The sequence below is a fragment of the Advenella incenata genome, assembly GCF_004217095.1.
GTDB classification, from domain to species: Bacteria; Pseudomonadota; Gammaproteobacteria; order Burkholderiales; family Burkholderiaceae_B; genus Advenella; species Advenella incenata.
Genome location: NZ_SHKO01000001.1, coordinates 57,672 through 288,357, shown reverse-complemented (window position 1 = coordinate 288,357; position 230,686 = coordinate 57,672). Strand labels below are relative to the sequence as shown.

The window sequence follows — 230,686 nt, the reverse complement described above, 5'->3', positions numbered from 1 at the left end:
GATTGTGGTCGGCCTGCTGCTTGTTGCCGGTGGCATTCATTGCATTGGCAAAATAGCGTTGCCATCGCTGGCGACACCGGTAAGCCACGCAGGGCTGACGCTCTGGTCACTGGTTGTGTCAACCGTGCATGGTACGGGTTTGATGCTGGTGCCGGCCTTTATTCCGCTATGCATGACAGGATCACCTGCTGGCAAAATCACTGCCAGCGGCTCTATCCTGCTCGCATTCGCTGCTGCGGGCGCACATATGATGGCGATGCTTGTTACCACAGGTGTCATGGCAGTTCATGGTCGCAAAGGCCTGCATGCGACCGCGACCTTGTGGCGCAAATACCGGCACTGCCGGCCCGCGCCATAGCGACGTAGCCGTCTTCAGCCCATTATGCCATCGCCGGGCGTTTGCGATCGATTGCGTTTTCGTTAATTGGCAGGTTCATCAGCGTAGCGAACACGCTAAGAGCAATAGCAAGATACCAGACCACATCATAACTGCCATAGATGTCATACAGCTTTCCGCCCAGCCAGACCCCAAGAAATGAGCCTATCTGGTGGCTGAAAAAGACAAAGCCGCCCAGCATGGAAAAGTGTCGAACGCCAAAGATCTGGGCGACGATAGCATTGGTGGCGGGTACCGTTGACAGCCACAGGAACCCCATGACGGCAGAGAAAATATAAACGCTGGTCGCTGAAATGGGCACAGCCAGAAACAGGATGATGGCCACCCCGCGCGCCGAGTAGATGAAGGCCAGCAAGTAACGTTTGGGCCACACCTGACCAAGCGAGCCAACCAGATACGTGCCGAACACATTGAACAGGCCGATCAGCGCCAGTGCATAGCTGGCGACTTCGGCACTCAGCCCTTCATCTTTCAGGTAGCTGGGCATGTGAACGCCAATGAAGACCACCTGAAAACCACAAACGAAATACCCCAGCACCAGCAGGCGGAAACTGGGATAGGCAAATGCTTCACGGATGGCCGAGATAATGCCCTGCTGGCTGGCCAAGGCAGATGCCGGCGACTGCCCCGCGACGGCAACGTCCATGTTCTTCTCGCGCAGCCCGAAAGCCAGCGGCACAATTATCAGCACCGCACAGCTTAGAACCACCAGTGCTTGTTGCCAGCCGAAGGAATTGATAAGTATGTTCTCTGTGGGCAACATCAGGAACTGCCCGAAGGAACCTGCTGCGGCTGCCACACCCATGGCCCATGAACGGCGACTGACCGGAATATTGCGTCCGATGACCCCGAAGATAACCGCATAGGTGGTGCCGGCCTGGGCCATTCCAAGCAGAACGCCTGTGGTGAGCGTAAACGTAAGTGGTGAGGTGGTGTAGGCCATCCCCAGCAACCCCAGCGCATACAAAATTGCACCTGCAATAATGACTTTAAATGCCCCGAAGCGATCCGCCAGCATGCCGGCAAACACACCCGTGATCCCCCAAACCAGATTCTGAATGGCAATGGCAAATGAAAAAGTCTCGCGCCCCCAGTCGTTGGCCTGGATGACAGGCTGCATCCAAAGACCGAAGCCGTGCCGCACGCCCATGGAAAAGGTGACGATCATGCCCCCGCAGATCAGAATTTGCCAAGCAGAAAGCGGTCGGGTTTGCGCGGGAGCCGAAGCCATAATGAGCCTGTTGCCAGAGTTTTCAGTAAAATAGATTATATACAAAATCTATTATTGGATTCAATGAATATCATCATATCAGCAGACCTCACCCTGTTTGATGACTTTTTTGTATGTTTTGCGGCACAGTAGGCCACGCTTGCGGGATAATAAATAGCGGCTCCCTGTAATCTATTACAATATTGCCAGGTAACGCGTATTGAGCAATACCACGCCAGAGCCAGCCAGGCGCGTGACCCGAGCGCTTTGCATAGTGGCGGCGTAAGTGGCGGGTGGCGGCTCGATCATGCCGCGTCATTTCATTTGTATTTAAGAGGAACTGTTATGGGCCGGTCTTCCAGGCAACAAGCCGAACAAAATCGCGCCGACATTCTCAAGTCAGCCAGCAGGCTGTTTCGTGAGCGCGGCGTGGACAATGTATCCATTGCAGATGTCATGACCGCGGTCGGCCTGACCGCCGGCGGCTTCTACCGGCACTTCACCTCAAAAGAGGCACTGGTCAATGAAGTGCTGTCCAGCGTGTTCGCGCAATCTTCCGAAAGATGGAAGCAAACATGCGAGAGCAACCGGGAAGCGGAACATGGCGGCTTGCAGGTGCTGATCCAGCAATATTTCAGGAAAAAACAGGCCGGCCAGACCTGCCCCATTCTTGCCTTTGCACCGCATGTCAGCCATGAGGCGACGGGCGCCGAGACGGTCGGCCTGTACGGTTCGCACACAGAAGCGTTATATCGGCACTTTCGTGCAGCAGCCCTGCAATCGGTGCCGCCGGACGGGAAAGCAGCCATGTCCGAACAGGAGATCCTGGTGCTATTTGCAGCCATGGTCGGAACGGGCTTTCTTGCACAATCGGTGAACGATCAGGCGTGGATCGAGTCGCTCAAATCCGCCGTGATTGCCAGCACCGGCCTGCCCGACCCGGAAAAACCGCTGGCGACCTAGCACACAATCTATCCCGTCACGTCCTGACCGGGCTTGACTCAAGACACAACTGGCTATGACGCTTGACCCGGTTCACTGGGTTCGAGTTCGGTTCCGGTTTTGATATCCGCTTGCCATAACGATCGACGCAAGCCAATGTTGGGTACGCTGGAAAATAAGCCAACTGCCAGTGCACAGGCCGAACCGCCAATCACCAACGCGCGGCCCGGTGACCACAAACTGGCCAGAGCGCCAGCCTGCAAGCCGCCCAGGGCGGGCCCCAGGTAGCCCTGCAAAAGCCACAAGCCGGAAACACGACCGCGCAGGGCATCCGGCGTATGTATCTGCAACAATGCGCCTCGAACAATATCAGACGCTGTATCGGCCATACCGGCCATGGCAAGAAACACCAATATGGGCCAGACGCCCCACGGCAGCCCGTGCGTCAGACCACCCGCCGCCACGCCGGTGAATGCAATCGCCATTCCCCACAGCAACGCGCACACCACCACCAGCCTCCCAGGGCGGGCCAACTGGCGCGTCCAGCCTGAAGTGAGCGCCACCAGCAAGGCGCCACAGGCCGGCGCGGCATACAGATAACCGACCATTTGCGGTCCGCCTTGCAATACTTCCCGCGCCAATTGAGGCATCAGCACATGCACGCTGGCAAACAGCATCATGACCAGGTCCAGCCCCAGCAGACAGGCAATGATTCGGTTATGCCGCACATAGCGTAGGCCGTCGCGCCATTGCACAAAAACCGGCGGTTTGGCCGACTGCGCCCGATCGCCCTGGGCATCTGGCCGCAGCAGGTCCCGCGGCAGGCGGGCAAGCAGGATGGGAACCAGTGTGGCGCCCACCAGCACTACGATAAAACAGGCGGCCAGCCCGACCCGAGCCAGTAGTGCCCCCGCGATAAGCGGGCCGATCAGACGGCTCAGTTCCATGGTCAGCGCATTGAGCGCACCCGCCGCCGCCAGCTGATGCGGTGGCACCAGGCGCGGCAAGGCGGCCATCAACGCCGGTGCGCTGATGCCACTGGTCAGCCCGCTCAGCAGCGTTGCCAGGTAGATTTCTGTCAGCCCCGGCTCTGCCCGCAGACTGTTCGCGCACAGTAGCACGACCACCGCCACATAACCGCTGCGCCCCCAAATCATGGTGCGCCGGCGATCGGCCCGATCTGCCAGGGCCCCGCCCCAAACCAGACCAACCAGCGATCCCGCAGCCAGGCCAATGCTGACGCCGGCCACGTGCAACGACGAACCGCTTATGGCATACACCTGCCAGGCAACGGCGACGGCCAGAATTGCGATCGACAGTAAAGAAACTGAGCGGGCAAGATACAGACTACGGAACGCAGACGAGTGCAGCAGCGGGTCAATATCCAGCGTCATGCGGGACCATTGCCGCCGCTTGCGCGAGGCAGATTCACGGCCCCGGGCCGGCGAAGGCGACGAGCCGTCTTCAGCGGACTCGTTCATGCGCCCGCCTGAGTCCCTTGTGGCTCGGCAGTCTGCCTTGCCGGCGCACTTTTCATCTGTGTCTCGTCCAGACCGCGACGCCAATATGCAACAACCAGTTGTTCCTTGCTTCCCAGGCCAACGGTATCACGTAGCCAGGCGCGTACTGTCTGAGCGGTGGAAAACTCTGCCCCCACCCACACGAACCTGTCTGCATCTGTGGCAATAGGGCATACTTGAATGGCATCACTGAGCAATGTTGTTGTACCGGCCGGCTCGCTTGCCCGATGGAGCCATTGCACCGTCATCCCTGCTGGCATCGCCAGCGGGATCTGGTCGGCCGGCGTCTGCACTTCGATCATCACAACACCTGTCGTATCGGCCGGTAGCGCCTCACCGATGCGCGCAATGGCCGGCAAGGCGGTCTCATCACCGGCCAGCAACATCCAGCCGGCAACACTGGCGGTGCGCCCGCCGGGACCTGAAAGACCAATTTGCTGACCCGCAGCAGCCTGTGCCGCCCAACGCGACCCCGGTCCGGCGTCCTCGTGCAGTACAAAATCCACGTCAAACCAACCCTGCGGTGCGCTGATGCGGCGGATGGTGTATGTACGTATGTCCAGGCGCATGTCACCCTTGGGAAATTGCGGCATGCCATTGGCGGCCAGTGTAGGCCATTGCGGTTCGGCCACACCCGGTTGCGGAAAAATAAGCTTGCAATGGATATTGTCCTCACGGTCATAGCGGGCCAGATCGTCGGCGCCGAATCGTACGCGCCGCATATGCGGGCCAACCTCGGACACGGCCTGGACCGTGATCAGGCGAAAGGCCGGAGGACGTTCAAGCATCACCTCGTCCCCCTGCCATTGGATGGCTTCGGGTTTGCAGTTTCCGAACTCCTGAATATGATGAAAAACCATCATTCGGCCTTCATACAGCGTCGCTGCAGTGGGCGCTGCAACATGAGCATGCAGGCCGTCTGCCTGTACAGTGAAGGTTATCTTTGCATCGGCATAGTCCACTTGCCAGGTATTTTCCTGGCGGACCGCAAAAAGTTCGTGTTCACGCAGATGCTCAAGCACCTGCGTAAGCACGTTTTCTGCGTCACGCAGAGGGACGGTCGTGCTCGTCTGAAAAGCGGTCATCATGAATTATCCTGTGGTTGTCTGACGGCGTGGGCGATCCATGTCGGTCGCGACAGCGTCTACAAGTACAAAAGGGCGCCCCTGCTCGCAGGTACGGACGCGCGCCTGCACGCCCCATACCTCTCGCAGCAGGGCATCGGTGATAATGGCATTGGGACGACCAAACGCATGTATGCGCTGGTTATGCAAAATGGCAATGCGGTCGGCCCATTGCGCGGCAAGCGCCAGATCATGCAATACAACAATGACGATTCTGCCTTCATTGGCCAGGCGGCGCGCTACATTCATGACCTGCCATTGATGCGCCAGATCCAGTGCGCTGACCGGTTCGTCCAGCAACAGGATCGGACTGCCGCGCACCACGGCCTGGGCCAGCGCGGCTAGTTGTCGCTGGCCTCCCGACAACTCCTGCAGTGCGCGCAGGGCCAGTTCGCCAATACCCAGATGTTCTATAACGCGCAAGGCAGTCAATTCATCATCTTTACGCGCGCCGGTCCGCCCGCACTGCAATGCCACCAACGTGGCTTCAAGTACAGTAAGGTTGCTGCTTTCCGCAGAGGTCTGGGGCATGAAGCCAATATGAGCCACCCGCTTGCCGGCAGACCAGCCAGACCAGTTATCGAGTCCATAACGGATTTGCCCGCTGGCTGGCACCAGCCCCGCAATCGCCTTGAGCAGCGTAGACTTGCCTGCGGCATTCGGGCCGGCCAGCGCGATCAGCTCACCAGGCTGAATATCGTGCAGATCGACACCACAAAGCACAGTACGCTGTCGATAATGAACACCCAGGTTTTCAATATGCAAGTTCAATCCGGCGTTCATCCCTGCCCCCCGCTGCGACGCAGTATCAACCCCATAAAGACTGGCAGGCCGACCAGCGCCGTCACAATGCCTATCGGCAGCGTGATGCCCGGCAGCAATGATTTGCTGGCTACAGAGGCCAGCGCAACCAGTGCGGCACCAATCAGTACACTGGCCGGCAACAGGTGACGGTGTCCGTCCCCGACAATCATCCTGGCCACATGGGGCGCGACCAGACCGACAAATCCTACCGTGCCCACAAAAGCCACGGCTGTGGCCGCAAGCAAACTGATACGCACCAGCGCCCAACGCCGCAGCGAGGTCACATCAATGCCAAAACTGCGGGCGCGTTCCTCGCCAAGCCGCAGCGCTGTCAATTGACCGGCTGCGCGCCACGAAAAGGGCAGGGTCACGGCCAGCGTAGCCGCGACAATGGCGACACTCTGCCAATCAGCGCGGGCCAGACTGCCCATGCTCCAGAATACCAGTTGCTGCAGCGCTTCTTCGCTGGCCATGAACTGCAACAGGGAGAGCAATGCACCAGCAGAAAAACCGATGGCAATCCCGAAAAGCACCAGTGTCTGCGCCTGGGCGCCGCGCCATTGCGCCAGAAACTGCAACAACATAAGCGAAGTCAAGGCGAAGACGAACGCATTGGCAGGCACCAGCCACGTGGCATTGCTGCCAATCACCCCCCAGTCAAGCACAATGGCCAACGCCGCCCCCAATGCCGCAGACGAAGAGACACCCAGCGTAAAAGGCTCGGCCAGCGGATTGTTCAAAATGGTTTGCATCTCAACGCCGGCCAGTGCCAGCGCCCCGCCCACCAGCAGTGCCATGAGCGCCACGGGCAGCCTGACCTGCCACAGCACGACCTGCATCGGTGTTGTCAGCGAATCCGCATTCCACAAGCCCCGCATGACCTGTGTTGGTGTCAGCGCTGCACTGCCGGTGAAAAGATCTATAAGGGCGGCGGCCAGCGCCAGCAGGGCCAGCGCCACCACGATGCAGCGACGTCGACGCATGATACGCCTGTGCTGCTGCCAGCGAGCATGGATCGCGGCGGTCTCTGAGTCCGGGGCCTGGGAAAATGGTTGGTCAAGATGCATCAGTGAGCTTTTTGTGTCGGGTTCGGCGTAATCCAGAAAGTGCCGGTCAGTGGCTTGGCCATGAAGCGCTGGTTGATCTGGGCAAGCGTAGCCATTGGATCCACATCGCTGAACAGTTCGGGATGCAGCCAGGTGGCGATCAGTTCCAGATTGACAATGGGATAGCCGCTATGCCAGATACCGTAGCTGCGTTGATTGCGCGCGGCGCTGGTCTGGGCAATCCCAACACGCTGGGTAACGCGCTGCAGACTGGCACGGCTGGCGGCCGGGTCAACATCAGGCCCCAGCAACAGACCACCGCGCGCCTCGATATGCCGACCGCCCGTACCGATATAAACTTCAGGATCACTGGCAATGACATATTCAGCGCTCAGTTGAGCAGATAAGCCTTCGACAATCTCGCTGCCAAGCAACCGCCCGCCCGCCATTACAATAAGATCGCCCATGAGCACCCCGGAGCCCACCGACATACAACAGGGGCCGGTGCCAGCATGGGGTTCCATCAACACCGTTGGCAAGGCAGCCTGCTGCTGCTTGAGTTTGGCCACGCGTTGCGTGATGCGCTGCACATGGCTAACAATAAAGTCTGCGACCTCCCGACCGCGGTGCTCCCGTCCAATCAGGATGGCCATCTTCTCTATGCCTTCGGTGGCATTACGCTCGCGCAAATCAGCCTCCAGGTTGAGCACAGCCACCGGAATGCCGGCTTGCTCCAGCCGAGCAATCGTCTGCTTTGCATTGGCAAAAAAATGATCAAGCACAACCAGGTCCGGCTGATTGGCAATCAGCATTTCTGCATTCAGGTTTTGCGGGCCATCAATCACCATCTGGTTGATCTTGTCGAACGCAACCGGGTCAATGCTGCGCCAGTGATCCAACGTGTGTTTGTCCAGGCGCCATCGGTTCCACGCCACAATTCGCCTGGCCGGATTTTCTTCGAGCATGGCCATGACCGTGAAGTCGCCCGGCTCGGAAAAAAAGATACGCTGCGCCGGCTGTGCCAGGCGCACGGTTCTTCCTGCCTGATCGGTGATCTCTATCTGCGCGCTTGCCGGCAGACTGACCAGTAACATACCAATCAGCCATGCTGCAAAGATCCACCTCTTTATCGTTCCGAACACTTGCTATCCTAGAAATTAATGCTGGCGCCAAGCCATACGCGGCGGCCCTGGTCAACCATCCAGTTGCCGTCCAGCCCTTCATAACGGGTACGCAGATCCAGTGGCGTTTTGTGATCGGTCACATTCAGTACCGCAAGACGAAATGCCACATTCTTGCTCACTTGGTAGCTGCCGCCAACGTCGAAAGTAGAGCCGCCTGGGCGGGTGCGCACATCCATGGCGCCATTGCGATAGGCTGCGTAATAGGACTTGCCGGTCAGATTCCAGCGCAGGTAGGCGGACAACCGGTCACTGGCCTGCCAGTCCAGGCGCGTGTTCAGCACATGCTCGGGCGTCGTTTCCAGCGGTTCACCGTCCAGCGAACGTCCGTTGAATGCGACTTCACCTCCGCCTTTGCGTTTGGACTTGGTGTACGTGTAGTTTGAAGACAAACGCAGCGAATCGGTGAGCGGCATGTTCAGGCCAAGCTCCAGACCGTAGATCTGCACCTTGTCAATATTGTCGTAAACGTACAAGTGGTTGTTACTGCCGGGATTTAGCGGATCCTGCCGGCCGGTATCGTAACTGGCGACTTTGTTCTTGAAATTGGTATTGAACAGCGTTGCGGAAAAATTACTATCTTCTGCCCAGTCATACACCAGCCCAAGCTCCTGGGTCACGCTGGTTTCCGGTTCTAGATCAGGATTGCCGCAAAGCGGGCCTCGAAAGCCGGAATTGCCCCCAGTGGACATGCAATAACCCGGCGAGCTCTGGCGAATGGTCGGCGCTTTAAAACCGCTGGCGATTCCGCCCTTGATCGTGAGCGCATCGGTCAGATGATAGACGCCGTAAAGCCGGGGGGACCAGTGGATCCCGAAGCGCTCATCGTGGTCCATGCGAACCCCGGCGGTAATGGTGAATTTGTCGGTTACGTAGTAGTCGTCTTCAATGAAAAGCGCATAATTGCTCAGCGACACTTCATTGGTATTGGTCGGATAGTTGGCAAAGGCGGCCTCTTTCTGGATGCCGTCCAGACGGCTGTGCAAATACTGGCCACCGAAGCGCAGCGTATGGGATGTGAAAGGCATGCTGAAGGTGGCATCCAGGGTCGTATTGACGATACGACGATTTTCAGTGTATTCGCCGGTTTTGGGCCAGTTTTCCTGATCGTTGGATTCCCGGTACAGGGAGATTTTCGATTCGCCCAGGCGCCAGTGTCCTGTATGTGTCAGACCAAACGATGTGCGACGATATTGCACCTTGTTCCACGGCAGCGTAGGCTGGATTGATTTGCCCGGTGTCGCCTCGGTCGTCAGGCGCTGCGAAGCCACATCAAACACAAGATCCTGATTCTCGGCCAGTTTGGCCGCCAATTTCAATCCTATGCTCTTGTTATTCCTGCCGTAGGGGCCGGATATATTGGAAAAATGATTGCTGCCCTCGGTCTGATCGTCATATGAGCCATAGATTTGCAGGCCCAGAACCTCATCCTTGATCGGCCCGCCAAGCCAGAACTGGGCCTCGCGCCCATTGCCGTAGTCGTTATCGGTCTGCAGGGTGACGGAACTGTCCACGGCAACCGACCATTCTTTGGGCACATTCTTGGTGATGATATTGACCACGCCCCCCATTGCATCGGAACCGTAAAGGGAAGACATGGGTCCCCGCACCACTTCGATGCGTTCAATGGCGGCCAGCGGCGGCATGAATTCATACTGGACGCCGCCGGTACCGCGATTCATGGTTTCCCGGGTATTCTGGCGCTTGCCGTCCACCATGATCAGCGTGTACTCGCCAGGCAGGCCACGAATGGCAATGTCGCGGCTATTGGGATCGCCCCCCACCATATAAACGCCTTCCACTTTGCTGACCGCTTGCGCCACAGAGGTATAGCCGCCTTTTTTAATGTCGTCCTGAGTGATGACGGTCAGGGATGCGGGTGCATCCTTGACACTTTGTTCCACGCCGCTGGCGGTCACAACCACCGCATCCAGTGTAGCAACCGGCGCTTTTTCCTGCGCGTACACGGCGCCGGAAAAAAACAGCGCCAGCACCATAGGCGCAAGTGTCATGTCAATCCCAAACCGTCTGCCGCTCTCGCGCTTGCCGGACATTTTCATTACTGATTCCTTGTATTCCTGACTGATCGGTGACGCCCATCAGACACAGGCGTCCTGCCACCGCCCCATTCGGAGGCAGCAAGGTCACATTGAATCATTCTCATTTACAAAATAAGTTTGACGAACACGCAAAGTTCTTTGCGCCCAGGTCAGTTTTTATCTGCCCGAATATCAAAGCCGGGAGCAAAGGCTTTTGGGACTCAATCCGAACTGGCGTCGAAAGGCCGTTGCGAAGTTGGCGGCACTGGAATAGCCTGCCTGATAGGCAGCTTCGGTAATACTGACGCCCTGCTCCAGGCTGGTGCGGGCCTGATGCAGCCGCATGACCCGCCGGTAGTCATTGACCGAGGTCCCGAAAGCGCTGCGAAATTGCCGCTGCAGCGCACTGGCACTCAGACCGAAACGGCGTCCAAGCTCGGCAATCACGGTCGGCTGTGCAAAAGGCTTCTGCAATTCACTATCAATAAAGCTGCGCAAGCGCAACATACGGTCCTGATCCCGCTGTCGTAAATTGCCTTTTAACGAGCCTGTTGCGCCAACATCCGCACGCTGGCTCGCCAGGGCTTCGTAGAGCAGCTCCAGCGCCCGGCTGGCAAGCCGCAAGCGACTGAGCTCATCTGTCGGATCTTCAGAGTGACACAGCATTTGCTCGGCCAGCGCCAGCGCGTGCGGCGAAGGTTGCCAGACTTTGATGCAGAGCGTATCGGGAAAATTCAGGCATGTGGGGCGCTCTTGCGCAGTTGGCGCTCGCCCGGCAATATCGGGCAATTGGTCTTTTGTGCGCAGCCAGCCGTGACTTTGCAGCCACTCGGGCGTGACATGCAGGGCAAGTTTGCGTTCCCATTTGCCCCGCTGCCACTGCCGCTCAAACAGGGCGTCGTCGGGCATGCTGATAATGGCGGCGCTGGCAGCATGAGCGGGATCATCTGCGCGCAGATGCACCCGCTGTCCTCCGATGCGCACGTCTATCACGCCAGCCAACGCGAGCACCACTCGCAAGCCGGCCTTGATGTTCACCCGTGAAACCATATTATGTAGATCGATCACTTCGGTGCCGTGCATGGACAAGCCCGGTTGCAATTGCACCGTTCGCAGCCGCCCCTCCAGGACGGGTTCATTGGCAGCCACCGGATCGGATTCAAATCGGTAACCCGGGGTGTTAAAGTCGAGCCGTCGCACCATGCCAAGCGCCCGCCAGGGCCGCCTGCCCGCAGCCGGACGTCGCACATGCGGATTGACGATGTCGACAGCGCTTTCAAGGCCTGGTTTCATAGGTGCAATGGGCGCAATACCCGAAGGTTAATAACAGAGCGCCATTATGACATAAAATTGAGAATGATTCTTATTTAATTATTTTTTACTCAAGGGTTAATTGCAGACAAATGCGTTGACCTTACGCCTCGGAAAAGCAGGAACGCCAGACAAAAACGCCAACCGCGAGGCCACGTGCGGCGGCCAACGGCGCTTTTCTACTGCATCAATCCAGCAATAGCAAAACTGAACACGATTATTTAATCTGAATCCCGGAAGCCTTAAGCCGGTCAAGTGATTCATTGCCCTTTTCCATTGCAAACTCCTTGAACTGCCGCCGAGAAGCGGAAGCTTTCACAATATTGCCTTCAATTAAAAGTTTGTTCTGCATCTGCTTATTGCTTAAGGCCTTTTGAGTTGCATTAAATAGCTTGTCTGCAATATCTTCAGGCAGTCCTTTGGGCGCCAGAAGTCCAAACCAGATTTGATAGGTAAATCCTGGCATGCCAGATTCATTTAATGAAGGCAAATCTGGGGCAATCGGTGATTTTTCAGGTGAAGTTACCCCCATCATCTTATATCTGCCGGCCTTGCCTAAAGGCAGCACAGATGCAGCTGTGCCAAAGGAATACTTGACTTGGCCCGACACAATGGCCGTCATCGAATCGGAACCGCCTTTAAATGGCACATGAAGAATATCTTCCCCCACCGCTTTTTCAAACATGAGACCTGCAATATGAGGAGATCCGCCAATCCCGGAAGATGAATAATTAAAATCATTTGGATTTTTTTTGATCAGATCCTTGAGTTCCCCCACAGTATTGGCGGGGATATCTTTATTGACAGCAAGTATCAGCGGAGAGGAAACAAGTTGACTGATCGGCGTGAAATCCTCTGGCGTATATTTAACCCTGTATAAAAACTGGTCGACCCCAAACGAATTTGCAGTGCCAATGCCAAGGGTATAGCCGTCCGATTTGGCACGCGCCAAGTTCGAAGTGGAAATTGTCCCACCTGCACCAGGCTTATTTTCTACAACAACAGTTTGTTTTAGCTGTTGACTTAATTGGTCGGCAAACAATCGGGCTGTCAGATCTGCAGCCCCGCCTGGCGGATAACCGACAAGCAATGTAATTGGCTTGTCTGGGTACTCTGCAAATGCCGTTGAGACGGCCAATAAGGGTAATGCTGCTAAAACTAATTTAAGCATTGATTCTGTCTTCATTTTTCCTCCAGGTATGAAACTTATTTGCCTTTGAATACAGGCTGTCTTTTTTCGGCCCAAGCCAACGCGCCTTCTTTGATATCTTCTGATTTGGCTGCAATAGAAATGTCATTCTTTAGCTCATCCAAATCAAGACAACCACGGGCAATTGTATTGAGGTGTTTTTTCATTCCAAGTAAAGCCAATGGGGCCATCTGATTCAGTCGATAGCTGAGTTCTCCTACCACTTTTTCCTGTTGGTCTATGTTGACCAAATGTGTCAGATACCCAATATTCAACATTTGCTCTGCGTCTATTTTCTCAGCAGTAAGAAACAGTCTTTTTGCAGCATTTAGTCCTAATCGAGTCACATAACGCTTAAGACCACGTTCATAAAAATGCAGGCCGAGTCTTGCTGCAGGCATGAACATATTTACGGATGGATTGCCAATTCTGAAATCACAAGACAATGCAAGGTCGGTTCCCCCACCATATACACCGCCATTAAGGACAGCGATTGTGACGGGCCTTGCGTCTTCCAGCATGTTTGTAACATCTTCAAAAGAATGTTTTCTTTCGCCAAATCCACGTAAATCATAGCCGCTGCAAAAATATTTACCGGTACTTCTAACCTGCAAAACCAATACGTCATCGTGTTGGTTAATAGTCTCTATATGTCTGGATAGTTCCAATAAATCATTGGAGTCCAGGCTATTGGCCTTATGTGCCTTATTGAGCGTGATAATGGCCAGATGACCGTTTATCTCTAGTGTCGGCCGGGTGATTCCCGTGTTTGTCATTGGATAACTCCGTTATTTTTCAGCGCAACAATTTCTTTGGCGTCATAGCCCATCTCACTCATGATTTCAGTCGTGTGCTCGCCGTTATCTGGGCCTGCATGATGAAAGTGATCGTCATGCGGAAAAGCAGACAAATTGATAGGTGAACGAACCAGATCTATATTTCCTAACACTGGATGTGAAGCAGGAATGACCATCTTTAAATATTTGGCTTGCGGATCTTCAAATGCTTGCCCAATGTTATATATGGGGCCACACGGAATCCCTGCCGGATTCAATGACTCAATCAATTCTGTGCTGGAAAATCTTTTGGTATTTTTTTCGATGATTGCATCCAGCGCTTGCCTGTTTTTTCGCCGCTTTTCAGGACTTGTAAATCTGTCATCTTTTGAGCTCTCAGGACAGCCAAGCTTTTCACAAAGCGTGACAAACATTCTGTCGGTGCTTGCTGCAATGTTCACTAGGCCATCTCTGGTATGGAAGGTTCCCATGGGTGACAGCGTTGGATGAAAGTTTCCTGTTGGTACTGGTATTTCCTTGTTGACGGTATACCTGGATCCCTGGAAATCCAGTTTACTCAACATGCCCTCCAGCAATGAGGTATGCACCCACTGCCCCTGACCCGTTATTTCTCTATGTAATAGGGCCAATAGAATGCCTTGACCCAGAAACATGCCTGAGGTTGTATCAGAAATTGCAATTCCTGTTCTGGTTGGACCTGATTCGAGATTTCCCGTGACCGACATCAGCCCGCTCATGCCCTGCAATATCTGATCTAAACCTGGCCTGTCTTTATAAGGACCGTCCTGACCGAATCCGGAAATGCTGGCCAGAATGATCTTGTCATTGACCTGTTTAAGTTGTTCATAGCTAATGCCTAATCGCTCCTTGACCTCGGCTCGGAAATTCTCAACAACGACATCGGCCTGTTTGACAAAGGTGTATAGAATCTCCCTGCCTTCTAGGCTTTTTAGATCAAGACAGATGCTTCTTTTGTTTCTATGCAGGTTCTGGCTATCCGAACCACGATTTTTACCGATGATGGAACCTCGATCTCGGCGCACAGGTGGCTCAATTCGGATAACCTTTGCCCCCCAATCGGCCAATAACCGAACGGCTACAGGACCAGCTCGAGCGACTGTAAGATCCAAAACAGTGAATTGGGATAAAGGTTTATCCTTTGAGTCCATAAATTTTAAAATTAGAAAGAATATTGAAAATGGGTTTATATATGTTCACGCCTTGCAAACCGTGGCGATACGGTACGGGCTAGTCTACGAAACTCTTTCTAATGAGTAAAATTGAATTATTTGATTTTTATATCAGTTTTTTTGATAACTTAATTTTTATTATTTTTGCATGCAAATCAATGTATTCATGAAGGCTTCTGCTGCTGGAGATAGACTCCTGCCTTTAATAGAGGCGAAACTGATTGTGCGAGACATCTTCGGTTCGATCAACTCCGAGCGCACGAGCATTTTGGTGAATTCGGATATGCAAGCATAACTCGGCACAATACAGACACCCTTAGCATAAGACGTGAGCGCCATGACAGTCTGCCAATGATGGGAAGCAATCGTTGGTCGAACGACACGCTTTGTTGCACTCAAAAACGCATGTTCTATCATCTTCCCGACACTGCTGCCTTGGTCAATTCCTATTATTTTTCTATTCGATAAGTCAGACCACCTCGCCGTCTCCGCTAATCCAACAGAAGGATGAGAAAGTGCGACCAGACGATCATCAAATAGCGGTTGCATTTGAATTTCGACCGCCCTTCCCTCGAACGTGCCTATCGCCAGATCAATCTCACGCCGCATCAGAAGTGTCACCAGGGTTTGTGTGGGCGCATCCTCCATACGGATAACAATACCTGGGTAAAGTTCACTAAATTTTGCAATCGCTTCTGCAACCAGCGTACTGCCCAGCAAGGGAGTGACCCCTATCGACAAAGTGCCATTAGACAGCTCGCCTAGCGACTGCAAATTAGTAATGTGCAAGTCCAAATCATCAAGCAGCCTTCCGATTGAGACTGAGAAAGACTCGCCGGCTGCTGTTGGGGTAACAAATTTAGTTGTTCGGTCGAATAATCTCAAGCCTACGACTTCTTCCGCCTCTCGAATCGTCATGCTCAGATTGGACTGTGTAGTGTGAAGATTTTTAGCCGCCACTGTAAAACTGCGTGCAGAAGCCAATTCGCGAATAGCCGTTAACTGTTTGATTGAAAGTTTAATCATGAGTAACCACCGTAACTTTATGCATGAGCTATTCTCGCATATGATAAAAATCATTGGGCCGGGTGACTCTCGCTTGCGTGCATACACATTGGTTTGTGCAAAGTTCTATTCTACGTCGTCCTGATATACCCAAACCCAGTCATCCAGATGATCCATATCCCCGCGCTGGACTTGTGGACGCAATTCCTATACACTACCCCCTGTATTACAGTTGACATAATAAAACTTGACTGTAATTGTCTGCGTATATGCAACAGCAGGTATTAGAACCATGCCAAAGCCACACACGGCTTGTTGCTGCAGAAACAGACCCATAAGGTTTATTCCAGGGGAAACTTTCCCGTCTTCAGGCTGCTTCGCAGCCCGGCATTTGCCGAACAACACGCCCAGTCTCTGACTGCGGAACAACCCGGCCGGTCCATATGACCGCCAGCGCATGCCCTGTCCAACTGGCCAGGGCTGACCACGACAATCGCAAGGTCGACCTGACAGGCAACGCTATCGGCTAACGCAGCCCGCAGCAAACGCATTGTCATTGGCATTCCGATGTCTATCCAATCCACCAGCGATTGCAATTGTGGTCACGTGTGCTCGATTCAACAGAGGCACCTTATTTGTGTTTCTTTCAGCCCTTGCGTCCGGATGCGCGAACTTCGGACCAGGGGACGGCTGCGTCCATGTCATTGCGCAGCCTTAACCAGGACGATAGAACGTATATGCAAGAACAAACCGCCTTTTACCAACTGTCTGGCACCACCGCATTGCTTTTGCTGGCCGGATTTTATGGCCTGACCTTTCTGATGTCGCTCATGATCGGCAAGAAAAAAGAAAACGTCGACAGCTACATGGTATCGAACAATGCAGTGGGCTTTGGCCTGTCGGCCGCCAGTATGATTGCCACCTGGATCTGGGCCGCCTCTTTTTATGCAAGTGCAACCTCGGGCTACCAATATGGCCTGTCCGGACCACTGCATTATGGCTTCTGGGGAGCGTTGATGATTCTGTTCATCTACCCCTATGGGCGTCGCTTCCGCGCCCTGGCCCCCAAAGCACACACCCTGGCTGAAGTCATGCACGCACGCCATGGAACATCCAGCCAGTTGATCATGGCCGTTTCCAATCTGCTGGGCAGCTGTATCAGCCTGATGGTGAACTTTACCGCTGCAGGCGCACTGGTTTCCGTGCTCAGTCCGCTATCGTTTATCCAGGGCGTACTCATTGCCGGGCTGGGCGTATTGTCTTATACGCTATGGTCCGGATTCAGGGCCTCGGTCATGACCGATTTTGCCCAACTGGTGGCAATGATTCTGGCAGCTATCGTTATCATTCCATTGATATTCTTTAACGCCGGCGGCACCGACATGCTCGTGGCCAATTGGGGCAACCTGTCTGCGGAACAATCCGATTTCTTTTCAACCAAAGCGATTCTGGAACAGGGAGCACCTTATTTCGTGGCTGTGCTTGCCTATGCCATTGGCAACCAGACAATCGCGCAACGCCTGTTTGCTGTTCGTGAAGATTTGATCAAGTCCACCTTCCTGACTGCCACTATCGGCTACGGTGCAGTGGTCATCGGGCTGGGCATGCTGGGTATGCTTGCGCTGTTCGTAGGCCTGACGCCGGCAGATGGCGATATGAACAATATCATTCCACAAATGGCCTCCACCTACCTGCCCCCATTTGGCATTGCGCTGTTTTTTATTCTGGTAGTTGGCTCCTTGTCTTCGACCGCAGACTCTGATCTGTCTGCCCTGTCGTCCATTATGATGACCGATATCTACGGCAAAAACATGGCACGCGGAACGCCGGATCCGAAGCGGATGCTGTGGTGGGGCCGGGCGACCATGATCGTTGCCACCATGATCGGCGTGGTGTTTGCCAGCCTGCGTCTTGATATTCTGGTTATGCTGGTCTTTGTCGGCGCCCTGTGGGGAGCCATCGTATTTCCAGTGATCGTGAGTTTTTACTGGGACAAGGTAACCAACAAGGCATTCACTACATCCGTAATATGCGCCGTTACCCTGTTTGCTGTAGCACGATTCGAGCTGCTTCCTTTGGAAGGCATCGTCGCCATATTCTTCGAGTTATTTGCCTCGGTAGGACTGGGTGTTGTCCTGGGCCTGATGACATTTGCGTTTTTCAATCGCAAGATCGCCATTTTTGTTGCCATAGCGGCGGTGATCATCGCCGTTCCCAATGCAGTGGGCTTCCTGCGAGACTACCCGGTACTGCTCAGCTCGTTGACCTCTTATGGCATTAGTGCAGTGGTATGCATCGCCATGAGCTGGAATAACAGTGAACGCTTCGATTTCGCCCTGCTTGCCGAACGCGTTACGTCATTCCAGAAAAGCGCTGATACCGACAAAGAAACATCAACAGACGTAGACGGCGATGTAGCGCCGGCACGTGCCTGAAAGAGAGAAAATTATGAATGAAATATTACTTACCGCATATATCCTTATCTGGCCGGTTATTTCGGCTGCCGTTCTACTGGTGCTGATTGTTGCACTGGTACGCGATTTGCGAGATGCCAGCAAAAACGACAGCGAGATGATTTAAACAAACCGGCGCCGCAGCTCGCCCAACAGGTAAGCTGCGGCGCGGTGGGTATGTGTACGGGCATCTGGTCGACAAACGACGCGCACAGCACCCACTGCCAGTGACGCCAATTAGCTAATGATAATTATTCGCATTTCTCATTTCCGCACACTTTCTATGGTTTATCCCGATCGCGGCGCAAGGTCCGATATAATCTAGCCATCACTGGGGAGTAGCCGCTCATTTCCTGAGGTTTACGTCAACATACTTGATGCTTGCATCATGGCGTAGACAGCGATATCGCCTGGCAAGACCTTTGATCACTTTTTTCCGTTCTGGCCGGAGAAAAAAGTGATCATTCGTCTATTGTCCGGTCGCGGTATTGATTCATGCAAACCCTTCTGCTTTCCACCGGTGTGGTTACGCTGGCCGAAATCGGCGATAAAACGCAATTGCTTGCCTTCATCCTGGCAACCCGATTCAAAAAACCCATCCCCATTATTCTTGGCATCCTGTGTGCCACTATCGTCAACCACGCACTTGCCGGTGCCGTGGGCGCCTGGATTACCACCGCCATCAGCCCGCAAGCACTGCGCTGGATACTGGGCATTTCTTTTATTGCCATGGCTGCATGGACAATGATCCCCGATAAAATAGATGAAGATGAAGCGCCGTTAGGCAAAAAATTCGGCGTCTTTGGCGCAACCCTGGTGACCTTTTTCCTGGCCGAAATGGGCGATAAAACACAATTGGCCACCGTCGCACTGGCGGCCAAAAGCGCCTTTCCGATTGAAGTGGTCATCGGCACAACCCTGGGCATGATGATTGCAGACGTCCCTGCGGTCATCCTGGGCAAACAGCTGGGTCAGCGCGTATCCATGAAGCTGGTACACACGATCGCGGCCTGTATTTTCCTGGTGCTGGGTATTGCCACTCTGCTTGGCGCCGGGTCTGGCTGGGGGTTCTGATTCTGTTGTTCAGACGGCATATTTTGCGTTATAAGCAGTAGATGCTAAGATTGTGGCAGACCTGTGGTGACAAGCCGCGAGCACGAATCAGATTGACCTGACCCGTGCCTGCCTCAATTGCGTCTGCAATGGCGTCGCTTCAGGCGCGCATCTAACCAAGCATGAAAAGACAATAAACAGAGCGGAACGTGGACGTCTGCGTTGCGCTACGCCAATGCAGCCGATGTTGCCCCGTTTACTTTTTACTTTATTGATACGACCGGAGTGCAGTCATGGCCAATTCTGGAAAATCCGCAACCGTGGCACCCAAACCAAAAACACGACCGGCGCGCGCAACGGAACCCGTAGAAGGTGCCACGTCGGCATCAAAACACGTTGTTTTGCTTTCAGGCGGCAATCCCCAGATTCCCAAAGCATATGGCGATGCGCCCGTGCAGGCATATATAAAGGCCATGCCCGGGTGGAAAAGCCAGATCGGACGCCAGCTCGATACCCTTATCGAACACATCGTACCCGGCGTCAAAAAGGCTGTGAAGTGGAACTCGCCCTTTTATGGCGCCAACGACGATGGGTGGTTCCTGAGCCTGCATTGCTTTACGAAATACATCAAGGTCACTTTTTTCCGCGGCACCTCGTTGCGGCCCATTCCGCCAGGAGAATCCAAGCATAAAGAGGTGCGATATCTGGATATTCGGGAAGGCGAATTTGACGAGCAGCAGATCAGCGACTGGGTGAGGCAAGCCAGCCAACTGCCGGGAGAGAAACTGTAGACGCTACGCGTGTAGCGACCGTTCAGCCTTGGCACGGGTGAAAAAGCGCGTTCAAAATCCGCCATCCACTGCAGTCCGACGCCGCCCGGACATTAATTCGAAGCACTCATGCGGCGTGGCGAGAGCACCCTCCCTGGACGCAAAGCACCTGTCTGCTGTCCATCCCAGACCCTGACACCGTTTACCCAGACCGCCTCGATGCCTTTGCTGGCCCTGATCGGGTTTTCAAACGTCGCCCTATCGGCAACGCTATCCGGATCAAACATAATAAGATCCGCGAAGTAACCTTCGCGTATCAGACCTCGCTCCTGCAAACCGTAATTTTCAGCTGCAAGGCCTGTCATTCGGTGAATCGCATCTGGAAGTGTCAGCAATTTGCGCTCCCGTACCATCGTGCGCAACACGTTAGTAAACGTCCCCCACTGCCTGGGGTGAGGATGTGAGTCAAAGGGCAGCCCATCCGAGCCCACCATTGTCATGGGAAACTTGAAAATCCGACACACATCTTCTTCGTCCATGAGAAAGTAGATAGCGCCTGCCGGGCTCAATCGCTCGAACGTCTCTTGCTCATCCAATTGCCACTCGTGCATGATTTGACTGAAGTCCCTGCCGGCGACTTCCGGATGATTCAGACACCATGTAATCATGGTGCGACGCGAGATACGCACCCGATCCAGGCGTAACATTGTCGAGGTAGCAGGATAAGGGTGACAATCCAGGCAAACCGGCTGCAGCTGCGCAGCCTCAGCGATCATCTTCAGGGTTTCGCGTGACCGTCCGTGATTTTTCTCACCGGCCAGTTTATGATGCGAAAAAACGACCCGACAACCAATCGCTCTGCCGATGTCCAGCGCCTCCTGCATCGCCATAACGATTTGGTCGGCCTCGTCTCGCAGATGAGTTGCATATATGCCGCCTTGCTCTTTCATGGGCAAACACACATCGATAATTTCGTCTGTGGTTGCTGCCGCAGCTGGAGGATAGAAAGTGCCGGTAGATACGCCGAATGCTCCCGCCTCCAGGGCCTCTTGCAGCAATTGACGCATGGCCTGCCGCTCGGCAGGTGACGCAGCACGCGAGGTGTCGTTCATCACCCCAACCCGTAGCGTAGTATGACCCACCAACGGTATAACGTTAACGGCTGCTGGAGCGGCACGCAGCGCTTCAATCCAGGACTGGAAAGTGGCAAAGCGAAAAAGATCCATCGGCCCCAGCAAGTCTAGCGGTTGTGGCACAGCCTTGCTGACCAGGGGCGCCAGGCTGATCCCGCAATTTCCCGTTACCACTGTAGTAATGCCTTGCGATACCTTTGGCAACATGTCGGGATGCGCCAATAAATACCCGTCATCATGAGTGTGCGAGTCGATAAAACCGGGTGCGATCATGTACCCCGTGGCATCAACCACCGACACATCCGAAGGATACTGAAAGTGGCCCAGGCGAACAATGCGCTCACCAGAGAGGCCGATATCGGCTTCAAACGGCTCGCTTCCGCTTCCGTCGATCAGTGTTGCTCCCACGATTACGGTGTCTATTTGCATTTGGCTTTCCTGCTTATGGCGTTCCTGGCTCAATTGAGTTTCTCAATGCCCGCTGTCTCGATAATCTGGCGCCACTTGCTGGTTTCCGAATCAATAAGGCGGGTAAATTGCTCTGGAGAGCCCCCCACCGGCTCCGCGCCCAATGCAGCAAGCCCCTTGAGCACCTCGGGCGCACGCAGTGCGTTGTCCAGTGCCTTATTCAAGGCCTGAATAATGTCGGCTGGCGTGCCTTTTGGTGCAACCACTCCGCCCCAGGCAATGGTTTCATACCCCTTGACGCCGGCCTCATCCAGCGTAGGTACCTCGGGTAATAGTTCCAAGCGTTTCAGGCTACTTACGCCCAACGCCCGGACTTTACCGCTCTTGATCATCGGCAGCGCCTCAGACGAGTTGGTGAACATAAAATCCAGTCGTCCACCGACAAGATCCTGCAATGCCGCTGGCCCTCCTGTATAGGGAATAAACTGCACTTCAATCTTTGCCAGGCTTTTGAGCAATTCGCCCCCCATATGCCCGGTAGTACCCACACCCGAGGCGCCATAAGATAACTTGTTTGGCGCCTTGCGGGCTTTTTCTATCAAATCGGTAACGCTTTTTACCGGGGAATCTGCAGGTACAATCAATACATTGTATAAGTTAAACAGATGTATAACGGGCGCAAAGTCAGCTTGCACATCGTAGTTAAGCGTATTGAACAAAGAACGGTTCACTGCCAGCGTATTGATATTGCCATAGCCAATGGTATAGCCATCCGCTGCAGCACGCTTTAACTGAACCATGCCAATGCTACCCGCAGCGCCAGGGCGGTTTTCAACGACAAATGTCGCATTCATCTCTTGCGAAACCTCGTTCATTACCAGGCGGGACAGCACGTCTGGCGATCCTCCCGCAGCAGAAGGCAAGACGAATGAAACGGGTTTTTGAGGCCACTGTCCCGTTTCGGCGTGAGCCAACGCCATCAGGCAAGAGGATGCGGACAACATGATTAGGGCCAACACCTGCGGGATAATTCGAAACATAGCGGTCTCCTGTTTGCATTTTATGCAGTGTCGTCTAGATTAGCACCGACACATAACAACCTCCTTATCGAAAAATATTGCCAAGCTATAATCCGACGTTATCGATAAAGACTGGAAGCCGCATGGAAAATGACGATTTTTCTGACTATATGGGTGCCGATGCCGGCCATGCCAGGCCACCGCTAAGTCTTCGGCAAATCGAGGTCTTTCGCACCATTATGGTTGCCGGCTCGATCAGTAACGCCGGCCGGGCACTACACGTGTCCCAGCCTGCCATCAGCAGAGTGCTGGCCCTGACGGAAAGCAGACTTGGCTACCTGCTTTTTGAGCGATCTCGCAATGGACTGCACCCGACCCCCGAAGCAAGACGTTTATACACGCAAGTCGAAGAAGTCTATAACACTGTGCAGCGAGTAAATAGTCTTGCTGCATCCCTGGGCAACGATGGATCAGGCCAACTGAAAATTATCTCAAGCGCCACTTTTGGTCAAAAACTGATTCCTCAGGCACTGGCATACTTCAGAGCCAGCAACCAAACCGCCAACGTAGACCATCGCAATGTTACATTCGATGAGCAGGTCGCCTATTTTCTGAGCGGGCAGGCAGATATCGGCATTTCGATGAACGCATCAGATCATCCGCATTTGAGCTCAGTGAAAATTGGCGAGCAACCAATTGTCTGTATCGTTCCAAAAGACCACCTGCTTGCCAGTCGTGAAGTTATTACGCCAAATGATTTTACGAACGCGGCCTGGATAGGCTATCCGCAAAACACGCCACTGGCCAGTGCGTTGTTGAACTTCTTTGGAGAGCGTGGCGCCAACTGTCCTGCAGCAATAGAGGTACGCTCCCCCGTCAGCGCCTACGCCTTCGTCCTGCAGGGCCTGGGGCCGGCTCTGGTAGACCGCAGTTGCCTGCCCGGCGAGAACGAAGCCATTATTATCAAGCCGATATCGCCCGCTGCCACGATAGAAATCTGGGTGACCCGGTCCAACCTGAGTCCATTGCCCTTACTGGCTCGCCGCTTCGTTGCCGCTCTAAAGAAAACCTTGGCACAGCAATAACGCCGGTTTCGATATCAAATTTTATCTATAGCCCATAACCTGTGACTATCGACGTTGACGCCGGCCTTTGTGCACCCGCTTGCACCCACGCCAATAGGGGCAAGACTCTCACCCATCCGGCAGTCGCATTTGCACGGTACAGGCTGCCGACACAAGCCCTATTTACGACAACCGCAATACGATGGCATGATTCACTTCATCATCTATAGTGGACACATATATCTTGAAAACGCACCCTACTCGTACCCTTGGAATCGCTGTTGCCCAGCTCGGTGGCATCAACCTTGACGATACTCGGCAATCGGTCGTCAACCGCCTGATTGAAATGCTCAAAGAAGCACATGGGCGTGGTGCGAACCTGATTGTTTTCCCGGAGCTGGCATTAACCACCTTTTTTCCACGTTACTGGATGGACGAAAAGGAAGCGCAAGCGCGTTTTTTTGAACAAAGCATGCCTAATCCTGCCGTACAACCTCTGTTTGATGAAGCCAGAAAGCGCAAGATGGCATTTTATCTAGGCTATGCAGAACTCACACCGGAAGGTACTCCCTACAATAGCGCGATACTGGTCAATGAAAAAGGGGAAATAGTTGGCAAATATAGGAAAATTCATTTGCCTGGGCACGATGATCACAAAAAGGATGCTCCGTTTCAACATTTGGAAAAAAAATTCTTCCGGGTTGGCGACAAGACATTTGGTGTTTGGGAGGCCATGGGCAGCAATATTGGAATGTGTTTATGCAATGACCGCCGCTGGTCCGAAACGTGGCGCGTCATGGCGCTGCAAAACGCCGAGGTCATCGTACTAGGGTACAACACGCCCTCGCAGAATATCCATTGGCCGGAACCGGTTCATCTGCGAATGCACCATCATTTGATTACATTGCAGGCCAGCGCATATCAAAACAGCGTGTGGGCTGCGGCGGCTGCCAAATGTGGGTCGGAGGACGGTCATCACATGATTGGCGGATCCGTGATCGTTGCACCCACAGGCGAGATCGTTGCACAAGCGAGCACCGAAGAAGACGAGGTAATCACCGTTAAAGCGGACCTGGCGCTGGCAGACGCATTTCGCAAAAATGTGTTCAATTTTGAAAGCCACCGCCGGCCCGAACTTTACGGACTGATTACGCAAAGAACCGGCCGCGGCACGCCGCTTTAAGCAATCCGAAACCAACTGGGCAACACGACCCTGCCAGGATACGAACACAGACGGCCACAAAACCGTCTGTGTCGTTGCCTGCACTGCTGCTGCGTTATGCCGGCCCGGCTGACGCCATTTTCTTGCGTCGCGCCAGCCAGCTTCCGACCAATGCGACCAGCAAGGCGCCACCGACTTCAACGGCGATCTTGACGCCACCGGTAACTTCGCCGAAACGCTCCAGAACAACCTGGTCACTTACCAGCATGCCACCTGCGATCCAGCCCAGCAATGCAGCGCCGAATAACACCACCCCTGGATAATGATCAATGAGTTTCAAGACAAGCGTACTGCCCCAGATAATGATGGGTACGCTGATAATCAGACCCGCAATAACCAGCCCTGTCTGATGATCTGCATGCGCACCCTGCGCCGCGCCGGCAATCGCAATGACGTTATCCAGACTCATGACAAAGTCCGCAATAATAATCGTCTTGACTGCAGACCAGACCGACGAGCCGCCATCGATCTTGTCATGCGCATCATCATCCGGAATAAGCAGTTTGATCCCGATCCAGATGAGCAGCAGGCCGCCCACAATCTTGAGATACGGAATCGTCAGTAGTGTCAATGCAAAAGTAATGAGCACGACCCGAAGAATGATCGCACCGGCAGTGCCCCACAAAATTCCCTGCATGCGCTGCTTTTTTGGCAAGTTACGGCAGGCCAGCGCAATTACCACTGCATTGTCACCACCCAACAGGACATCAATCATGATAATTTGAAATACTGCTGTCCAGCTCAGAGTCTGAAAAAATTCAAGCATAAGTTCACCCAGAATCCATTAATATAAAAATTCGAATTGAATATGGATCGGCCCGTTCTGGTTGCACGACAGGGTGACGTGCGACCAGCCAATACAGAAAGTATCGGCATAAACGAAAATGGCCTGATCCGTAAAGGACACAGGCCATTTATTCTTAATCAGGATTTATGGACCTTGCCCTTTCGTGGCAAGGTCTTGCTTACAACACCAGGTGTGTTGCCCGGGCACCGGGCGTCATGTATATACATGACAGCCGTAATGACGATGCGGCGGCGGAAAGCTACTCCCCTTGATCGAATAAGTATATCTTTTGAGATAATTCTGTCAAGTAGGGTCGTTACGTATTGCCCCCAGGAAGCACGCGCCCTGCTGTTTGCGAAAAATCGAATGATTCCTATTTTTCATGACTGATTCCCATCTGCCGAATCAGCTTAGTGTATTTTTCCGATTCAGCCTTCGCAAAGGCGGCAAAGGCTTTGGCCCCCATGAAGTGAGGCGGTGTATCCAGGGGCTGGACATCGGCTTTATAGCCCTCGCTGTTCACCGCTTTTTCGCATGCAGCTTCAAGTTTCGCGACAATTTCCTGTGGCAGCCCCTTGGGCGCGATCAGTCCGCCCCAGATGGTTGCCTGGATCGGCCATCCTCCCTCCTTGGTTGTAGCCACCTGTGGGCTGGACTCGAGCCGTTGATCGGAAAAAATGCCCAGCGGACGCAACTTGTATTGCTTGGCCACGGTTGTGGTATCGCTGATCACCATCACCTGTTTTCCCAGCAGCCCGGTCACCATTTCTGCAGAGCTTTTATAGGGCACATGCAGTGCAGTTGAGTTTGCCTGCTTCATGAGCATTTCCATGGCAATATGCAGTAACGTGCCGGTGCCGGACGTGCCGTAAGTCAGTTGCCTCGGATTGTCCCTGGAGAATGCGACAACATCCTGCATGTTTTTGAATGCTGAGTCCTGGGGCACCATCATCATCAGTGGTACCGAATAGGTTCCGCAGATATGATCAAAATCCTGATATGTGTAGCCGGTCTTGCGCATGCCAGGTTGCAATACTTCCGGGCCGATGACTGACAAACCAAGGGTATAGCCATCCGGCTTGGCCCGCTTAAGTTGCATCATGCCGATTGCACCACCTGCACCGCCCTTGTTGTCGATAATGAGATTGCCACCCATTGCCTGGCGCAGGTGTTTTGCCAGAATCCGGGCCATGATGTCAGAGGTGCCACCCGGGCCGAACGGCACCAGAATGGTCACCGGGTTTTCCGGATAGGCATCCTGGGCTGTGGCGTTCGTGCTCAGGACGGATGTAGCGACCAAGAGCATTGCATATTTGATAAGCTTTTTCCGATTCGATGTCGTAATGCCAAATATCATATTTGTCTCCTTCATTGTTCAAGTGCTACTTGTCCGCCAACGATGACGAATCAATAAACCCCGCCGTCATAACCCTTTGCCAGTGCCGGGCGGATGGCCTGAATGAATGCGCTGGCCTGACGCATCATCATGCCCATGTCAGAGGCCACTGCCACAAACGCATAGCCGGAACTGATAAAGCTCGAGACCATCTCCGGGGTGGGCCCGACAATGCCACAAGGCACGCCAATGGCCTGGCAACGCCGCGCCACGTCGGCGATCACGTGCTGCACCTCTGGATGAGCCAGATTGCCGATATGTCCCATGTTTGCCGACAGATCACCGGGGCCAAGAAACAGCGCATCCACGCCGGGCACGGCAGCAATCTCCTCAAGCGCAGCCACGGCCTGCGGCGTTTCCAGTTGAATAATGGTGAAGACAGAGTCGTTCGCCCGCTTAGCATAATCGGTTGCAGTGCCATAGCCACTGGCCCGATGGACTGCAGCAAAGCCACGTGTGCCAAGCGGAGGATATTTGGCGTTGCTGACCGCCTGCCGCGCAGCTTGCGCGCTGTCGACAAAGGGCACCATCACGGTCTGGGCGCCAAGGTCCAGGGCCCGCTTGAACAGAACTGGGTCGTTTGCCGCCAGGCGTGCTACCGCGCAGGCATTGGTTCCCGCGATAGCCTGCAATACATGCAGGGCATCCTGATCGTCAAGCGGTACATGTTCCAGATCTACCAGCAGCCAATCAAAGCCGGCGCGTCCCATTGCTTCAGCGGTACTCGACGTACCGGACATGAGCCAGGTGCCTAGCGGCGCCCCTGGCTGAGCAAGGCGGGCGCGAAAAGGGTTTTCTAGCAGATCAGTTGCTGCGGGCATACATACTCCTGTTGTCGTTAATGCAAATGCAATGGTTTAAATCAATAAATGGGCGGTTCTGGCGTCTTCTCGTTTCCGGCCAGGGAAGTGAAATCACAACCGAGATTGGCTTGTGTCACTTCGTGTTGGTAGATGCGTGTGAATCCGCGCTTATATGGTTGCTCCGGGGCGCACCATTGAGCGCGGCGCTGCGCCAGTTCGCTGTCGGAAACCAGGACATCAAGTGTTCTCGCGCTAATGTCCAGCCGAATCAGATCGCCTGTACGCACCAGTGCCAAAGGACCGCCCACGGCCGACTCCGGCGCTATATGCAATACACAAGTGCCATAATGGGTGCCGCTCATGCGTGAATCAGACAGACGGACGATATCGCGAACCCCCTGTTTTAACAGCTTCTTCGGGATAGGCAGATTGCCCCATTCCGGCATACCCGGCCCGCCAACAGGACCACCATTGCGCAGCACCAGGACTGTATTCTCGTTCACGTCCAGATCCGGATCGTTGATGGCTGCCAGCATGTCGGCGTTGGAATCAAAAACCAGTGCAGGGCCGGTATGTCGCAACAGGGCTGGGGTCGCTGCAGAAGGTTTGATCACGGCGCCATCCGGACATAGATTGCCCCGCAACACGGCCAATGCCATACCAGCCTCCGGACATTCCGGTGAGGCGGGAATGACCGGGTTGTCCAGCGTGCGGATCACATCGTCATCGGAACTGACTTGTCCCTCGATATTGGCACCCAGTGTCGTACCGGTGCATGTAAGGGCATCCAATTGCAAATGCGCCCGAATACGCTGCAGTAATGCGGGCAGGCCACCTGCGTAGTAAAAATCTTCCATCAGTTTGTTGCCTGAAGGAAACAAATTGGCCAACACCGGCACCTGGCGTGCCAGTGCATCGAAATCATCAAGGCTCAATTGAACGCCGGCTCGCCCGGCCATCGCCGGCAAATGGACAGCTGCGTTGGTGGAACCCCCCAGCGCCATCCAGGTTGCAACCCCGTTGAGGAACGCGTCACGGGTCAGAATGCGAGAGGGGCGCAAGTCTTCCCAGATCATGGCGACAATGCGCTGACCGCAGGTCCACGCCATGCGGGTATGTGCTGCATCCATGGCTGGCAGGCTGGTTGAACCAGGCAGGGCAAGCCCCATAGCCTCGACGATGGAAGTCATGGTGCTGGCCGTGCCCATCGTATTGCACGTGCCAGGCGCGCGGGTCATCCGGGCTTCCAGACTAATCCATTCAGGCTGGTCGATGTTGCCGATGGAGTATTGCTCCCAGTATTTCTTGGTGTGCGTTCCCGCCCCAACTGCCTGTCCCTGATAACGATCATTCAGCATGGAGCCAGCCGGGCAGAACAGTGCGGGCACATCCATGGACATTGCCCCCATTACCAGGCCCGGCGTGGTTTTATCACAGCCGCCCAGCAACACCACGCCATCCAGGGGAAGACTGCGGATCAACTCTTCTGCCTCCATGGCAAGAAAATTGCGATACAGCATGGTCGTGGGCTTGACCATGACTTCTCCAAGGCTCATGGCCGGTAGTTCCAGCGGATATCCACCGGCCTGCAGTACGCCGCGCTTGATCGCCTGTGCGCGATCACGCAGATGCGCATGGCACGGCGACAGATCACTCCAGGTATTGAGAATGCCGACAATCGGGCGGCCCATGAATTCTTCACGTGAGAGCCCCTGCTGCTGCATGCGCTGACGATGCGCAAAGCCTCGAATATCATCGCTCGCAAACCAGCGCTGGCTGCGTAATTGGTGTAATTTTTTTTGCACAACAATACCTCAATCAGTCTATTTGAATACCAGCATCGCGAACCTGCTCACCCATCACCTTTGTGTCTTTTTGCAGTAAATCTGCAAATTCCTGCGGTGTGGAAGACAGCACTTCGTACCCCTGTTTTTCCAGTGGTTGGGCAAACGCCTCTGATTGCAGGATCGCCACAATGTTCTGGTTCAGTTTCCTGACGATTGCCTCGGGCGTCCCGCTGCGAACCAGAATGCCATTCCAGACGCTGGAGATCACGCCAGGAACACCCGCCTGCTCAAACGTTGGCACGTTCGGCAATACTTTGGATCGTGTGGGTGCCGCAACGGCAAGTATCCGGATCTTGTCCGAATCGGCATAGCCGACCACCGCAGGCAGATTGATAAACATCGTGGGCAGCGACCCACCCATGACATCGGTGAGGGCCGGAGGGGCTCCCTTATATGGGACATGCATCAATTTTGTGCGGCTCTGCTTCTGGAACAACTCCCCTGCCAGATGCATGGAATTGCCGTTGCCCGCAGATCCGAAGGGGATACGACCCGGTTCACGCCTGGCTGCCTTGATGACATCCTCAACACTTTTGTATGGGGTGCCAGAGCCCACAATTAACACATTTGGCATTTGGTGCGTCAATGTCACCGGTTGCAAATCCTTGATCGGGTCGTAACCCATGTCTTTGTACAAATGCGGGTTCACGGCCAGGGTGCTGGTCGACCCCAGCAACAAGGTATAGCCATCGGCAGGCTGCTTGGCGGCGTAGGCTGAGCCAATATTACCGTTGGCGCCGGCACGGTTGCTGACCACGACAGACTGCCCCAGACGCTTTCCCAGCTCCGTAGCCATGCTGCGGGCGAACTGATCAGCCACCCCGCCCGCCGGGTACGGCACGACAAATGTGATGGGCTTTTCGGGATACTTATCTGCCTGGGCGTGCGCAGGTGAAAAAAGTATCATGCCTGTCAGCAGCACAGCCATGGTATAGCTTCGACGAACCAGGTTGGTTGGGTTCATGTTGTCTCCTTGCTTGTTATTGGGTCAGTTCACAGGTGAAATAAGACATTTGCCATTGATGTGCCGCAAAATATTGTCCACCACGAGTGCAGCCATGGCCTGGCGGGTTTGCACGGTGGCACTGGCAATGTGAGGGCTAAGGACCGTGGATGCTGACTGGGCCAGTGCTTCTGGCACTTGCGGCTCATCGTCAAAGACATCCAGCGCCGCTGCGCCCAGTTGGCCGCTTTCCAGACAGTCAATCAGCGCCAGCTGGTTTACAACAGACCCGCGAGCGATATTAACCAGTACGCCTTCCGGGCCCAGCGCCTCTAGTTCGACCCGGGACACCAGATGACAGGTGTCGGCGCCGCCAGGTGTGGCCACAATGAGCACGTCTGCCCATCCAGCCAGCGCCAGCACAGTCGGAAAATAGGCGTAGGCAACCCCGTCCTGTTGCCGTCGGCCCGTGTACCCGATCTGGGTATCAAATGCGGCTGCGCGTCTGGCAATCAGATGGCCGATACGACCCAGACCCACAATGCCAACTTTTGAACCCCAGAACCGCCTGGTCAGTGTAAATGCCCCCTGGCGACGCCACTTGTTCTCGCGCACATACCGGTCTGCCGCCGGCACTCGCCTGAATGCCGCCAATGCCAATGCCATTGCAAAATCGGCCACATCGGCCGAGAGAACGTCTGGCGTATTGATAACGCGAATCCCCCGGGCATCAGCCCAGCCCAAGTCAATGGCGTCGTACCCTACCCCGTTACACGCGATGAGCGCCAGATTGGCCAATGTGTCACGGCACGGCGGCGGCACGCCAACCATGCCGTTGGTAATCAAGACCAGCACTCCTGAGCCGTGCTGGGCGCAAAATGCCTCGGGCGCCGGCAAGGATTGCCACTGCACAATGTCAAAGTATTCCTGCAAGGGCTCAAGTGCTTCCTGCGAAAACGGTGTGACAACAAGGAGAATGGGTCGGATCATAGGTGTAGGCAGTCACGGGAATACATTTAGCCGGGTTGGGATGTTACCGGTAACTGTTACCGGTAACATTGATATAATTGTAGGGCGTTGGTCAAACAACACGCCATTGGGATAAACCATGACTCAAAAACAAACATCACGTACCACGCGTCGCAAAGCAGGCTCATACACCATCCATGACGTGGCCGCTCTGGCCGGCGTTTCCTCCATTACCGTTTCGCGCTACTTCAATTCGCCGGAAAAAGTCTCCGTGGCCTTAAGGGAACGCTTGCGTGAAATTATCGACCGGATCGGCTATGTGCCCAGCCAGGTGGCTGGCGGGCTGGCTTCGGGACATGGACGGGTGGTTTGCGCAGTCATGCAAAACATCGCCAGCGCAACCTTTGCCGATCTGGTCAAGGGTATGACTGACGAACTACAGGCGTCGGGATTGCAACTGCTGCTGGCCAACGCCCAGTATTCACAGGAACTCGAAGAACAGGCAATCCGCACTTTTGTTGGCTGGCACCCCACCGCCCTGATCCTGACCCGCCACGACCACACTCCGGCGGCCGAGGCCATGCTGCGCGCCCTGAACATCCCCGTGATCGAAGCCTGGGGACTGGTACCGGGGCGGCCGTTTCATCAGGTGGGATTCCCACATATTGAGACAGGCGCCATTCTGGCCAGGCACTTTCTGGAGCAAGGCGCCACCCGGATTCAGTTTGTCATGTCGCACACCACTGAAGATTTCCGCGCCAAACAACGCGCGCAGGGGTATGCCCAAGCCATGGCGAGCGCGGGCCTGAAAGCGGACGTGCAGGTTATTGCGCAAGACGACGAATTTGAGGCCGGGGCCATGGGCATAGAAGCGTTGTCCCGTTTAGCAGCCAACTGCCGGCCCCAGGCGCTGATTTTTGCCAATGACAACATGGCCGCTGGCGCCATATTGCACGCCCCTGCATGCAATCTTGTCCTGCCCCGCGATTGCGCGATTGCGGGGTTTGGCGATGCATCCATTTCCGCAAGACTGCGGCCTGCCCTGACGACCCTGCGTCCGGCACGCTATCAGATTGGCCAGCATGCAGCCCGGACTGTGCTGCAGCAGTTGACGCTCGGGCCGGCACGCGACAACACCGTCGTTGAAGACCTGTTGCCATGTGAACTGGTCATCAGGGAAAGCAGCCAATTGCATTTGTAATGGCGCATTGATTCACGGTTTGGTTAGGGCCCGATGTCGTGCTGCAGACAGGGCAGCGGGCTTTTTACATCTACCGAAACGCGTCGAAAGCCCACGCAGGGCTCGCGGTGCGAAGTAAGCCTATCGCAGGCGATAGACTTGGACAAAACCTTGAGCGAACCCATCTTATAAACACGATAAGCTGCCATCGCAAATGCAATTTGCTGGCATCTACCAAGGTTCGCTCATCACAGATAGAATGCTAATATCGATACATTGCTAAAAATAAACTGGATTGAACACAGACCAATTCTGCAGTTCAACGACGAGAACCGAGCTGTAATTGCTCGTCACAATCGGAGGAAGACAACATGGCATCAACTCGACGGCGTTTCATCGCCTCTCTTGGCGCGATCTCGCTGGGCGGGCTCGGATTACAGTCACCCACAGTGCTGGCCCAGGGCGCTATAAGCGACTATCCCAACCGCCCTATTAAAATTATTGTTCCGTTGGCGGCAGGCGGCGGCGGTGATAGAACAGCACGCCGAATTGCCATGATGCTGACAGATCGTCTGGGCGTACCAGTCGTCGTGGAAAATCGCCCCGGAGCCGGCGGCAGTATCGGAACGCACGCAGCGATCAAAGCGCCAGCAGATGGCTATACACTTGTCATGCTGTCAAGTAGCCACACCTGTAATGCCGCATTGCGCGAACTCCCTTTTGATTCCATCAATGATATTGAGCCCATCACCTTATTCAAACGAGAGTCACTGATTCTCATTGGGAACCATGACCTGCCAGTTAAAAATTTCGGCGACCTTGTCCAATGGGCAAAACGCGAGCCTGGCAAAATCAGTTATGGCTCCTCGGGCGTGGGCGGAATCACACACCTGAGCATGGAGCATCTGGCAGACCTGGCCGGGATCAAGCTCAATCATATCGCTTACAAAGGGACGGGCGCCGCGTTGCAAGACACGATTGGTGGCACGATCAAGCTCATGCTCTCATCAGTGGCCATCGTTGTACCGGTAGTGCAGGAAAACCGTGCGATCGGCCTTGCCATTGCCGATGACCGTATTCCTGCTCTGCCGGACGTTCCCAATTTCAAGGAAGCCGGCGTCCCGGACTTCAAGTCCGATCTTTGGCATGCCGTGGCGGGCCCCAAGGGAATTCCGGCAGAAATAGTGGCAAGACTCAATACCGAACTCAAAGCCATCCTGGCGCTGCCACAAATGAAAGCAGATCTGGCCCAGGAAGGCAGTCAGCCGGTTGGCAGCAGCCCACAACAGTTGCTTGAGGCAATCAGACACGACATTGCCCAATGGAAAGAGACGATCCGCAAGGCTAATATCAAGGCGAGCTGACTTTCATGCGACACATACAGTCTGAAAATCACTCAAGCGCTCATGCCTTGGGGTCTCTGCGCGCGCGCTGTTATCAACAGTTCAGTTCCGGTAACCGGCAGTTTGGATATTACTCGTTGTCTGCATTGGCCGACGAGGCTGGCGCACCGCTGCAATCACTGCCTTTTGCAATCCGGATCATCCTGGAAAACCTGTTAAGGCATGCCGATCGCGATGACGTGGGAGAAACACTAAGCAAGCAGATTTTGACTAACTATCCCGATCGGGTCGGACGAGATACTGTGCCCTTGATGCTGGCACGAATCCTGGCCCAGGATGTCAGTGGCATACCCGCTCTAATCGATCTGGCGACCATGCGCGACGTCGTGGCCCAATCAGGAGGAGATCCGGCCACCATCAATCCCCGGATTCCGGTGGACCTGATTGTGGATCATTCCCTGGAGGTCGATCATGCAGGTAGCAATGCGGCGCTGGATCTGAATGTAGCACTTGAATACTCTCGGAATCGCGAACGTTATACCTTCCTGAAGTGGGCACAGGAGAACGTCGACAATCTTTCTATTGTGCCACCTGGTGCTGGCATTCTGCATCAGATCAATCTGGAGCATATGGCGCGCGTGGTTTTTATCGATGACAGCCAAAATCCACCATTGGCTTATCCCGATACGCTGGCCGGTACCGACAGCCACACAGCAATGATCAATGCCATTGGCGTACTTGGCTGGGGAGTGGGAGGCATCGAAGCCGAAGCTGCAATGCTCGGTGAACCGCTATCCTTTATCCTGCCGCCCACAGTGGGCGTGCGTTTGATAAATGCGCCATCGGCCGCAGTAACTGCAGCTGATATAGTCCTGACACTTACGCGGCGGCTGCGCCAAGCTGGCGTTGTCGAAAGCTTCGTGGAGTTCACCGGTCCCGCACTCGACTCATCGGCACTGACACTGGAAGACCGCGCCACCCTTTCCAATATGTCCCCCGAGTATGGCTCAACCTGTGCCTTCTTTCCTGTCGATGCCGTTACGTTGGATTATTTGCGGCGTTCGGGGCGTGATGCAGCCACAATTGCAATGATAGAGCAGTACTGCAAGCTGCAAGGGCTGTGGCGTGATGCACAAACGCCTGAGCCCGTGTACTCCAGGGTAATTGAATTCGATCTGGCACTAGTCCGCTCCAGCGGCGCCGGGCCTCGCAGACCGCACGACCATGTGGCGTTGGCAGATATTCCCGAGTCGTTCCTGTCGGTTTGTCCCAAGGCTGCAAGCACCCCATCTTCGGCAACGGCGAATGCACAATTCAGTCACGGCGCCGTGATATTGGCAGCCATCACAAGTTGCACCAATACCTCCAACCCAGCGGCCATGATCGCTGCCGGTTTACTCGCAAGAAACGCGCTTGCCAAAGGCTTGCGTTCCAAAGAATGGGTCAAGACGTCGTTCACACCTGGATCCAGGGTGGTCAGCAGCTATTTGCAATCGAGCGGACTGCAGTCTCACCTGGACGAGATGGGCTTTCATCTTGTCGGATTTGGCTGTGCTAGTTGCGGCGGCGGATCCGGTCCGCTAAGGCCCGATATCCAGACGCTTATCGAAGACAAGCAATTCATGGTATCTGCCGTGCTATCCGGTAATCGCAATTTTGAGGGCCGAATTCATCCTCTGGCCCGCGCTAACTATCTGGTATCCCCGGCACTGGTGGTTGCCTATGCGATCGCTGGCACGGTCCGCATTGACCTGACACGGGAACCACTTGGGACGACACACAATGGCGCACCCGTATTTCTGTCGGATATCTGGCCGGACAACACTGAAATCAGGAAAATAGCTCAGGATCACGTCACGCCTGAACACTTCGAAAGCCAATACGCCGGTATCAGCACAGGCGATGCCAGGTGGCAGGCTTTACCCTCCGGGGGAACCACGCTATACGAGTGGGATGACAACAGCACATACATCCGCCGACCGCCCTATGTGGACGATCGCCCCCCGGCAACGGAACGCAGCTTGCATAATGCCGCGCCGCTACTGATACTGGGCGATAGCGTCACTACCGACAACATCTCTCCCGCTGACGCGATCCGCCCGGGCACTCCTGCGGGTGATTATCTGCTTTCCTGCGGCGTTTCTCCAGCTGCGTTGCATACTTTCATAGCTCGCAGGGGCAACCATGAAGTCATGATGCGTGGCACCTTTACCGGTGGCCGTCTGCTCAATGAGCTGTTGCCGGACGGCCCGGCCGGATGCACCGTCATTGAGCCAGCGCGCCAAATTGCATCGATTTACGACGCAGCGATGCATTATTTATCCAATCATATACCCGTGGTGGTTGTCGCCGGCCTGGAATATGGAACCGGCTCCTCACGTGATTGGGCGGCCAAAGGCACGCGCCTGCTCGGCGTGCAGGCAGTCCTTGCAGAAAGCTTTGAACGTATCCATCGCTCCAATCTGGTCAACACTGGTGTGTTGCCCTTGCAGTTTGAACCGGGGGTTACTCGTCACACCTTGGGTATTACCGGCGGCAGCAGACTGGATATTGAAATACCTGACCACATGGAGCCACTAAGTTGGGTAAACGGTCAAATACATACCAAAGGAGAGGTAAAACAGTTTCGTCTGCAGGTGCGATTAAATACAACGCATGAAGAAGCTGTCTGGCGCAAGGGCGGCATACTGCCTGCAATGCTGGATCAGAAATCGGGCACAAGATAGCACCCACATTTGTAGACAGCGCGGCATTTGCGCCTTGCTCCAACCGGTAAATATGATCAGCGTCTGGCAGACATGGCCATTCTAATCGCCAGCCCCGCCAGCACGGTACCCATCAGCCAGCGCTGGACCACCACCCAGGTCGGGCGGGTGGCCAGGAAAGAGGCAATGCTGCCGGCTAGAATGACAATCAGCATATTTACACTGATGCTGACAGCAATCTGCACGGATCCGAGCGCAAGCGATTGGACCAGAATGCTACCTTTTTCCGGATCAACAAACTGCGGAAGCAGGGAAAGATACATGACTGCGATTTTGGGATTCAGCAGGTTCGTCAGAAACCCCATCAGAAACAGTTTTCTGGGGCTATCGGGTGCCAATGTTTTCACTTGAAATGGTGATTGACCACCAGGACGCACCGCCTGCCAGGCCATGTAGAGCAAGTATAGGGCGCCGCCATAACAGAGCGCTTCGTAGGCGTAAGGGACAGCAAAAAGCAAGGCGGTAATACCCAATGCAGCGCTGACCATATAGAAGATGAAGCCGAGCAGCACGCCCAGAAGGGACATCATGCCCGCACGCCGCCCCTGGCATATCGAGCGCGACACCAGGTAAATCATATTGGGCCCGGGGGTAAGCACCATACCCAGGGAGACCGCAGCAAAAGCAATGATGGTGGTAATTTCCGGCACGATAGTTCCTTTTGAGGTGAGCGCGTATGCAAATCGTACTGCAGAACAATCTGTCCCTGATTTAATATGACAGCCGCAATCAATAAAACATGCCGTGCCTGCGCCAGTTGCGCACAATTGTAATTGCGCAAGATTACACTCGAGTACTATCAAGCTGGCCTCGCAATGATCTTCATTGCTGCGGCAACTGATTTAAATTACAACTATTACGCAATCAGCTGACGTATATCCTGCTGCAATTGCGGTAACACTTCATCGTCGAACCATGTGTTCTGCTTAAGCCATCGATTGTTGTGCCAGGACGGATGGGGGAGCGGATAGATGCGCAAAGAAGGATCGGCCAGATAGTATTGACGCCAAGATCGCACCGTTTCCGTGACTCCCTGGCGCGCCACATGCGGGCCCAGATGCCAGCGCTGCGCATAGCCACCAATCGTTAACAGCAATTTCAGGTTAGGCAAGCGGGCAAACAATTGCGTGCGCCATATTTGCTTGCACTCACGCCGTGGCGGCAGGTCGCTGCCATCGGCTCGGAGTCCGGGAAAACAGAATCCCATGGGAATAATGGCGACACGGGAATCGTCGTAGAAGCTCTCGTCAGATATCCCCATCCATTGCCTGAGTCGGGCACCGGATGCGTCATTGAACGGGCGTCCGGTTTCATACACCCGCGTACCGGGCGCCTGACTGGCAATACAGATGGATGCAGTCTGAGATACCTGGATAATGGGGCGCGGCTCAGGATCCATGGCCTGCCCATAAAGAGGCTGATCATGACAAACCCGACAACTGCGAATCGCCTTTATATATTGTGTGAATGAACGGCCATCGCCATTTTTTATCGAATTGTTCATACCTGCCATGCTCTGGATCTGCAATGCGGTCGTATTATGGTCCGAGCTACACATCCAAGGAGGATCAAGTCAAAATAGGTTTGCACAGCCCTCTATATGCTGTATATAAAAACAGCATTACCGACTTTAAAACCAAGAAATATCTTAAAATAGAACGATTAGAAATAAGATACTAGCTGAATTAACGGCAAAAAATGGCAATCAAACTCAAACCTGAAGTGGAAGAACAGCTAATCGGCTCATTGCGCCGCTATTGGAAGCAAGAAGAAGATGCGGAGTTAGGTGAGCTTCGCGCAAAATTGTTCTTAAAGTACATCGTTGACGAGGTTGGTCCCTGCATCTATAACCAAGCGATACGGGATGCACAAGAATACATGCAAGAAAAGACAATGGACATGGAAATATCTTGCTATGCCGAGGAGTTCAACTACTGGGCCAGCCGAAAAAAGAAACCGCGCTCTTAGACAGGCTGCGTTTTTTCAGCACCCCAAACCGTTTTATCGTCGAATCCTGAAACTCTTTGACCAACCAGATTACGCCCGCAAGCCGTTTACGCACACGAAAAATACGGAACAACTTGCATTTACGCACAGTCCCTAGCCTGCGGCTGCCGCACTTGCCCGCGTAATACAGGATCTAAATATTAATTATTCAGCCGCAGCTACTGTTCACCCGTACGCTCTGATCGTTGTTGCAGAACAGCTCAAACGTGTATTCTGGCATAGACGGTGGCCTTTCCCGTCATGCCGGCGGTGACTGGCTGGGCGAGCGCCATGGCGGTACAGCAAAAGGTGGCGATCACGCATGATCCGATAAACCCGCTTATGATTAACCTGATATCTGCGACCGCTCGGCGCAATATACGGCCCGGATGCGGGTACCTGTAAGGGGTCGGATCACGCGGTCTCGCTCATAACGACGGGGTATCGCGATTATTCATGTTGCTCGGTCAAAGCATCCGTGGCAGCACATCGATCGCGTTAGATGATTTTCTGTGGATATAGACCATGCCAATATGACCGACCACCAGTGCCAGCAACGTCCAACCAAGTTCGCCGTGCAGCAGCCCGGCCAGATCGATCATCCATTGGTTCTTTTGGCCGGTGGGCTCCATCAGCGAAATACCCAGATAAGAAAACGGGCGGTCCGATCCGTAGGTGCGCAGTAGTGCCAGCGCCGGAATGGCCAGCATGAGCGCATACAATATGCTGTGCCCCAGTCCCGACAATGTGGACAGCGAAGGCGGCCGGCGGGAAATATTGAGCGCCGCCCAAATTACTCTGAAAACGCCCAGACAGAACACGGTAAACCCCATGACCGAGTGCGTCGGCCATAACGTATCTGTAATAGGCGTTTCATCTGCAAAATAATGCAACGCCGCGGTAAAAAACATCCAGGCAAAACCCAAAGCCATGAGCCAATGCAGAGCCCGAGAAACCAAACCATATTTTTCTGATGAATCAAACAGCGACAATGAATACCTCCATTCATAAAAAATTAAATGAGCTGTTACCCAGGCATGCGCCGTATCTGAAGTAAACGTAATGGCTGCATGCAAGCAGCTCAGTTGCGGCCAGTATTGTGAAAGCAGGAATCAGGACGTATCACTTCCTGTTTGCCAGATTGCTAGAGGCAAAGCAGCAAAAGCGCAAGCAATGATAAATACTTCAGTACATCAATACGCCAGCGGCGGCATGAGTATGGGACAGCATCGTTGAGACGATTAATTGAAAATTCAATCTTATCGTATTTATATCTTATGCATGTGACGGCCGTTTTGATATCGATCAACAAATATTTCAATTGACTACCCCAGTATGGGCTGGTAATCGCTAACCAGTATTTTTTTGACTGGTTTAAAATCAAATCAATGGTGTGATACTGTCCCACTCGGTTTTTTTCCATGCAGGATTGCCAATGCTAGCTATAAAATTCGTTGTCCGCTATATGGCAGATCATGATTTATCTCTTGTCACCGCGGAATCGTGTACAGCAGGGCTGATCGCCTCGACCCTATCGGAGGCACCCAACGCAGGCAAGCTGCTGGACTGTGCATTTGTCACGTATACGGTTGCCGCCAAGCAGCGGTTATTGAATGTGAGCGCTGAAACGATTGAAAGATTCAATCTTACGAGTGAGCAGGTGGCTCGGGAAATGGCAGTTGGCGCGCTGGCTCGAAGCTCAGCCGGCGTTGCCGTGTCCAATACGGGGGTAGTGGATAACATTGATCCTGCCATCAAGGCAGGTACGCAATGCTATGCGTGGGCGTTCAGACAAACCGACGATGCGCCGGCAATCGTCTTCAGTGAAACCAGGCGATTTACCGGCAGTAGTCGAAAAATCCGCAAGCACAGCGCACTATATGCGCTAAGTCGCATTCCCTTTTATGCGGTACAGGTCTCTGGAAAATCTGCATAACGGCCTGCCCTTTCAAGCACGAGCGCCTGCGCATTTTGGCGTTAAATGAGGCCTTAATGCTTGTGTTTTGGCTTGTCAGATCGGCTGGTACTGGCCATGTCCTTGAGTTCTTTTTTTGACATGGACTTATACATTGATTTGGATGCGCCTTTCAAATCGCCCACTTTCTTTTCGCCCTCTTTGGCCGATAGTGCAGCGCCGGCTGCCTGTTGCTGGCTTCTGGATTTCGCTGGCATGGTGATATCTCCGTGTCGAAATAAGAGTCTTCATTATCTGCCTGCGCTGCACAAGGATGCAAACATCGCCGGCTGTATTTTGTAAACACTCGTAAGGCAGGAAATTTCATCACCAATAAATTCTTGCATTAGCCCTGCAACGTCGGCGATCCATCCACCATGGTGCAGGATGCTTCGTCAAAAATAGGAAAATGTCCATATATTTCATATACCTAGACTTATTAAAAACATGTAACAAAATGGTCTGACTGGGTTTTAAATTGCTATTATGAATTGTGGCTCTTCCAACTCAGAGTTGTTCCACCTCAATGCAATTACACTGAAAGGAGATAAAAATGAACCACGACATCACTCAAGGAAAATGGGAACAGATCAAAGGCTCCATCAGGGAAAAATGGGGTGATCTGACTGATGACGACATCGCGCAGGTCAATGGCAATGCACAGAAAATGTACGGTGTGTTGCAAGAAAAGTATGGCAGAAGGCGCGAGGATGCCGAGCGCGAGGTTAACGATTTCTGGGCCGAGCAGAATCGGCTATAAAATACAAATCAAAGGCACCCTGGCGGGTGCCTGAATTTTTTGCAGGTGTACTGTGGGGGACATGAACGGATAATGTTGCCGACTGACTTGCCGGATAAAAATAAGGCCTGCTCACGCGCGGCGCCTTAGTAGCCGATCAACGCTCTAAGGGTCACCAGGATATCGGACATACGCGAGCCCATTCAAGACCTGTTGAGTCCCGCACTTGCTTATGTGCTACTTAACGTTTCTTCCGAATAAAAATGGTGAGCAAAGTGAGTATCAGAAATACGATAAACAGAATTTGCGCCACCAGCGCCCCCCAACTTAGAAATCCTCCAAAACCCAAGATCGCGGATATGACAGTCAAAACAAAGAAAAAAACCGTGTGCCAGACCATTTGCACCTCCTATCCTTATGACAAATGTCATGTCGAAACGATGTTCAAAAGTAGTCTATAGCTATTATCCTAGTACCGATACAGGCGACGTTAAACCTAATTTACAGATTAATAACATTCTTAATGTTCTGAAGAAAAATCGGGGCCGGATACTGGAAAAACACGGCAAGCTTGCCTGGTTAATGCCTCTGATGCAGCAACACAGCGCTATTTTTTCCCAATTGGTACCGGAATATCAAAATGCAGCACCTGCTCCTGTACACCCAGTTTGCTATACAAGGCAATGGCCGGCGCATCGCCCCTGTCGGCCTGTACGTACACAACCCAGCCTGCGTTGTCTGCCGCAAACTCACATAAATTGCGGATAAGCGCTGTAGCGATACCCTGCCTGCGATGTCCGGCGTCGACGGCAAGATCATAGATGTAATATTCCCGCCGCGCCATCTCGAACTTGTCCAGTGCGTAGGCCACTAGCCCGCCCAGCACGTGTCCATCGTTTAATGCAACGAAGACAGAAACATGCTCCTTTGCCAGAAAGTCCATCAGATAGGCATCTGTCGCCGGCCTGCTCTGGTAGCTGACCGGATCGTCAAATGCCCGGCTAAACAGTACATTCAGTTGCCGTAGCAACGCAACATCGCCCGGCAGAAGGCGAAGATATTGCGTTTTCGATGAAGATCTTTGCATATATCTTTCCCGATATGAAACCAAAGCGCGCTGCCCGCCCGTGTGCGAATGGGCGGCTAAAACACGGGCAAGGCGGCTTTTCCGCCCATCAATCGCTCTTCATGGGCGAGTTGATTATCAAGGCGCGGTAACGCATGACACATCGCCTTCCTTGCATTGAAGCAGCGTATTGAGCTCGTCGGCCCGCGCTTGCGTCTTATCCGTCAGACAACCGGCGATGAGCATCGCCTGTACGGAACCCCCTTGCGCGCCTGAACTTTGAAATTTGCAGTCCAGATCCCTGAACTGAATCCAGGCGTTCTGGGCTGCCTTCAAATCGGTTTTTTGAGAGGCTTCAAGCTTATTGAACACTTCCCGATATACCTTGTTCAAGCGTGCATCCGCTTTTTTGTAGTCGGTATTGGCGGCCTGATTCATATCGCTTTGCGTCGCGGCGTAACTCTCGTTACTTGCGGATGTGAATACAGCGATGCAGGCAAACACTGAACACAGTAATACGTTTCTGAACATAAATCCTCCGATAAAGTGTGGATTGGTAACCAGCAAAAGTATGCAGAACAGCCACACCCGCTTACAGGCAGACTATTTGCGATACCTCAATTACAACATCAAGCGTACGCTGCCAACGAGGCGGGACAATGGCCGAATACACTGTTACCTGCATCCAGCAACAGGCCGATGGCCTATGCATTCGCCGCATTGGCTGCAAGTCAGTCGCGGCAGCGGCCCTGCAGCCCCCATTGCCGGTAAATGTCATTAATGGCACGAACCGACGGGAGCGACACGGTAGGCAATGCGGTTTGCTCAAGCAGTTTTATATAACGTTTGTGGTTTCCTGGCGTGACAACTGCAATATGGCGGATCATCTCCCATTTGAGACTGTCCTGAGCGCCTTCCAGAGCTCCATAACGTTCACGTTCAAATAGTGTACGACGCAAGTAACGAAACAGGCTGGTCGCCGTATGCACGTTCAGCAAAATAATACCGGTCGCCCGCTCGAAACGCTGTGGCATGTACTTGGAATAATTGCCGTCCATCACCCAGCGCTCGCCCGCGATTGCTGCCTCATGCAATGCAGAAAACGTGGCCGCAGGACGAGGCACCCAATCAGTATTGGGTTCATGAAAAAGTTGGTCCAGATGCACCGGCACCAGATTGCATTTGCGGGCGATCGCCGTAGCCAAAGTAGATTTTCCGCTGTTTGACGGCCCAAGAATACAGATTCTGGGACCCAAAGAGGAAAGAGGGATTGTGTTTTGCATTGCTTCCCGTCCGTTTAGCCATCGCAAAATGCGATGGCACCATAGTAAATGGTTGATTTGGTTAATTTAAATGCCTGATTACAATCAATTTTCAATGATTTTAAAGGGTCAGAAATGAGAAACTACCGAATCGGCCAGATTGTGCCCAGCTCCAATACCACCATGGAAACGGAAATCCCGGCCATGCTGAACGCGCGCCGCGAACTGTTCCCCAACGAAACCTTTACGTTTCACTCTGCACGCATGCGCATGATGAGCGTTACGCCAGAGGAACTGACGGCGATGGATCAGGCCAGCGACCGGTGCGCCATCGAACTGAGCGATGCCCGCATGGATGTCATGGCCTATGCTTGCCTGGTGGCTATCATGGCCCAGGGCAACGGCTATCATCGCCAATCGCAGGCGCGCTTGCAAAAAGCGGTTCAGGAAAACAACACCAACATCCCTATTTTGAGCTCGGCTGGCGCGTTGGTAGACAGCCTGAAGGAAAAGAACCTGGGCAAGGTCTCCATTATCACGCCCTACATGAAGCCACTCACACAGCGCGTGATAGAATACATTGAAGCCGAAGGAATCAGTGTTCATGACTCCATCAGCCTGGAAGTATCTGATAATCTGGAAGTCGGTCGCCTGGATCCGGCCAATCTGCTGGAACACGTAACGCGCCTGGATATTGAGGGTGTAGATGCGGTCATTCTGTCTGCCTGCGTGCAAATGCCATCGCTGCCGTCCATCCAGAAAGCGGAAGACAAAATCGGCAAGCCAGTACTATCTGCTGCCGCAGCCACGGTTTATCAGATGCTGAAAACTCTCAACCTGGAAACGCGGGTGCCTAACGCCGGATTCTTGCTGTCGGGCAACTAGCGGGTTCGTACTGCCACTGAACGTGCCGTGAAAATTGATCTGCTCACATTAAAATTATTTATACGGGTTGTTGATGAGGGCACGATCAGTCGAGCAGCAGAACTGGAAAATATCGCGGCGGCCGCAGTCAGCCGCCGCCTTTCGGAACTGGAAGACAAGCTTGGCCTGGTTCTGCTGAACCGGACCAACCGCGGTGTAACGCCGACACCGGCCGGCCTGGAACTGCTGTACCGGGGACGCGCGATTCTTAATAGCGTACAGGCGGTAGAACACCAGCTTGGCGATTTTGGCAAAGGCCAGCGCGGCAGCGTCACGCTGGCGGCCAACCCCACGGCCATCACACAATTTCTGGCTCCGTTACTGGCCGACTTTTCCGGTAAGTATCCCAACATCCAATTGCATCTGGAAGAGAAAAACAGCCTGAGCATTACCCGTGAGCTGGCCGCCGGCAAACTGGACATCGGCATTTTCACTCAAATTCCCTATCAGGACGATATCGAAGTTGCCCACTTTCGGACCGATACGCTAATCGTTCTTGTCCCTGCCGGACATCCTCTGGCAAAGCGCGATAAGGTTTCCTTCAGGGAAACACTAAGCTACAGCCACATCACCCTGACGGCCGGCACCCAGCTCAATTACCAGCTTATTAATGCAGCACGGGCCGAATCGGCCAATGTCAGGATCGATATTGAGACATCCGGCTATGACGCCATGTGCGTGCTTATCAACGCCAATATGGGCATCGGCATTCTGCCTGAAGGCTGTGTGGATCTATACCGGGTACCCGATACAGCAAGAGTTAAACTTGACGAAGAATGGGCGGAACGCAAAATCCTGATTGGCGCGCGCCGTATTCGCGACCTGTCTGCAAGCGCAAGACAGGTATTTGATTTCCTTTCGGAAAACAATGACAGTATACTGTAGTTATTGCTAGTGCAGAGACCGTATTTTCCCGATAGAATTGCGAAAAGGCACCGGTAACTTTGGTGGCCAGGGCAATCCTGAGCTGCGCTTCAAGTCACTTCAGTATAAGGTTCACTGCATAATGAGAAAGAGAGACAACGACGATCTGCCCACGGCCGACCATTCAGACGAAATCAAGACCAAATTTCATGACCAGGGGCTGTGGTCGCGGCCAGGTTTTCTGGTTCGACGGCTCAATCAAATTCATTACTCCATGTTCTTCGAAGAATGCAAGAACGAAAACATCACGCCAGTGCAACATGGCGTACTATCAGTATTGCTTAACGAGCAGTACCTGGACCAGTCATCCATCGGGCTCAAAGTAGGTCTGGACCGCACCACCTCTGCTGATGTCATCAAGCGTCTGGCTGATAAGGGCCTGGTCAGTCGCAGGGTCAATCCAGACGACCGGCGCTCGCGCCAGTCTTTCATTACAGAAGAAGGCATCCGCGTAATGAAACAATTGCGCAAGGGGATGATTCGTTCACAGGAACGGCTGCTGGAACCGCTGAACAATGAAGAACGGGAAATTTTCGTGCGGCTGCTTAGCAAGCTGGTAGAGGAAAATAATCAGTATGGTCGGGCAGCGTTAAAGGATATGTAGCACGGATATGCCGCACACGCCTGGATAAGTCATGTTCATGGGGATGCCGTGCCTGCGGCGCTCCCATGAACAAATTCAAAAGCCCGGTATGCGCCAGCTCAGCTCATATCCTGCGCGATGATACATTCGTCCACACGGCAAGACGATACCAGGCACAAGCGGCTCGTGACGGCGCGGCGTGTCCGATCTTGCCCGTTGCCGTCCCATCATAAGTAATGGATCACGGGCGGCCAAGGCATAACGCAGAGCCTGCTTATTCGTGCCGGCGACGCCCGGTCATGATCCTGCGTTCCACCCACGCCAGCAAGCCGTAAAGGGCCATCCCCATCAGCGCCAAAATAAACAGCGAGGCAAACACCCGCACCGTGTCAAAACTTCCCTGCGCGCTCATGATAATGTAGCCCAGCCCTTGCTGCGACGAAACAAATTCGCCCACAATCGTGCCCACCAGGGCCAAAGACAAGGCAACTTTCAGACCGGCCACAATCGACGGTAGCGCCGACGGAAATTTTACCTTCAGAAAAAAATCCACTGGACTGCCCTTGAGCACACGCCCCAGATCAATCAGGTCAGGTGGCACCGAACGCAATCCATGGACCGTATCGATGATCACGGCAAATACCGCGATCATGAAAGCAATCAGGATTTTCGGTTCGGAACCGGTGCCAAGCCAGATCACGAAAAGGGGCGCCAGGGCAACCTTTGGAATGCTATTGAAGGCAATAATCAGAGGGTAAAAATAGCGCTCGAAAAAGCGCGAACTGACCAATGCAACGGCAATAAGAACGCCGCCTGCCACTGCACAGGCAAAGCCTGCCAGCGTGATCAGCAAGGTGTGCCATGCCTGCACAGCGTACCAGCCTGCTTCACGAAACAATTCAATGAACACATCGCTGGGGGCAGGCAGGATAATAGGTGGTACCAGACCAGCGCGGCACACAATCTCCCAAATGATCATCAGCACAATCATGGAAATCATGCCGTGCAGGCCATTGCGTGCAGAGTTCATTATTGCATTCATCATCAATGCTCCATGCCTTCAAACAGACCGCGAATATGGGCGGACAACTGGCCGAATGCTGCCGACTCTCTGATATGCAGCGGACGAGGCCTTGGAAAATCGATAGGTATGGCCTCCACGATACGACCCGGACGCGGACAGAACACCAGCACCACATCCCCAAGAAAAATGGCTTCAGCTATCGCGTGAGTAACAAAAAGCGTGGTATTGCGGGTTTGCGTCCAGATCCGTTGCATCTCGACATTCATCTGATCGCGGGTGAGCGCATCCAGCGCCCCAAAAGGCTCGTCCATCAGCAGCAGGCGCGGGTCATCCACCAGTGCCCTGCAAATTGAAGCGCGCTGACGCATGCCGCCGGACAACTCATGCGGATAACTGTCGGCAAAACCGGCCAGCCCGGTCAGGTGCAGGAGCGAATCAACCCGTTGCTGGTAATCTTCTTTGCGCTTGCCAGCAAATTCAATCGGCAGCAGAATATTGTTGCGGATCGTGCGCCACTCCAGCAAAGCATCTCGCTGGAACACCATGCCAATATTGTCAGGCGGGCCCTTCACAGGATCCTGCCCCACCTGCAACGACCCCGCAGTGAGTTTCTCCAGGCCAGCCACACAGCGCAGAAACGTGCTCTTGCCACAGCCGCTCGGGCCCAGAATACTGATGAACTGACCGGGCTGAATTGATACGCTGACATTCAGTAGTGCCTGCGTCTGATTGGTTCCGCCGTACTGCTTGGATACACCTTCTGCAATCACGCCCGCTGCATTCATTTGACAATCTCCGGTGCAACGTTTGCAATGGGTTGAATCAGATCCTTCACATAATATTCATCGGGATCAAGCTTGTACCGTATCGACCCCACCTTATGCAGTGTACTGACTGATTTTTTAAAATCGTCGGGGTTGATCATGCCAATCTGCTGCTTCCTGTCTTGCGGGAAGTAGGGCTTGAGCGCATTGAGCTGTTCGGCAAGAATGCCCTTGTCCAGCCGTGCCTGCGGACGCTGGGCAACAATTGCGTCAACCGCCTCGGCCTCATGTCCATCCATAATGTATTGCCAGCCGTAGGCGACAATACTGGCGAACTTGCCAATGGCCTCTTTCTTTTCTTCCAGCTTTTTCTCGTTGGTAAACAGGCCAAAACTGACCATGTCCAGGCCGTAATCGGAAAACGGCAAGGGGCGCGATTGGCGCTGGCGGGTGACGCTGGGCAGGATAAAGGGAATGGTGGAAATCACTGCATCGGCACGTTTGACTGCATAAGTGGCCGCCTTGGCCGATGCGTCTACGCTGAGCAAGTCCACGTCGGAGCGGCTCAGCTTGCCTGCCTTGAGGAAAAAATCAATGAATGGGGCCTCGAGCGATCCGGCTGTGTACAACACTTTTTTGCCTTTGAGCTGGGCAGGACCCACGATATCTGAATCGGACGGGACCAGCGCGCCAATATCGGTACTTGTCATGAACGGTGCGATGGCTTTCAAGGGCATGCCTTTGTCGCGACCGATCATCATCGCTGCCAGTGACGCATGACCCACATCGAAATGATCGCCAGCCCCCAGCATCTGCACGGTACTGACAGAGCCATTGCCGTCTTCCATCCGGACATTGAGCCCTGCCGCCTTGAACCAGCCTTTTTGCATGGCCAGGTGAAACGGCGCCTGTACCGCCCAGGGCGTCCAGTCCAGCCGCACCGCCAAATCCGTCTCGGCCGCTGCGGCAACAGGCAGCCAGCTACATACCACCATTGCCGCGACGCACTGTCGGGCTTTTTTCAACAACGCTTTCATTAATGCACGCTCCTGTCATGTGTTAACACTGGAAAACCGATACATCTGCAATCGCTGCGCGTTCACTGGCGGTCTTGCTCGCGCCTACCGTCCGGCGCCAAACAGTCCCTTGATACGCCCCCACATCACACTCATCATTAACTTGAACGGGCTGATCTGTGATTGTGGAATATCACTGGCATCCGCATCCGGATTCAGCAACCGGAACTCCACGTTCTTGCCAAAGTCGGCAATCATGCGCTTGACGAAATCCTGGACCAGACCGGAGCGCGAAAACTGCGCCAGCGGCCCCTGCAAAGAATAGGCAAGAGATACGTTGACCCTGCACAGATGCTCATCATTTTGCACAATTGCATAGGTCACATCGCCCTTGGCCCGCGAATTGCTCAGGGAATCCACACCCTCGCCGCGCAGCGTTGCAACACGATCGTTGTCCCGACGCTCCAGCGTGGCGTTGCCCTTGAAGGCAGCGGCCATGGGACCGAATTTGACAGCGATCTGGCCTTTGACCCGGTCGCCATCCTGTTCCTGGATCACCGCGCCTGGCAGGCAGCTGGCTACCGCATTCAGATCGGTCATAAACGTCCATACTTGTCCGGCCGGCAATCTCAGGTCAAAGCCGCCTTCAACGGTCGTGCCCTTGCCTTCTTTGGCGCCACCGGCCTTTTCCGTAGCAGGGGCTTGGTCGGCGATCACGTGCGCCGCATCGTTTACCGGCTTTGTTGCGGCAAATGATTCGAAAGCCGGAAACACAGGAAATTGTCGCGGCGCATTTTGCCGCAACCGGGCACGCAACTGCTCCACCTGTTCGTCCGGCTGTTCCTTCAGCCTGTTCAGCACAGACAGCACCGCCGCCGTAATGCCCTGGTAGCCCGTACAGCGACAAATATTGCCGCTCAGCTCAATCCGTACCCGCTCCTGGTCTGCATCAGGCAGTCGCAGCACAATGTCGCGACTGGTCGCCAGCATACCCGGCGTACAGAATCCGCATTGCAGAGCGTGATATTCGTTAAAAGCAACCCGCAGCATGCGCATGATCGCATCATCCTCATAACCTTCTATGGTTGTTACTTTTTTTCCTTCACAGGCAACCGCAAATGTAATACACGACCGGACCGGCTTGTCATCGACCAGAACAGTACAGGAGCCACAGACCCCATGTTCGCAACTCAAATTGGTGCCGGTCTGACGCAGGTTATCCCTTAGAAAATCCCCCAGATGGGTGCGGGGCGTCACATCTTGGCTCACTTGCTTGCCATTGACTTGCAGTGCGAGTTCACTCATTTGTCATTCCTTGTTCTCCCAACGCCTGCCGCAGACTGCGTTCGACAACGGTGCGAAACCATATCCGCTCGGCGGGGTCTTTGTTTTGCATATGGGGCGCAATGGCCTGCTCTATCGCCTGCGGGGTTACTGCAGCCATACCGTACTGGGCCACACTGACAGAAAGATCCGGCAGCAATTGTGGCGCACCGTCGAGCGCGCCGATCACAATGCGTGCCACCGCGGCAGCACGGTCGAAATAACAGGCGCAACTGGCCTCGGCAAACTCGCCAACCTTGCGCACAAACTTGTAGTATCCCCAGCGAACATCGGGCGACGATTGCGGGACATGCACCGCCACAATCATTTCCTGCGGCTGCAGGTCCGTGGTATAGGCCGCCTGCATATATCGGGTGGCAGGCACCATGCGGGTGCCCTTGCGTGAACGAATTTCCAGCTGCGCATCCAGCACATTGCATACCAGCACCCAGTCTGCGGCCGGATCCGCATGGGCCAGGCTGCCGCCTATGGTGCCGCGGTTACGCACCGCACGATAGGCGATCCTGCCCGCGACGTAATGCATCATGTGACTACGCAGTGCTTCGTGCGTCCCGTCTTCGATATCCGCATGCGTTACGGCAGCACCAATTCGAATGCTGTTTTTTTGTTTTTCCACGGTGCGCAACGCGGCTGCAACAGAGATATCGACCAATTTCTGAGGACGCGCCAGCCGCAGGTTAAGCATGGGTCCCAGTGACTGGCTGCCTGCCAGCACCTTGACATTGATATCTGTCACATCCAGCAGCGTAAGCGCCTCGTCTATGCCATCAACACGGGCGTAATCAAATTTAGCGGCCTTCATGCGACCTCCTGGATATTTGCCGTGACTGATCCCTGTCCACTATCCCGGTTGGCATTCGCAAGATCAGCCTGCGCCATTGCTTGCAGGATGCGCCGGGGCGTCATGGGTGTGCGTGTGACCAGCACGTTCTGTCCTTTTAAAGCGTCGTTGATGGCGGACATCAGGACGGCGGGCGGTGCGATCGCGCCGCCCTCTCCCATGCCCTTGGCCCCGAACTCAGTGTTGGGCGACGGCGTTTGCGTGTGTTCAATACGAATATTGGGCACTTCCGGGGCGCCGGGCATCAGATAATCGGCCAGCGTCGAAGCCAGTGGCTGGGCTGCGTCGTCATAGGGCATTTCTTCGTACAATGCCGTGCCAATGCCCTGCGCTGTGCCACCAATAGTCTGGCCTTCGACAATCAGCGGATTCAGAATCGTGCCGCAATCTTCCACCACCACGTAATCCAGTATTCTGACGATACCGGTCTGCGGGTCCAGCGCAATGACCGCCGCACAGGATGCATACGTAAAGCTGCCGGTATCGACCTTGGGTTTGTAGCCCACGGTAATTTCCAGACCACTTGGGTCCACATCGGCGGGCAGCTTCTGGGGATTGATGTACCACGCATCGGCAATGTCAGCGACGGTGACATGCCGCTGGCCATGACGCACCTGCCCATCGACCAGTTCAACCTCATCCATGGGTACGCCCAGCATATGGCTGCCGATATGCAACAGGCGCGGCAACAGGGCCTTACAGGCCTTGGACACGGCGCCGCCGGACATCACCGCTGAGCGCGATGCATAAGTCCCCGTGGAAAACGGGGTACGACCGGTGTCGCCATGCGTCAGGTTGATTCTGGATACATCAATGCCCAGAATTTCATTTGCGATCTGGGCGAAACTGGTTTCCATGCCCTGCCCGTGCGAATGCACGCCAACGCTCAGCTCCAGGCTGCCATCGGCAGAGATGCGCGCCATGGCCTGATCAAAGCCAGGAATCACGGCAGTTCCCCATGCAGCAAACACAGAAGTGCCGTGGGCAGACTGTTCGGTATAGGTCGCCACCCCAATGCCCAGCAAGGGCTCACCCGGCTTGCGGGACTGCTGGCGCGCCCGCACATCCTGAACGTTGATCATCTCTAATGCACGGCGCAAACCTGCCGGATAATCGCCGCCATCGTAGTGCTTGTTGGCCACATTCACATAAGGCATATCCTCGGCACGGACCAGGTTATCCAGGCGCACCTCCCACGGCTCGCGCCCCACTTCCCGCGCAATGGCATCCATCAGTTGTTCGATCGCCAGACACACACCGGTACGGGCAACGCCACGATAAGGCATAAAGCCGGGCTTGTTGGTAGCCACCCCGGTTGTCGTACAACGATAGCCCTGTATCCGATAAGGTCCCGGCAGATTACCAAGGGCCTGGCCCACCTCCAGTCCTACGGTAAAGGGCCAGACCGAGTACGCACCGGCGTCAACCGTGATTTCGGCATCCAGCGCCAGAAGACGGCCTGTGTTATCGATATGGCCGGTCAGCGTATACTCGTGCTCGCGGGTATTGGCCCCCACAATCAGGTGCTCGCGCCGGTCTTCCATGTACCGGAACGGTTTTTTATAGGTTTTGGCCAGCCAGGCCACACAAAGTTCTTCGGGGTGAAGCACGCATTTGTAGCCAAAGGCACCGCCCACATCGGGAGAAATAACCCGGATACGTGACTGATCCAGATTCAGAAATTGGGCAAAGCCCGTGCGATGCATGTGGGGGATCTGACTTCCACAGTACACGACCAGCTGATCAGCCTGATGATCCCAGTACGCCAGGACAGCCTTGCCTTCCATGGGCAGCATGCATTGACGTGACAAACTCACGCGGTGAGTGACGGTACGCTGCGCCTTGGCCGCATATTGCTCAAACTTCACGTCGCTGTTCAGTTGTACAAACAGATTGTTCTTCCAGCTGTCATGCACAAAGTTGTCCTGTGCCTGGCGTGCCTCATGCATATTGGCATAGACGGGCAGCTCTTCGTAATCGACCTCAACCATTTCCGTGAAATCTTCAGCTTCGGCGCGGGTAGGCCCGAACGCCATGGCAACGGCCTCGCCCACCAGCCGCACCTTGCCACTGGCCAAAGGCGGCGTGGTGGAATTCTGGTACCCGGGCAGCGTGGACGGCGCAAAGATGTCTGCACAGTCCATGGCATCTCGCAATATCACATTTTCCTGCGCCTGCGCATCTACCGTGATGCCCCGCAATCGGGCATGCGCCATGGGGCTACGCAGAAAAGCCACTTCCTGCAAGCCTGGCATTTGCATATTGCCGATAAAGTTGCCTTTGCCCTGCAAGTGACGATCGTCTTCCTTGCGCAGAAGCCGCGCCCCAACGCCTTGTGGTTTCACTGCCGCCAAGGTCTTTTCGCTGTCGTTCATAGTCCTGCCTGCTCTTTGCCCAGCAATGTGCTTACTGGTCCTTGTTCAACTGCCTGAATGTAAAGTTATCAAGAGGGCTTTCAGCAACGCGGAACCAGGCAGCCTGGTCCTTCTGATATGCCTTCCACTGCGGATAAATCTTGGCAAAATCGGCGTTCTTGCCCGCCAGTTCATCCCAAAGCGCTTGCGATGCCTGGTAGGCCGCCTCCATTACATCCTTGGGAAACAGGCTGAGCTTGGCTCCCTGGGCAATGAGTTCACGCAGCGCTTTTGGATTAAGCGCATCATAATGCGCAAGACAGGCCATATATTGTTCATTGCTGGCTGTCTCAAATGCGATCTTAAATGTATCGGGCAGTTTTTCCCATGCTGCCTTGTTAACCATACTGGTCAGGGCGGCGCTGCCTTCGAACCAGCCAGGCGTATAGTAATACGGCGCTACCTTGTTCAGGCCCAGTTTTTCATCATCGTAGGGGCCAATCCATTCTGCAGCGTCAATCGTACCCTTTTCCAGCGACGCATAAATATCGCCAGGTGCAATCTGCTGTGCAATAGCGCCCATCTTGAGCAGCACCATGCCACCGATGCCGCCAATACGCATTTTCAGGCCCTTGAAATCGGCCAGTGATTTTATTTCCTTGCGAAACCAGCCGCCCATCTGTACGCCAACGTTGCCACAGGCAAAATTCACAATATTGGACTTGGCATACATTTCGCGCAAAAGATCCATGCCGCCGCCATAGTGCAGCCATGAATAGTGCTGACGCGCATTCATGCCGAACGACAGGCCGGTATCAAAAGCGAGCGCCGGATTCTTCCCGATAAAAGCGGTGCTGAGCACATGATTGCATTCCACTGTTCCGTTGGAGACCGCATCCATGTTCTGGGAGTACGGCACAATTTCCCCTGTTTGAAACACGTCAATCTGAAATTTGCCTTCGGTTAGCTGACCGATGCGCTTGCACATATTTTCCGCTGAACCATAAATGGCGTCCAGGTTTTTGGGCCAACCGGCCGACATGCGCCATTTGACTTTCTGAGCCGTTTGAGCCACTGCTGGCGCGGCGGCCACTGATGCCAGACCAACGCCGGCAGATTTAATCAGGAAACTGCGTCTTTTCATTTTTTTCCCCTGGAACGAAATGACTGTCAATGGAATATTCGATTACCAACTGCCTGCAACATTTATGCAAGTATGCTGATTATTTTTTTGTGGATCAAGCAGGGTAAATACTGATAATCAAAAATGACGTTTGTAATGTGATGATTTTTATGGGATTTTTTTGTCAAAAAACTTAAACATCAATTTAATTGGCTTACACAACAGCAAAATTTCAATTGAAATGAGTGTTACCGGGGAAATATTGTAGTATGATTTAGTACAGTATACTGAATAATATTTTTGCCGCGCCACCCTATGGAAAACATCGGTGGCCCCACAAATTTTTTCATTCATTTCGCGAGGAACAATAATGGCCTGGATAAAAATTGACAAGGCAAATGAGCTGGATAATGAAGAATCTCTCGGCTTCGAAATAGAGGGCCACAAACTTGCCCTGCACAAGCTGGATGATCAGTTCTATGTCAGCGACAACATTTGTACGCATCAATACGCCCTGCTATCGGAAGGTTTTCTGGAAGACGGCTGTATTGAGTGCCCGCTGCATCAGGCGCAATTCTGTTTGAAAACAGGCAAGGCGATGAGCGCGCCTGCCACAGTCGGCATCAAAGTATATGAAGTCCGGCAGGAAGACGAGCAAGTACTCGTTTGCTTTCCCTGATCTCCTTTCCTGCATCCATCCAAAAGTCATGTGCTATACCCAGCCTGCCATAGAGGTAAACAATGCCTGAACAAAACAGTAACCAGACGATATTGATTGTCGGCAACGGACAGGCCGCAGCCATGGCAGTACAGCAATTGCGCAGCCTGGCATTTACCGGCTGCATAAAAGTGGTCGGCCAGGAACCTTACCCGGCTTACGAGCGCCCCCCGCTGTCCAAGGCCATGCTTGCCGATCCTGCCGCCGATGTATCGAGCATCTGTATTCATCCCCGGGATTTCTACGACACGGCAAAGATAGAACTCATTCTGGGCAAGTCGGTAACCCGGATCGAGACTGAGCGAAACGTTGCCATGCTTGAAGATGGGCAACAGATTGCCTACGACTATTGTCTATTTGCCACGGGCGGCCAGGCGCGACAACTGCCGGCCTACCCCTATGGCAGCCCCAGTGTGCACTATATTCGTACTGCCGATGATGCGCTGCGGCTCAGGCAGGCCGTGCGCCCCGACTCGCGCGTGGCCATTCTGGGCGGCGGCTTTCTAGGCATGGAGCTTGCTTCCACCGCGCGTGCCCTGGGCGCTAGCGTCGATGTGATAGAAACAGCCACCGCGCTGTTGACACGCAATGCGCCTGCGGTTTTTTCGCAATGGCTACAGGAACGTGCCCGCCACGCCGGTATCACCCTGCATCTTGGTACAAAAATCGCTGCCAGCCAGCGGTGCGAGCAGGCCAGCACGCTGAAACTGACTCTGGACAATGGTCACCTATTGAACGTAGATCATCTGATCGTTGCCATTGGCATGAATCCGAACTCGGAGATCGCCGCCCGCTCAGGCGTGACCGTGTGTCCTCAAACCAAAGGCATTGAAGTTGACAACCACGGCCGCACCAATATTGCGAACGTGTTTGCAGCGGGTGACTGTGCTACACACGTGGATCGGCAAACCGGCGAACGCGTGCGCATGGAATCCTGGCAGAACGCCAACGAGCAGGCTCGTATAGCTGCAGATGCCATATTGGGTATTACGCCAAAGGCCGCGGCCTTTCCCTGGTTCTGGACGGATCAACTGTCCTGCAATATCCAGATGCTGGGCGCCTCTGTGGCCGATCTGCAGTTTCTGGTGCGAGGCGACATTGATGCGCGTTCTGCCGCGCCGGAATTTTTGCTGCTCGGCCTCAAAGACAACATTCCTCATTACGCACTGGCTGTGAACGCCGCCGGTCAATTGCGCGCTATCCGCAGCCTTCTGGAAAAGAAAGTCGCCATTGATCCTGCGGCCTTCAGCAATACCGACATCCCTATCAAGCAATTCGTTAAAAAGGCGACCGCCGCAGCCGTCATGTAAGTGACAAGCCGCCGGATCATTTCAGGAGAAAAATCATGTTTCAGTCGCAAACGGTCATCGGCCAGACACTGGGCACCAAGAATATTGCTGCCGAGCAGTGCATCTGGCCCGCAGACAAACTGCATACCATCCCCGATTGGGTCTACACCAGCCAGTCCATTTATGACCTTGAAATGGAACGCATTTTCCACGGCAACACATGGAATTTCGTTGCCCTGGAAGCCGAGATTCCCAAGTCAGGAGACTTCAAGCGTTCCTATGTTGGCGCAACGCCTGTGGTAGTGTCGCGCGCAGAGGATGGTTCCATCAATGTCTTCGAAAATCGCTGCGCCCACCGGGGTGCCGAATTTTGTCGAAAAAACCAGGGCAATACCAACGAATTCGTGTGCCCTTACCACCAATGGTCTTATAGTCTGAAGGGCGATCTGCAGGGTATTCCGTTCAAACGGGGTGTCAATAAAGAAGGCGGCATGCCGCGCGACTTCAAAAACGCGGACCATGGGCTGAAAAAACTGAATGTGACCACGTATCATGGCGTGATCTTTGCTTCGTACTCAGACCAGGTCGAACCGATTGAAGAATACCTGACTCCGGAAATTCTGGAAGATTTCAATGTCATTTTCCCGGGCAAACCATTGCGGGTGGTGGGTTACTATCGGAACGAGGTGCCCTGCAACTGGAAAATGTATCACGAGAATCTGAAAGATCCATATCACGCTACATTACTGCATACCTTTCTGGTGGTATTTGGGCTGCTGGTGGCCGGCAATAAATCGCAAATGTTTGTCGATACCGTCCATGGACGCCACGGCTACATGGCCTCGGCCAAGTCAGAAGACAAATACGCCAGTGTCAGCGATGAAAACAAAAAGGAAATGCGCTCCTACGTTGACACGTTGCGGCTCAAAGACGAACGCTTCCTCAATTATGTCAAGGAATTCGATTCACCCTGGTCTGTGACTATGCAGACGATCTGGCCCAACCTGATCGTACAGCGGGAAATGAATACCCTGGGCGTACGCCAGATTATCCCTAACGGGCCAAACAGCCTGATCATGCAATGGACCATGTTTGGCTACGAAGACGATTCCGAGGAAACCATACGCCATCGGCTGCGCCAGGGGAACCTGATGGGTCCGGCCGGATTTCTGGGGCTGGAAGACAACGAAGCGATGAAATTCGTTCAGGAGGGGGTGCGCCGTTCAACCACAGACACCAGCATTATCAAGCTGGACGCCAATAAAGTTGGCACATCCGATACGCTGATCTCCGAATCTGCCATACGCTCCATGTATGAGTACTACCGCAAAGTCATGGATATCTGAAAAAAGGAAATTGCGAATGAAAAATATGTTTGCCTACCGGGCCCAGAATATTTCAATTGAAAGGGCTTCGGCATTACGCCCTGAGATAGAGAATTTCCACGCGGAGTACTGTGCTGTACTGGATCAGAACCAGGTTGAATTGTGGCCAGAATTTTTTATCGAAGACGGGCTTTATCGCGCCACCTCACGCGAGAATGCCGAACTGGGCATGCCTGTGGGACTGATCTATGCAGAAGGCCGTGACATGATGCATGACCGTGCCGTAGCGACTTCGCGCACGCAAATGTACGCCCCGCGCTTTACGCTGCACCTTGTCTCAAACCTGCGTATCCTGGAAGAAACAGCAGCCGGTGAGATAGAGTCCCAGGCCAATTTCCTGCTGATGCAGACGCTGATCGAAGGCCCGTCCACGGTTCATCTTGCCGGCACATATCATGACACTCATGTGCGGGTGGACGGACAGCTCAAGCTCAAAGAGCGACATGCCATCTTCGATACGGAGATCCTGGCAAACAGCCTGGTCTACCCGATCTGATTCAACAGTTGCAGGCGCGGATAAATAAAAAGAGCACGATCAAGTCGTGCTCTTTTTTACTTCTACATATATTCAGGAATCACCGTCCGCCAACTGGCCCAAACCCGTTAAGGCACTTCAATACCTAACGCAGCCAGCGCCTGGTCTCTTTTCATGACCGCTGCATACTTTTGCTGCATATCAAACAAATTGGCCTGGTGAGGGCCCTGCGCGCGATCGCCGACACAGTCTTCGATAACCAGTGGAACAAAACCCAGCTGGCTAGCGTCGACAACACTGGCGCGGATGCATCCGCTGGTGACCGCGCCTGCGACCAGCAGCGTATGCACACCCCGATGCGTCAGCCACGCGGCCAGGGACGTACCGAAAAAGGCGGATGCCACGTTCTTGCGAACCACCAGTTCACCCTGCCGGGGCGCCAATTCGGGAACGATCTGGCTGCCAGGCGCCTGCTCTGTCAAGGTCAGCATGGACGGAATCTTGGCGCTAAATACATTGTGATCGGAACCATCATCCGCATAAACAATGCGCGTATGGGCTATGGGCCAACCAGCCTGGCGCGCCGCAGCCAGCAATGGTACCGTATTGTCAATCGCCTCTCGGATATTACCGCCACCAAACACCGCGGGGTCGGCAAAGCCATTGACCAGATCCACGATCAACAGCCCAAAGGGTCCTTTCAATTGAATCTCTGCCCCAAACCCCTGGGCAGCGTAAACTGCCGAATCGCTATTATTTGCCATGTCTATTTTCCTGCAATTTACCTTTTGTCACGACCGCTTCCCCGTCCAGGCATACTGTGCAATTGCGCAAGGGAATATCGATGTGACAAGCGGTTGTACGCGAACCACCCGCTTCGTTATTGGGCCCCAGCGAAAACAGAAAATTGCCTGCAAACGCGCGGGCGTCCATGCCGATGGTCTGTTCCTTATCATACAGCTCGAGCACCGACCAATAGGCTCGCTTCTGCAACCCCCAGCCGATATGCGAAATTGCATATCCCTCAGGATCATTGAACGTTTCCATATACTCGGCAAGTCGCTCAGCCTCGATCCCACCATCAATTTTTACGGCATAGCCATTTTTCACCGTAAGCACAATAGGGGCAGACACATAGGACTTTTGCGGCAGCAGAATGTCTCCTGCATCAATTACGATCGTACCATTGGCGCCGCCCTCATTGGGCCAGGTCAGTGAAAAGCCGCTGGGCCAATGGTCCCAGCGACCGGGCTCATCGACAAATCCATATTCGCTGATGGCGGGAAATTCACCCAATGGGCAACGCAAATCGGTTCCCGCATCCGAGACAACCGTCATTTCTTTTGCATTTGTAATTAACGCAGAAGCGGCCAGCACGCGCTCGCGATCTTCTGTTGTCGGCAGACAGCGAACCAGAATTTCCGGCGGCTCTACAGCCAACAGGATCTTGGTGCCGCTCTCCAGAATATCAATCTGTTCCGGCGAAAACAGCAAGGTCATCAGATCAAGCACCAGATCGCTCGCCTTGAGCGCGGCGATAGCGGCAGGATTACCTGTTAGCGCTGTGGTTCCCAGATAGGCCAGCGGATCGCGACTCAGGGACTTCTCTGCATTTACTGGGGGCAGATCCAGGCGGTTGACAACGGCGCCCAATGATTGCACAGCGATCAGGGCACATGACAGGGTCTGGGGGTGCGTGTTGGTGCTGGTCAGTATGGTCACAATCTGCCCCTTTTCCAGCCGGGACAGGGTCAGCACATGCTGCCATGCGGCGATGAGTTGATAGTCGCTAACGGCCATGGACATCTCCTTTAAAGGTATAGTGGCAACGACAAAATGTCGGGAAAGCAGCGCAAGCACAACCGTCGCTTCCCCTGCTACATAAAGCTAGCAAGCCTGCGAGACGCGTGTCAGATGCTGCCCCAGAAATTGCCCGAAAGCCTTGTAGAAGCCCTCTTCGTTATCCCAGGGAATCATATGGCCGGCATTGTCTACCCGCACATGCGCCAGTTCGCCGATCAATCCTTCCATTTCCTTTACGTCCTCGGGCAACACCACTTCTCCGCGCTCTGCGCTCATCAATAGCACCGGCACGCGAATTTTCGGGAAATCCGCAAAAACGTCATCGGTATGAAAGCCTTCGAAACTTTCCACAATGGCGCGCTCATCACAAGTGTGAAGCCACTGGGCGCGCAGTCGCAACTGTTCCTCAGTCCATGTGGGGCAAAACGCTTTCATGTCCTGCGCGCTGCATCCCTTGCGGGCAAGCGCCATGGAATCCACATACCACGGCAATTTGGACGGATACGCCCGGCGGCCTGGTCCCGATACAGGCGGATCCACCATGACCAATCTGCTCAGGCCGGTGGGCTCGATGGCCGCTGCTCTGGCGCCGATGCGCGCTCCCATGGAATGACCCACAATGATGTAATCTTTCAGTTCCAGCGCCCCGGCAAATTCGATCACATCGCTGGACTGCGCATCCAGACTATAGTCCAGCGTTGCACCGGCCTCGCTCAAGCCCCGGCCACGTACATCCAGGATATAGGTGTCGTAGTGCAAGCCAAAGCGCTCGCCCACAAAAGCCCAGGTCACGGCGGGGCTGGTAATGCCCGGTATGATTACAACGCTTGGGCGTGCCTTGCGCTCGCCCTGCTGCCCACCAAATCGCAGATAATGCTGGCGGATCCCATTGGCGTGGACATTGGCACCGTACACAAAAGTGCTCATGAATTTCTCCGGAGAAGTCAAAGGTTGAACAATTTTTTCGCGTTCTCGTAGCACACCATGTTTTTGGTCTGCTCATCCAGCGGTGCCGTATCAATGAAATTTGCGGCAAGCTCGATAGACTCATAGGGGTAATCGACAGAGAACATCACCGCCTGTGGTCCCATCTCGGCAATCGCGCCCTGCAACGCTGCATGGGAACAGACCCCGGAGGTGGTAATCAGGATATTGCTGCCAATGTATTGCGAAGGTTGCTGCTTGAGGCTGACGCCATGCGGATAGACGGCAAAGCGACTGTCAAAACGCCATCGCTGAAATGGCAATCCCTCTCCCATGTGGCCCAGAATGACCTTCACTCCCGGAAAGCGATCAAATACGCCACCGAACAACAGGCGCAATGCGTGAGTGCCGGCCTCTACTCCCCACCCCCAGGTCGCGCCCACCAGCTCGGGATGCCCGCTATAAGCGTGAGGAACATCATAGGCATCAAATGGATGCAGATAGAGCGGGACTCCCAGCTTTTCCAGCTCGGCCCAGAACGGATCGTATTGCCGATCGTCATAATAGATGCCATGCGTGTGACCATTGACCAGCGCACCCTTGAAACCCAAGTCCTTCACGGTACGACGCAATTCTTCGATCGCAGCGTCCGGATCCTGCATCGGCAACGTCGCAAAGCCCCCGAACCGTGCACGATTGCGATCGATCTGCGCAGCAAGAAAGTCGTTGTTCTGGCGACTGCGGCGCACCGCGGTTGCCGCATCAGGTTCATTCTGCACGCCCGGCCCTGTCTGAGACAGGATCACATAGTCAATGGCGTACTGATCCATGAGACTGATTCGCGTATCGTCGAAATCTGCAAGACGTGCATTCAGTTCACTACTGGCCTGCGTGTTGATGTGTTTTACAAATGCCTTGGAATAATCATCAAATCCCACGGCACTAAAATGCTCCTCGAAAGCGATCTTGCGCGTCAGTGTCATGCGTGAACCTTGTCCTTTAAATGGTGTGTTCTGATTTTACTACAGTATACTGATTAAATTATCATGCAACAACGTCCAGTCTGTTGCGCATGCCCCCGTCTGCGGACGGGATTACTTAAATAGCGGGGCTGAGTCTTCCTGCTCTTGCGATTCTTTACCCTGGCCTGTTGAAGAAGGCTCTGCCGGGGCTGCGCCGCTGCCATACGGATCGGTACTATAGCCGCCCGAATCGTAGGACGTTCCCATGTCAAACCGCACCGTGGCCGGGTCGACCCCCGTCCCGGCCCCTTTGTAATGCAGCACCATACCCGGCCAGATCATGACCGAGGCTACCATCAGCAACTGAATCACGATAAAGGGAATGGAACCGCGATAGATTTCTCCGGTGGTCACCCGCTTGATCAGCTTGCCGGTAATACGATCGACATAATCTTCTTTGGGCGCCACCGAGCGCAGGTAAAACAACGCGAAGCCGAAAGGTGGGTGCATGAAGGATGTCTGCATATTGACCGCCAGCAGGACGCCGAACCAAATCAGATCAATACCCATTTTGTCGGCAACCGGCCCGAGCAGCGGCACAATAATAAAGGCCAGCTCAAAGAAATCCAGGAAAAATGCCAGAAAGAAGGTTGCGACGCTAACCACGATCAGAAACCCGGTCTGGCCGCCGGGCAGGGACGCAAACAGGCCCTCGACCCAATGCTGTCCGCCAAAGCCGGTAAAGGTCAGGGTAAAGATCGTTGAGCCGACCAGGATGAATACCACGAAACTGGTAAGCTTGGTCGTGGTATCCATTGCCTGCTTGAGCAACGTCCAGCTCAGGCGCCGTCGCAGCAACGCCATAACAATCGCGCCGACTGCACCCATGGCGCCACCTTCGGTTGGCGTGGCGATGCCTAGAAAAATCGTTCCCAACACCAGAAAGATCAACAGCAGGGGCGGAATCATCACGAATACGACCCGCTCGGCAATTTGCGACAGCATCTGCAGCCGAAGCACTTTATTGGTTACCGCGATGACAAATGCAATGACACCCCAGAGCAGCAAATTGAGCACAATCACTTCGTCGGCCGCCGTCTTTTCCGTCAGAAGCATGGAGTCGAGCAGCCACGCACCGACAGCAGCAACCACCGAGAGCACCAGCAGCGAAACCAGGCCGCTTTTACCATTGGGCTCACGATAGATACGAGCCTCTTCGGGAAGCGCCGGCGCACTGGACGGCTTGATGACCGAACAGATGACGACATAGACAATATAGGCGCCGGCCAGGATAAAACCAGGCACCATCGCCCCGCGGTACATATCCCCAATGGAGCGGCCAAGTTGATCGGCCAGAATAATCAATACCAGCGAGGGTGGGATAATCTGCGACAGTGTTCCGGACGCAGCAATCACGCCCGTTGCCAGCTTGCGGTCATAACCATAACGCAACATGATGGGCAGCGATATCAGCCCCATGGAGATGACCGACGCCGAGACTACGCCGGTTGTGGCAGCCAGCATGGCACCGACCACCACCACGGCGATGGCCAGACCGCCACGGATGGGACCAAACAACTGGCCGATCGTTTCCAGCAGGTCTTCTGCCATGCCGGAGCGCTCCAGAATCAGGCCCATGAGCGTGAAAAATGGCACCGCCAGAAGCGAATCATTCAATACGATGCCAAACACCCGATCCGGCAGCGCCTGCATAAAGGAAAAGGTAAATTCGCCGAAAATAATGCCAAGCAACGCATACAGTATGCCGTTGGCGGCCAGTGTAAATGCGACAGGAAACCCCAGCAGCAGGAAACAGATCAATGTCAGAAACATGATCGGTGGCATATTGTTAATAAAGAATTCCATGCTACTTGCCCATCCTTTGTTCCATTTCTTTGAGCCTGGCCTCATTGGCGATCTCTTCGGCCAACAGTTGCTCGGCGGACTTGCCATGTACCGGCGCCAGCGGATCTGGCCCCTTGCCGGCAAGAAAGGCCGCACATTTAATCAAGTGCGAAACGCCAGCTAGCACCAGAAGGAAAAACCCAATGGGAATAAGCAGTTTCACCGGCCAGCGGATCAATCCGCCGGCGTTTGACGACTGCTCGCTGGTCAAAAAGGACTGCATGAAAAATGGAATCGACAGGTCCAGCATGAGCAGACAAGCGGGCAGCATGAAAAACAACACGCCGAAAATTTCGATCAGAATCTGCGAGCGCTTGCTCATCATCTGAGAAATGATATCGACACGAACATGCTCGTTCTTCATAAACGTGTAACCTGCGGCCAGCAGAAATATGGCGCCGAAAAGATACCATTGGATCTCCAGCCACGCATTGGAACTTACATGGAAGGTTTTGCGGATCACCGCGTTACCTGCGCTGATCAGCACGACCACAAGGGTAAGCCAGATGACGGCTCGCCCAATGGTGTAGACGAGCGCATCGATCGCTCTGGATAGACTAGATAAGAGGTTCATCAAAATTGGACCGCTGCGAAATGGTTGAACAGGACGACCTGATATAACTGAATATTAGTCAGTATACTGCATATATTTTTCCTTGCTCTATCAGTAATAACCATTACAGCGACAACAGGACCGGACATATCAAGATCAGGCACAGCAGATGATGCGCTCACAACCCGTTGTTTTTGCCTGGCTGGCGCCGCAGGCTTTCCGGCAGCACACGCTTGTTCCCACATAGCGTTACCACGATCAATCTTCCTGCCGGAACAATCAATATTTCTACAACAAACTTCTGTCTTCGCACAAAACGGACTCTTTCAGACCAAAACCATGCATCCGATAAATTTGCGTTTCACACATAACCGAGACCGCTAAATTTATAAGCAGTAAGTACTGGACGCAGTCATACCGCAACCCTATACTATTTGCAGTCACACCGACCCAATCAACATTCGCACCGGAGACCATTTACATGGCTAACGAATCGACTGAAGAAGCTCTGGCGGTAACAGAGGCGGACGCACAGCACACGCGTCGGCAATTTTTACGTAATGGCGTTACAGCGGTCACCGGCGTTCTCGCAGGCAGCGCCGGACTAAGTGCCGCCGCTGCCCAATCCGGAACAGCGACCAAAGAAGCAGCGGCAGCAGCCGACAACGCGCTAACCATTGCCCCGTGGACCAGACAGCCTGGCGCCCTGGTTGGCAGTCGTCCTTATGGTAAGCCCTCCGAATTTGAAAGCGGGATTATTCGCCATCTGCGAAAGACGGACAAACAGTATTTTTCTTCATCGACCCGCACCCCTTTGCAGGAGCTCGATGGCATCATTACACCTAACGGGCTCTTCTACGAACGCCACCATAATGGCATTCCCGATATCAATCCTGTTGAACACCGGTTGGTCGTGCATGGGTTGGTAAACAATGCGCTGTCCTTCACACTGAATGATATCCGACGTTTCCCCTCACACTCCCAGATTTATTTTCTTGAATGCTCCGGCAATCCGGGATACGCGGTCTATGGCAAAACGGCAGCCGAAGTCAACGGCCTGGTCAGTTGCGCCGAATGGACCGGCGTGCCACTCAAGACGGTTCTGAACGAGGCTGGCCTCAAGCCCGAGGCCAAATGGGTCATTGCCGAAGGCGCCGATGGTGCTGGCATGACACGCAGCATTCCGCTGGAAAAGTGCCTGGACGATGCCATGCTCGTATACAGTCAGAACGGAGAGCGCTTGCGGCCCGAACAGGGGTATCCGCTAAGGCTGCTGCTACCCGGCTATGAAGGCAATATGAGTATCAAGTGGCTGCGACGCCTGCAGGTCGCAGACCAGCCGGTGCATTCACGCGAAGAAACATCCAAGTACACGGACATCCTGCCAAACGGCAAGGCCCGTGAGTTCACATTTGTGATGGAAGCCAAGTCCATCATTACCAGTCCTTCGGGCGGGCAGCAGATCGAAGGCAAGGGGTTTCATGAAATCCGCGGCATTGCCTGGAGCGGCAAAGGGCGCATTACCAAAGTAGAGATCTCGGTTGACGAGGGCAAAACCTGGCAACCAGCCCGATTGCAGACACCGGTCCTGAGCAAGGCGCTGACACGCTTTCTCTTTGCTTGGGAATGGAACGGCGAACCCGTGGTAATACAAAGCCGGGCCACTGACGAAACCGGCTACATACAACCTACGCTGGAATCGCTCGTTGAGGTGCGCGGCGTCAATAATACATATCACAACAACGCGATTACACCATGGCGTATCGCATCTGACGGAAAGGTGACTCATGCACGTGCTTAACACTTCGCTTGCAAAAACATATGCAGCCCAACACACAGTAATGCTGCTAGCATGCGCTGCACTACTGGGCGCAACTGCGGGCGCCGCTCATGCCGAACAGAAGTTTGGATTTGGCCATCCGGTGACACCCAAAGAAATAGTCGCCTGGGACATCAATGTATTCGCCGATGGCCGCAATCTGCCCGATGGCAGTGGCACCGTCACACAGGGCGGCACCATTTACGCCCAGCAATGTGCCGCCTGTCATGGCAGCAAGGGCGAAGGGGGCAGTGGCGATAAACTGGCAGGCGGTCTTGGCACACTGGCCAGCGACAAACCGGTCAAAACGGTGGGCAGCTACTGGCCGTACGCCCCAACTTTATTTGACTACATCAGACGCGCCATGCCGTTGACGGCGCCCCAAAGCCTGAGTAACGAACAGGTTTATGCCGTTACCGCCTATCTTCTTCACTTGAACGGACTTGTGGCAGAAGACGCGCGCCTGGATGCAAAATCACTTGCTGCAATCAAGATGCCCAATCGCGATGGCTTTGTGCCTGATCCGCGACCGGATGTTTCACAAAGCTCTGACAGCAGCAAGACGCCAGCCAGCGACAAACCCGCAACACAATCGCAATAATGTCAATATGATCTGGCAGCTTCGAGCGAAGCGCAATTTGATTCGCTGTGCTTCGCTTGCAATTGCACATCATAACAATATAAGCACAATGTACTTCGTGTGAGATTTGGTTTCCTTTAGACTCAAAACAAGTGCTGTCATTTGGGCAGCACGATTTAGCCAACAGAGTCAATAAACAGGAGCCCGCACATGATTTCACCAAATCACATTCGAATTCTTTCATCGATCACCGCGCGCGCCTGCGCCACGATTGCGATTATGCTGATGTGTGCACCGCTGGCCAATGCGCAATCAGGTGCGGCGCCGATTACCGATACCGTTCCGCCCGGCACCACACTGACCATTGGCGATCCAAAAACACAGCGCGCACTGGAACTTTCCGGTGAAGTAAAAAATCTTCCATTCACGCCCAAATGGGTAAACATCAGTGGCGGTCCCCGAACGACCGAGGCGTTCCGCGCCAATGCGCTGGACATTGGTGCTGTCGCGGATATTCCGCCGATTCACGCTACCTGGACCGGCCTGCCGGTGCAGATCATTGCTGCGGCCTTTCGCAAAGCGCCGCTTGACCATCCAATATACAAGCTGGGCATTGCACCGGGCGCAAATATTGAAAGCATCGCAGATCTGAAAGGCAAAAAAATCGCTTTTAGCCCCGGTCAGGCTCAGGGGGCCCTGGTTCTTCGAATCCTTCAGAAAGCCGGTCTGACCAAGGATGATGTCACCCTGGTGGAGATGCCGAGCACCGGCGACGTATACGTAAGCGCCCTTGCCAGCAAACTGGTGGATGCAGCGCCCATCGCCGAGGCCAACCAGCCGCGATATCTGGCCAACTATGGCAGCAACGGTGCGCGGGTCATTTCACATGGCTTGCGCGATGACGCCTGGCATCTTTATACCTTGCAAGCTGTTCTGGACGATCCGGCCAAAGCGGCGGCTGCACGCGCCTATGTCAAGGCCTGGGCAAAGGCCACACGCTGGATCTATGAGCATCCAAAAGAATGGGTTGAAGGCTATTACGTCCAGGATCAGGGACTGAAAACAGCCGATGGCGAATATCTGGCTCAATCGGCCGGCGAGCCCGACATCCCGGCTGACTGGACCGATGTGATTGCCCGCCAGCAAGCGACCATTAATCTTCTGGCTGCGGAAACGGGCAACCCGCGCCTGGACGCAGCAAAACTGTTTGACCGTCGCTTTGAAAAGGTCGCCACCCAGGCGTTAAGCAAACAATGAATACGATCAATTCACTCGCCGCCGACACCGTCAGCGATCGTCGCCACAAACCTATTTCCGCCATCGACAGAAACCAGGCCAACTCGCGTCGCTCACGCCTTGGCCCTGGCAAAGAGATTCGCTACGGAGCCGCAATCGGCCCCATACTGCTGCTGGTAATCTGGACGCTCGGGTCCTGGACCGGAATAATAGACCACCGAACGCTTTCACCACCATGGGTCGTGGTACAAACAGCCGCGGAGCTGATCCAGTCCGGTCGTCTCTGGAGCAACTTCGAAACGTCTCTTTTCAGGGCGTTGCAGGGGCTGTTCTGGGGTGTGATATTTGGCGTCATACTGGGCGTTTTTGCCGGGCTAAGTCGCATCGGTGAATATGTCATTGACGGTCCGGTGCAGATCAAGCGCGCCATACCCAGCCTGGCGTTGATCCCACTGCTCATGCTCTGGCTGGGCATTGGCGAGCCAATGAAAATCACCGCCATTGCCATGATTGTTGTGGTCCCTATCTACATTCAGACACATGACTGCCTGCGCAGTATAGACAGTCGCTATCTTGAATTATCCGAAACGCTGGGCGTCACTCGTGGCCAGTTCATACGCCACGTTGTGCTGCCTGGCGCATTACCCGGCTTTCTACTTGGGCTGCGCTTCGCGGTCACTTCTTCCTGGCTTGCATTGGTGGTGGTAGAACAGGTTAACTCAACCAGCGGTATCGGCTACATGATTGAATTGGCCCGAACCTACGGACAAACTGAAGTCATTGTTGTCGGCCTGGCGCTGTACGCGGTGCTCGGACTCACTTCAGACGGCCTGGTCCGTTTACTACAGAAAAAGGTACTCAAATGGCGCAAGACGTTGAACGACTAACTACACTGCCCGAGGGCAAAGCGCTCGCGGTTTCGGTACGGCACCTGGTCCGCCGTTTTGGCACCCGGACCGTGCTTGACGACATTGACCTGGATATCAGCAAGGGCGAGTTTGTCGCCTTGCTCGGCCGCAGCGGCTCGGGAAAAAGTACATTCCTAAGGGCACTGGCGGGACTTGATCACGACGTGGTCGGGGAAGGCTCGCTGCAGGTTCCTTCCTCTTTATCTGTCGTATTCCAGGATGCCCGCCTGCTGCCATGGAAGCGCCTGGTCGATAATGTGACCTTCGGGCTTTCCGGAGCCAATGTAAAAGCGCGAGCAATGCAGGCGCTCGAAGAAGTCGGCCTGCATAACCGCCACATGTCCTGGCCGGCAGAACTGTCCGGCGGCGAGCAGCAAAGGGTTGCACTGGCCCGCGCGCTGGTTCGCAACCCGCAGCTATTGCTGGCCGATGAACCCTTTGGTGCGCTCGATGCGTTGACCCGCCTGCGCATGCACGCTTTGTTGCGTCGGCTGTGCCAGCATCACGAGCCGGCCGTACTCCTGGTGACGCATGATGTGGATGAAGCCATCCATCTGGCGCAGCGAATTTTAATTCTGGATCAGGGTAAGCTGACTGTAGATATACCGGTAAATTTGCCGGACCAGTCACCAGCGAGGGAGAACGAAATTGCGCGCATCCGCCGTTATCTGTTGCAGCATCTGGGGGTTGACACAGATCTTGCCGATGCCGAACCACCGGCTTTGCAAGAGGCGCCGGATCAGACCGCTACAACATCTGGCCTCGCGCAAGAGCCCGCACGCACGCGACGCGCGGCATGATCGCATGCCTTGCTGGTTAACCTAAAGAAGGGGGCGATATACACATCGCCCCCTTTTATGTCATCTGTCTTGGCCGCTGCGCAATGGCCCCGGTTTTACAGAGTGACCCATGCTGCAAACTGGTTAATGCACGCGCGGCAGTATATTTTCCCCAACACGCCACGCTTCTTCCAGATTGGCGTATCCGGAAAGAATGAACGTATCTATACCAAGATCGCAATATTGCTTAAGATAATCTGCGACCTGGTCATAACTTCCCACCAGCGCTGTTCCCGCCCCACCGCGAACCAGGCCGATACCGGTCCACAATCCCGGCTCAACTTCCAAATCCCGCACTGCATTGCCGCGACCGCCCTTATTCAATTGCTGCATCCGGGCCTGCCCGACAGATTGGCTGGAGCGTAATGATTTTTGCGCCTTCTGGATTGTCTCCGGCGACAGTTCACGCCACAGTCTTTCGGCTTCTGCCCAAGCCTGCTCTTGCGTACTACGGGCGATCACATGGATCCGCAATCCAAAGCGCAGGGTACGGCCCTGCTGCTGCGCCAGGGCTCGCACCCGCTGCAGCCGCTCTCGCACCATATCCTGGGTTTCCCCCCACAGCAGGTATACATCGGCCGTATCGCTTGCCACCTTCTCTGCTACCGGCGAGGCACCGCCGAAATAAATTGCTGGTGCTGCAGTGAGCGGTCGCACCAGCCCGCCATTGCGAATCTGGTAATGCGTTCCGGAAAATTCCTGCCCCGGTCCCTGCCAGACCTGCCGGACCACCTGTAAAAACTCGGCAGTACGCGCATAACGTTCATCATGGTCAAGAAAGTCGCCGTAGGCTTGCTGCTGATCCTGATCGCCACCGGTCACCACATTCAGAAGCAAGCGGTTATTGGTAAACGTCTGCATGGCTGCAACTTTCTGCGCGGCATACGCGGGCAATTCGAGCCCCGGACGAAACGCCACAAGAAATTTGAGTTTTTCAGTATTCTGCGCCAGCGCGGCAGCGATCAGCCATGCATCCTCGCAGGCGGCGCCTGTGGGAATCAGTGCCGCGTTAAAGCCGGTCGCCTCTGCAGCGCGAGCGATCTGCACCAGATAGTCCACATCAGGCTCGCGATGCGCCAGATGCGTGGGCCGCAATTGTGGGTTACTGATGTTGCCAGTCAGATGTCGACTGTCCCCATTAGTGGGAAGAAACCAGTTAAATTCAATACTCATATTTTTCCTTGATCAGGCGCCGGCAACGGCGCGCACGGCGGTGTTGCTGTTCAGCAGTGGTACGACTTCTTCGCCGACGTTCAGGGCTTCCTCAAGATTGGGATAACCCGACAGAATGAAGCTGGAGATGCCCAATGTGTGCAATTGTTCGATGCGTTCGGCAACCTGTTCATGACTTCCCACAATGGCAGTGCCTGCCCCGCCACGCACCAGGCCGATACCGGTCCACAGATTTGGATAGACCTCCAGATCACGCACGTCATTAAAGGTATTGCTTTGGCGCAAGGCCCGCATGCGTGCCTGCCCCACCGACTCGCTTTTCTGCAGCTGCTTCTGGGCTTTTTCGATGGTTTCGCGAGGCACTTCCCTGAGCAGGCGATCAGCCTCGGCCCAGGCCTGTTCAGGCGTATCACGGGAAATGATATGCACCCGATAACCATAACGTAGTCGCCGATCATGGCTTGCTGCCAGCGCATCGGCCCGAGCGATTCGTTCCTCTACCATCGCCGGTGTTTCACCCCAAAACAGATAGGTATCGCTATATTGCGCTGCGACGGCTTCGGCTGCGGCCGAGGCGCCACCGAAATATATAGGGGGAGGGCTGACCATCGGACGAAGCAGCCCCGCGCCTTTCAGGCGAAAATGCGTGCCTTCATAATCGAGGTTTTCTCCTGCCCAGATTTTCCGGACGATATCCAGAAATTGCGCCGTACGTTCATAGCGCTGGTCGTGATCCAGAAAGTCGCCGTAACCACGCTGCTCAGCCGAATCTCCACCGGTCACCACATTGAGCAACAAGCGGTTGCCGGTAATTCGCTGCAGCGATTGCACGCTTTGCGCGGCCACGGCGGGCAGCACAAACCCGGGACGGAATGCAACCAGAAACTTGAGTCTGGTCGTGACCTGGGACAATGCGGCAGCAACGACCCAGCCGTCATGACACGTGGGGCCGGTAGGAATTAACACGGCGTTAAAGCCGGCGTACTCGATCGCCCGCGCAACCGATTCCAGATACGCCGGTGTACTTTGCCTTATCCTGTTGACCGATTCGCCCAATCGATTATTCGTCAACCCATGGAAGTCACCGTGATTAGGCAGATACCAATTTAGTTCTATTGTCATAAATCGCTTTACTCACTAAAAAGAAAGAAGACTATGCGGCCTGTGCCTGGTGAGGTTCCCCTTGACGGCCGAGCAAACGGGACAGCAACTGCCCTTCCAGGGACGCGTAGTGCGCGTCCCCTCTGACGCGCGGCCGGGCAAGCCTGACATCCAGATCAAATTTCACCGTATTCTGGTCAATCAAAATCACGCGGTCAGCCAATGCTACGGCTTCAGCGACATCGTGCGTGACCAGGACCGCAGTGAAGCCATGATCTTTCCATAGTGATTCGATCAATTGCTGCATTTCAATACGCGTCAGGGCATCCAGCGCGCCTAGCGGTTCATCCAGCAGCAACAACCGCGGCCGATGTGCCAACGCCCGGGCTAGCGCCACACGCTGACGTTGGCCGCCCGAGAGCACGCCAGGCCATTCGTCGGCGCGGTCCGCCAGGCCAACCTGCTCAAGCGCCTCGATGGCAATCCGGCGGATCTGGCTGCCTTTGCCTTTGAGGCCCAGTGCAACATTGTTGGCAACCGTTTGCCACGGCAGAAGACGTGCGTCCTGATACATGATGCGTATGTCATGGCGGGACTGCTCCACCGCTCGCCCATCCACCCGGATTCTGCCCACGCTGGCTGTGTCCAGACCGGCGAGCAGACGCAATAGCGTACTTTTGCCGCTACCGCTGCGTCCCACCACAGAAAGAAACTGGCCCGCTGTAACGCTAAGGTTGACATCCTGCAATACCTGTCGCGTTCCAAAGCGTTTGCCGGCCCCTTCCATTCTCAGATCAATTCCGCCAGTTACTTGTTCCATCCTTCACATTGCTCCAGTACGCTATCGATATATCTATTTAAATGCAGGATTCCAGCGCAACAGCCTTCGTTCAAGCAAACGCGACGCCGTATCGGCCAGTTTGCCCAAGAGGGCATACAGCAAAATCGCCACCACTACGATATCGGTCTGCATGAACTCACGGGCTGTCATGGCCATGTAGCCAATCCCGCTGCTGGCCGAAATCGTTTCGGCAACAATCAACGTCAGCCACATAAAACCCAGCGCGAACCGGACACCCACCAGAATGCTGGGCATCGCGCCGGGAAGAATGACCTTGGTAAAAAGCTGCCAGTCTGAAAGACCATAGGATCTGCCCATTTCTATCAAGTCACGGTCAACCGAACGAATCCCGTGAAAGGTATTCAGATAGATGGGAAACAACGTCCCCAAAGCGACCAGAAAGAGCTTGCCCGCTTCGTCGATGCCGAACCACAGAATGACCAGCGGAATGAGAGACAAGTGCGGTACGTTGCGTACCATTTGTATGGTGGTGTCCAGAAGGCGTTCGCACACCCTGAAACCACCGTTCAGAAAGCCCAGTATCAGACCGATAGCGCCGCCAATGAAAAAGCCGATTGCCGCGCGCACGAAACTGGACCACAGATGAACAAAGATTTCTCCACTGCATATCAGTTCCCAGGCCGCCAGAACAACGGCAAGCGGCGACGGCGCAATGCGGGTCGACAGCCAGCCGGCCCAGGCTGCCAGTTGCCATAACAGGACCAATACAATTGGCACCAGCCACGGCGCCAGGCTACTGTTTACAATACGCTCCCACAACAAAACCCTTTCTTGCTCATCGATCTGTTGATCGGCAACATGGGTCGCGGGCTTGTCATGGACGCCAGATAACATTTTTGATCTCCAGAGCGCGAGGAATCAATTTTTGTGAAGAAAATGCATCTGCAATATTTTGCTGGTTCTGCGCAACCGGATCTGTAATGTACGCCACGCCATACGCATAGTTCTGCAGTGCATGACGGGTGATTTCCCGGTTCAGCCCTATCTGAGGCGACAAAATGTCTGCCGCTTCGTCAAAATGCGCTACTGTCCACTTATTGGTTGCATCAACTTCTTCTATCGTCCATTTCAGAATCTCTGGGTAGGATTTTGCGTAAGCGCCGGTGGAAAGGTAAAAATTATAGTTGTGTACCTGATCGTGGCCGGCAACCAGGACGCGCGCACCAATCTGTTCGATCGCGGCCTGGGCAAATGGGTCCCAGATAACCCATGCATCAATCGAGCCACTTTCAAATGCCGCCCGCGCATCTGCCGGCGGCAGATACTTCACATCAATATCCGTGTAGGCAAGACCTTCTCTTTCCAGTACTTTCAAAAGCAGATAGTGCACGTTTGAACCGCGATTGAGCGCCACGCGCTTGCCCTTGAGTTCCTTGAACGACTGAATGGGCGAATCTTTTTGCACCAGGATTTTCTCGGCCTTCGGCGCCGGCGGCTCGCTCGCTACATACACCAGATCTGCACCTGCCGCCTGAGCAAATATCGGCGGCGTTTCGCCGACGCAGGCAAAATCAATACTGCCTACGTTCAATCCTTCGAGCATTTGAGGTCCGGCGGTAAATTCTATCCAGCGTACACTGACTCCTTCTTTTTTGAGTCGTGCATCAAGGTTGCCACGTGCTCTGAGCAGCGCAATGTTGGAGCCCTTCTGCCAGCCCACCCGAAATGATTTAGCCTTGGTTTGCGCCCAAACCGTTTGCAGGGGTGCAATGCCAGCCAGCGTGCCCAGTGCAGCCAATAATTTCAATGATGATCTGCGGTTCTCGAAAGCGCTGTCTGTCATTTGCTGTGTATCCATGTTTGGTTGAAGTTCCCTTTTATCTTAGCAACCTGATGATTGATGCTTCCAATATCAATTTGTATTTTGCTTATGCCGCATCCTGCAGTTTTTCTGGCATATACAAATGCAATAAATATTGTTTGATCTGGCTGCACGCAATGGTGTAATGAAGCTCGTATCATTTATTTATCCAATCAATCGAGAACAGAATGCCCCGTTTCTTGAACACAGTTGTCATAAATGGAAGCCTGCATCGTCCGTCACGTACCCGCGTCCTGCTCGAGGAAGTGACCCAGAAAATTTCACACGATGTCGCACTCCACACCCAATTCATCGACCTTGTCGATCTGGTGCCCTTCATTGGCACAGCCATATCGAAAGACAACCTGAACCCGGTTGCAAAACAGGCCCTGCAGCGTATCGAGAATGCCGATTTTCTGATCGTTGGCGCGCCGGTGTTTCGCGGATCGGTCCCCGGGTTGTTCAAGCATCTGTTTGATCTGATCGACATGGACGCGCTCGCAGGCAAGCCTGTACTGCTGGCCGCCACGGGAGGCAGCGCCCTGCACGGTCTGGTGATCGACCATCAGTTGCGTACCCTGTTTGGGTTCTTTCATGCCCTCAGCCTGCCTGCCGGCATTTACGCCACTTCAGCGGAGATACAAGATGGGAAGATTGTCAGCGAAACGCTGGCAAAACGTCTCGAACTGGTTGCATCCCTGGCTGCACCAGTGCTTAACGGCGTCGTCAATCAACAACGCCACAATATTGCCGAACGCGCTGTTGCATAAGCGCGATGTGCATTCCCTATCTTCTACCGCAAACGTCATGAACCCCGATATTTTCTGGTTTCTTCCGACCTCCGGCGACACACGCTATCTGGGCACGTCGGATTTTGGCAGGTACCCCACAAGCGAATATCTGCGTCAGATCGCCATCACAAGTGAAAACCTTGGCTATGACGGCTTGCTCATTCCTACCGGAAGCGCCTGCCTGGACCCGTGGGTTGTCGCCGCCAGCCTGATTCCGGTCACTCAGCGAATCAAACTGCTGGTTGCCCTCAGGACCTCTTTGGGCGGCCCGGCCCCCTCGGCCAGGCAAGCGGCTACGCTTGATCAGGCTTTGCATGGCCGCTTGCTGCTCAATGTCGTGCCGGGAGGAGATGCCGCCGAACTGGCTGCAGACGGCGTGCAACTGGGTCATGATGAGCGCTACGCAGCCGCAGATGAATATCTGCAAATATGGAAAAAACTATTGTCGGGGGAAACCGTCGATTTCCAGGGAAAATACCTGTCAGTCACACAAAGCAGGAATTATCATGCCCCGGTGCAAAAGCCCTGGCCACCACTTTATTTCGGCGGTTCTTCCGAGGCGGCGCACGAGCTGGCTGCCCGGCACGTAGATGCCTATCTGACCTGGGGCGAGCCACCTGCAGCAGTCGCCAGCAAAATCGCCGATGTCAGAGCTCGCGCAGCAAAGCACCATCGAACAGTACGATTCGGGCTACGAGTTCATGTCATCGTACGGGAGACGGAAGATGAAGCCTGGCAGGACGCTCGTCGCCTGATCAGTCATATCACTGACGAAGATATCGCACATGCCCAGAAAAATTACGCCAACATGGACTCGGTAGGCCAGCAACGCATGGCGGCTTTGCATGGCGGACGGCGCGACAAACTGGAAGTGTCACCCAATTTATGGGCCGGCGTAGGTCTGGTACGCGGTGGCGCGGGCACCTCACTGGTGGGCGATCCACAAACCGTCGCTGCCCGGCTGCAGGAATATGCCGATTTGGGAATCGATACCTTCGTGCTATCGGGGTATCCTCATCTGGAAGAGGCGGTTCGTTTTGCCGAACTGGTTTTCCCATTGCTGGGCAAAGCGGCGGTGACCACCCAGGGCGTGGCGCAGACAGGAGGCGCATTTGATCGCCGGGCGGCGCAGCAATGAAGCCGGAACGTTAGCACGGCACCAGGCTAATGATTGCTTGAAGGGCCTACAGCCTTGTGAGATACTCAGGGTCGAAGCGATAAGTAAGTAGACTTCTTGATTTCGCTGTTCTGAGAAAAATCGTTCCCATGGCCCCTAGAGTGATTACAACTGCAATAACACTGCTGCCCTGCACGCCATCACGCATTGCCGCCTGCTGCTGCAATACCATAGGGCATCGCCGATGACCCGGCCGATCGGAGACCTGGACATCAATCTGCTGCTCGCGCTGGATGCGCTGTTGCAGGACCAGAATGTGACCCATGCCGCAGCCAGATTGAACATCACGCAATCGGCGCTATCCGGGCGCCTGACCAGGCTGCGTCGCATTTTCAATGATCCGCTATTCGTGCCTTCGTCTTCTGGACGCGGCATGACGCCCACCTCACATACCCTGGCGCTCAAACCGGAACTGCAACGCCTGTTGCAGCAATTGACGCAGTTTGTCCAGTCGGCGCACGTTTTCGATCCCGCCACCAGTGAACGCACATTTCGTATTGCCGCAATGGACAACCCGGCGGCCATTCTTGCCCCGGCGCTGTTGCCTTTGATCAGCGCCCAGGCGCCGGCAGTCAGGGTTGCCTTCACATTACCCGATAAGACCCAGGTGAATGGGCAACTGGAACGCGGCGAAGTGGATTTGTTTATTGGCACCGCGCAGGATGCTGCCCCTAATCTGATCGGCCGCCTGCTCTTTAACGAAGAGTTCCTGACGGCGCAACGCATCGGCCATCCCCGCGGCACAGGTCCGCTCTCCCTGGATACGTTTTGCGAACTGGATCATCTGCTGATTTCGACCAGTGGTGGCATGTTCAACGGCATGATCGACGAAGCACTTGCCGATCTCGGTCGGCAACGCCGTGTAACGGTGTCGGTCCAGAGCTACGCCCTGGCCCCGCTGATCCTGAATTCAACAGATTGCATCTGCACGTTGCCCAAACGTTTTCTACAGCGGTTTACCAGCCACCTGGAATTGTTCACCCCGCCACTGACCCTGGATACATTTTCGATGAAGCTGTTCTGGCATTCAACAGTGAATGCCGATCCGGCGCACCGCTGGCTGCGGTCGATGATTTTCGACGCGGTGCAGACAAATTGAGGTCATTGCGTTGTCGAGCCATCAGCAGTATCGATAGGTCGAATTGAAATTTACAATTTGTGCAGCGTCAGAGAGTGGCGCATGATGTGATTTCTCCACCCAACCATGGAAAATCAACGAAATGTCACGTATTACCCCCCTTCTTTTTTCTGGTGTCCTGGCCATCGCAAGTGTGATCGCCCTGCCTGCCTTAGCCCTGCCTGCTTCTGCCCAGGCAGCACCTGTTGCAAAGACCGCTACTTATAAGCAAGTGGCCGACGCCTATTCTATGCCCCTTGGCAACCTGACCATTACCGCCATATCTGATGGCACCGTGCCCCAGGATCTGTATCAACTACTGATTGGTCCATCCCATTCTCATATCGACAATTTGCTGAGCAAGGCATTTCTTGCGAACCCGGTAGAAGCATCGATCAATGCATTTGTGATTCGCGACGGCGAACGTATTATTCTGGTTGATACCGGGTCAGGGGAGCTTTTTGGACCCGGCTTCGGTGGCAAACTTTATGATAGCCTGGCCAGCGTGGGAATCAAATCCGAACAAGTGACCGATGTGCTTATTACGCATATTCATACTGACCACACCGGTGGCCTGGTACAAAACGGAAAACCTGCATTTCCGAATGCCACCGTCCATGTCGGTGCGCCCGACCTGGCTTTTTTCCTGGATGCAGGCAACGCCAAGAAAACCGGCTATGACGATAAGTATTTCGCAGAAGCGATCAAGACGATCGGTGTATATGAAAAACTGGGAAAAGTAAAAACCTTTGATGACGGGCAAACCGTACTGCCCGGCGTAAAAGCAACCATACACCCGGGACATACGCCCGGCAGTGCATTCTTTACCGTCAGCAGCCAGGACCAATCCATGGTTTTCGTGGGTGACATTGTCCATGTTGAGTCCTTGCAGTTTCCCGAACCTGACATCGCCATTGTTTATGACCTGAAGCCAGAAGACGCAATATCGGTAAGAAAAAATGCGTTTTCTGATTTCTCCGGCAAGCGCCAGCTGATCGCCGCACCCCACTTGCCATTTCCCGGGATCGGCCATGTCCGCTCTGAGGCGAAGAACAGTTTCAGCTGGCATCCGGTCGAATATCGCAATCGCGCAAGCGACTGACGATTCAGCGCATATCTGGAGTTGGCGTCGCAGTGACCGTGGCAGTGGGCAGCAATGTGTCCTGTTGCCCGGCGCTGGCGGCGGGCGCGCGCATGGCACTCGCATAACGCCGGGGAGAAAAGCGCAAGACCAGGATGGCGACAACCAGCACGGTTGCCAGATGTCCCATCCATCCGGCCTCATAGCCACCGGTGGCCTCGTGCAGTACCGCGACAAGCCAAGCAGGCGCCGCGGCGATCAGAAAACCACCTCCCTGCATCAGGGCCGAGAGCGCCCCGGCCTGTGCAGGATCAGGCAGATGATCCAGTGCCACGATCAGCATTAAGGCAAAGCAGCCGCCCAGACCGCATCCCAGCATGATCACCCAGCCAAGTGCAGCAAAGTCCGGCGCCAAGGCCAAACCCGCAAAACCGATGCCCTGCATCACAAGTGTGAACCATAGCCACGGCCGGCGATCCGGTGCCTTCCTGGCAAACAGCGGCAGCGTCAGCGCCGACAGCGCCTGGCTCACCGCCAGCACTGCCAATAAGCCGCCACTGCCCTCGGCGCTCCAGCCTCGTTCCTGATACGCCGGCGCAAGCCAGGCGACCACAGATGTATAACCCCCATTCATCAATCCGAAGCAGAGCATCAAAAGCCAAGTGCGAGGTCGGGCCAGCAACAGCCGGGCAGCGCCTTCATTCCTGCTCCTGTCTGTATCAACCGGCAGAAAAGACCATGCCAGCAAAAGCGCCGCAGCGGCCGGCAATGCAAACCAGGCCAGGCCAACGGTCCACAGCCCTGTGCTCGACGATACGGCAGGCGCAGTGACTGCGCCCAGCGCTCCACCACCCATGAGCATTGCCGAGTACAGCCCCATCATGGGACCGACATGACGGGCAAAATCACGCTTGATGATCCCCGGGAAAATCGCTTGTATGACTGCGACACCCAAACCAATCAACGCTGCCGTCGCAACAAGACTCCATCCGCTTATGCTCAGCAGACGCAAAGCGCAACCGCAACAGATCACCAGCAATGCCGCAATGACGGAACGGCGCGCACCAAACGCACTTTGCAGGGCTGGTCCGATAAATGCCACACCACCCATCAGCAACATAGGCACCAGCGTCAGCATGGCCATGCCTTGCAGGCCCAGCCCCGTGTGCGCCTGAATACTGCCGGCAAGGGGCCCGATACTGGTAATGAAGGGTCGCAGATTAAACCCTATAAGCGCAACCGTTGCAACAAGCATGGCTCGCACAAGCGGCGTCTGGACCCGCAACATGGATTCAAGCCCCTTTTTGTTGCTGGCGTTTCCAATAGGCGTACAGATCGGGCGTGGCCGCTAGCCGGGTGGGCACATGACGAATGGTCACGGACTGCTCGTCAAACGGCCTGGCCAGGTCGGAATAGATTTCTGCTGTAGAAAGACCATAGGGGGCACCATCTTCATTGCTATAGGCGTAGGTCACTTCTTTGATCCCGGCCAGCCTCATTGCGCCCATGCACATGGGGCACGGGTGACCGCTGGCAAAAACACTGCACCCTGCCAGACTGGCCGAGCCCAGATGCTGACTGGCCGCCCTGATGGCCAGTAACTCGGCATGCGCAGTGGGATCGTTAGTCGTCATGATTTCGTTGACCGCCTGGGCGATCACCTGGCCGTTGCGAACGACCAACGCCCCAAATGGACGACCGCCCTGTTGCGCATTGGCATAGGCAAGCTCAATCGCCTGCTGGAGAAAATGTGTATTTTGTTGCATTGATGTGACCTTTCCAATATCAACGGCCGCCAGCGGCGCGCAGCATGTTTTCTATTTCGCTATAGCCATGTGAGCGCGCATGCGCAAGTGGGCTAACGCCCTCGCGATCTGCCAGATTGGGGTTGGCGCCCGCCTTTAACAGGGCGTCCACGATCTGCTGGTGCTGCTCACCGCCCGAGCCAAGAATAATGGCCTCCAGCAATGCAGTCCATCCCAGATTATTAACGTGGTCAACATCAACGCCGGCTTCAATCAACGTTCTGACAGTTTGGACATGACCGCGTTCGGCAGCAGGAATCAGTGCCGTTCCGCCATATCGATTAGTGCTTTTGAGATCAGCGCCATGAGCCAGCGTGAGCTTGAGAATATCCAAATGCCCCCGGGCGCCGGCATACAAATAGGCGCTGTCACTGATATTGTCTTTTGCGTTGACATCGGCGCCAGCCGCAATAAGCGTTTGCGCAGCGCGCACCTTGTTCGCCCTGGTGGCAACAAGCAGCGCGGTCGCACCCGAGCTATCGCGTGCGTCTGTTTCTGTGCCGCCCGATAAAATTTGCCCGATGGCAGCGACATCGTCATTGCCTGCTGCACTGTGTAACGGATATGTATTCATGACGGCTCCCGAGAAGATAGGCGTGCAGGCCAGTAGGACGGCTGTGAACACTGCCATGACAATCGATCTGGTCATATGACCTCCAAAATCATTGCAATAGGATTGGGATCAGCGCCTGGCGCTACATAGCTGCAGACTGCGTACAGGACGCTAATCTGCAGAAACGCTTAAATTCAAGCACCTTGTGCCAGTTGTGTCCGTATCGGCACCGAACCGCCGCCAGTATAGTCGTGCGGCCTTATATTTGGAAATTAAATTATTGAATAATAAATATTAAGAATGTGCATGTTGTGCTTATAATTGCAATCAGGATACTTCTAAACAAGGGGAACGAAATTGCTGGATCCCCGTCTTCTGGCGGCGTTTGTCGAAATTGTCGATACAGGCAGCTTTACCGCCGCCGCAGATCGCCTGCACCTGACGCAATCGACCATCAGCCAGCAGTTGGCAAGACTTGAATCGTCAGTTGGCCAGCAACTGGTGCATCGCAACGCCCGCCCGGTCCAGGCCACTGTCCCCGGTGAACGGCTGGCCGGCTACGCCCGGCGCATTCTCGCGCTTGAACGCGAAGCACAAGCCATGCTGGGAGACCCGGCCGGTACCCAATCCGTACGCATCGGTCTGCCCGAAGACCTGGTTACCGCTCAAATGGCGGCGGTCTTCAGGGCCTGTACCCATATGCACCGCTCGATTCGGCTGGATATCACAACCGGCTTAAGCCGCAATCTGACCGACCGTTACCGTGGTGGGGAACTCGATATTGTCGTCGTCAAAGAGCCGGCAGCAAGCGCAGACTGCCACGCCAGCTTCCCGGAAGCATTGGCCTGGTATGAAAGTGCAGACAATAGTCAGCAATGGTCTGACCCCATTGCGCTGGTCACTTTTCCGCCCGGAGGACTGTACCGCGAAGCCATGTTTGATCGTATCGAACGGGAGCGCAAAAAATGGTATGTGGCTTTTTCAGGCAGCAGCTTTCAAAGCGTGCTGGTCGGCGTAGAGACTGGTCTGGGCCTGTCCGTGCTGCCCCTCAAAGCCACCATCGGACGGCGTGTACGCGAGTATGCACCTTTGGGCAACATGCCCGCGATGGTTGTCTCTCTCTATGCGTGGGATAAAAGCGGCCCCGCAGCAGCGCTGATCAATCAGATGACAGACGTACTAGAGCGTCGGTTGGAACCATAATGGACGGCAAAGTCGCTCCCGCTTTCCCGCCCGATGCCAGGGATACACAACCCCTTACAACCGGGACGATGCCTCGGCGCTGATTTTCCCCGTGCCTGATAGCCATCAACTTCGTTTCACCCGAAGTCTTAGTGCAATTGCTCTCTTGTTCTAAGCAAACGCTTATGCCTCATATATAAAAATCGTTTTGGACATTAGCAGATCGATCCGTTGTAATGCAGTTGTCTACAGGCGAAATACCCATTGAAATGAGGATGCTGTGGCACAAATACATCAGACCGAAACACATAGAACGAGAGACAAGACGATGGCCCGGAATAACAGACGCAAGTTCTTGCAATACGCCAGTATTGCACCGCTCTCAGCGGTACTTCCCGCTAATGGGAGCACAAACGATTTCCCCGATAAACCTATCAAAATAGTGGTTGGCTTTTCCGCTGGCGGTACAACTGATGCCTTGCCACGGCTTTTTGCGACACAAATGAGCCGGATTCTGGGGCAGACAATAGTAGTGGAGAACAAACCAGGAGCGGCTGGCAATATCGCCACAGCTCAGGTGGTGCGGTCTGCGCCGGACGGATATACGCTTCTTGCGTCCAGTATTGGTCAGATTACCGTCTCGCCACATACCATGAACATGTCGGTGGATCCACAAAGGGATCTGGAACACATATCCATGTTTGGAGAGGGTGATCAGTTCCTGACGATAAACAAACAGGTTCCGGCGGCCACTATTGAGGAGTTTATCTCACTGGTAAAAAGCAAGCCTCATACTTTGTTTTATGGAGACTCGGGGGCCGGGGGCAATATGCATCTCTATCTGGAATACTTCAGAATGCTCGCGGGCATCGATATCGACGCTGTGCACTTCAAGGGAGGCAGTCAGATCATGCCTGATCTGATCTCCAACCGCGTGCAATTGAGCCTGCTGAGCAACATTGTCATGAACTCACATGCCAAAGATGGCAGTTTGCGGCCCATACTGCTGTACGGAAAAAAACGCGATCCTCACTACCCGGATGTGCCGACTGTTCGCGAAGCCGGCTTACCTGATCTGGAAACTGCCAGCAACTGGTTTGGGCTGCATGCGCCCAAAGGCACGCCACGCAGCGTTATCGATAAAATTCATCGCGCACTGGTGCAATCGCTGAAAACCAAAGAAGTGCAGGAAGGGCTGGTAACGCTGGGTATTACCGCTGGCGGCAACACGCCTGAAGCATTCAGCCAGCGTATCGCCCGGGAATCTGAAACATTCAAAAAAGTCGCAGAGCTGACGAAAATCAGGCCCGGTTCAATCTGATGCCGCACGGGATGTCCATGGATTCTTCAACAAAACGCAAACCCGCGATTTAAAAAAACCGGTAAAGATGCAATTTCATAATTCTCATCTTTACCGGCTCTTACGCCAAAGGTTGACTACGCCATAATTATCGCGTCACGTCGGCTGGACCAGGTTCTGTATGCTGTACTCCAACTGATACAAGCCATTAATGACGTCAGCCGTGGCGCCTGCCCTGATCAGCGCGTCCTCCGGGAGATATTCTGCACATGCATTGCGCACCCCTTCTTCCGCTGAACCTTCAATCAGCAGTATCAAGTCGGGCAATTGAATAACGCGTCCGCGCTGATTGCCCGAATTTCCCCCCGTCAATGCAGTATCGTTCTCTACAAAATGCACGCCGGTTATTCTTGGCGCGTCAATCAAGCCCGGCAACATGTTATTCACGATATGTTTTATCAGCGAGGCTTTCTCACCTTCCTGCGCCTTGATGCGTATGGTCTTGATAAATCCACCCATCGCGTAACCCTGACTGTAGTGGATTCGGCATCCCCCACGAACGTTATTGCGAAACGCGGGCAGTGTCTTTGTTGACCATGGTGTGGGGTTGGTCAAGCGGGTTTTGTAAACATCACTTACCAGAACGTCGGCATTTGCGACCTCATATAAGGTCAGAAATTCAACCTGGGCATCCAAGGCAATATAGCGTCGGCCTCTGATAAAGCCAGGAATGCCAAGCCTTTCCACCATGTGCTCGCGCGGATGCCACTCGAAAAAATCTTCACGCATTTCGGGTGTAATATCATTCCAGATCGCGATAAGTGCTTCTCCTGCCAGTACCATGTCATTTCCTTTATAGATGATTGAATGTGTAAAGAGGCGTGCTACACGCCGGTGCCCTGTTTACTGCTCCGTCGTCAGCGCAACTGGATGTCCGGCCGAACGATACGCCTGTTCCATAAGCTGCAAGCTGCGAAGCTGATCCTGGGCACTGGTCCAGAACGGGCCATGATCGATCAGACGATCTGCAAAGTGTTGAATCGATGCGTCAAAACATCCCTGCCTTATCTGGGCTTCGTCATAAGTAACCATATCCTGCTCCTGGCCAATCAGCCTGAGCACTGCATTTTCAAGAATGATGCTGCACCTCGTACCCGCGATCTCAAGTCGATCAGGTGAGCGGGTATCATGGCCCGCTGCAGTCATGACACCGTCTATCGTGACCGGAAATCCGGATTCGGAACGCAGCAATAGCGTTGCACTATCCTCTCCTTTGAGCGCCGGACATGCCCTTGCTGTACAGCAGGCAATAAGCGACATTTCGCCAAACAGTGAACGAACAACGTCAATCTCGTGGATCAGTGACTCTGCGATGAGGACGCGTTGCTCGTTCTGAAGAAACGGCTGACGTGTAAAGGCGTGTATTTTGCCGTCTTCCTTGCGCGGCAGCATGCTCGAGCGCCACAATGCGATGCGCACCTGGGCGATCGTACCGAGCTTGCCAGCGTCTATCCATTCACCAATTTTTTTAAAGTAAGCGCGGTATCGCCAGTTTTCATTGACCATGACGCGAATGGATGAGCCAATTTCCTGGACTAATGCCAATGCCTCATCATAAGCGGGACATAGCGGCTTTTCGCACAGCGCGTGCACGCCATACCTGGCAGCCATGCGGACCAGAGTGGCGTGGGTTTCACGTGGCGTGATGATATCTACCGCATCAAGCGTCTCCTGCTCGAACATGCTTTCGGGCGATTCATAAACGCGCTCGATTCCAAACTGAGCAGCTCTTGCCCGGCCCCGTTCGATAGACGAATCACATACTGCAACGACCTTGGCATTGGTACAGTTGGACCAGGCAGCCAGGTGATCGGCACTGATCATGCCGCAGCCAATAACGCCCACCCGAAGGGTGCTTTCGGTTGACGACATCTTAACGCGCCCCCGTTTCAAGTTTACGCGCATGGTATTGCGCCATGAAATGCATCGCATCGGCAGCCGCCACGCTGGCTTTTTCGGAGGGCGTTTTGTCCCTCATATCCTGTCTGGCCACTTCATATTCAATTTCACAATCAGCCGGCAATTCATCCAGGAACTGAAACAGGGGCAACACACCTTCACCGGCCGGTAGCCGCGCACCACGTGCTTCCTGTAATAGGGCGTCGTCTGTCATATCGCCTGACCGCGCATTGGCATCGCATAATTGAGCGAAAACAACCCGCTCGGCAGGAACAATCCTGATGTGCTCGGGCGTGGCGCCGGAGCGAGCCAGGTGCAGCGCATCCAGCAAGAGTCCCGCCTGGCTGCTGTTGCTTGCCTGGATGACCTGCCAGGCGGCTTGCAGCGTACGAATCCCGCTGTATGGCAAAAATTCAAGCGCAACCCGAATGCGGGCCTTTTCGGCCAATTCGCAATAGGCAGAGAACGTGTCAATGAACCGTGATGCATCGGGGTCAAAACTATTGGCCACCAGTATCGGCACACCCAGTTCCGCCGTAGCGTCAATAACTGGCTCCACATCTTCAATTCGGGTCTCGGGATAAAACTGATAGCCCGATACGTTAGACAGTCTCACGCCCAGTTCAGCTGCCTGATTTCGCAGTGCCACAATGGTTGCGGGATTGTTCAAAACAGGCGTTGCAAATGCATCACCCGGGCGTCGTCCGCAGATTCTGATACCAGTGGCCCCGAAGCCGGCAACGGCCGCAGCGTCAATAGTCTGCGCAGGAGTAGCGCCGATGGTTAAATGAGCAAGAGTAAGGTCTTTTATAGTCAGCATATTTTTCAGTCTGTCAAAACGTTGAAAGCGACAACTATTGCAGTGTTGCCGGTGCGGATACATCCAGGCGATCTGCCAGTTCCAGCAGATCGTTCCATACGGCGCCTGATATACGTATACCTGTGATCTGCTGTTCTTTCTGAACGCGCCATGCACGCTCTCCAGGCAGCAGGATCTCTTGCATATCTGCAAGCAGGGGGGTATTTTTGAGCATCATGGCCATCTCGTCGACTCTGCGCTTGAACGCATCGGGTTCGATAAATTTCGATATATCAATTGCCATATGAATATGCCCATTGCCAATGTCCCGCTGGGTATCCACAAACCACGCCGGTATTTCAGACAAAATACGAGATCCGGTCAGCACGCCACACAGGATTTCCCCAAACACGGCCAGTCCATATCCCTTGTAGCCCAAAGGCAGCAATGCACCGCCGGCGGCCAGATCGGCCGGGTTATCAGTTGGTTTCCCGTGACGATCAATGATCCAGTCTGTAGGAATGCGGCGATTGTTCTTCGCGGCCAGACGCACCTTTCCTCCGGCAGCCACACTCAATGCCATATCAAGTACAACCGGCCCCTGCGTCAACCCTGGAGCAGCGAAAGCAATTGGATTGTTGCCAATATTGTTTACGCTTCCTCCCCAAGGAGTCATTCCGGGGTAGCCGTTAGTCCAGGCGATACCGATCATATTTTCAGGCATCGCCATAAGCGCATAATGCGCGCAGGCACCGATGAAATCACTGTTGTTTACTGCCACAAATCCGATACCGGCTGTGTGGGCTTTTTCCATTGCCATACGCATGGCATGGGTTGCGGTCACGGCGCCCAGTGCTCGATCACCGTCAAGCAGTGCTGTAGCCGGCGCCTCACGCACGACTTTGATTTGCGGGTCCGCGTTGGCTCCGCCTTTGACCAGACGGTCTATAAGGAAAGGGACTCGCACAATGCCATGCGAATGAGTTCCTCTTAAATCGGACATAACCAGGCTGTCGGCGACCAACCCTGCATGGACCGGGCTCAAACCCGCGGCCAGAAAAATCGACTCGGTAAATTGCTGCAGTTGGGCAACATCTACGCGCAATTGGCCTTCTTCCCTCATACAGCACTTGCCTTTCGTGCTGCCGGCACACCGCCATGCACGAGCCATCCGTTGGTTGCCAGTACACCGGCATCGACAGGCAAATTGGTACCAGTAATGGCAGATGCCCGATCCGATAGCAGAAAAGCAATCGCTTCGGCTACTTCCCGTGGTTCGACCAGCCGGCCCAGCGCACTAACCTCGATCGGCGAGATGGCATATCGTTCGCCTTTTTCAATATTCTCGAGCATCCGGGGAACGCCCACAAAGCCAGGACTGACTGCGTTGACCCTGACACCGCTGCGCCCCCACTCACCGGCCATGCCTTCGGTGAGCATGTTGACCGCTGCCTTGGCCGAGTAATACGCATGGCCATGGTTGGGGCGCTGCCCCACCATGGAAGATATATTGACAATGGAACCTTCACCACGCAAGGCCATCCGCTTACCGAATTCAACACAACTGACATAGGTGCCCCGATAAGCGGAATTGACAATTCGCTCCCAAACTTCCAGAGGCAGGTCTTCCGGCCTGACCTGCGGCTGGAAAATCGCTGCAGAGTTGACCAACGCATGTACAGGCCCGATTTGCGATTCAATATGTTGTGCTGCCTGCGCAATTGATTGTGCATCCAGAATGTCTATCCTGATCGGATCGCCCTTGATACTTGCAGCAAGATCCCGCGCAGCCTGGTAATCAATATCTGCGACCACCAGTTTCCAGCCATAGTCATATAGTTTTTGACATGTGGCTGCACCAATGCCATTTGCACCGCCCAGGACAACAGCAATACGACCTTGTCCCTCTTGTTTCATAGTGTTCATTGCCAGTTCCTTTCGTTTGACACTGTGACGGCCCTGTTTCCGGTCTTATACGAACCGAATACAGTGCGGGCACGGGACTATTACAACGAATTTGAACGGTAAAGTCCAAAACGATCGGAATATGGCAGACCCAAGTTTTTTCTTTTAGCTGGTGATAAATCAGCGTGGTGCGCGGTACTCGTCCCTCTGGGTAGCGACCACATCGGAAAGCGAATGCTCAGCGGCTGTGCAGCGATTGGCCAGTGAGCCAAGACGCGATATGTACAGTTGCACGATCTGCGCAAGCAGATTGATCAGCGCCTCTTCGTGTTTGAATGATGCCCTGGTGATAGAGCGAACCAGATATAAGGTTCTGCTTAAGGCCGGATCAGCGATTCGCCGTCCATTCAGCAAGCCCAGCTCAATGTGTTCAATAGCGTTGCCATAGGGCATTACGGCAGCAGCATCACCGGCGGCTACCATCCGCTTCATCATGGAAACAGACGATACATCCAGAATTACATTCAGTTCGATTGCTCGTCGTTTGGCTGCGGTAAATAATTGTTCTCGCACACCGTCCCGTTGTCCAGGAAGAACCAGCTCGTGTTTTGCCATTTCCGAAAAGGCGATCGGTGTATCGTGCAGCCGACCATTGCCGTTTTGCGCACCGTAGACAAAGAGCATTTCCTCTTCCAGCAGAGGAACTCTGATCATTCCTGGTCGCTCATGGACTTCGTACGCAAGGGCCAAATCAATTTCGTGGCGCTCCAGTGCATCAATCAATACGATGCTTCGTTCTTCCACCACACCAAGCTTGACCCCTGGGAGTTCCTTTTTTGCCAGCAAGATGAGATCCCGCCCCACTATATTCATAAAGCCGTTGGTCAGTCCCAGCATGATCGCTTCCATTTCAAAGCGACCTTGCGCCTTGACCAGACGCTCAGTATCGTCCACCAAACGCAGAATCTCGCAAGCCCGTTCGTAAAGCAGTTGTCCAGCACGGGTTGTTCGCACACCACGGGGATGACGCAGCAGCAGACTGACACCGTACTCCTGCTCAAGTTGACGAACCTGCATTCCCAACGCAGGCTGAGCCACATACAGTTGCTCTGCCGCGCGGGTAATGTTGCCCGTTTCTACGATGCGGGTGAAGTATCTTAATTGCCGCAAATTCATGAAAATGCCTATATTTTCAGATGTATTGAAGGAGTCTTGAGCGCTTTGCAGGGCATGCTGACCGCTCTCAGGCAAATTTCCTGCATCGATATTGAGAACGACCTAATGTATTTTAAAGGAGTTCTTGGCGTTTCCACGTAGTGTCGTGGCGCAGAATGGATCGTAGTACATGACATTTGAAATCAGCCTCACGACGGACCGTGACCGATTCTGGCAGTTTTTGGCTTATCTATAAAATCAAACGATGTGGCAGCCCGGCTCAACAGCCACTCGTGAAACATCCCGATTTATTTATATTTAGCGTCGCTGTGTGAAATTCAAACACAGGACTGGTGCTATTTAAGTGAAGAACATGAGCTGGGCGCGCGTGCCTTGGCCGTACCGGTATACGGACAACAGGACAAAGTAATCGCCGCCGCAGCACCATTGCCTTCATGCCTGAAAATCAAGGCCGATATCCAGCGCCTTGGTGCTGTGCGTCAGATACCCGATCGCGATATAGTCAACGCCGGTTTGCGCAACGGCTTGCACCGTTTCAGGCGTAATGCCGCCGGACGCTTCCGTTTGCGCCTTCCCCTGGCACATGGCCACGGCCTGGCGCAAGGTATCGCAGTCCATATTGTCCAGCAACACAAGCCTGACGCCTTCTTCCAGGGCGATCGCCAATTGCTCCAGGGTATCGACTTCAAGCTCGACGGGCGTCAGGTGTCCTGCATGCGCATGGGCCTGGGCAATGGCGGTACGCAGATCGCCAGCCAGCGCAATGTGATTGTCTTTGATCAGCATGGCGTCATCCAGCGCCATCCGGTGATTCCAGCCGCCCCCGACGCGAACTGCGTATTTCTGCAGTACCCGCAAGCCCGGAATAGTCTTGCGGGTGCAGGTAATGCGTGCTTTCGTCTCTGCAACCCGTTTGACGATGTCTGCGGTCTGCGTGGCGATGCCGCTCAGGTGGGTCAGGAAATTGAGCGCCGTACGCTCGGCCGCAAGCATGGAGCGGACATCCCCGGAAATCGTTGCCAGTAACTGGCCTGCCTGAACATGCGCCCCATCCTGCTGGACAATGTTCACTTCGATGGCTGGATCAATTTGCGCGAAGGCCAGCCGGGCCAGCGCCATTCCTGCGATCACGCCCGGGCTGCGCGAGACCAGATGCAGGCGCCCCTGCTTGCCAACAGGGATGATCGCCTGGGAAGTAATATCGCCTTTTCGCCCCATGTCTTCTGCCAGCGCTGCCTGCACGAAGGGTATTAAAACAACGTCGGGTAATGGGTAAGCAGCGGAATTCATAAGCACGCAGGTCCTGTTCAAAATTTGCCCCATAGGAGCTGTTATATACTCAAAATGAGTATATAACAGCTATAAAAAACCGACAATGGCTTATTGAAAAGTTTATTTATTGATAGGCAGTTTGCTGCCGGACAGCAAGCTCTCGAGCAAAACCGTATCCTTGAACCGGTACAGCTGTGCCGGTCGCCCCCGTTCCTGGACCGTACTTTGTCCGGTTGGCTCGAGCAAGTCCTGATGTTGCATCAGGCGCCGGAAATTCTGCTTGTGCAACTCTACACCGGCCAGGCTTTCGATACTTTTCTGCAATTGCAGCAGCGTAAATTCAGTGGCCATCAACTCGGATATGACCGGACGGTATCTGATTTTCGCCCGCAGCCTTGACATGGCCATGGCCAACACCCGGCGATGGTTGTGCTGCATGGCCTTACCGGTCATGCTTTCAGGGATTGCCCCATCAAACAACGGCGACTCTGGAATGAGGCCCACTTCGTAAAGCAATTCATAGCGGTACAGGGTATTGTCCTCGATCCAGGCGTGCTCACCCTGACCCCAGCATAGATCCACGCGGCGCTGCCGACTCTGGCGAACCGCGTCATCCTCCGCAAAGGCAACCCATTTTCTCAGATGAGGGTAAAACACGCGGGCAATCCATTCGGGCCGGCCCTCGCGATGATCTTCCCAGGGGAAGTAACGGTACCAGTCGTGCCAGCTGGCGTTGACTTGAAGCAGGCGCTCATCGGCTTCCTTGACCAGCCCCAGGTAACTGACATACAGCACGGGCTGACCCGAGGCGCGGGTACGTAGCGTATCGACAAAGGTATAGAGCTGCTCGACGTAGCCCATGGGCTGCATGGTCTGGTTCTTTACCCACTGGCGTACGCCGGCCTGCAACGAGCTATGTACGGGCGATAGCGGTCCATAGGGCAAGATATTGCCGTTTTCCACGGTCAACACCCTCGCGTTCAGATTGGTGATCGCAATCAATACCGCGACAACCTCGGTAGCGCCTTCTGCAGTGCTCGACACGGAAAAACCTGAAGCCATACCTATACATATCCCTCAACGATGTATGGATTCTATCAGAACGGCCCTGATGGCATTTGCACCACAACGCTTACGCCGGGGAAATAAAAAGTACTTTACGATTTATACTCAATCAGAGCATAATATATTTTTGAAAATGGCCCGGGATGCAGACACATGACATCGACCTCCTTCTCTGTACGCAAGACATTTGACATTGATTTTCCGACGCTGAACCAGCCGGTATCCCACGCAGGCATAGGCTCGGCCTGTCAGGTAAAGCAGGCCTGGGCCAGCGTGCCCGCGCCACTCGATAAAAAGGATCGGGACACCTATCGGCAGTTAATTGTCGATCAGCTGGCAAAGCAGCAGGCGACGCTGGTTGCGCACTACTACGTTGATGCTGAACTACAGGACCTGGCGTTACAGACCGGTGGTTGCGTCGGGGACTCGCTTGAAATGGCCCGCTTCGGCCGGGATCATCCGGCCACCACATTGGTTGTGGCCGGCGTCAGGTTCATGGGTGAGACTGCCAAGATCCTGAGCCCCGAAAAGCAGGTGTTAATGCCTGACCTGGAAGCCAATTGCTCACTGGATCTGGGCTGCCCGCCCGATGCTTTTGCGGCTTTCTGTGATGCTAACCCGGGGCGCACAGTGGTGGTATATGCCAATACCAGCGCGCAAGTCAAGGCCAGGGCCGATTGGGTGGTGACCTCTTCGATCGCCCTGGAGATCGTGACCTATCTGCACCAGAGGGGTGAAAAAATTCTGTGGGGACCCGACCGCCATCTGGGTCAGTACATACAACAGCAAACCGGCGCGGACATGCTGCTATGGCAGGGTTCGTGCCTGGTGCATAATGAATTCAAGGCCGAAGAACTGGCCGAGCTGAAAAAAGCCAACCCGCAAGCGCGCGTGCTGGTGCACCCCGAATCACCGGCCCCGGTGGTGGCCCTGGCAGATGTGGTCGGGTCCACCAGCAGGTTGATCCAGGCCGTTACCGAGTTGCCGGCGACAAGCTTTATCGTGGCAACCGACCAGGGCATCGTGCATGAAATGCAAAAGCAGGCGCCAGGCAAGACTTTCATCGCCGCCCCCACGGCGGGCGAGAGCGCCACCTGCAAGAGCTGCGCCTTTTGCCCGTGGATGGCAATGAACGGGCTTGCCGGCGTGGCCAACTGCCTGCAAACGCATAGCGGGCAAATCATGCTGGATCCACAGTTGGGGTATCGGGCGCTCCAACCCATCGCCCGCATGCTCGATTTTGCTGCCGCCTACAAAAAGAACATCCGGGCCAGCGGCGACATAAGCCGCGATGTTCATTTATTTTCCCAAATCGGACCTGCATGATGAAAGCCACAGCACATGACTATGATGTATTGATTATCGGTGGCGGTTTGGCTGGCTTGTCGGTTGCCCTAAGCCTGCCTGACAATATGCGCATTGCCATTGTCAGTAAACTGTCGCTGGAGACCACCGCCAGCAGCAAGGCCCAGGGCGGGATAGCAGCGGTGCTGGACGCCGAAGATCATACCGATAACCACATTCGTGATACGCTGGTTGCCGGCGCCGGCCTGTGCGATATCACAAGTGTCAACCACATTGTGCAAGCCGCAGCGGCTGCGATCAACTGGCTAAGACGCCTGGGCGTCCAATTTACCCTTGCCGGCCCGGATCAATTACACCTGACGCGCGAAGCCGGCCACAGTCATCGCCGTATCGTTCACGCAGCAGACAGCACCGGATCAGCCATCACATCTGTATTGCAGACACGGTTGCGGCAGCGGCCCAACGTGCACGTGTTTGAGCATACCGTGTGCATCGATGCATTGATTGCACATGAATTAACTACGCATGAATTGGTCCCGCACGAGTTGGCCTCGCAGGGACGCACAGATCGATCAGCCTGCCGGGGCGTCCAGGCCCTGGATATGGCTTCAGGTAACACATTAACCCTGACCGCCCGCCACACTGTCCTGGCCACGGGTGGACTGGGGCAGCTGTTTCCCTATACCACCAACCCGTCCACCGCCACTGGTGACGGCCAGGCCATCGCCTGGCGTGCGGGTTGCCAAATTGCCAATCTGGAATTCGTGCAGTTTCATCCCACTGCACTGGCATTGCCGAACGCGGCCTCCTTTTTGATTTCAGAAGCCGTCCGGGGCGAGGGCGGTGTGCTGGTGAACGACGCCAAACGCCGCTTCATGCCGGATTATGATTCGCGCGCCGAGCTTGCGCCGCGCGATATTGTGGCACGGGCCATCCACGCTGAAATAAGCAGGCAACAAGGGCAACCTGTATGGCTGGATATTTCTCACCGTCCGGCCAGCTTTATACGCGAGCACTTTCCCATGATTTACCAGACTTGCCTGGAGCTGGGGCTGGATATCACCCGCCAAGCCATTCCGGTTGCGCCGGCAGCACATTACTCCTGCGGTGGCATCGTTACCGATTTGAACGGTTGCACCCATATTGACCGGCTGTATGCCGTAGGCGAAGTGGCCGATACCGGCCTGCACGGCGCCAATAGGCTTGCCAGCAACTCGCTGCTTGAATGCATTGTGATTGGGCGAAATTGCGCACAAGCCATTATCGAGCAATGCAGTCAAGGGGACCGTATGCAACCGGCCGCTACCACAGCGTCGCTTGCCGGTAACGGGCAGCAAACGATCAATGACAGCCCTGATGTATCCGCGTTGCCTGATGCAGCAGGCATCCGGAAGCTCATGGGGGAAAATCTGGGCATCATGCGCACAACGGCGGGCATTGGTCAGGCACTTGACCAGTTAGGGCGCTGGCGCACGCTGCTGGCTCATACCTCTGGACATGCCTGGACACCAACGCGGCTGGATTTGCGCAATCGTCTGGATTGTGCCTGGCTGATCGCGACGTGTGCATCCCAGCGCAAGGAAAGCCGGGGTCTTCATGCACTGGCGGATTCTCCCCAGATGCTGGCTGAACCGGGCCCCAGTGTGATCGGTCGGCCAATGCAGCCAATGCCGGTGCCTGCCGAAAGTGAGCCCGGCTAAGCCCACCGTCGTCGGTCAGACGTGCGCCAGTTGCTGCACGGCCTGGGCCACCGGCGTATCGCCCTGGGTCAGTTCAATAATGATCCGGTTTACTTCAGGATGTTCAATGATTTCGACCAGCGCAGCCGCCACGTCAGCACGCGGTATGCCGCCATAGGGAATGGCCAGGCCCGCGCGTACCTTACCGGTACCGGGTGTATCGAGCAATGTGCCCGGTCGCAGAATGACCCAGTCCAGATCCGTTGCTGCCAGATGCACGTCGGCGCGCTTTTTCACTGCCATATAATTTTCAAAGGTCTCGGACACTGCCTTGCCGCGACCGGCCTCCGGGAACGCCGACACCAGGACAAAGCGCCGGATGCCCGCTGTCATGGCCGCCGCGACGGCCAGCACCAGCCCATCCCCATCAATGGCGTTGGTCATCTGGGCTCCGCCCTTGCCACCAGCCCCCGCCGAGAACACCACCACATCGCTGTCTGCCATAAGCCGGGCCAGCTCGGCTGTGTCCAATTGGAGCAGGTCTCCGTAAACAGGCGTCGCGCCCAGGGCTTTGAGTTCCTCGGCCTGCATGGCATCCCGATGCAGTGACTGGGGCTTGTGCCCGCGCGCGCTCAACTGCCGGGCAAGATGCCGGGACACTTTTCCTGAACCACCAACAATAAAAACATTTGTCATATTCTCTCCTTGTATGTGCCACTCCGGCAAAGCAACGACGGTGTACGCTGTACCAGCCAGTCACAACACGGGTAACGTTGCCACGCAGGCATGGGCGTGTCAGCGCTGCCACATGCAGTCCACGCTTGTCTGCGCTTATCTGGCCGTTTTGAATACCTGACCGTTATTGTCTACGATACCCCACCAGCGCAGGGTTTTTTGTAAATGGCTTCTGACCGCCTGCACCGCCTTTTCCGGAGCGCCGGTCTGAATATGATCGATGATTTGCAAATGTTCGGTCATGGCCGGAATGATTCTTTCAGGCAAGGGCCGGCGCGAGTGCTGCATGACACTCAGGCGGTAACGATTTTCTTCATAGACCGCCAGTGCAACCGGGTTATTCAATGCCCCGGTAAGCCAGGCATGCAGTGACCAGTCCACCTCCATGGCTTTGATCTGTAATTGAGCTGATATCGCGCCTTCTGAAGCCTGTTCCAGCACGCGTTCATGTTCCTGGCGCAAGTGCGCCAATTCACGATCCGGCGCCTGCTGCGCCAACAGACGGGCGCCTTCCTGGTCAAACAGATAACGCAGGTGAAAACCGGCATGCAGCGCCTCGGCGGTGGTCTCCAGGATCAACACGCCCCGCTGAGGCAAAATTGACACCAACCCCGCGGCGGCGGCTCGCTTTACCGCTTCCCGCACGGGGGCCAGCGGCAGGCCGGTCACCTCAACCAGTTCTGATATCGAAATCATCTGGCCCGAGCGTATTTGGCCGCAAGCGAGCAAATCCCGAAAGGCTTCAAAAGCCTGTTGCGCCAAAGACTGGTCCGAAGAGCGGGTGGGAGTTCGCATGGTAAGAAAGAGGCCTTTTAGGGTTTTCACGACTATCGCAGTTTATGTCATTCTAATTATAGTTGAAATGTTATCTGACATTTCAGATGGAATTTCACGAACAACCAACACGCTGGCGCACTCAACGGTGCTCCCGGGGAGTGGATTTAAAATGCGTATTATTTGTCGAAGTCTCTTTTGCCAGGTGGTTGTAGCGTTAATTCTGGGTGCGATTATCGGCGTGTTCTGGCCACATTTTGGCGAGCAGCTCAAGCCACTGGGCGACGGCTTTATCAAGCTGATTAAAATGATCATCGCGCCCTTGGTATTTTGCGTGGTGGTGCACGGTATCTGCGGCAGCAGCGATCTGAAGAAAGTGGGCCGGGTGGGCGCCAAGGCCCTGCTGTATTTTGAGATCGTCACAACCTTTGCCCTGGCGCTGGGCATTGGCCTGGCGTATTTGTTCAAGCCCGGCCACGGCATGAATGTGGACACATCCTCACTGGATGCCAGCGCACTGGCGCCCTATGCGACCCAGGCGGAGCATGCAACAGATACCGTGAGCTTTCTGATGCGCGTGATCCCCAAAACCTTTACCGATGCATTTGCCTCCGGCGATATCCTGCAGGTGCTGCTCATTGCCATTCTGTTCGGAGCGGCAGTGGCCCTGATGGGGGAGCGCGGGCGGCCGGTTGCGGCGCTGGTGAATCAATTATCCCATGTGTTTTTCAAAATCATCGGTTTCATCGTGCGCCTGGCGCCACTGGGCGTACTGGGTGCAGTCGCGTTTACCGTCGGCAAATATGGCGTGGGTACGCTGGGCCAGTTGAGCATGCTGGTAGTCCTGTTCTATGTCACCTGCGCAATATTCGTCGTGGTCATCCTGGGCCTGATTCTGCGACTTGCCGGTTTCAATATTTTCAAACTGCTTGCCTATTTGCGCGAAGAATTGCTGGTGGTGCTGGGTACCGCCTCGTCAGACGCCGTGTTACCCCAAGTCATGCATAAACTGGAGCGCATGGGCGTCAAGAACTCCACTGTAGGGTTGGTGATACCTACCGGCTACTCATTCAATCTTGATGGATTTTCCATTTATCTGACCCTGGCTGCGGTTTTCATTGCGCAGGCGACCAATACGGCCCTGTCATTTACCGATTTGATCACCATCCTGGCCATTTCAATGCTGACATCCAAAGGCGCACACGGCGTGCCCGGCTCGGCCATCGTGATCCTGGCTGCAACCCTGAGCGCCATTCCGGCGATTCCTGCTATCGGGCTGGTATTGGTGCTGTCGGTTGACTGGTTCATGGGCATCGCCCGCGCCCTGACCAACCTGATCGGCAACTGTGTCGGCACGATCGTTATCGGCGCCTGGGAAGGCGATATTGACCGGCAACAGGCGCATAATACGCTCAATGGCCAGAGCAGAACAAACGAGGATTAAAGGTAGCAACAAGCATGACACTCAGAAGTTTGACCATAGAACCGCTGACACGCAAGGCCTTCGCCCCCTTTGGCCAGGTAATCGAGGCCAGCGATGCGGTGCAGCACTTTACGATCAACGACGGCAACACCGAGCGTTATCACGATCTGGCCCATATTGAGCCAGGCCCGCAGGGCAAGGCGATCGTGTCTATTTTCCGTGGTTTGCCACGTACCCTACCCTTCGAAATCACCATGATGGAGCGCCATCCGCTGGCCAGCCAGGCCTTTATGCCGCTGTCTTCGCGTCCCTATCTGGTCGCGGTCGCTACTGCCGGTGAGGCACCAACCATTGGGCAAGTGCGCGTGTTTTTATGCCAGGGCCAGCAAGGCGTGAACTACGCAGCAGGCGTCTGGCATCACCCGCTACTGGCGCTGGAGGCAATCTCGGACTTTCTGGTCATCGACCGCAGCGGGCCAGGACACAATTGCGATATTGCCACACTCACGCCTGGCGGCCTGATCGGCCCGCTCCCCTGAAAGCGGCGTCCCGCTTGCCTTGCTCCGCTCTGCTTTAACTGACACTACACGAGGACCTTTTCCCATGTCAAAGACTCCCTACTACGCGCCTCATGGCGGTCATCCGGCCCAGACCGAATTGCTGACCGACAGGGCCATGTTTACCGAAGCCTATGCCGTCATTCCCAAAGGCGTCATGCGCGATATCGTCACCAGCTATCTGCCCTTTTGGGACAAAACCCGGCTATGGGTGCTGGCCCGCCCGCTCTCTGGTTTTGCAGAGACCTTCTCCCAATATATTGTTGAAGTTGGCCCCGGCGGCGGCGGCAACCATCCCGAGCAGGATCCCCAGGCCGAAGCGGTGCTCTTTGTGGTAGAAGGCCAGCTCTCGCTCACCCTGGCCGGCACCGAGCACAACCTGACCCCAGGCGGCTATGCCTTCATTCCCCCCGCCTCGGACTGGACCGTGCGCAACAGCAGCGATACAAACGCCCGTTTTCACTGGATCCGCAAGCGCTACCAGGCTGTCGAAGGTATTGCCTACCCTGGCGCCTTTGTCACCAACGAGCAGCAGCTCACCCCCGTGGCCATGCCGGACACCGAAGGGCGCTGGGCCACCACGCGCTTCGTCGACCCGACCGACATGAGCCATGACATGCATGTCAATATCGTGACCTTCCTGCCCGGCGGCGTGATCCCGTTTGCCGAAACGCATGTCATGGAACACGGCCTGTATGTGCTCGAAGGCAAGGCCGTTTATCGCCTGAATCAGGACTGGGTCGAGGTCGAAGCGGGCGACTTCATGTGGCTGCGCGCCTTCTGCCCACAGGCCTGCTACGCTGGCGGGCCCGACAAATTCCGCTACCTGCTGTACAAGGATGTCAACCGGCATATGAACCTGACGCTGGGCACGCCGCGGTAAGCGCCAGCGCTGATGCACCGTCCCCTGGATAGCCTGCCTGTTCGGTTCGGGTATAGAGCAAACCGGGAGTGCAATACCTGCGAGCGTATAGATCCTGCATGGCGCTCCGCGATCACGACTGTCATTGTCGCAGCGCCTGCGACGCCGTGCCGCCCATACAAGCATACAGGCGCATTTGTCTGACCAGCCGCATTCGCGGCAGGCGATGCGTTAACCGGTCAAGGCTCGATCTGGGGCAGGTCCGCGGCCAGAATGCTCAACCCGGTACGCAGGGCTTTATCGTAGCGAGCCCGCTCGACAGCAATCTGCTCTGGTGTCCAGTCGTAAAACCCCTGGCCGGACTTCATGCCCAACTGGCCCTGGCCGGGCTTGTCGGCCAGCACTGGGGGCGGTTCGCTTACATTGGAGAGGGTCGGGTAGATCGTAGCGGCCGCGGCAGCGTGCACATCCAGGCCTGCATGCTCTTTTTGCATGATCGGGCCAGCCGCGATATAGCGAAAGCCAAAGCCGAACCGCACTGCATTGTCGATGTCCTGCGGCGTAACGATGCCTTCCTGTATCATCGAAAACGCTTCGCGACCCAAGGCATGCTGAAGACGGTTGGCGACAAAGCCGGGCACATCCTTGCGAACCATGATCGGCACCGATCCGCAGCGACGCATAAGCGTGGCAAGGCCATCGGCCACCTGCTGATCCGTATCTGGGCCCAGTACGACCTCCACCAGCGGCACGATGTGCGCAGGCATGAAAAAATGCAACCCGATCATCCGCTGGCGTTGCGGCAGGCCTTCAGCGATCTGACTGATGGGAAAGCTCGAGCTATTGCTGGCCAGCACCGTATCTGGCCGTACCAGGACCGACAGAGACTTGAACAGTTCACGTTTGTAATCGAGTTTTTCCGGGATGCACTCGATGACCAATTGGATGTTCTGCCAATCGAGCTCCTCCAGCGTCGCCGCCATGGTCAGCAGTTCGACGTTATCGCCGCAGTTGATGCGCTCCAGATTGGCGGCAATGCGTTCCCTGATTTGCTGATGCGCCTCGCCACGGGTCTCGATAAGATGTACCGGGCAACGCGCGCGCAGCAAAACAACAGCGACATCTGCCCCCATGGTGCCGCCTCCTACCACTGCCGCCGGTGTTGACGATGGAGCGCCGAGAATAATGCCGTTTGTCATGAAGTCTTCCTGTTAACTCAAAACAGGCATCATAAACGGTCGCCCGCCTGGTATCAAGATGCGCGCAGGGTGCGGTTCAGTGCTAAGGCCACGGGGCGGGTATCCCTATTTCTCTTTCTTGCTCAGCAACAGCCGTGTCCATGTGAAAATTCATTTTTCTTGCAACTGAAATATTTGAGACGATCAATAACATAACTACCCACACCTGCTCGCGACCGTAGAGCGGGTTAATTCGCTTCTGAAAAACAGAGCAAAATTCGTTTTTACAGGATGTTCTCAATCAATCTGTCACAAACAGAACAAAGCCTGCGTTGGTACGTCCCATGTTCTCAACCGGCCTTGATGCTCGCCCGCCTGTTGCAAATTTCTTTCCTGCAGTAAGGATTGCGTAATAGAAATAGCCAGACAATCTGCACTCCAAGTTGATCAGGGGAAATATATGCAACTGCGAAACGCTCGCACCACACGAATTTTGACAGCCGCTTTGCTGGCCTGCGTAGGCTCGACGGCGGCCCAGGCCCAAGGCCTGCGAACCCCTGAATATACACAGGAGAACGAATCGCAATGGAGCCTGGGTGCAGGCATCGGCATACAGCGTAGTCCGTATCGCGGCGTGGGCAATGAAACCAGCGCCATCCCCCTGCTGGGATTTCAGAATCGATACGTACGATTTTTCGGCACGACCTTCGACGCCAAACTACCCTCCGCCGGCCCTGTCGATTTTTCAATCCGGGCCAGATACGCTTTGGGCGATGGTTATAAATCGTCTGACTCTTCCTACCTTTCGGGTATGGACAAGCGCGAAGGCGGGTTGTGGCTGGGCCTGGCCACCACCTGGCATAGCGGCGTTGCCGACGTTTCACTCGAATGGATGCGCGCTCTGGGCAAGAGCAAGGGTAATCGTATTAAACTGGCGGTGGAACGGTCCTTCGAAGCCGGCGATCGGATTCAGATCACGCCTTACGCCGGAGTTCAATGGTCCGACAGCAAGGATGTGGATTATTACTTCGGCGTCAAAGACAGCGAAGTCAATGCTGAGCGCGCTCGTTACGAGGGAAAATCCAGCACCAATGTAAACGCGGGTATCAGAATAGATTACGCCCTCACCAGCCATCAGAATCTGTTCCTGGACGTTGGGGTAGAGCGCTGGGGTTCTGGTGTCACCGACAGTCCGCTGGTGCGGCGCAGTACCTCTCCATCGCTACGAATGGGCTACCTGTATAGATTCTGAAGAAGACATGTCATCTAACCGTATTGCAATCCTGGAAGACAATCCGCGCATGGCCGCGCTCATGTGCAAAGCCCTGGCTGCGGCCGGCATTGAGGCAGACGTTTTCGAACGCCTGGACTCCGTCTGGCCGGCCATGACACCCGGCTTATACGGCGTATTCGTGATTGATCGCAGTGTGCCGGACGGCGATGGCCTTAATCTGGTCAGGCGCCTGCGTGCCGTTGGCAATGCAACGCCCTGCCTGATGGTCACGGCAAGGGATGCCATTCATGATCGCATTGAAGGACTGGAGTCGGGCGCAGACGACTATCTTCCCAAGCCCTTTTCTTTAGAGGAACTGGTTGCCCGGGTGCGCGCGCTGATGCGTCGGCCACTTAGATTGGCCAGCCTGGAGCCGGCTTTCGCCGGTATTTCCGTGCACACGGTGCGCGGCTGCATGAACTACGGGAACGTGTCTACACCTCTGGCTCCGGCAGAACTGCAAATCCTGCTGGCATTAGTTCAGGCTGCAGGCCAGGTGGTCCAGCGAAACCGACTTGAAGCAGCCGGCTGGGGTCTGGGAGAAGGCGTCACACCCAACGCACTGGATGTCGCGGTACACCGTCTGCGCCGCAAAATTCTGGCGGCAGGCTCCTTCACGCAAATTGTCAATCTGCGCGGCAAAGGCTTTGTCCTTCAAAAGGCGGATGATGAAACTCCATAGCCTGACCGGAAAGCTGCTTTTTACCACTACCATTGCGCTGATTATTACAACTGCATTTGTCGCGATTCTTTCTCACGTAGTCATTACCTATTTTCCGCGAGTGATGCTGGAAGCTGATTTCGCAGGAAACGAACGGCAACTGACTGATGGCTTGGTCTTTGACTCGGCAGACAGGCCCATTGCTGTCAACCTCAAGCCAGGCTTATCCAGCGTTTTCGAGGTTCTGAAAGATGATGCTGTCTATCGCGTTGTTGATGCACAAGGTAAAGTGCTGCTTGCATCGGACGACGGCGCCCATGCGTTTGCGCCCGCCGGACAGGCTTTTAACCCGCTGTTAACAAGATTTGACGTGGCCCCTGGCGGCAATTTACTCCATATTGCTACATTCGCACTCACCCGACCTGGGCCGCAATATTATGTGCAGGTTGCCCGCAGCGAGCGCTTTCAGCAGAGGCTGACGGAAAATGACGGCGGTACCGTACGCCTCACAACGCTAATCATGACCATCGTTGCCTTGTTGATATTCAGTGCCATCGTACTGTGCACCATCTGTCGCCTGATGAAACCGGTACAAAAGGTATCGCTGGCCGCATCACGTATCACTCCCGGCAACTTGCAAGCCAGGCTGGCGACCGAGAGTCTGCCTTCCGAGCTGGTGCCCCTGATCACTGCGTTTAATGGCGCACTTGATAGACTGGCCAACGGATATCGTGTCCAGCAGGAATTTCTGGCTACCACTGCGCACGAGCTCAAAACGCCGCTGGCACTGATGCGTGGCACGGTTGAACTGGGCGACTCAAGCGATCGTGCACAGCTACTGTCCGACATCGACGCCATGTCACGCCAGATTCAGCAGTTGTTGCAACTGGCCGAATGCAGCGAATCCCATAATTACATCATGGCTGAAACTGACCCGGCCATGGTGGTGGCAGACGCCATCGTCAAACTTGACCGGCTGGCCGACAGTCGTGATGTGGCAATCAATACCAATGCGCTGGCAAAACCGATTCTGATCAAGGCCGACAGTGCAGCACTGGCCATTCTCATACGCAATTTGCTGGAGAATGCCATTCAGCACGCCCCCGCCGGTACCACCGTAGAGGTTCTGCATGATGAGAACGGGCTTACCGTGCGTGATTACGGTCCAGGCATTGCACCGAACGACTTGCCCAAGGTATTTAATCGTTTTTGGCGAGGTGCAGACAGCGACGGTCGATCAGGGCTGGGGCTGGCCATTTGCCAACAGATTGCCCAGGCGCATGGCTGGACCATAGCGATCATTGCGGCCAATCCTGGTGCAGCCTTTCGGGTTGTTTTTGATGACCTCGACCAGTCGTCGCCCGAAGCCTATCGCTTGATATCCTCGTTACGTCAGCGCGGTGTTGGCGAGCGCGCAACTTCATAAAGAAGCTGGCTGGCAAAGTCCTATTTTTTAACGCATTCGTCGCAGGCAGAGTACCGTTTCAGCATATTCAACACGATGAAAACTTATCTTGATCTGATCCCCCTCATGGATACCTCTTCTGTAGCCAGACGTCCGGAGCGTGCGAAGGCCCAGGACTTGCCTGGTTGCATGCATACTCCCATGTCTTTGCCGGAGAACGCACAAAGCGCCAACGAGTCCCATACACTCCCAAAAGAAGACTTGTGCGAGCGCACTATGTAAAATCAAAGTGCAATGCACCGAGTCATTGCACTTTGGACTCCAGTCGCCTGATCAGCACGTACGCGACAATCGCCCCCGCTCCCAAAACAATGGTGATTGCCAGCGCCCACTGAATGCCGATATTAATCATTCCGAACGCCAGGGCGAAAGGCGCGACGGCCGAAACGGTCAAACGTGCAGCCGTGATTTTCCCCTGCAATCTGCCGTAGCCCTGGCTCCCAAAAAGCACCAGCGGCAAGGTACCTGCAACAATACTGAACAAGCCGTTGCCCAGGCCGAATAAAATTGCAAAAGTGATAGCACCGGCGACACTGGGCGCAGTGCTGTTGAGCACGGCAATGGCGGTACACATGAGCGCAGAAGCAACGGTGGCAAGCGTCACTGGCGAGAGGTTGCCGCCAAAGACCATATTGGTGAGCCGACTAGCCACTTGAGCGGGTCCAAAGAGCGTCCCCACCAGGGCAGCCGTCGCGCCCAGGCCCAGGCCTGACAATAGCGGCACCATATGCACCAATATGGCCGATGCAACCAGCGATTGCAGCGCGAACGCAATCACCATCAGCATAAAGGCGGTGTGCCGGGCCGAGCCCACCAGCCGCCCCGGCAACACTTTTAATTCGGATTCCGTTCTGGTTTTGCCTTGCCGGGCCCCGCGCGCCAGCCAGGCATGAATGGGCAGACAGACAAGCAGATTGATGGCCGCAAAAATATAATAAACGTTTTGCCACGATAGCTGCGCATGCAACGCCGTTGTGATGGGCCAGAAAATAGTGGAGGCAAAACCGCCGATCAACGTCAGGTAAGTGATGCTGCGCTGGGCTGTCAGAGGATATTTTTGCACCAGGAGTGCAAACGCTGCCGCGTACTGCACCAAATTAGCGGTTATTTCAATCGCGATCAGGGCCACCACAAATACAATATGATTCGCCGCCGCTGCACATGCAATGAGCGCCACAGCGGCCAATCCCGAGCCCAGCGTCATGACGCGCCCTGCTCCGAACCGGTCTATCCATATGCCTATCCAGGGCGCCATCAAGCCGCCAGCAAGCAGCGCCACAGACAAGACACCAAAAACCCACTCAACCGACCAGCCCAGGTCTGCAGCCATATCGGAAGCAAGAATACTGAAGGCATAGTACAGGGTGCCGTAGCCGATGATTTGCGTAACGCCAAGCGAAGCAATAACCGCCACCAGATGACGATCCCATTCCCTTTTTTGTCCAGGGAGGGCCAGTTTTATTGCCATGGGAACGGATCCTTGCTGCTGTTCACGCGGTATCGACGGAGCTATCTGATTGACGGCCAGGCTATCTGATTAAGACCGGCCATCGCGTCCCCGGCCTGGGCAGCGCGATGATTGGCAATTTAACACTAATTTTGCTCGTACCAGTGCTTTGTCCGATTCACGATGCGCACAACCAACAGCATGACCGGAACCTCGACCAATACCCCCACGACCGTTGCCAAAGCTGCGCCAGAGTGCAACCCGAACAGGCTGATGGCCGCCGCAACGGCTAGTTCGAAGAAATTGCTGGCGCCGATCAGGGCTGACGGGCAGGCCACTGCATGGCTTTCTCCGGCCTTTTTATTGAGCCAGTAAGCCAGCCCGGAGTTGAAAAACACCTGGATCAGGATAGGTACCGCCAGCATCGCAATAACCAGCGGCTGGGCTATGATGGCCTTGCCCTGAAAGGCGAAAAGCAGCACCAGCGTAAGCAATAGCGCCACTATCGACCAGGGCCCGATGATGTGCATGGCCCGCTCGTAGGCGGCCTGCCCTTTGTTAAGGAGCCAGCGACGCCAGATCTGCGCCAGAATGACCGGCACGATAATGTAAAGCACCACTGAAACCAGTAATGTATCCCAGGGCACAGAAATGGAAGACAGGCCGAGCAACAGACCCACAATCGGGGCAAATGCCACGATCATGATCGCATCATTTAATGCAACCTGTGAGAGCGTGAAATAAGGATCACCCTGGGTCAGGCGACTCCACACAAACACCATTGCCGTACACGGCGCGGCCGCCAGCAGAATCAGGCCGGCAATGTAGCTATCGAGCTGGTCTGCCGGCAGGTAAGGCGCAAAAACGTGTCGCACGAAAAGCCACCCGAGAAATGCCATGGTAAACGGCTTGACGGCCCAGTTTATGAAAAGTGTAATACCGATACCACGCCAGTGCCTGGTAACCTGGTTCAGTGCAAAAAAATCAATCTTTACCAGCATCGGGATAATCATGACCCAAATCAGCACGCCGACAGGCAAATTAACCCGAGCCACTTCCATAGCGCCAATAGCGCGAAAGACATTGGGCAAACCTTGGCCAAGCAATACGCCAACCACAATGCACAGCGCCACCCATAGTGTCAGGTAGCGCTCAAAAACACTGATCGCAGGCGCTGGCTCTGCCTTACTCGACGCACTCATGCCGCCTCGCCGGCGGTACCGATTTTTGATAACTCGTGTTTGATGGCCGTCTGATCCAGAATATGGAAGGGCAAGCTCACAAAAAGACGAACACGATTCATGATGTTGCGAAAGGCTTTATCAAAGGCCTGCCTTTTCTCTTCATCGGACCCCTCTACCGCTGCCGGATCCTCAAATCCCCAATGCGCAGTAATGGGCTTTCCTGGCCACACGGGGCAGACCTCGCCTGCGGCGTTATCGCATACCGTAATGACAAAATCCATGATCGGCGCATCGGCCATTGCGAATTCGTCCCAGTTTTTACTGCGCAATTTTTCAGAGGGATAGCCTATTGATTCTGTTTTTTCGACAGCAAAAGGGTTTACCTTGCCCATTGGGTGGCTACCTGCACTGAAGGCGTTGAACCGCCCCTGCCCCATCGTGTTGATAAGCGCTTCGGCCATGATGCTGCGGGCGGAATTGCCCGTGCACAGAATAAGCACGTTATAGGTTCTCGGGGTCATGATGTTTCTCGCTCAGCCTGGGTTTGAGGAGTAATAGCAATGGATGAAAGATCTCTGGCAGGGTCGATAATCCGACCCTTGGCTTTTCGTTCGGAATATCGGTCGGTCAATACATCCTGATGCGAGCGCAGCAATGCAGTAAAGCGCACTAACTCTTCCATGACGTCAACAATACGGTCGTAATACGGTGAGGGCTTCATACGCCCCGCCTCATCAAATTCCTGATAGGCTTTGGCCACGCTGGACTGATTTGGAATGGTGAACATGCGCATCCAACGGCCAAGCAAACGCAGGGTATTGACCGCATTGAAGCTCTGGGACCCACCCGATACCTGCATAACAGCCAATGTGCGCCCCTGGGTGGGCCTGATACCGGCCATTTCCAGTGGCAAGTGGTCTATTTGTGCCTTCATGATCCCGGTGATCTGACCATGCCTTTCCGGGCTGCACCAGACCTGGCCTTCTGACCACGCTGAGAGTTCCCGCAACGCTTTTACCGCAGGGTGATCATCATTTTCCACCTGGTCCGGCAAGGGCAAATCCGAGGGATCAAAAATTCGGGTTTCAGCGCCAAAAAACTGCAATATGCGCGCCGCTTCTTCAACGCATAGACGGGAAAAAGAGCGGGGGCGCAATGAACCGTACAACAGCAGAATGCGCAAGGGTGGGGAGTCTGGCGCCAGGCCCGAAGCCGGTCTGTTCAATGCGAAGGCCGGATCCAGTGCAGGCAGGTAATCGGCGTCAATAATGCTGCGGGTTCTCATGCTGTCTCCGTTGCTTTTTCAGTTTGCACACAAGACAGATCGCAGTCTTGTCCACTGCAGCAGTTCTCTGTCAGAAAGGCGACCAGGTTGGCTGCCGTTGCATACTCTGCCGTATAGATGACAGACCGGCCCTCCTGCCGCGACGCAATCATGCCGGCATGCGAGAGTTCCTTCAGATGAAAAGACAAGGACGAAGGCGCAATGCCCACGGCTTCACTGATTTTTCCGGCTGCCATGCCGGCCGGACCGGCTTGAATCAGCAGTCGGAACACCATGAGGCGAGATTCCTGGGCGAGGGCCGCAAGGGCGGCGATAGCATTTTTCGTTTCCATATTTCAATAATATTGGAAATATCAAAATGAATCAAGCGATTTTTCCTGTTTACTCAGCCAAGGCGAAGTTATGCTGGCTTGGCGTTTTGCAGGAGGATCCGGAGCGGGACCCAGAGCTTGTTAGCTCTGGCGCTGCGCGTCAGGTGCATCCGCTGCCATGAGCTGTGCAACCCAGTCAATGAATACCCGCAGCTTCGCACTGACATGCCGATTGGGCGGATAGGCAACATACATGGGCATCGGATCCAGCGCCCATTCCTGCAACAACGGGATCAACTGGCCCGTTGCCACATGCTCCCGGGACATGTAATCAGGCAGCCACAGCACCCCCAGGCCGGCCAAACCGGCCGCCAGGTAGGCATTACCATCGTCAACCGAAAGGATGTATCTACCCTGTATGGTGACACGTTCATCGCGATAGCGCATGGTGGGCGCCAGCGCCTTCCCAGTGCGTGCCCACAAGAACGCCACGACGTGATGGCCCGGGGTATTCAACTCCTGGGGATGCTGCGGTACGCCGGCCCGTGCCAAATAATCCGGCGCGGCGTAAATGCCAAGCTGCAAGTCACCTACATGGCGGGCCATCAGGGACAAATCGGTGAGTTCGCCCCCACGCACAACACAATCGACATTGTTGTCAATCAGGTCCACCACACGGTCACTCACACCCATATCGAGTTGTATATCCGGATACCGGGCATGAAATGCCGGCAGCGACGGCACCAGCACCATGCGCGCAAATGGACTGGGAACATCGACTCGCAGCCGCCCCCGGGGCAATGCCGCTGCGCTGGACAAGCTGGTTTCTGCATCGTCCATGTCGGCCAGCAACCTGATCACCCGCTCATAGTAGGCAGCGCCATCGGCGGTCACGTTGACCTTGCGTGTGGTCCGGTTAAGCAGACGGACACGCAGGCGCGCCTCCAACTGCTGCACCAATTGCGTGACGGTCGTTCGGCTCATATGCAGCGTCTCTGCCGCCTTGGTGAAGCTGCCGGTTTCCACCACTCGGGCAAATGCCCACATCGCATCGAATCGGTCCATGTGTGTTCCCAGATAGAGGATTGTTTGTATTTTACAAACAGTGATGGACAGATTTGCCTGTTTATCGGTCAAACCGGAAAACATAGAATCACTGTATTGTAGTTGTCGAGTCTGCCAGACTCATTCATGGAGAGAAGCTATGACAAAACGCGATGTCGTTTTTCCGCCTGGGCGCCAGGCTCTGTATGACAAGAATCACTATTCACCCGCGATTCGGGCCAATGGCTTTTTGTTCGTTTCCGGCCAGGTCGGCAGCCAGGAGGATGGTTCACCAGAACCGGATTTGGAGGCGCAGGTGCGCCGCGCATTTGATAACCTGAACGGTATTCTGAAGGCAGCGGGCAGCAGTTTCGAAGACGTGATTGACGTGACGGTTTTCATGGTCGATCCGCAATCGACATTTGAAACCATCTGGAACGTCGTACCCGAGTATTGGGGCCAGGCTCCTTATCCCACGCTGACAGCCGTCGGCGTTACCTGGCTCTATGGTTTTGACTTTGAGATCAAGGTCATTGCAAAGCTGCCTGAGGATGCCACAAAGCAATAGACCGACTTACGGCAAACTACACGCCGCCGAGACCGTATCAGGGGTCCAACACTTTGCTGTTGGCCCCCGTTACGTGACAGGACGTGCCGGGACTGCCCGGCCAAGACGCACTGGTTAGTGGGGAGCGCCCATAAATAAAGAACCCGCTTTGCCGGCCAATTCCATCACACTCATTGATTCACCGTTCAGCATGATTTTCTCGTCTGAATCCTTGGCTGAATCGTACGCAATATCGCTCGTGATCACGCCGTTCTCAAATTTCCCAAGACCCGTTGTCTGCGTCATGAGCCCTGCCATGCTGGCAAGATCATCGCCTTGCTTGTCGGCCGCTGCCTTGTCTGTTACACCACTGGCCTGAGCACCGGCGGACCCGAGATCACGAATCAGGCGTGTATCGGCTTTCAGAGCAAATTGCACTTTTTTCAGCGACTCAGCCAGGAACGCCGTGTCTTGCGTCGTCTGTCCCTCAGGCTGGCCAGTGCCATCAAAATTAGCCGAAGCCTCCAGTGAACCTTCCCCGTTTGCTGTCTTCCACGAGAAAGGAGACACGCGTACCTGCAACTTGTTGCGTATCAGACTGGTGAACAGTTCTGCATAATACTGTTCGATTTGCTCACCCTGCTGCTCAATGTTGTCTGGCGTGATATTGAGCGATCCGGCCTGTTGCCTGAACTTGTCCACCGCCTGCCGGTCAAGATGTTCAAAGGCGAGATTCAACTTGATGGCGCCAAAATCGATATTGTTAACCAGCACCTTGCCAAGATCATAGCCTACGTTCAGGTTCAGGAAATTATCCACTTCTGCCGTTTTCACATCGATCTTGAAATCGGCGATTGACACCGTCTTATCGTTCTTCGGCTTAATATCAAGCTTGGCGATACTCATTTTACCCGGACCCACGAATAGGCCGGACGCAGTTTTGCTGGAATTGGCCTGTCCCGTCACGTTCTTGACGGAAAAGTCAACATTGGCATAGTTGGTCAGGCTCGCCTCGGGAAGGTCGAACGTCATATCAATTTTGGTAAAGTCCTTGTCTACAACCGACGTTGCCGTTATCGGCTGGGACTTGAAGGCGCCCTCTCCAACAGTCGCATCCAGTGCCTCTATTTTGGCGACGGAATGCACATTTCCTGAAAAATCAATGCGATCGCTTTGCACGTACGGTTCTTTGCCGCCTGCTGCGTCATACAGTGGCTTGGTCTTGTCGTCGTTGACCAGCGTGGTTGACGCGGCTGCGTATCCGGTGACAAATTCACCCCGCAACAAGGCGTTAAGCGATATCGGCCCGTGTTCGATGTGGCTTTTGAGCAGAACTTCCTTGGGCAGGGCCGACATTTCCGGAATGTTCAATTTGACTTTATATACCGCGTCAGACGAGAAAACGCCCTTGTCATAACTGACCGGCTCCATACTGACTCGTCCGTCGCCTTCTTTTTTCAGATACTCGTTAGTTTTGGCCAGATAGTCGTCAAGTCGCTCCTGGACCTGCGTACCAAGATACCAGCTTGATCCGGTCCAGATTGCGCCAGCGGCTACAACAACACCGGCTACGATTGCGGCTTTATTCATCGAATTAATTCCTATAGATCGTGAACTGCGAATAGTTAAAAATATTGGCACAATTATAGCTGCCAAACCCGACCTGGCGGCTTGCCCGATGGTCGCCTTGACGTTATTTTAATCAACAGAAAGCGAATGTCGGTTGATGGTCGTAGCTGCCTGTGTGCACCAACGATTCATTCGGCAAGACGTTGGAAAATTTGACGTAGCCTCATGAGCGACCGTGATCTGTCTATAATTGACTGGCGCCGCAAGCCTGCGTCGTACAGCACGTTAGCTCAAACACTACAACAGGAGACTCTAATGCGGCTATTCAGATCATGGATCAACAACAGCGATACCCCGAGCGATGACGCAGTCGCATCGTCTGGCAGGCGTTACTTTCTGGCAGCCGGCTGCGCCTGCTGCGCAACCTACGCGTTAAACATTTCGCCTGCCGCAGCCCAGTCGCCAGATGTGCAGCGCCATCTGACTGCAGCGCGCGCCGCTGCCGGAAACGATCTCAAACAATTGCTAAAACTGGGTGACGTTGCCTTGCCGGCCAGTGCCAAAAAAGGTCCATCGATCCAGGAGCTGATGGCGCAACCTGCACCACCGCCCGGCCAGGCTTTCGATAACCTGTATTTCGTCGGCGGCAAATGGGTCAGTGCCTGGGCCATCACCACATCCGACGGCATCATCCTGATCGATGCAATGAACAATGCTGATGATGCCAAAAATGTGATCGCCGCCGGCATGCGCAAGCTGGGCCTGGATCCGGCGCAGATCAAGATGGTCGTTATCACGCATGGCCATGGTGACCACTATGGCGGCGCCAATTATCTGGTGGAGCATTTTCATCCGAAAATCATTGCCAGCGAAGCCGACTGGACCATGATGGAAACCAAGCTGGAGTTCGAAGTGCCCAGCTGGGGTCGTCCGCCCAAGCGAGATGTAGTCGTAGAAGACGGCGCCAAGCTGACACTGGGCGACACCACCGTTGATATCGTGCTGACACCGGGCCACACCATGGGCACGATCTCGGTGGCGTTTGACGCCAAAAGTGGCAGCAAAAGCCACCGAGCCTTCCTGTGGGGCGGCACATCATTCAATTTTGGCAAGCAGCCTAACCGCATGGAACGCCTGCAGGCGTATATTGATGCGACCGCCCGGGTGCGTGATATGGCTGGCAAGCAGAACATAGACGTGTTCTTGTCCAATCACAGCGGCATGGATCTGGCCGACATCAAACTGGCACAGATGAAAAAGGGCGAGCCCAATCCGTTCGTACTGGGTTCTGAAACAACGCAACGCGCACTGACCGTGATGCATGAATGTGCGCTGGCGACCAAGGCAGCATGGAGCGTGTGAAGCATTGACGGCGATGGCGTGTCTGGCGCCATCGCTTACTTCACAGGCCGGTTATCAGGCTGCCGGATCGACCATGCTACATGGCGAACATATCAATATGCTATTTACCCAGTACAGTATTGACCAGCTTTGTTCTGGCAAGCCTGCGCGCCGCATCCTTATTTGATCCCTTCCAGTATTCGGGGTCTACATTTGCAATACGCCCCGCAGTATTTTGCATGTGGCAGAACGCCATCGCTCGCGCCGCCTCCGCGTCCTGTTGCTCAATGGCCTGCCGGATAGCCTCATGCTCGGCGCAAACACTCTCGGCCAATTGCCTCTGGCGGGCTTCATTTCCGCGTGTCACCCTTATTGCATCCTGTATAGCACGCGTCAGCATCCCGAGCAATTCCGCGTACAGCGGATTTCCCGTCGCCTTGGCAATCGCGAGATGAAATGCCAAATCTTCTCGTACGCCATCCCCTCCGGCATTGACGGCCTTATCTATATCGATCAAGGCACTATTGATTTCCGTCATTTGGGATTTTGAGCGACGCTCAGCGGCCAGCGCCGCCATCTCTGCTTCTATTCCTCGACGCAGCTCGATAATCCGCAATACACCCAAGGCAGGATTGTCATCAAATTGGGCTAAACGAAAAACGTCGTTGGCTTGTGGATTGAGCACTATCGTGCCGCTGCCCTGCCTGGTTTCTACAAGCCCTTCGGATTTAAGGCGAGAAATTGCTTCACGCACGACTGAACGACTCACCCCATACTCTTGTGTCATAAATTTCTCAGTCGGTAGCCGGGAATTTATTGGGTACTCACCGTTGCGAATCTGCTTGGCCAATATATCCGTAATGCGATCTGAGAGCGTTTTTTCATTGGTAAATTTGGGCTCACTCATGATGCCAGTTTGCTTCCTGTTGTTGCCGTCTGCTGAAGTGAGGAAATCTCAAATCAATAGGCAACAGAGTATCAAATTTATATTTGCTTGACAAATTTGTCTGATGAAATATAGAATTGAGCAGACAAATTCATAATACAAATTAAATTAAAGCATGGAGACAAACCACATATGTCATCGGGTGATTCAAAACCGAGCGCATACCTATGCCGCCGTCTTACACATGACGTTGAACTGGCTTTGCAGGCGCGCTATAACTTGCACATCAATGAACACGACAGCATTCTTGGCCCCAATGAAATAGCCCATTTGGCAAAGGGCAGCCAGATTCTGTTTGTGACCGCTACAGAGTCGGTCACGGAGGGCCTTATTGAACAGTTGTCGCCATGCTTGCGTTATGTCGCAACATTGTCAGTAGGCTACGACCATATTGATATGGCGGCCGCCAACAGGTTCGGGATCCAGGTACTACATACACCAGATGTATTGAGCGAAGCATGCGCCGAAATTGCAATGATGCTGATCTTGACTGCATGCAGGCGCGGCTATGAGGCAGACCAACTGGTCAGAAGCGGTCAGTGGCAAGGATGGAGTCCTACGCAGCTATTAGGTGTGGGGCTTACCGGGAGACGTCTGCTCATTTTCGGAATGGGAAGAATTGGCCGCGAAATAGCCAAACGTGCGCGCGCGTTCGGTATGCAAATTCATTATCACAATCGTCGTCGCCTTGATCCCGACCAGGAGATGGGTGCCCTCTTTCACGAGAATTTGGACAATGCACTAAGCAACGCAGATATCGTTATGGTGGCAGCCCCCGGATCCCCAGCTTTAAAAGGCATTATTAATGCCGAAAGCATCGCCCGCATGCCGGACGGCTCTGTGTTGATCAATATCTCGCGTGGAGATCTGGTTGATGACGACGCGTTGATTAATGCACTCAATAGTGGAAAATTATTTTCCGCGGGCCTGGATGTATTTTCCAATGAGCCGCATGTAGACGCGCGTTATTTCGCTCTTAAAAACGTATTTCTTACTCCCCACATTGGTAGCGCAACGCGTGAGACCCGCGATGCCATGGGCTGGATGCTTGTGAACGGCCTGGAACAACTGCGCCAGGGGCAACAACCAAGCAATCTCATCTCGACTAATTAATCAACCGAGCACATCATCAATGAATCTGACACACCCCTCGCTTTTCCGCAAGCAATGCTACGTCAATGGCCACTGGATCGATAGTGCCACGAAGCAGACCATGGATGTCATCAATCCCGCAAATGGCGCCATTCTGGGAACGGTCCCTTCTCTTACACAAGAAGATACTCGCAAGGCAATTGAGGCAGCACAGCTAGCGCTTGCTGAATGGAGCAAATTGCCTGCCAAACGACGCTCTCAGCTGATCCGCAGGTGGTTTGAATTATGCATGGAGAATCAGAATGACCTGGCTGCCATCCTGACCTTTGAACAGGGTAAGCCTCTGAAGGAATCACTTGGTGAAATCACCTATGGCTCGGCCTTCCTGGAATGGTTTGCCGAAGAGGCAAAACGTGTCTATGGCGATATCATTCCTGCCGCATCCGCTGATCGGCGAATTCTCGTCATCAAGCAGCCGGTCGGCGTAGTCGCTGCCATTACGCCGTGGAACTTTCCTAACGCAATGATCACCCGCAAGGCAGGCGCCGCACTGGCCGCAGGTTGCACCATTGTCATCAAGCCGGCGTCCAGCACCCCTTATTCGGCATTGGCATTGGCTGAACTGGCAAGTCAAGCCGGAATCCCTCCAGGCGTGCTTAACGTCGTGACGGGGAATTCGACAGTGGTCGGAACAGAGCTCACTACCAATTCCATCGTTCGAAAACTCTCTTTTACTGGTTCTACTGAGGTGGGCAAACACTTAATGGAGCAATGCGCCGGTACGGTGAAGAAAGTGTCAATGGAGTTAGGAGGTAACGCACCGTTTATCGTATTTGACGATGCCGATCTGGATCAGGCAGTGGCGGGGGCCATTGCATCCAAATTCAGAAATGCCGGCCAAACTTGCGTATGTGCCAATCGTATCTTCGTGCAAGACGGTATATACGACATTTTTGCAGAGAAACTCAAACAGGCCGTACTCGCTTTACGGGTTGGGGAAGGTTGGACCGAAAACGTCGACATCGGCCCCCTTATTGACCAGGCGGCCGTTAACAAAGTGAACCAACATATTGAAAATGCAATCAGTGGCGGCGCCCGTCTGCTGTGCGGAGGCCGCACGCATGAACTGGGCGGACTGTTTTTCGAACCCTCTATCCTTGTCGATGTGCCGCGAGATGCGCTTCTGATGTATGAGGAGACGTTCGGGCCTGTCGCCCCTTTGATCAGATTTTCCAGTGAGCAGGAGGTCATCGAATTGGCCAACGACACGCCGTTCGGACTGGCTGCCTACTTTTATACCTCTGACTATCAAAGATCCTGGCGGGTCGCAGAGGCGCTGGAAACCGGCATCATCGGTTTGAACGAAGGAATCATTTCCACCGAGCTGGCTCCTTTTGGGGGCATTAAAGAATCAGGGGTCGGGCGCGAAGGATCGAAGTATGGCGTGGATGATTACATCGAGATTAAGTATATATGTGCCGGTGGAATAAACGCCGCTTGATACAACTTCGACACCAATCGTGTGTCTAATTTTCAAATGGGAAAAGTGATGATTAATAAGCAACAAGAAATAGGTCTGATCGGTGCAGGGCTGATGGGTTCAGGTATCGCGTTAAGTCTGCTGCGAGGCGATCACCGGTTAACTATTCTTGAGCACCCGGGCAATCAGCCTCTTGATGCATTGATCAAGGCCGGCGCCCAAACATGCACCAGCGCATCCGATCTGGCATCACGCAGTGATGTACTGATTCTTTGTGTAACCGGCACGCCACAGGTAGAACAAGTTTTACTACAGGAGGATGGCGTTTTGCAAGGCATGAAAAAGGGATGCACGATTATTGACTGCTCTACAGCCATTCCTTCGTCCACCTTGAAAATTGCAAAATTGATTGAAGACAAAGGCGGAAAATTTCTGGACGCCCCCATGACGCGAACGCCAAAAGAAGCGGCCGAAGGACGGTTGAATCTGATTGTAGGTGGAGACGCCGACGTCTACCGAGCTTGCTTGCCAATCCTGCAGAGCTATGCAGAGAATATTACGTACGCGGGGCCAACAGGCGCCGGGCACAAGATGAAATTGCTGCATAACTACGTATCACTGGGCTTTTCGGTGCTATTGGCTGAAGCAGCAGCATGTGCACACAAAGCAGGAATAGATGAAAAAGCCTTTTGCGAGATTTTGGCCAACGGAGGCGGTGGCGGTGTCGTACTGAACCGGCTACGTCCATTCATTGAGTCTGGTGATACGTCTGGCTTTCAGTTCTCAATTTCCAACGCGCTGAAAGACATGACTTATTACTGCGCACTGGCAGAGGATCAGCATGCCAGGAGCGACATTGCCCAGTCAGTAAAAACAGCGTACTCTGCGGCCGCGCAGGCCGGACTTGAACAGGAACCGTTGCCAAAAATTGTCGACTTCTTTTCAAGTAAATTTGATTAATGAAAGCGCTGAGCGATGAACACATACCATATATCAGTTATACCCGGTGACGGAATCGGCAAGGAAGTAGTTCCCGCCGGCCTTCGCGTCCTTGATGCGGTCAGTGCAATACATGGCTTTGGGCTTCACTATCGTCACTATGACTGGAGTTGTGAATTATATAAATCCACGGGAAAAATGATGCCCGATGACGGCATTGAACGACTTGGAGACAGCGACGCAATTTTCCTTGGCGCCGTTGGCTTTCCTGGCGTGCCTGATCATATTTCACTGTGGAATCTTCTTATACCGATAAGACGCGAATTTGATCAATACGTCAACCTTCGCCCTGTCCGCCTGCTTGCCGGCGTGCCTTGCCCGCTGGTAAATGCGGACAAGAAAAAAATAGATTTCTGGATAGTGCGGGAAAATACCGAGGGAGAGTATTCTCAGGTGGGCGGGCGGATGTTTGAAGGAACAGACCGTGAATTTGTGGTTCAGCAGTCTGTTTTTACAAGACATGGTACGGACAGGATTATCAAATTCGCGTTCGAGTTTGCAAAACAGCAAAAGCGATTGCGCGTCACTTCAGCGACAAAATCCAATGGTATCTATCACGCAATGCCATATTGGGATGAACGATTTGCCGCCATGGCCAAAGGGTATCCGGACATCATTGCAGATCAATATCATATAGATATTCTATCCGCAAGATTTGTGTTGTCCCCTGAACGATTTGACGTAGTGGTCGGCTCTAATTTATTTGGCGATATTTTATCCGATCTGGGCCCCGGGGTCACCGGCACCATTGCCGTTGCTCCAAGCGCCAATATCAATCCTGAACGGCGCCACCCCTCCATGTTCGAGCCCGTCCACGGCTCCGCGCCCGATATTGCAGGTAAAGCAATTGCAAATCCGATTGGCCAGATCTGGTCTGCCGCGATGATGCTGGAGCATTTGGGTGAACAGCAAGCCGCTTCGACAATCATACACGCAATTGAACGAGCGCTCTGCGCCCCGGATCGTCGCGTCACGCCGGACCTGGGAGGCAATTGCAGTACAGACGAGCTGACAGACTCCATTATCGGCAACCTGAAATAGCTCATTAAACTAACAGGCTTTATGCATGAACAATAGCAAAGTACCGATAAAGATCATATTGACCGACACCATTCATCCGCAAGCTCACAGGATACTGGAACAGGAGACAGAGGTTATCACGCTTGATTCCGCGCTGCCAGCGGACCAGGCTGAACACAAACTGCGGCAATTAATCACTGACGCACAAGGCCTGATTGTCAGACGCAAGTTGCCCGACGGCATTTTCGATTCGGGCAATACACTGCGCGGCGTCGTTCGTCACGGAGTTGGCCTGGATTTTATTCCAGTCGATAGCGCAACACGCCACGGCATTCCCGTTGCTAACACACCAGATGTGAACGCCAACTCGGTCGCCGAATATGCGATTACAGCCATACTGGAAAGCGCACGCCGCCTGAATCATTTTGATCAAATGGTAAGGAGTGGAAATTGGCCAGCTCGCAAGACGGCGCCATCTCTGACATTTGAAGTAAAAGGGCGCACGCTCGGGATTATCGGATTTGGCGCTATCGGACAGCGAGTCGCTGAAATCGCTGCCTGTGGGCTCGGAATGAACATCGTAGTCCACACCCGCAGCGCTTCGCGTGTTCCTGAGAAATGGCCTGCGCTAAAAGTAGAAGCACTTTTTGCAAACAGTGATTTCGTTGTCCTTGCCTGCCCGCTGAATGACCAGACAAGAGGGCTAATCAATGAGCAAACACTGCGGCACGCGAAACCCGGTTTGATAATTATCAACGTGGCCAGAGGCGCCGTCATTAACGAGCCGGATCTGCTTGATGCACTTGAAAACAAAATTATTTCGGGTGCGGTTCTGGATGTATTTGAGAACCAACCGCTAGCCATGCACCATAAATTGCTGACACATCCTAATGTCATTCTTACCCCACACGTGGCCGGAATGACGCAAGACTCGGAGCGGGCAATGAGTATGCTGGCCGTGCAAACGCAACTGGCGCTTATTCGGGGAGAGCGACCGGTAAATATTGTCAACCCCGACTTTAAAACTATGAGGAAGAGCGAGTGAAAATTTCAAATGTTACTGCCATCCCCCTTTCCTATCGGCTACCGGAAGGAAAAACTGTCACGATGGGCGTGGGCAGCACCTTGAAGCGGGATGCAATCATCATACGAGTAGAAACATCTGATGGGATCGTCGGCTATGGAGAATCACATCCTGGCCGCAGTGCCGGCGCGATCGTCAGTCTGATCGAAAACACCTTAAAGCCACTCATTCTGGGCATGCAAGCGACCGACGTCATTGGCGCATGGCAGCGTATCCACCGGATGCAATTTTCCAGCCATGGGCTGGGTGCGGGCGCTGCCCTGGCCTATTCCGGCATTGATATGGCGCTATGGGATATTCGTGGCAAAGCGGCCAACATGCCGCTCTATGAACTGCTTGGGGGGTCGAGCAAGCGCATTCCTGCTTACGCTGGAGGAATCGCCTTGGGTTATCAACCCAAAGAGTCATTGGCCGAAGAGGCGCAATCGTACGTAGATCAGGGTTATCGCGCAGTCAAATTACGTATCGGAGATACCACCCAAAACGATATTGCACGTTGCCTGCACGTAAGAAAAGTACTGGGAGACGACATTGATATCCTGACAGATGCGAATACGGCCTACACCATCGCCCAGGTACGCAGAGTATTGCCAGCGCTCGCGGATATAAAAGCCGGCTGGCTTGAGGAGCCTTTTGCCTGCAACGATTTCGCCTCTTACCGGGAAGCCGCGAAAATCACCCCACTGGTTCCAATCGCGGCAGGGGAAAATCATTTTATGCGCTTTGAGTTCGCACAGATGCTTGAGGCTGGCGCCGTACAAGTCTGGCAGCCCGATCTATCCAAAACAGGCGGCATCACCGAGGCAATACGAATTGCCGATTTGGGATCCGCTTTCCGAATACCGATACATGCGCATAGCTCTGCAACCGGCTTGAATCATGCCGCAACGCTGCACTACCTGGCCGCTATTGAAAACGCCGGATACTTCGAAGCCTGCGTCTCCCACTTTAATCCATTCCGGGATATGTTCGGCGCCACGTTTTCCATTGGAAAAGATGGCTGCGTGGAGCCGCCCAAAGGGCCCGGACTGGGCGTAGAGGTAGATGAGGCAATATTCAAAGAATATCCAGTGGTTGATGGACCCGGATACATAGTCAAATTCTAAAAACAATTCTTTAAATAGAGTCAGAGGAGACAATCAATGAACACCAGAATACTTATTCGCCTGTTAACAGGCATATGCATATTTGCATCAGCCCATTGCGCCACAGCTGCAAGCGACACTGATGCTTATCCACAAGCACCTGTTCGCATCGTCGTTCCGTATACGCCTGGGGGCTTTAATGACACCCTGGCTCGTACGGCCAGTGAGTATCTAACCAAGCAGTGGGGCCAATCTGTCGTTGTAGAAAACAAGCCTGGTGGCAATACAATTATAGGTAATAGTTCAGTTGCACAATCAAAAGCAGATGGCTACACCTTGCTTATTACCCCCTTGCCTTTCTCTGCGCTACCCGGCCTTTACCAGCAAAAACTCCCGTACGATGCAATCAAGGATTTTGAACCTGTGATATGGGCTGGAAGTACACAAAACATCCTGACTGTACGCACAGATTCGAAATTCAAAGATGTGCAATCACTGATCGAATACGCCAGATCACATCCTGGCGAACTCAATTACGGCTCTACGGGATCCGGTTCTTCCAACCATTTGTCAATGGAGCTCTTTCAGGAGCTGACCAAGACCAACATGACTCACGTACCCTATAAAGGCAGCGCTGCCGCGGTAACCGCATTGCTCGCCGGCGACATTGATGTTCTGTTCGACAACGTACCTAATGTCTATCCCAATATTAAAGCCAAGAAATTCCGGGCGCTTGCTTCTACTGGAAAGACAAGGGCGCCGCTTACTCCCGATGTACCCACTGTAGAAGAGTCCGGAGTACCAGGATATGAAGTCAATGTGTGGTTTGGCATTCAGGCCCCATCGGGAACACCTGAACCTATCGTGGAAAAAATCAACAAAGACATCCGCAAAATGTTGAATGAAAAATCGGTGACTGAAAAATTCGCCAATCAGGGTGTAGAAGTGGTTGGGAGTACACCAGAGCGCTTCAAGGAATTAATCAGCTCAGAGGTCAAGAAATGGGGCGGCGTCATCGAGCGTGCAGGGATCAAGATCCAATAACGAAGGGCCGTCACAGGTATCCTTCACCGGTTTCACTAATCAAGTACAGACAAGATAAATGCCGGGGAAATGGTCGGCGCATTTATGATTGCCGGCTTGATTAGTGGACTTCTACAGGACAGCTCGGGGTGCCGCCCACACCGCGATTCGTCGCTCCCGGACCAGGCGTCATATTGGCTAATCTGGCATGTTTGTATTTTTCTTACGCCGCATGTGTTCACATATCCGGCGCTCAGCTAACTCCGCATCACGTTCCTGCAGTGCCTGGATGAAGGAAGCATGCTCACGCACGCTTTGAAGAATTTCGTTGCTATCCAGATTTGTCTTGTATCGGATCGCCTGCACCTGCAAGTTCAGCTTGTCGTAGATTTCGGTAAGAAACGGATTGTGAGCCGCCCGGTTAATTGCAATATGACAGCCTATGCTTTTCTCAAAGTAACCCGACACATCATTTTTCTGAAAGCGCTCTTCCACTTCCTGGTGCATTTTTACAATCCCGGCAATTTCTTCTGCCGAAGCGTTGGCCACTGCCTGTCGGATTGCCAGTCCCTCCAGCACGGCCAAAAGTTCGAAAATATTCTCGATATCCTCATTGGTCTTCTTGATTACGACAGCCCCTTTTTGAGGCTTGATCTGTATCAGACCATCCGCCTGCAGAATCCGATAGGCCTCTCGTAACGGTGTACGCGAGACATTCAGCTGTTCGCATAGCTCACGCTCGTTCAGTCGTTGCTCCGGTACCAATGCCCCTTCAATAATCATTTTTTTTAATTGATTAGCTACTTGGTTAGCCATCGTAGATGGCGAAATTTTGTAATCGGTCATAGTTAGGGTAAACATTAATAGGTGTGTGGTCTCGCCATTTGTATAATGTATACATTATACAAATATCTTAAAAATCGCTCTGGAGACAATACATGAAAAAACTTGCAATCATCTCTGTTAGTGGCATTTTATTGGCTTTTTCCATCTTCGCCCATGCTCAGTACCCTGAAAAGCCAGTGCGCCTGTTGGTAGGCTTCGTACCCGGAGGCGGAACCGATACATCGGCGCGTATCCTATCGGAGCAATTGAGTACCGAACTCGGGCAGGCAGTTGTGGTAGAAAACAGGCCCGGCGCTTCAGGACTTATTGCCGCAGATGAAGTTGCCAATGCCAAGCCTGACGGCTATACCTTGCTGCTTGCCAATATGCAGTCCACCGTATCCGCCCCGCACTTCATCAAGAAGAACGCTCCTGAGCCCTTGAGTAAATTCAGCCCGGTCTCCTTTATTGGCGTAGTACCAAATGTGCTTGTCATCAGCCCTGAAAAACATCCATTCAACAATGCCCGGGACCTGATCGACTTTGCCAGCAAAAACTCAGGAAAAATGTCTTACGCCTCCTCCGGTCTGGGCGGCCCTCAGCACTTGAGCGCAGCCCAATTTGCCCAGACTCACCATTTGACGATGACACATGTACCGTACAAGGGAAGCGGCCAGGCAGTCACGGATTTGATAGGAGGGCTGGTCGACTTAAATTTCGACACGCTTCCCGGGATCATCAGCCAGGTCAGGGCCGGCAAGCTCAAGGCCCTGGCAGTAACCAGTTCATCACGCTCTGCACAATTGCCTGACGTACCGACCATAGAGGAGCAAGGCCTGCCAAAAATCAATGTTGCTCAATGGTATGGGGTACTCGCACCCGCCAATGTACCGGCAGAGATAGTAAAGAAAATAGATTCGGCAATTAGCCGATCCCTGGAGAACGAAAATGTGCAGAAAAAACTCGCCCTTCAAGGGCTGACCATTGGCGATGGTCCCGACTCGCCCGAGTCGTTCAAAGCATTGATTGCAAAGGAATGGGTGAGTTACGGGGACATGGAAAAAGCTTTTAATACCCAATAAACAAACTCGCAAACTTATTAAAAAGGTTCCGTTATGCAGGAAGGTGTTATCACATCAATAGACCAGACAATAGCAACGGTAGTCATTAGCCGCGAACATAAGCTGAATGCATTTACCATCGAGATATGGAAACAATTGGGAGAAGCTTTCAGCCAGCTCTCGGCCAATCGGCAAATACGCTGCATTGTGTTGCGTGGTGCCGGGAAAAAGGCGTTTTCACCAGGCAATGATATTTCCGAGTTCGCCACATCCCGGTCCAATAAAGAACAGGCCATCGCCTACGGCCGGGTCATGAAGCAAACCATAGACAGCATTGCCGCCTGCGAACATCCCATTGTCGCGCAAATTCATGGGATTTGCGTTGGTGGCGGCCTTGAAATAGCCAGTCTGGCCGATGTGCGAGTATGTGGCGAAAGTTCACGGTTTGGCATACCCATAAAAAATCTCGGCCTGGTCATGTCCTATTCGGAGCTGCGACCGCTCATCCGCCTGGTTGGCCCTTCTGTTGCCAAGGCCATGTTGCTGGAAGGAAATATCATCGACGCGCAACAAGCTGTCAAATTGGGAATAATCCATAAACTGGTCAGCGATGATGAAGTGGAGAAAACGGCGCTTGAGACCGCCCGCAATATCGCGCAAGGCGCCCCGCTAGTGGCACGCTGGCACAAGAAATTCATCAGCAACATTGTGAACCAGGCTGAACTGGATGAAGCGGCGCTCGAAGAAGCCTTCGATTGTTTCGATACTGATGATTTCAGGATCGGCTATCGATCGTTTCTGGAAAAAAAACCACCAGCATTTACGGGGAAATAAAGCATGACCACAATAAACAAACCATCGAAAGACGCCCTGGCTGGCATGAAAGTCATCGAGCTGGCACAGATTATGGCGGGCCCCACCTGCGGCATGATGCTGGCCGATCTGGGCGCGGAAGTGATTAAAGTTGAAAAAATCAATGGCGGTGACGACTCAAGGCAATACAGCGATCCACAGATCAACGGCATTTCTGCGCCTTTTTTGATGCTTAACCGTAATAAACAGGCGATCGCGCTCGATTTGAAAAGTGAAAAGGGAAAGGAGATTCTCTTCAAACTCATTAAGGACGCAGATGTTCTGACCGAGAACTTCAGAAAGGGCACCATGGAAAAACTGGGGATTGGTTATGACACCTTGAGAAAAATCAATCCAGGACTCATTTATTGCTCCATATCGGGTTATGGTTCCGAAGGACCTTATGCAGACAAAGGGGGGTTTGATCTGATAGCACAGGGATTTTCCGGACTCATGAGCATTACGGGAGAACCAAACGGCGCGCCCTTGCGCACAGGCAATTCGATTGCGGATATCAATGCCGGTATTCTGGCGGCCTTCGGCATCCTGGCCGCGTATCAGCACAAACAGCGAACCGGTGAAGGCCAACGCGTGGAAACTTCCCTGCTGGAAGCCAGCCTTCAGCAGCTTTACTGGCATGCCGCCATTTACTTTGCCACAGGCGAATCGCCCGGCCCTTCTGGTTCATCCCATATCCTGGCCACACCGTACCAGGCATTTCCGACAGGCAGCGACTGGATCATCATCGGCGGCGCCAATGAGAAAAACTGGGTACGCATCGCCCAGGTCCTTGGACATGCAGAATGGACCGAGGACGAACGGTTCAAAACCAATTCGGCACGCATGGCCAACAAACCAGCGCTTATTACCATGATGACGGAAATACTCGCGACAAGGCCTGCCGCGCAATGGCTGGCAGAGTTTGATAAAGCCGGCGTGCCTGCAGGGCCCGTCAATAATATTGGTCAGGCACTAATGCACCCCCAAAGCCTGGCAATGGGAATGGTGGTCGAACAGGAACATCCTGTTGCCGGTGCCATCCGCACAGTGGGTATGCCTGTCAAGTTTTCAAAAACGCAGCCGAGATACCATCGCCCGCCCCCGCGCATTGGCGAAGACACCATACAGATTCTGCAGGGTCTTGGTTATACTTCCTCTGAAATCGACGAACTGATTCAAACCGGAACAATCACTTGCGTTTCAGGCAACAGTGCGCAACAGCCGGCTGCAACAAGTCAATAATCTTTCTTGGCGCGCAGCCAACTGAGTCGCAGTTTATACGGCCGCATTATCGAGGCCGTATAAACGCTCACACTTTTACGACCTATGGCCTTTCATGAGAAACCGGATTCATTACCCAAGCGGCTTCTCAAAATATACGCGCGCAAAACCGTTATCCGTGCCCCGTGCCACTTCGGCGTAGCCCAGCCGGGCATACATTTTGATATTTCAACCATCATTTCGTTAAGCACTTTCATGACTCCATGGTAAGGAATATTCTCTTGCACGCAGCCCATACCAGGCGCAGTCAGCCCGGCAGTTATTGACTGACATCCGTTGAACGAGTCAGTTGTTCCCAGGCATCGATTTGCGCTGCATAAGCCTTCAGCTTGCTGCGCACCAATTCAAGTGCGTCGCTTCCCAGTAATAAATGCGCCGGTGGTGTTTTACTGTCCACGATCGCCAGTATCGCGCGAGCAGCCTTGGCAGGGTCTCCCAGTTGCTGGCCGCTTTTGTCCTGACGTGCCTTGCGTATGGGGTCGAACAGCGTGTCATAGTCCGCAATGCTGCGTGGCGCTCTGACCATAGACCTGCCGGCCCAGTCGGTACGAAAGGAGCCAGGCGCCACGGCAGTGACCGCAATACCAAAATGGCTTACTTCTTTACTCAGCACTTCAGAAATCCCTTCCAACGCGAACTTGCTGCCACAGTAGTAGGCGATACCGGGCATGGTAATGAATCCGCCCATGGACGTAATGTTGATAATATGCCCGCGACGACGTTTGCGCATAGCAGGAAGGACGGCTTTTATCATTGCCACCGCACCATAGACGTTGACATCAAACTGCCGCTTCATTTCATGAAGCGCAGATTCTTCCATGACTCCCTCATGGCCATAGCCCGCATTGTTGACCAGTACGTCAATCGGACCAATATTGGTTTGAACCTCAGCAATTACCTCGTCTATTGCGGCAAAATCTGTCACGTCGAGCAATCGTGCGAACGCACTTGGACCGAGTGCTTCAAACGACGCCTTTGCTTGTGCATTGCGCACCGTTCCCACTACGCGATGGCCGCTGTTGAGCGCTTCCTGAGCTAATGCACGACCAAAGCCACTACTGACGCCGGTGATGAAAATGATTTTTGACCAAGACATGGAAATACTCCCTTTTGTTAATACATGCATGCATAATATTCTCAAATGGTCTTGATCTTTAGCCCTAATATTCTGTTTTTATTGCCTATTACTATGAATGAATTATTTCATGCGTGATCAAACGCACGTTTCTGCCAATCCGGCAGACGCTCGGGCGCGCCTGACAAGCCTGCTTTTGACATTGGCGCCGAAAGAAGGCTATAACCTGAGCAGCCTTCCCGACGTACGCTTTTTGCGCTCGAATCGACCACTTGCACGCACCCCGGTTCTTTACGACCCGGGTATCGTCATTGTCTGCCAGGGTACCAAAAGAGGCTATTTCGGCAATCAGACCTATCTGTATGACGAACAGCATTATCTTGCCGTCTCGGTACCGGTTCCCTTTGTGATGGAAACGGATGCCTCGGCAGAGCACCCACTTCTGGCCATCTATATACACCTGGATTTTCAGCTTGCCGCCGATCTGTCGATAGAGATAGACAATCATGAGGCGCCGTTGTCGGCAGTGACTCCCGAGAGCATGATGTCCAGTCCCATGGACCCGGCAATGAGCGCTTCACTACTGCGTTTCCTTGAAGCAATGAGCACGCCTGTGGAGGCCGCGGTGCTTGGGCCCGCTATGATGCGAGAGCTCTACTACCGAATACTGACGGGCGCTCAGGGCAATGTCCTGCGTTCGGCGCTGGCCATGCGCGGGCACTTCGGAAAAATCGGCAAAACCCTAAGCCGTATTCATACCACCTATGCGCAACCGCTGAATCTTTCACAACTGGCAAATGAAGCCGGCATGAGCGTGCCTACTTTCCATAGTCATTTCAAAGCCATTACGCACACGTCCCCCATGCAATACGTTAAATCGATAAGGTTGCACCAGGCCCGATTGCTCATGGTTCGACAAGGGATCACGGCGTCTGCGGCGAGCCATTCAGTGGGATACGAAAGCCCGTCGCAGTTCAATCGAGAATTCAAGCGCCTGTTCGGCTTGCCTCCGTCCGAAGAGGCAAAGCGCATGCGGGAAAGCTTTGCCATACCGCCCTCGCATTCCGCGTCGGAATTTGTGTCGTCGCACTAGACAGCGGATTGGCCCTGGCATTTATTGCATGAACGAGCCTTTGCCTTTTATATGCCCTGGCCGCCATGCAAACTACACATAACATGGTCCGTCTATCAGTGGATGGGCAGCAACAAATTTTTCGTCGATAGTCAGTCCGATACCTACGCCATCACCGGCGGTCACGCAGCCATCAGCATCCAGTACATAGGGTGGTTTGTCAGTTAGTTGATCGCGAAAGGGATTGTAGGCAGTAAGGTCAGCCTCAAAATAGCCAGGATTGTCGATTGCACACATATAGCTGATTGATGTGGCCATGTTGATGGCAGTGGCAGAGGTATGAGGATTCACGCTTAAGCGGTGGCAACTGGCCATCGCGGCTATTTTTAGTGATTCGGTAATCCCGCCGGCCTTGGACAGATCCGGTTGTACAAAACCCAGCACTTGAGCCTCAAGTATCGGCTCAAACTCATAACGGGTGTAGTGGTTTTCACCTGCGGCCAGCGGAGTTCGTCCAAGTTGCGAGGCGCGGCGATATAACCCAAGATCGTGGGCAGGGAACGGCTCTTCAAGCCAACCTACCTTCAGGTCGTCATAGAAGGGCATGATGCGACGTACATCGTCCAGCGTGTAATTGGTATTGGCGTCTACCAATATATCAATTTGATCGCCAACGCCCTTGCGCACTGCAGCCACGCGGGCGATATCGCGTTCGATATTGTCTCCTACCCGAAGCTTCAATGCCCGGTAACCCTGGCTGACGTAGCCCGCGGCCTCGTCGACAAGCGCCTCGGGAGCCTGCCAGCCCAGGGATATGCCCCCCGCATACGCCTTGATGGGTTTTCGTTTGCCGCCGATCAGGGTATGCAGGGGCAACCCGGCAACCTGACATCGAATATCCCATAGCGCCAGGTCCAGCCCGCTGAGCGCCAGCGCAGCAGCAGCGCCCATGCCGTGGCTGGATATTTGCATTTTATGCACTTTTGACCATACTCCCGAAACATCCATCGGATCCATTCCCACGACCAACTCCGCCAGCGTGGTGTCAATGAGCCGGGCGATGGCGCCGGGGCATCGGCCATGATGCGCTTCGCCCCATCCGGTTAGTCCTTCATCTGTTTGTACGCGCAGCAGCACGGCATCGCGTTTCACACTTCTGCCAATGCCCAAGCGCACAGACTTGTCTTCAGGAACAGGAAAGGAAATAGGATGGGCCTGAATACTGGAAATTTTCATCTCGAACCTTTGCAAATGAATTAGTTGTAGATTTCTGGATTAACCAGATTGGCAAACCGATGTCCCTGTAACAAGCGCAAGACTTCGTCAACCGACCCCTGGCTCATTCTTTTCATGCTGGCTGTTGTAATGCCAGCGATATGCGGCGTTAAATACAAGTTTTTCTGTTCGGCGGGGTACATGCCAGGCTTAACCGGTTGCACATCGTGTACATCCAGCACAGCAGCGGCAATTTTTCCATCGCGTAACGCATCCAATAATGCGGCCGTGTTAATGACCGGGCCACGCGACACATTGATGACTATGCCGGACGTTTTCATGCTGTTGAACTCAGCCGTATCGGCCAGCCCGATCGTGTCCGCATTCAGGGGACACGATAGAACGACAATATCGGCATGTGAAAATAGCGCCTTCTTGTCGGCGTACTCAACCCCGTCGGGCAAGCTCTCTCTACGTCTGGACAGGCCGATCACCTTCATTCCCAGCGCTGTCGCCACCTTGGCCAGAGCACTTCCGATTGCGCCAACACCCACTATGCCCAGCGTCAGTCCACCCAGTTCGCCCATCTGGTCCGCCAGCGCCCGCTTGGGCTGCCAGTCTGATCCGCCATTATCGATGCGTTGCATGTTGAGTTGCCGTCGGACATGTAGCATGGCGGCAATGCAATACTCGACAACGGAGCTGGTGTTGCATCCGGGAATATTGGCCACGGGTATTTTATTGGCGCATGCGTTTTCCATCGGTATCATATCCAGGCCCACGCCATGCCGGACGACTCCTTTAAGCCTGGTCTGATGATCAAAAATATCATCGGGAAGCTTGGCGCGCACGATCAGTGCGTCGGCGTCCACCACAAGGCGACGCAAGGTGTCCGGATCCGTTTGTGGGGCAACAATAACGTTGGCGTGCTGCCGAAGCCGCTGCGCTTGCTCTGCCAGAATATCGTTTGTCAATAACACGGTGTATTTAGTTTTTTCAGACATGGTTATGCTCTCTTTCCACTTTGTTACGCAGTACACCCAATTTTTCTATGCTGATGGACAGCGACATGCCCGGCACCAACCATGCGGGCGGCTCATGATTGGCGGCAACCCCTGCAGGCGTGCCGGTAGCGATGATATCGCCGGGTTCCAAAGGCATTTGCGCTGAGATAAACTCAATCAGCTCATCTATACGAAACAACATCTGGCTGGTACTGGAATCCTGCAGGCGCACGCCGTTGGCAGCCAGCGTGATGGCCAGGTCATGCGGATCGACAATGGCATCAGCCGGGAGTATCCAGGGCCCCAACGGTCCGGATGTCTTCTGGTTTTTTCCTCGCACGAATCCGCCATCATGCTTCACATAATTGGTCACACTGACATCGTTGAAAATGGTATAGCCACAGATATAGTCCGCGACGTCGCGGCGATCTATTTTCAATGCCTGTTTGCCAATAATCACGGCCAGCTCTGCTTCATAGGTAACGTGGTTGGCTGGGTTGATCCGGATCATATCTTCCGGTCCGATAATGGTGCTGGCCGACTTGATAAAGATGACCGGTTGCTCCGGGGGTGTCCGTTTGGTTTGCAACAACCCGTCACGATAATTGAAGGCCGCCCCCACAATTTTTCCAGGATTAGGTAGTGGCGCCAGAATCGTTACTGCTGACAGGGGCAATAGGCACTGATCGTTGATCAACTCGGACGCTAGCCGGCGCGCCAGGGCCTGCAAACCGTAGTTAATCCAGGCAAGCATGGCCGGTTGCAGGTCCTGCAGCACTGCAGGCCTGAGTGGATGCGCCCCATCCACAACATAGTCAACTGCGTCCTTATCCTGCCCCAGCGTTGTGATGACGCCTGCGCGGGCAAGACCAGCGTGCTCAAATGTGATAAACCGCATGCTGGTCAAACCGCGTATTTTGCAAGAACGCTACGGTCAATGTCGATGCCAAGGCCTGGCTTGGTCGGGACGGAGACCGAGCCGTTATGCAAGACGATGGGCTCCGTAGCCAGGTGATCCCTGAACGGATTTTCGCACTGCTCGAATTCGAAAAGCGGAGGCATTGGCCTGAAACTTGGAGGCTGATCCGGCAGTGCCGCAATGAAGTGCAGCGTAGCAGCCACGCCGATGACAGACCCCCAAGCATGGGGCACGCACTCGACCCCATGAGCAGTGGCCAAAGCGGCAATTTTCCTGCACTCGCTAAAACCACCGGCAGCACATATATCGGGCTGAATAATGTCCATTGCCTTGCGACTGACAATATCGCGGAATCCCCACCGCGTATATTCATTCTCCCCACCGGCTACGGCCATATCCAGGGCTTGCGTCACCTGAACATAGCCGTCAAGATCTTCTGGGGAAATGGGTTCTTCAAACCATTCCACGTCCAGTTTTTCCAGTTCCCGTCCCAGCCTGATTGCAGCGGGCACCGTGAAACAGTGGTTGGCATCGACCATCAACCGGATGTCGTCGCCAATCGCCTTACGTACCGCTTCAACCCGTGCCAGATCAAGCTTGGGCGAGCCAAGACCGATTTTCATCTTGATAGCAGAAAAGCCGCCATGTTTATACTCCAGGGCTTCTTCCACTGCCTCTTCGACCAATCGATCCATATCAATAAAATACAGTCCGGTGGCGTAAGCGGTCACCGTGTCGCGGAAAGCGCCGCCAATCAGTTTGTGTACCGGCTTGCCGCAGGTTTTACCGATAATATCCCAGAGCGCGATATCGATACCGCTCATCGCTGCAATTGCCATGCCTTTGGCGCCATAGTCCTTGATTCGGTTATAAAGGTCTTCCCATATTACCTCTACATCAAACGCGTCGCGACCAATAATACGTGGCGCAAATTGCGTCTCGATAAAACTGCGCGCAACTTGCGATGGGCCGTAGCATTCACCCCAGCCGATCGTGCCGTCCTGCGTTTCTATTTCAACGATGCACGAACCGCGCGTTTTATACAACCAGCCGCGTGACGACGTGAAGGGCCGTGCGATCGGCGCGCTGACAACATGGCAAGTTACCTTTTTGATTACACTCATTTCTTGTCTTCCGCTTTGTTAAATACTTTTTCGCTGGCGCTATCCAGCGTCTTCTGGACTGCATTGATTTCCCGGGTCAGGTCATCGCCCTTGAGCGGACTGATGATGACGCCGTTGCGATCGGCAAAAGTCTTGAACTGCTCACTATCTATTGCCTTGGAGAACAATTCAATCAGCTTCGTACGCACCGGCTCCGGCGTTTTGGCCGGGGCAACGATATATGCCATTTGTACTAGCGGCCCGTATGGAAAGACGTCATATCCCAGTTCCTTGAAGGTAGGCACGTCGGGCATGATAGCCAGCCGCTCATTGGCAAAAAGCGCAATCGGCTTGACGTTGCCGGCATCAATCTGCGGCTTGCTCTCTGACGGTTTGAGCACTGCTGCCGAGATCTGTTTACCGGCAAGGTCTGCGATCACTTTGGCGCCACCGGTATAAGGCACATTGATGTACGGCGCCTGGGCTGCCCGCGCTGTCATTTGCGCAAAGATATGATTCAGATTATGAGACCCGGGTGTGCCGATAGACACTTTCCCCGGATTGTCCTTTACGTGTGCCAGAAAGGCCTTCAAGTCCTGCGGCCCGCTGTTGGCCGGCACCAGAAGCATCAAGGGATCCACCGAGACTCTTGCAATGGGAACAAACTGATCATTGGTCAGCGTCGTCAGTTTTTGCGATATCTGGGCAAGGGTCGAACTTGTTCCCATACCGACCATGTAGCCGTCGGGCGCCGCCCGGGCAACTTTGGTCATCCCGATCGATCCCGTCGCGCCGGGTACATTTTCCACAATCAGGGACACCCCGGATTGATCGGCAACGATCTTTTGCAATTGCCTTGCAGCAATATCATTTGACCCGCCCGCATTCCACGGAATGACGAACTGTATATCTTTCTGCGGGAAGCCTTCGGCCGCGACAGCAGGTACATAGATCGCGGCGACCGCTGACAGCACCCATGCCGCAACGTTTATTCGTTTCATAGTTGTCTCCTGAAAGAGTGGATTGTTGTCGTGTCGTTTCCACATTTCCGAATTCTATCGAAGTTTGTTATAACAAACAACAAATAAATTAAGTATTTTTGTCCGCAAATCGGTTAACATTGCAGCAACTTTCCAATCATTCCCGGTCCCTATGTTTGCTCCGCTCTTGCCGCTTGAGAAAAATAATTTATCTGATCTTGCTTATCTCGCCATGAAAAATGCATTGCTTTCCGGCGCGTTCAAGCCTGGAGAGCGGCTTATTCTGAGGGATGTGGCGGGAAAACTGGGAATCAGTCTTACCCCTGTGAGGGACGCGGTGAATCATCTGATAGCCGAACGTGTCCTGGATCGCGGCCCCGGCGGGCAAAAAGGCGGCGCCTCTGTCCCACAGTTGAACAGTGATCAGATCAGGCAGCTTATGTTCCTGCGCGCCGAGCTTGAGTCAAAGCTGGCCTACGCCGCTGTTGCTCATATCAAGGACAGCGATATTGAACGGCTTGAAGATATCGTCAATCAAATGGGCAACTGCATTGATAGCGACAGTAAGAGCAAGTATCTTGAATTGCATCGGCGCTTTCATTTTTCGCTTTACGAGCATGCGAAGATGGACGTCGTGCAGGACATAACCGAAATACTTTGGTTACGCTGCGGTCCGGCACTCAATGCCGTGCTGCCGGATTATGTCCCTAATCTGAAGCGGCAGGACCATCACCGGGCAGCAGTGGATTTTCTGAAAAAACGCGACGCAAAGCACGTGTCCCAAAGTATCAGAATGGATATCACTGAGGCCGGCAACTATATTTATCAGCAGCGAACCGAAAAAAACGCCAAGAACTAACCCAGTAGCAACCACCGCTACGCGACCCGGCTTGCTGCTTGTCAATCCCGCTGAAGACCTTGTCGTTGCACCATTGTTCTTCGCTGACAAATCCGGGGCTGTCGGGCACATCGATGTTCAGGGGCCGCCATTCACTCTGCCTGAAAAAGCAAACCAGCTGAGCGCTGCCTGTGCAACCGACTCAAATACCTTATCACGCCCTCACACGACCTACAGCTCCAGCGCCGCTTTGAGCAGGGCCACCCGGGGGTTGACCGCGCCTGCACGACAGATCAGGGCCACGGCACTCGAATGGGGCTCGGGCACTACGCGCAACTGCCTAACCGGTCCTGTCTGCAGTGCGCTGTGATGAAGCAGCGCAACATCAGGCACGATACCAATGCCCAGGCCTGCCGAGACAAATTGCAGACTGGTGGTCGGACTGGTCGATTCGATCACCGGCAAAGGGGCAGGCACGCCGGCGTGGGTAAAGCAGTCTTCGATCAGCTTGCGTCCCATTGATCCTTCGGCAGGCATCACCCAGCGCTCCTTTGCCAAACGGGCCCAATCCACGCGTCGCGAACGGACCAGTGGATGCCCCACGAATGCCACCACGGCAAACTGCACCTCGAACAGCTTGATGTATTCAAATGCGTCAGCCTCGCTGGCCAGCATTTGCTGGGGGAAGGTGGTGATGAGTGCATCAAGTTCTCCTCGCTCAAGCGCGCCGATCAAGGCCGGTACTCTTTCCTCCAGCAATTGCACACGCACGGGTGCTTCACCTTGCACCAGCTTGGCAATCACGGCAGGCAGATAGGTTTGCGCCACGAATGGCGGTGCACCGATACGGATTTTGGTAGCAAAGCGATCGGCCGAGATGGCCTCTGCACGAAGATGGGAAAGCTCATGCAAAAGCATCGTGGCGCCGCGCAGCACCACTTCGCCTTGTGCTGTTGGCGTTAATCCACGCGCAGTGCGTGAGAACAGGGCAAAGCCAAAGGCGCTCTCGATTTCCGTCAACGCCTTGCTCAATGCAGGTTGCGTCAGGCTAAGCGCCTGCGCTGCGGCTCGCAAACTGCCTCGGTTGTGCACTTCAGTGAGCAGGCGCAGGTGCCGAAAGCGCAGCTTGGCGACCAGATAGTCAGGTTCGATCAATATTATTATCCAAAGATACGGTCCAAAAGCATCAAACATAAAGTTATCGCTATATGAAAATATATCACTTTTTCTATTCACTGCGATCGTCTACTCTTGGTGCATTATAAGGAGACAAGCATGCATCGCCGGAAATTTTGCCTTGGCGCCCTGGGCGCGGGCCTGTTGGCCAGGACCGCAGCATCGCAGGCTGCGCAAATCTATCCTTCACGAGCAGTACGTGTCGTTGTTCCCTACCCGGCCGGTGGCGGACCGGACATCATGATGCGACAGTTTGGCCCTGCACTGGGCGCTGCGCTGGGGCAACCGGTCGTAGTGGAGAACAAGGTGGGGGCGGGTGGTGTACTGGCCGCCCAGTACGTTGCCCATGCGCCCGCCGATGGCTACACAGTGCTGATGGGGTCCAATTCGCATTTGATTCAGAAGATCTTGCAGCCCAAACTGAACTTTGATCCTGTCAACGATTTCATTCCGGTCACCATTATGGGCACATCCCCCAGCGTGCTGGTCGTGGCAGCCAGCTCACCGTACCGTACCGTGCAGGACCTGATTGCCGCGTTAACGGCCAATCCCGGAAAAATGAATTACGGCTCGGGCGGTGTGGGCTCAGCAGCCCATCTTGGCGGCGCAACCTTCGTGTCTTTGCTCAAGGCAAAGGCCACGCATGTGCCATTTAAAGGCTCAGTGGAAATTCCGCTGTCGCTGCTGCGAGGCGATACGGAATTTGCGTTCACCATCGCAGGAACGGCCATTCCGCAGACCAAGGGCGGCAAGCTGCGTGCGCTGGCTGTGACCAGTAGGGAGCCATTGGCCGAGCTGCCTGGTGTTCCCACGCTGCACGAGGTCTTGAACAGTGATTTGGCGGTGCAGGAATTCTGGTTTGATTTCTGGCTGCCCAAAAACGCCCCAAAGCTAGCGGTCGATACGCTTTACAGCGCGACCACGAAAGCGCTGGCCAATGATTCGGTCAAGCGCCAGTTTGCAGCAGGCGGGATTAACGTGGTCCATAGCGCCAGCCCGCAAGCCGATGCCGCGTTTGTACGCAGCGAATATCAGAAATGGGTCAATATCATCAAACTTGCCGGCGTTACTGTCGGCTGACCGGAGTCATACATGTCCAAACCGCTAGAAGGCGTCCGTGTATTGGATCTGTCGCATGTCATCGCGGGGCCTCTTGCTTCATTCTATCTGGCGCAACTGGGTGCAGAGGTCATCAAGGTGGAACCACCGCTGGCCGGTGAAGTGCTGCGCTCGATGAAGGACGCAACAGACACCGACACCCCCACCGGTTTTGCCGCCATCAATGCAGGCAAGCAGTCCCTGGCGCTGGACATCCGGACACAGCAGGGCGCCGACCTGCTGCGTACACTGGCCGCATCAGCCGACGTCTTCATAGAAAATTTCCGCCCCGGCGTTGTCGCCCGGTATGGCCTGGACTATGCCAGCATCAGGCGAGTCAGGCCTGACATCGTGTACTGCTCCATCTCGGGCTTCGGACAACAGGGTGCCTGGGCGCAACGTGGCGCTTATGATCACGTCGTTCAGGCCCTGACCGGTATGATGATGATGTCCGGAGAAGGAGAAGACGCGCCACCCATCAAGGTGGGTTTTCCCGTTATTGACGTGGCCGTGGGCGTACTGGCTGCGCTGTCAATTGTCTCGTCGCTGCACCGCAGGGCGCGCGAGGGCGTCGGCCAGTATATCGATGCATCCATGGTGCAGGCCGCGCTGATGCTTATGTACCCCAACACCTGCGCCTACCTGAGCGACGGCACGCCGACTCGACGTGTAGGCAACCGAGGATATACCGGCAGCCCGGCAGCCGATACGTATCGCTGCTCGGACGGCTGGTTGGCCGTTGCCGCCAATACTCCCGCCCAGTTTCGCAAACTCACCGCTGTGATCGGTGTTGAGGATTTGTGTGAAGACGCGCGTGCGCTTGACCTTGTCGCCTTCAACGCCCCCAGCGGATTTGTCGTGCCCAATGACATTCCTTATGTGACGACGCGCCTGCAAGCAGCTTTCGCCAGCCGCAGCGCCATGCAGCTGGAATCGCTGCTCAGCGACGCCGGGGTCCCCGCAGCCAAAGTCAGAAAGCTCGAAGAGTTTCTTAACGAGGTCGATACCACCGACTGCGTCGATCTTCCAGACCATCGGTTTCATCAGGGTAACACCCAGGTGCGCACCCGGGGAATCGGCTTTGTTTTCGATCAGGATGGACAGCTCACGGTTGACGGTGCCCCTGGCCTGGGCCAGAATACCCATTCGATATTGGCGCGAGCGGGCCTGAGCGAAGACACCATCGCACAGCTTGAACGCGCCGGGGTCATCCGGACCGATGCCGAAATGGCTGCATCCCTGACCCCCTGAACATTTGTATAACACGGAGACCCCATGACACCACTTCTACACAACCGCATTGCCATCGTGACCGGGGCAGGCCGCGGTCTTGGCCGTTCCCACGCACTCGAACTGGCCCGCCACGGCGCCCGGGTCCTGGTCAACGACATGGGCGCAGACCAGCCAGATTCGGATGCGCAGGCCGTTGTCCAGGCCATTGCCGCGGCCGGCGGAGAGGCCATCGCCCATGCTGCAGACGTGACTGACCCCGACCAGGTTGGCGCGATGGTCGAACAGGCGATTGCACAGTGGGGTCGTGTCGATATTCTGGTGAACAATGCCGGCATCCTGCGTGACAAAAGCTTTGCCAAGATGACCCTGGAAGATTTCCGGCTGGTGCTGGAGGTGCACCTGATGGGATCGGTACACTGTACCCATGCCGTGTGGAACAGGATGCGCGATCAAAACTATGGCCGTATTGTGATGACGACCTCTTCTTCGGGACTTTACGGCAATTTCGGACAGGCCAACTACGCTGCGGCCAAAATGGCGCTGGTCGGCCTGATGCAGACACTGGCGCAGGAAGGCGAACGCAATGGCGTGCACGTGAACTGCCTTGCTCCCACTGCAGCTACGGCCATGACAGAGGGGCTGCTGGAGCAGCAAACCCTGGACATGCTGTCTCCGGCATCGGTCAGCCCGGCCCTGGTTGCGCTTGTCGCAGAGAACGCCCCCAACCGCACCATTCTGATGGCAGGCGCTGGCAGCGTTGAACAGGCAAATATCACTATGACACATGGCATCTATCTGAACGAGAGCGAACGCTCGGCCGAGGTGTTGCTGGATCGGCTTGACGACATTGCCGACCGTCAGAACGAAATAGTGCCTGCCACCGGATTCGACCAGTTACGCCACGAAGTCGCCAAGGCGCAGGCATATCTCCAGACACGCGGGCCAACGACACGTACTGCGTAGTCAGGCTGCGCCCATATAGAGAAAGACACGCCACTGGTCCAACCCGCAGAGAGCCCAGCTGTCGTCTGCACCAAAACCTGCGCAGCACACCCACGGCGCTCTGCTCACTTATACTCTTGCCATGACAACTGCCCCCGCCCGTGCCAGCACCATACAGGAGTTCGATTGCATTGCCGCGCTTAATCGATTTGTCGGGCAGCCGGCCATCACATCGGCACCGCTGCCCATCGATCAGGAGATGATTAATCGATTTGCGCAGGTGACGCAGGATCACCAATGGATTCATACAGACCCGGCGCGAGCGATGGCGCATTCACCGTACCAGAACACCATTGCACATGGATTTCTCGTCCTGTCGCTGCTGACCTACTGGCAGACAAGCTGCATCGCCTTTCCCGGCGCCGTGATGGCATTGAATTATGGTTTCGACAAGATTCGCTTCACCGCGCCGGTTGTGGTGGGATCCCGGGTATCGGCCAGTTTCGCATTGACACAGGTGACCGAAACTAAACCCGCGCACGCCCGCTGTACCTGGGCGGTCACGGTAAACGCAGAGAATGCGCCGCGACCCTCGGTCCATGCCGAATGGCACATCCTGGTTCAATACGAAGACAAGGCTGCGGCGTAGTCGCGGGGGAGTCAACCCACCTGCCGACCCATATACTGTTGTGCCAGTGCCAGAAATGCCGCCAGCCCCACGTCATCCTGTTGCAATACTTCCTGCAAAATGACGGCGACCTGCGGCGCGACAGCGGCGGCCTGCCTTGCATCCAGGAACAGCAAGCGCGAGCGCCGCGCCAGGACATCCTCCACGGTGCGTGCATATTCGTGGTTGGCAGCAAAACGCACCATGGCCTCGCTCAGGCCGTCGGTCAGCCAACGGTCGGCGCCGGGCAGCGCGTTCACGACGGAGGCTTCGCTGCCATATGAATGCAGGCCTTGCGGCATATGCATATTGTGCTGCGCCACTCCGTCCTGCGGCGCGCCCACCAGCGGCAGATCCACAGTAACTCCGCCCACACGCGTGGGCAATGCGCCCGCCGCAAAGCATGCCTGCAGGACATCCTCGGCCATTGCGCGGTAAGTCGTCCATTTGCCACCCGTAACCGTGACCATGCCAGAGGCGCTGGTGAGCACGGTATGTTCTCGGCTGATACCCTTGGTATTTTCGCCATCGTCGCCCTGGGGCCGGGCCAGTGGGCGCAAACCAACCCACATGCTGCGTACATCGGCCATAGTGGGGCGTCGGCTCAGGTAATTTCCTGCCTCGCTCAGGATAAAGTCCAGTTCCGCCTGAAAGGGCTCTGGCTCGCGGGCCAAATCGTGACGTGGCGTGTCGGTCGTGCCAAGAATCACCTTGCCCAGCCATGGCACGGCAAACAGCACCCGGCCATCTGCCGTCTTGGGCACCAGCAGTGCATGATCGCCGGGCATAAAGTCCCGATCCACAACAACATGCACGCCCTGGCTGGGGGCAACAATGGGCCGGGTGGCGCGACCCGATTCAGCGCCATCCATCTCGCGCAATGCATCGACCCACGGGCCGGTAGCGTTGACCACGCATCGTGCACGCACCTGGTAGCTGCAGCCAGAGTCGCCATCTTCGCAGACCAGACCTGCCACGCGCCCCTTCTCGTGAATCAGTTTTGTGACCGGGCAATAATTCAAAAGCAGTGCGCCATGCCGGGCTGCCGTGCGGGCCAGCGCCAGCGCCAGCCGGGCATCGTCAAACTGCCCGTCCCAGTACTTGACACCGCCCTTGAGCCCTTGCGACTGTACAGTAGGAAGTAGCGCCCGTGTCTGGCGAGCGCTCAGAAACTGAGTGTTCCCCAGGCCGGCCTTGCCCGCCAGCGCGTCGTATATCTTCAGGCCGATGCCGTAAAACGGGGTATCCAGCAGCTTATACGAGGGCATAACGAAAGCCAGAGGCTGAGCGATATGCGGCGCATTATGCAGTAGTGTGGCACGCTCGTGCAGCGCCTCGCGTACCAGCGCGATATTGCCCTGCGCCAGATAGCGCACACCGCCGTGCACGAGCTTGGTCGCCCGTGACGAGGTGCCCTTGGCAAAGTCATGCGACTCCAGCAACACCACCGAAAAGCCGCGAGCAGCTGCATCCAGCGCCACACCCAGGCCAGTCGCACCGCCACCGATGACCGCCAGGTCATAGGTTTTGGGTTCAGCCAGACGGGCCAGCAATTGGGCACGCCCGGTTTTCAACGGCAAAGTATTTGATTCAACAGTCATACGACATCAATGGCCAGGTTATTAGGTAACTATGTCTTGTGCATGGCAAGCCGCGCACATCATTGCGAACAGTCTGAAGTTAATGCATCGGCGTGTAAAAATCCACCCGATTTTTCCAGCCTTCGTCACCTCGCCCACTCTCTTGTTTTGTGTTTCGCACAAAGGGAATTGTTCGCAGCACCGATACTTCACGTCGGTGCTGCGACGTGCGAACAGATTTGTTATATATGAACACGCGCAGACGGTCAGATACCCATATAGGCCTGCCGCAGCCGCTCATTATTGAGCAGTTCCTGCCCCGTACCGGCCAGAACAATTTCACCATGCTCCATGACATACCCGCGGCCCGACATGCTAAGCGAGCGATGCACGTCCTGCTCCACCAGCAAAATCGTCACGCCGCGCTCCTGGATCAGGGGTAGTTTTTCAAAAATGTCCTTGACCATAATGGGCGCCAGGCCGATCGAAGGCTCGTCCAGCAACAACAACCTGGGCGAGGTCATCAACGCCCGGCCAATGGCCAGCATCTGCTGCTCCCCGCCGCTGAACGAGCGCGCCAGTTGGCGGCGACGCTCCTTCAGGCGCGGGAACATGCTGTAGATCCATTCCAGGTTCTGACGCTGCCGCGCTTTGTCGTTCAGAATGTCTCCACCAACCAGCAGATTGTCTTCCACTTCCATATGGCCAAACAGACGACGGCCTTCCATCACCTGGGCAATGCCGGCCCGCGCAATCAGGTGCGATTCCTGGCCGTCAATGCGCTTGCCGCCAAAATGAATCTGCCCCTTGGTAACCGGCAAGGTACCCATGATGGCGCGGATCAGTGTCGTCTTGCCTGCACCATTGGCGCCAACAATACTGACGATCTCGCCCTCTTTGACATTGATATTGATGCCATTGAGAACCTGCACATCGCCATAGCCCGAACTTACATCGTTCACTTCAAGCAGCATGTTCGCCTCCCAGGTATGCAGAGATCACTTGCGGATCGTTGGCTACCTCTACCGGTGTGCCTTCCGCAATCTTTTTCCCGTACTGAATCACTACGATCTTGTTCGACAGGCTCATCACCGCCTTCATATTGTGTTCAATGACCAGAATACTCACGCCCGAGGCGCGCAGGCTTTGAATCAACTCCAGCATTTCGGCAGTCTCCACGCTGGTCAGACCTGCCATCACCTCGTCGAGCAACAGCAGTTTCGGATGCGTAGCCAGCGCCTTGGCCACTTCAAGCCGCTTGCGGCCCGATAACGTCAGCGTTTTGGCAACCTGCTCCTGGCGGGCGCCCAGCCCGACCTGCTGCAGCACCCTGGCAGCCACCTCGCGTGCGTCTTGTGGCCTGGCATGGTGCAAAAATGCGCCAACCATGGCGTTTTCTATCACGGTCATCTCGCCAAACGGTTTGACAATCTGGAATGTGCGCACCAGACCGGCACGACAGATATGCGGAGGATCGAACCCATCCACGCGTTTGCCCTGGAAACGGATTTGTCCGTCGGTTGGCTTGAGAAACCCGGAGGCCATGGAAAACAATGTGGTCTTGCCGGCGCCATTGGGGCCGATCAATCCGACAATCTCGCCATCATTGACCGTGAAACTTACATTATCGATTGCGCGCAGGCCGCCAAAGCTTTTGCCCACGCCGTCAAATTCCAGCAGTGTCGTGCTTGTCATTTCGTTACTCCCTGCTTGAACGGCCGCTTGAACCAGCGCTGAAAGATCGCGACCAGGCCGCGCGGCTCATACCAGATCACCAGCATCAGCAGCAAGCCGTAAAGCATCATATCCGCACCCAGCAGCCCACCGGAGAACGAGCGGGCCAGCTCTTCGCTTGGCAACAGCAACAATGCACCCAGTACCGGCCCCCACAGCGTACCCCGGCCGCCGATGATGCAAACCACTGCAATCACCACGCCCAGGTTCGCGCCAAACACCTTGTCCGGGCTCACGAACAGCACGAATTGGGCGTAGAACGTACCGCCGATCGCGGTCATGGCTGCGCTGATCATCGCGGCATAAAGCTTATAACGGGTGGTGGGCACGCCTAGCGCCAATGCCGCGTCCTGGTCGTTACGCACGGCAGCCAAGTAGTAACCATAACGACTGCGCAGGATACGCCAATTGATAACCAAGGCCAGCGCCACAAATACCAGCGCGATCACATAGTAGAACTCTTTGCTGGTGGATTGGAACTGCCATGGCGCATCGCGCAACAGTGTGACTTCCATGCCGCGTGGCCCGCCGAGCAGGTCATCGGCATTTTCCACCAGCGTTTTGATCACCATGGCCGAGGCAATGGTGGCCAGCGCAAAGTATGCGCCACGCAAATGCAAGCTCGACATTCCCACGATCACCGCAGCAACAATGGCCAATGCCGCACCAAACCACATGCCGATCCAGGGGCTGATGCCCATATTGACGAAGAGCCAGGTCGAAGCATACGCGCCAATGCCAAAGTATGCGGAATGCCCCAGCGAGAGCTGTCCGGCGATACCGCCCAGCACATTCCAGGACAGCGCCAGATAGGCATACAGCAGCGTCATGACCGCGATCGACAGCACGTACTGGCTGCCGGTAAACAGCGGCGCAATCGCCAGCACGACAATGAGCGCACCCCATAGCGATAAGTGTTTTGAACCTTGCGCTGTCATCATTCTTTCTCCACGCCAAACAATCCGCTAGGACGGAAATACATCACGCCCAGGAACAACAGGAAAATCAACGCTTCAGCGTAGGTAACCGGAATCACCTGGCTGCCCACGGATTCAAGAATACCCACGATAATCCCGCCCCAGAAGGCACCAGCGATTGAGCCGATCCCGCCCAGCACCACGATCACGAAGGCACGCATGCCAAAGATGTCGCCAACGAAGGGGTTGACCGGATACATAGGCAAAAGCAGCGCGCCGGCAATGCCCAGTACACCAAGGCCGATAGCAAAGGACAACTGGTAGACACGCTTGCTGTCGATACCCAGCACGCTGGCTGCCTCGCGGTCCTGGCCTGTCGCACGAATCGCACGACCCAGCGCCGTATAGCGCATGAAGGCGACCAGCCCGATGGTGACAAGCGCAGCAATCACAAAGCCGGCAATCTGCGGGTACGTGAATATGAGGTCGCCCATGATCACCACCTCGTTGGACCAGGGACTGTCAATCATCCGGCTGTCGGGTCCCAACAGCGCGAGCGCGAAATAATCCAGAAATATCCACAGACCGGTCGTGAAGATCAGCACGCCGATCGGTTCACGCGAAGATTCCTTGCGATAGATGCCATCGATGAAAAAGCGCTGACACGCCCATCCCACAAAAAACAGGACAACGGCTGCGATGGGCGCCGCCGCCAGCGGGTGCAAGCCGAAATTGGTACAGGTGTAGTAGGTCACGTACATCGCCACCATCAGGAACGAGCCGTGCGCGAAATTGATGATCTTCATCACGCCAAACTGCAGGCTCAGCCCCAGCGCGATCAGACCATATACTGCTCCGGTAGCGATGCCACCGAGCAATGCTTGAAGATAAATGCTCAAAGCGAATCCTCATGTATTTGAAAAAAACGGGCTGCCGGTGATGTCAAACCAGGCGGCAGCCGACAAAGCGATGACCAGAACCCTGATCAGTAGGTGGCGGCAGGCCAGACCATTTTGTAGGTTTTAGACGCCAGATTTTCTGGCCAGATGGTGCGATATTCACCTTCTGGCGTGATCTGCTGCACTACGAATTTCTTGAGCGGGTTCTGACCCTTCTCATCAATCACAATGTCGTAGCCCAGCAGCTTGTTCAGATCGGTTCCCTTGATGCTGGTTGTGGCCAGCGCATCACGGATGGCTTGCGGTTCGGCTTTGCCGGCGCGCTCCAGGGCATCCTTGATCACCCAGACTGCACCATAGGCGCTCACAGACAATTCATTGGGTTCCGCTTTGTACGTCCCGGTAAACTCATCCCAGAATTTCTTGGCAAAAGGGGTGGTAACGGCAGACTCGTAGCCCGCCCAGCCATTGGTTGTGAACACGCCCTTGGCAGGACCCTTGCCCACTTGTGGCAGGAAACCGCTATCGATCTGGCCGCCTGCGCTGCCGATGTATCCCATGGCCGAGACACGCATTTGCGCCAGCAGCTTGTGCAGTTGCACGGCGTCAGCCGCATATGAAGTGACAGTGACAACGTCAGGCTTGCGGCCCTTGATTTTCAAGACCAGCGGACGCAGGTCGGGGCTGTTGGGCGGATAGCCTTCATCCAGTACGATTTCCACGCCCTGTTCCTTGAACTTTTTGCGCAGTGTATTGGCCATATCCTGGCCCCAATCGGTGTTTTCATAGACCATGGCCACGGTTTTGGCCGGTTTGCCGGTGGCCTTGCTGGCATAGGCAACAAAATCGGCCATGCCCTCTGCGTTGGCAGCGGCCGGCACCTGAGTGGCGCGGAAAACATACTTGTAGCCGCGCTCGGTAATTTCGCCCTTGCCTGCCAGGTCTACGACCCAGGGTACACTATACTTTTCAGCCACGGCAGTGGCCGGAAAGGTGGTACCGCTCTGGAACGCACCAAGCAAAACCGGCACTTTTTCACGCGTGATCAGTCTCTCGGTTTCTGTCAGCGCCACTTTCGGATCGCCCCTGGTGTCCGATTCCAGCAGCTGTAACTGGGCGCCGCCAAGCGATTTGATACCACCGCTTTCATTGATATGCTTGACCGCCAGATGCGTCGCACGCGACATATCACGGCCGATCGAAGCAGCAGCGCTGCCCGACAGCGGAATCAGATAGCCGATCTTGACCGGATCTGCCGCATGTGCGGCACTTACGCCAAGCATTGCAAACGCGCCCGTAAGGCAGGCGCGAACGATAAAACTTTTACGAGTGGTCATGGACCTTGTCTCCTGCTGATTTTTGAAAAAGAATGTCTGTAAATTTATGACTGGGCCAATACGCCATACAAGGCTTGCGTCAGCCGATCGGCGCGCGCGTTGAGCAGCACGCCCGCTCCCATGTGATTCATCGTGTAGCCAAAACCGATGCGATGTTGCGGACTGGCAAAACCCAGCGATCCGCCCGCCCCCACGTGGCCGAACGCATCACGTCCGAAACTGGCGCTGTCCAGCCCACGTGCACGGTTATCCATGCTGCGCATAAAGCCAGCTGCAAAGCGTGTCGGCACCAACAGACACAAGTCTTCGTTGGTCGCCGAAGAAACCTCGGCAGCACGTTCAAGCGTTGCACGCCCGATCACGCGCACGCCGTTGCGCTCGCCGCCCAGTGACAACGCACTGTACATGCGGGCCAAAGAACGTGCGTTGGTGATGCCGCCGGCCGCACCGATTTCGGCGGCATGGCCCTGGCGCGAATTGAAACCGCTGGGCCGCCAGCCACCCGTATTGCGAAAATACAGATTACTGATGCTCTCGGGCGCGGTCGCAATGGCCTGTTCAAACGCGTTGCGCGGCTGCTCTGCAGGTTTGGCCGGCATAATTTTGGCTACCCTTGGCTCTTCGCTTTCGGGCAAGCCGATCCAGAAATCCATGCCCAACGGCGTCGCCACACGCTCCTGGAAGAAGCGCCCTAGCGACTGTCCGGCAACGCGCCGCACCACTTCACCCACCAGCCAGCCGAAGGTCAGGCCATGGTAGCCCACGCTGGTTCCCGGCTTCCAGTATGGCGCCTCGTTGGCAAGCCGCGAGCTCATCTCGGTCCAGTCAAATACCGCGCCGTCAGGCAGCATCTGCCGAAGCGCAGGCACGCCGGCCGAATGGTCCAGCAACATGCGCACCGTAATGTCGCCCTTGCCTTGCGCGGCGAATTCTGGCCAGTAGTGAGCAACGCGCTGGTCTATATCCAGCGCGCCGCCATCGGCCAGGATGTGCGCACATAAGGCCGTTGCCGCCTTGGTATTGGAAAACACAACGCCAATCGTATCCTGCCGCCATGGGCGTTGCGCCGGCAAGTCTGCGAAACCACCCCAGACATCGATCACGGTTTCCCCGTCCTGTTCGACGGCAAGTGATGCGCCGTGCTCGATGTCACCGTTGAAATTTTCGATGAACGCATCCAGCACGGGCTGAAATGGTGGCGCGCAATAGCCATGGACTTGCCCGCCCGCGAGCTCGGAACGCTTCAGGTCAATACTGACGTTGTGTTTCTGCATGGGTAGGCAATTAACGAATTTTCGGGGCGCAGGCGCCAAAACCCAGCAGGTATTTGGCGCGCTCTGACAACGTAGGAATCACTTCCGGCGGCAGCGTGGACGTAAAGTCTGCAAAAAAGCGCAACCAGGACACGTTGTAATTACACAGGATGGCGCGGCGCTGGGCGTCGGTATGGTTCGAGCCTGAACGGTGCCAGGTATTCGAGAGCCAGATTGCGACGGAACCGGCAGGTGCGGTCAGCGTCACTTCGCCTTCCAGCGAATCGCTGCCCCACGGCGGCGACTTGCGCAACTTATGACTGCCTGGCATCACGCGTGTCGCGCCATTATCGGCAGTAAAGTCGTCCAGCATCCAGACGTTTTGCAGCGTCAGCGGGAACTCGGGCAGCGGCTCGGCAATCTGGCCCAGCGGCGCATCCACGTGCCATGCACCACCGCCTGTTTGCGGGCCGATGCTGGTGGACTGAAAATCGTGCAGGTTGCAGTCTTCGCCCATCATGTGCTGCACCATCGGCAACACAACAGGATGCTCGATCAAGGGAATAAGTTCCGGTTCTTTATTAAGCAGGTTCCAAACGCGCTGTGATTTGTCGTTATCGAACAACGTAGGCAGGTGCAAGAAATTTTTTGAAACCTTGCTGATCGGCATAGGCCAGCGAGCGCCGGCATTGTCGCGACGGTACTGGTGAATGCGCGCCACCATGCGTTCGGCTTCGGCGTCACTGACGGTATAGTGCTTCTTATAGTAAGCGCGAATGTCCTCGTCATCGTCATGCTTTTCGTCATCGAGTGGCAGCGGATTGGCCAGCTCATGCGCCATGCGCTTGGCGACAACTTCGCGAATGCGCTCCAACTGGTCCTGGTCAAGCACGTTTTCAACCACCGCATAGCCGTCTTCGGCGAGCTGGTGCTTGAGCTTGTCCATATCGATATTCTTCAGCATCTGTCTTCCTTTGTTATGTTGCAGAACGCGGCGCGATCACGGCGCCTACGGGTTTAAGTTCCTTGCGCGCAAGCTTGCCCACAGCCGTGCGCGGAAGCGCGTCGGTGATGGCAATGCGCCTGGGTGTTTTGTAATGGGCAAGTTGCGACGCGCAATATGCGCGCAGCGCCTGTTCATCGGGTGTGCAACCTGGAGCAGGCGTCACCCAGGCGTGAACCACCTGACCAAGGCGCTCATCAGGTACGCCGAACGCTGCGCAGTCGCCCACGCTCGCGCACTCGCGTAGCGTCTGCTCAACTTCCAGCGGATACACTTTGAATCCGCCAACATTGATCGTTTCCTGGCAACGGCCTTGAATGAACACATAGCCATCTTCATCCTGGCTTGCCAGATCACCGGTATAAAGCCATCCATCACGCAGCATCTGCTGTGTCAGATCGGGTCGATTGCGATAGCCGGCCATCACCTGCGGCCCTCGTACACAGATTTCGCCCACAGCACCCGCGGGTACATCATTGCCCTGTTCGTCGACAATGCGCAACTCACAGCCAGGCACAGGCAGGCCGACGGAACCAGGCTTGCGCACGCCCTGCACCGGATTGTAGGTAAGACAGGGACCCGCTTCGCTTTGTCCATAGCCCTCATAAATCGGGCACCCGGTCAGCCGTTCAAATTCCCTCAGCGTACGTTCAGGCAATGCGGCCGCACCGCTATAGCAGGCGCGCAGTTTGCCTGCTTTAACCTGCTCAATGTCGGGCTGGCGCAGCAGATCATGGAAAATGGCTGGCGCGCCCGACATCAGGGTCACACCCTCATGCGCCAGCGCATGTACAGTGGACCCGGCATCAAAACGCCGCTGGATAATCAGTTCGGACGCAGCAAAGGCACTTAAATGCAGACACATTGCCACGGCCGATACATGAAACAGTGGCATGGGGCATAACACAACTTCCTGACCCGGTCGCGTCGGCAGGCGGGCCTCGCGCTGCAGCAAGTTGGCTGCGAGATGACCATGAGAAATATCCACACCCTTGGGCTGGCCAGTAGTGCCGCCGGTGTATTGCAAGGTAGCCAGATCGGCGTGGCCAGGCAAATCCTGCGGCAATGCCGTTTGTGAATCGAGCAGTCGCAAAAAGCTGCAACCGCTGCTGCCCGTTTGCAGGATGCGCTCAGCAGACAGACTATTGCAAACTGTTGTCAGATCCACACGCACGCTGTCATCGGCGATCAGCAGACACACATCGGCATCGGCCAGCATGGCCTGCAATTCACGTTCACCGTAGCCGGGATTGAGCGCAACAACCTGCGCCCTCAGGGCATGGACGGCAAAGGTGGCAATCGCCAGATCAAGCGAATTTTGCAGCAACAACCCTACCCGCTTGCCCGGCGCCACCATGGGCCGCAGCTCCTGAGCCAGCGCACCGACGACGCCTGCATAGTCGGCGTAACAAAGGCGCTGCCCCTCAAAGCGCAAGGCCCAATGCCTGGGATAATCTTGCGCAGCATCGCGCAGCAGATGGACGACAGACGCAGGAATCCCCTGCAGAGCGTTTGGCGCAGTCATGATCAGCTTTGTGCTTGGCGTCGTTGCAACTTGCGATCCGTCGCTTCCCACACAGTGGGGCGGCCTTCCTGGCCCAGCAGTTCGATTGGATCATTGTTTTCGATATGGCCGTACTGGCCCTTGTATATCCCGTAGCCACATAGCTCCTGCAGGCGACGCGGAAACTTTGCGGCTGTCTCGCGGGGAATACCCAACTGCAGATTCTCCTGCTGACGCATCCAGCCCGCGCAGTAATAGCACGAGAGCGCATAACGACGCTCATCGGTCGTATTGGCGCCGCCCTTGTGCCACAAGGCGCTGTCAAACAGCATCACGCTGCCGGCAGGCATGGTCGCCGCAATGGTTTGCACTTGCGTCCCGTACGCGGGCGCATGATCCAGCTTGTGGCTGCCTGGCACGATACGGGTTGCGCCATTGGCTTCGGTAAAATCACTCAATGCCCACATGGCGTTGACTGCAAGCGGTGGGCGCGGACGCGGCAATGCCAGTTGCTGTGTGTCTTCGTGCAGCGGTTGCGCGGTCTGGCCCGGGCCCATAGTCAGCGAGCACAGGGAGGAGAGCAGCAGCTCGCGATCAAGCAACGATTCGGCAAGCGCCAGTACCGACGGCTGCAGGGGAACGTCCCAGAAAGCCTCGTCATAAGCCAGCAAATTATTGATGCGAACCGTCTTGAGCCCTTCAAACGAGGTTTTGGCGTATCCAAAACCGTGGCGCGCCTCGACGGACAACAAAGCCTGTTTCAGCCGCTCGACATGCGCTGGTGCGATCAGATTTTCAAGCACCACATAACCATCACGGTCAAAGCGTTGTTTGTATTCAATCAGTTGTTCAGGGGTTGAAGTCATCAGTGACGGTACAAATAGTTAAAACGAACACATGTATTTTCTAAATTGATTTCTTATTTTCTATTATGTTCGTTTTTATCCTTAATGTATATCAATTTTCATAATGGTTATCCCTATGGTTTATTCTTTTTTTTTCCTTTAGGCTATACATATTTTCCTTTAGGCATTATTCATGAGTGCAAATCCTCGCCAGGATCAATTGGTCGATGAAGTTCGACGACAGGGGTCTATGTCTGTCGAAGCGCTGGCCGATCGATTCGGTGTCACACTGCAAACGGTCCGCCGGGACGTCAAACAACTGGCCGAAACAGGCGTGCTCACCCGCTATCACGGCGGGGTACGCATACCCGAGTCGACCACCGAGAATATTGCCTATCTGCAGCGTCGAATGCTCAACGATGAGCCCAAGCGCGCCATTGCACGTGAAGTGGCAAAAGCCATTCCCGAAGGATGTTCGCTTATTCTGAACATCGGCACCACCACCGAGGCGATCGCACGGGAACTGTTGCGTCATCGTGGCTTGCGGGTCATCACCAACAACCTGAACGTCGCTGCCATTCTGGCCGACAACGCCGATTGCGAGGTCATTGTCTCCGGTGGCGTAGTCCGGTCGCTGGACCACGGTATCGTCGGCGAAACCGCCGTAGATTTCATTCGGCAGTTCCGCGTAGACATCGGCGTTATTGGTATCTCGGGAATCGAGCAGGATGGCACCTTACGAGACTTTGATCTGCGCGAAGTGAAGGTGGCCCAGGCCATTATTGCCCAATCACGCGAAGTTTGGCTAGCAGCTGACCATAGCAAGTTCCATCGCCAGGCCATGGTGGAGCTGGCGCGCATGAATCAGGTACACCGGCTATTTACCAATATGCCCCCACCCGAACCATTTCCTGCGCTACTGCAAGAAGCCGGCGTGCAGTGCATCGTAGCCGAATAGGTTGTCACTCACCCTGATAAATCAACGCTTGTTGCAGTAACCCAAATTCATACTTCATACCAAAAAAACCGGAACCAATGAGGCAAGCTGCTCGCGCTCTATTTCAACGATTCGTCTCTCTTGGATATCGGGATAGGACATTGACAAGCGCAGCGGCTTCTTTTCTGTAGAGATCACCCATGACCTATTTGCTTGCCCTGGACCAGGGCACCTCCAGCTCGCGCAGCATTCTCTTTGACGCCAAAGGCCACTGTATCGCCCAGGCGCAAATGGAACTGTCGCAGATTTACCCGCGCCCCGGATGGGTTGAACACGACCCGCGTGAAATCTGGCGCACCCAACTGGCCACCGCACGTGAAACACTGGCCAAGGCCGGCGTGACCGCAGCCGATGTGCGTGCCGTAGGCATCACTAACCAGCGCGAGACCACGGTACTGTGGAATCGCGCTACCGGCGAACCCGTGCATCATGCAATTGTCTGGCAGGACCGTCGTGCCGAACCGGCCTGCGCGCAACTGCGCGAACAGGGTCATGCGGCAACAATTCATGCCAAGACCGGGCTGCTGGTGGACGCTTATTTTTCCGGCACCAAGCTGCAGTGGCTGCTTGACAATGTGCCTGGTGCGCGCGCTGCGGCCGAGCGCGGTGAATTGGCCTTTGGCACCGTAGACAGCTGGCTTATCTGGCAACTGACCGCGGGCCATCGACATGTTACCGATGTGAGCAATGCGAGCCGCACCATGCTGTTTAACGTGCACACCAACCAGTGGGATGAAGAACTGCTTGCACTATTGAATATTCCCCGCTCGCTGCTGCCCGAAGTACAGGCCTCCAGCAGCGACTTTGGCCGCACCGATGCCCAAGTGCTCGGCAGCGCCATCGCCATTGGCGGCGTGGCAGGAGATCAGCAAAGCGCATTGTTTGGGCAGGCCTGCTTTTCTGCGGGCATGGCCAAGAACACTTATGGCACCGGTTGCTTTATGCTAATGCATACCGGAAATACGTTCCAGGCCTCCCACAACGGCCTGCTGACCACCAGCGCAGCCCAGCCCCATGCCACACCTGAATATGCGCTTGAAGGCAGCGTCTTCGTCGGTGGCGCCGTGGTGCAATGGTTGCGCGACGGCCTGCGCGCCATCGAACACAGCGGCCAGGTACAGCAACTTGCCGAAAGCGTACCCGACTCGGGCGGCGTGATGATGGTGCCCGCCTTTACTGGCCTGGGCGCCCCCTACTGGCAGCCAGATGCACGCGGCACCATTACCGGCATCACTCGCGGCACGACGCTGGCCCATATCGCCCGCGCAGCGCTGGAGTCTATCGCCTATCAGAGCGCCGCGCTGCTGACCGCGATGAGCCGCGACGCGACCGATGCAGGTGGCCAGCCCGTAAGCGAATTGCGGGTTGATGGCGGCGCGTGCGTCAATGATCTGCTCATGCAGTTCCAGGCCGACCTGCTGGGCATTCCCGTGGTGCGTCCCGCCTGCGTCGAAACCACCGCACTGGGTGCGGCCTACCTCGCAGGGCTTTCCAGCGGCGTCTATGCCGACACCGAGGAGATCTCCCATCTGTGGCGCGCAGAGAGGCGCTTTCATCCTACCCAGGGCCGAGAACGGGCCGAGACGTTGATGCAGCAATGGGAGCATGCGGTGCGACAATCCGCTGCAGCTGAAAAACAGATATAACATAGCCTATCCGCTTGGCAGCATCCGCACCCCGAAACGTGCAACTAAAGTGTGTTCCGGGGCACAGTTCACCCAGCAACGTTGGTAGGACTCCCTCGTTTTTGCAGCACCTGCCCGTTATTTGATGTCATTTCAGTTGGCATTTTCTTTATTAATACGGCCGCTTTTTGACCGGGTTGTACGCAGCGGCAGCCTAAACGAGCGCCCGGGAAGGCGAGCTGGCAGAAAACGCCTATCCCGACGATAGGAAAATATTTCTAATATCCCCTTATTCTTGATAAATATAAGCAAATTAATTCTAGTTATATATTCCTATAATTTATAGCATTGGCAAAATAAATTGTAGGACGAAAATGCTTAACTCTCTTCACGCCCAAACCGTATTGAACAGAATGTCTGTCGATATTGACGGCGTAATGCAAGCCAATCAGAACCGGCTTTTAAATGGGATTTCCCTCTTACTGGACGAAGCCGAACAGCTTATGCCTTTGTTACCGCCAAGTGCGCTGGCCTCGGCTTCCAGCACGTACTCACGTCATCTGGTTTATGCAGACGAACTGGGCCGATATTCGGCCATGCTGCTGGTTTGGCACCCCGGACAGCACAGCCCGGTGCATGGCCATAGAACCTGGTGCACCTACAAGGTTTTACAAGGTCAGCTGACAGAACGTCACTATAAATGGAACGCGGCAACGCGACGCGCAAAAAAGTGCGGCCAAATTAGTCGTCATGCAGGAGATGTTGTTTCGGCTCCGGCAGGGCTTGCCGATATTCATCAATTGGTTAATCAGAGCGCTGAAGTTGCAGTCTCGCTGCACATATATGGCGTTGATAGTGAACGTATCAGTACACATGTCAATTATTTGATACACGAAGAATGAAGCGCGACCGGTTAGAATAAGTCAGTTGCCGTGACTGATGACAAACGAAATAGGAACAATTTTGGACAAAACCGATCTGCTTATTCTGGACATTCTGCAAAAGGATTCAACAGTATCAATTAACGAAATCGCGGATCGGGTAAATCTTTCGCAAACCCCTTGCTGGCGAAGAATCCAAAGGCTGGAGGCCAGCGGCCATATTATGGGCAAAGTGGCGCTGCTTAATCCAAACTTGCTCAATCTTAACGTTACCGTTTTCGTTTTCATCAAAACCAACAAACACAATCGTGAATGGTATGAAAAATTCAGCGCTGTAGTACAGGCCATACCCGAAATTGTAGACTTTTATCGCATGAATGGCACTGTAGACTATCTATTAAAGATAGTGGTTCCTGATATAGCAACATACGACGCGGTGTACCAGCGCCTGACCAGGACGATCGAAATTTTTGACGTGACATCCTCGTTTGCGATGGAAAAAATGAAGTCTACGACTGTACTCCCCTTAAATTACGCGCAACTGGGTCGTGATTCCGACGAATCAGATGCTGGGTCGACAATTTGATCATCTACGTAGGTTTATTATGTTTACTTCACCAGCAGAGACTAAAGTGACGTGCCCAGCCGAATCGGACTGCCGTCGGTAAAGCGGGAGAACCGGAAGCGATGCAGCTTATGTCCGGCCTCGTTGCCCTGGATCATATCTGAAATAATGCGCCCCATGCCCGGCCCGATGCCAAAGCCATGACCACTCATCCCTGTCGCAACAACAAGACCGGGATGAGTAGGCACCCAATCAACAATGGGAACGGTATCGGGCATGAGATCAATCATCCCGGCCCAGCGCTTTTGGAAACGAACCGGCTCCATCTGAGGGAAAAGCCGCTTGAACCCGCGCTCGATAGAACGAAGGTCCGACGCATCGGGCGCTGGATTAAGTACCCGCATGCTTTCAAAAGGGCTGGGCGTCTCGGGCGTCCAGTCACGGGGAGTCGTCCAGCCGTCTGGGTACCCTGCAGGCGCCCAGAGCGCATAACGGGTCCCTAGCGGATCGGCTTTCAAGGCAGGAACATATTTCGCGGCATGCCTGAAGGCATCTGGCCCCAGATAAAGCCGGTGGCTGCCAGAAGGCGCAAGCGTATAGCCGCCATCCTGCCTGCGTCGAAAAGCGATATGTTTTTCCGCGGCAGCGCCGGCATGAAACTCGGGCATAGGCTGCGTTGCCGCAACCGTTGCCTTGACCGCCAGTTGAGGAATCGTAATGCCGTGTTTTTTCAGAAAGAGCGACGACCATGCGCCCCCCGCCAGAAGGACGGATGACGTTGCGATATACCCCTGCTCGCTCCATACCCCGGCGATATTGCCCGCCGCCATCTCAAGTGTCCTGGCCGCACAGTTCTCGATAATCGTCACGCCCTTGCGACGAGCAAGTCTGGCCAGGGCAGGAACAGCCAGCGAAGGTTCAGCCCGCATATCCGAAGGCGTGATCATCGCGCCCTTGAATGTACCCGACATGCCTTTGATCAGTTCAGCGAGACCACCAGCGCCCAGCATCCGGGTATCCATGTCGTGTGCAGCTGCAATCTTCATGAACGCATCGAAATCGGCCATTTCTTTGTCAGAGCTGGCCAGATAGGTCACGCCGGTTTGCCGAAGTCCGATATCTTCTGCGCATTCCAGCACCAGTTGTGGCCATAGCCGGGCCGCCTCGATCATAATGGGCAGCTCGTCCTCATCCCTGCCTTGCTTGCGAATCCAGCCCCAGTTGCGCGACGACTGCTCAGCCGCAACGCGGCCTTTTTCCAGCACGGTTACCGCCACATTGCGCTGAGCAAGGTAAATGGCAGTTGTAATACCAATAATGCCGCCGCCGATGATCACGACATCGGACGATTTTGGCGGCGGGCCGGCGTAAACAATGGGGTCGGTTTCTGAGAAGGGAAAGGCGTTCACGTGTCGAGTTTCACAATGAATGAGATTGCGTGGAGTGGCGCAGTGCGACGGGAAGTCTGATTAGTGTAACTTTTAATCAAGCGATGTGTTGGCGCGCAAGCAATCTTTTGCGTATCAAACTTGAACGGGTGTCCTATATCGAAGACACACCCCTGATCCAGAAGTACCGCGCCAGCCTTAAATATCCGCAACACCCGCCCACTCGCATTAGCACTCAGGCGACCTTCCTGCCGCTTGCCGCTTCCCGCTGACGCTTGGCCTCTTCCAGTAGATATACCTGGTAATCATCCAGATCGCCGTCAAAGTCTGTCATGCCGCCGCGCGACACCAGCCAGAACTCGTCGCAGACCGAACGCAGCAGCGCGCGATCGTGGCTAACCAGCATCGCCGAACCTTCGAACTCGTTGAGCGCAACGCTCAGGGCCTCACGTGTGGCCAGATCCAGGTGATTGGTCGGTTCATCCAGCAGCAGAAAATTGGGGCGCTGCCAGACAATCATGCATAACACCAGGCGCGCTTTTTCACCGCCGCTCATGCTGCCAACAGACTGCTTGACCATATCACCACTGAAATTAAAGGTGCCCAGAAAATTGCGCAGTCCCTGTTCACGACAATCCATGGCGCTGGGTCGCATGCTGGCCGGCGTGTCGCGCACCAGGCGGATCATGTGTTCGAGCGGGGTGTCGGCAGGCCGTAAGACATCCAGTTCCTGCTGCGAAAAGTAGCCGATATTCAACCCTTTTCCAGGGATAATCTCGCCCGCGATCGCCTCCAAAGCGCCGGCAATGGTTTTTACGAATGTAGATTTGCCTTGTCCGTTAGCGCCAAGAATGCCGATGCGCTGTCCTGCCAGGACAGAGCGGTTGATGTTCTGCACGATGACGGTTGGCTTGGCATCGGCCGGCGCATCTTCGGGCGGCGGATAGCCAAAGCTGGCATCGGTCATGGACAGCATGGGGTTGGGCATGCTGAGCGGTTCCTTGAATTCGAACTGAAACTCGGCATCGGCCAGCATGGGCGCAATTTTTTCCATGCGCTCAAGTGCCTTGACGCGGCTTTGCGCCTGCTTGGCCTTGCTGGCTTTAGCCTTGAAGCGGTCAATGAATTTTTGCAGATGCGCAACTTTTTCCTGTTGCTTGGCGTGTGCCGCCTGTTGCAGCAACATTTGTTCGGCACGCATGTCTTCAAACTTGCTGTAATTGCCGCCGTAGCGCACCAGCGTACTATTGTCGATATGCAGCGTCACGTTGGTGATCGCATCCAGGAATTCACGGTCATGGCTAATCACAACCATGGTGCCAGCATAGTTTTTGAGCCAGGCTTCCAGCCACACCAGCGCGTCCAAATCCAGGTGATTGGTGGGTTCATCAAGCAACAGCAGGTCCGACGGACACATGAGTGCCCGCGCCAATTGCAGGCGCATGCGCCAGCCACCCGAAAAACTGTTCACCGGTCTGTCAAGTTCGGCTACGCTAAAGCCCAGACCCAGAATAAGCGCCTGCGCACGGGCAGCAGCATCGTGGGCACCTGCGTCGTGCAAGGCCATATAGGCGTGCGCCATGCGCATACCGTCATCACTGGCCTCGGATGCAGCCACTTCGTTTTGCGCGGCTAGCAGAATCGTGTCGCCCTCTACCACAAAGTCCGTTGCGCTCTGCTCGGTTTCCGGCATGTCCTGCGCCACTTGTGACATACGCCACTGCGATGGAATGGAAAACTCGCCACCATCCTCGTGAAGCGTGCCATTGAGCACCGCGAACAATGAAGACTTGCCCGCGCCATTGCGGCCGACCAGACCCACCTTTTCTCCAGGATTGAGTGTGACGGAGGTTTTGTCGAGCAATACTTTGCTGCCGCGACGCAAGGTCACGTTCTTGAGAATAATCATTGAGGGTAGGTCTTCATTTTCGGGAACAAAAACCCCAGCCGAGACTGACCGGGATTTGATCAAGGATGACGGGGCGATGAGCCGGACGGGCAGCTTGCCTGATGGCAAGACGGCGGAAACGGCGAAAGGAAGGTGCAATTGTAGCAGCAGAGGGGTCGAAAATGGGCTCCATCATGGGTGCGGACGCGTTGCAGCCGGTAATTTAGCCAAGCGGGAGCAGACGGCCTCTTGTTGAAGTGAACAGGATATCCAGCGTCCACCCCTTACAAAGAACACGTGGAAGGCAAAAGCGGCGGCAGTGTGCAATGCGAACCGAAGCGATCCGACCACAGGACACGTTGAATTTGCGCATATCGCCCGACCCGGGGGGCCGGCACGCAGTCCGTTCTCTTGTCATGCAGGCAAAGCAGGCGAGGCCCTTGGTGTGAGCGATAGAATAGGAACAAATTCCCTAGGCATTTGCGCCCCAGGCCCGCGAAACCATCTGCCCCTGCGGCAATCTAATAACAAAACAGAAACTCATTTGCTTTAAGATTACAAATGAAATCAACCGAAGGAAAAAGAATGACACTCAATCACCCCATTTTTACGCGCTGGCCGGCGCAGCATCCCGATCGTCTGCAACTTTTTTCCGCTCCCACACCCAATGGTGTGAAGGTCGGCATTATGCTTGAAGAAACGGGTCTGGCCTATGAGCCGCACAGGATCGACATCTCGGCGAACGAAAGCCACGATCCGGCCTTTCTTGCGCTTAACCCCAATGGCAAGATCCCCGCCATCTACGACCCCAGCGGCCCCGGCGGCAAGCCGCTAGCGCTTTTTGAGTCAGGTGCCATCCTGCTCTATCTTGCCGACAAAACAGGACAATTTATCTCGGCCGATCCCGGCACCCGTTACGAAACGATCCAGTGGCTGATGTGGCAGATGGGCGGCGTCGGACCGATGTTCGGCCAGCTTGGCTTTTTCCACAAATTTGCCGGCAAGGCCTATGAGGACAAACGCCCGCTTGAACGCTATGCCACCGAATCGGCGCGGCTGCTGGGTGTTCTTGATAAGCAACTCTCGGACCGCGACTGGGTGATGGGCACCGACTACAGCATCGCCGATATTTCACTGCTGGGCTGGGTGCGCAATCTTATCGGCTTTTACGAGGCGCGCGAGATTGTTGGCTTCGACCGTTTTACTCATGTGCAGGCCTGGCTTGACCGTGGTCTTGCTCGTCCGGCGGTGCAACGGGGCCTGGAAGTGACGGCGGCTTAGAGAGCGCTTCTCTGAAGTGAAATTGTAGTGACAAAGAATGATCCGCAGCGCGCTGCGGATCACTCCAATACTGACCGGGTATCCAATGCGCCTGCCATCACGCATGATCACTTTACATTTTTGTCCAGGAATGCGCGGACGACCGGAATAATTTCTTTGCCGTGGGTTTCCAGGGCGAAGTGACCGGTATCGTAGAAACGGACGTCCGCTTCAGGGATGTCGCGCTTCCATGCCTGAGCCCCCGCCGGCAGGAAAAACGGATCGTTCTTGCCCCAGACTGCGAGCAACGCAGGCTGATATTGGCGAAAGTAGGCCTGGAACTCGGGATATTTCTCTACGTTGGATGCATAGTTCAACAGCAAGTCCAGCTGTATATCTGCCATGCCGGGCCGCGAGATGAATGCGCCTTCGAGCGTATAGCCATCCGGTGCCACGACACTCACGTCGCTTACCCCTTCCACATATTGCCACTTGATTGACGCTGGTGTCGGAAAATCGGCCAAGGCCTCGCGATTTTCCTGGGTAGGCGCTTGCCAATACTTCCGGATTGGTTCCCAGCCCTTGGCAAGACCCTCTTCATAGGCATTTCCGTTTTGCGAAATAATCGCCGTCACACGGGCAGGATGAGCCAGCGCCAGACGCCAGCCTACGGGGGCGCCGTAGTCGTGAACCGCGAGGGCATAGCGGTCAAGCTTTAGCTGCGTGGTGAACTGCTCAATCGTTTTCGTGATATTGGCAAATGAATATTCATACTTGCCACGCTCAGGAGATTCTGTGAATCCAAATGCGGGCAAATCAGGTGCGATGACATGGTACCGGTCTGCGAGGGCCGCAATGAGGTCGCGCCACATATACGATGATGCTGCGAAACCATGCAACAGCAGGATGGCCGGCGCACCGGGATCGCCCGCTTCGCGGTAGAAAACCTTCACGTCGCCTACCTGCTCGTAACGGTAATGAACCTGTTGGTGTGCAGAAAGGGAGGCGTCTGCGGCCTGCGCTTGCCCTGTGAGCAAAGCCGCAGCGACACTGGCTGAGGCTGCAATCGATTTGGTGGATTTCATGACTGGCTCCTTAGTAACCTGTAAAAGTATAGATTGAAGGTTATCAGCGATTATAGTATCCTGTCAACATACAAATTACCGGTTACTAAAATCATGCCCTTGGTCACAAACGGAACACCATTATTTATTGCAAACAATCTTGCGCTCGACTTCATTAACACCGAGTATGGGGTGGGGCCGCGACACTGCGACTGCTTTGATAGCGACCACAGTGTGATCGAATGGCTCAGACTCGCCGGGTTGCTGCCTGATGACTGCAGCAGTGCGCCAGCAGGCCTGGTTGAACTCGCGCGCGCGCTCAGGGACAATGCCAAAGCGGTGATCCTGGCAGCCAGAACAGGCACCTCGGCCGATGCCGCCGTCATCAATCAGGTATTGGAAGCGGGCCGCTCCCGGACGGAACTCGAGTGGGACGCAGCCAGCAAAACATTCAAGATCGTCAAGCACCGGCACAACATGAACGCAGCCAGCCTGCTTGAACCTGTTGCACAAGCGCTCATACAATTGCTTTCGAATGAAGATCTGCAACTTGTACGCGAATGCGAGGCGCACGACTGCACATTATTCTTCCATGATTTGACCAAGTCGCATCGGCGGCGCTGGTGCAGTATGGCCTCTTGTGGCAACAGAATGAAAGCGGCCGCCCATCGCGCCCGCAAGAACGCTCAATAGCCCAATGGCAGGACGATTCAGCGTCCTGGAAGGGACCGAGAGCAGGGGTAAACTGGTGATCACCAGTAACCAGACGCTGCTTTGGTACTGACTGCGCACGTTGACTATCGGACAACGCCCTGCCGGCTTTGAAAGATTGCTTGAAGGCACTTATGACTGCAGATACAACAGCCCTCGCCTTCTTCCAATATCTCTTTCACGCCATTGCTCCACGGCCACCATCTGCTCCATGCAGGCCCGACCGGTAATGGTCGCGGCAGACCGTGGACCGCCCATTTCCTGAACTGGCAATACAAGAGATTCAGCACGTTGTGCGCCTGCGCCAATCCATAAAATGATTCAGGCAACCACTTTTTCAGGTGATCGCCCATTCTGAATCGTCTTCACCCGCCCAAACTGCCACAAACATCCGCTTTGGGCTGGAGCGGAAAATCATCTCACCCGGTTGTCCCTCGTTTAATGACAAAGATGTCATCAAACCGCCATTTTGCCGACAGATGCAGCTCAGTACCATGTGCCCATCTTGTCCGCGCTCCAAATGGATCGGTTTTCTCATTCGGTAAATTAAGACGATTGTGATATGTGGCTGATTCGAAAATTCGCCGTGCAGCAAGGGCTGCCCTGGTAGTTCTGGGCTTACTCGTTTTCTATATGTCGATCCGATTGCGGTCATGTTAGCGACAAATAAACCCCGTCTCGCAACACGAAACATAAACCTGGGCTATTGCACCTTATGAAAAAGCATTGCTACCCTCTTGAGGCCAGAACATTCGCTCTTGCAAATCGCATGTTATTAACTGCTCTGGTGTGCGCATATTCGATCGGGCATGCGCCGCTTGGTAGCGCCTCAGTCGCGGCCCCAAAGACGAAAGGCGCTTCAAGTTCCCCCACTGATGCGAAGTCAAATCAACCAGCAAATGTGGCTGCGGTGACCTTGGATCCCATAGAAGTTTCTGCATTGCAAACCAGTTACGCTACGCAAAGCGCTATGTCAGCCACAAAAACCGAAACGCCCTTGATTGAAATCCCTCAATCTATCCAGGTGATTCCGCGTTCCCTGATAGATGAACAGGATCGTCGCACACTAGCCGATACCCTGGTCAACGTCTCGGGAGTCATGGCAACCAAATCACAGGAAGTGTTGTTTACCACACCTGTCATTCGAGGATTTCCTGCAGATATTTATTTCGATGGTTTGCCGGCGTTTGGTACAACCGCAAGTGCGGACCCGACTAGCCTGATAGGGACCGAAAGAATAGAAGTGTTAAAGGGCCCCACCTCCACGTTGTATGGTGGTGGCGTTGGTGCACCGCTGGGTGGATTGATAAACGTCGTGTCCAAATCTCCAGAGGCCGAACCTATTAACCTGGTGGGAGTCCGTACAGGGAGCTATTCCGCATTAAGCACCTTTGCTGACGTCAATGTACCCTTGAGCGAGAAGATCAGAGCCAGAATTTCAGGAGAGTACCAAAAAGAAGGCAGCTGGATAGATCATGTCAAAGGCCGACAATATTCAGTGCAGCCCAGTATTTCTTTTCAACTTTCACCAAAAACGCAACTGCTGCTGCGAGGAAAGTTCGACAAACGTAGCCAGCGCGAATACTCCGGCCTGCCCGCCCTGCAAGCACTCTCCGGGGACCTTGACTCAGATGTCTACCCCGGCGCAACGTGGGGACAGCCACTAACCACGATCAAAAACCAGCTCATATCCGCAGAACTGCAACACTCGTTCAGGGATGACATTAAATTTACGCTTACCGCACATCATTTCAACAGCAAAAGCCGCGATTACGGGAGCTTTATTTATCCCGAAGTTGCAGGACCGAATCCGAGAACACCGACTGTCTACCCTATCTTTGGTCTTTACCTTCCCGCTACGCTTAAAGAAACGACCATTGATGCAAACCTGTCGTCCACTTTTGACATTCTGGGCGGCAATCACCAGGTGCTGGGCGGCATCAGCTACGATTCAACGAAACTGGATTCGGCAATTTCAGATGCCATACCCCTGGGCGAGCTCGATCTGGCAGATCCGCACTATCGGATCGATTACGGTTCCGCACCAATACCCACTTACTCTCAGACTAATCGATACCAGACAACGGCCCTCTATCTGCAGGACCAGGCAACTTACGGACGTCTCCATATCCTGGGTTCTCTGCGACTGACCAGCCTTCGGCTTCGCCAGAAGCAGCAGAACGTAAATGCCTTTTACCACCGCCTCACACCGCGATTGGGCATCACATACGACCTGACCGATAGTTTGTCGGTCTATGCATCCTATGGCACCGGTTTTCGGGGTCCGATCAATTTCCTCGGGCTCGATACGCCCAAGCCGGAGACATCGCGCAATATCGAGGTGGGCGCCAAATTTTCCGCTGATGACCTTGGGCTTTCCGGGACCGTTGCCTTATTCAACCAGACGCGCAAAAACGTTGCCACTGCCGACCCCGACCCGTCCCATATTGGCTATTCGATTCAAACCGGCCAACAGCGTGCACGCGGACTGGAAGCAGATCTCCTTTGGGAGCCAGACGACGCGTTCTCACTTTTATTCAATTATGCATATACACAAGCAGAAGTCACCAAAGATACCTCTATTCCCACAGGCAATCGCCTACCTCGCGTCCCGAAACACAGCGTGCGCCTGGCAGCACGTTACCGCATCACAGATGGAATAGCAAAGGGGCTCTCATTCGGTGCAGGAATAACAGCCGTGAGTGCTCGCGAAACCACCTTGCCAAATAGCGCAAAAGTACCCGGATACGCTCTAATTGACGCACAAGCCAGTTACAGCTTCGACAAGTACACCGTTTCATTATCAGCCGTCAATCTGACCAATCGCAAAGTCTACGATACCTATCAGTATCTGGCATCTCCTGTCGTCATTCCCGTCCAACCACGGTCAGCGTACCTGACGCTAACTGCCCAATTTTGAGAAATTACCATCATGATTAACCACACTCGTCGCAGTATTTTACTGAGCACCCTACTCTCACCCGTTGCTGTTAGTGCCGCCAATATCGATATTTCTCCCGAGGAGATAGAACGAAATCTGGACAAAACACCGTGGTACGGAGACGAAAGAATCGCAATGCTTGTTTACCCAGGCATGACGATCATGGATCTGGCCGGCCCCCATTGCATGTTCGGAAGTCTGATGGGGGCCAAGATACACATTGTCGCTAAATCGCTCAGTCCAGTTACAAGCGACGCGGGCATGGTCGTCGTTCCTGACACTACGTTTGACTCATGCCCGAAAGATCTGACTGTATTGTTCACTCCCGGCGGGACAGATGGTACGCTGGCAGCAGCATCGGATTCCGAGACGCTTGAATTTATGACTGATCGTGGTGCACGTGCAAAATATGTCACTAGCGTTTGTTCGGGTTCTTTAATCCTGGGGGCTGCTGGATTACTCACAGGATATAAGGCCACTTCACATTGGTCGTGCCGGCAAGCACTGGCAGGATTTGGCGCCATTCCTACCGATGCAAGGGTTGTACGTGATCGCAATCGGATTACCGGTGCAGGGGTGACTGCCGGCCTGGATTTTGGCCTGACCATGGTCGCCGAGATGCGTGACCAGATCTATGCTGAATGCACCCAATTGGTGGGCGAATACGATCCTGATCCGCCATTCAATGCAGGCTCCCTCAAATCGGCACCGTCTGACGTCAAAAGAGCCATGATCAAACTGCTGGCCGATTTCTCCAAGAAAGCAGAAGTCCTTGCCTTTCCGGACAAAACAATTAGTTAGTCTACAATCACTTGCATGATTCCTGAACATCATATCGATTTTCATCGTTTGACATTGAGTTTATTGACGTGCAGCTTGGCGTCCATACGTGAAGAAAGAGACCAACACCGACCGCAGGAACATTTCACGGCCAGCGTTTCCTCGCGGTTTACCTCGTCCCATAAAATCGTGGTTGAAGCGCTTCTTATGCTTGTCGGTCAGGCCATGCGGGGCGGCGGCGTAGCTCGCCGCTCCCCCGCTCCACTTATCCCGCAGCCTTGGGCACTGGCGTATTGAGCAACTGCTGTTCCCACAAAAATGCAATGCCGCTGCCGCCGACATGCTGGATCAGCACCTCGGTCAGCTCGGCAGCGTGCTCAGTGCGAGCCCAGTCACGCTGCCATTCGGAAGCGACGGCAAGCCAGGTTATCACGTTGACGCCTGCCGCGATCATGCGCTGGATTGCAACCTCATGCGCCTCAACCGAAGTCCCACCCGAGGCATCAGTAACGACCGTGACATCCCAGCCTTCGCCTGCGGCCTGGATCGCCGGCATCGCCACGCAGACTTCGGTCCACAGGCCAGCGATGATCAGTTGCTTGCGCCCCGTCGCCTTCACAACGTCGACCACCTTTTTATCTTCCCACGTGTTGATGAACGTGCGGTCAATCACCTCCTGACCAGGGAACACATTTGTGATTTGTGGGAAGATGATGCCGCCACGATCAGCAATCACGCTGGTCAGGATGGTGGGAACGCCAAACGCTTTGGCGGTCTTTGCCAGTGCCGTCGCATTGTTGACCACCATTTGCGGCTCATGGCTGTTCAGGTTCGCGAGCTGGTAAGGCTGATGGTCGATCAGAACGAGCACCGAATCTTCGGGACGAAGTAAAGAATCAAGGCCATTACGAAATGTCATGAATATATCCTAAGTGTATGAGAGGAATTAAGAAAGAGGCATGCGCCGAAGGCAACGCTACCTGGGCAAATTCTGGCATTTCCGCTGGAGATACGGTAGTCTTGCCTTGTGCTACACTGTGTCGCGAAAAGAGGGACGCCAAATTGGACATCGAAGAGCTACGAACATTCGTTGAAATTGCTGATGCCGGGGGAGTATCTCCTGCTGCGCGTCGACTCGGTGTATCCAAGTCAATCGTCAGCCGGAGACTGTTGCGGCTTGAGGAAGAACTTGGCGTGTTGCTGCTTGCGCGAACCACCCGCGGCGCCTCGCTCACAGAAGCCGGCGCCACCTTCCGGGACTACGCCGCCAGAGCATGTGCCGAGATTGACGTAGCCAGGGAAACAATCCTGCCCACCGGCGAGCTTTGCGGCCGCTTGCGAGTTGCGGTGCCGGTTTCTTTCGGTCCGACTCACCTGGCTCCCGTGCTGGCGCGCATGGCACAGCTGCATCCGCAACTTCACATTCATGCCTCCTACAGTGATCGCTTCGTTGATCTGGTGACAGAAGGTTTTGATTGCGCGATCCGTATTGGCTATCTTCAGGACTCTGAGCTGATCGCAAGACGCATCGGATCGATCTATGGAAAGCTGGTGGCCAGCCCGGACTATATCAAGGCGCACGGCGCTCCTGAAACGCCGGATGACCTGATCACCCATCAGGGCCTTATGCAAGGCACGGAAACCTGGCAATTTCTGGATGGCGACAAGGTTGTCACCGTTCGTCCGCAAGGGCGCTTCAAGGCAGACAACGCCACGGCGTTGGCCGCTGCTGCATTGGCTGGTGTGGGCATCGCGTGGATTCCCGATGCCGTCACCCATGAACATGTAGCCAGCGGCGCATTGGTGCCTCTCATGACACGCTATCCACCGCCGCCTGCTGCAGCCTATGTCGTCCGCCCCCCGGGTCGGCATCCTGCAAGGAAGGTACGCGTGCTGACCGAATTGCTGATTGAGTGCTTCGAACAGGCGCCGGAGCCTATAGGCATCGGCTAGCGAATCGGCACGGTAAAAAGCAGCAAACCAGAGAAATAAAAACTTGCTGGCCAGCGATGAATTCATCGCATATGGAGCCTGCAGCGCGTAGCGCGGGTATGCCGCCGGTGATTACCCGGGCAGCAGACAGTTTCTCATCAACTTTGCCCCGATAGACATCAACGCGCCCCGTCGATAAGCCAGCTCATAAGGTTCACTGCGTAACGTGAATTCAAACGGCAGCACCCTGACCAGATTATTGCGTACAAAAAACGACGCCACATCTGTGGAAGCCAGGGCGACAAAGGATGGATTTCTGTTCAATAACGCCATAGTTGCGAACGGAGAGGTTGTTTCAAGCAAATTGGCCGGAAAGCGAATGCCGGCATTATAAAATTCGCGCTCAAGCAAGAGCCGCATTGGCATATTGGCACGGTACACAATCCATTTACACTGAGCCAGTTCTTCAAGCGTCAAGCGATCACTACGCGCAAACGGATTATCACAGTTGGCAATGACACTTAATTCTTCAGACTGCAGATGCTCGCTCTCATAAATGTCCGGCGTTTTGCTGACCGACGTGCGACATATCGCCATATCAAGCCGGCCGGCGTCGATGAGGCTCAGCAGTTCGGCGCTGGTGTCCTCAACAATCTCCACTGACATGCCTGGATGCGTTTGCATGAGATCGGCAACGGCATCGGTAAGTAACGGTATTGCGCCCATGATGCAGCCAACAGCTACCCTGCCGCCGTCCCCTTTCTGGATCGCGTCCAGTTCGTTTCGCAAATGACCAAGGTCCGTATAGATCATACGTGCGTATTTCAGGACGCATAAGCCTAAATCGTTGGCTTCCAGGCCACGGTTAGTTCTATTGAATAGCGCAGCACCAAATGTCGTTTCAATTTCCTGGAGCGCCTTGCTCGCGCCTGGTTGGCTGATAGCCACCTCATTTGCCGCCCCCAACAGGGAACCATGTTCGGAAATGGCGATCAACAAGCGAAGATGCCGGACATGCAGCCTGGATGCAATAGAGGATAAGGTGGGCGTCATGAATTAACCTAAAGTTATATCTGTATGAGCGATTTTCAGTACATCGGATTTCCATATCCCACATACAATGAAAGAAAAACATACATAAAACAACGGATACACGGGGACATTAGCTCGCAACCACACATGTCCATATTGATTTTCATTATAACTTTTTATTAATTCAGATGGCACTCATACAATATCTCACTCATATCCAATTCGACTTCGGCGCGGTGCGCTTATTACAAGCAGAATGCGACCGCGTCGGGATCAAACGTCCGATGGTCGTCACAGACCAGGGCATCCGGTCTGCAGGCCTGCTGGAGGGCGCGATGCGCCATCTGAATGATGCGAACAACGTACCTGTCTTTGATGAAACCCCGCCCAATCCGAATGAAAAAGCCGTGCGCAAGGCTGTCGCCATTTTCATCGAGAACGAATGCGATGGAATCATCGCAATAGGAGGCGGATCGTCCATTGACCTGGCCAAGGGTGTTGCAGTATGTGCAACGCACGAAGGACCGCTTAAGACATTTGCTGTTATTGAAGGCGGTCTGAGCAAAATCACGTCGGCGGCAGCGCCGGTGATTGCTGTCCCAACGACGGCGGGCACAGGCAGTGAAGTGGGCAGAGGGGCGATCCTGATTCTGGACGATGGCAGAAAAGTGGGCATCATTTCGCCTTTCATTGTTCCCAAGACGGCAATTTGCGACCCGGAACTGACAATGAAGCTGCCGGCACAACTGACTGCCGCCACCGGCATGGACGCCATCGCGCACTGCCTTGAGACGTTTATGTCTCCGCTCTTTAACCCCCCTGCTGATGGTATTGCATTGGATGGCTTGAACAGAGCGTGGCGCCATATCGAACAGGCAACCAGCAATCCTGCAGACAGGGACGCGCGAATGAACATGATGAGTGCAAGCATGCAAGGTGCACTGGCCTTCCAAAAAGGCCTGGGCTGTGTACATAGCCTTAGTCATTCTCTTGGTGGTATCAACCCGCGACTACACCACGGGACCCTAAACGCTATATTTCTGCCCTCGGTCATCGAATTTAACGCCCCCGCGACAACAATGGTGCAAGACAGGAAACTGGATCGAATAGCCGCAGCCATGGGGCTTGCAAACGGAAACTCGGTGGCCAGTGAGGTGTTAAATTTGACCAAACGGCTTGGCCTGCCCACGACATTGGCGCAACTTGGGGTGACGCGAGAACTATTTCCCAATATTGTCGACGGCGCACTTGCCGACCACAGCCACAAAACCAACCCGCGGGAAGCAAGCAGAGAAGATTATATGAAAATGCTGGATGCTGCGTTTTAGAGATGGCGGCAGGCGGGCATATGCAGAAAGCATAAGTGTAAAGTGCAAATCACCAATGAAATAGCAATTTGGAACAGCGTATTTTCTTGGCGGTGAGCCCGATCCATATGCTTTAACTGCGAATAAAGCGCCGATTTTTCATCAGTTGCCAACTCCCCTGCTGATGAATCTGGCGACTTAACAGCATAAGCCTTTGATGCGCAAGGGCCAATAGCCTGGAAGAGCCCATTTTGGAAGAAATGGCACGTCGGAGAACAAGAGACTTACCTTAGATCAATTAAACGGCCATTTCTTATCTACTCATTCCAACGATGGGCAGTAGAGGCAAACTTGGAGGGGGGAATGCCAAAGTGCTTCTTGAAAGCGACTGTGTAGGCACTATGACTTTCGTAGCCGCTGCCCAAGGCCACTTGTGTTATTTGTGCTCCACTGACAAGTTCAGTGATCGACGACATCAGCCGCAGTTGCTGACGCCACTTGCCAAATGTCATGCCCGTGCTTTTTTGAAAATGGCGATGAAATGTCTTGGTACTCATCGCGAGCGACGAAGCCCAGTCACTCGCTGAAAAATCATGGGCCGCGTCTTTTACCAACGCATCACACACCAACTGGATTCGACTGTCGATTGGCCATGGCAAATGAAATGGCAGAGAACGTTGCACGCTCAATTCTTCCAAAAACAAAGCTGCCAATAAGTCTTCCCGCCTGGATCGAGAGCGATTGGCAATCGGCTGTGCCAGCTGGATAATCAGCTCTCGAAGCAAAACAGGCACATGCAGAACACAATCCACAGCTGGTAAGCCGGTGAGCAATTCTGTGTTGACAAAAATGCCGTAGGCGCGAACGGGGGTATGTATGATCAGACGATGCTCTATACCCGGACGCAGCCACACAGCAGCAGTTGGCGGAACCAGCCATTGACCGGTTGCGGCCTGGACCAGCATCACGCCTTCGGCAGCATAGAGCAGGTGACCTTGTGCATGGCTGTGCACCGGCACCCGATGATTCGCCGGATACGTTTCAATTACACCCGTAATTGGTAGTTCAGTGCAGCCGTGATCACTCAGATCCAGCATGCGACCGCCATTTTCCAGCGAAGCAAATCCCATAATCACGATGTCCATTTTGATAAATAACCTGTCCATTATTTGATAGATAGACATACCCGTCAAGCTTATAGTTCTTTTTAACAAACCAATTGTGAGGAAAATCTCATGCGTCATTCCCACTCTGTGCACCATCGACTACCGCTGATTCCTGGCCGGGACCAGCGCGTACTTGTTTGCGCCAAGGTCAATCCTGATTCCCCCTGATCCCGGCCACGACACGCTTTTTCGCAAAGCGGGGGGATCAGGTCTCCTTATCCCCTGTTCGAGGTTTCTATGTTGGCAAATCCCAGTACCAAATACCGTGCGTTTCCTGTCGTCGATATACCGGATCGGCAATGGCCATTCCATACATTAACTCAAGCCCCCATCTGGCTTTCCACAGATCTGCGCGATGGCAATCAGGCACTTTTTGAGCCAATGAACCGCGAGCGCAAGCTGCGCTTGTTCCAGGAGCTCGTGCGCATCGGGTTCAAAGAGATAGAGATTGGTTTTCCGTCGGCGTCTACGACAGATTTCGAGTTTACGCGCCATCTGATTGACAACAATCTGATTCCAGATGATGTCACCCCCATGGTTATCACGCAGTTACGCCAGGACCTGATTGAACAAACAGTGAGAAGCGTGCGCGGCGCACGCCGAACGATCGTTCACTTCTACAATGCCATCGCGCCGGCCTGGCGTGAAATTGTGTTTGGTATGAGCGTGCCGCAAATTATCAATATGGTCGAGCAACACATTGGCATGCTCAAGACGCTGACGGCGCAGCAACCCGAGACAGAGTGGGTCCTTCAGTATTCTCCCGAAACCTTCTGCATGGCCGAACTGGATGTATCGCTCGCTATTTGCAACGCTGCCATCAGGGCCTGGGATGCCGGGCCAGAACGACCAATGATTATCAATCTGCCAACGACGGTCGAAGTCTCCACGGCAAATGTCTTCGCAGACCAGATTGAATGGATGCATCAACGGCTGGAGCGGCGGGAGCACATCGTGCTTTCAGTACATCCACACAATGATCGCGGAACCGGTGTCGCATGCGCCGAACAGGCATTGCTGGCCGGCGCACAACGCGTAGAAGGGTGTCTTTTTGGAAACGGAGAACGTAGTGGAAACCTGGATGTGGTCACTCTGGCACTCAATCTTTACACGCAGGGAATTTACCCAGCGCTCGATTTTTCCGATATCGCTGCCGTTGCCCGTACCGCCGAAGAATGTACCGCCTTGCCGATCCACCCGCGCCATCCTTATGTGGGAGATCTGGTATTTACGGCGTTCTCGGGTTCACACCAGGATGCGATCGCCAAAGGTTTTGCTGCTCAGCATCCAGACGGACTCTGGCGAGTGCCATACCTGCCTGTGGACCCGCATGATCTGGGGCGTACCTATGACAGCATCGTGCGGGTCAACAGCCAATCAGGAAAGGGCGGCATTGCATTTCTTCTCCAACGAGATTACGGCGTAGTCATGCCACGGCGCATGCAAATTGAATTTAGCGCGATCGTGCAGGAGCTGGCCGCTGCAAGCGAAACGGAACTGGACAGCGAGCAGATCTGGTCTGTTTTTGAAAAAACCTATCTCGTGCAATCCGGCGGACAGCCAGCTTATCACAGCCACAAACTGTTTGACTCTCCTGATGGGCAAGGCATTGATCTGCAAGTATATTTACCTGATGGCACCATTCAAAGCCGGCAAGGCACCGGCAACGGGCCGATCGCTGCGACAGTGGCTGCGCTGGATTTACCTTTGCGAATAGACAGCTACGAAGAACGTAGTCTAAACACAGGAGCGGATGCTGCTGCCATGGCCATCGTCGAGGTGGTATCGCCTGGTGTACCGGGTTCTCGCTTTGGTGTCGGTAAACACCCAAACATTGTCACCGCATCCATCTTGGCGGTAATAAGCGCTGCGGCCAGATTTACGCTAACGAGCTAATATCTTTTATTTAATTTCAATTAGCGCAGGCTGCGTTTACAAGTAAAAACCGTCAACCTGGGCATGACTTCATCGGGCGGCTGTCGCCCGATGTGCCCAAAAACATATCACTCCTGTTGGCTTACCTGCGAGACGTCCACCCACGAGGCCTTGACCAGGCTTGCCAGGCGTTCGGGCGCAATGCGAACGGTCGAATTGGCAGAACCTGCCGCAGGCATGACGACCTCGAAATCACGTAACGATATATCGCAATAGACCGGCAGTTCCGTTGCCAGTCCAAACGGACAAACCCCGCCCACCGGGTGGCCAGTCAGTGCCAATACTGACTCGGCGTCCAGCATTTTTGCTTTGCCACCAAATACGTGCCTGAGTTTTTTATTATCCAGTCTGACATCGCCCCGGGTTACCACCAGCAACGCCTTGTCGCCGACCCGCAGAGAAAGCGTCTTGGCGATCTGCCCGGGCTCAACGCCGTGAACCGCTGCGGCCAGATGGACGGTAGCAGTGCTGCTGCTGGAATGAATGATGGTGATATCCGCTGCGTATTGCGCGAAAAACTGCTGGACTGAATGCAGACTCATAAAATTACGGTGCAATGCAAATGTGATGATGGTTCGGCAGCCAGTTTAAAGTAGCGGTTCAAACCGGTCAAGGATCAAGGCTTGCTCCACAACCCGATAAGGACGAATCAATAGTCATAAAAACACGGGCAATGACCGAACCAGTGCAAAGGCGCCCGCCCTGAAAGTCCAAATTTTTTTATGCCTCTTGATAATGATTACTTAAATTTGAATCAGGATTCTTGCTACAGGCCAGCCGACCTCAAAGGCATACACATCAACGGCTTGTTGCCATTCTCACGCCCAGACCGACCAGGGCAGCACCCATCAAGGCATCGACGGGACGGCGGATACTGGCATAAATGGATCGGACGCGGCCAATTGAGAATACTGACGCCAACAGGCAAAGCCAAAGGCTGGTGATGGTGCCTACCATGGCAACAACAGCAATATAGACCAGGGGCGGCGCACCGACAGGCAGCAAGGTCACGAACAAGGTGGCAAAAAAAGTGGCTGTTTTCGGATTGGTAATGCCAACGAGAAATCCGACGCGCCATGACTGCCCCACGCTCACCCTGGACACGTCCGTAAGGTTCTGCTGGTCGTACTTCCCTTTGAAAACGCCGATAAGCATACGGCTGCCGAGGTAGATCAGATAGATGGCCCCTGCCATGCGGATGGCTTCGTACAGCCAGAACAACTCCTTGATCAGCAGGCCAAACCCGAGGATGGCCACCGTTGCCCAAACAACCACAGCACTGGCGATGCCCAGGGCAACGAAGACGCCGGAGCGCTGGCTATTCAAGGCATGCGAAGTGACAGCGACAAAATCAGGCCCTGGACTGGCGCATGCCAGAAGAATGATGCCTGAAAGGGTGAGCAATTGTGATAGATAGTCCATAAGCTTGTAATCCCGGTAGCCGCAATGAAAATCAGACGGTAGTGTCATTAAACCACCACTTTCTATTACAACACGCATATCGTGCCGCCGGCCTGTTGTATGCAAAGCAGGGGCCCAGTCATTTTTGTGAGAATGGGGAACAATCTTACGGCAGCAAACCTGGCCACATATATGACGCGCGAAGACAAAGAAGGCGTCATGATTTAACCAATAGTTATACCTGTATGCACAGTTTTCAGTGGCTATTATTTCAACTTTGACCATACTATGAGCGTAAATAGCAGACGTGAAACTGGATGCAAAGGCAAAGAATATTGCCTCATGCTTATTTCAGTTATAACTTTTTTCTAACCCAGATGACACCCATGCTGCATTTGGCCCCCATTCAATTTGGAATGGGAGTCCTTCGTTTATTACAAATGACATGGGACTGATTGGTATTAAACACCCGTTAGTGGTGACTGAACAAGGCGTTTCGGGGGCGATTACACGGCGATGTTAAATGAGTCTTGTAGAAGAAATGGGACATACGCATCGACGCTATGCGCAGCAGCGCCATAAAAAATAAATAAGGAGATGCAAACGTGGGAGACAAACCGGACTCAAGTGACATTGCTCACAATCGGGTCGCCATAGTTACCGGAGCAGGAAGCGGAATAGGCAGGGCAACAGTGTGCGCATTGTTGGCCGATGGGTGGCGCGTAGCCCTCGCCGGTCGCCATCTGGAGACGCTCGAAGCGACAATCGGCGACAGCAATCGACTTTCTTCGGATCACAGCATCCGGACTATTGCCATACCGACAGACGTCACTCAGCCGTCTTCCGTCAACCAGCTATTTGCTGCCGCGCAGCGTGCCTTTGGTCGGCTTGACATGCTATTTAACAATGCCGGGCTCGGTGTTGCCGGAAGGTCTGTCGAAGAACTGACATACGAACACTGGAAACAGATGCTTGACGTGAATGTCACCGGCACGTTCCTCTGCACGCAGGCGGCATTTCGGCAAATGAGTACCCAAACGCCACGAGGCGGCCGCATTATCAATAGCGGTTCGTTGTCGGCACATGTGCCGAGATTGCATTCAGCCGACTATACCGCCAGCAAGCACGCGGTTAGCGGCTTGACGAAAGCTTGTGCGCTCGACGGCCGGAAATACGATATCGCGGTATGCCAGGTAGACTTTGGCAACGCGAAGACCGACATGGTGTCCGGCATGGGGACGGGCGTGCTGCAGGCAAACGGCGAGCGCATTCCGGAGCCGACCATGGATGTCGCCCATGCAGCAAATGCCATTGTCTACATGGCGAACCTCCCGCTGGAGGCCAATGTTCAGTATATGACGGTCATGGCCACCAACATGCCATTTGTGGGACGGGGGTAATACAAAGAAGCAAACTCGTTTCACGCAGGTCGCCACGCGTTGCCGGCGACACATATTATTAAAATCAGGAGACAAAGATGGTGAATACGACGGCAGATGCATCGCTTGAGCCGCAGGAGCAAGAAAAGGCAGATCTGCTGCGCAAAGTTGCGTGGCGAATCATACCGCTGATCATTGCCTGTTTTATCATGGCATATCTGGATCGCGTCAATATCAGCTTTGCGAAATTGCAAATGCAATCGCAGCTAGGCCTGAGCGAAGCTGCTTACGGACTTGGCGCAAGCATATTTTTTATCGGCTACCTGCTTTTCGAAGTTCCAAGCAATATTATCCTGGCACGTGTCGGCGCGCGCCGATGGATCGCGCGGATCATGATTACCTGGGGCCTTGCTTCGGCTTCAATGATGTTCGTTCAGAGCGAGACCTCGTTCTATGCGCTACGCTTTCTGCTTGGGGTACTTGAGGCAGGCTTTGTTCCGGGCGTACTCTACTTCTTTACACAATGGTTTCCCGCCAGTTACCGCGGGCGCATGAACAATATGTTTTTCGGCTCCATTGCATTGTGCGGCATCATCGGTGGCCCGATTTCCGGTGCCATTCTGAAGCTGCTCGATGGCGTCAACGGCATGCCAGGCTGGCAATGGCTGTTCCTGATCGAAGGGATCCCTTCTTGTATTCTGGGCTTCGTCGTGTTGTTCGCCTTCAATGATCGTATCGAAGATGCCAAATGGCTGTCCCCCAGGGAAAAAGCCTTGCTGGCTAGCGAGATTAACAAAGATCCCAAAATCGACCACACGCACTCTTTCAGCGTGGCGTTGAAACGGCCGGTGATTTATCTATTCTCGCTGATTTATCTCGGCCTTTGCATGGGAATCTACGGCATGCTTTTCTGGATGCCACAGCTTGTCAAGACGGCAGGCACAGAGGACCCACTGATCATCGGCTTGATTACGACACTGCCCTACATCGCCGCGATTATCGGAACGATCCTGATCGGCAAAAGTTCCGACCGAACCGGCGACCGCCGCTGGCACCTGGCCGGCTGTGCGCTGGCCGGTGCCGTCGGCTATGTGTTGTGTGCGATCTATTGGGACAACACCGTGATGTTGGTGCTGGGCCTTAGTATTGCTGCAACGGGAATCATTGCGTCGTTCGGCATATTCTGGGTGTTTCCTGTCCGCATACTAAGCGGTGTCGCCGCGGCCGGCGGCGTGGCCCTGATCAATTCCATCGGCCAAATCGGCGGCATTATCGCACCCTACATGGTCGGCAAGGTCAAGGATGTGACGGGTAGCGCGTCGATGGGCTTATATGTCATTGCCCTGGCCTGCGTTGTCACTGCCATATTGATTATTTGCGCCATACCGCACAATATCCGTTTCCGTGATACGGTGGTGCGCCGGATTGCCGAGGAAAACGCCTAGCGGCCCTGGAAATTGAAAACCCCCCTTTAGTCTTAGACCAAAGGGGGATTGCTTAACGACTCACTAACGCCGATTTAGGCAGCGCGTACGGCTTTTTGAACTTCTGCATCAACCCAGTATGAGTAGGTGCGCAGTACAGTCAGTTCAAGGGTTGCCGCGCCCGTTGTGTTGATCAGGGCAGCAGGGATGACAGCGGCGCCGTTGGTCCAGCGCATGGCCGTACCCTTGACATCCTGAACCGCATTCAGACCAGTCAACGCAGCATCTGTCAGGCTGATCTGTTGACGACCACTGACAGTTGAAACAACGATACCAGACAGGCCAACACCGATCTGACGCACGTCACGACGCGCCAGAGGTGTAACGTCACGAACAACAGCAGAACGAGACAGAACGCGTACATCACCCGCATTGGCCGGCAATTCGAAGCGATATACGCCTTCTTTGCCAAAGTCTGGAGTTGAGTGAATAATCTGGCCGTTCACTTCAATGCACAATGCTGCATCTGTGGTACGAACTGCACCGGTCAACGCTTGAGCGCGCGCCAGCAATTGCTTGCGAATGGCTTCGACAACAGGACCTTGCTGAACGACCTTGATGCCTTCTACTTCAGGGCGACCTTCGGCAGGACCGAAATCAGGATTCATGGCTACGTCAGCCGCGTTCTGGAACATGGAGCGGTTGCCGGTATCAACATATGACTCGGCAGGTACGCCTTCGGCCAGCATGATGTCAAACTGCTCGAGCTCAACGTGAAAGTATTCGAACACTTTGGTGTTGAACTGCTGAACAATGGTCTGACCGTTTACCAGCATCATGGCAGGCACCAGCGTGCCGTCAAATGACACATGGTGGCCTGGAGACAATGTCAGGTCGCGATGCGGCACGTTGTTGGCAATGGAGTCTTTCTTGAACAGGATAGGGAAGGCGCGCACGGCGTCTTTGGCAGGAATACGGTTCTTGTACAGGGTGCGATGACCCAGCCATTTGACTGTGGCAACGCCGCCGGAAGCGGTCAGTACTTTATCGCCGGCTTTCAGTGTTTCAACCTGAACTTCGCCTTCGGGTGTGGCAATGTGTGTGCCTTTGAGGTAGCACGCATAGGTCATAGAGCCACCGTCGAAAACCAATTTGGATGGATCCAGACCGTCGGCGTTAAAACGACCAACGGTAAAGCCAAGATCATTCTTGAAGACCAGATCGCCATTAACGTATTCGCCGCTAGTAGCGCCAACTACCGTGATCTGATCCCCTGCGGTTACGCCCGTGATTGTCGGATAGTCGGATAGTTGAAGATTGATCCCGGTCGGGTCGTAGATCAGTGTTGATGTGGCATCCTGCCCCAAGTCAATGTTAAAGGAGTTACCCACTCCCAGCGACAAAAAGCTTGATGTCATTTCCAGAGTAGAACCCTCTGAAAGATTGTAATTAAAAGTGGAGCCGATATTGACGCCCGCCAAGCCGGAAAGCTTTACGTGCGCATCCTCTCCCAAATTAATGGTATTGGTTGAAAGAATACCAACCGAAATCGTTTGCTTTAACTCCAGAACGTCGTCGCTACCAGTGGCATTATTGATATTTAACGTGGTATTGGGGCTTAATGCATTGACGTTCAACAGCGTATCACCATCGTATTGACTTTGATCGACGGTCTCTGTTGTTGGCTGGAAAAGCCCGCCAATGTTTAAATTTACTGTAGCCATTTCACCTATCCATATAAAGTTGATTAATACCGCATCAAAATACAGCTGACATTTTTTTGATTGTCAGTCTTCTGCTGATACAGGCATCCGTTGTTATTTACAATATGTCGCATCGTGTAACATGCTCGCGGATGATATGGCAAACTTATATGGAATGACTACAGCCAAATGACGAATTAACATGCCGGCATGACCAATTGCATAACGCCTGCCATAGGGGTCCCTGAAAGGCGTTAGATTCAGATGCCCATGCGAGCGCGCAAGAGCGTTCGGTACGAACGTGACACGGGCCAGGCACTGTTCACAGATCGCATCCGGATCTGCCATTTGTCAATGTTTCTTCGATCGACATCCATCACCTGCAGCGTATTCACGATGGCGGTCCGGTGTATTCGGAAGAAGGTCTCCGATGGCAACAGGGTCGTCCAGACCCCCAGCGCACGAGAATCGAGCACCATTGAGCCATCATGGAGCCATACTTCGCTGTAATTTCCTGCAGAACGAACGCCGACAATAGATACGGGCGAGACTCCGCGCACGATGCCTCGCGTGCTCAGGTATATGAGCGGATTGGCACTTTGGGATTGCGCTCTGTCGTTGCGCTGATGACCTTTGGAAAACTTGGCCTGCCCAATGAGATTTGCGCAATGATATAAAGCGTGAACCTCGGACGGCGACCATATTCGGTGCCTGACGGTGGTGTCGAAACCGATGATGCCGTACAAATTATTGTTATGACATACCGGCACATTCAGTACGCTTTTGTTTCCCTGACGAAGCAACTCCATCTGCATGGGCTTTGCTGTCCATGGAAGACTGTCGACATCGTGCATCAACACCGCCTGTCCCTTCATCATGTACTGGTGCAGCCAGGCCATCAGCGTTGTTGGCACATCCTGAAGTTGCTCCACAAATGGCTTTGTCTGTCCTCTGCACCATTCATGAGTATTACGGAAACGCAGCATGTCCGGACGATATTCAAGCATCCATGCCCGGTCGACGCCGATCCCCTCGCCCATGAAAGCTAACTGTTCGGATATCGCGTCGTCAGCAGGGTATTTGAGCAAGTTCATCGCACACTGATAAGTCCAGTCAGCAAGAGAACTGGGCTTATCGATGGGGGTGTGAATTTCGTACTTGCCTGCATTCTTCACGTTCACCCCCCTTGTCCGCCCGATATTTGATGTGGAAACCGGCCTTGCAAATGCTCAAGGCCCCGCATTTTCGTTGCCGCTTGGACTTTACGCTCCCCCCTGATTGGGACGTGCGCTGTCGGTGCGCCCATCGGACACAACACGAACCATGACATGCACTCCCTGTGCGATGATCATGTCACTGACCTTATGTTTGGATCTCGGAAGGCTTGTCCATCGACAAGATTCAGATTTCTGAACTGGTTTGCCGGCAAAAGCAACAAAATGTTAATAAAACAACAAAAATTAAAGCATCTTTGTGTTTTTAAGAACATCACTAGAAGTAGTGATATTGCAAAACTGTTACATTTCGTACAATGAGTCCAGACGCAATTCAGTCCCGCACTGAAACGACAAAGATAATAAAACAGATCCAAATGAGGTTATGCATGCTTAACTTAATGGCTCCGGTACTGATTGTTGAAGACGACAGTGTTATGCAACAACGCCTGCGTTCGATTCTTTTAGATATTGGCTATGCAGATGAAGCTTTGCAATTTATGGGCTCAGTCGCGCAGGTGAAGCGCCATGTTGACTATTCTCAGATTGCTCTGGCATTGATTGACCTGGGCTTGCCGGATGGTAATGGAATCGAAATTATTGAAGCGCTCAGCAATACTCGGGCTGAGATTCCTATTTTGGTCATTTCCGCCTGGAGTACCGAGGCGGTAATTATCAGTGCTTTGCAAGCAGGCGCAACCGGCTATATTCTTAAAGAGCGCGACGATATCGAGCTAATGGTCTCTATCCGCAGTGTTCTCAAAGGCGGTGCCCCGATTGACCCTTTTATTGCACGTCACATTCTAAGCAGGCTTGCCTTGCAAATTGAAGTACCGGCACAAGCCATACCTGACGCATATAAAAAAGAGCCGCACAGTATTAATTTAACCGGACGTGAACATCAAATTCTGAATCTTGTTGCTTCAGGCCTGAGCAATCAGGAAATTGCAGATCATATTTTCTTGTCACGTCATACGGTTGAAACACATATTCGGCACGTCTACCGTAAGCTCGCGGTCACCAACCGTACTAAAGCCATTAGTCGAGCACGCACAATCGGTTTACTGTGAACATTAGGCAACAAAGGCAACATCATGCGCGCGCCGGTTAATACCTTACTATTGCAAATGGCTGGCATCGTGCTGGTCTTATTGTCTTGCTTTTTTACAAAAAACACCTGGGCACAATCTGACAATAATATCTGCGCCCCAAGCCTTGATGCTGCGTACGCAGTGCAGTCTGATTCGGATTCACCCGATTCAATAGCACAAGCTAATTGGCAACGCGTAACCGTCCCGGACTACTGGACTGAACGCTGGCCGAACCATACAGGAGTGGTCTGGTATCGCGTAGACTGGCACGCACATTGTCCGGAAGACAAGTCAGACCCGCCACTTGCATTACTGGTCAGTTCAATGAATATGGCGGGTCAAGTGTGGCTCAATGGTCAACTCTTATGGTCTGACGCCAATCTTAGCGAGCCGCTTTCGCGCAGTTGGAATTCTCCCCGTTTCCTGAGCCTGCCCAGCCAATCGATCAATTATTCAGCTGCCAACCAATTTCATTTTCGTATCACGGGCGATACGCTTAGCTCGCCAGGCTTGGGACACATCAGCGTGGGCGACACACAGAATGTTATTGCACAATTTCAGGAAGCCACCTGGAATCAACGCACCATTTTTTACCTAAATATTATTTTGTCTCTAACCTTAGGCATGGTTTGCTGCTGTATTTGGCTATTTCGCCGTCAAGAGTCCGCTTATGGCTGGTACGCATTAGCATCTGTTTTTTGGGTATGTTTTGCTTCCAGTACGCTGATTACCGAAACGGCCCCTTTTAGCAACACCACTTCCTTCACGCAATTTAATATCGCATTTTTTACCCTTTTTATTGTCTGTTTCTGCATCTTCTCATGGCGTTTTCTGGATAGAATATTTCCACGGACCGAAAAATTATTTTTCGCTCTCGCCCTAGTGCTTATAGCAAGTATCTGGCTGGTTCCTGATGCTTATCTACCTAATACTCTACTGGGTATTTTTTTTGCTTCAGTCCTGCTATTTAGCCTGAATAGTTTGTTTGTCTCCTTTCTCTGTTTTCGCACGAAGCAACTTGAATTTTGGCTATTGGGCGTAACGCTTATCGGTTGCCTGACCATAAGTAGCACCTCTTTTCTCTCCCTTTTTCATGTACTTGGAAATACCTCCGTCGTACTGCCTTACACCTCACTTTTATTTGCGATTTTTCTAAGCATTATTCTCGCCATGCGTTTAAGCAAAAGTTTGCGGCGAATTGAGCGCTTCAATGAGGAACTGAATCAAAAGATTTTGGACGCGGAGAAGAAGTTAGAGTTCACTTTAAATGACCGCCATACATTAACCATAAAAAATCATCAATCAAAAGAGCGGCTGAATCTTGCGCACGAACTGCACGACGGTTTGGGTAGCTCCTTGGTTCGCGCCATGACACAGATTAGTTATGCCAAACAAACATTGAGCCATAAGCATGCCTTGTCCATCTTAAGTCTGTTACGCAATGACTTAAGGCAGATTATCGACAACTTCTCAGAAAGCCAAATCAAGCTTCCAAGCAACCCAATTTATTGGCTGGCTCCGTTACGCAATCGGTTTGCGCAAATTTTTGACGACATGCAGATTACCTTGCAATGGGAAGTTGATCCTGAATGGATCACAGCGCCCAGCGCGATGCAATGCTTAACGCTGTATCGGGTAGCCGAAGAATCATTGACCAACGTTATCAAGCATAGTCAAGCAAGCGCAGTAAGCTTCCGTTGTTTCATAAGGGCCGACGATGTGCAATTGCAGATTATTGATAACGGCGTCGGCTTCAATACAGTTGATATTGGCCGCTCTGGTTTCAGCGTGGGCATGCATAGCATGCGATCGAGAATTGAACGGCTTGCCGGGATACTTGAGATTCAGTCCAGACCTGGTGAAACTTCTATCGTCGCACGCTTACCTTTTGATCTGAAAAAAGTCGAGCTATAGACGATTGGTCTGCACATATGAACCACAGCGCCATAACAAGAAAAGATAACATTGAGATAAGCCAACGGGGTTCTCATCGACGGCAGGCCCAAATTTTGCTTTATACTTTTAACCTGCTTTGGCGATCATCGGTGCGCAGCGTTCGTGCGTAGGCACGGCTGCTTGAAACAGGTAGCGTCATCGTTGCAATAGCAATTTTTAATTCAAAGCGTCCTGCGCATGTTTACCGACACCATACCTGTGATGCGAACTGTCACTGTTATGTTTACGTACGTTGAAATGAATTTCTCATAATGGTGACAAATCTGATCGCGAATCGTTACTCCACTCGACTACAGGCCCTTTTACTCAAACCTCTGCTGATTTCGCTATTGGCTATTCTGGGCGCATGCGCCAGTATTGGCCCTGATGCGATTCGTAACGATCAGGTCGATTATGCCGACTCCATCGGACAAGCGGCAACGCGTCAGTTACTGCTCAACTTGGTGCGGGTGCGCCATCGTGAGGTGCCGTCTTTCATCGCAGTCAGCCAATTGGTAGCCAGTTACGCGGTGGAGTATCGCGGTGAGGCCAGCCTGTCTGTCCTGAATCGCGTAACGTCAGCCGCTCAACGTCAGACACTTAAGGAAACCGGTGGTCATTTGCTCGCGGCGGGCAGCTATAGTGATCGACCGACCATCACATATTCACCGATTCGTGGAGCAGATGCGGCTCGCATGCTCTTAAATCCCATTCCTCCGGGCGTACTCTTTGCACTTCTGGCGTCGGACCAGCCGGCCCATCTTGTGCTTGGCATTCCTGTCGCAGCCATTAACGGAATTCGCAACGTCACCGGTACCCGGCAGGAGCTGATCAATGAAGGCAAACAGTTTCGTGAAATTGTGGGACTGTTTGATGAACTGTCCAGTGAAGAACGGCTGGCCTTGCGCTTTGTAGAAGAAAACGGCGTTCGAGTTGCCCATCTGGTCCTGGCAGACAGAAATGCGCCTGGTCCTCGGGAAAACCGGCTTCGCCAATTGCTGGATATGGACGCTTCTAAACACGACCTGCCAATTGTATTTGGCCTTGGCAGAGGCCAGCCAGAAGAGCTCACCATCCATACCCGGTCAATCATAGAGGTCATGCGCGCCTTGTCTCAGGTCGTGCCGCTCAGGCCGGGTTTTAAAGGGGAAATGACTAACGGGATCAATCCGGTTGATCCCTTGCTCACCAATGTGCGTATCCATGCTGGTAATTCGGCTCCTTCGGATGCTTTTGCTGCGGTATCACACAGGGGACACTGGTACTGGATAGACCAGGATGATGTCGACACCATAGAGTTGATTTCGTTTGTCATGCTGTTGCTGAATGTTGCAGATACAACCAATAGCACGCAACTGCCCATTATTACAATTCCGTCCAGCTAAACAACCGGTAAGGCGGTCAGATAAAGTATGTTTGGATTAAATTTACCGTATGGAGTGTTGAAACAATGACAAGCCGCTTTATAAAAATTATTTTCTTATGCTCTGTGGTCCTGTTAGGATCGCAAGGCGTCGCTCAAACCGTTGCTTCCCAGCCAACACAGACTGGAAATAGTGCAGTCACGACCGCTAATGCTCAAACAGAGGCAACGTTTCCCCCCGGTACATTCGGTGGTGACGACATTAATCTGAAACTGGATAACCAAGGTAAATATTTAATCACTGGTGGTGCTGTAGAGAAGCCCGAACACGGTACCTGGACTATTGAGAAAAAAGGCAAGCACACCCTTATACACCTTATTTCCAACAACAAGAAAGACGATGATTGGCTATTTGGTGTGAGATCAAAAAACACGCTGCAATCTGTTGATGCGGGCAAATTAAACGTTCTGGATAAGCCGCTGAACATCAACGAGGATGTTGGAATTCTGACGCGAGAAAAATAGAGGGTGCGGCGCCGCGTAAATAAAAAATAGGGGGCCTAACATAGCGCCCCGAACGCTGCGGCTTAAGGCAAAGCCTAGGGAAGTTTTGAAGCGATAAACGCGGCTTCATACGCATGGCCTGGGTAGGTACTATTAATTTTCTGCGTCAGCTCTTGCTTGCTCGTCTTTTTACGGTAAGCGTCATGCAGCCATACCAGAAATTCATTTTGCTGCACTTTCGTATCAATCGGTATCCGTTTATATTTTGGATCGGCTTGTATCTGGTTCACCAAATTATCAAACCACGCATTAAATGGTTTATCTTCAACAGCAGCGATTGCACGAGGATCATTTGATGTTGACGCACACCCCTGGATCAGGGGGACACTCAAAGCCAGGCCAATTGCAATTGCAGAACTGATTTTTTTAAAACGAATATTCATTTCAAACCCTTTTTATGACTGTGTTTTGACAGATTCGGCCAACAGCATGACCTTGAAAAGCAGACAAAAAAATTGAACCTTGCTCAAGTGTGCCATATCGCTGTTTGCAGAAACGACATGATTCTCAGAGTGAGGCAAGAAAAAATGTAAGCAAAGATAAATATCACACTCGAAATAGTTATTAAATTATATGGTTATATATGATCGATCTCATCGCGTTGCATAGACACAAATAGATGATTTAATATCAGTTATCACTTTATCAAAGGAATAAAAATGATTCATCGGCTTCTCCCCGCAAAAACGGCATTATTTGCAGGTTTGATTGTTATGGGCGCCTTAAGCGGATGCCAGGCATTAGACGAAATGGAAGCAGATGGATATCGCGAACAATGTGCAAATCTGGGAATACGGCCCGGGTCAGCAAGTTTTGATCAATGCATGTTGCAACAACAAGCGCTCAGCGAAAATGAAACTGAGCATTCTTTGGACCGTATGGAACGAGAAGAAGAAGCCAAGCGCAAAAAATAATCAATTGAATTTCCGGCCCTTGCCCGTACAGCGAAGCGTCCACCCTAAACAAGAGAGCGAAATCATCCATCAGCAGTTGGTTTATAACCAACGCTAGTGGTGGCTTGGGGGCTGTAAATTGCGTGCCATGCTCTCGCTTCCGGCCATAATGCCGTTGCAGCAGCACGAGATCCTGCTCGTATTGCCACGCAGCTCCGGCTCTAAGCGCAATGACAACGTTAGCAAACCTGCAGCGCTAGTATGCAATTTCACCCTTCATCACAAGCACACAAGAACCGGAAATGGTCACGTCGCTGACGACACCTTCGTTCTTTATTACCTGGATGCCGATTGAACTGCGTCTACCCATTTCAACGCCCTGCTCAATGGTGAGCGAGCGGACGATGTCTGGTTCTGGTACCAGTGATACGAGGTAGGCGCCAAGTGCCGCCGACGCACTGCCCGTCGCCGGATCTTCAGAGACGTTGTCCAGCGGTGCGAACATGCGGGCTCGGATATCCCAAGGTGAGCTGGTAGAACGTACGTACACAAAGAGTGAGAAATCGTGGCTGCCCTCCAGCGTTGGGCCTGCTGCGTCTTTGAAACGTGCCAAATCCGGTCGGGCAAGAGCGAGCGTTGGCAGATCCACCAGTTCAGCCACGACAAAGCTTAACCCCACCGAGACGACCAATGGGCTATGTGTAGTCGTACGCACCGCCTCTGGAGGGATTGAAACACAACGCGCGACTGTCTCCGGATTGATTGTTCTGCCGGTCGTGAAGGGCTGGGGTGCACGAACCGATGCGGACAGGATCTGGTTGCCGTCACGCTTCAGATCCACGCGTACCAGGCCAGCCTGTTCTTCGAAGCGTAACGTGCTGCCTACTGGTTTTCCGAAAACCTCGGACTGTTGGCCAAGCACAAAGGCTGTTCCCACATTCGGGTGCCCGGCAAATGGTACCTCCGCGGTAGGGGTGAAGATGCGAACCCGCGCCGTGTTCTCGGGGTTTTCTGGAGGTAGCACGAAGGTAACTTCGGAATAGCCGAATTCTGCGGCAATCTTCTGCATATGAACATCACTCAAACCGCGTGCATCGGTTATGACCGCCAGCGGATTACCCTCGAAGCGTGTGCAAGTGAAGACGTCGACGGTTGTAAAACTAACTTTGTTCATGGAGACTCCAACAAATAATCTGATTTTAGCGTCTGTCAGCAAGACACCTGCCCAATACAATGAGTGAAAATAGTTTGCGTGACTTTAAACCCTTTTTTATTAATTGTGAAATTACATCATCTCGACATTTCATATTTAGTGCGAATATTTTTTAAAAATATTCCCCCCAAGCGTCTGAATATAAAAGCATAATCCGATCATTAACGAATACTGGACCTTGTGTCACAACGCTCAAAAATGCCAGTACGCAACATTGTCATCAGGCGAAACGTTGCTTCAGTTCTGTCATCAGCCACTGTCCAGCTGGTCCAAGCACCTCGCTGCGTTTGTGGGCAGCATAGATAGTAAGCCCTTCTTCTGGCGTGGGGTCGTCAAGAATGTGCAGTAATGCAAGATTTCCAGCGGCAATATCACTTGCTACCAGATGTTCGGGCATGCGGCACCAGCCAAACCCGGCCATCAGAAAATCCATACGACGACCAATGTCAATGAAGCGCCACCGCCTTGCGCTTGAAATACCATAGTCCGGTCCCTGTGTCGCTACAGGATCTGAAAGTACAAGCTGAACATGGGCCTCAAAGTCACTTTGCATAACAGGGCGCTTAAGGGATGCCAAAGGATGCCCCGCTGCCACGACGGGCAACATTTTTATACGAAGTAAAGGATATGCCACAACATCTTCTGGTACTGCGGGAAGCAGCAGGCAAATTCCCATAGCCGCCGTTGCATTGCGTAACCGTCTTAGTGAACCACCCAGCCCTTCTGTTGAAAAGCTCACCGGCAGATCAGGAAATTGTGTACGCAGCAAGCGCAAACTTTCAATTAATGGTGCCGTTGGAACTAAAGGATCAATGGCAATAGTCAGCTCAGGCTCCAGGCCCGAACGGGTTCCCTTGGCCACCGCCTCAAACCGCCCTGCGCTGGCTAAAACCAACCTGGCGTGTTCAACGAGCACACGGCCGGCCTCGGTAAGACGTGGGCGGTGTCCACTTCGATCAAACAACAAAATACCCTGTGTTCCCTCTAATGAGGCAATGGCCTGACTGATCGATGACTGCGCGCGCGATAGGGCTTTACTAGCCGCAGAGAAACTCCCTGTCTCGACAATTGCCACCAGTACGCGTAGCTGATCAAGTGTAAGGTTTCCGATCAAAATGCCTCCCTTGGCCGTATATCCATCGGTAAATATGATTAAAACTATCATATTTTTATCACTTCCGGTGATAGACCCTGCGGGATATAGTGTCGTCACACACATCAAGGAAGAACAGCATGACCACACTTTTAGTTGTAGAAACCAGCCCCAGAGGATCAGGTTCAATCTCGCGCAACATGACTCAGTCATTTTTGCAGCGCTGGAAAATCGCTAATCCGTCGGGTGAAATCATTGAGAGAGATCTGGTAAAAACCGATTTACAGTTCATCACGGAACATTGGCTTGAGGCATATTTCACCCCTGCCGATCAGCACACTTCACAGATGAAAGAACGGCTACAGCTCTCTGATGAACTTATTGATGAATTGCAGGCGGCCGATCAACTTGTGATAGCGACACCCGTTTATAACTATAACGTTCCGGCCTCACTGAAAGCGTGGATCGATGCCATTGTTCGCAAAGGCAAGACGCTTGGATTCGATGGTCATGGCCTGGTCACAGATAAAAAAGCAACCGTGCTTATTGCCTCAGGCGGCGTTTATACTGAAGGGGCGTTTCTTCAGGATCGTGATATTGCGACGCACTATCTTCGTTTAATTCTTAAAGTTATTGGCATTACTGATGTCACTTTCATCGCTGGCGGCGGTGCCAAGGCCGTGGACTTAGGTGAACTTACGATGGGATCATTTGTGGAGAAATTAAGTCCCGAACTTGTTCTGGCTGCTGCAAAGTAACGTATTAATTTACCGGTGCCAACCACCACGTTTTATTCAAAAATAGTGAATAAATAGGATGGGCATATTTCTTGATTACATATTGTTCTTCTTGGGTTGCTCCTTCAGATGCTTTTTCTGCGATATCACACATGGAATAAATTACTGACAATCAACGAGGCTGTTGGGGTTCTGACGCGCGAAAAAATAGACGGTGCGGTGCGGCTATCAAAGAGTTGGGGCTCTGACGTAGAACCTCAACGCTTCTGAATAGTGCGAAACCCAGGGTAAAACAATATTTCACAGGTTCATCGTAGCAGCCCCGAGAGCAACACACGAAAGCTGGCAATCGCTTGTTCCGATGCTTTATGTGGATCGTCAGCGCCTGCAATCCAGAGCGAAGCGTTCAGCGCCGCCCCGTTGACCAGATAAGCGGTTGCCTGCGCATCCACCGGTTTGATAACGTTCTGGTCGATTAGGGCCTGAATGCTGTTCATGGTGCTGACCAGGCAAGCACTGTGGCTGGCAGCCCGCGCCGGATCTCCAAGAACTGCCGGGCCATCCAGCAGGACGATGCGTTGAATCTCCGGCTCAAGCGCCAGCTTGATCCACTCAACACTCTCCTGGACGAAGCCCTCCCACGGCGTTTTCGCCTGCTTGACTACAGCACGTAACCGCGCCGCTGATTCTTCATCTATCTGAGCAATAACTGCTTCGAGCAAGCCTTTCTTGCCACCGAAGTGGTGGTACAGCGCACCGCGTGTCAATTCGACATCCGCAGTCAGATCCTCCATGGCGGTTTCGGTATAGCCCTTCTCTGCAAAAGCTTTTCGGCCCGCAGCAATCAGCTTGCTGCGTGTATTCGCGATCATATCCGCACGTTTTTGCCGCGCCATTGAAGCCCCCCTGATAAATAATTAATGCATAGACATGCATTACGTATGTTAATATAATAATCACATACATTGTGTATGTCAGTGTAGCGAGAAGCCGCTTACCAGGTAAACTCATTAACCATAGGCAGGAGAATGTAATGACAACGTCATCAAATCAGCAGGTCGTGCTGGCAGCGCGTCCCGATGGAGATTTGAAGCCAACCGACCTCCGACTGGAGGACGTGGCAGTGCCCATCCCCGAGGACGGCGAAGTACTGCTGGAAACCATTTATTTATCAATAGACCCCTACATGCGTTGGTGGATGAGGGCCGAGAAATCCTATAACGACCCCATCGAGATCAATCAGGTCATCGTGGGGGCAACGGTATCGCGCGTGAGGCAGTCCCGTCATGGCGACTGGCAGGTCGGCGATTGGGTACTGGCCTTTTCCGGATGGAAACATTTTGCCATTTCGAATGGCAGCGACCTGCGTCGACTAGATCCTGACGTAGCACCGCCCTCCACCGCACTTGGCGTGCTTGGAATGACCGGCTTCACGGCCTATGCAGGACTGCGCAATATCGGTAAACCTAAGCCCGGAGAAACCGTAGTGGTCGCGGCAGCGAGCGGGGCAGTCGGCTCTATGGTCGGACAAATCGCCCGTTTACGTGGAGCGCGGGCGGTAGGTATCACGACCGGCGCGCAGAAGCTTTCCTACTTGACGGACGAACTTCATTTCGATGCCGTAGCTGATTACAACGCACCGGACTTTGCAGAGCAGCTAGCCAAAGCCTGCCCGGACGGGATCGATGTTTACTTCGAGAATGTCGGCGGAAAGATTTGGGATGCCGTGCTCCCGCTCTTGAATACCTATGCCCGCGTCCCTGTTTGCGGGGTCATCTCCCAGTACGAGAAGCCGTCCGGCGCGCAGGAAAATATTGATCGCCTCTCCAACACAATGACGCAGATCATGGGCAAGAGCCTGACCTTACGTGGTTTCATCCAGACAGAATATGCCGAAGAACAGCTAGCCGACTTTCTTCAGGAGGCGGGGCAGTGGATCGCTGACGGCAAATTGCGTTATCGCGAACACATTACCCATGGTTTGCATACGGCGCCGCAAGCCTTGATCGACCTGCTCAAAGGACGAAATTTCGGCAAGACAATTGTTCAGGTGGGCGAGCCATAACCGGCAGCATGGTGGTCAGCGCCAAAAGCGATTCATTAGCTTCTGTCGCTGGCCGGATTGGATCCTGGCGGCCAGGAAATATTTGTCCTCCATTCTTGTCCCAGCATCGTGTGTTAAAGAATCGGCCATAGATTACATCCGATCCGCGCGGTAACCCTATTGACAAATGGGTCAGTATTGAAATGCCCAGACCATTTTCAATAGCGCCACGCAATAGCGAGGCGCTGAACAAGGTTGCGTCCCGCCTCGGAGAAGCTGCGAGCATCCGCCGCTTTTACAAAAAATGCGATTTTGCTGCGAGGTTCCATGAATGGACCAGTTAGAGAAATTTGTCTTATATGTTAAGAAGAATATATCTAAATGTCATAGCAGATAAGTGCCTACAGAATAAACTGCTAAAAAGTTGAAATTCCATTAGAGGGATGAATTGTTGCTTTTAAACAAATCGAAAAAAAATTTCAATTAGTAAGAAAAATTGAGCGTTCGTATGCTATTTTAAATATGCCAAATGTAATATTTTTTAGAACTTAACCCTTCGCCTGAAACTAGTTTTGAAATGTAGGATGCATAAATGAAACAGCTACAACAGTGTGAGTATTTTGATGTGAATGAGGTTTCCCAGCGCATTAATATACAAAGACCTTATTTTGCTTTTGAGAGGCTCTGGCAGGATGGCAACTCACTCGTTGGCGATTTTTCAGCTGAGCAGCCTCGGTCATATGAGGCGGGTCCGGTGGCATCGGGCGAACTAGGACGACATTTAGCTATTTTGGGCAGCTGTACGGCCGTTGCGCTTCATGATGGGCCCGAAGCATATTATTTGGCAACCAAAGCCCAATTTACACGTAAATATGTGAACCCAGCCTCGAACCATGAGATTTACTCTGCAAGCGCCCAAGTAATGAACATCGATAAACGGACGTTGAATATTTCAGCTCAGGCTTGGGGTAGTGAAGCAATAGCCGAACTCAAATGCGAATATGTCATTCTCTCCCCTTCTTTGTTCAAGCGAAGCTTTAAACATTATGCAAGTGAATATTGCCCATCCCCTATAGAGTCTCCTTACCAACACGCTATTGCTCTTCACGGATTGGACTATCACGATTGCGGACTTAACGCTTACGCAGGGCCTTTATCCCCAGACCAATGCGCGGGTCATTTTTCTTTTTATCCGTGTTGGCCAGTAGCAATTATCGCGCAAACAGGGTCACAGGTTACCGGGGAATTTTTGAGAGAAAATTTTGGTAAAGATGTGCGTTTCCACGTACGAAGCACCAAGCTATCTGCGGAAAAATTAGTTGGAGCCGGTACAATTCTAAAGTTCAGTATTGAGATAACAGAAGACAATTTCCCTGTGCTCGGGACTGTTACGCGGGTCTATCGCGACGATGAAGAGGTCGCTCAACTCGTCAACGTTCTTGAAATAGTGCTTCCGACATCGTCACATGATTCTTGACTCTCAAGCTCTTCCCAAAAAGAAAATAATGGATTAGTGTCGGCTGAAGAACTAACCGGGTCACTGGTTTTTGGATCAACGGGCGTTGATACACATTGGTGGGGTGCCGATAGTGAAGGATCGGCCGGTTTCTGATCCATCCTAAAAAAGCTTGCCCTATGTCATTGGTCAAACTGGCCGATCCATCAGGGACCATCTTCACTGCGACTCCTCGATCAGCATCCTCAATATTTTCTAATGATTTTGAGCGAGAAGGGCGGCCAGAATTTGAAGGTGCCAATCGCAGCCTAGAGTTTATGATTCCAATCAAAGCTGGTCAGTAAAGCATATATGGACAGGTCGCTAATGGCGGAAACGAAGCTGTTCGGGTGAGGATGGACATTCTGTAGGACAGGGAACGACAGCACGTAGAACGTGAGCGCGCTTTAATTACCGATGGCCCTATTTAATATTGGACTAGGCATCGGCCAAGCTAGCCCGCGTTAAATATTAATAGAAATTGAAGTAACTTATCGTCCAGCCAAACTTGCTCCACCATCTACACTCAATATCTGGCCAGTAACATATCTGTTTTCCGGTTCAAGAAAAAAAACGCTAGCAGATGCTATTTCATTTGTTTCACCTAACCGAGCCATTGGTATACTGGCCAATATCTTGCGCTCAGCATCGCTTCCAATGGGCCTGGATTGTCGGAATAGGGCCGTTTCAACAGGGCCTGGAGCCACAGCATTTACATTAATATTAAAGGGCGCAAACTCCAGTGCCCAGGTACGAGTACAACCTACCAAAGCGCTTTTTGCCGCTGAGTAGGAGGTCCTTTCTCTCGACCCATAGATCGCTCTACTGGCAATGTTAACGATACTCCCGGCCCGTCTTTCTTTCATTGGCTCTATAAATGCTTTCGTTACTAGAATCGCGGTACGTACGTTCAGATCAATCACCTTGTAGAAAGAATCAAGGTCAAGGCTTTCCAGCGATTGAGGCATAGCAACGCCAGCATTGTTTACTATTCCGTAAATTTCATGCTCGTTGGAGATTTTGGATAATGTTTGTGTTGTTTGTTCGAGATCGAGTAGGTCACACGAAAATAATTTACCTGGAAAATCTACATTTTTAATGTCTCGCGCCAAGCCGATTACACTATGTCCCTTTTGAGCTAAACGCTGTGAAATAGCGAGGCCGATCCCTTTGGTGGCTCCCGTAACTAAATATTTAAGATTATTCATCTACACTCTGTTTTGTTAGTTCGATTGTTGCTGTAAAAATTGACACAGCGCCTGAGTCATCAACATATTTGCACGGATTAGAGAGTCAATTCCGGAAGTGCCACTACTAACGTTTTTTTTACGGCTTTACACATGTTTAAAGCCCGTATACGTATGTTTTCAATCATCTTAGATATATTATTGTGACCGAATGAATGCGCATTAGTCATTTCTGTAGTTTATCAAAATTGGATTCTCATCTCCAACAGAAATCGCAAACTTCGTTACCGTCGCAAAAGAAGTTCTTAGTTAATTAAAAACGATATTATTTTTTTACATTCATGCAGGCAATCAAATCTAAACCACTAATGTGCTGCTCGCAGCACATTGCTGTTGACGTCAAGGTTTTCCTATAGAGACACGCAATACCACCTTAATACTAGGGTTTTCACAAATGTGATTAATGAGCTATTCAGGCTTGAATGAGCCTTTTTTTATCACCCCCTTCCATTTCTCAATCTCATTTCTAATCTTAGTTTCGAACTCTGATGAACTGCTACCAACGGGATCAAAACCCAAATCCGCTAGCTTTTTTCCTAGTCCCCCGCTCTTAACTGAGTCAGCTATCGTCTTGGAAAATTGTTCAACAATAGAAGTTGGCACGTTTGCTGGACCTATCAAACCAAACATGGGAGATGTATCGACCCCAGGGAAGCCCAATTCTTCAAACGTGGGTACTTTTGGCAAATTGGTGATTCGGTGATGGCTGGTCGTCGCGATGGCTCGCAAACGGCCTGACACGATATATTCTCGCAATGTAGGGGCTGTAGCAAAAGCAAAATCGACCTGTCCGCCGAGCAAATCCGTAAATACAGTCCCGCCTCCACGATACGGTATGTGCTGCACTTTGATACCGACTTGTTGTTGTAGTTGTTCTCCTGCTAAATGCGGTGCGGTTCCGACCCCCGGAGAGGCATAAGTAAGCTTGCCTGGATTCGCTTTTGCAAGCTCAATAAATGATTTTATATCTGTTGCTTTTACTGAGGGGTGAACAACTAATACAAAAGGCGCTGTCGCGATCAATGAGATGGGTAAGAAATCATTGAGAGTGTCATAAGGTAATTCTGCAGCTCTGAGTCCCGGATTGATGGTAAACGCAGAATCCACCATTCCGATGGTATATCCGTCAGGTTTACTGGATGCCACGGCACGGGTTCCAATGATTGTTCCACCACCACCGCGATTTTCGACAACAACTGGCTGACCCCAAGCCTTAGCAAATACATCAGCCACCATGCGTCCAAGAGTATCGGATGCGGCTCCCGGGGGATAGGGAATATACAGGTGGACCGGCTGCTCGGGGAAAGATGCAGCTCCGGCGGCGGTGACACCCTCAAACGTTAATGCGGCAAAGGTAGTCAGTGAAGCTTTAATAAGAAATAATCTTCTTGAATTATGCATTTAATATCTCCTCGTATTATTTACTTGGCATACCTACCCTGAGCCAGATCTGGCTCAGGATCGGCTCCCAAACCTGGACTATCTGGAACGTCGATCCAGCCATTAACTAGGGGCACTGTTTGTGCATAAGGAATATGGGATAAGTCGACATACAACCTTTCCAGAGCTACTTCATAATCCAAGGAGGCAATAAGATGAAGACTCGCAAGGAACCCAGGCCCAAAGTAAGCAACTTGAGGTGCGCACTTTACTTTTGAATTGCACTCTCGAGAAATGGCGAGAGAAGCGCTGATTCCAATTTTGATTATGCTAGGTTGTACATAGTCCACAGCATCATCAACGATAAGCTGTTTCAGTGCGAAAGTACTGCTTGCGTTTTCTCCAACCGCTAACCGAACATTACATTTATTTTTAAGATGCTTAAGTGCAATATGATCCTCTGGGGGCCAGAGTGGTTCTTCAATCCAAAAAGGATCATATTGCTTCATTTCGTCGATGATAGCGAGTGCCTCTGAAGGCAACCAGGCACAGTTAGTGTCTACCATGATCGGGATTTCAGGGCCTGCAGCTTTTCTGGCTGCAGCCAGCGCAGTCGTAGTTCTTTCATGTAATTTGATTTCCGTATAGCCTTCTTGCAATGCTCGAGTGGCTACCATTTGAATTAGCTCAGCGTTGCTATAGTATTGGAGCAAGGAGGCATAGGCGCGGATCTTGCTCCGTTGCTTGCCGCCAAGTAAAACATATAAGGGCACCTTCTCTCGTTTCGCACGTAAATCCCATAAAGCTATATCCAACCCTGCTAACGCATGAACGATTGGTCCCGATCGACCCAAATTATGTAAGGTACGCTGCAAGTTTGTCAGAAGCTCGGGGGCACTTGCGTCTTTACCTTGGACAAGAGGTGAAATCAGTGCTTCGAATACTGCCATGAGTGCATCGGGTTCTGCACAGTAAGATTCTCCCCAGGCCACTACCCCGTCTTTGGTTACGAGACGTACCAGAGCACTGTCGATTTTGTTGCGAGGCTTTCCGGCAAATAAAGGTGGCGGGCTCCAATGATGAAAAGGCAGTCGCAGAGGGATGCAGTCGACCGAAACGATGTGATTAGGATTCATGGCTTAGTGCTTTGATACGTTTGCATGGTGGTGTGACGAGATATTATTGACATTTGTAATAGCTATGGTCAAATAGATAGATCACATGTTTTCATACAAAAATCATATGATTAATCGTAAGGATCTCGCGTTATTACGCGCAATGTACCAATACGGAACGGTCACGGCAGCTGCGACGTCTGTGCATATGACACAACCAGCGGCAAGCACGCTATTGCGTGAGATAGAAACACGTCTGGGCTTTACACTTTTCAGTAGGGAAAGCCGACGCTTGAATTTAACGCATCAAGGGCGCACGCTCATTCCAGAAGTTCTCAACGCGATGGCGGGAATTGAAGCAGTGGAACAATTGTCCGTAAATTTACGCCAGGAGGCGCTAACCCGACTTGTTGTCGGGGCGGTTCCTATTGCAGCTTATAGTCTGCTACCGGCTGCACTGGCGAGTATGAATCGCCGCCACCCAAAAGTGAACATTACGTTGCGAGCAGGAACGGCCATGGAACTGGTTGAAATGGCAACTGATCACCGGATTGATCTGGGATTAATTATCGGCGAACCAATAGATGGGAAGCGCTTAAATAGCGAACAACTTACCACGCTTTATTTATATGCTGTGATGCGCCCCGACCATCTGTGGGCTGCACGCACGGACCTCACCCTGCATGAAGTCGCTGGGTCTGCTCCAATAGTATTGGCTTCTTCCTTACCTGCGGGACGAGCTACAAAGGACATAATAGATGCAGAGAATTTGCCGTATCGGCCTATCATAGAAGTTGCGCAATCCTCAGCGGCATGTGCTTTGGCCGCTGAAGGGCTGGGTGTTGCTATCGTCGAAAGCCTGGGCGCCCATTACGCGGAGAAGCGGGGATTGATTGCCCACAGACTGGTACCTTTGAATAATGTTGCGCTAACACTGATGTGGTCAACTGATAGAGCGATGAGCGCTGCAGCAGAAACGCTAAAATGTTGCCTTAAGAAAAGTTCCGTCCAATTGCTATAAACCCAAACGTTACGACGTGCAGCGCGACTTGCATTATTAATTATCAATGATCGCCCACCGCTCATGGTCTCTCCACGCTCCATCTATAAACAGGTATTTAGGAGAAAATCCTTCCTTTTGAAATCCTACCCTGCGAACCAATTCAATTGAAGGTGTATTACCCGGTTGAATATTGGCCTCTAAGCGATGTAAGCCTAATTCCTCAAAAGCATATTTGACTGCCAATTGCAATCCGTCCGTCATTAGTCCTTTGCCTGCCATTGTTGAAGAGCCATAGAACCCTAGAAAACCACTTTGTAACGCCCCTGCTACTATTTCATTTATATTTATAATTCCAACTATTTTCCGTGATATTTCCTCTCTTACTACAAGCCCAACAACTGCTGCAGTAAGACAACGTGAAAACCAGTTCTTAAACCCTGTTTGATCTGTAAATGGTGAAACCCAAGGACGATGGTAGTGTTTATTTTGTGAATTGAATTCAATTAACTCTTGAGCATCCCCATGCACAGCGCGTTGAATATAGACCTTATTCATTATTCCTCCAACATAAATCCACTAATCCCAGGACCGCAACCAGAAATATAAACTACGCCAATTTGTAGATTATCGTGGCCCAGAAAAATAGCATATGAAAGCCGCAAAAAAAGCTGATAGTCGAACTGTAAGCGGTACCCCAGCGAGCTTCAGGGACACATTATCAGGCAGCAGCCAATTAGTCACATTTCGGATTCTTACCGATTAGCGTGCTGCCTTCACTCTTTCTTATGCTTGGCAGCCTCGTTCATCATCTCCGGCGTAATTGTAATAGCGTTCGGTGAAGCTTGATCGCCGATTTTCAGGATCGCTGAAGAGAACAATCCACTAAGAATCACAAACGCAGCGATAGATACAAGAACTCGCAACAACGTGGGTATTCTTCCCAGAAAATAATATATAACTGCGGCAATCAACGCAAATAGAAAAAAAAGCACTCCGATCATTAGCCTGCTACCCCACATTCATGCCTGGACGCTTACTGACGGAGCGCGTTCGTACATTCTTTGCAAATGTTCATTGAGAAATAGTCGAATCTCTTCGCACGCGAGATCGCACGTGCTGCCGTTGCGTCTGGCGTCTGGTTCGACTGTCTTATTGTAGCCATGCATAAGCAAAGCGGGTATAGAAATAACCGCATTCGCTCATAAACAAATATGATAAATATTGTTTGATATAGGAACAGCCGATGTTGTAATGATTACGAGTTCAGTGCGCATCCGAGGTGCATCACGAACGTCATTTCATTTTTTTTTCGGGATTTTTATGATACACAAAGTCATGGCAACGCTTGCTTCTGTCTTCCTGTTATTTGCCGCCGCTACGTCCGTACAGGCGGGTACGCTCCGGATCGGTGTGGTGCCTGGCGCCTATGCAGACTCGGTCACTATCGCAGCGCAAGAGGCCAAAAAAGAAGGCATTGACGTCAAGGTGGTTGAATTTACCGACTGGACCACGCCCAACGTTGCACTCAATTCCGGCGACCTGGATGTCAATTACTTCCAGCATGAACCATTTCTGAAAAATGCCAATGAAAAACAGGGATTCGAGCTGGTTGCCGTCGATACAGGCATTCTGTCAAATATCGGCCTGTATTCCCTGAAGCACAAAGCCATCGCTGATATTCCTGAAAACGGTAAAGTTGCTATCGCCAACGATCCCGTCAACCAGGGGCGCGGCTTACTGTTGTTGCAAAAGACAGGCCTGATCAAGTTAAAAGCCGATGTCGGCTTCCTTGGAACACTGGATGACATCACGGAAAATCCCAAGCAACTGCAGTTCGTGGAGGTCGAAGGGCCCCAACTGGCGCGTATTACCAGCGATGTAGATCTTGCTCTGGGCTACCCGCATTTTATCGTTGCAGCCAAAGCGTTCGATCCCTCCAGTGGACTGATTTATTCAGGGATAGAAGATGCCCAGTTTGCCATTCGCTTCGTGACGCGTAAAGACCATGCGAACAATCCCGATCTGAAAAAATTCATTGAAATCTATCATTCCTCAGCTGCGGTAAGCAAAGACATTCACCGCGCTTTTTCCAATGATGACAGGCTTTACGCGCTTGCCTGGAAGAAATAAACCGACGGCCAACGCAATGACCTACACGACAGCATTGGGGAACAACAGTTTCCGCCTCGACATCCATAACGGCCCGGTGCCGCAGACGCAGCCCTTACAGGATGAAATCAATGCAGAAAACGATGCTGCCGCCACCGCTCAAACGACTGGCGGCACGGTGACCTTTGATAAGGTGTGCAAGACGTATCATGCCTCTGGCGGCGCAGTGCATGCCTTGCAGGATATTTCCCTGCATATTCCTGCTGCCAGTATTTTTGGCATAATTGGTCGCTCTGGCGCCGGCAAGTCAAGTCTGCTACGCACGATCAACCGGCTTGAGGCTCCCAGCAGCGGCAATGTGAAAGTCGATGGCATTGACATCGCTTCGCTTAATGAGGCTGAGCTGGTGCGCTTGCGCAGACGTATCGGGATGATATTCCAGCATTTCAATCTGCTGTCAGCCAAATCCGTCTGGGACAATATTGCCTTGCCACTGCAGGTGGCTGGCGTGTCCAGGCCGGAAATCAAGCGTCGCGTCACGCAATTGCTTGAGCTGGTGGGTCTTTACGACAAACGCAATACGTTTCCGCAGCGTCTTTCGGGTGGGCAAAAGCAGCGTGTCGGCATTGCCCGGGCACTGGTTCACCATCCGGAAATCCTGCTCTGTGATGAAGCGACCTCGGCGCTGGACCCCGAGACCACGCGGGGCATCCTGCAGCTACTGAAAGATATCAATAAGCGCATGGGTATCACCATTGTGCTTATCACACATGAGATGAGCGTGATCCGGCAAGTATGTGATCAGGTTCTGGTTCTGGAAAATGGCAAGATTGCTGAATCGGGTCCCGTCTGGAGTCTGTTCGGTGCGCCCTCTCACGAAGCAACCAAAGCATTGCTGGCCCCGTTGCAACATCAGCTTCCCGAAGATCTCCGGATACGCTTGCAGTCCATGCCACCAGCGGCAGGAGGCTACGAACAGATTCTGCAGCTGTCCTACAACGGCCACGGCGGACTGGAACCAGACCTGTCATTGATAGGACGGGTCCTCAATACCCAGGTTCGCCTGTTGCATGGGGGCGTAGACCGGATCCAGGGCCACGCACAGGGCCGCCTGCTCATCGCCGTTCCCGGCCAGGTTGCAGTCGCCGAAGCGGCCACCACCGGCATCGACCAGCCCGCTATCGCGCATCACGTGGAGACCATCGGTTATGTCGCTCTCGATTGATCGCTACTGGCAAGCTTTTGTCGATACCCTGATCATGGTCGGCGTATCAGGCGCCATCGCTTTTCTTGTCGGCATTCCGCTAGCGGTTCTGCTGATCATTACCTCGCCCGGTGGGTTTCTGCAATCGCCACGCATCAACCAGATCCTGGGAAGCGTGATCAATGGCTTTCGCGCCACGCCGTTTATTGTACTGATGGTGGCGCTTATTCCCTTTACGCGTCTTGTTGCCGGCACCTCCATTGGCGTATGGGCTGCCGTCGTGCCGCTGGCCATCAGCGCCACCCCCTTCTTTGCACGCATCGCCGAAGTCAGCCTGCGCGAAGTGGATCCCGGCCTGATCGAAGCGGCTCAAGCCATGGGCTGCAGAAAATGGGATATCGTGCGCCATGTCCTGCTGCCCGAAGCGCTGCCGGGGATCATTGGCGGCGTCACCATTACCCTGGTAACACTGATCAGCGCCTCGGCCATGGCCGGCGCAGTGGGGGCGGGCGGGTTGGGTGACCTGGCAATACGTTATGGCTACCAACGCTTCGACACGCCCGTGATGCTGATCGTGATTGCAATTCTTATCGTACTGGTCACGGTAGTACAGCGCTGCGGTGATCTCTACATTCGCTGGCTCAAAAACCGATAAGGACAGGCTATGGATGACCATCATACGCATGCGGCAACAAAACATAGCCGGCACCCTTCTACGACCCAGCCAGCCCGGATCCGCACTGATCAGGAGGCGATTCAGACAGCGCGGGTACTGGCGCAAGACTTTGCCGCCAGCGCCGCAAAACGGGACCGCGAGCGCATCCTGCCCTGGCAGGAAATAGAGACTTTTACGGCCAGTGGCCTGGGTGGCATTACCGTGCCGGCGCGCTTTGGCGGCGCCGATGTATCCTATCTTACGCTTGCCAAAGTCTTTGCCATTATCAGCGAGGCAGATCCGTCGCTGGGACAAATTCCGCAAAACCATTTTGCCGTTCTGCAACTGCTCCGGGAAACCGGCACGCCGCAACAGCAGGCCCGCTGGTTCGCCGATGTACTGAACGGCCACCGGATCGGCAACGCCGGTCCCGAGCGCAAGGCCAGGGCAGGTCTCATTACCCAGCCAACCACTCATATTGTGCGCACCGCCGAAGGGCTGCGACTGAACGGCACCCGTTTTTATTCGACCGGCGCCCTATTTGCTCACTGGATACCGCTGCGCGCCTTGCACGAATCGGGCAACGCCGTACAGGTTTGGGTTCGGCGCGATGCGCCCGGCGTCACCGTTGTGGATGACTGGGATGCCTTCGGCCAGCGCACCACCGCCAGCGGCAGCGTGGTCCTGGAGAATGTCCCGATTGACGAAGCGGACATTGTGGACATGACGGCTGTGCCAACGCTACCTAATTTGGCCGGACCTGTATCACAACTGATCCATGCCGCCATTGACGCCGGGATTGCGAGCAGTGCCTTGCATGACGGATTGGCGTTCGTACGCGACCATAGCAGACCCTGGGTCGACGCCGGCGTCAGCCAGGCCAGTGATGATCCTTACATTATTCAGGAAGCGGGCAAACTACAGATTGAAGTGGATGCCGCCCACGCGGTGCTTGAGGAAAGCGCGGCCACACTGGATACCATCGCACAACAGCCCGTGACCGATGAGTCCAGCGCGCAGGCATCCATTGCCGTGGCGCTGGCCAAAATACTAACCGGCGAAGCGGCCATTAATGCCAGCGAGCAATTGCTGGCGCTGGCCGGCTCAGCGTCAACCCGTGAAAAACATAATCTGGACCGTCACTGGCGCAACGCCCGGGTTCACACATTGCACGACCCCATACGCTGGAAATACCATTCTCTGGGGGATTTTTTGCTTAACGGCACCTTGCCGCGCCGTCACCAGTGGAACTAGAACCAGGCCACGCAGGGCAGGAACCTTATGACAAACGCAAATTTTAAAGTCGCATTGGATACCAATGTCACAGATTTTGATGCAGGGGCTGAAGGTACGTTCCCCGGACGCTTTTCTCACAGGGCAGACCGTATCGACGATGATGCCCATGCCATCGCCACGGCTGAAGCACTGGCGCTATCGTTTGCCAAAAACGCAGTCCAAAGGGATCGCAACCGTATCCTGCCGTGGGAGGAAGTCAATCAGTTCAGTCAGAGCGGATTGTGGGCTGCAAGCGTGCCCAGGGAGTATGGCGGCGCCGGGATTACCGCTACAACGGTCGCGCGTATATTTGCGATCATCTCGGCCGCAGATGGTTCGCTCGGACATATTCCCCAAAATCATTTCTATGCCCTGGAAGTGCTGCGCATTGCCGGTACGGAATCACAAAAGCGATATTTCTACCGTCGCGTGCTGGATGGTGAGCGCTTTGGCAACGCCCTGGCAGAAATCGGACACCGGGACTTCAAGCGCCGCACGCATCTGGAAAGAACCGACACGGGCATTTATGTGACGGGTCGCAAGTTTTATTGTACTGGTGCGTTGTTTGCCCATTGGATACCCACGCTGGTCTCGGCGCAGGAGGCATCGGGCGACACCATGTATCTGGTATTTATCCCGGCCAACGCGACAGGCGTAACCATTACCGATGACTGGGACGGCTTTGGCCAACGCGTGACTGGCAGCGGTTCGGTCGCCTTTGATCGGGTGCAGGTGCAAGCGGAATGGATTGTGCCCTTCCAGGTCCATTTTGACCAGCCCTCGACCATCGGGCCCCACGCCCAATTGCTACACGCTGCCATTGATCTGGGCATAGGCCATGGCGCATTCGATGCCATGTTGCCGTATATCCGCGATCATGCCCGCCCCTGGATCGATTCGGGCGTGTCACGCGCTGCCGACGATCCGCTCACCCTAAGGGAGATCGGCAATGTACACGTACGGTTGCGGGCAGCGCAGGCCTTGTTAAACCGCGCTGCGCAAGCGGTCGATCGCGCCAGAGGGACCACCGACGAGGCCTCGGTCGCCGCTGCCTCGGTTGCGGTGGCCCAGGCAAAAGCCCTTTGTACTACGGCAGGACTGCTTGCAGCAAATGCCCTCTTTGAGCTGGCCGGCACCTCGGCAACGCTGGGCGGACATGCCCTGGACCGTTACTGGCGCAACGTGCGCACCCACACCTTGCATGATCCGGTCCGCTGGAAATATCACGCGATCGGAAATTATGTGCTCAATGGCAAGCTGCCACCCCGGCATGGTGCGATATGACTCTGCATACCCGTCCTTCGTCCAACAGGATAGATAAACCATGACCCGCAAGAAAATACTGTTGAATGCATTTAATATGAATAGCATTGGCCATATTCACCATGGCATGTGGACCCATCCCCGGGACCAGTCTAACCGGTACAACACGATTGAATACTGGACACATATCGCACGCGTGCTGGAACGTGGATTCTTTGACGGGCTGTTTATTGCCGATATCATCGGCTACTACGATGTATTCGAAGGCAATGTTGACCTGACCCTGAAAGAAGCCATCCAGTTGCCGGTCAACGACCCCTGGACCCTGGTGTCGGCCATGGCTGCCGTCACGGAACACCTGGGATTTGGCGTTACCGCAAATATCCATACAGAGACACCGTACAGCTTTGCCCGCAAGGTCAGCAGCCTGGATCACCTGACGCGCGGCCGTCTTGGCTGGAATGTTGTGACCGGTTACCTGGATAGCGGCGCCCGTGCAATGGGACGGGATGGGCTGGACGAGCACGATAAACGCTATGATCGGGCCGATGACTTTCTGCAGCTTTGCTATAAATTATGGGAAGGCAGCTGGGAGGACGGGGCCATTATCAGGGATCGCAACGGCCGCATCTATACTGACCCGAACAAAGTCCATGCCATTGCCCATAACGGCCCATACTATCGCGCCCACGGCTATCACAGCTCGGAGCCCTCGCCACAGCGTACGCCTGTACTGTACCAGGCCGGCAGTTCCGGGCGCGGCAGGCAGTTTGCCAGTCGCCATGCTGAGTGTGTATTCATTGCGGCATCCGATCCGGCAACGGCCAAGGCGGCATCGACCAAATTGCGTCAGGATTTTGTTAACGCGGGCAGGCAGGCTGACGACGTCAAAATCTTTGTCGGCATTGCCGTTATCACCGGACAAACGCAGGGACAGGCCTGGGAAAAATATGAAGAGTACCTGCGCTACGCCAGTGCGCAAGCCGGTGTGGCGCATTTTTCCTCAAGCACGGGGATCGATTTTTCCCGTTTTGGACTGGACGAGCCGATAAGCTACGGTCAATCCAATGCCATGCAGTCTGCCTCTCAAACCGCCAGCCAGCAGGGCTGGACGCGGCGCGATTTGCTCAACCAGCACAAACTTGGCAGCCGCTACCCCACACTTGTCGGAGATGCCCGCGAGGTGGCCGACCAGTTGGAGCGCTGGATCGACGAGGGTGATATTGATGGATTCAATCTGTCACGAATCGTTGTGCCCGAAACCTACGAGGATTTTGTCGATCTTGTTGTTCCCGAGTTGCAGGCCAGAGGACGCTATAAAACTGCCTATGAGCCAGGCACCTTGCGTCACAAGCTATTTGAACGGGGCGCGACGTTGTCCAGCTCACACTTCGCATCGCAATGGCGTCACCCGCATCAGGCAAGCGCTGATCAATCGGCGCCAAGCGTTGCCGCTGCCATAGAAGAAAATTGATATCACAACCAAGGACCCGAATTGAAAGTCATTGATATGCGATGCCGTCCGGCTTTTTTACATGATTTTTTTGGCGCCACGCCTGGCTCTGCCACACATGACACAGCCCGATGGCTCAATCGTCGGGTGGGGACCATTGGCAACGATGCCCATTTCGAACGGTCACTCACGCAAGACGGCTTTCTGGGTGAGGTACGCGACGCGGGCTTAACGCATGCGGTCGTCGTGGGCCGGCACACGCCATCCCAGCATCTGCCCAACGAAAAAATACACGATATCGTGCACAATCACCCTGAGCTTATCGGCATTGCCGCTGTGGACCCATCGATACAGGGGGAGCAGGCAGCCATTGACGCGGCCACCTACGCCATACGAGAGTTGGGATTGGCAGGTCTGGATCTGGAGCCGGGATTCTGCGAACCGGCCCGACATCCTGATGACCCCATCTACTGGCCGATCTATGAGCTGGCCAGCCAGTTGAAGGTGCCAGTATTTCTGATGAGTGGCCCGACGACGCCCGACCCGCGATTCAACGATCCGGCCGCGGTGGCAAAAGTGGCCCAGGCCTTTCCGCAGTTGCCTATTGTTATTTACCATGGATATTGGCCCAACGTGCACCAGGCAATCGGACTGGCCTTTCGCTATGAAAATATCAAACTGGTGCCGGATATGTATCTCTTTCAGGCCGGCAGCGATGCCTACATTCATGCAGCCAACAGTTATATGTCCAGCCAGTTGTTGTTCGGATCGTCATATCCCTTTCGCCCGATCGGGCAAAGTATCGACGATATCGCCAAACTGGGCCTGAAAGCATCGGCGATTGAAGATGTCCTGTACAACAACGCTGCCGCGCTCTTTCAGCTTGAACCTGTCAGTGGCCACGAATGAATTGGTAATCTTTTCCCAAGCCCTGTGGCCGGTATATGAAGACGGCCAACCCCATCCATCCCGACATTGCAACTACAACGAGCCAGGAATGGATGGTTTTGGGTGTGATTACATACGTCATCAAGGACACGATATGACTAGCGACAGTGCGACGCTTGCGTCAAGCGTTAGACGGCAATCGCAACGCCCTGACCCACGTTTTGTGTCCAACGGCTGGGTACCGCGTCTAATCCGTAATGCCCGCGCAAGGTGGAGGACTCGTATTCCCTGCGGAACAGCCCCTTTTTTTGCAGAATGGGTACAACGTGTTCCACAAAGTCGTCCAGATGGCCGGGCAGCACGGGTGGCATCACGTTAAAGCCGTCGGCGGCACCGCTGCGAACCCAGTCTTCGATCGTGTCTGCGATGCGTTGTGGGGAGCCAGCCAGCGTGAAGTGTCCCCGCGCACCGGCCAGCCTGTGCAGCAACTGGCGTAAGGTCAGACGCTCGCGCGCCACCAGGCCGGTAATGACCACGGCCCGACTCTTTGCTGCCTGAACGGTGGCCGGGTCTGGAAAATCTTTCAGCGTTAGCACATGATCAAGATCAAGATGGGAAAAATCAAAGCCGCCGAAACGGTCCGACAGACGAGTGAGACCGACCTGCGGATCGGTTAGCTCGTTCAGTTCGTTCCACGTCCGCAAGGCTTCCTCATCCGTTGAACCAATGACAGGACTGATGCCCGGCAGTACGACAACCTGCTCGGGCGAGCGGCCGGCCTGTCTGGCAGCCGCTTTGAGTTCGGTGTAGAAGGCGGTGGCGGTGCTCTTTTCGAGGTGAGCAGTGAATACAGCCTCGGCGTGTCTGGCGGCAAACCGGATACCCGTTGCCGACGAGCCGGCCTGGACCAGCACTGGTCGACCTTGTGGGCCTCGGGCAATATTTAACGGGCCCGCAACCTTGACGTGCTTGCCTGCGTGATTGACCGCGGCGATGCGGTCGGTACGTGCATACACCGCCTGCTGGGGATCGTCGACGATGGCATCTTCGGCCCAGCTGTCCCATAGTTTGAGTACGGCATCGACGAAATCATAGGCGCGGTCGTAGCGCTGCTCGTGTAACGGCTGGATATCAATGCCAAAATTCTGATTGGCACCCCTGACCCAGGATGTGACAATGTTCCACCCTACCCGACCATTCGTGATATGGTCCAGAGAAGCGAACAGGCGCGCCAGATTGAATGGTTCGTAGTAGGTCGTCGAGGCGGTGGCGATAAAACCGATATGCCGGGTGGCCGCCGCCATGGCAGCCACGGTGGTCAAGGGTTCGAGTGCGCCGCCGGCGACATGGCCAATGCCTTCATTCAGTGCCAATCCGTCGGCAAAGAAGATCGAGTCGAATTTACCTTCTTCGGCTTTTTTGGCCAGCGACTCGTAGTAGCGAATATCAGTAAGGGGCAGTCGCGTGGCACGAGGATGACGCCAGCCCGCTTCATGGTGGCCGCGGCCGTGTACAAACAGATTGAGGTGGATGCTTTTTTGAGTCATTGCGAGCCTTGGATGTTGAAGGCGTTCAGGCCAGTTCGGTAACGCCCAGCGCGGCCAGCAGTTCGTCGCGCAGGTCGTCGAATGCCTGGCGGTTCTTGCGCCGGGGATGGGTTATTGCAATCTGTCGGTCCAGCGTAATAAGGCCATCGTCCATCAGCAGTACACGGTCTGCCAACAGCAACGCTTCTTCCACATCGTGCGTGACCAGCACGACAGTCGGGCGATGAATCTGCACCAGATTGAGCAACAGCGATTGCATACGTAATCGCGTCAATGCATCGAGCGCACCAAATGGCTCGTCTGCCAGCAGCAGTCGGGGCCGCCGGACCAGCGAGCGGGCCAGTGCGACACGCTGCTGCTCGCCACCCGACAAGGCGTTGGGCCATGCCTCTTCGCGCCCGCCTAGTCCGACACTTGTCAGCGCCTGGCGCGCCCGGTCCTGCGCATCCGCATCGTGCAGGCCGAGCGTCACGTTACGTAGCACGTTATCCCATGGCAGCAGGCGCGAGTCCTGAAATAACACGGAAAGGCTGGCCGGCACCACGATGTGGCCATCACCTGCCACATCGGTATCCAGCCTGGCCAATGCCCGGAGCAGCGTACTTTTGCCAGAACCGCTTTTGCCGATCAACGCGACGAACTCGCCGGGAGCAATCTCGAAGGTGAGCCGATCCAGCACGGTGCGCGTGCCAAAGCGGCGGGACAGGTTATGAACTTTGACTGCCGCTTCACTCATGATCCGATCGCCTTGCGATAGCTCAGGGCCTTGCGTTCCCACAGGCGAACCAGGGTGTCCGATCCCAGCCCCAGCAGAGCATAGATTAGCAGCCCGACTACAATAACGTCGGTCTGACCATAGTCTCGAGCCCGGTTCATGACATACCCGATACCCTCGGTCGTGTTGATTTGCTCCAGCACCACCAGCGCTGTCCAGCAGGTTGTCACGGCCAGTCGCAGGCCGGTGAAAAAGCCAGGCAGCGCGCCCGGTAGCGCCACGCGGCGAATGAACTCCCATCGGCTCAGACCTGCGCTCTGAGCCAGTTCCACGTAACGGATGTCAATACCCCTGAGTGCTGCATGCGTGTTGATGTAGATGGGTACCATCACACTGCTTGCAATTAGCGTGATTTTCATTGCCTCGCCGATACCCAGCCACATTATTGCCAGCGGAATCAGAGCCAGGGTCGGCACCGCGCGCTTGATCTGCACCACCCCGTCGAAGCTGGCTTCACCTACGCGGCTAAGTCCGGACACGAGCGCCAGCGCCAGTCCGATCAGTACCCCGGAGAAAAGCCCGATATACGCCCGCTGCGCGGACGCCCAGAAATGATCGGCCAGCGAACCGTCGGCCAGCAGGCTCAGGCCGGTGAGTATTGCGGTGCTGGGTGCGGCCAGCTGCCTCGGACTCAATAGACCCGATTGCGAAGCAAGCTCCCACACCAGCAATAGGACGAGAGGGCCGCTTAGCAGCCCCCAGGCGCCCAGTTTGCGCGGCAGCAGAGAGCGCGAGCCGGTGACAGACACGCTATCGTTGGTGGGGCTGTCGGAATTGACCCACCGGGCGCCAGCTTTTTGCTTGTCAGCAGTGTGTGCAAATGGTGTACTCATGTCGGTAACCTCAATTTTTTTCTGTGCTGAGACCTGACACGGCACCGCGAATGATGTCATCGAAGCGTAAGTCAAATTCCTCGCGGGCATCAAGTTTTCGGGGCAGATCGCCAGCTTCATATATCAGATCGATCAGGTGCTGCTGTGGGGCGACGGAGTCGGACAGCAGCGGATAGTTGGTCTTGCCCTCGGCCTTGACGATTGCCAGCCCATCGGCTTGCGTCAGATTCTGGTTTTTCACGTAATAGGCCTGCACCCACTGCTCCGGATGCTTAACGGACCAGTCATTGGCCTTGATCCAGCTTGCCACAAACTGCCGGATCGCCGCATAGCGGGCCGGGTCATTAAGCGCTGCCTCGCTGGCATACAGATAGGATGTGTTACTGGGCAGACCCGCGTGGGCTGACTCGGGCAGGGCGCTGGCCTTTTCAGCTGCATAATCGCGCAGGTAGCGGCTGAAATGTGGCTCGTTAATTGCTGCCACATCAACTTGTCCTGCACGGATGGCCGCCGGGAAATCGCCTGCACGTAACGGAACCAGCGTTACGTCTTTTTTTGTCAATCCTGCCAGCTTAAGGGCTGACAACACAAATGGCTGACGTCCTGTGCCTTCGGCATACGCGATCTTGCGGCCTTTGAGGTCCTTCAGACTATTGAGCACCAATCCAGGCCGTACTGCCAACTGATAGTCCGGTCCCGAATTGGTCCGTACTGCGATGATCGGCAGTTTTTCACCGGCTGCATGCGCCTGTATCGGCGGCGTGTTGCCCACAACAGCCAGGTCGAGTGCACCGGCCCGAAACGCTTCCAGGATCGCCGGGCCGCCCAGGAAATTGGCATAGCTGACTTCGGACGATAATTTGGCCTGTTCGCCCGATGCCTTGAGTAACGTTTGGAGCGCTTCATTCTGATCGGCAATCACCAGTTTCGTATTGGCCGGTACCACTGGGCCGGCGTACGAGATCGTGGCAGTCAGGGCGGAAAGGAGCATCGCAGAGCGCAGAATGTGTTTATACATGTATTGAATGATGTCTTGTTTTCTTGACGAGAACACGTATGTGCGACAGCTGATGCCCGCTTCCACTTATCACAACTGTGATTGGAAAACGGGCGGTGTACTGTTCTCGGCTGATTAAATAAAGGAGCGAACGTGACGTTTATTAAAACATTGCGCTTCTTTAGATCAAACAATATTTAATGCATTTGTTTATGCCAGAACGAGTCAAGGGTCCGGGATTGTCACCGTAGCGCAGACCTGATGACGGCATAAAGTGTTACGGCAGGCGTGCAGCAAGCGTTTCATTGGCGGAAAGTTTGAAACCCGACATTGGCGCAATTTGCTCACCCCTCTTATTGGCCTTACGGAACTCCGGAATCGGCCACGGTTTGGTACCGTGAGCGCTTTTGGGCGCGCCGCAGCCCAACCCCAATGCAAAAGATCGTTGCCAGGGTAAGTGGAAAAGGACTTTTCGAATTTTGACGAGTAAGGAGCCAGGGTTAGTGCGCTGTAGCATGCGCTGATCGCACGAACGTTTTAAAGCCAAGAAAAACATAGTAGCTAAGCACTGGTTTACTAACCACGCCAGGCTGGTTGCCCGTTATCGTCGATTGTCCAATGTGCCTGGCCTGGTGCTATACACACACCACCAATCCATCTCTCCGAAGAGGCATAATCAGGCCAATAGGCTTGACCACCTATCACTTTATGTCCTAACGGCGTCAGGTGTAAGAGACGACGTGGCCATTCAAGTTGCGTTTCTGACTCGATCAGAAGTGGATTTTTCGTATTAATGAGGGGCCTTAGTAGCGCTTCATACATGGTGTCGCCTAAGAACGGCAGGGGTTCGCGTTTGGCCATCAATTCGGCAAAAATGCTGCCAAAGGACGTTTGTCCTGCTTCCGCGACATACGCTAACGAGAGTTGCTCCGTCAACGAGAGACCGTTGTGTATATTTGGCAGCTCCTGTAACTGTCTTCTCATGGCTGGAGCCAGAAGAGGCAGACAAGCATGTGACTGATGAGCAAGCTGGGCAAGTTTCACTGGCGAATCTGAGCAATATGCCTGCCAGGCCCGGCGAGCCAAAATTATTGCATCTTCGCCAACCTTTCTTCGTTGGGGCCATAACCAAGCGAGCACATCAGGCGATAGTTGGCCGATACCAATGAACCGACTAACGCCAGGCATTTGATCGATTTCAATCAGTTCTAGCTTGCGTGGCACCTTTTTGAGGCTGGCTAAGACATGGATCAGAAAAAGCTGATCATAGGCATCTGCCTCGCACCATAGAACGGCGTGAGCAGCGTCACCAATTTGCTTCAGATCAGCATACTCTTGCGCCATTCGATGCGTCACTTCAGAAACTTGTAATTGAAAAGCCTGAGCGATGAACTGACTTCTGGTTCGTATGTAATCTGAACCCGCTAACGCAACGACAGGCCCCATGCATAATGGATCTGCCAACATCCGAAAAGTGCCCTTAAATCCGGCAAGCCGAAGCGTATGTTCAATATCGTTGCCGCAGCGCCAATGCACAGTATTGGCTTCGTCATCGGCGACAAAATTCGGGTGTCGGGCCACAAATTCGATAGAGTCCACATGTTTTTTCAGCTTCGGCCAGCTATCGAACCCTAGTTCCAGTGCGATTAATCGTTGTGCACTCGCAAGCGTGATTTGCGTGTTTGGGTTCAGTTTGTGCAAAAGATCAAGCTTTTGCACCTCGGTGCCCGCTTTGAGACGATGCAAAAGCGCCTTGGCACGCTTACGTTGATACTCAAGATTGATCTGTCCGTTGTTGGACCAGAGTTTAGACATACGATCTCCTTAAAGAACCTTTATCCGCATTCAGGCTGGGGAGTCGTAAAAAATGAATTTTGCTGCTGATCTTGGGCTTAACCCTTTCCGCGGATGGTGGCACAGAGTATGCCAAAGCCGATTTTATCGTCACTGCCGCGGCAAAGCAACTAAAGTGCTGTCATGGATCAGAAAGAGTTTACATTCTCATCTCATTCAAGGCGAGGTAGTTAATAACTATATCTACTCACCACCTCTATTCTAGAGCCGTTATCTGCTGCGGTTGCTCAATGTATTTAGCTCAACTCAACCGATTTGAAGTGCTAATGGCCATCTATGCAGACCCCTGATTCTCGTGGCCACATCAGACCCCTTTATTGAACGCCAACCGCACTTCACTTGGCCTGCTTAAGGAATTCGGTCAATGCACGCTCAAATTGCTCAGGCTGATCGAGCATAATAAAATGAAAGCTATCATCAATGCGTTGGAATATAGCCTTAGGAGCTGAGTGGTAAGCATTCTTGTACATGCTATCTACAGCAGATGGCGGTATACCATAGGCAGCATCATGAGCATAGATGACCTTTACAGGAGCGCGGATGTGCTCAAGCTCCGCTCTAAGATCCGTTGTCATTAACTCGTATGTTGCATTCGCAACCGTCTTGCGGTCAGACTGCATACCTGATCTGACAATCGCAGGCCGTTCCGCCTCGGTTTTGACGAGGTAGGCGATCGCCTGGGTTTGTGCCGCAAGTGTTTGATCTGATGGCGCCGCTAGCATTGCACTTCTGATCATTTGCGCACGAGGCTTCACTATCTCGGGAGTAGCCCGGGGATCAAACAGCAAGCTATAAAAGGGCAGCGCATCGACGATAGTGAGTGAGCCCACCAGCTCTGGATAGCGAGCGCCAAGCATGAGTGCAATTTCACCGCCCAAAGAGTGTCCGATGATCGCCGGAGTATGAATATGCTTATCACGGATATAATTTGCAATGGCTTGCGCTGCCGGTTTGGCCACACCGTTTTCCGTATTGGCCGCAGGAGCGGATTCGGCAAAACCGGAAATCTGAACCAAGTGCAGCTTGTAATTTTTTCGCAGATTAACAGCCTGCTTGCTCCAGACTTCTCGCGACGAAGCGAGTCCTGGAATTAAAATAAGATCGGGCCCTTCGCCTTCGGTCGTGATGGAAATCCACTCGTTCCAGGGTGCCGTATTTGTGCCCGAAGACGTATTGGCAAACGAAGTGGATGTAAAGGACAGCATGACGCCGATGAGCGTTGAGAGGTGACGAATACGCATAAGGGTGTATTTTGAAGCGCTGATGAGTGACGGCCGATCAATTATAAGTGAACTACGCCAAAACGATCGCTCATCTTCTACATCAATGGTAGCGCAAGACCAATGGCGCCCAGGCGCAGCACATAACTCTACATCTTGCCCACAGAACGGTACATCGGCTAACTCGATGGGTGCAATAGTAAGTGGCTAAGCTGCAATCTGCTCCAGTCGGTCCGTCATTTCCCGTGAACTACAGTCACCGCATTTAAACGTGCTCAAAATAAGATCCACAAAACTGCGCACTTTGGGATCCATATACCGGCTCGATGCGAATACGGCGTGAACAGGAGCGGGGGCATCTGCCCAATCAGGAAGTACCCTCGACAACGTGCCATCGGTCAGATACGGCTCAGCCATGAAACGAGGCAACTGCGCGATCCCAAGTCCTGCAAGAGCCAGGTTCCTCGCGGAGATCGTACTATTGACCGCAGAGCGCGGGGACGCCGTGATCCTCTCTGTGTTTGGTCCATTGACAAGGGACCAGTTCGAGCGACCACGTGTCCTTGTCATGATCAGATCGTGATGCTTCAGATCACTGACTGTGGATACCGCCGGTGCGCGATTCAAATAATCAGGCGCTGCATACAACCCGAAAACCATCTCGCCGAGCTTGCGGGCAGAAAGCCCTGAATCATCGAGCGTACCAACGCGAATCGCGACATCGAACCCTTCATGAATGATGTCGACCTCGCGGCTCGTGTATTCGGCCTCCACCGTCACCTTCGGTGACTGCCGCAAAAACGCCGCGATCCATTCGTCCACGACCAAGGTCCCGAACTCAGCGCCCGCCGTGATTCTGATCAGCCCTTTTGGCTCTCTGGACTGTTGCGCTACCGAAGCCTGGGCTGCCTCGGCGGCAGTCAGGATGCACATGGCGCGTTCGAAGTAGTCGCGCCCGACCTCGGTGACGCTCAGATGACGTGTCGATCGGGTAAGAAGCTGAGCGCCGAGTTTTTCTTCCATACGTCGGACGATGCGGCTGACGCGCGCCTTATCCGTGCCGAGTCGATCCGCGGCCGCCGTGAAGGAACCATCGGTTACAACCGCCGCGAATAATCTCATTTCTGGTAGATCTATTAATGTGTTCGTAGACATAGTAGGTAACTTTTAATTTAGATATCAACCAACAGACCGAGGTGAACCCGACCCTCTGGAACGGTTTGATTAAACTCATAGCAATTATTGTCTTTATGGACAACAGTCTATCTTATTTTTAACTATTTATCTATTTTATGGTTAAGACTATATTGTAATCAATTGGCATTTGACCTCGCCAGACCGGACCGAATTCTGCACTCTGCACTGCACGACACACGGTATTGCAGTTGTGGTCCAGCGTCCCTGTTTTGATTTTTCCTTTCATTTTCAACAGAAGCACCTTCAATGTATTCCTCCATTATGTCTTACCGCAAGCGACCAATATTGGCCGCCTGGGTTGTCATTGCCATCACAGTCATGATGCTGACCGGTTGCAGTGACCAGCCCCAAACGGCGTCCATGCCACCTCCCTCAGTCAGCGTCGCCCAAGTAGCGCTGCAAGACGTCAGACTGTGGGACGATTACAACGGGCGTATTAATGCAGTCGAAACCGTTAAACTGCGCCCGCGCGTCTCCGGCTACATAGAGCGCGTCGCCTTCACCGAAGGCAGCCAGGTGTACAAGGGAGATGTGCTGTTCGTCATCGATGCGCGCAGCTACCGCACTGTCTTGGCACAGGCCAAAGCCCAACTGGCGCGTGCGCGCGCGCATGCCAGCCAAAGTGCCAGCGAAGCCAAACGGGCGCAGGTGCTGGTCGCTCAGCGGGCCGTGTCCACCGAGATGTACGAACAACGACGCACTGCCGCCGCAGTCGCACAAACGGATGCGCAGGCGGCGGAGGCTGCCGTGAGTGCCGCGCTTCTAAACGTTGAGTGGACACAAGTACGCGCACCGATTTCGGGTCTTGCAGGCAGGGCCGAAGTCACAGCCGGCAATCTGGTCAGCGCCGACGATGCAGGCAGTGTACTGACTACGCTGGTCTCGCAGGACAAGGTATACGTGTATTTCAACGCCGATGAAAGTGCGTTCCTGCACTATGCGCAAATGGCGCGCAACGGTCGGCGTGGTAGCGATCTGGACGGCAAGTTGCCCGTACAGGTCGGCTTATCCGACGAAGATGGATTCCCGCATCGCGGTACCGTCGACTTTCTTGACAACCAGATCGACAGCAATACCGGCACCATTCGTATGCGTGCCGTACTGGACAACAAAGACGGAGCTCTCACTCCCGGCCTGTTTGCACGCGTGCGCCTGCTCGGCAGCGGGCAGTTCGATGCACTGCTGATCAACGACAAGGCGGTGTTGACCGACCAGGATCGCAAGTACGTGTGGGTTGTTGACGAGAAGGGTAAGGCCCAGCGCCACGACGTCAAGCTTGGCCGCAAGGCCAACGGCCTGCGTATTGTCGAAAGCGGCCTCGCCCCTGGCGACAAGGTGATCGTCGACGGCGTGGATAAGGTGTACATGCCGGGCCTTCCGGTTGATGCGAAAGCCGTGCCGATGCAGCCGATCGCAGCCAACGTCGCGAATAACTGAGGAAATCGGCGCCATGGATTTTTCAAAGTTTTTCATCAACCGCCCGATCTTCGCTGCGGTCCTGTCTATCGTGATTTTCGCCGCCGGCCTGATTACGATCCCGATCCTGCCGGCTGACGAATACCCTAACGTCGTGCCACCGTCAGTGGTGGTGCGCACTGTGTATCCGGGCGCCAACCCCAAGGTCATTGCCGAAACCGTGTCCGCTCCCCTGGAAGAAGCGATCAACGGCGTCGAAGGCATGATGTACTCGAAGTCGGTCGCCGGCTCTGATGGCGTGCTGCAGATGACTGTGACGTTTCGCCCTGGCACGAACGCCGACGATGCCACCGTGCGGGTGCAGAACCGCGTTGCCCAGGCGCAAGCGCGTCTGCCCGAAGACGTGCGCCGCCAGGGCGTGACCGTACAAAAGCAGTCACCGACATTCCTGATGGTTGTTAACCTCGTCTCGCCGGACGACCGCTACGATTCGCAGTATCTGCGAAATTACGCGCGCTTGCATGTCAAGGACACGCTTGCACGGATTCCCGGTGTCGGCGACGTCGGAGTGTTTGGCGGCGGCGACTACGCGATGCGAGCCTGGCTCGATCCTGGAAAGGTCGCCGCCCGCAACCTGACCGCAAGCGACGTCGTCACGGCAATGCGCGAGCAGAACGTGCAAGTGTCAGCTGGCCAGATTGGCGCCGAACCGATGCCCAATAGTCAATTTCTGAGCTTGATTAATGCGAAGGGACGATTGACCACCGTCGAGGAATTCGGCGATATCGTGCTCAAGAGCGGCAGCGACGGCCAGATTGTGCGCCTGCGCGACGTGGCCCGTCTGGAGCTTGGCGCAAACGACTATAGCTTGCGCGCACAATTGGACGGCAAGAACACCGTGGCGTTGCCAATATTCCAGACACCTGGCGCCAATGTGCTGGACATCCGAAACCAGGTGATTACCACGATGGATGAGATCCAGAAGGGATTCCCACCCGGCGTCAGCTATGAGTCCGTGTATGACACCACCATCTTTGTGCGCGACTCGATCAAGGCAGTCGTCAGCACGCTGCTGGAGGCAGTACTGCTGGTCGTGTTGGTGGTCATCCTGTTTCTGCAGACCTGGCGCGCGTCGATCATCCCGTTGGTTGCGGTGCCGGTGTCGGTCGTTGGCACCTTCGCGGGGCTGTACCTGTTGGGCTTCTCGATCAACACCCTGAGCCTGTTCGGGCTGGTGCTCGCGATCGGCATCGTGGTGGACGACGCCATCGTCGTGGTCGAGAACGTAGAGCGCAACATAGAGCAAGGGCTGACCCCGATGGCCGCCGCGCATCAGGCGATGACGGAGGTTTCCGGTCCGATCGTCGCCATTGCACTGGTGCTGTGCGCGGTATTCGTGCCCATGGCGTTCCTCTCGGGGGTGACCGGCGAATTCTACAAGCAGTTCGCCACCACCATCGCCATCTCCACGTTGATCTCGGCGGTCAACTCCCTGACCCTGTCTCCTGCCTTGGCTGCGCTATTGCTCAAGCCGCACGATGCCCCAAAAGATGCGCCGACTCGCGTGATCGACCGCTTGTTCGGCTGGCTATTTCGTCCGTTCAACCGGTTCTTCCAAAAGAGTGCTGCTCAATATCAGGGCGCCGTATCTCGCGTGCTGGGCAGGCGCGGCGCGGTATTCCTGGTGTATGCGTTGTTGTTGCTCGGTACCGGCGTGATGTTCAAGGCGGTACCAGGCGGCTTCGTACCCGACCAGGACAAAGGCTATCTTGTCACCGGTGTCATCTTGCCAGCAGGGGCATCGCTCGAACGCACCGACGCGCTGCTCAGAAAGGTTGTCGACATCGCCATGAACACAGAAGGCGTGGCGCATACGGTGACATTTCCAGGCTTGAACCCATTGCAGAACACGAATTCACCGAATACGGGTGCGACTTTCCCTGTCCTGAAGCCGTTCTCTGAACGCAAACGCAGTGCCGCGCAAATCAATGCTGAAATCAACCAGAAGATTTCTGCATTGCAGGAAGGCGTCACGTTCTCAATCTTGCCGCCGCCGATCCTGGGGCTTGGCAATGGCGCGGGCTATTCCTTATACGTTGAAGACCGCGCAGGCATGGGATACGGCGCACTGCAAAACGTCATGGGGGCGCTGCAAGGCGCGATTTCTCAGACGCCTGGCATGACCTATCCGGCCAGCAGCTATCGGGCCAACGTGCCGCAGTTTGATGCTGAAGTGGATCGGGTCAAGGCCAAGGCTCAGGGTGTGCCGTTGACCAGCGTATTCGACACGTTACAGACCTATCTCGGGTCCGCTTACGTCAATGATTTTAACCAGTTCGGCCGCACCTGGCAGGTAATAGCACAGGCAGACGCCGAGTTCCGCGACGATATTGAAGACATCGCCAATCTGCGCACCCGCAATGACCGCGGCGAGATGGTGCCGATCGGCAGCGTCGTGAAGATCAAACAGACCTTCGGCCCCGATCCGGTGCTGCGCTTCAATGGCTATCCGGCCGCCGACCTGGCCGGTGGCGCTGATCCGCGCGTGTTGTCTTCGAATGAGGTGATGGGCAAAATCGCCGAATTGGCGCAGAAGGTGCTACCGCCTGGCATGCAAATCGAATGGACAGATCTTAGCTACCAACAGGCGACGCAAGGCAAGGCGGCATTAGTGGTATTCCCGGTCGCCGTGCTGCTGGTGTTCCTGGTGCTTGCCGCGCTATACGAGAGTTGGACGCTACCGCTAGCCGTGATCCTGATCGTGCCGATGTGTCTGTTGTCCGCGCTGTTCGGCGTTTGGCTGACCGGTGGCGACAACAATGTATTCGTACAGGTCGGCCTGGTGGTGCTGATAGGCCTGGCATGCAAAAACGCGATCCTGATCGTTGAGTTCGCCCGCGAACTGGAAATGCAGGGCCGCAGCATCATCGAAGCGGCGCTGGAAGCCTGCCACCTGCGTCTGCGTCCGATAGTCATGACTTCCATTGCCTTCATCGCTGGCACCGTTCCGCTGCTGTTCTCCCATGGCGCCGGCGCAGAAATTCGCGCGGCGACTGGCGTCACGGTGTTCGCCGGCATGCTGGGTGTCACTCTGTTCGGCCTGTTTCTGACCCCAGTGTTCTACGTCGCCTTGCGTAAACTGTCCGGACGCAAGCTAGTCCAGCACGGCGAATCAACCTTTGCCAACGATCCGACATGCAAGGATGGATAATCTGATATGAAAGTCTATATAGATATTGCGCCGGAGGGTTTGCTGGCACGGTCGTTTTCTTGACCACTCATGCTCGGTTGTAGATTATGGGTGGCCAGGAATGCATGCTGCAACATGCCCTAATAAAAATGTAGCGCATCATTGAAAGTAAAGATAAGCTCTGCTCGAATAAAAACAGGCTCCGATAAAACATCGGAGCCTGTTTGGCAATCTGTATCGCTACAAGTTTTTTCATTAATTGTGAGAATGCCTTTTTTCAAATTCTCATAATGAATGAAAATTTGAAAAAAGGTAAAAACTGCTAACTAATTCATTGAATTAAAACAATATTTTTATCATATACGCTTCAAGTTATATACGTCTTTGTTAGGATGTAACCTCATGTGCTGGAGACCGAACCACGGACAATTTCCGGCACTCCATCCAGCCCGCCAACCACATATGAGGGCGAAGTACCCAATTCGTCAAACGTATTGTCGCGACGATTTATCCAGCAAACGTCAAACCCAAAATAGCGTGCGCCCGATGCATCCCAGGCATTCGACGATACAAAGAGAATCTGAGAAGGTAGTAGACCCAAGGCTTCGCATGCGAGAGTATAAACGCGTTGATCGGGTTTGAACACGCCGACGGATTCAACGCTAAGCAGATGAGAAAAATATTCTCGCAAACCTGAATTTTTAACCACACTGTCAATCGAGAAAGCCGACCCATTGGACAAGATGGCCAACGGCAGATCCATGTCTTTCAGGCGCTGCAGTGTGCCAGGCACCTCAGGATACGGCGACAGGTTCAGATAAGCCTCGCACAGCACCTCACAAGTCTTCTCGTCGAGATAGAGCTTCAAGTGATTGCAGGTGTAGACGAGCGCATCATGGGTCGCCTGCTCGAACGAAATGTACTGTCCCATCAAACTGCGCAACCAGGTATATTCGAGCTGCTTCTGGCGCCACATTTCGCTGATTTTCGTACCTTGCCCGGGATAGAATACATTGCACTGCTGAGCGACCGAGTGAACGTCGTACAACGTGCCGTACAGATCAAATACAATAGCTTTGGTATCCGCCATGGAACGCTCCTTTTACAAAATCAGAGTGCAAAATGATCCTTTACCGCTTCGGCAAGCTTGGGCTTGAGCGATGTGAACTTGTCGTCCAGTACAAGAGGATCTGTGCGGTTCTGTGCAATCATCGCCTCACGCACCTCGCCACCACGAATGACCTGCAGTGCGTTGGTTTCTATACCCTGGATAATGGCCTTGGCCACTGCGCTAGCCGGTTCACGAACGAAACCCAGATCGGGACCCGCTCTCGATGACGTCATCATCGGCGTATCGGTAGCGCCGGGGTAGACCGTCAGCACATGCACGCCCTCACCTTTCAACTCCCGTCGTAGCGCCTCTCCAAAATGCGAGATCCCCGCCTTGACCGCCGCGTAAGTCGTATAGAAGGGTACCCCCACAAGAGCAATGCCGGAGGACACATTCACAATCATGCTGTCGCGCGACGCACGCAAGTCTGGCATTGCCGCTCGCGCCAACAGAATGGGTGCCAATAAATTGACTTGCACCATCTTTTCAATATCGCATTCCGGCGTGTCTTCCAGCCTGCCCGCACGCACGCCTCCTGCGCTGTTAATTAAAATATCTACCCCGCTCATCGAGACTCGGGCAGCCGCCAAAGCTCGGCCCCGGCCTTCCTTCGTTCCAACATCCGCATCAATGCCATCGGCCTGCCCGCCAGCCGCGCGTAGCTGCTCAACCGCCTGCGTAACGACGTTATCACGACGCCCAACGATAAAGACCTGGGCGCCTTTGTGGACAAGCTCGGTGGCCGTAGCCAGCCCAATACCGCTCGATCCTCCGGTAATCAAAACTTTCTTTCCCTGTACGTTCATGTTTATCTATACCTCAAAGTACGATTTATGGACGGCTGTTCAGGCCGCCGGCAGAAAATTCGAAGGGAACAGCGCACGCTGAGTCTGCTCATCATTGACCTTCTTAAATGCAATATCGGTGCCAACCATCCGCGCGCGTGAAACGGCCGGCCTTGCATCGATGCCTTGAAACCAACGTTTGATGTTCGGGTAAAGCGCCAACGGATCTTCAGTGCCCTTCATCACCCTGGATGCTCGGTCCAGCCATCCCCAAGCAGACATATCGGCGATGGTGTATTCGTTGCCGACGATAAATTCCCGATCAGCCAAATGGTCGTCCAAGACCTTGTAATGACGCTCGGCTTCGCGGCGGTAGCGATTGACGGCATAGTCCAGTCCCCCAGGCGCTGCATGCTGAAAGTGTACCGACTGCCCCGAAAACGGTCCCAAGCCACTGGCAAGAAAAAGCAGCCACGACAACAGCTGCGGACGATCCTGGGCCTGGCCGAGAAAGCGCCCCGTCTTCTCTGCAAGGTAAATCAGAATTGCCGTAGAATCGAAGACCGTCGCCTGTATACCACCCGGCCCATCCAGATCTACAATAGCAGGGACCTTGCCGTTCGGATTTATTGTGCGAAATTCAGGATCGTGCTGCTGCCCCTTGCTTGTATCCACTGGCACGACCTCGTAATCCAATCCGGATTCTTCGAGAAAGAGTGAAATTTTGGCCGGATTTGGTGTCGGATGATAATAGAAACGAATCATGTGTAATGCCTCCTACTTGGCACGTTTAATAATGGCAACAGGAAATGGACGTCTGGCAGCAATAAGAACGCCCAGCGAGATAATGATGATTGCCGCAACCCCAAGCAAGGACGGCACTTCACCCAATACAGGCACCGCTAAAAGCGTTGCCAAAACAGGAACCAGCGCCATCATGGCCGATGCGGCGCCGGAACCGAGCACGGCTACCGCCCGGTTATAGGCAAAGAGCGCCACACCGCTCATGAATACGCCTTGGTAGACAAACTGGAACACGATTTCATTAGTGGACGCTTGGTCCAGTCTTGACAGGTCCCATCCGACATACACTGGGATGAAGACCACCGCCGACCAGAAGCAAATCAGCGCAGCAGACTGGAGCGCGGACAGCTCGCTAGTGCGAAAGCGTACCGAATAAACAGCCCAAGTCAGTGCCGCCAGCACCAGCGCACCATAGCCCAGCGTATCAATCGCGCCGTCAGTCTCCGGGCGACTGGCCACCAGCGCAACCAAACCCATCAATATAGCCAGGTAACTCCCGATCGTCGAACCAGCAGGTCGCTGTTTCGTCAGATACCAGCTAATCAAACCAGTCATTACGGGCATTAGCGCGGGAACAATTGATGACGCCTGCGCAGCCGTGGTGAGCTTCAGACCGGTAGCGACGAGCAACACAAAGGGGGCCCCCCAAAGCACAGAATAGAGCAGGCCTTCCAGCCACGCCCCCGCCGACAGGCGTTGCTTAAATAGCACCGGAGCCAGCAGAATCGCCCCAGCCCCAAAGCGCAGCGCTGTGACATCCCAGATGCGCAACTGATGCGTGACCGTAAATCGCGTAACCACGAACCATCCGGAAAATATTAAAACGGAGATCGCAGCAAAGGCCAAGCCACGGATCCATCGTACAGGTGGTGTCAAGTTGGGGGACATGTTTGCATTTGCCAAAACATTTGAAAAGTGAGCGTCGAAGTTAGAAGACTTCTTTAACAGGCGGAAAATCATTCACTGAATGCTTGACCATTCTAAAGCGATCGATCTAAAATGGTCAAGTACTAGATTAACACCTGGCATGTGTCACATTTATAGGCAACCGCTTTATGGGCCGACCAAGAGAATTTAATGAAACTGAAGTGCTAGCTGCCGCTATCGACTGTTTTTGGGAACGTGGGTACGAAGCAACCTCTACCAGAGAGCTTGCCGAAAAAATGGGATTGACCGGCGCAAGCTTGTATAACGCTTTCGGCGACAAACGATCCTTATATCGCAGGGCGCTCAATCATTACATCGAAACCAGCTTCGCAGATCGTGTGCGCCGGTTTGAAGGCAAGCTATCTCCACCTCAAGCAATTAGCGCTTTTTTTTCAGAGATCATTCAACGATCCCTGACCGATAGTCAGCGAAAAGGATGCATGCTTGTTAATTCGGCATTAGAAGTTGCGCCCCACGATCCAGAGTTCCGAGAGATTGTCACCGAGGTTCTTGAACATATCGAGGCGTTCTTTCGTCGATGCGTCCAAGCCGGCCAGCAAGACGGAACGATAACAGCAACCCAATCTGCCACTGACCTGGGGCGGCTACTACTGGGCGTCCATATCGGACTGCGCGTCATAGCGAGAACACGACCGGAACGAGAATTGCTCGAAGGGATGGTCCGTCCAGCGCTAGCGCTTCTTAACCCTGACGTAAGTTTCACAAAAGAGACGAAACGATGATTGAATCCTACTATTGGCTTGCTTCCAACCATCACAGAACCACGATGTTTCCAGACGAGGCCTGGCTCATCCACCAGACCCCTCATTTTGTAGACATTGGTCTCCGCGCGCACACAACCGGGCCCGGTACGGGGGCCTCGGGCGCGCATGCGAAAGCAGTTGTTGGATACCCCCGCTTACTGGCGATCGCTCTGCGGCTTCTCTCGGTTGCGCACGATATTTCTAATCTGTTCCGTATGCAGCTCTCCCCACTGACAGAGTGGCGCTAGCGCGCGAGCGAGCGAGTGGCCGAAACCGGTTAAGGAGTACTCAACCTTGGGCGGAATTTCGCCGTAGTCGGTACGTTCGACCACGCCATCCTGCTGAAGCTCTTTTAGCTGTTGAATCAATACCTTGTCGCTTACTTTTCCAATGGCGCGCTTCAGCTGCCCGTAACGATGTACCTCGTGGGCGAGGTAAAACAGTACTAGCGGTTTCCACTTCCCGCTTAGTACCGCCAACGACGCTTCCAGACCACAGTTGAAATTCTGATTTAGCATATAAGTTCACATTCGCCAGGTACTTACCAAAAAGTGCATACTATACTAATTGTTTAACGTTGTTTATGCTATGACCTTCCACAGTTTAGGAGGGCGTTATGAGTAGATTAGCAGGAAAAATAGCGGTGATTACCGGCGGAAATAGCGGTATAGGTCTGGCTACGGCCAGGCGCTTTGCCCAGGAAGGCGCGCAGGTGGTCATCATAGGACGCCGTCAGAAAGAGCTTGATGAAGCCATTGCGCTGATAGGCCATGAAGCGCTTGCGATTCAGGGTGACATATCAAAGCTGATTGATCTGGAACGTATTTTTTCTCACATTGGGCAAGTGAAAGGGAAAGTTGACATCCTTTTCGCTAATGCGGGCTTGGGTGAACTTCAGCCGCTTGGCGCAATTACCGAGGAATCGTATGAGAATACGTTTAACGTTAACGTAAAAGGGACACTGTTTACCGTGCAGAAGGCGCTGCCGCTCATGTCGCACGGCGGTTCGATTATTCTGACCGGCTCGACAACCGGATCAATGGGCACACCGGCATTTAGCGTTTACAGTGCTTCGAAAGCGGCAATTCGTAACTTTGCCAGAAGCTGGGCGCTGGACCTGCAGGGAACGGGGATCCGCGTAAATGTGCTCTCTCCTGGCTCCACAGCAACGCCAGGGCTGTTTAATGTACTGGAGAGCTCGGGAAAAAAAGAGAGTTTGCTGGCCAATTTCGCTCAGGGAGCGCCGCTTGGACGCATTGGAGATTCGGATGAGATCGCCGCTGTCGCCTTATTCCTGGCTTCTGACGAGAGCAGCTTTATGACTGGCAGCGAAGTCTTCGTTGACGGTGGACTGGCGCAAATTTAAGCGATACCGGACGTGGAAGCGTATTTGTAATGACCCAGCGTTTTCTGCTCAACTTACGCGACTAATGCTACTGCGGTAGTCGGCGTTATCATAGTCAACATTTGGTGTAGGCGCCGATGATTGTAAAAGCGTATCCAAACTCCGATAGCACGACAATACGCTGCTGTGTTTTGAAGCGAAGGCCATGCCTGCATTTTTTATTAATGACCTCTGTTCTCATTGAAGCGAGTCAAAGATAAAGCAGCTATAGGAATCGATGACCGTCCAGCCGTAACCAAATCAGCCAGTACAACACCAATTGCAGGCCCTACCTGAAACCCATGCGCTGAAAAGCCGGCGGCGTGCACCACTCCTGGAGCACTACCAAAACCGATCACAGGCATTCCATCTGGAGTAAATGCTTCAATTCCCGACCAACTCCGAGCAATAGTCGCTTTACCCAATAGTGGAAAAAATGTAGAGGCCTGTCGTGCCGCTAATACCAACCCGGGCAAAGTTAAATCTGCACGTTTTGTCTTAATATCTACAGGACTACGACGCCCGCCTCCGAGAACAACTGTACCGTTCTCGAATTGCTTCGCCGACATCGAGCGTCCCCATACGCCGACTACCACAGGCAGAAAGGCAGGTAGCCTAGTGGTTACAATTTGCATTGAACCATTCGGTTGAATCGGGAGTTTATCGCCGAACAATTTTCCGATCTCTGCTGCCCAGGCTCCTGTGCAATTTATAATCTGATTAGCACGAACTTCATGTCCGCTAGCAGTAAATAAACGCCATCCATTCTCTGCTTTCTTAGCTGCTTGAACCGCGTCACCCTCGATGAATCTTGCCCCTAGAGCCTCAGCCTTACGCCGGAATGCCTGAGTTGTATGAAATGGCAAAGCGTAGCCATCATCAGGTACATAAGCACCGCCAGCTATAGGGCCTGCAAAGTCTGGTAAGATTTCGCGTACCTCTTCAGGTGTCAACAAGCGCTCGACGTGAGGGATATTTGCGCGAATAAACTCATCATTGCGACGGCGAAATCGTTCCAAAGACTCATCATCGACAGCCACATTTAACTGGCCGACCTGGCGATAGCCGCAGTCATCATCAACCAGTTCCTCAATACGCGACCACAGCCGTTTAGAAGCCAATGCTAAAGGCAGCTCGGCAATACTTCTGTTCAGTGTCCGAACCCCTCCAGCATTCACGCCTGATGCATGGCGCCCAGCATACTCTGCTTCGATAACAATAACATCAACACCTCTAAAGGCGAGCTCTCTAGCAGCTGCTGACCCCTGTATGCCCGAACCTATTATGGCTACTTGTGCAGTAAATGCGGTCATTCGATGTCCTCTAGAGCAGCAAGCTCACTAATAGTTATCGGTGCTAACGGAAGACGTTGACGGGAGGGAGCTACTCCTGCAAGTTGATGAATTCGCCCAAGTACAGCCACAGAGTGGGAACACATTCGCCCCTGACAGGGACCCATGCCACATCGAGTAAGACTCTTGATGAAATTCAGATTCCCCTGAGCTTTATCAATTAATTCTTCTAGTGTATGAATCTTAACGTTCTCACACCGACATACCACGGTATCAGATTCAAGTGTGAGCAAATTCTCATCTGAGGGCGAATAGAGTTGATCTAAAAAGCGGCGTAATCGCATGTGCTTAGCCAGTTGCCTAACTAAATTTGCTTCACGCTCACTTACCTCTTTACCGTTCGCCTTTCGTGCCAGCTGTAGCCCTGCAAGACGTCCTTGAATCTCTGAAACATCAGCACCGACAATTCGTGCACAGTCACCTATTGCGTAGACATTCGGGAGCGAAGTTTCCCAAATTTCATTGACTTTTATCTCCCAAGCACAACGCACAGATGACCAAGACCAATCACAACCTAATGCCACAGAAAATTCGATATTTGGAACCAATCCTTCATGAAGAAAGACCGTCTCGCACGCCAGCTCCTGTGTCTTCACGCCTTTTCTCCAGGAGATTGACTGTACCGATTGATCTCCAAAAATGCGTACGTCCTTCACTCCATTGTGAACCGAAATTCCAGCTAAACGTATTTTTGCAAGGAGTTGGAGTCCTTTGTACAACTGCCCTTGAATGATTGCCCCAGGAAGCCCCCTCATCGCTTTTTGATAATTACCCCATGGGGTAGTGTCGAGTAATGCCTTGATTTTTTTCCCAGCCGAGATATATTGAGCAGCGACAAGATAAAGCAATGGCCCTGATCCAGCCAAAACAACGTCATCTGCAGCAATCCCTGCCGATTTCAGCAAAACTTGGGCAGCGCCAGCCGAAAAGACACCAGGTAAAGTCCAGCCAGAAATAGCGACAGGTCTTTCACGCGCACCGATAGCGATGGCAATATATTTTGCTGTAGCCTTGATAGAATGGCCATCAAAACTATACCAAACCTCAACGGAAGGCTTCGCATACCAAACCCGAGCACCCTTAACATACTTTATATTTTGGCAATCAAGGCCGGCACTGAGCTGAGCTCCACGCCAATAATCATTATTAAGTACTGTCGCATTTTCTAATCTAGATTCCGTCACAGCTCGATATATTTGTCCCCCAGGTGCTGGCTGCTCATCAAGTAACAACACTCTCATCCCTGATTGCGCACATTCAGTCGACATCGCCATACCAGCGGGCCCGGCTCCGATTACGATAAGATCGTATTGAGTCATTGCGTTTTTACTTCCATATCACTCTTCACCATCACCATGCAAGCGCGCTGCTGTAGTCCATCTACCTTCAGCAAGCACTCAAAGCAAACACCCATCAAGCAGTACGGTGCTCTACGCATTTGCGTAACTGGGTGAGTACGCAAGGTCAATAATCCATCGCGTAGTAATGCAGCAGCCAGACTGATTCCTGATGCTACTTCACGCGGTGCACCATCAACGTAGATAGTGACTTGGTTAATCTTACTCGCGTTTTGAACATCCTTAAAACGTGTGATCATCAGATCTCTCCTTGTCTACTGATTGCCAATCAGCAAGTCTCCAGGTCATAGCATTACTCACATATCCCCCTCTTTGTAGCAACTCAAACTACCAGTAGGATGTTGTAGAAGACCAGGCTCTACGTCCTATCAGAGATGGATCCATTAAATTCCATTCCCGAGCTATCAGCTTATAAATTCTCACTATCCGAAGCACAGTAATTCTCCTAGCCTTTCTAAAATTTAGGAGAAAAATAAAGATCACTGTATTTTCAAGTTGTAATCTTTAACCACTTTCAGCCAGGTCTTATTTTCGTCTTGCACTAGCTTAGTGAAATCCTCAGGGCTACTCGCAACAATTGATAAAGGTGCTGCTACAAGTATTTTTTTACGCTCCGGCTCGTTCAATACCTTCCGACTGTCATCTGCAATTTTCTGAACGATGTCAAACGGTGTTCCTGCTGGCGCGAACAGTCCGAACCATACGTTCGGGAAATTAGGGTATCCTTCCTCTGCAAATGTAGGAACATCAGGAAACGTAGGAAGCCTCTTCGGGCTCGTAGTGGCCAACGCGCGCAGATTTCCTGCCTTTACGTGCGGCAAGCTAGTCGTGACAACGTCAAACATCGCATCCAACCTTCCAGCTAAGAGATCGTTCATTGACAAGGCGGAACCTTTGTACGGAACGCCAAGAAGGTCGATATTTGCAGCGGACATAAGAAGTCGCATAGACATGTCAGTGGTTGCCCCATATCCCCCGCCGTAAGTCAACTCATCAGGATGAGCCTTGGCATATACTATGAAATCCTTTAACGAGTGGAATTTGGATGACTTGGGTACTGATAGTAACTGAGTGGTGTGAACCAGCTCAGTAATCGGTATAAAATCCTTCTCCGCGTCGTATGGCTTTGTTTTCAAGATATGCGGAGCTACAGCTACAGTGGTTTGCGTGCCAAAAAGTAGGGTGTAACCATCCGGTTTAGCATTAGCCACGACTCGTGCGCCAATCGTACCGCTCGCACCCTCCCTATTTTCTACAACCACTGGCTTGCGCCAGAGTTTTCCCAAACCTTCAGCCATCGATCGAGCAACCAAATCCGTGGATCCACCAGCAGCGAAGGGAACGACAATCTTTATTGGTCGGTCTGGATAATCAGGCTCAGCCTGTGCAGAACCGGAAGCAACCATGAGAATCCCGACGCATGTTACAGTTGCGATAGAAATTCGGGCTGAAATTGGGCGAATTTTTTTTCCCATCGGATAATCCTATGAATGATTACAGGGCGAACATAAATACGTTGGAAATCTGTTCGTCCAGGTTGAAATTAGGCAGAAGATGCAGTGCCGGAAAGCGCTAACGCTTTGGCAACTAAATCCCCACCGTATTGCCGACGCGCAACGTCAACAGAAACCAAACCATCTAACAAATCTGCAATTAGCGATTCTGGTGAACGCAATGCTGGTTCTCCGAAACCAGCCCCTCCAGGAGTTTCTATGCGAACTGTCTCGTTTTTAGCCAAAATGAGATGCGATATCTTGGATGACAAGATAAGTTCGTTCTCTTTACCAGGATTACGTTTTAATTGACCAAGTCCCCCCTCACCACCACCCTCAGCTCCTGCAGCACCCTGAATATGGCTGTCAGACCGAGCGGAAAAGATAGTGCCATCCTGTAACGCTCGAACTTCCCGCGCGATTCCTAGCCCTCCCCGATGGCGACCTGCACCACCAGAATCGACGGCGAATCCGTAGTATTCGACATGCAACGGAAACTCATTTTCTAGTATTTCCGTCGGTAGATTGAGTGAATTAGTGATGTGAACATGAATACCATCCATGCCATCAGCCACGTCAGTAGCACCGGCTCCACCACCAAGAGTTTCTCCACAAAGATAGATACGCCCACTATCGGGATAGGTTCCCGAAAATGAAATTGATGGTAACGTGTCCATACTTGAAGCGATTGCCCGCTCGCGCGATACCAATTGGCCTAACGCTCCGATGATAGCCCCTGCTAATCGCTGACATGTGATGGTGCGGGCGCCGCATGCAGCAGGTGATTGAGGGTTGACGATAGTTTTTTCGGGTGCTCGAATTACAATGGCATCAGTCATTCCTCTATTTGCCATGAGATCGGGATCAAGCATTGCTTTTACGCAGTAATAAACGGTAGCACGCAATGCGCTCTCTGAGACATTAAGGCCTCCTTTCGATTGCGGGCCGCTACCTTCTAAGTCAACGATTAGCTGCTTGCCAGCCTTGTAAACCTTAACCTTTAATGGAACGCGATCACCGTGACCACTACCGTCATCATCAAGCCATGTAGTGAAACTACCGGCTCGTTCCGGAAGGTTTGAAATACGATGTTCTACCCTGCGCAGGGTATAACTCAATACGCCATCAACCGCGTTCAGAAAAGAGTCACTTCCTCCCATCCGGGATATAAGTGCCTGCGCAGCCTTCATTCCGTGCTCATTTGTGGCGATTTGAACGCGCAGGTCAAGAGATCGCTCCTCTGGCAGTCGAGAATTGAGAGCAATCATTGAAAGCAGGTCTTCATCGACCCGGAGTCCCCGAGCAATACGGATAGCAGGAATGCGTATCCCTTCTTCGAATATGCTGCGTGCTTTTGCTGAGGTCGACCCAGGGATAGCGCCGCCAATATCGGAATGATGTCCAATATTGGCAGCAAATGCCACTAAACACTCTTCAACAAATACGGGAGTGATAATGGAAATATCAGGTAAATGGGTGCCTCCTGCCGCATACGGATCGTTGCAGACGTACACATCTCCATCCTTAATTTCATCTTCGGACCATCGCGCCAGCACGGCTTCTACTGACCCCATTAGAGATCCAAGATGTACTGGAATATGTGTCCCTTGCGCGATTAGACGCCCAGATCGGTCAAACAGACCAACGGAAAAATCACGACGCTCTTTGATCTGAGGAGAAAAGGACGCCCTCATCATATTGCTTGCCATTGACTCGGTAATGGCTAACAGGCGATTAGTAAATACCTCGACTGCAATAGGGTCGAAGTCCAGATCATGGGAGAATATATTATCTTGGCTCATAGAAATACTCGATAAATGATTTCAAATTTGGATGAGGATATTTTCTGACGGATCAACACTCACGCGCTGACCTTCGAGCACTACTGTCGTCGAGCTCATCTCTTCAATGATTAGCGGACCGATCAACTCTGTTCCGACAGACAGAGAAGCGCGTTGATACACACGTGTTGTCCGCCAGCCTACTCCCGTACCGAAATAGACCTTACGTTCACTCCATGAAGGTTCACCTTTCGTCTGTGCCGGAGCCGACTCACTATCTTTAGCGACTAGCCCAACTGCTTGTACGCGACAGTTAACAATTTCAACCGCATAATCCGGATTGTCGTGCCCGTACTGTGCTCGATGAGCCTGATGGAACGCTTCAACAAACTCGTTCATACCATCTTCATCGGGATTCATCGAAACCCGGATATCATGTGTCTGACCCCGGTAACGGGCGTCAATGTGGAAGAAAAACCGTCGACTTTCCTCTGAAATATGTTCATGAGCTAGCCATTCATCACTTTCCTGTCGCATCTCCTGCAAAGCCTGCCCCACCGAACTCCACGTGTCTTTGTTCAATGGAAGCAACTGAGTACGCACAAAATCGCGACTAACATCTGCTAGCAGGATGCCCCTGGCACACATCGTGCCAGGCTCTTGAGGCACCAATACTCGCTTAATTCCGCATTCCTGAGCGACCTCTACCGAATGAAGGGGGCCGGCACCACCAAAGGCAAACAAGGTAAAGGAAGCCGGATCATGCCCATGTTCCGTAGAAACGGCCCGAATAGCTCGACTCATATTTGCCACGGCAATTCTCAAGACACCGTATGCCGCCTCCTCAACGCTCAAACCTAATGGTCGCCCAATCTGCTCTTCTATCGCTGCCGCTGCACGCTCGTGATCAACCGTCATACGCCCATCAAGCAACGCCACAGGATTTAGTCTGCCGAGAACAATGTTTACATCAGTAAGCGTGACTTCGGTACCTCCCTTACAAAAGGCGACAGGACCTGGCACCGCACCAGCACTTCTGGGACCGACTTTTAATGCCCCAACCTCATCAAGCCTCGCGATACTCCCTCCGCCGGCCCCTACAACGTGGATATCCACCATTGGCATTTTCACAGGATATCCGGCTACTAAGCGATCCGACGTAAAACTGAGGCGG

Annotated in this window: 214 protein-coding genes and 1 riboswitch (2 of these 215 only partly in view); of the genes, 92 read left to right on the top strand and 122 right to left on the bottom strand. The window is 53.9% G+C overall.

Annotated elements, in window-relative coordinates; genetic code table 11:
• A protein-coding gene (locus EV681_RS01310) for a hypothetical protein (protein ID WP_128393566.1) crosses the window boundary here: on the top strand, positions 1-358 show its 3' portion. Its footprint begins 218 nt before the window's first position; the window shows 358 of its 576 coding nt (coding positions 219-576); its start codon lies beyond the left edge, outside the window; it ends in the stop codon at positions 356-358.
• Between the two features lie 22 nt (positions 359-380).
• Here EV681_RS01310 and EV681_RS01305 read toward each other — a convergent pair whose 3' ends face one another.
• Positions 381-1,628, bottom strand: a complete 1,248-nt coding sequence (locus tag EV681_RS01305) for an MFS transporter (protein WP_130303138.1) — start codon at positions 1,626-1,628, stop codon at positions 381-383.
• Between the two features lie 324 nt (positions 1,629-1,952).
• Here EV681_RS01305 and EV681_RS01300 point away from each other — a divergent pair, with 324 nt between their 5' ends.
• Positions 1,953-2,570 carry a TetR/AcrR family transcriptional regulator gene (locus EV681_RS01300; RefSeq protein ID WP_128393564.1) on the top strand — a complete coding sequence of 206 codons (618 nt, stop codon included), beginning with the start codon at positions 1,953-1,955 and terminating at the stop codon, positions 2,568-2,570.
• Positions 2,571-2,623: 53 nt separating this feature from the next.
• Here the strand turns inward: EV681_RS01300 and EV681_RS01295 are convergent, their stop codons facing one another.
• The 11 genes from EV681_RS01295 to EV681_RS01245 all read right to left on the bottom strand — a co-directional run bounded on the left by EV681_RS01295 (position 2,624) and on the right by EV681_RS01245 (position 15,776).
• On the bottom strand, positions 2,624-4,030 hold the full coding sequence (locus EV681_RS01295; protein ID WP_130303137.1) for an MFS transporter: 1,407 nt from the start codon (positions 4,028-4,030) through the stop codon (positions 2,624-2,626).
• Positions 4,027-5,157, bottom strand: coding sequence for a siderophore-interacting protein (locus tag EV681_RS01290; protein WP_242612103.1), 1,131 nt, complete (start codon positions 5,155-5,157; stop codon positions 4,027-4,029). The genes EV681_RS01295 and EV681_RS01290 overlap by 4 nt, the downstream gene beginning before the upstream one ends.
• Positions 5,158-5,160: 3 nt before the next feature.
• Positions 5,161-5,958 (bottom strand): ABC transporter ATP-binding protein, encoded by a 798-nt coding sequence (locus EV681_RS01285; protein WP_207226987.1) that lies wholly within the window; start codon positions 5,956-5,958, stop codon positions 5,161-5,163.
• A gap of 14 nt (positions 5,959-5,972) precedes the next feature.
• Positions 5,973-6,980 carry a FecCD family ABC transporter permease gene (locus EV681_RS01280; protein ID WP_130303135.1) on the bottom strand — a complete coding sequence of 336 codons (1,008 nt, stop codon included), beginning with the start codon at positions 6,978-6,980 and terminating at the stop codon, positions 5,973-5,975.
• Between the two features lie 83 nt (positions 6,981-7,063).
• On the bottom strand, positions 7,064-8,185 hold the full coding sequence (locus EV681_RS01275) for an ABC transporter substrate-binding protein (RefSeq protein WP_165392906.1): 1,122 nt from the start codon (positions 8,183-8,185) through the stop codon (positions 7,064-7,066).
• Between the two features lie 8 nt (positions 8,186-8,193).
• Positions 8,194-10,284: a TonB-dependent receptor domain-containing protein gene (locus EV681_RS01270; protein ID WP_242612102.1), complete on the bottom strand. Its 2,091-nt coding sequence runs from the start codon at positions 10,282-10,284 to the stop codon at positions 8,194-8,196.
• Positions 10,285-10,455: 171 nt separating this feature from the next.
• Positions 10,456-11,556: a helix-turn-helix transcriptional regulator gene (locus tag EV681_RS01265; protein ID WP_130303133.1), complete on the bottom strand. Its 1,101-nt coding sequence runs from the start codon at positions 11,554-11,556 to the stop codon at positions 10,456-10,458.
• A gap of 235 nt (positions 11,557-11,791) precedes the next feature.
• Positions 11,792-12,760, bottom strand: coding sequence for a Bug family tripartite tricarboxylate transporter substrate binding protein (locus EV681_RS01260; RefSeq protein ID WP_128393558.1), 969 nt, complete (start codon positions 12,758-12,760; stop codon positions 11,792-11,794).
• A 20-nt stretch (positions 12,761-12,780) separates the two neighbouring features.
• Positions 12,781-13,539 carry an enoyl-CoA hydratase/isomerase family protein gene (locus EV681_RS01255; RefSeq protein ID WP_130303132.1) on the bottom strand — a complete coding sequence of 253 codons (759 nt, stop codon included), beginning with the start codon at positions 13,537-13,539 and terminating at the stop codon, positions 12,781-12,783.
• Complete coding sequence (locus tag EV681_RS01250) at positions 13,536-14,729, bottom strand: CaiB/BaiF CoA transferase family protein (RefSeq protein WP_130303131.1); 1,194 nt, start codon at positions 14,727-14,729, stop codon at positions 13,536-13,538. The genes EV681_RS01255 and EV681_RS01250 overlap by 4 nt, the downstream gene beginning before the upstream one ends.
• 159 nt (positions 14,730-14,888) lie before the next feature.
• On the bottom strand, positions 14,889-15,776 hold the full coding sequence (locus EV681_RS01245; protein WP_165392905.1) for a LysR family transcriptional regulator: 888 nt from the start codon (positions 15,774-15,776) through the stop codon (positions 14,889-14,891).
• A gap of 677 nt (positions 15,777-16,453) precedes the next feature.
• On the opposite strand from EV681_RS01245, the gene EV681_RS01240 reads away from it, so the two are divergent.
• From EV681_RS01240 to EV681_RS01225, 4 genes are all read left to right on the top strand, one after another.
• On the top strand, positions 16,454-18,190 hold the full coding sequence (locus EV681_RS01240) for a sodium:solute symporter family protein (protein WP_130303129.1): 1,737 nt from the start codon (positions 16,454-16,456) through the stop codon (positions 18,188-18,190).
• Between the two features lie 22 nt (positions 18,191-18,212).
• Positions 18,213-18,335, top strand: coding sequence for a putative transporter small subunit (locus EV681_RS22660; protein ID WP_128393985.1), 123 nt, complete (start codon positions 18,213-18,215; stop codon positions 18,333-18,335).
• Between the two features lie 194 nt (positions 18,336-18,529).
• Positions 18,530-18,702: riboswitch (yybP-ykoY riboswitch) on the top strand.
• Between the two features lies 1 nt (position 18,703).
• A complete protein-coding gene (locus EV681_RS01230; protein ID WP_128393553.1) occupies positions 18,704-19,282 on the top strand; it encodes a TMEM165/GDT1 family protein in 579 nt (192 codons plus the stop codon).
• A gap of 272 nt (positions 19,283-19,554) precedes the next feature.
• A complete protein-coding gene (locus EV681_RS01225) occupies positions 19,555-20,052 on the top strand; it encodes a DUF1801 domain-containing protein (protein WP_130303128.1) in 498 nt (165 codons plus the stop codon).
• Positions 20,053-20,144: 92 nt separating this feature from the next.
• Here EV681_RS01225 and EV681_RS01220 read toward each other — a convergent pair whose 3' ends face one another.
• Together EV681_RS01220 and EV681_RS01215 are read right to left on the bottom strand one after the other, a co-directional pair.
• The gene (locus EV681_RS01220) at positions 20,145-21,593 is read right to left on the bottom strand and encodes an N-acyl-D-amino-acid deacylase family protein (RefSeq protein ID WP_130303127.1); all 1,449 of its coding nucleotides are present in this window, start codon (positions 21,591-21,593) and stop codon (positions 20,145-20,147) included.
• 29 nt (positions 21,594-21,622) lie between these two features.
• Positions 21,623-22,612 (bottom strand): Bug family tripartite tricarboxylate transporter substrate binding protein, encoded by a 990-nt coding sequence (locus EV681_RS01215; RefSeq protein WP_130303126.1) that lies wholly within the window; start codon positions 22,610-22,612, stop codon positions 21,623-21,625.
• A gap of 122 nt (positions 22,613-22,734) precedes the next feature.
• Between EV681_RS01215 and EV681_RS01210 the strand changes: the two genes are divergently transcribed.
• Positions 22,735-23,676, top strand: a complete 942-nt coding sequence (locus EV681_RS01210; protein ID WP_130303125.1) for a LysR family transcriptional regulator — start codon at positions 22,735-22,737, stop codon at positions 23,674-23,676.
• Positions 23,677-23,899: 223 nt separating this feature from the next.
• Positions 23,900-24,838 (top strand): N-carbamoyl-D-amino-acid hydrolase, encoded by a 939-nt coding sequence (locus tag EV681_RS01205; protein ID WP_207226985.1) that lies wholly within the window; start codon positions 23,900-23,902, stop codon positions 24,836-24,838.
• 94 nt (positions 24,839-24,932) lie between these two features.
• Here EV681_RS01205 and EV681_RS01200 read toward each other — a convergent pair whose 3' ends face one another.
• From EV681_RS01200 to EV681_RS01175, 6 genes are all read right to left on the bottom strand, one after another.
• Complete coding sequence (locus EV681_RS01200; protein WP_130303124.1) at positions 24,933-25,643, bottom strand: TerC family protein; 711 nt, start codon at positions 25,641-25,643, stop codon at positions 24,933-24,935.
• Positions 25,644-26,037: 394 nt separating this feature from the next.
• Complete coding sequence (locus EV681_RS01195) at positions 26,038-27,021, bottom strand: tripartite tricarboxylate transporter substrate binding protein (RefSeq protein ID WP_165392904.1); 984 nt, start codon at positions 27,019-27,021, stop codon at positions 26,038-26,040.
• A 50-nt stretch (positions 27,022-27,071) separates the two neighbouring features.
• Complete coding sequence (locus tag EV681_RS01190; protein WP_128393549.1) at positions 27,072-27,881, bottom strand: HpcH/HpaI aldolase family protein; 810 nt, start codon at positions 27,879-27,881, stop codon at positions 27,072-27,074.
• A gap of 41 nt (positions 27,882-27,922) precedes the next feature.
• Positions 27,923-29,668, bottom strand: a complete 1,746-nt coding sequence (gene araD / locus EV681_RS01185; RefSeq protein WP_242612101.1) for an L-arabinonate dehydratase — start codon at positions 29,666-29,668, stop codon at positions 27,923-27,925.
• Between the two features lie 13 nt (positions 29,669-29,681).
• Positions 29,682-30,674: a Bug family tripartite tricarboxylate transporter substrate binding protein gene (locus EV681_RS01180; RefSeq protein WP_242612100.1), complete on the bottom strand. Its 993-nt coding sequence runs from the start codon at positions 30,672-30,674 to the stop codon at positions 29,682-29,684.
• A gap of 24 nt (positions 30,675-30,698) precedes the next feature.
• A complete protein-coding gene (locus EV681_RS01175) occupies positions 30,699-31,643 on the bottom strand; it encodes a 2-hydroxyacid dehydrogenase (protein WP_130303121.1) in 945 nt (314 codons plus the stop codon).
• 118 nt (positions 31,644-31,761) lie between these two features.
• Here EV681_RS01175 and EV681_RS01170 point away from each other — a divergent pair, with 118 nt between their 5' ends.
• The 3 genes from EV681_RS01170 to acnA all read left to right on the top strand — a co-directional run bounded on the left by EV681_RS01170 (position 31,762) and on the right by acnA (position 36,871).
• Positions 31,762-32,823 (top strand): LacI family DNA-binding transcriptional regulator, encoded by a 1,062-nt coding sequence (locus EV681_RS01170; protein ID WP_128393546.1) that lies wholly within the window; start codon positions 31,762-31,764, stop codon positions 32,821-32,823.
• A 350-nt stretch (positions 32,824-33,173) separates the two neighbouring features.
• Positions 33,174-34,166 (top strand): Bug family tripartite tricarboxylate transporter substrate binding protein, encoded by a 993-nt coding sequence (locus tag EV681_RS01165; protein ID WP_128393545.1) that lies wholly within the window; start codon positions 33,174-33,176, stop codon positions 34,164-34,166.
• Between the two features lie 5 nt (positions 34,167-34,171).
• Positions 34,172-36,871: an aconitate hydratase AcnA gene (gene acnA, locus EV681_RS01160; protein ID WP_130303120.1), complete on the top strand. Its 2,700-nt coding sequence runs from the start codon at positions 34,172-34,174 to the stop codon at positions 36,869-36,871.
• Positions 36,872-36,927: 56 nt separating this feature from the next.
• Here the strand turns inward: acnA and EV681_RS01155 are convergent, their stop codons facing one another.
• Both EV681_RS01155 and EV681_RS01150 read right to left on the bottom strand, forming a co-directional pair.
• Entirely contained in the window at positions 36,928-37,512 is a 585-nt protein-coding gene (locus EV681_RS01155; RefSeq protein WP_423191195.1) for a LysE family translocator, read from the bottom strand.
• Between the two features lie 254 nt (positions 37,513-37,766).
• Positions 37,767-38,414: a uracil-DNA glycosylase family protein gene (locus EV681_RS01150; protein ID WP_130303119.1), complete on the bottom strand. Its 648-nt coding sequence runs from the start codon at positions 38,412-38,414 to the stop codon at positions 37,767-37,769.
• Between the two features lie 194 nt (positions 38,415-38,608).
• Between EV681_RS01150 and EV681_RS01145 the strand changes: the two genes are divergently transcribed.
• Positions 38,609-38,878, top strand: a complete 270-nt coding sequence (locus EV681_RS01145; protein WP_128393542.1) for a DUF2164 domain-containing protein — start codon at positions 38,609-38,611, stop codon at positions 38,876-38,878.
• Positions 38,879-39,363: 485 nt separating this feature from the next.
• On the opposite strand, the gene EV681_RS01140 is transcribed toward EV681_RS01145, so the two are convergent.
• A complete protein-coding gene (locus tag EV681_RS01140; RefSeq protein ID WP_278044071.1) occupies positions 39,364-39,855 on the bottom strand; it encodes a cytochrome b in 492 nt (163 codons plus the stop codon).
• 476 nt (positions 39,856-40,331) lie between these two features.
• Between EV681_RS01140 and EV681_RS01135 the strand changes: the two genes are divergently transcribed.
• Positions 40,332-40,832, top strand: coding sequence for a CinA family protein (locus EV681_RS01135; RefSeq protein WP_242612098.1), 501 nt, complete (start codon positions 40,332-40,334; stop codon positions 40,830-40,832).
• Positions 40,833-40,885: 53 nt separating this feature from the next.
• Here the strand turns inward: EV681_RS01135 and EV681_RS01130 are convergent, their stop codons facing one another.
• Positions 40,886-41,068 (bottom strand): DUF3008 family protein, encoded by a 183-nt coding sequence (locus tag EV681_RS01130; RefSeq protein WP_128393540.1) that lies wholly within the window; start codon positions 41,066-41,068, stop codon positions 40,886-40,888.
• A 335-nt stretch (positions 41,069-41,403) separates the two neighbouring features.
• Between EV681_RS01130 and EV681_RS01125 the strand changes: the two genes are divergently transcribed.
• Positions 41,404-41,610: a CsbD family protein gene (locus EV681_RS01125; RefSeq protein WP_130303118.1), complete on the top strand. Its 207-nt coding sequence runs from the start codon at positions 41,404-41,406 to the stop codon at positions 41,608-41,610.
• 586 nt (positions 41,611-42,196) lie between these two features.
• Here EV681_RS01125 and EV681_RS01115 read toward each other — a convergent pair.
• The 3 genes from EV681_RS01115 to EV681_RS01105 all read right to left on the bottom strand — a co-directional run bounded on the left by EV681_RS01115 (position 42,197) and on the right by EV681_RS01105 (position 43,938).
• Positions 42,197-42,676, bottom strand: a complete 480-nt coding sequence (locus EV681_RS01115) for a GNAT family N-acetyltransferase (protein ID WP_130303117.1) — start codon at positions 42,674-42,676, stop codon at positions 42,197-42,199.
• Positions 42,677-42,793: 117 nt separating this feature from the next.
• Positions 42,794-43,186 carry a lysozyme inhibitor LprI family protein gene (locus tag EV681_RS01110; protein WP_242612097.1) on the bottom strand — a complete coding sequence of 131 codons (393 nt, stop codon included), beginning with the start codon at positions 43,184-43,186 and terminating at the stop codon, positions 42,794-42,796.
• A 200-nt stretch (positions 43,187-43,386) separates the two neighbouring features.
• Entirely contained in the window at positions 43,387-43,938 is a 552-nt protein-coding gene (locus tag EV681_RS01105; RefSeq protein WP_242612096.1) for a P-loop NTPase family protein, read from the bottom strand.
• 114 nt (positions 43,939-44,052) lie between these two features.
• On the opposite strand from EV681_RS01105, the gene EV681_RS01100 reads away from it, so the two are divergent.
• The 3 genes from EV681_RS01100 to EV681_RS01090 all read left to right on the top strand — a co-directional run bounded on the left by EV681_RS01100 (position 44,053) and on the right by EV681_RS01090 (position 46,369).
• Positions 44,053-44,802: a maleate cis-trans isomerase family protein gene (locus EV681_RS01100; RefSeq protein WP_128393533.1), complete on the top strand. Its 750-nt coding sequence runs from the start codon at positions 44,053-44,055 to the stop codon at positions 44,800-44,802.
• Between the two features lie 27 nt (positions 44,803-44,829).
• Complete coding sequence (locus tag EV681_RS01095; protein ID WP_128393532.1) at positions 44,830-45,726, top strand: LysR substrate-binding domain-containing protein; 897 nt, start codon at positions 44,830-44,832, stop codon at positions 45,724-45,726.
• Between the two features lie 121 nt (positions 45,727-45,847).
• Positions 45,848-46,369 carry a MarR family winged helix-turn-helix transcriptional regulator gene (locus EV681_RS01090; RefSeq protein WP_128393531.1) on the top strand — a complete coding sequence of 174 codons (522 nt, stop codon included), beginning with the start codon at positions 45,848-45,850 and terminating at the stop codon, positions 46,367-46,369.
• A 253-nt stretch (positions 46,370-46,622) separates the two neighbouring features.
• Here EV681_RS01090 and EV681_RS01085 read toward each other — a convergent pair whose 3' ends face one another.
• The 7 genes from EV681_RS01085 to EV681_RS01055 all read right to left on the bottom strand — a co-directional run bounded on the left by EV681_RS01085 (position 46,623) and on the right by EV681_RS01055 (position 54,835).
• Positions 46,623-47,390 carry an ABC transporter permease gene (locus EV681_RS01085; RefSeq protein ID WP_128393980.1) on the bottom strand — a complete coding sequence of 256 codons (768 nt, stop codon included), beginning with the start codon at positions 47,388-47,390 and terminating at the stop codon, positions 46,623-46,625.
• A 2-nt stretch (positions 47,391-47,392) separates the two neighbouring features.
• Positions 47,393-48,157 carry an ABC transporter ATP-binding protein gene (locus EV681_RS01080; protein WP_130303116.1) on the bottom strand — a complete coding sequence of 255 codons (765 nt, stop codon included), beginning with the start codon at positions 48,155-48,157 and terminating at the stop codon, positions 47,393-47,395.
• Positions 48,154-49,173 (bottom strand): ABC transporter substrate-binding protein, encoded by a 1,020-nt coding sequence (locus tag EV681_RS01075; RefSeq protein WP_423191186.1) that lies wholly within the window; start codon positions 49,171-49,173, stop codon positions 48,154-48,156. The genes EV681_RS01080 and EV681_RS01075 overlap by 4 nt, the downstream gene beginning before the upstream one ends.
• Before the next feature lie 84 nt (positions 49,174-49,257).
• Positions 49,258-50,457, bottom strand: a complete 1,200-nt coding sequence (locus tag EV681_RS01070) for a xanthine dehydrogenase family Fe-S subunit (protein WP_130303115.1) — start codon at positions 50,455-50,457, stop codon at positions 49,258-49,260.
• A complete protein-coding gene (locus EV681_RS01065) occupies positions 50,450-51,298 on the bottom strand; it encodes an FAD binding domain-containing protein (RefSeq protein ID WP_130303114.1) in 849 nt (282 codons plus the stop codon). Before EV681_RS01065 ends, EV681_RS01070 begins: the two co-directional genes overlap by 8 nt.
• Positions 51,295-53,712 carry a xanthine dehydrogenase family protein molybdopterin-binding subunit gene (locus tag EV681_RS01060; protein WP_130303113.1) on the bottom strand — a complete coding sequence of 806 codons (2,418 nt, stop codon included), beginning with the start codon at positions 53,710-53,712 and terminating at the stop codon, positions 51,295-51,297. Before EV681_RS01060 ends, EV681_RS01065 begins: the two co-directional genes overlap by 4 nt.
• Positions 53,713-53,743: 31 nt before the next feature.
• Entirely contained in the window at positions 53,744-54,835 is a 1,092-nt protein-coding gene (locus EV681_RS01055) for a TRAP transporter substrate-binding protein (protein WP_128393526.1), read from the bottom strand.
• 349 nt (positions 54,836-55,184) lie between these two features.
• On the opposite strand from EV681_RS01055, the gene EV681_RS01050 reads away from it, so the two are divergent.
• From EV681_RS01050 to EV681_RS01035, 4 genes are all read left to right on the top strand, one after another.
• Positions 55,185-55,493, top strand: coding sequence for a non-heme iron oxygenase ferredoxin subunit (locus tag EV681_RS01050; protein ID WP_128393525.1), 309 nt, complete (start codon positions 55,185-55,187; stop codon positions 55,491-55,493).
• A 62-nt stretch (positions 55,494-55,555) separates the two neighbouring features.
• Complete coding sequence (locus tag EV681_RS01045) at positions 55,556-56,842, top strand: NAD(P)/FAD-dependent oxidoreductase (protein ID WP_130303112.1); 1,287 nt, start codon at positions 55,556-55,558, stop codon at positions 56,840-56,842.
• A gap of 35 nt (positions 56,843-56,877) precedes the next feature.
• Positions 56,878-58,167 carry an aromatic ring-hydroxylating dioxygenase subunit alpha gene (locus EV681_RS01040; RefSeq protein WP_128393523.1) on the top strand — a complete coding sequence of 430 codons (1,290 nt, stop codon included), beginning with the start codon at positions 56,878-56,880 and terminating at the stop codon, positions 58,165-58,167.
• Between the two features lie 16 nt (positions 58,168-58,183).
• Positions 58,184-58,702: an aromatic-ring-hydroxylating dioxygenase subunit beta gene (locus EV681_RS01035; RefSeq protein WP_128393522.1), complete on the top strand. Its 519-nt coding sequence runs from the start codon at positions 58,184-58,186 to the stop codon at positions 58,700-58,702.
• A gap of 107 nt (positions 58,703-58,809) precedes the next feature.
• Here the strand turns inward: EV681_RS01035 and EV681_RS01030 are convergent, their stop codons facing one another.
• The 6 genes from EV681_RS01030 to EV681_RS01005 all read right to left on the bottom strand — a co-directional run bounded on the left by EV681_RS01030 (position 58,810) and on the right by EV681_RS01005 (position 64,849).
• Positions 58,810-59,445 carry an N-carbamoylsarcosine amidohydrolase gene (locus EV681_RS01030; RefSeq protein ID WP_130303111.1) on the bottom strand — a complete coding sequence of 212 codons (636 nt, stop codon included), beginning with the start codon at positions 59,443-59,445 and terminating at the stop codon, positions 58,810-58,812.
• Positions 59,435-60,481, bottom strand: coding sequence for a 2,5-dihydroxypyridine 5,6-dioxygenase NicX family protein (locus tag EV681_RS01025; RefSeq protein WP_130303110.1), 1,047 nt, complete (start codon positions 60,479-60,481; stop codon positions 59,435-59,437). The genes EV681_RS01030 and EV681_RS01025 overlap by 11 nt, the downstream gene beginning before the upstream one ends.
• 87 nt (positions 60,482-60,568) lie before the next feature.
• Positions 60,569-61,411, bottom strand: a complete 843-nt coding sequence (locus tag EV681_RS01020; RefSeq protein WP_128393519.1) for an alpha/beta fold hydrolase — start codon at positions 61,409-61,411, stop codon at positions 60,569-60,571.
• Between the two features lie 17 nt (positions 61,412-61,428).
• The gene (locus EV681_RS01015) at positions 61,429-62,391 is read right to left on the bottom strand and encodes an amidohydrolase family protein (RefSeq protein ID WP_128393518.1); all 963 of its coding nucleotides are present in this window, start codon (positions 62,389-62,391) and stop codon (positions 61,429-61,431) included.
• A 111-nt stretch (positions 62,392-62,502) separates the two neighbouring features.
• Positions 62,503-64,236 carry a TRAP transporter large permease gene (locus EV681_RS01010; protein WP_130303109.1) on the bottom strand — a complete coding sequence of 578 codons (1,734 nt, stop codon included), beginning with the start codon at positions 64,234-64,236 and terminating at the stop codon, positions 62,503-62,505.
• Position 64,237: 1 nt separating this feature from the next.
• Positions 64,238-64,849, bottom strand: coding sequence for a TRAP transporter small permease subunit (locus tag EV681_RS01005; RefSeq protein ID WP_130303108.1), 612 nt, complete (start codon positions 64,847-64,849; stop codon positions 64,238-64,240).
• Between the two features lie 460 nt (positions 64,850-65,309).
• Here EV681_RS01005 and soxC point away from each other — a divergent pair, with 460 nt between their 5' ends.
• From soxC to EV681_RS00980, 5 genes are all read left to right on the top strand, one after another.
• On the top strand, positions 65,310-66,629 hold the full coding sequence (gene soxC / locus EV681_RS01000; RefSeq protein WP_130303107.1) for a sulfite dehydrogenase: 1,320 nt from the start codon (positions 65,310-65,312) through the stop codon (positions 66,627-66,629).
• A complete protein-coding gene (locus tag EV681_RS00995) occupies positions 66,616-67,248 on the top strand; it encodes a c-type cytochrome (protein ID WP_130303106.1) in 633 nt (210 codons plus the stop codon). Before soxC ends, EV681_RS00995 begins: the two co-directional genes overlap by 14 nt.
• Before the next feature lie 189 nt (positions 67,249-67,437).
• Positions 67,438-68,484, top strand: a complete 1,047-nt coding sequence (locus EV681_RS00990; RefSeq protein ID WP_128393513.1) for an ABC transporter substrate-binding protein — start codon at positions 67,438-67,440, stop codon at positions 68,482-68,484.
• Positions 68,481-69,350, top strand: a complete 870-nt coding sequence (locus EV681_RS00985) for an ABC transporter permease (RefSeq protein ID WP_130303105.1) — start codon at positions 68,481-68,483, stop codon at positions 69,348-69,350. Before EV681_RS00990 ends, EV681_RS00985 begins: the two co-directional genes overlap by 4 nt.
• Positions 69,326-70,171: an ABC transporter ATP-binding protein gene (locus EV681_RS00980; protein WP_130303104.1), complete on the top strand. Its 846-nt coding sequence runs from the start codon at positions 69,326-69,328 to the stop codon at positions 70,169-70,171. Before EV681_RS00985 ends, EV681_RS00980 begins: the two co-directional genes overlap by 25 nt.
• A gap of 123 nt (positions 70,172-70,294) precedes the next feature.
• On the opposite strand, the gene EV681_RS00975 is transcribed toward EV681_RS00980, so the two are convergent.
• Genes EV681_RS00975 through EV681_RS00955 form a run of 5 tightly spaced genes read right to left on the bottom strand, consistent with a single transcriptional unit; the run spans position 70,295 to position 75,144 of the window.
• Positions 70,295-71,383, bottom strand: coding sequence for an LLM class flavin-dependent oxidoreductase (locus tag EV681_RS00975; protein ID WP_128393510.1), 1,089 nt, complete (start codon positions 71,381-71,383; stop codon positions 70,295-70,297).
• Positions 71,384-71,395: 12 nt separating this feature from the next.
• Positions 71,396-72,505, bottom strand: a complete 1,110-nt coding sequence (locus EV681_RS00970) for an LLM class flavin-dependent oxidoreductase (protein ID WP_130303103.1) — start codon at positions 72,503-72,505, stop codon at positions 71,396-71,398.
• Positions 72,506-72,536: 31 nt separating this feature from the next.
• The gene (locus tag EV681_RS00965) at positions 72,537-73,304 is read right to left on the bottom strand and encodes an ATP-binding cassette domain-containing protein (protein WP_128393508.1); all 768 of its coding nucleotides are present in this window, start codon (positions 73,302-73,304) and stop codon (positions 72,537-72,539) included.
• 33 nt (positions 73,305-73,337) lie between these two features.
• Positions 73,338-74,180 carry an aliphatic sulfonate ABC transporter permease SsuC gene (gene ssuC, locus EV681_RS00960; protein WP_130303102.1) on the bottom strand — a complete coding sequence of 281 codons (843 nt, stop codon included), beginning with the start codon at positions 74,178-74,180 and terminating at the stop codon, positions 73,338-73,340.
• Entirely contained in the window at positions 74,161-75,144 is a 984-nt protein-coding gene (locus tag EV681_RS00955) for an aliphatic sulfonate ABC transporter substrate-binding protein (protein ID WP_130303101.1), read from the bottom strand. Before EV681_RS00955 ends, ssuC begins: the two co-directional genes overlap by 20 nt.
• 191 nt (positions 75,145-75,335) lie before the next feature.
• Here EV681_RS00955 and msuE point away from each other — a divergent pair, with 191 nt between their 5' ends.
• From msuE to EV681_RS00935, 4 genes are all read left to right on the top strand, one after another.
• A complete protein-coding gene (gene msuE, locus EV681_RS00950; protein WP_128393505.1) occupies positions 75,336-75,917 on the top strand; it encodes an FMN reductase in 582 nt (193 codons plus the stop codon).
• Between the two features lie 37 nt (positions 75,918-75,954).
• Positions 75,955-77,076 carry an FMNH2-dependent alkanesulfonate monooxygenase gene (gene ssuD / locus EV681_RS00945; RefSeq protein WP_130303100.1) on the top strand — a complete coding sequence of 374 codons (1,122 nt, stop codon included), beginning with the start codon at positions 75,955-75,957 and terminating at the stop codon, positions 77,074-77,076.
• A 223-nt stretch (positions 77,077-77,299) separates the two neighbouring features.
• Positions 77,300-78,214, top strand: a complete 915-nt coding sequence (locus EV681_RS00940) for a LysR family transcriptional regulator (protein ID WP_130303099.1) — start codon at positions 77,300-77,302, stop codon at positions 78,212-78,214.
• 121 nt (positions 78,215-78,335) lie between these two features.
• Entirely contained in the window at positions 78,336-79,334 is a 999-nt protein-coding gene (locus EV681_RS00935; protein WP_128393502.1) for an MBL fold metallo-hydrolase, read from the top strand.
• Between the two features lie 4 nt (positions 79,335-79,338).
• Here EV681_RS00935 and EV681_RS00930 read toward each other — a convergent pair whose 3' ends face one another.
• From EV681_RS00930 to EV681_RS00920, 3 genes are read right to left on the bottom strand one after another with little or no spacing between them, the layout of a single operon-like run.
• Positions 79,339-80,601: a cyanate transporter gene (locus EV681_RS00930; RefSeq protein WP_130303098.1), complete on the bottom strand. Its 1,263-nt coding sequence runs from the start codon at positions 80,599-80,601 to the stop codon at positions 79,339-79,341.
• Positions 80,602-80,605: 4 nt separating this feature from the next.
• A complete protein-coding gene (locus tag EV681_RS00925; RefSeq protein WP_130303097.1) occupies positions 80,606-81,079 on the bottom strand; it encodes a nucleoside deaminase in 474 nt (157 codons plus the stop codon).
• 19 nt (positions 81,080-81,098) lie between these two features.
• Positions 81,099-81,767, bottom strand: a complete 669-nt coding sequence (locus tag EV681_RS00920; protein ID WP_130303096.1) for an ankyrin repeat domain-containing protein — start codon at positions 81,765-81,767, stop codon at positions 81,099-81,101.
• A gap of 261 nt (positions 81,768-82,028) precedes the next feature.
• On the opposite strand from EV681_RS00920, the gene EV681_RS00915 reads away from it, so the two are divergent.
• Together EV681_RS00915 and EV681_RS00910 are read left to right on the top strand one after the other, a co-directional pair.
• A complete protein-coding gene (locus tag EV681_RS00915; protein WP_130303095.1) occupies positions 82,029-82,874 on the top strand; it encodes a LysR family transcriptional regulator in 846 nt (281 codons plus the stop codon).
• Positions 82,875-83,295: 421 nt separating this feature from the next.
• The gene (locus EV681_RS00910; protein WP_130303977.1) at positions 83,296-84,174 is read left to right on the top strand and encodes a Bug family tripartite tricarboxylate transporter substrate binding protein; all 879 of its coding nucleotides are present in this window, start codon (positions 83,296-83,298) and stop codon (positions 84,172-84,174) included.
• A 135-nt stretch (positions 84,175-84,309) separates the two neighbouring features.
• Here EV681_RS00910 and EV681_RS00905 read toward each other — a convergent pair whose 3' ends face one another.
• The 8 genes from EV681_RS00905 to EV681_RS00865 form a co-directional block, all read right to left on the bottom strand.
• Positions 84,310-84,996, bottom strand: a complete 687-nt coding sequence (locus tag EV681_RS00905; RefSeq protein WP_128393497.1) for a hypothetical protein — start codon at positions 84,994-84,996, stop codon at positions 84,310-84,312.
• A 60-nt stretch (positions 84,997-85,056) separates the two neighbouring features.
• On the bottom strand, positions 85,057-86,085 hold the full coding sequence (locus EV681_RS00900; RefSeq protein ID WP_242612093.1) for a Gfo/Idh/MocA family protein: 1,029 nt from the start codon (positions 86,083-86,085) through the stop codon (positions 85,057-85,059).
• A gap of 1 nt (position 86,086) precedes the next feature.
• Positions 86,087-86,932, bottom strand: a complete 846-nt coding sequence (locus EV681_RS00895; RefSeq protein ID WP_165392903.1) for a sugar phosphate isomerase/epimerase family protein — start codon at positions 86,930-86,932, stop codon at positions 86,087-86,089.
• Between the two features lie 34 nt (positions 86,933-86,966).
• The gene (locus EV681_RS00890) at positions 86,967-88,034 is read right to left on the bottom strand and encodes an Ldh family oxidoreductase (protein ID WP_130303092.1); all 1,068 of its coding nucleotides are present in this window, start codon (positions 88,032-88,034) and stop codon (positions 86,967-86,969) included.
• On the bottom strand, positions 88,031-88,837 hold the full coding sequence (locus tag EV681_RS00885; protein WP_128393493.1) for an SDR family NAD(P)-dependent oxidoreductase: 807 nt from the start codon (positions 88,835-88,837) through the stop codon (positions 88,031-88,033). The genes EV681_RS00890 and EV681_RS00885 overlap by 4 nt, the downstream gene beginning before the upstream one ends.
• 159 nt (positions 88,838-88,996) lie before the next feature.
• Positions 88,997-89,992 (bottom strand): LysR family transcriptional regulator, encoded by a 996-nt coding sequence (locus EV681_RS00880; RefSeq protein WP_130303091.1) that lies wholly within the window; start codon positions 89,990-89,992, stop codon positions 88,997-88,999.
• Positions 89,993-90,424: 432 nt separating this feature from the next.
• Complete coding sequence (nadC, locus tag EV681_RS00870; protein WP_128393491.1) at positions 90,425-91,282, bottom strand: carboxylating nicotinate-nucleotide diphosphorylase; 858 nt, start codon at positions 91,280-91,282, stop codon at positions 90,425-90,427.
• 102 nt (positions 91,283-91,384) lie between these two features.
• A complete protein-coding gene (locus tag EV681_RS00865; protein WP_128393490.1) occupies positions 91,385-92,326 on the bottom strand; it encodes an NUDIX hydrolase in 942 nt (313 codons plus the stop codon).
• 156 nt (positions 92,327-92,482) lie between these two features.
• Between EV681_RS00865 and nadA the strand changes: the two genes are divergently transcribed.
• Together nadA and nadB are read left to right on the top strand one after the other, a co-directional pair.
• Positions 92,483-93,655, top strand: a complete 1,173-nt coding sequence (nadA, locus tag EV681_RS00860; RefSeq protein ID WP_128393489.1) for a quinolinate synthase NadA — start codon at positions 92,483-92,485, stop codon at positions 93,653-93,655.
• Entirely contained in the window at positions 93,652-95,334 is a 1,683-nt protein-coding gene (gene nadB, locus EV681_RS00855) for an L-aspartate oxidase (RefSeq protein ID WP_130303090.1), read from the top strand. Before nadA ends, nadB begins: the two co-directional genes overlap by 4 nt.
• Positions 95,335-95,349: 15 nt before the next feature.
• Here nadB and EV681_RS00850 read toward each other — a convergent pair whose 3' ends face one another.
• Positions 95,350-96,009, bottom strand: a complete 660-nt coding sequence (locus tag EV681_RS00850) for an SDR family oxidoreductase (RefSeq protein ID WP_128393487.1) — start codon at positions 96,007-96,009, stop codon at positions 95,350-95,352.
• A 135-nt stretch (positions 96,010-96,144) separates the two neighbouring features.
• Positions 96,145-96,873, bottom strand: a complete 729-nt coding sequence (locus tag EV681_RS00845; protein WP_242612092.1) for a GntR family transcriptional regulator — start codon at positions 96,871-96,873, stop codon at positions 96,145-96,147.
• A gap of 121 nt (positions 96,874-96,994) precedes the next feature.
• Here EV681_RS00845 and EV681_RS00840 point away from each other — a divergent pair, with 121 nt between their 5' ends.
• The 3 genes from EV681_RS00840 to EV681_RS00830 all read left to right on the top strand — a co-directional run bounded on the left by EV681_RS00840 (position 96,995) and on the right by EV681_RS00830 (position 99,685).
• Positions 96,995-98,266: a C4-dicarboxylate transporter DctA gene (locus EV681_RS00840; RefSeq protein WP_130303089.1), complete on the top strand. Its 1,272-nt coding sequence runs from the start codon at positions 96,995-96,997 to the stop codon at positions 98,264-98,266.
• Positions 98,267-98,280: 14 nt separating this feature from the next.
• Positions 98,281-98,784 (top strand): ureidoglycolate lyase, encoded by a 504-nt coding sequence (locus EV681_RS00835; RefSeq protein ID WP_128393485.1) that lies wholly within the window; start codon positions 98,281-98,283, stop codon positions 98,782-98,784.
• Positions 98,785-98,848: 64 nt separating this feature from the next.
• Positions 98,849-99,685 (top strand): bifunctional allantoicase/(S)-ureidoglycine aminohydrolase, encoded by an 837-nt coding sequence (locus EV681_RS00830; protein WP_130303088.1) that lies wholly within the window; start codon positions 98,849-98,851, stop codon positions 99,683-99,685.
• Positions 99,686-99,903: 218 nt separating this feature from the next.
• Here the strand turns inward: EV681_RS00830 and EV681_RS00825 are convergent, their stop codons facing one another.
• Positions 99,904-100,863, bottom strand: coding sequence for a 3-hydroxyacyl-CoA dehydrogenase family protein (locus tag EV681_RS00825; RefSeq protein WP_130303087.1), 960 nt, complete (start codon positions 100,861-100,863; stop codon positions 99,904-99,906).
• 439 nt (positions 100,864-101,302) lie between these two features.
• Between EV681_RS00825 and EV681_RS00820 the strand changes: the two genes are divergently transcribed.
• The 4 genes from EV681_RS00820 to EV681_RS00805 all read left to right on the top strand — a co-directional run bounded on the left by EV681_RS00820 (position 101,303) and on the right by EV681_RS00805 (position 104,463).
• Positions 101,303-102,094, top strand: coding sequence for a MipA/OmpV family protein (locus EV681_RS00820; protein WP_242612091.1), 792 nt, complete (start codon positions 101,303-101,305; stop codon positions 102,092-102,094).
• A 7-nt stretch (positions 102,095-102,101) separates the two neighbouring features.
• Positions 102,102-102,797 carry a response regulator transcription factor gene (locus tag EV681_RS00815; RefSeq protein ID WP_130303086.1) on the top strand — a complete coding sequence of 232 codons (696 nt, stop codon included), beginning with the start codon at positions 102,102-102,104 and terminating at the stop codon, positions 102,795-102,797.
• Positions 102,784-104,202 (top strand): sensor histidine kinase, encoded by a 1,419-nt coding sequence (locus EV681_RS00810; protein ID WP_165392902.1) that lies wholly within the window; start codon positions 102,784-102,786, stop codon positions 104,200-104,202. The genes EV681_RS00815 and EV681_RS00810 overlap by 14 nt, the downstream gene beginning before the upstream one ends.
• 75 nt (positions 104,203-104,277) lie before the next feature.
• The gene (locus tag EV681_RS00805; protein WP_130303084.1) at positions 104,278-104,463 is read left to right on the top strand and encodes a hypothetical protein; all 186 of its coding nucleotides are present in this window, start codon (positions 104,278-104,280) and stop codon (positions 104,461-104,463) included.
• A gap of 22 nt (positions 104,464-104,485) precedes the next feature.
• Here EV681_RS00805 and arsK read toward each other — a convergent pair whose 3' ends face one another.
• The 6 genes from arsK to EV681_RS00775 form a co-directional block, all read right to left on the bottom strand.
• The gene (gene arsK, locus EV681_RS00800) at positions 104,486-105,709 is read right to left on the bottom strand and encodes an arsenite efflux MFS transporter ArsK (RefSeq protein ID WP_130303083.1); all 1,224 of its coding nucleotides are present in this window, start codon (positions 105,707-105,709) and stop codon (positions 104,486-104,488) included.
• A 125-nt stretch (positions 105,710-105,834) separates the two neighbouring features.
• Positions 105,835-106,890, bottom strand: coding sequence for an ACR3 family arsenite efflux transporter (arsB, locus tag EV681_RS00795; RefSeq protein WP_130303082.1), 1,056 nt, complete (start codon positions 106,888-106,890; stop codon positions 105,835-105,837).
• The gene (locus EV681_RS00790) at positions 106,887-107,393 is read right to left on the bottom strand and encodes an arsenate reductase ArsC (protein WP_130303081.1); all 507 of its coding nucleotides are present in this window, start codon (positions 107,391-107,393) and stop codon (positions 106,887-106,889) included. The genes arsB and EV681_RS00790 overlap by 4 nt, the downstream gene beginning before the upstream one ends.
• On the bottom strand, positions 107,390-108,157 hold the full coding sequence (arsH, locus tag EV681_RS00785; RefSeq protein WP_130303080.1) for an arsenical resistance protein ArsH: 768 nt from the start codon (positions 108,155-108,157) through the stop codon (positions 107,390-107,392). Before arsH ends, EV681_RS00790 begins: the two co-directional genes overlap by 4 nt.
• Positions 108,154-108,489, bottom strand: coding sequence for an ArsR/SmtB family transcription factor (locus EV681_RS00780; protein ID WP_130303079.1), 336 nt, complete (start codon positions 108,487-108,489; stop codon positions 108,154-108,156). The genes arsH and EV681_RS00780 overlap by 4 nt, the downstream gene beginning before the upstream one ends.
• 120 nt (positions 108,490-108,609) lie before the next feature.
• Positions 108,610-109,533 carry a LysR family transcriptional regulator gene (locus tag EV681_RS00775; protein WP_128393470.1) on the bottom strand — a complete coding sequence of 308 codons (924 nt, stop codon included), beginning with the start codon at positions 109,531-109,533 and terminating at the stop codon, positions 108,610-108,612.
• Positions 109,534-109,672: 139 nt separating this feature from the next.
• Between EV681_RS00775 and EV681_RS00770 the strand changes: the two genes are divergently transcribed.
• Entirely contained in the window at positions 109,673-110,080 is a 408-nt protein-coding gene (locus EV681_RS00770) for a RidA family protein (protein ID WP_128393469.1), read from the top strand.
• Between the two features lie 114 nt (positions 110,081-110,194).
• On the opposite strand, the gene EV681_RS00765 is transcribed toward EV681_RS00770, so the two are convergent.
• On the bottom strand, positions 110,195-111,649 hold the full coding sequence (locus EV681_RS00765) for a YdgA family protein (protein WP_130303078.1): 1,455 nt from the start codon (positions 111,647-111,649) through the stop codon (positions 110,195-110,197).
• Positions 111,650-111,943: 294 nt separating this feature from the next.
• Between EV681_RS00765 and EV681_RS00760 the strand changes: the two genes are divergently transcribed.
• Positions 111,944-112,990, top strand: a complete 1,047-nt coding sequence (locus tag EV681_RS00760; RefSeq protein WP_130303077.1) for an MBL fold metallo-hydrolase — start codon at positions 111,944-111,946, stop codon at positions 112,988-112,990.
• A gap of 100 nt (positions 112,991-113,090) precedes the next feature.
• Here EV681_RS00760 and EV681_RS00755 read toward each other — a convergent pair whose 3' ends face one another.
• On the bottom strand, positions 113,091-113,876 hold the full coding sequence (locus EV681_RS00755; RefSeq protein WP_128393466.1) for a FadR/GntR family transcriptional regulator: 786 nt from the start codon (positions 113,874-113,876) through the stop codon (positions 113,091-113,093).
• A 171-nt stretch (positions 113,877-114,047) separates the two neighbouring features.
• On the opposite strand from EV681_RS00755, the gene EV681_RS00750 reads away from it, so the two are divergent.
• Genes EV681_RS00750 through EV681_RS00720 form a run of 7 tightly spaced genes read left to right on the top strand, consistent with a single transcriptional unit; the run spans position 114,048 to position 121,719 of the window.
• Positions 114,048-115,028 (top strand): 2-hydroxyacid dehydrogenase, encoded by a 981-nt coding sequence (locus tag EV681_RS00750; RefSeq protein ID WP_130303076.1) that lies wholly within the window; start codon positions 114,048-114,050, stop codon positions 115,026-115,028.
• A 19-nt stretch (positions 115,029-115,047) separates the two neighbouring features.
• Positions 115,048-116,508, top strand: coding sequence for an NAD-dependent succinate-semialdehyde dehydrogenase (locus tag EV681_RS00745; RefSeq protein WP_128393464.1), 1,461 nt, complete (start codon positions 115,048-115,050; stop codon positions 116,506-116,508).
• A gap of 48 nt (positions 116,509-116,556) precedes the next feature.
• Entirely contained in the window at positions 116,557-117,447 is an 891-nt protein-coding gene (locus EV681_RS00740; protein ID WP_128393463.1) for an NAD(P)-dependent oxidoreductase, read from the top strand.
• 15 nt (positions 117,448-117,462) lie between these two features.
• Positions 117,463-118,527: a tartrate dehydrogenase gene (locus EV681_RS00735; RefSeq protein ID WP_130303075.1), complete on the top strand. Its 1,065-nt coding sequence runs from the start codon at positions 117,463-117,465 to the stop codon at positions 118,525-118,527.
• Positions 118,528-118,552: 25 nt separating this feature from the next.
• The gene (locus tag EV681_RS00730; RefSeq protein ID WP_130303074.1) at positions 118,553-119,551 is read left to right on the top strand and encodes a hydroxyacid dehydrogenase; all 999 of its coding nucleotides are present in this window, start codon (positions 118,553-118,555) and stop codon (positions 119,549-119,551) included.
• Positions 119,548-120,696: a mandelate racemase/muconate lactonizing enzyme family protein gene (locus tag EV681_RS00725; protein ID WP_128393460.1), complete on the top strand. Its 1,149-nt coding sequence runs from the start codon at positions 119,548-119,550 to the stop codon at positions 120,694-120,696. The genes EV681_RS00730 and EV681_RS00725 overlap by 4 nt, the downstream gene beginning before the upstream one ends.
• A 36-nt stretch (positions 120,697-120,732) precedes the next feature.
• Entirely contained in the window at positions 120,733-121,719 is a 987-nt protein-coding gene (locus tag EV681_RS00720) for a Bug family tripartite tricarboxylate transporter substrate binding protein (protein ID WP_130303073.1), read from the top strand.
• Between the two features lie 177 nt (positions 121,720-121,896).
• Here the strand turns inward: EV681_RS00720 and EV681_RS00715 are convergent, their stop codons facing one another.
• On the bottom strand, positions 121,897-122,544 hold the full coding sequence (locus EV681_RS00715) for a GntR family transcriptional regulator (RefSeq protein ID WP_130303072.1): 648 nt from the start codon (positions 122,542-122,544) through the stop codon (positions 121,897-121,899).
• Between the two features lie 92 nt (positions 122,545-122,636).
• Between EV681_RS00715 and EV681_RS00710 the strand changes: the two genes are divergently transcribed.
• From EV681_RS00710 to EV681_RS00700, 3 genes are read left to right on the top strand one after another with little or no spacing between them, the layout of a single operon-like run.
• Positions 122,637-123,605, top strand: a complete 969-nt coding sequence (locus tag EV681_RS00710; RefSeq protein WP_128393457.1) for a Bug family tripartite tricarboxylate transporter substrate binding protein — start codon at positions 122,637-122,639, stop codon at positions 123,603-123,605.
• Positions 123,606-123,638: 33 nt separating this feature from the next.
• Entirely contained in the window at positions 123,639-124,418 is a 780-nt protein-coding gene (locus EV681_RS00705; RefSeq protein WP_130303071.1) for an enoyl-CoA hydratase-related protein, read from the top strand.
• 3 nt (positions 124,419-124,421) lie between these two features.
• Positions 124,422-125,678, top strand: coding sequence for a CaiB/BaiF CoA transferase family protein (locus tag EV681_RS00700; protein ID WP_242612090.1), 1,257 nt, complete (start codon positions 124,422-124,424; stop codon positions 125,676-125,678).
• Between the two features lie 298 nt (positions 125,679-125,976).
• Here the strand turns inward: EV681_RS00700 and EV681_RS00695 are convergent, their stop codons facing one another.
• Complete coding sequence (locus EV681_RS00695; RefSeq protein WP_128393455.1) at positions 125,977-126,813, bottom strand: oxidoreductase; 837 nt, start codon at positions 126,811-126,813, stop codon at positions 125,977-125,979.
• A 97-nt stretch (positions 126,814-126,910) separates the two neighbouring features.
• Between EV681_RS00695 and EV681_RS00690 the strand changes: the two genes are divergently transcribed.
• Positions 126,911-127,885 (top strand): AraC family transcriptional regulator, encoded by a 975-nt coding sequence (locus EV681_RS00690; protein ID WP_128393454.1) that lies wholly within the window; start codon positions 126,911-126,913, stop codon positions 127,883-127,885.
• Positions 127,886-127,957: 72 nt separating this feature from the next.
• On the opposite strand, the gene EV681_RS00685 is transcribed toward EV681_RS00690, so the two are convergent.
• The 5 genes from EV681_RS00685 to EV681_RS00665 are packed head-to-tail and all read right to left on the bottom strand — an operon-like array spanning position 127,958 to position 133,106.
• On the bottom strand, positions 127,958-129,100 hold the full coding sequence (locus EV681_RS00685) for a mandelate racemase/muconate lactonizing enzyme family protein (RefSeq protein ID WP_130303070.1): 1,143 nt from the start codon (positions 129,098-129,100) through the stop codon (positions 127,958-127,960).
• A 20-nt stretch (positions 129,101-129,120) separates the two neighbouring features.
• Positions 129,121-130,083, bottom strand: coding sequence for an NAD(P)-dependent oxidoreductase (locus tag EV681_RS00680; RefSeq protein ID WP_130303069.1), 963 nt, complete (start codon positions 130,081-130,083; stop codon positions 129,121-129,123).
• A complete protein-coding gene (locus EV681_RS00675) occupies positions 130,076-130,981 on the bottom strand; it encodes a fumarylacetoacetate hydrolase family protein (protein ID WP_242612089.1) in 906 nt (301 codons plus the stop codon). The genes EV681_RS00680 and EV681_RS00675 overlap by 8 nt, the downstream gene beginning before the upstream one ends.
• A gap of 5 nt (positions 130,982-130,986) precedes the next feature.
• A complete protein-coding gene (locus EV681_RS00670) occupies positions 130,987-132,126 on the bottom strand; it encodes a mandelate racemase/muconate lactonizing enzyme family protein (protein WP_130303068.1) in 1,140 nt (379 codons plus the stop codon).
• On the bottom strand, positions 132,123-133,106 hold the full coding sequence (locus EV681_RS00665) for a Bug family tripartite tricarboxylate transporter substrate binding protein (RefSeq protein WP_130303067.1): 984 nt from the start codon (positions 133,104-133,106) through the stop codon (positions 132,123-132,125). The genes EV681_RS00670 and EV681_RS00665 overlap by 4 nt, the downstream gene beginning before the upstream one ends.
• 211 nt (positions 133,107-133,317) lie before the next feature.
• Here EV681_RS00665 and EV681_RS00660 point away from each other — a divergent pair, with 211 nt between their 5' ends.
• Positions 133,318-133,944 (top strand): GntR family transcriptional regulator, encoded by a 627-nt coding sequence (locus EV681_RS00660; protein ID WP_242612088.1) that lies wholly within the window; start codon positions 133,318-133,320, stop codon positions 133,942-133,944.
• Between the two features lie 210 nt (positions 133,945-134,154).
• Here the strand turns inward: EV681_RS00660 and EV681_RS00655 are convergent, their stop codons facing one another.
• Entirely contained in the window at positions 134,155-135,078 is a 924-nt protein-coding gene (locus EV681_RS00655) for a LysR family transcriptional regulator (protein ID WP_207226983.1), read from the bottom strand.
• Positions 135,079-135,198: 120 nt separating this feature from the next.
• On the opposite strand from EV681_RS00655, the gene EV681_RS00650 reads away from it, so the two are divergent.
• From EV681_RS00650 to EV681_RS00635, 4 genes are all read left to right on the top strand, one after another.
• Complete coding sequence (locus EV681_RS00650; protein WP_130303065.1) at positions 135,199-136,179, top strand: Bug family tripartite tricarboxylate transporter substrate binding protein; 981 nt, start codon at positions 135,199-135,201, stop codon at positions 136,177-136,179.
• A gap of 12 nt (positions 136,180-136,191) precedes the next feature.
• Entirely contained in the window at positions 136,192-137,448 is a 1,257-nt protein-coding gene (locus tag EV681_RS00645) for a CaiB/BaiF CoA transferase family protein (RefSeq protein ID WP_130303064.1), read from the top strand.
• Positions 137,449-137,472: 24 nt separating this feature from the next.
• Complete coding sequence (locus tag EV681_RS00640) at positions 137,473-138,393, top strand: SDR family NAD(P)-dependent oxidoreductase (RefSeq protein WP_130303063.1); 921 nt, start codon at positions 137,473-137,475, stop codon at positions 138,391-138,393.
• Positions 138,394-138,514: 121 nt separating this feature from the next.
• Complete coding sequence (locus EV681_RS00635; protein WP_165392901.1) at positions 138,515-139,021, top strand: MaoC family dehydratase; 507 nt, start codon at positions 138,515-138,517, stop codon at positions 139,019-139,021.
• A gap of 11 nt (positions 139,022-139,032) precedes the next feature.
• Here the strand turns inward: EV681_RS00635 and EV681_RS00630 are convergent, their stop codons facing one another.
• The 10 genes from EV681_RS00630 to EV681_RS00585 form a co-directional block, all read right to left on the bottom strand.
• The gene (locus EV681_RS00630; protein ID WP_130303061.1) at positions 139,033-140,640 is read right to left on the bottom strand and encodes a glycerol-3-phosphate dehydrogenase/oxidase; all 1,608 of its coding nucleotides are present in this window, start codon (positions 140,638-140,640) and stop codon (positions 139,033-139,035) included.
• A 245-nt stretch (positions 140,641-140,885) separates the two neighbouring features.
• Positions 140,886-141,593, bottom strand: a complete 708-nt coding sequence (locus tag EV681_RS00625) for an ABC transporter ATP-binding protein (protein ID WP_165392900.1) — start codon at positions 141,591-141,593, stop codon at positions 140,886-140,888.
• Positions 141,583-142,314: an ABC transporter ATP-binding protein gene (locus EV681_RS00620; protein ID WP_130303060.1), complete on the bottom strand. Its 732-nt coding sequence runs from the start codon at positions 142,312-142,314 to the stop codon at positions 141,583-141,585. The genes EV681_RS00625 and EV681_RS00620 overlap by 11 nt, the downstream gene beginning before the upstream one ends.
• On the bottom strand, positions 142,311-143,294 hold the full coding sequence (locus EV681_RS00615; RefSeq protein WP_130303059.1) for a branched-chain amino acid ABC transporter permease: 984 nt from the start codon (positions 143,292-143,294) through the stop codon (positions 142,311-142,313). Before EV681_RS00615 ends, EV681_RS00620 begins: the two co-directional genes overlap by 4 nt.
• Positions 143,291-144,169 (bottom strand): branched-chain amino acid ABC transporter permease, encoded by an 879-nt coding sequence (locus tag EV681_RS00610; protein WP_130303058.1) that lies wholly within the window; start codon positions 144,167-144,169, stop codon positions 143,291-143,293. Before EV681_RS00610 ends, EV681_RS00615 begins: the two co-directional genes overlap by 4 nt.
• An 86-nt stretch (positions 144,170-144,255) precedes the next feature.
• A complete protein-coding gene (locus EV681_RS00605) occupies positions 144,256-145,506 on the bottom strand; it encodes an ABC transporter substrate-binding protein (RefSeq protein ID WP_130303057.1) in 1,251 nt (416 codons plus the stop codon).
• Positions 145,507-145,550: 44 nt separating this feature from the next.
• Positions 145,551-146,780, bottom strand: a complete 1,230-nt coding sequence (locus EV681_RS00600) for a serine hydrolase domain-containing protein (protein WP_130303056.1) — start codon at positions 146,778-146,780, stop codon at positions 145,551-145,553.
• A gap of 10 nt (positions 146,781-146,790) precedes the next feature.
• Positions 146,791-147,723, bottom strand: coding sequence for a phytanoyl-CoA dioxygenase family protein (locus tag EV681_RS00595; protein WP_130303055.1), 933 nt, complete (start codon positions 147,721-147,723; stop codon positions 146,791-146,793).
• Positions 147,724-147,736: 13 nt separating this feature from the next.
• Positions 147,737-149,287, bottom strand: coding sequence for a class I adenylate-forming enzyme family protein (locus tag EV681_RS00590; protein ID WP_130303054.1), 1,551 nt, complete (start codon positions 149,285-149,287; stop codon positions 147,737-147,739).
• Positions 149,288-149,289: 2 nt separating this feature from the next.
• Positions 149,290-150,132 (bottom strand): phytanoyl-CoA dioxygenase family protein, encoded by an 843-nt coding sequence (locus EV681_RS00585; protein WP_130303053.1) that lies wholly within the window; start codon positions 150,130-150,132, stop codon positions 149,290-149,292.
• A 172-nt stretch (positions 150,133-150,304) separates the two neighbouring features.
• On the opposite strand from EV681_RS00585, the gene EV681_RS00580 reads away from it, so the two are divergent.
• The 4 genes from EV681_RS00580 to EV681_RS00565 all read left to right on the top strand — a co-directional run bounded on the left by EV681_RS00580 (position 150,305) and on the right by EV681_RS00565 (position 154,200).
• The gene (locus tag EV681_RS00580; protein ID WP_130303052.1) at positions 150,305-151,069 is read left to right on the top strand and encodes a DeoR/GlpR family DNA-binding transcription regulator; all 765 of its coding nucleotides are present in this window, start codon (positions 150,305-150,307) and stop codon (positions 151,067-151,069) included.
• 179 nt (positions 151,070-151,248) lie between these two features.
• On the top strand, positions 151,249-152,754 hold the full coding sequence (gene glpK / locus EV681_RS00575) for a glycerol kinase GlpK (RefSeq protein ID WP_130303051.1): 1,506 nt from the start codon (positions 151,249-151,251) through the stop codon (positions 152,752-152,754).
• Positions 152,755-153,146: 392 nt separating this feature from the next.
• Positions 153,147-153,635 (top strand): cysteine dioxygenase family protein, encoded by a 489-nt coding sequence (locus tag EV681_RS00570; protein WP_130303050.1) that lies wholly within the window; start codon positions 153,147-153,149, stop codon positions 153,633-153,635.
• Between the two features lie 61 nt (positions 153,636-153,696).
• Positions 153,697-154,200 (top strand): Lrp/AsnC family transcriptional regulator, encoded by a 504-nt coding sequence (locus EV681_RS00565; RefSeq protein WP_165392899.1) that lies wholly within the window; start codon positions 153,697-153,699, stop codon positions 154,198-154,200.
• A 41-nt stretch (positions 154,201-154,241) separates the two neighbouring features.
• Here EV681_RS00565 and EV681_RS00560 read toward each other — a convergent pair whose 3' ends face one another.
• Positions 154,242-155,588, bottom strand: a complete 1,347-nt coding sequence (locus EV681_RS00560) for an NAD(P)/FAD-dependent oxidoreductase (RefSeq protein ID WP_130303049.1) — start codon at positions 155,586-155,588, stop codon at positions 154,242-154,244.
• 214 nt (positions 155,589-155,802) lie between these two features.
• Positions 155,803-157,476 carry an ABC-F family ATP-binding cassette domain-containing protein gene (locus tag EV681_RS00555; RefSeq protein WP_130303048.1) on the bottom strand — a complete coding sequence of 558 codons (1,674 nt, stop codon included), beginning with the start codon at positions 157,474-157,476 and terminating at the stop codon, positions 155,803-155,805.
• A gap of 564 nt (positions 157,477-158,040) precedes the next feature.
• Here EV681_RS00555 and EV681_RS00550 point away from each other — a divergent pair.
• Entirely contained in the window at positions 158,041-158,736 is a 696-nt protein-coding gene (locus EV681_RS00550) for a glutathione S-transferase N-terminal domain-containing protein (RefSeq protein WP_130303047.1), read from the top strand.
• A gap of 107 nt (positions 158,737-158,843) precedes the next feature.
• On the opposite strand, the gene EV681_RS00545 is transcribed toward EV681_RS00550, so the two are convergent.
• A complete protein-coding gene (locus EV681_RS00545) occupies positions 158,844-159,800 on the bottom strand; it encodes an alpha/beta fold hydrolase (protein WP_130303046.1) in 957 nt (318 codons plus the stop codon).
• Between the two features lie 93 nt (positions 159,801-159,893).
• Between EV681_RS00545 and EV681_RS00540 the strand changes: the two genes are divergently transcribed.
• The 3 genes from EV681_RS00540 (at position 159,894) to EV681_RS00530 (ending at position 164,232) form a co-directional block, all read left to right on the top strand.
• Positions 159,894-160,472, top strand: coding sequence for a CGNR zinc finger domain-containing protein (locus EV681_RS00540; RefSeq protein ID WP_130303045.1), 579 nt, complete (start codon positions 159,894-159,896; stop codon positions 160,470-160,472).
• Between the two features lie 787 nt (positions 160,473-161,259).
• Entirely contained in the window at positions 161,260-163,410 is a 2,151-nt protein-coding gene (locus EV681_RS00535) for a TonB-dependent siderophore receptor (RefSeq protein WP_130303044.1), read from the top strand.
• Positions 163,411-163,422: 12 nt separating this feature from the next.
• Complete coding sequence (locus EV681_RS00530; protein WP_130303043.1) at positions 163,423-164,232, top strand: DJ-1/PfpI family protein; 810 nt, start codon at positions 163,423-163,425, stop codon at positions 164,230-164,232.
• 244 nt (positions 164,233-164,476) lie between these two features.
• Here the strand turns inward: EV681_RS00530 and EV681_RS00525 are convergent, their stop codons facing one another.
• Positions 164,477-165,130: a hydrolase gene (locus tag EV681_RS00525; RefSeq protein ID WP_130303042.1), complete on the bottom strand. Its 654-nt coding sequence runs from the start codon at positions 165,128-165,130 to the stop codon at positions 164,477-164,479.
• 143 nt (positions 165,131-165,273) lie between these two features.
• On the opposite strand from EV681_RS00525, the gene EV681_RS00520 reads away from it, so the two are divergent.
• Positions 165,274-166,164, top strand: coding sequence for a LysR family transcriptional regulator (locus tag EV681_RS00520; protein ID WP_128393419.1), 891 nt, complete (start codon positions 165,274-165,276; stop codon positions 166,162-166,164).
• Between the two features lie 111 nt (positions 166,165-166,275).
• Here the strand turns inward: EV681_RS00520 and EV681_RS00515 are convergent, their stop codons facing one another.
• Positions 166,276-167,196: a LysR family transcriptional regulator gene (locus EV681_RS00515; RefSeq protein ID WP_130303041.1), complete on the bottom strand. Its 921-nt coding sequence runs from the start codon at positions 167,194-167,196 to the stop codon at positions 166,276-166,278.
• A gap of 167 nt (positions 167,197-167,363) precedes the next feature.
• Between EV681_RS00515 and EV681_RS00510 the strand changes: the two genes are divergently transcribed.
• A complete protein-coding gene (locus EV681_RS00510) occupies positions 167,364-168,503 on the top strand; it encodes an iron-containing alcohol dehydrogenase (protein ID WP_130303040.1) in 1,140 nt (379 codons plus the stop codon).
• Between the two features lie 296 nt (positions 168,504-168,799).
• Here the strand turns inward: EV681_RS00510 and EV681_RS00505 are convergent, their stop codons facing one another.
• Positions 168,800-169,726 (bottom strand): AraC family transcriptional regulator, encoded by a 927-nt coding sequence (locus EV681_RS00505; RefSeq protein WP_321196351.1) that lies wholly within the window; start codon positions 169,724-169,726, stop codon positions 168,800-168,802.
• A gap of 159 nt (positions 169,727-169,885) precedes the next feature.
• Between EV681_RS00505 and EV681_RS00500 the strand changes: the two genes are divergently transcribed.
• On the top strand, positions 169,886-171,544 hold the full coding sequence (locus tag EV681_RS00500; protein WP_130303039.1) for a 2-isopropylmalate synthase: 1,659 nt from the start codon (positions 169,886-169,888) through the stop codon (positions 171,542-171,544).
• A 107-nt stretch (positions 171,545-171,651) separates the two neighbouring features.
• Here the strand turns inward: EV681_RS00500 and EV681_RS00495 are convergent, their stop codons facing one another.
• Both EV681_RS00495 and EV681_RS00490 read right to left on the bottom strand, forming a co-directional pair.
• On the bottom strand, positions 171,652-172,125 hold the full coding sequence (locus tag EV681_RS00495) for a YbaK/EbsC family protein (RefSeq protein WP_128393415.1): 474 nt from the start codon (positions 172,123-172,125) through the stop codon (positions 171,652-171,654).
• Positions 172,126-172,381: 256 nt separating this feature from the next.
• Positions 172,382-173,053: a LysE family translocator gene (locus EV681_RS00490; protein ID WP_242612087.1), complete on the bottom strand. Its 672-nt coding sequence runs from the start codon at positions 173,051-173,053 to the stop codon at positions 172,382-172,384.
• Positions 173,054-173,589: 536 nt separating this feature from the next.
• On the opposite strand from EV681_RS00490, the gene EV681_RS00485 reads away from it, so the two are divergent.
• Both EV681_RS00485 and EV681_RS00480 read left to right on the top strand, forming a co-directional pair.
• The gene (locus EV681_RS00485) at positions 173,590-174,384 is read left to right on the top strand and encodes an SDR family oxidoreductase (RefSeq protein ID WP_242612086.1); all 795 of its coding nucleotides are present in this window, start codon (positions 173,590-173,592) and stop codon (positions 174,382-174,384) included.
• Positions 174,385-174,461: 77 nt separating this feature from the next.
• Entirely contained in the window at positions 174,462-175,808 is a 1,347-nt protein-coding gene (locus EV681_RS00480) for an MFS transporter (protein WP_130303038.1), read from the top strand.
• Between the two features lie 74 nt (positions 175,809-175,882).
• On the opposite strand, the gene EV681_RS00475 is transcribed toward EV681_RS00480, so the two are convergent.
• On the bottom strand, positions 175,883-177,511 hold the full coding sequence (locus EV681_RS00475; RefSeq protein ID WP_128393413.1) for a Hint domain-containing protein: 1,629 nt from the start codon (positions 177,509-177,511) through the stop codon (positions 175,883-175,885).
• A gap of 239 nt (positions 177,512-177,750) precedes the next feature.
• Entirely contained in the window at positions 177,751-178,665 is a 915-nt protein-coding gene (locus EV681_RS00470; protein ID WP_242612085.1) for a GAF domain-containing DNA-binding protein, read from the bottom strand.
• Positions 178,666-179,093: 428 nt separating this feature from the next.
• Between EV681_RS00470 and EV681_RS00465 the strand changes: the two genes are divergently transcribed.
• The 4 genes from EV681_RS00465 (at position 179,094) to EV681_RS00450 (ending at position 183,618) form a co-directional block, all read left to right on the top strand.
• Positions 179,094-179,774: a response regulator gene (locus tag EV681_RS00465; RefSeq protein WP_242612084.1), complete on the top strand. Its 681-nt coding sequence runs from the start codon at positions 179,094-179,096 to the stop codon at positions 179,772-179,774.
• A 24-nt stretch (positions 179,775-179,798) separates the two neighbouring features.
• Entirely contained in the window at positions 179,799-181,709 is a 1,911-nt protein-coding gene (locus EV681_RS00460; protein WP_130303037.1) for a sensor histidine kinase, read from the top strand.
• 293 nt (positions 181,710-182,002) lie between these two features.
• Positions 182,003-183,115 carry a hypothetical protein gene (locus EV681_RS00455; RefSeq protein ID WP_130303036.1) on the top strand — a complete coding sequence of 371 codons (1,113 nt, stop codon included), beginning with the start codon at positions 182,003-182,005 and terminating at the stop codon, positions 183,113-183,115.
• A gap of 65 nt (positions 183,116-183,180) precedes the next feature.
• Entirely contained in the window at positions 183,181-183,618 is a 438-nt protein-coding gene (locus EV681_RS00450; protein ID WP_130303035.1) for a hypothetical protein, read from the top strand.
• A gap of 74 nt (positions 183,619-183,692) precedes the next feature.
• Here the strand turns inward: EV681_RS00450 and EV681_RS00445 are convergent, their stop codons facing one another.
• Entirely contained in the window at positions 183,693-184,040 is a 348-nt protein-coding gene (locus tag EV681_RS00445) for a hypothetical protein (protein ID WP_130303034.1), read from the bottom strand.
• 276 nt (positions 184,041-184,316) lie between these two features.
• Here EV681_RS00445 and EV681_RS00440 point away from each other — a divergent pair, with 276 nt between their 5' ends.
• Positions 184,317-184,571 carry a hypothetical protein gene (locus EV681_RS00440; RefSeq protein WP_128393407.1) on the top strand — a complete coding sequence of 85 codons (255 nt, stop codon included), beginning with the start codon at positions 184,317-184,319 and terminating at the stop codon, positions 184,569-184,571.
• Positions 184,572-184,806: 235 nt separating this feature from the next.
• Here EV681_RS00440 and EV681_RS00435 read toward each other — a convergent pair whose 3' ends face one another.
• A complete protein-coding gene (locus EV681_RS00435) occupies positions 184,807-185,724 on the bottom strand; it encodes a PhzF family phenazine biosynthesis protein (RefSeq protein WP_130303033.1) in 918 nt (305 codons plus the stop codon).
• 259 nt (positions 185,725-185,983) lie between these two features.
• Positions 185,984-186,928: a LysR family transcriptional regulator gene (locus EV681_RS00430; RefSeq protein ID WP_130303032.1), complete on the bottom strand. Its 945-nt coding sequence runs from the start codon at positions 186,926-186,928 to the stop codon at positions 185,984-185,986.
• 68 nt (positions 186,929-186,996) lie between these two features.
• Between EV681_RS00430 and EV681_RS00425 the strand changes: the two genes are divergently transcribed.
• Entirely contained in the window at positions 186,997-187,614 is a 618-nt protein-coding gene (locus EV681_RS00425; protein ID WP_130303031.1) for an FMN-dependent NADH-azoreductase, read from the top strand.
• Between the two features lie 287 nt (positions 187,615-187,901).
• On the opposite strand, the gene EV681_RS00415 is transcribed toward EV681_RS00425, so the two are convergent.
• Complete coding sequence (locus EV681_RS00415; protein WP_207226982.1) at positions 187,902-188,489, bottom strand: TetR/AcrR family transcriptional regulator; 588 nt, start codon at positions 188,487-188,489, stop codon at positions 187,902-187,904.
• A 137-nt stretch (positions 188,490-188,626) separates the two neighbouring features.
• On the opposite strand from EV681_RS00415, the gene EV681_RS00410 reads away from it, so the two are divergent.
• The gene (locus EV681_RS00410) at positions 188,627-189,658 is read left to right on the top strand and encodes an NADP-dependent oxidoreductase (RefSeq protein ID WP_130303029.1); all 1,032 of its coding nucleotides are present in this window, start codon (positions 188,627-188,629) and stop codon (positions 189,656-189,658) included.
• Between the two features lie 571 nt (positions 189,659-190,229).
• Positions 190,230-191,114 (top strand): hypothetical protein, encoded by an 885-nt coding sequence (locus EV681_RS00405; RefSeq protein WP_130303028.1) that lies wholly within the window; start codon positions 190,230-190,232, stop codon positions 191,112-191,114.
• 509 nt (positions 191,115-191,623) lie between these two features.
• Here the strand turns inward: EV681_RS00405 and EV681_RS00400 are convergent.
• The 3 genes from EV681_RS00400 to EV681_RS00390 all read right to left on the bottom strand — a co-directional run bounded on the left by EV681_RS00400 (position 191,624) and on the right by EV681_RS00390 (position 194,895).
• The gene (locus EV681_RS00400) at positions 191,624-192,340 is read right to left on the bottom strand and encodes an SDR family oxidoreductase (RefSeq protein WP_130303027.1); all 717 of its coding nucleotides are present in this window, start codon (positions 192,338-192,340) and stop codon (positions 191,624-191,626) included.
• Positions 192,341-192,787: 447 nt separating this feature from the next.
• Positions 192,788-193,780 (bottom strand): Bug family tripartite tricarboxylate transporter substrate binding protein, encoded by a 993-nt coding sequence (locus EV681_RS00395; RefSeq protein WP_130303026.1) that lies wholly within the window; start codon positions 193,778-193,780, stop codon positions 192,788-192,790.
• A 20-nt stretch (positions 193,781-193,800) separates the two neighbouring features.
• Positions 193,801-194,895: a mandelate racemase/muconate lactonizing enzyme family protein gene (locus EV681_RS00390; protein WP_130303025.1), complete on the bottom strand. Its 1,095-nt coding sequence runs from the start codon at positions 194,893-194,895 to the stop codon at positions 193,801-193,803.
• Positions 194,896-194,980: 85 nt separating this feature from the next.
• On the opposite strand from EV681_RS00390, the gene EV681_RS00385 reads away from it, so the two are divergent.
• Positions 194,981-195,895 carry a LysR family transcriptional regulator gene (locus EV681_RS00385; protein WP_242612083.1) on the top strand — a complete coding sequence of 305 codons (915 nt, stop codon included), beginning with the start codon at positions 194,981-194,983 and terminating at the stop codon, positions 195,893-195,895.
• 36 nt (positions 195,896-195,931) lie between these two features.
• Here EV681_RS00385 and EV681_RS00380 read toward each other — a convergent pair whose 3' ends face one another.
• Positions 195,932-196,432 (bottom strand): GNAT family N-acetyltransferase, encoded by a 501-nt coding sequence (locus tag EV681_RS00380; RefSeq protein WP_130303024.1) that lies wholly within the window; start codon positions 196,430-196,432, stop codon positions 195,932-195,934.
• A 218-nt stretch (positions 196,433-196,650) separates the two neighbouring features.
• Positions 196,651-196,878, bottom strand: a complete 228-nt coding sequence (locus tag EV681_RS00375) for a hypothetical protein (protein ID WP_130303023.1) — start codon at positions 196,876-196,878, stop codon at positions 196,651-196,653.
• Positions 196,879-197,197: 319 nt separating this feature from the next.
• On the opposite strand from EV681_RS00375, the gene EV681_RS00370 reads away from it, so the two are divergent.
• The 7 genes from EV681_RS00370 to EV681_RS00340 are packed head-to-tail and all read left to right on the top strand — an operon-like array spanning position 197,198 to position 204,745.
• The gene (locus EV681_RS00370) at positions 197,198-198,007 is read left to right on the top strand and encodes a MetQ/NlpA family ABC transporter substrate-binding protein (RefSeq protein WP_130303022.1); all 810 of its coding nucleotides are present in this window, start codon (positions 197,198-197,200) and stop codon (positions 198,005-198,007) included.
• Between the two features lie 16 nt (positions 198,008-198,023).
• Positions 198,024-199,211, top strand: coding sequence for a methionine ABC transporter ATP-binding protein (locus tag EV681_RS00365; RefSeq protein WP_130303021.1), 1,188 nt, complete (start codon positions 198,024-198,026; stop codon positions 199,209-199,211).
• On the top strand, positions 199,195-199,845 hold the full coding sequence (locus tag EV681_RS00360; RefSeq protein ID WP_128393378.1) for a methionine ABC transporter permease: 651 nt from the start codon (positions 199,195-199,197) through the stop codon (positions 199,843-199,845). Before EV681_RS00365 ends, EV681_RS00360 begins: the two co-directional genes overlap by 17 nt.
• A 9-nt stretch (positions 199,846-199,854) precedes the next feature.
• Positions 199,855-201,099 (top strand): SfnB family sulfur acquisition oxidoreductase, encoded by a 1,245-nt coding sequence (locus tag EV681_RS00355; protein WP_130303020.1) that lies wholly within the window; start codon positions 199,855-199,857, stop codon positions 201,097-201,099.
• A gap of 27 nt (positions 201,100-201,126) precedes the next feature.
• On the top strand, positions 201,127-202,404 hold the full coding sequence (locus EV681_RS00350; protein ID WP_130303019.1) for an SfnB family sulfur acquisition oxidoreductase: 1,278 nt from the start codon (positions 201,127-201,129) through the stop codon (positions 202,402-202,404).
• Positions 202,405-202,444: 40 nt separating this feature from the next.
• Positions 202,445-203,857 carry an LLM class flavin-dependent oxidoreductase gene (locus EV681_RS00345; protein WP_130303018.1) on the top strand — a complete coding sequence of 471 codons (1,413 nt, stop codon included), beginning with the start codon at positions 202,445-202,447 and terminating at the stop codon, positions 203,855-203,857.
• A 21-nt stretch (positions 203,858-203,878) separates the two neighbouring features.
• Complete coding sequence (locus EV681_RS00340; RefSeq protein ID WP_130303017.1) at positions 203,879-204,745, top strand: amidohydrolase family protein; 867 nt, start codon at positions 203,879-203,881, stop codon at positions 204,743-204,745.
• A 167-nt stretch (positions 204,746-204,912) separates the two neighbouring features.
• On the opposite strand, the gene EV681_RS00335 is transcribed toward EV681_RS00340, so the two are convergent.
• From EV681_RS00335 to EV681_RS00305, 7 genes are all read right to left on the bottom strand, one after another.
• Positions 204,913-206,271 carry an LLM class flavin-dependent oxidoreductase gene (locus tag EV681_RS00335; protein WP_128393373.1) on the bottom strand — a complete coding sequence of 453 codons (1,359 nt, stop codon included), beginning with the start codon at positions 206,269-206,271 and terminating at the stop codon, positions 204,913-204,915.
• Positions 206,272-206,296: 25 nt separating this feature from the next.
• Positions 206,297-207,007, bottom strand: coding sequence for an ABC transporter ATP-binding protein (locus EV681_RS00330; RefSeq protein WP_128393372.1), 711 nt, complete (start codon positions 207,005-207,007; stop codon positions 206,297-206,299).
• A complete protein-coding gene (locus EV681_RS00325; protein WP_130303016.1) occupies positions 207,004-207,879 on the bottom strand; it encodes an ABC transporter permease in 876 nt (291 codons plus the stop codon). Before EV681_RS00325 ends, EV681_RS00330 begins: the two co-directional genes overlap by 4 nt.
• Before the next feature lie 10 nt (positions 207,880-207,889).
• Positions 207,890-208,897, bottom strand: coding sequence for an ABC transporter substrate-binding protein (locus tag EV681_RS00320; RefSeq protein ID WP_130303015.1), 1,008 nt, complete (start codon positions 208,895-208,897; stop codon positions 207,890-207,892).
• A gap of 555 nt (positions 208,898-209,452) precedes the next feature.
• Positions 209,453-210,691: a DUF1835 domain-containing protein gene (locus EV681_RS00315; protein ID WP_130303014.1), complete on the bottom strand. Its 1,239-nt coding sequence runs from the start codon at positions 210,689-210,691 to the stop codon at positions 209,453-209,455.
• Positions 210,692-211,065: 374 nt separating this feature from the next.
• The gene (locus EV681_RS00310; RefSeq protein ID WP_130303013.1) at positions 211,066-211,971 is read right to left on the bottom strand and encodes an alpha/beta fold hydrolase; all 906 of its coding nucleotides are present in this window, start codon (positions 211,969-211,971) and stop codon (positions 211,066-211,068) included.
• Between the two features lie 186 nt (positions 211,972-212,157).
• Positions 212,158-213,072 (bottom strand): LysR family transcriptional regulator, encoded by a 915-nt coding sequence (locus EV681_RS00305; protein WP_128393960.1) that lies wholly within the window; start codon positions 213,070-213,072, stop codon positions 212,158-212,160.
• A 336-nt stretch (positions 213,073-213,408) separates the two neighbouring features.
• On the opposite strand from EV681_RS00305, the gene EV681_RS00300 reads away from it, so the two are divergent.
• Complete coding sequence (locus EV681_RS00300) at positions 213,409-214,584, top strand: efflux RND transporter periplasmic adaptor subunit (protein ID WP_130303968.1); 1,176 nt, start codon at positions 213,409-213,411, stop codon at positions 214,582-214,584.
• A gap of 13 nt (positions 214,585-214,597) precedes the next feature.
• A complete protein-coding gene (locus EV681_RS00295; protein ID WP_130303012.1) occupies positions 214,598-217,774 on the top strand; it encodes an efflux RND transporter permease subunit in 3,177 nt (1,058 codons plus the stop codon).
• Positions 217,775-218,153: 379 nt separating this feature from the next.
• Here the strand turns inward: EV681_RS00295 and EV681_RS00290 are convergent, their stop codons facing one another.
• The 4 genes from EV681_RS00290 to EV681_RS00275 are packed head-to-tail and all read right to left on the bottom strand — an operon-like array spanning position 218,154 to position 221,341.
• Entirely contained in the window at positions 218,154-218,843 is a 690-nt protein-coding gene (locus tag EV681_RS00290; RefSeq protein ID WP_130303011.1) for a haloacid dehalogenase type II, read from the bottom strand.
• Positions 218,844-218,863: 20 nt separating this feature from the next.
• On the bottom strand, positions 218,864-219,670 hold the full coding sequence (locus EV681_RS00285; protein WP_130303010.1) for an SDR family NAD(P)-dependent oxidoreductase: 807 nt from the start codon (positions 219,668-219,670) through the stop codon (positions 218,864-218,866).
• A gap of 39 nt (positions 219,671-219,709) precedes the next feature.
• A complete protein-coding gene (locus EV681_RS00280; protein ID WP_130303009.1) occupies positions 219,710-220,414 on the bottom strand; it encodes a glutathione S-transferase family protein in 705 nt (234 codons plus the stop codon).
• Between the two features lie 12 nt (positions 220,415-220,426).
• Positions 220,427-221,341: a DMT family transporter gene (locus EV681_RS00275; protein ID WP_130303967.1), complete on the bottom strand. Its 915-nt coding sequence runs from the start codon at positions 221,339-221,341 to the stop codon at positions 220,427-220,429.
• Between the two features lie 167 nt (positions 221,342-221,508).
• On the opposite strand from EV681_RS00275, the gene EV681_RS00270 reads away from it, so the two are divergent.
• The gene (locus EV681_RS00270; protein ID WP_130303008.1) at positions 221,509-222,123 is read left to right on the top strand and encodes a TetR/AcrR family transcriptional regulator; all 615 of its coding nucleotides are present in this window, start codon (positions 221,509-221,511) and stop codon (positions 222,121-222,123) included.
• Between the two features lie 176 nt (positions 222,124-222,299).
• Here EV681_RS00270 and EV681_RS00265 read toward each other — a convergent pair whose 3' ends face one another.
• Entirely contained in the window at positions 222,300-222,662 is a 363-nt protein-coding gene (locus EV681_RS00265) for a winged helix-turn-helix transcriptional regulator (protein ID WP_130303007.1), read from the bottom strand.
• 98 nt (positions 222,663-222,760) lie between these two features.
• Here EV681_RS00265 and EV681_RS00260 point away from each other — a divergent pair, with 98 nt between their 5' ends.
• Positions 222,761-223,510, top strand: a complete 750-nt coding sequence (locus EV681_RS00260) for an SDR family NAD(P)-dependent oxidoreductase (protein WP_130303006.1) — start codon at positions 222,761-222,763, stop codon at positions 223,508-223,510.
• A 200-nt stretch (positions 223,511-223,710) separates the two neighbouring features.
• On the opposite strand, the gene EV681_RS00255 is transcribed toward EV681_RS00260, so the two are convergent.
• The 6 genes from EV681_RS00255 to EV681_RS00230 form a co-directional block, all read right to left on the bottom strand.
• Positions 223,711-224,841: an NAD(P)/FAD-dependent oxidoreductase gene (locus EV681_RS00255; protein WP_130303005.1), complete on the bottom strand. Its 1,131-nt coding sequence runs from the start codon at positions 224,839-224,841 to the stop codon at positions 223,711-223,713.
• On the bottom strand, positions 224,838-226,199 hold the full coding sequence (locus EV681_RS00250; RefSeq protein ID WP_130303004.1) for an FAD/NAD(P)-dependent oxidoreductase: 1,362 nt from the start codon (positions 226,197-226,199) through the stop codon (positions 224,838-224,840). The genes EV681_RS00255 and EV681_RS00250 overlap by 4 nt, the downstream gene beginning before the upstream one ends.
• On the bottom strand, positions 226,196-226,477 hold the full coding sequence (locus tag EV681_RS00245; protein WP_130303003.1) for a (2Fe-2S)-binding protein: 282 nt from the start codon (positions 226,475-226,477) through the stop codon (positions 226,196-226,198). Before EV681_RS00245 ends, EV681_RS00250 begins: the two co-directional genes overlap by 4 nt.
• Before the next feature lie 240 nt (positions 226,478-226,717).
• Positions 226,718-227,713 carry a Bug family tripartite tricarboxylate transporter substrate binding protein gene (locus tag EV681_RS00240; protein WP_130303002.1) on the bottom strand — a complete coding sequence of 332 codons (996 nt, stop codon included), beginning with the start codon at positions 227,711-227,713 and terminating at the stop codon, positions 226,718-226,720.
• 68 nt (positions 227,714-227,781) lie between these two features.
• Positions 227,782-229,533 carry a hydantoinase B/oxoprolinase family protein gene (locus EV681_RS00235; protein WP_130303001.1) on the bottom strand — a complete coding sequence of 584 codons (1,752 nt, stop codon included), beginning with the start codon at positions 229,531-229,533 and terminating at the stop codon, positions 227,782-227,784.
• A 21-nt stretch (positions 229,534-229,554) separates the two neighbouring features.
• A protein-coding gene (locus EV681_RS00230) for a hydantoinase/oxoprolinase family protein (RefSeq protein ID WP_130303966.1) crosses the window boundary here: on the bottom strand, positions 229,555-230,686 show its 3' portion. The gene runs 899 nt beyond the window's last position; only the last 1,132 of its 2,031 coding nucleotides appear in the window; its start codon lies beyond the right edge, outside the window; its stop codon occupies positions 229,555-229,557.

Excerpts from the sequence above, each read along its gene's own strand:
- EV681_RS00350 (WP_130303019.1), top strand. The coding sequence starts at position 201,127 with ATGACAAACGCAAATTTTAAAGTCGCATTGGATACCAATGTCACAGAT.
- EV681_RS01190 (WP_128393549.1), bottom strand. The coding sequence starts at position 27,881 with ATGCCCGCAGCAACTGATCTGCTAGAAAACCCTTTTCGCGCCCGCCTT.
- EV681_RS01145 (WP_128393542.1), top strand. The coding sequence starts at position 38,609 with ATGGCAATCAAACTCAAACCTGAAGTGGAAGAACAGCTAATCGGCTCA.
- EV681_RS00695 (WP_128393455.1), bottom strand. The coding sequence starts at position 126,813 with ATGTCTTGGTCAAAAATCATTTTCATCACCGGCGTCAGTAGTGGCTTT.
- EV681_RS00740 (WP_128393463.1), top strand. The coding sequence starts at position 116,557 with ATGATTAATAAGCAACAAGAAATAGGTCTGATCGGTGCAGGGCTGATG.
- EV681_RS01100 (WP_128393533.1), top strand. The coding sequence starts at position 44,053 with ATGAGAAACTACCGAATCGGCCAGATTGTGCCCAGCTCCAATACCACC.
- EV681_RS00590 (WP_130303054.1), bottom strand. The coding sequence starts at position 149,287 with ATGACTGCGCCAAACGCTCTGCAGGGGATTCCTGCGTCTGTCGTCCAT.
- EV681_RS00605 (WP_130303057.1), bottom strand. The coding sequence starts at position 145,506 with ATGACCACTCGTAAAAGTTTTATCGTTCGCGCCTGCCTTACGGGCGCG.
- EV681_RS00245 (WP_130303003.1), bottom strand. The coding sequence starts at position 226,477 with ATGATCACACGTTTTAAGGATGTTCAAAACGCGAGTAAGATTAACCAA.
- EV681_RS00260 (WP_130303006.1), top strand. The coding sequence starts at position 222,761 with ATGAGTAGATTAGCAGGAAAAATAGCGGTGATTACCGGCGGAAATAGC.
- EV681_RS00920 (WP_130303096.1), bottom strand. The coding sequence starts at position 81,767 with ATGACCAGATCGATTGTCATGGCAGTGTTCACAGCCGTCCTACTGGCC.
- EV681_RS00885 (WP_128393493.1), bottom strand. The coding sequence starts at position 88,837 with ATGAACACTATGAAACAAGAGGGACAAGGTCGTATTGCTGTTGTCCTG.
- EV681_RS00880 (WP_130303091.1), bottom strand. The coding sequence starts at position 89,992 with ATGAATTTGCGGCAATTAAGATACTTCACCCGCATCGTAGAAACGGGC.
- EV681_RS01060 (WP_130303113.1), bottom strand. The coding sequence starts at position 53,712 with ATGAACGACAGCGAAAAGACCTTGGCGGCAGTGAAACCACAAGGCGTT.
- EV681_RS01280 (WP_130303135.1), bottom strand. The coding sequence starts at position 6,980 with ATGCGTCGACGTCGCTGCATCGTGGTGGCGCTGGCCCTGCTGGCGCTG.
- EV681_RS00805 (WP_130303084.1), top strand. The coding sequence starts at position 104,278 with ATGAAAACTTATCTTGATCTGATCCCCCTCATGGATACCTCTTCTGTA.
- EV681_RS00830 (WP_130303088.1), top strand. The coding sequence starts at position 98,849 with ATGTCAAAGACTCCCTACTACGCGCCTCATGGCGGTCATCCGGCCCAG.
- EV681_RS01245 (WP_165392905.1), bottom strand. The coding sequence starts at position 15,776 with ATGATTAAACTTTCAATCAAACAGTTAACGGCTATTCGCGAATTGGCT.
- EV681_RS00975 (WP_128393510.1), bottom strand. The coding sequence starts at position 71,383 with ATGAGTATTGAATTTAACTGGTTTCTTCCCACTAATGGGGACAGTCGA.
- EV681_RS00335 (WP_128393373.1), bottom strand. The coding sequence starts at position 206,271 with ATGACTCAAAAAAGCATCCACCTCAATCTGTTTGTACACGGCCGCGGC.
- EV681_RS00435 (WP_130303033.1), bottom strand. The coding sequence starts at position 185,724 with ATGAACAAAGTTAGTTTTACAACCGTCGACGTCTTCACTTGCACACGC.
- EV681_RS01065 (WP_130303114.1), bottom strand. The coding sequence starts at position 51,298 with ATGAAGGCCGCTAAATTTGATTACGCCCGTGTTGATGGCATAGACGAG.
- EV681_RS00760 (WP_130303077.1), top strand. The coding sequence starts at position 111,944 with ATGCGGCTATTCAGATCATGGATCAACAACAGCGATACCCCGAGCGAT.
- EV681_RS01010 (WP_130303109.1), bottom strand. The coding sequence starts at position 64,236 with ATGGAATTCTTTATTAACAATATGCCACCGATCATGTTTCTGACATTG.
- ssuC (WP_130303102.1), bottom strand. The coding sequence starts at position 74,180 with ATGTTATCTGGCGTCCATGACAAGCCCGCGACCCATGTTGCCGATCAA.
- EV681_RS00640 (WP_130303063.1), top strand. The coding sequence starts at position 137,473 with ATGACACCACTTCTACACAACCGCATTGCCATCGTGACCGGGGCAGGC.
- nadB (WP_130303090.1), top strand. The coding sequence starts at position 93,652 with ATGATGAAAGCCACAGCACATGACTATGATGTATTGATTATCGGTGGC.
- EV681_RS00840 (WP_130303089.1), top strand. The coding sequence starts at position 96,995 with ATGCGTATTATTTGTCGAAGTCTCTTTTGCCAGGTGGTTGTAGCGTTA.
- EV681_RS00680 (WP_130303069.1), bottom strand. The coding sequence starts at position 130,083 with ATGTCTGAAAAAACTAAATACACCGTGTTATTGACAAACGATATTCTG.
- arsK (WP_130303083.1), bottom strand. The coding sequence starts at position 105,709 with ATGGCAATAAAACTGGCCCTCCCTGGACAAAAAAGGGAATGGGATCGT.
- EV681_RS00965 (WP_128393508.1), bottom strand. The coding sequence starts at position 73,304 with ATGGAACAAGTAACTGGCGGAATTGATCTGAGAATGGAAGGGGCCGGC.
- EV681_RS00385 (WP_242612083.1), top strand. The coding sequence starts at position 194,981 with ATGTTTTCATACAAAAATCATATGATTAATCGTAAGGATCTCGCGTTA.
- EV681_RS01130 (WP_128393540.1), bottom strand. The coding sequence starts at position 41,068 with ATGCCAGCGAAATCCAGAAGCCAGCAACAGGCAGCCGGCGCTGCACTA.
- EV681_RS00445 (WP_130303034.1), bottom strand. The coding sequence starts at position 184,040 with ATGAATATTCGTTTTAAAAAAATCAGTTCTGCAATTGCAATTGGCCTG.
- EV681_RS01225 (WP_130303128.1), top strand. The coding sequence starts at position 19,555 with ATGGCCAATTCTGGAAAATCCGCAACCGTGGCACCCAAACCAAAAACA.
- EV681_RS00480 (WP_130303038.1), top strand. The coding sequence starts at position 174,462 with ATGGTGAATACGACGGCAGATGCATCGCTTGAGCCGCAGGAGCAAGAA.
- EV681_RS00615 (WP_130303059.1), bottom strand. The coding sequence starts at position 143,294 with ATGATGACAGCGCAAGGTTCAAAACACTTATCGCTATGGGGTGCGCTC.
- EV681_RS00315 (WP_130303014.1), bottom strand. The coding sequence starts at position 210,691 with ATGTCTAAACTCTGGTCCAACAACGGACAGATCAATCTTGAGTATCAA.
- EV681_RS00955 (WP_130303101.1), bottom strand. The coding sequence starts at position 75,144 with ATGGATACACAGCAAATGACAGACAGCGCTTTCGAGAACCGCAGATCA.
- EV681_RS00555 (WP_130303048.1), bottom strand. The coding sequence starts at position 157,476 with ATGATTATTCTCAAGAACGTGACCTTGCGTCGCGGCAGCAAAGTATTG.
- EV681_RS00770 (WP_128393469.1), top strand. The coding sequence starts at position 109,673 with ATGACAAAACGCGATGTCGTTTTTCCGCCTGGGCGCCAGGCTCTGTAT.
- EV681_RS00970 (WP_130303103.1), bottom strand. The coding sequence starts at position 72,505 with ATGACAATAGAACTAAATTGGTATCTGCCTAATCACGGTGACTTCCAT.
- EV681_RS01135 (WP_242612098.1), top strand. The coding sequence starts at position 40,332 with ATGCTAGCTATAAAATTCGTTGTCCGCTATATGGCAGATCATGATTTA.
- EV681_RS00375 (WP_130303023.1), bottom strand. The coding sequence starts at position 196,878 with ATGATCGGAGTGCTTTTTTTTCTATTTGCGTTGATTGCCGCAGTTATA.
- EV681_RS00355 (WP_130303020.1), top strand. The coding sequence starts at position 199,855 with ATGGATGACCATCATACGCATGCGGCAACAAAACATAGCCGGCACCCT.
- EV681_RS00305 (WP_128393960.1), bottom strand. The coding sequence starts at position 213,072 with ATGAGATTATTCGCGGCGGTTGTAACCGATGGTTCCTTCACGGCGGCC.
- EV681_RS00525 (WP_130303042.1), bottom strand. The coding sequence starts at position 165,130 with ATGACATTTCGTAATGGCCTTGATTCTTTACTTCGTCCCGAAGATTCG.
- soxC (WP_130303107.1), top strand. The coding sequence starts at position 65,310 with ATGGCTAACGAATCGACTGAAGAAGCTCTGGCGGTAACAGAGGCGGAC.
- EV681_RS01090 (WP_128393531.1), top strand. The coding sequence starts at position 45,848 with ATGAGAAAGAGAGACAACGACGATCTGCCCACGGCCGACCATTCAGAC.
- EV681_RS00395 (WP_130303026.1), bottom strand. The coding sequence starts at position 193,780 with ATGCATAATTCAAGAAGATTATTTCTTATTAAAGCTTCACTGACTACC.
- EV681_RS00450 (WP_130303035.1), top strand. The coding sequence starts at position 183,181 with ATGACAAGCCGCTTTATAAAAATTATTTTCTTATGCTCTGTGGTCCTG.
- EV681_RS01055 (WP_128393526.1), bottom strand. The coding sequence starts at position 54,835 with ATGAAAAGACGCAGTTTCCTGATTAAATCTGCCGGCGTTGGTCTGGCA.
- EV681_RS00255 (WP_130303005.1), bottom strand. The coding sequence starts at position 224,841 with ATGACCGCATTTACTGCACAAGTAGCCATAATAGGTTCGGGCATACAG.
- EV681_RS00745 (WP_128393464.1), top strand. The coding sequence starts at position 115,048 with ATGAATCTGACACACCCCTCGCTTTTCCGCAAGCAATGCTACGTCAAT.
- EV681_RS00510 (WP_130303040.1), top strand. The coding sequence starts at position 167,364 with ATGGCACTCATACAATATCTCACTCATATCCAATTCGACTTCGGCGCG.
- EV681_RS01045 (WP_130303112.1), top strand. The coding sequence starts at position 55,556 with ATGCCTGAACAAAACAGTAACCAGACGATATTGATTGTCGGCAACGGA.
- EV681_RS01170 (WP_128393546.1), top strand. The coding sequence starts at position 31,762 with ATGACTCAAAAACAAACATCACGTACCACGCGTCGCAAAGCAGGCTCA.
- EV681_RS01215 (WP_130303126.1), bottom strand. The coding sequence starts at position 22,612 with ATGTTTCGAATTATCCCGCAGGTGTTGGCCCTAATCATGTTGTCCGCA.
- EV681_RS00635 (WP_165392901.1), top strand. The coding sequence starts at position 138,515 with ATGACAACTGCCCCCGCCCGTGCCAGCACCATACAGGAGTTCGATTGC.
- EV681_RS00550 (WP_130303047.1), top strand. The coding sequence starts at position 158,041 with ATGACACTCAATCACCCCATTTTTACGCGCTGGCCGGCGCAGCATCCC.
- EV681_RS00475 (WP_128393413.1), bottom strand. The coding sequence starts at position 177,511 with ATGGCTACAGTAAATTTAAACATTGGCGGGCTTTTCCAGCCAACAACA.
- EV681_RS00835 (WP_128393485.1), top strand. The coding sequence starts at position 98,281 with ATGACACTCAGAAGTTTGACCATAGAACCGCTGACACGCAAGGCCTTC.
- EV681_RS00820 (WP_242612091.1), top strand. The coding sequence starts at position 101,303 with ATGCAACTGCGAAACGCTCGCACCACACGAATTTTGACAGCCGCTTTG.
- EV681_RS01295 (WP_130303137.1), bottom strand. The coding sequence starts at position 4,030 with ATGAACGAGTCCGCTGAAGACGGCTCGTCGCCTTCGCCGGCCCGGGGC.
- EV681_RS00380 (WP_130303024.1), bottom strand. The coding sequence starts at position 196,432 with ATGAATAAGGTCTATATTCAACGCGCTGTGCATGGGGATGCTCAAGAG.
- EV681_RS01085 (WP_128393980.1), bottom strand. The coding sequence starts at position 47,390 with ATGAATGCAATAATGAACTCTGCACGCAATGGCCTGCACGGCATGATT.
- EV681_RS00930 (WP_130303098.1), bottom strand. The coding sequence starts at position 80,601 with ATGTTGCGGGTCCAGACGCCGCTTGTGCGAGCCATGCTTGTTGCAACG.
- EV681_RS00650 (WP_130303065.1), top strand. The coding sequence starts at position 135,199 with ATGCATCGCCGGAAATTTTGCCTTGGCGCCCTGGGCGCGGGCCTGTTG.
- EV681_RS01105 (WP_242612096.1), bottom strand. The coding sequence starts at position 43,938 with ATGCAAAACACAATCCCTCTTTCCTCTTTGGGTCCCAGAATCTGTATT.
- EV681_RS01150 (WP_130303119.1), bottom strand. The coding sequence starts at position 38,414 with ATGAACAATTCGATAAAAAATGGCGATGGCCGTTCATTCACACAATAT.
- EV681_RS00425 (WP_130303031.1), top strand. The coding sequence starts at position 186,997 with ATGACCACACTTTTAGTTGTAGAAACCAGCCCCAGAGGATCAGGTTCA.
- EV681_RS00935 (WP_128393502.1), top strand. The coding sequence starts at position 78,336 with ATGTCACGTATTACCCCCCTTCTTTTTTCTGGTGTCCTGGCCATCGCA.
- EV681_RS00455 (WP_130303036.1), top strand. The coding sequence starts at position 182,003 with ATGGTGACAAATCTGATCGCGAATCGTTACTCCACTCGACTACAGGCC.
- EV681_RS00500 (WP_130303039.1), top strand. The coding sequence starts at position 169,886 with ATGTTGGCAAATCCCAGTACCAAATACCGTGCGTTTCCTGTCGTCGAT.
- EV681_RS01035 (WP_128393522.1), top strand. The coding sequence starts at position 58,184 with ATGAAAAATATGTTTGCCTACCGGGCCCAGAATATTTCAATTGAAAGG.
- EV681_RS00750 (WP_130303076.1), top strand. The coding sequence starts at position 114,048 with ATGTCATCGGGTGATTCAAAACCGAGCGCATACCTATGCCGCCGTCTT.
- ssuD (WP_130303100.1), top strand. The coding sequence starts at position 75,955 with ATGAACCCCGATATTTTCTGGTTTCTTCCGACCTCCGGCGACACACGC.
- EV681_RS01125 (WP_130303118.1), top strand. The coding sequence starts at position 41,404 with ATGAACCACGACATCACTCAAGGAAAATGGGAACAGATCAAAGGCTCC.
- EV681_RS01260 (WP_128393558.1), bottom strand. The coding sequence starts at position 12,760 with ATGAAGACAGAATCAATGCTTAAATTAGTTTTAGCAGCATTACCCTTA.
- EV681_RS00290 (WP_130303011.1), bottom strand. The coding sequence starts at position 218,843 with ATGGCGGATACCAAAGCTATTGTATTTGATCTGTACGGCACGTTGTAC.
- EV681_RS00465 (WP_242612084.1), top strand. The coding sequence starts at position 179,094 with ATGCTTAACTTAATGGCTCCGGTACTGATTGTTGAAGACGACAGTGTT.
- EV681_RS00415 (WP_207226982.1), bottom strand. The coding sequence starts at position 188,489 with ATGGCGCGGCAAAAACGTGCGGATATGATCGCGAATACACGCAGCAAG.
- EV681_RS00670 (WP_130303068.1), bottom strand. The coding sequence starts at position 132,126 with ATGAGTGTAATCAAAAAGGTAACTTGCCATGTTGTCAGCGCGCCGATC.
- EV681_RS00570 (WP_130303050.1), top strand. The coding sequence starts at position 153,147 with ATGTCTGTCGATATTGACGGCGTAATGCAAGCCAATCAGAACCGGCTT.
- EV681_RS00345 (WP_130303018.1), top strand. The coding sequence starts at position 202,445 with ATGACCCGCAAGAAAATACTGTTGAATGCATTTAATATGAATAGCATT.
- EV681_RS00710 (WP_128393457.1), top strand. The coding sequence starts at position 122,637 with ATGAAAAAACTTGCAATCATCTCTGTTAGTGGCATTTTATTGGCTTTT.
- EV681_RS00300 (WP_130303968.1), top strand. The coding sequence starts at position 213,409 with ATGTCTTACCGCAAGCGACCAATATTGGCCGCCTGGGTTGTCATTGCC.
- EV681_RS00410 (WP_130303029.1), top strand. The coding sequence starts at position 188,627 with ATGACAACGTCATCAAATCAGCAGGTCGTGCTGGCAGCGCGTCCCGAT.
- EV681_RS00325 (WP_130303016.1), bottom strand. The coding sequence starts at position 207,879 with ATGAGTACACCATTTGCACACACTGCTGACAAGCAAAAAGCTGGCGCC.
- EV681_RS00360 (WP_128393378.1), top strand. The coding sequence starts at position 199,195 with ATGTCGCTCTCGATTGATCGCTACTGGCAAGCTTTTGTCGATACCCTG.
- EV681_RS00240 (WP_130303002.1), bottom strand. The coding sequence starts at position 227,713 with ATGGGAAAAAAAATTCGCCCAATTTCAGCCCGAATTTCTATCGCAACT.
- EV681_RS00940 (WP_130303099.1), top strand. The coding sequence starts at position 77,300 with ATGACCCGGCCGATCGGAGACCTGGACATCAATCTGCTGCTCGCGCTG.
- EV681_RS01270 (WP_242612102.1), bottom strand. The coding sequence starts at position 10,284 with ATGAAAATGTCCGGCAAGCGCGAGAGCGGCAGACGGTTTGGGATTGAC.
- EV681_RS00810 (WP_165392902.1), top strand. The coding sequence starts at position 102,784 with ATGAAACTCCATAGCCTGACCGGAAAGCTGCTTTTTACCACTACCATT.
- msuE (WP_128393505.1), top strand. The coding sequence starts at position 75,336 with ATGCCCCGTTTCTTGAACACAGTTGTCATAAATGGAAGCCTGCATCGT.
- EV681_RS01300 (WP_128393564.1), top strand. The coding sequence starts at position 1,953 with ATGGGCCGGTCTTCCAGGCAACAAGCCGAACAAAATCGCGCCGACATT.
- EV681_RS01080 (WP_130303116.1), bottom strand. The coding sequence starts at position 48,157 with ATGAATGCAGCGGGCGTGATTGCAGAAGGTGTATCCAAGCAGTACGGC.
- EV681_RS00600 (WP_130303056.1), bottom strand. The coding sequence starts at position 146,780 with ATGCAGAAACACAACGTCAGTATTGACCTGAAGCGTTCCGAGCTCGCG.
- EV681_RS00285 (WP_130303010.1), bottom strand. The coding sequence starts at position 219,670 with ATGAACGTACAGGGAAAGAAAGTTTTGATTACCGGAGGATCGAGCGGT.
- EV681_RS00280 (WP_130303009.1), bottom strand. The coding sequence starts at position 220,414 with ATGATTCGTTTCTATTATCATCCGACACCAAATCCGGCCAAAATTTCA.
- EV681_RS00985 (WP_130303105.1), top strand. The coding sequence starts at position 68,481 with ATGAATACGATCAATTCACTCGCCGCCGACACCGTCAGCGATCGTCGC.
- EV681_RS00905 (WP_128393497.1), bottom strand. The coding sequence starts at position 84,996 with ATGGTACTGGCAGGAGAAGCACTTATCGCGATCTGGAATGATATTACA.
- EV681_RS00715 (WP_130303072.1), bottom strand. The coding sequence starts at position 122,544 with ATGACCGATTACAAAATTTCGCCATCTACGATGGCTAACCAAGTAGCT.
- EV681_RS01070 (WP_130303115.1), bottom strand. The coding sequence starts at position 50,457 with ATGAGTGAACTCGCACTGCAAGTCAATGGCAAGCAAGTGAGCCAAGAT.
- EV681_RS00765 (WP_130303078.1), bottom strand. The coding sequence starts at position 111,649 with ATGAATAAAGCCGCAATCGTAGCCGGTGTTGTTGTAGCCGCTGGCGCA.
- EV681_RS00265 (WP_130303007.1), bottom strand. The coding sequence starts at position 222,662 with ATGCTAAATCAGAATTTCAACTGTGGTCTGGAAGCGTCGTTGGCGGTA.
- EV681_RS00665 (WP_130303067.1), bottom strand. The coding sequence starts at position 133,106 with ATGAAACGAATAAACGTTGCGGCATGGGTGCTGTCAGCGGTCGCCGCG.
- EV681_RS00515 (WP_130303041.1), bottom strand. The coding sequence starts at position 167,196 with ATGACGCCCACCTTATCCTCTATTGCATCCAGGCTGCATGTCCGGCAT.
- EV681_RS00705 (WP_130303071.1), top strand. The coding sequence starts at position 123,639 with ATGCAGGAAGGTGTTATCACATCAATAGACCAGACAATAGCAACGGTA.
- EV681_RS00275 (WP_130303967.1), bottom strand. The coding sequence starts at position 221,341 with ATGTCCCCCAACTTGACACCACCTGTACGATGGATCCGTGGCTTGGCC.
- nadA (WP_128393489.1), top strand. The coding sequence starts at position 92,483 with ATGACATCGACCTCCTTCTCTGTACGCAAGACATTTGACATTGATTTT.
- EV681_RS01115 (WP_130303117.1), bottom strand. The coding sequence starts at position 42,676 with ATGCAAAGATCTTCATCGAAAACGCAATATCTTCGCCTTCTGCCGGGC.
- EV681_RS01040 (WP_128393523.1), top strand. The coding sequence starts at position 56,878 with ATGTTTCAGTCGCAAACGGTCATCGGCCAGACACTGGGCACCAAGAAT.
- EV681_RS00700 (WP_242612090.1), top strand. The coding sequence starts at position 124,422 with ATGACCACAATAAACAAACCATCGAAAGACGCCCTGGCTGGCATGAAA.
- EV681_RS00925 (WP_130303097.1), bottom strand. The coding sequence starts at position 81,079 with ATGCAACAAAATACACATTTTCTCCAGCAGGCGATTGAGCTTGCCTAT.
- EV681_RS00585 (WP_130303053.1), bottom strand. The coding sequence starts at position 150,132 with ATGACTTCAACCCCTGAACAACTGATTGAATACAAACAACGCTTTGAC.
- arsB (WP_130303082.1), bottom strand. The coding sequence starts at position 106,890 with ATGAGTGCGTCGAGTAAGGCAGAGCCAGCGCCTGCGATCAGTGTTTTT.
- EV681_RS00490 (WP_242612087.1), bottom strand. The coding sequence starts at position 173,053 with ATGACACTACCGTCTGATTTTCATTGCGGCTACCGGGATTACAAGCTT.
- EV681_RS01230 (WP_128393553.1), top strand. The coding sequence starts at position 18,704 with ATGCAAACCCTTCTGCTTTCCACCGGTGTGGTTACGCTGGCCGAAATC.
- EV681_RS01195 (WP_165392904.1), bottom strand. The coding sequence starts at position 27,021 with ATGATATTTGGCATTACGACATCGAATCGGAAAAAGCTTATCAAATAT.
- EV681_RS01155 (WP_423191195.1), bottom strand. The coding sequence starts at position 37,512 with ATGGTGCTTACCCCCGGGCCCAATATGATTTACCTGGTGTCGCGCTCG.
- EV681_RS00460 (WP_130303037.1), top strand. The coding sequence starts at position 179,799 with ATGCGCGCGCCGGTTAATACCTTACTATTGCAAATGGCTGGCATCGTG.
- EV681_RS00660 (WP_242612088.1), top strand. The coding sequence starts at position 133,318 with ATGAAAAATGCATTGCTTTCCGGCGCGTTCAAGCCTGGAGAGCGGCTT.
- EV681_RS00825 (WP_130303087.1), bottom strand. The coding sequence starts at position 100,863 with ATGACAAACGGCATTATTCTCGGCGCTCCATCGTCAACACCGGCGGCA.
- EV681_RS00790 (WP_130303081.1), bottom strand. The coding sequence starts at position 107,393 with ATGACCCCGAGAACCTATAACGTGCTTATTCTGTGCACGGGCAATTCC.
- EV681_RS00755 (WP_128393466.1), bottom strand. The coding sequence starts at position 113,876 with ATGAGTGAGCCCAAATTTACCAATGAAAAAACGCTCTCAGATCGCATT.
- EV681_RS01005 (WP_130303108.1), bottom strand. The coding sequence starts at position 64,849 with ATGAACCTCTTATCTAGTCTATCCAGAGCGATCGATGCGCTCGTCTAC.
- EV681_RS00625 (WP_165392900.1), bottom strand. The coding sequence starts at position 141,593 with ATGCTGCTTGAAGTGAACGATGTAAGTTCGGGCTATGGCGATGTGCAG.
- EV681_RS00530 (WP_130303043.1), top strand. The coding sequence starts at position 163,423 with ATGATTAACCACACTCGTCGCAGTATTTTACTGAGCACCCTACTCTCA.
- EV681_RS01075 (WP_423191186.1), bottom strand. The coding sequence starts at position 49,173 with ATGAAAGCGTTGTTGAAAAAAGCCCGACAGTGCGTCGCGGCAATGGTG.
- EV681_RS00330 (WP_128393372.1), bottom strand. The coding sequence starts at position 207,007 with ATGAGTGAAGCGGCAGTCAAAGTTCATAACCTGTCCCGCCGCTTTGGC.
- EV681_RS01290 (WP_242612103.1), bottom strand. The coding sequence starts at position 5,157 with ATGATGACCGCTTTTCAGACGAGCACGACCGTCCCTCTGCGTGACGCA.
- EV681_RS00270 (WP_130303008.1), top strand. The coding sequence starts at position 221,509 with ATGGGCCGACCAAGAGAATTTAATGAAACTGAAGTGCTAGCTGCCGCT.
- EV681_RS01015 (WP_128393518.1), bottom strand. The coding sequence starts at position 62,391 with ATGACACTGACGCGCAAGATCGCTTTCGAGGAGCATTTTAGTGCCGTG.
- EV681_RS00595 (WP_130303055.1), bottom strand. The coding sequence starts at position 147,723 with ATGCTGAAGAATATCGATATGGACAAGCTCAAGCACCAGCTCGCCGAA.
- EV681_RS01250 (WP_130303131.1), bottom strand. The coding sequence starts at position 14,729 with ATGGACTCAAAGGATAAACCTTTATCCCAATTCACTGTTTTGGATCTT.
- EV681_RS00900 (WP_242612093.1), bottom strand. The coding sequence starts at position 86,085 with ATGTCGTCAACCGAAAGCACCCTTCGGGTGGGCGTTATTGGCTGCGGC.
- EV681_RS00720 (WP_130303073.1), top strand. The coding sequence starts at position 120,733 with ATGAACACCAGAATACTTATTCGCCTGTTAACAGGCATATGCATATTT.
- EV681_RS00850 (WP_128393487.1), bottom strand. The coding sequence starts at position 96,009 with ATGACAAATGTTTTTATTGTTGGTGGTTCAGGAAAAGTGTCCCGGCAT.
- EV681_RS00990 (WP_128393513.1), top strand. The coding sequence starts at position 67,438 with ATGATTTCACCAAATCACATTCGAATTCTTTCATCGATCACCGCGCGC.
- EV681_RS01240 (WP_130303129.1), top strand. The coding sequence starts at position 16,454 with ATGTCATTGCGCAGCCTTAACCAGGACGATAGAACGTATATGCAAGAA.
- EV681_RS00430 (WP_130303032.1), bottom strand. The coding sequence starts at position 186,928 with ATGATAGTTTTAATCATATTTACCGATGGATATACGGCCAAGGGAGGC.
- EV681_RS00735 (WP_130303075.1), top strand. The coding sequence starts at position 117,463 with ATGAACACATACCATATATCAGTTATACCCGGTGACGGAATCGGCAAG.
- EV681_RS00310 (WP_130303013.1), bottom strand. The coding sequence starts at position 211,971 with ATGCGTATTCGTCACCTCTCAACGCTCATCGGCGTCATGCTGTCCTTT.
- EV681_RS01220 (WP_130303127.1), bottom strand. The coding sequence starts at position 21,593 with ATGCAAATAGACACCGTAATCGTGGGAGCAACACTGATCGACGGAAGC.
- EV681_RS01305 (WP_130303138.1), bottom strand. The coding sequence starts at position 1,628 with ATGGCTTCGGCTCCCGCGCAAACCCGACCGCTTTCTGCTTGGCAAATT.
- EV681_RS00320 (WP_130303015.1), bottom strand. The coding sequence starts at position 208,897 with ATGTATAAACACATTCTGCGCTCTGCGATGCTCCTTTCCGCCCTGACT.
- EV681_RS01025 (WP_130303110.1), bottom strand. The coding sequence starts at position 60,481 with ATGGCCGTTAGCGACTATCAACTCATCGCCGCATGGCAGCATGTGCTG.
- EV681_RS00645 (WP_130303064.1), top strand. The coding sequence starts at position 136,192 with ATGTCCAAACCGCTAGAAGGCGTCCGTGTATTGGATCTGTCGCATGTC.
- EV681_RS00865 (WP_128393490.1), bottom strand. The coding sequence starts at position 92,326 with ATGGCTTCAGGTTTTTCCGTGTCGAGCACTGCAGAAGGCGCTACCGAG.
- EV681_RS01265 (WP_130303133.1), bottom strand. The coding sequence starts at position 11,556 with ATGAAACCAGGCCTTGAAAGCGCTGTCGACATCGTCAATCCGCATGTG.
- EV681_RS00400 (WP_130303027.1), bottom strand. The coding sequence starts at position 192,340 with ATGAATAATCTTAAATATTTAGTTACGGGAGCCACCAAAGGGATCGGC.
- nadC (WP_128393491.1), bottom strand. The coding sequence starts at position 91,282 with ATGAATTCCGCTGCTTACCCATTACCCGACGTTGTTTTAATACCCTTC.
- EV681_RS00540 (WP_130303045.1), top strand. The coding sequence starts at position 159,894 with ATGCCCTTGGTCACAAACGGAACACCATTATTTATTGCAAACAATCTT.
- EV681_RS00995 (WP_130303106.1), top strand. The coding sequence starts at position 66,616 with ATGCACGTGCTTAACACTTCGCTTGCAAAAACATATGCAGCCCAACAC.
- EV681_RS00780 (WP_130303079.1), bottom strand. The coding sequence starts at position 108,489 with ATGGAAACGAAAAATGCTATCGCCGCCCTTGCGGCCCTCGCCCAGGAA.
- EV681_RS00505 (WP_321196351.1), bottom strand. The coding sequence starts at position 169,726 with ATGACGCATGAGATTTTCCTCACAATTGGTTTGTTAAAAAGAACTATA.
- EV681_RS01165 (WP_128393545.1), top strand. The coding sequence starts at position 33,174 with ATGGCATCAACTCGACGGCGTTTCATCGCCTCTCTTGGCGCGATCTCG.
- EV681_RS01030 (WP_130303111.1), bottom strand. The coding sequence starts at position 59,445 with ATGGCAAATAATAGCGATTCGGCAGTTTACGCTGCCCAGGGGTTTGGG.
- EV681_RS00545 (WP_130303046.1), bottom strand. The coding sequence starts at position 159,800 with ATGAAATCCACCAAATCGATTGCAGCCTCAGCCAGTGTCGCTGCGGCT.
- EV681_RS00690 (WP_128393454.1), top strand. The coding sequence starts at position 126,911 with ATGAATTATTTCATGCGTGATCAAACGCACGTTTCTGCCAATCCGGCA.
- EV681_RS00890 (WP_130303092.1), bottom strand. The coding sequence starts at position 88,034 with ATGAGGGAAGAAGGCCAATTGCGCGTAGATGTTGCCCAACTGCAGCAA.
- acnA (WP_130303120.1), top strand. The coding sequence starts at position 34,172 with ATGCGACACATACAGTCTGAAAATCACTCAAGCGCTCATGCCTTGGGG.
- EV681_RS00535 (WP_130303044.1), top strand. The coding sequence starts at position 161,260 with ATGTTATTAACTGCTCTGGTGTGCGCATATTCGATCGGGCATGCGCCG.
- EV681_RS00730 (WP_130303074.1), top strand. The coding sequence starts at position 118,553 with ATGAACAATAGCAAAGTACCGATAAAGATCATATTGACCGACACCATT.
- EV681_RS00495 (WP_128393415.1), bottom strand. The coding sequence starts at position 172,125 with ATGAGTCTGCATTCAGTCCAGCAGTTTTTCGCGCAATACGCAGCGGAT.
- EV681_RS01110 (WP_242612097.1), bottom strand. The coding sequence starts at position 43,186 with ATGTTCAGAAACGTATTACTGTGTTCAGTGTTTGCCTGCATCGCTGTA.
- EV681_RS00895 (WP_165392903.1), bottom strand. The coding sequence starts at position 86,932 with ATGCTGACTATAAAAGACCTTACTCTTGCTCATTTAACCATCGGCGCT.
- EV681_RS00235 (WP_130303001.1), bottom strand. The coding sequence starts at position 229,533 with ATGAGCCAAGATAATATATTCTCCCATGATCTGGACTTCGACCCTATT.
- EV681_RS00630 (WP_130303061.1), bottom strand. The coding sequence starts at position 140,640 with ATGACTGTTGAATCAAATACTTTGCCGTTGAAAACCGGGCGTGCCCAA.
- EV681_RS00365 (WP_130303021.1), top strand. The coding sequence starts at position 198,024 with ATGACCTACACGACAGCATTGGGGAACAACAGTTTCCGCCTCGACATC.
- EV681_RS00405 (WP_130303028.1), top strand. The coding sequence starts at position 190,230 with ATGAAACAGCTACAACAGTGTGAGTATTTTGATGTGAATGAGGTTTCC.
- EV681_RS00980 (WP_130303104.1), top strand. The coding sequence starts at position 69,326 with ATGGCGCAAGACGTTGAACGACTAACTACACTGCCCGAGGGCAAAGCG.
- EV681_RS01210 (WP_130303125.1), top strand. The coding sequence starts at position 22,735 with ATGGAAAATGACGATTTTTCTGACTATATGGGTGCCGATGCCGGCCAT.
- EV681_RS01050 (WP_128393525.1), top strand. The coding sequence starts at position 55,185 with ATGGCCTGGATAAAAATTGACAAGGCAAATGAGCTGGATAATGAAGAA.
- EV681_RS00440 (WP_128393407.1), top strand. The coding sequence starts at position 184,317 with ATGATTCATCGGCTTCTCCCCGCAAAAACGGCATTATTTGCAGGTTTG.
- EV681_RS00295 (WP_130303012.1), top strand. The coding sequence starts at position 214,598 with ATGGATTTTTCAAAGTTTTTCATCAACCGCCCGATCTTCGCTGCGGTC.
- EV681_RS00390 (WP_130303025.1), bottom strand. The coding sequence starts at position 194,895 with ATGAATCCTAATCACATCGTTTCGGTCGACTGCATCCCTCTGCGACTG.
- EV681_RS00685 (WP_130303070.1), bottom strand. The coding sequence starts at position 129,100 with ATGAAAATTTCCAGTATTCAGGCCCATCCTATTTCCTTTCCTGTTCCT.
- EV681_RS01175 (WP_130303121.1), bottom strand. The coding sequence starts at position 31,643 with ATGATCCGACCCATTCTCCTTGTTGTCACACCGTTTTCGCAGGAAGCA.
- EV681_RS00775 (WP_128393470.1), bottom strand. The coding sequence starts at position 109,533 with ATGGACCGATTCGATGCGATGTGGGCATTTGCCCGAGTGGTGGAAACC.
- EV681_RS01255 (WP_130303132.1), bottom strand. The coding sequence starts at position 13,539 with ATGACAAACACGGGAATCACCCGGCCGACACTAGAGATAAACGGTCAT.
- EV681_RS00580 (WP_130303052.1), top strand. The coding sequence starts at position 150,305 with ATGAGTGCAAATCCTCGCCAGGATCAATTGGTCGATGAAGTTCGACGA.
- EV681_RS00675 (WP_242612089.1), bottom strand. The coding sequence starts at position 130,981 with ATGCGGTTTATCACATTTGAGCACGCTGGTCTTGCCCGCGCAGGCGTC.
- EV681_RS00815 (WP_130303086.1), top strand. The coding sequence starts at position 102,102 with ATGTCATCTAACCGTATTGCAATCCTGGAAGACAATCCGCGCATGGCC.
- EV681_RS01020 (WP_128393519.1), bottom strand. The coding sequence starts at position 61,411 with ATGAGCACTTTTGTGTACGGTGCCAATGTCCACGCCAATGGGATCCGC.
- EV681_RS00620 (WP_130303060.1), bottom strand. The coding sequence starts at position 142,314 with ATGACAAGCACGACACTGCTGGAATTTGACGGCGTGGGCAAAAGCTTT.
- arsH (WP_130303080.1), bottom strand. The coding sequence starts at position 108,157 with ATGAGAACCCGCAGCATTATTGACGCCGATTACCTGCCTGCACTGGAT.
- EV681_RS01200 (WP_130303124.1), bottom strand. The coding sequence starts at position 25,643 with ATGCTTGAATTTTTTCAGACTCTGAGCTGGACAGCAGTATTTCAAATT.
- EV681_RS00370 (WP_130303022.1), top strand. The coding sequence starts at position 197,198 with ATGATACACAAAGTCATGGCAACGCTTGCTTCTGTCTTCCTGTTATTT.
- glpK (WP_130303051.1), top strand. The coding sequence starts at position 151,249 with ATGACCTATTTGCTTGCCCTGGACCAGGGCACCTCCAGCTCGCGCAGC.
- EV681_RS00250 (WP_130303004.1), bottom strand. The coding sequence starts at position 226,199 with ATGACTCAATACGATCTTATCGTAATCGGAGCCGGGCCCGCTGGTATG.
- EV681_RS01180 (WP_242612100.1), bottom strand. The coding sequence starts at position 30,674 with ATGAACCCAACCAACCTGGTTCGTCGAAGCTATACCATGGCTGTGCTG.